The sequence below is a fragment of the Isoptericola croceus genome, from assembly GCF_029382255.1.
Taxonomy (GTDB): domain Bacteria; phylum Actinomycetota; class Actinomycetes; order Actinomycetales; family Cellulomonadaceae; genus Isoptericola; species Isoptericola croceus.
Window position 1 is genome coordinate 1 of sequence record NZ_JARLLG010000003.1, and the last position, 225,996, is coordinate 225,996.

Sequence of the window (225,996 nt, forward strand, 5' to 3'; positions counted from 1 at the left end):
GAGGTGAACCCCGAGGTCATGTGGCAGGACGATCAGCCGCCTGCGGGCGAGTTCGTCGACGACCCTCGCGCCCAGGCCCTCTACGACTACACCCTGTGGCGCAATGCTTCCGCCAACGCGTTCAACTACTCCACCCCCGAGCTGCGCGCCACCATGACCCCCAACAGCTACCCCCACATCACCGACCTCTACAACCGAGCCGAGGGCCGTATGCGCGATAGTGAGCCGCGGCTCATTGAGGGTCCAGACCAGATCGCCGTCCTCGATGTCATCGAGAACGATGACGGTTCGGCGGAGGTCGTCACCTGCGTGCTCCAGTCGCCTTATTGGACCCTGGCTGGAGCCACGCTCCCGCGAGAGACCGAATGGCGGACTATCACCCCGGTTGGTGATGAGCTTGAGTTCGTCGAGGTCAACAGCTTCAGCACGGCGACCCATCAGGTGGCCGAGGAGAAAGGAACCTGGGTCGTCGACAGGTACTCCGGCGGTGGTGGTCCGGAATGCGACCCCGGCGACGTCGCCCGGGCTACGTACGTGCACAACAATGACCCTGAGATCCTTCTGGAGGTCACGACCGACTGGATGGTCGATCCCGATGGCAAGCAGGGGCCACGCCACTCGCAGTGATCCGGGGGGGGGGCGTGCAGGGCGAGGATGTGCGAGACCGTCGCGACGGAGAGGTTGCGCACATGTGGGACCGCGTCCGGGGACGTTCGTCGACAACCTCGCGGACGCTGACCTGATCGGGACGATGAGCGACAGCGACAAACAAGGGAAGTTCACCACCCATGCGGGCCAGTTCGGCACGTTCGCCACGCACATCTCTCACTCCACGCTTCGCTCCCAGTAAGGTCCCCTCCATGTTTCGTGCAGCCATGTTTCGTCGTGCCGTGACCGCCAGTGCGGCGGTGCTGTTGGTCACGGTCACCGCTGCGGGGTGCGCCCCTGAGCCTGTCCAGGTGCGGCGGAAGTCACCTGGGAGGGCGACCGTGCACCGGGTGGTGGTCTGGCCGACGATCTGCGCGCCCAGGTGGTGTTCGAGTACACCAGGTGGCTCAACGCCTCAGCCAACGCCTTCAACTACTCCGCACTAGAACTGGCCGAACTGATGGCAGCCAGTGCCGAGGAGGCGAAGGGTTTCGCGAGCCACACTGTCTCAGACAAGTACAATAGAGTCGATGCCAGTTTCACGAACAATGATCAGCGGTTGTTCGAGGGGCCGGACCAGATCGTGATCGAGGATATTGTCGAGACCGATGACGGGCTGATCGAGGTGAAGACCTGCCATCGTAAGTCGGCGTACTGGACAAAGGCTGGTAGGACGCTGGAGAACGAACGGCATGAGATCACCGCCATTGGCGATGGGATCGAACGGGTCGAGCCACTCTTCTTCCGTCCCGCAACGTTCGAGATTATCGATGTCGAAGGGCGATGGGTTGTCGATAAGCATTACGCGTACAACACCGAGGTTTGCGATCCGGGAGCGGATGTCACCCGTGGTACCTACGATCACAATAATGATCCCGAGTTCCTTCTCGAGGTCACGACCGACTGGCTGGTCGATCCCGACGGCAAGCAGGGCGTCGAGAAGTAGTTGGCGTAGCCATTCATTTCCCGTCCATGATGTTCGACGAGTTCGTCGTTGCGGCCGTCGAGGCTGGCAGGCTCGGTCCTGACGTTCTGGACGAAGGCTCGACCTACCGGGAGCTGAGTTTCAACACCAATGCCGACAAGTTCCACACGTTCCGGAACTTTGTCTCCGATCCTTGAGAGTAGGCGACCTTCTTTGCGTTCTGCTGCCCTTCGCCGTGTTCTGATCGCCCCGGTGCTTGTGGTTCTGGCTGCCACGGGTCTGACGGGTTGCTCTGTTGAGCCGTTGGAGGTGAACACCGAGGTCATGTGGCAGGACGGTCAGCCGCCTGCGGGCGAGTTCGTCGACGACCCTCGCGCCCAGGCCCTCTACAACTACACCCTGTGGGCGAATGCTTCTGCCAACGCGTTCAACTACTCCACCCCCGAGCTGCGCGCCACCATGACACCGAACAGCTACCCTCACATTTCGGACCTGTACAACCTGACCGAGGGCGATCTGCGTAAGGGTGATCAGAAGCTCTACGAGGGGCCTGACCAGATCGCCGTCCTCGACATCATCGACAACGGTGACGGTTCGGCGGAGGTCGTCACCTGCATCCACCAGTCGCCTCATTGGACCCTGGCTGGAGCCACGCTCCCCCGAGAGACCGAATGGCGAACGATCACCCCGGTTGGTGATGAGCTTGAGTTCGTCGAGGTCAACAGCTTCAGCACGGTGAGCCAACGAGTGGTCCGCGAGAATGGGCGGTGGGTCGTTGATGAGTACTTTCGAGGGACTTCCGGTGGTGGGTGCGAGGAAGACATCGACGTCGCCCGCGCCACGTACGTGCATAACAATGACCCTGAGATCCTTCTGGAGGTCACGGCCGACTGGATCGTCGATCCCGATGGCAAGCAGGGACCACGCCACTCGCAGTGATCCGTCGTGCGCACAGGCGAGGACGGGCGAGACCGGGGTCTCTTGCGCCGGGTTCTGAGCTCGGGGGAGATCTGCACCGCGCCCATCCACCACAGCCCTGACGGGGTCAGGAGGCAACCGTCGTGGGGTGGACTCGTGCTCAACCCGAGTGCGAGCACTCCGGATTCTGATGACACTTTCAGTAAGGGGACGTGCCGTGGTCCTGAGCGCACCGCGGTCGTGGACCGACGCGGCAGACACCGAGAGGGGTACGACATGACTGAGGAGACCGAGCGGACCAGTTCCCCGGCTAGCTCGCAGGGTTCGGGTGAACGATCTGCAGAACGGACAGGGAAGCGGTCCGCGCTGAGCGGCGACTTGGGGACGACGACCATCGCGGACGTGGTGGTCAGCAAGATCGCCGGAGTCGCCGCGCGAGAGGTCGCCGGTGTGCACGCCATCGGTGGAGGCGCCGCTCGCGCGTTCGGCGCCTTCCGGGAGCGCATCCCGGGTGGGTCGACGAACTATTCGCAGGGCGTCAACGTCGAGGTCGGGCAGACGGAGGCCGCGGTCGATGTCGAGCTCGTCGCCGAGTACGGCGTCGCGATCGCCGACGTGGCCGAGTCCGTGCGGCGCAACGTCGCAACGTCCATCGGGCGCATGACGGGCCTCAAGGTCATCGAGGTCAATGTGACCGTCAGCGACGTCTGGCTGCCCGAGGACGACGACGAGACGTCGTCCGACGACCAAGCGCAGGAGTCGCGGGTCCAGTGACTGCCGACGTCTCCCCAGGCAGCGCTCCGGGATCGCCCGTGGCGGTCGAGCGACTGGTGCACGACGCCGTGCAGGCGGTGCCCGGCGTGGTGCGCCTCACCGGTGGGCGGGTGTCGGAGTACGCGACCTACTTGCCAGGGGAGCGCATCGCGGGGGTACGGGTTGCCGCCGACGTCCTACACGTCCACGTCGTGCTGCAGGCGACCGGCGACCTTCGCGTCGTCGCCGACAGGGTGCACGAGACCGCCCGGCAGGTGCTGCTCACGGACGGCAGGGTGCCGGTATCGGCGGTCCACGTCCACGTCGACGACGTCGAGCTCGACCCCGTCACAGCGGCGGGGAGCCATGACCCCACGGGGAAGGAACGGACATGAACTACCTCAGTGTCGGGTTGCTGGCAGGTCTGCTGCTGGCGATCGCCACCACCACCGGCGGGTTCGTCGGGTTCCTGCTCGGACTCGTGCTCGGCGGGCTCGGCCTCGCCATCGGCGCGGTGATCGACGGACGGGTCGACCTGGGCTCACTCGCCGGTGGCCGTCGTCGTGGCTGACAGCGGTGCTGGCGGCCTGCCCGGGCGCGTGGTCCTCGAGGACCGCGTGGTGGTCAAGGTCGCGCGTCAGGCAGCCGCCACGGCGTCGTGCGCCGTCGGAAGCCGCCTCACGGGAAACAAGCTCCCGGACGTGGAGGTCGAGCTGGCCGGACAGCGTGCCCGGGTGCGTGCGCGGGTCGCGGCGGAGTGGCCCGAGCCGGCCGAGGATGTCGCGGCCCGGGTGCGCGACGCCGTGCGGGGCGAGCTCGAGCGGGACGTCGGCGTGAGCGTCGACGACCTCGTCGTCACGGTCGCCGCCGTCGTGCCCGGGCGGGCGAGCGGCCGGCAAAGTGAGAGGACGGTGCGATGACGGAGGTCATGCGTCCGGGCGACACCGGGGGAGCGGGGACCGAGCCCGAGACCGGACCCGGTCCCGACGTCGGGCATGCTGAGGGCGCCCACCGGGAGCCGGCTGTCCAGGCCGCGCGCATGCGCCGGTCGGCGGCGGTCCCGCGCACCGTCGCCATCGTGCTGGCCGGGCTGGTCGTCGGCATGGGCGTGGTCGCGGGTCAGGAAGCCGTGGCGGCGTCAGGTGCGGTCGGCGGCCTGGTACCTGAGGACGGCTGGGTGACCGGGGCCGCGAACGGGCTCGAGGGAGCGGCGCTCGGCCCGAGCGCCCTGCTGGCCGGCGCTGTCGCCGTCGTGCTCGGCGTCCTGCTCCTGTGGGCGGCGTGGCACTCTGGCCCGCGGTATACCCGCCTGCAGCCGGCGCCCGCCGTCGTGCTGCGCCCGAAGGACGTCGCGCGCCTCGCCTCTGCCGCGGCCGAGGACGTGGACGGGGTGCTCGGAGCATCCTCCACGGCCTCCGCGCGCCGGGTCACGGTCAGAGTCGAGTCGACGGGTGCCGAGCACGTGCGGGGCGAGGTCGAGCAGGCGGTCGGACGACGCCTGCAACTCCTCGCGTCCCCGCCGTCGGTCCGCGTCCGGGCCCGCTGAGAAGGGGACATCATGAGGAGACGTCGCAGCATCGCCGTCGCCGACCGCACGGTTCTCACGATCGTGGGGCTCGCACTCGTCATCGCCGGTGCGGCCGCGGTCGCGATCGGCGCCGGCCTGCTGCGCGACATCGCGTCGCCCGACGACCGCCTCGACATGAGTGGCGTCGACGTGGCCGCGTCGGCCGGCTGGTGGCCGATCGCGGCCGGTGCTGCCGCACTGCTCCTGATCCTGTTCGGCCTGTGGTGGATCCTCGCGCACCGGCCGGGCACCAGCACGAAGGTGCTGGGCCTGCCCGGCTCGCGCTCCGGTGACCGCCTCCGTATCGAGCCGGACACCGTCGCGGCCGCGGCCGAATCAGTCCTCCAGGACGACCCGCAGGTGCGTGGGGCGAGTCTGCGACTGGCCGAGGAGGACCACGCGCTCGTCGTCGTGGGGCGCGTCCGCGTGGCTCCCCTGGCAGATCTCGACACCGTGGTGCGGCGGGTGGACGAGACACTGGGCGACGCCAGCCGTGTGCTCGGACACGAGCTCGCCGGCCGGGTACATCTCACGGTCGCGCGGCGGGGCGATGTCGAGCGACACGTGAGGTGAGTGCCCGCTCAGGCGTGCGGATCTGTTCTCGTCTCGTCGATACCGGCCTGGTCGACTCTGCGGTGGAAGCGCATCCCGGCCATCCCGCCGAGGATCGCGCCCGCCAACATCACGAGCAGGACCACGACCAGGGCGACGATGCCGCCGACGGTCAGGTCTCCCTCGTCGATCGGAATCCGAGGGAAGGCGTCGAGCTCGCCCCGGCCGTTGAGCTGGTTCCCTGCCACGACGGCGACGATCGCCAGGAGGACGGCGATGATGATCGCCCACAGCCACACCGCGAACCCCTGCCTGGCCCCGTTGAAGCGGGCCATCCGGCCGGCCACGTAGCCGCCGGCGAAGTAGGCGACGAACAGGATCACCGCGAGCACGATCGCGCCGATCAGGCCGACCGTGCCGGGTAGTTCAGTGCTGAGTGCTCCCGCATCGACGTCGTTGGCCACGCCGACCCCGACGCCGATCGCTGAGACGAGGCCCATGAGCAGCACAGTCAGCCCGGTGGCGGTGAGCCACCCGAAGAACGCCGACCCGAACTTGATCCCGCCGAACCGCTCCCGCTGCGTGGCGACCATGTCCTCGCGCTCGTCGTGCCGGCGCCCTGGCCCGCTCTCCCTCGGAGAGTCCGGATCCGTCATGACAGCCTCCCGAGTCTTCTCGACCGGAGCCGCGCGTCCCGTGATCCGAGTGTGCTGCGCGACGGGGGCGTCTCGACGAGGTCATCGCCCTTGGCAACACCATGCACGGACCGAATCCTGCTCGCATTCCCGGACGACGGTGGATCCGGCCCTGCTCAGAGGGTCAACGGCGCCGCGAGATCGTCCGACCCAACCAGACGAGCGGGTCGTACTTGCGGTCCGCGACGCGTTCCTTCATCGGGATGAGCGCGTTGTCGGTGATCTTGATGCCCTCCGGGCACACCTCGGTGCAGCACTTGGTGATGTTGCACCGGCCCAGCCCGTGCTCCTCCTGGGCGGCGGGCACCCGGTCCGCGACGTCGAGGGGGTGCATCTCGAGCTCGGCCACCCGCATGAGGAAGCGTGGGCCGGCGAACGCCTCCTTGTTCTCCTCGTGGTCGCGTACGACGTGGCAGGTGTCCTGGCACAGGAAGCACTCGATGCACTTGCGGAACTCCTGGGACCGCTCGACGTCGATCTGCTGCATGCGGTACTCGCCGGGCGCGAGGTCCGCCGGGGGCGTGAACGACGGGACCTCGCGGGCCTTCGCGTAGTTGTACGACACATCGGTGACGAGGTCTCGGATCACCGGGAACGTGCGCATGGGTGTCACGGTCACGACGTCGTCGGTCCCGAACACCGACATCCGCGTCATGCACAGCAGCCGCGGGCGGCCGTCGATCTCCGCGGAGCACGACCCGCACTTGCCCGCCTTGCAGTTCCACCGCACCGCGAGGTCCGGGGTCTGCGTCGCCTGCAGCCGATGCAGGACGTCGAGCACGACCTCGCCCTCGTTGACCTCCACCTCGAAGTCCTGCAACGCGCCGCCGTCAGTGTCCCCGCGCCAGACGCGGAACCGGCCGGTGTAGCTCATGGTGCGCTCCTCCCGCCTTGCGGGTGCGCCGCGAGCTCGCCCCCCGTGTAGTACTTCTCGAGCTCTTCGAGGTCGAACAGGGCGAGCAGGTCCTCGCGCATCGGTGTGCGTTCCGCGGGCTCGACGTCGACCCGTGGCGCGACCGTGTCGTCCGCCGGGCTGTCAGTGTCCTCGGTGACGTGGGTGACCAGCACCCGGCGGCGCCATGCGGGATCGAGCGTCGGGTAGTCGTCGCGGGTGTGGCCGCCGCGACTCTCGGTGCGCAGCAGGGCCGACGTCGCCACGGCCTCGCCGACCATCAGCATGTTCCGCAGGTCCAGCGCGAGGTGCCATCCGGGGTTGTACTGGCGGTGTCCCTCGACGACGACGTCTCGCAGGCGTTCACGCAGCTTGCCCAACCGGTCGAGGGCTTCGGACATCTCGGCCTCGGTCCGGATGATCCCGACGAGGTCGTTCATCGCCTTCTGCAGCTCGCTGTGCAGGGTGTACGGGTTCTCGGCGTCGGCGGGATCGGACGGCGTGTCGAACGGTGCGAGCGCCGTGGCTGCGGCGGCGGCGATGTCTCGGTCACGGACGGCCGGACGACGCTCCAGGGACTCGACATGGCCGGCCGCTCCGAGCCCGGCGCGGCGCCCGAACACCAGCAGGTCCGACAGCGAGTTGCCACCGAGCCGGTTCGAGCCGTGCATGCCGCTGGCACACTCGCCGGCCGCGTACAGCCCGGGCACGCTGGACCGCCCGGAGTCCGGGTCGACCTCGATCCCGCCCATCACGTAGTGGCACGTCGGGCCGACCTCCATCGGCTCGGCGGTGATGTCGACGTCGGCCAGCTCCTTGAACTGGTGGTACATCGACGGCAGACGCCGCTGGATCTCCTCGGAAGGCATGCGGCTCGCGATGTCGAGGTAGACGCCGCCGTGCGGGGAGCCGCGACCTTCCTTGACCTCCGTGTTGATAGCCCGGGCCACCTCGTCGCGGGGCAGGAGGTCGGGCGTGCGGCGGTTGTTCTCCTGGTCGTCGTACCAGCGGTCGGCCTCGTCCTCGGACTGTGCGTACTGGCCCTTGAACACGTCCGGGACATACCCGAACATGAACCGGTCACCGTTCGAGTTCTTCAGCACCCCGCCGTCACCGCGCACGCCCTCGGTCACCAGGATGCCCTTGACGCTGGGCGGCCAGACCATGCCGGTCGGGTGGAACTGGACGAACTCCATGTCGACGAGGTTCGCCCCCGCGCGCAGGGCGAGGGCGTGGCCGTCGCCGGTGTACTCCCAGGAGTTCGACGTCACCTGGAAGGACTTCCCGATCCCGCCCGTGGCGAGGATGACCGCGGGCGCCGAGAAGACGACGAACCGGCCTGACTCCCGCCAGTAGCCGAACGCTCCGGCGATCGCGCCGTCGTCGTCCTTCAGGATCTCGGTGACCGTGCACTCGGCGAAGACGCGCAACCGTGCCTCGTAGTCGCCGCCGGCGGCATGGTCCTCCTGCTGCAGTGCGACGATGCGCTGCTGGAGCGACCGGATGAGCTCCAGGCCGGTCCGGTCGCCGACGTGCGCGAGCCGCGGGTAGGTGTGGCCCCCGAAGTTGCGCTGGTGGATCCGGCCGTCGTCCGTGCGGTCGAACAGCGCGCCGTACGTCTCGAGCTCCCAGACGCGGTCGGGAGCCTCCTTGGCGTGCAGCTCCGCCATCCGCCAGCTGTTGAGGAACTTCCCGCCACGCATGGTGTCGCGGAAGTGCACCTGCCACGAGTCGTTCGAGTTCACGTTGCCCATCGCGGCGGCGCACCCGCCCTCCGCCATGACGGTGTGGGCCTTGCCGAACAGCGACTTGCACACGATCGCCGTGCGCAGCCCGCGTTCGCGCGCCTCGATCGCGGCGCGCAGCCCGGCGCCGCCTGCACCGATGACGAGGACGTCGTAGTCGTGCCGTTCGGTCTCCGTCAAGGTACTTCTCCCATCGAGGCTCCTAGCCGATGATCCGCAGATCGACGATCGTGCCGCGGGCGACGAGCATCACGTAGAGGTCGGTGAGGATGAGCGTGCCGAGCGTGATCCACGCGAAGAACATGTGCCGGGTGTTGAGCCCGGAGACCCAGGTCCAGATCCGGTACCGCACCGGGTGCTTCGAGAAGTGCGTCAGCCGGCCGCCCATCACGTGCCGGCACGAGTGGCACGAGACCGTGTAGGCCCACAGCAGCACGACGTTCACCAGCAGCACGAGGTTGCCCACGCCCACGACGAACCCGTCCGCGGGATGCCTGAACGCGAGGACCGCGTCGTAGGTGTTGATGAGCGCGATCACGGCCGCGAGGTAGAAGAAGTACCGGTGGGAGTTCTGCAGGATCAGCGGGAAGCGCGTCTCGCCCGTGTACGTCGCGTGCGGCTCCGGCACCGCGCACGCGGCCGGCGACAGCCAGAACGACCGGTAGTAGGCCTTGCGGTAGTAGTAGCAGGTCAGTCGGAACAGCAGCAGGAACGGCAGGCTGAGCGCCGCATAGGGGATGAGCGGATGGTCGGGCAGGAACATCCCGAAGTGCGCCGCACCCGGTTCCGACGCGCAGCCCAGCGACACGCACGGTGAGTAGAACGGTGTCAGGTACCGCTCGTCGGCGAAGAAGTACTGCTGCTGGAACGCCCGCACACCGCCGTACACGAGGAAGACCAGCAGCCCGGCCGTGGTGGCGGCGGGCGGCAGCCACCACCGGTCCGCCCGCAGCGTTCGCGCGTCGATCTGGGCGCGCCCGGGGGCGTCGACACCTCGCGCGGACGTCGTCACGGCCGGTCGCCGTGGTAGCCGCCGACCCCTTCGTCGTCGGCACCGCTCCACATGGACTCGTCCAGCGGTGTGTCCGGGACGACGACGTGCTCCGGCAGGTCGTCTGCCCGCACGGGCGGGGCGGACATCAGCTCGCCCGCGTCGATCTCCAGCCGCTCGAGGTCGTTCCTCAGCCGACGCACCCCGGGCACGTCTCCGTAGGCGTGGTGCACCTCCGCCACGCTGTGGCGCAGCTCGTCGATCGCGCGGTGGAGCGAGGCAAGCTCGGTGGACGTCATCCGGCACCTCCAGTGCGAGGCACCTCACGCCGTCGTGAGGTGCGTCACCTCAGACTCTGCCGCGAGTGCCCCGGTCCGGCAAGTGCACGGGGGATCAGGCGGCCTGCGCGTAGCGGTGCCGGACGACCTCGCCGTCCGGCACCGAGGCCTCCGCCTCCACGGTCGCGGACGCCTCGATGCGTACGTCGCGCCCGAGGTGGACGTGGTCGGCGACCCGCGCTCCGGCCCCGACGAAGGAGCCGGGGCCGAGGTGGACGCTGCTCCCGATGCGCGCGTCCCGGCCGACGACGGCGCCGTGGTCGACCCAGGTGACCTCGCCGATGCGGGCGCCGGCGTGCACCTGGGCACCGCCCTCGACGTAGGTACCTCGGCCGATCACGGCGTCTGCGGCGACGTCGGCCTGTGGGGAGACGTAGCCGCCGTCGCCGTGGCGGACGTAACGGACGGTCTGACCGGCGTCGTTCTCGAACTCGATGCGCTTGGGCATGCGGATGCGTGGCATACGGCCCCCTTCGGTGGGTCCCGGGGGCCGGGCGGCCCGCACCGGGACGTGGACTTTGTGCTGTTCTTCTCAACGTCCTCGAGGCTCGGGAGATTCCGGGACGCCGGGAGCGGTGGCCGTCAGGCCTCGGACCGGCCGCCTCGTCGAGGCCTTCCGGGAGCGCGAACCTGCCCGTCTCGCTCAGGTCGTCGGGCGTCAGGCGGGCGAGCCCTCCGGGCGCGACCGCCGGGGGAGCGGGCCGCGCGGGGCGGAGAAGGAGACGTCGGCAGCACTCGTGCGCGACAGCGGGTCCCCGAACGGATCGCCGCCCAGTGCCGAGGCCACATGGATCAGCGGCCGCTGCGACTCGAACTCGCGGGCCAGGGAATCGAAGATGGGTGTCTCGGACGTACGCACGTAGCCATTGTGCGAGGCGCCACCGGGGCGGTCGCGTCGACGCGGCCACCTTCACAGTCACCTCACACGACATTCGCGAGGGTGGACCGCCTGTTGCGGGTCTCCCGCGCGGCCCCGATGATCGGGGCGGACGACCAGAGGTTCGCCCGAACCGGGAGGGGTACCTGGTGACCCAGGCGCAGGAGGCGGTCCGCACCCGCGGGTACGTGGGCCTGCTCCTGCTGTCGGCAGGTGTCGGGATCCCTGTCTCGTTGGTGGCGTTCGCCTTCCTGGCGCTGCTGCACGCCATCGAGCATGCCGTGTGGGAGACGCTGCCCGAGGCCGCCGGGTTCCCGACGACGCCGTGGTGGTGGGCACTGCCATGGCTGCTGCTCGGAGGGCTGGCCGTCGGCGCCGCGATCAGGTGGCTGCCGGGCCGTGGTGGGCACGTCCCGGTGGACGGGCTCGCTCTCGGCCCCGTGCCGGCGTCGTTCGTGCCCGGCATCCTGCTCGCGGCGCTCGGCGGGCTGCCGCTCGGCGCTGTGCTCGGGCCCGAGGCGCCGCTCCTCGCGCTCGGTTCCGCCGTCGCGCTGCTGCTCGTGCGGCCGATCGCGAGGGCAGACGACCCGACGGCCCGGGCCCTGCTCACCGTCGCCGGCGCCGCCGCGGCGCTCGCCGCGATCTTCGGCAGCCCGCTCGTCGCGGCCGTCTTCGTGCTCGAGGCTGCGGGCATCGCCGGGCCGAGGCTCGCACGGGTGGTCCTGCCCTGCCTGCTCTCGTCGGGGGTCGGCGCGCTCGTGTTCACCGGCATGGGGTCCTGGACGGGCCTGGAGATCTCGTCGCTGGCCCTGCCCGCGATGGACGGACCGCAGCGCCCCGACCTGGCCGACATCCTGTGGACCGTTCCCGTGGCCATCCTCGTTGCGTTCGCCGTCCGTCAGGTGCACCACCTGGGCCGGTGGACGAAGCTGGTCGCGGATCGCCGGCCGTTCGTGGCCGCGGTCGTGGCCGCCCTCGTCGTCGGGCTGTGCGCCGGGGCGTACGCCCTGGCGACAGGTCGGTCCCCGCAGGAGGTCACGCTCTCGGGCCAGGGGCTCCTCGCGCCGCTGGCCACGGACCCCGGCTCGTGGACAGTGCTCGCGCTGGTCGCTCTGCTGCTCTTCAAGTCGCTGGCGTACGGGGTGTCGCTCGGCGCGTTGCGCGGAGGCCTCATCTTCCCGGCGGTGGCGCTCGGCGCGGCAGCGGGAGTGCTGGCCTCCGGGCTTCCCGGATACGGCGCCGTCCCGGCGATGGCAGCAGGCATGGCGGCCGCGACGGCGTCGATCCTGCCGTACCCGGTCTCCTCTGCCGTGCTCGTGGTGCTGCTGCTGGGCCCGCACGCCGCGGCGATGGCGCCGATCGTGCTCATCGCCGTCGTCGTGGCGTTCGTCTCGGAGCAGGTCATCGCGAAGCAGCGCGCGCCTTCGGCCCGGTGATCAGCCCACCTCGTCGAGCAGCTCGAGGAGGTGTGGTGCCGCCGAGCCCGACCGGTCCCACGGCACGGTGACCACCGAGACCACCCATGGCGCCCCGGGGTCGTGCCGGAGGGGGACGGCGGACAGGCGAGCGGCCTGCGGTTTGGCGGCGACGTGCCGTGGCACGACGGCGATCCCGAGGTTGCGGTCGACGAGCCCGATCAGGGTGTGCACGTCGTTCACGGTGAAGCGGACGCGACGGTGCACGCCCAGCGCACCGAAGGCCTCGTCGTTGAGGCGGCGGACGGCCCAGGACGGGTGGAAGTCGATGAAGCTGTCGCCTGCTAGCTCGTCCGGCCCGACCGACGAGCGGCCCGCCAGCAGGTGGTCGGGCGGCAGCAGCGCGGCGAGCGGCTCGCGACCGAGCTCGGTGCGCGGCAGGGCGCCGACGTGCTCGGTCGTGGCGACGAACGCCACGTCCAGCTCGCCGTCGCGCACCCCGGCGACCAGCTCGTGCGAACCGGCCTGGGTGAAGGCGATCTCGACCAGCGGGTAGCGCCGGTGGAACCTCTCGAGGAGCGTCGGGACGTCGACCACGCCGAGGCACTGCTCGGACCCGACCCGGAGCGTGCCGGAGAGCTCCCGCGAGACCTGGACGACGGCGTCGCGGGCGGACGCCGCCTGGGTGAGCATCTCGCGTGCGTACGGCAGCAGGGCGAGCCCGGCCTGCGTGGGCTCGACCCGACGGGTCGTGCGGGTGAACAGCCTCGTGCCCAGCTCCTGCTCGAGGCTGCGGATCGCGGCGGACAGCCCCGACTGGGACACCCCCGTGAGCTCGGCGGCACGGGTGAACTGACGCTCGTCGGCGAGGGCGACGAGGTACTCGAGCTGGCGGAATTCCATTAACGCCCCTGGCTTCTAGGAATCATGATCAACAGATGTTGGACTTCTAGGTTAGCCCTTCCTAGGCTCGGTGCGGCGGCCACGGCCGTGCTCAGCACCACCCGCCCAGCGAGGAGAAGAACCATGCAGCAGCGCACCATCGGCGATCGGTCCGTCTCGGCCGTCGGCCTCGGCGGCATGCCGATGTCGATCGAGGGCCGGCCCGGCACGGACCGTTCGATCGCCACCATCCACGCAGCGCTCGACGCCGGCATCACGTTCATCGACACCGCGGACGCCTACCACCGTGACGCTGCCGAGGTCGGCCACAACGAAGAGCTCATCGCCCGGGCACTGCGCACCTACGGCGGTGACACCTCCGGGGTGCTGGTGGCGACCAAGGGCGGCCATCTGCGCCCCGGCGACGGCACCTGGACCCAGGACGGGGACCCCACCTACCTCAAGAGCGCGGCCAAGGCGTCCGCGCAGCGTCTCGGCGTCGAGGCGATCGGCCTCTACCAGTTCCACCGCCCCGACCCCGCGGTGCCGTACGCCGACTCGGTCGGCGCGATCCGCGAGCTGCTCGACGAGGGCGTGATCGAGATGGCCGGCATCTCGAACGCGGACCCGGAGCAGATCCGCGAGGCGAACGAGATCCTCGGCGGTCGACTCGTGTCCGTCCAGAACCAGTTCTCGCCGCGGTTCCGGTCCTCGCTGCCCGAGCTCGAGCTGTGTGCCGAGCTCGGCATCGCGTTCCTCCCGTGGAGCCCGCTCGGGGGCATCGCGCTGGCACGTTCCGGCGAGCTCGGCACGGAGTACTCCGCGTTCCGCAGCGTCGCCGAGTCCCGTGGCGTGAGCCCGTTCCAGGTCGCGCTGGCCTGGGAGCTCGCGCTCGCGCCCGTCGTGGTCCCGATCCCCGGCGCCTCGCGTCCCGCATCGATCCAGGACTCGGCCCGGGCCGCGGACCTGGAGCTCACGACCGACGAGATCGCACGGCTCAGCGCCGCTGCGGCCTGACCCGCACCACTTCGAGAGGAATCCGTGAAGACCTTCACCCTGACCGGGACCGACATCGTCGTCCCGAACGTCGTCCTGGGGCTCATGCGCATCCAGGACAAGTCCGACGAGGAGGTCCGCACGCTGGTGCGGACCGCCCGGGACGCCGGGATCGACTTCGTCGATCACGCAGACATCTACGGCGCGGAGCTGCACGGCTGCGAGCGCCGGTTCGCCGAGGCGATGAACCTGAGCTCCTCGGAGCGTGCGGAGCTCACGATCCAGACGAAGTGCGGGATCGTCCGCGACGGGCCGTCCTTCGACTTCAGCTACGAGCACATCATCGAGTCGGTCCACGGTTCGCTCGCGGCGCTCGGCACGGACTACATCGACGTGCTGCTGCTGCACCGCCCGGACACGCTGATGGAGCCGGAGGAGGTGGCCCGGGCGTTCGACGAGCTGGCCTCCGCCGGCAAGGTGCGCGCGTTCGGCGTCTCGAACCACACCCCGGGGCAGGTGGACCTGCTGCGCCGGTACGTCTCCCAGCCCCTCGTGGCGAACCAGCTCCAGCTGTCGATCACCCACGCGAACCTGATCGCCCAGGGTGTCGCGGCCAACATGGGCGGCCTCGACCAGTCGGTCGACCGCGACGGCGGTCTGCTCGAGCACTGCCGCCTGCACGACATGACGATCCAGGCGTGGTCGCCGTTCCAGGCAGGCTTCTTCACCGGGTCGTTCCTCGGCTCGCCCGAGTACCCGGAGCTCAACGCGGTGATCGACCGGCTGGCGGCGACCTACGACATGCCGGCCATCGCCGTGGCGACGGCCTGGATCACGCGGCACCCGGCCCAGATGCAGGTCGTCCTCGGCACGACGACGCCCGAGCGCGTCGCCGGCGCGGCCCAGGGATCCGAGCTGCCTCTGACGCGCGCCGAGTGGTACGAGATCTTCCGGGCGGCGGGTCACACGGTGCCCTGAGGTCCGCCCTGTCGCGGGCGGCGCCGCCCGCGACGTCCTCACTCCCCGGTCAGGCCGTCGATCGCCTCGCGCAGCAGGTCGGCGTGCCCGTTGTGCCGGGCATACTCCTCGATCATGTGCACGAGGACCCAGCGGAGGTTGAACGCCTCGCCGGTCGCGCGGCTCTTGCGCACGGAGAGCTGGTCGAGCCCGTCACCGTGCGCGACGGCCTCGTCGATGACGCGGTCCGAGGCCGCGACGGCCCGGTCGAAGAGCGCACGGAGCTCCCCGGGGGAGTCCTGGGCCGCGCTGTTCCACTCCCAGTCGCGGTCCGCGGACCAGTCGACGGTGTCGAACGGCGCGACCTCCTCGCCACCGGACATCACCACGGCGAACCAGTTCGACTCGACGTACGCCAGGTGCTTGAGGAGCCCGCCGAGGGTCATGCCGCTCGGCGGTAGGGGAGTGGCGAGCTCTTCCGCGGTGAGGCCCGACGTCTTCCAGCGCAGGGTGTCCCGGTGGTAGTCGAGGAACGTACGCAGCGTGGTCGCCTCGTCCGCCTGCAGCGGCGGGTCCGTCCGGCCGGGCTCGGGGTACGCGGACGACGGACGCCCGGACGGCGCGGCGAGGCGGTACCCGCCGGCGTCGAGCGCGGCGCGAACGACCCGTGCGGTCTCGTCGGCGTCGTGGCCGGAGCTGTCCAGGGCGTGCGGCTCGAGCTCGCCGAGGTCGGCGAAACCGTCGTGGATCGCCCCGAGCGCGGCAGGGTCGCGCAGCTCGCCGTCGCCGCGCGCAGCGCCACGGGCGAGCGCCACGTCGCGCGTCGGGCGCAGGACGACGTAGGCGAGGTCCCAGCCCTCGCGCGTCGCGGCGGCCCGGTAGCGGTCCAGGAACCAAGGGCCGACGACGCCGTCCACGACGACGTCGTACCCGCCGCGCGCGTACGAGCCGACGGCCGCGACGACGGCGTTTACGACGGTCTCGTTCTGCCCCTGCGCCTCCGGCAGGAACGGTGCCACGCCGCCGGTGACGACGGCCTGGAAGAAGTCGTCGGTCGTCACCAGGACGGTCGGGCGGCCGGCGTCGTGGGCGAGGGCCGCGGCGACCGTCGACTTCCCGGCCCCTGACGGGCCGGAGACGACGGTGACGCGGGCAGGGCCGGGGGGTGCGGGACTCACGACCGCGAGCGTAGTCGCCGAGGAACCGGGGTGGTCCGGTGTCGTCGCGGCGGCCCCGGGTGGTCGCGTCGGGCGGTCGGGCGCAGGGCGGTCAGGACACGGTGAGTGTGCGGGCTCGCAGCAGCACGTCGTCGAGCATCGACGGTGTGAGCCGACCGGTGTAGGTGTTGTGGGGCGAGACGTGGTAACAGCCCAGCACCGTCAGCACCCGACCGGAGGGGTCGCCCGGCCGGCGCAGGGTGATCTCGGTCCCATGGCCGAACCGGGGGCGCGGCCGAGAGACGTGCCAGCCCTGCTCGGCGAGGGAGGCCAGCAGGGCGTTCCAGCCGATCGCGCCGAGCGCGACGGCGACGCGCAGGGTCGGCGCGAGCAGCCCGAGCTCGCGGGCGAGGAACGGGGCGCACCGGTGCCGTTCGGCCGGCGTGGGCTGGTTCGCCGGCGGAGCGCAGCGCACCGGCGCCACGAGACGGGCACCGGTCAGCCGCAGCCCGTCGCCGCGCCCGGTGGAGGAGGCCTGGTTCGCGTAGCCGGTGCGGTGCAGCGCGGCGAAGAGGAAGTCCCCGCTGGGGTCGCCGGTGAACATGCGCCCGGTGCGGTTGGCGCCGTGCGCCGCGGGGGCCAGTCCGACGACGGCGACGGCGGCGCCCTCGTCGCCGAACCCCGGCACGGGACGGCCCCAGTACGTCTCGTCGCGGAAGGCTGCGCGCCGGGTGGTGGCGACCTGCTCGCGCCACTCGACCAGGCGGGGGCAGGCGCGGCAGCGCACCAGGTGCGCCTCGAGCGCGGTGAGCGTCGGCAGATGTGCCGCAGCGGCGGGATACGTGTCGTCGTCGGTGGTGGGCCCCATCGCCCGATCGTGGCGTACCGGCCGCGTCGGTGCACGCGCGCGCCGACGAGTGCGACGCCGCGGCCTGCGGTCGGTACGATCGGGGGGCGTCGCCACCGGGCGACGCCACTCGGCGGTGCCCGCACCGCCGGACCGCCCACCCATCACCTCAGGGAGCACCACCGTGTCCGACGCCGTAGCGCACGCCACCAAACCCACGACCGCGGTGACGGTGGAGTCGACGACGACGGGCACCGAGCTGTTCGCGGACCGCCGCGAGGTCGTCGTGATGCGCGTCGACGGCGAGCTGCTGGACCTGTCGCGCGAGCTGGCACCGGGCACCGTCGTCGAGCCCGTGCTGATCAGCGAGCCCGACGGCCTGGCCGTGCTGCGCCACAGCGCCGCGCACGTGCTCGCCCAGGCGGTGCAGCAGGTGAACCCGGACGCGCGGCTGGGGATCGGGCCGCCCATCAAGGACGGCTTCTACTACGACTTCGACGTGGCGGAGCCGTTCACGCCCGACGACCTCAAGCAGCTCGACAAGACCATGGTCCGGATCATCAAGGAGGGGCAGACCTTCCGCCGCCGGGTGGTCACCGAGGACGAGGCACGCGCCGAGCTCGCCGACGAGCCGTACAAGCTGGAGCTCATCGGGCTCAAGGGCGGCGCGTCGTCGGCCGGCGACGACGACGCCGGTGTCTCCGTCGAGGTCGGAGCGGGCGAGCTGACCATCTACGACAACGTGCGGGGCGCCGGGCGCGAGAGCGAGACGGTGGTCTGGTCCGACCTGTGCCGCGGCCCGCACCTGCCGAGCACGAAGCTCATCGGCAACGGCGTCCAGCTCATGCGCAGCGCCGCCGCCTACTGGCGTGGCAGCGAGAAGAACCCGCAGCTGCAGCGCGTCTACGGCACGGCGTGGCCCTCCAAGGACGAGCTGAAGGCGCATCTCGAGCGCCTCGCCGAGGCGGAGCGTCGCGACCACCGCCGCCTTGGCTCGGAGCTGGACCTGTTCAGCTTCCCCGACCAGATCGGCTCGGGGCTGGCGGTCTTCCACCCCAAGGGCGGCATCGTGCGCACCGAGATGGAGGACTACTCGCGGCGCAAGCACATCGAGGGCGGCTACTCGTTCGTGGCGAGCCCGCACATCACCAAGGCCCAGCTCTTCCAGACCTCCGGCCACCTCGACTGGTACGCGGACGGCATGTACCCGCCCATGCACCTGGACGCCGAGCTGGACGACGACGGGGCCGTGCGCAAGCCGGGGCAGGACTACTACCTCAAGCCCATGAACTGCCCGATGCACAACCTGATCTTCGACTCGCGCGGCCGCTCCTACCGCGAGCTGCCGTTGCGGCTCTTCGAGTTCGGGACGGTCTACCGGTACGAGAAGTCCGGAGTGGTGCACGGGCTCACGCGGGCCCGTGGCTTCACACAGGATGACGCGCACATCTACTGCACCCGCGAGCAGATGCGCGACGAGCTGACGACCACGCTCACCTTCGTCCTGGACCTGCTCAAGGACTACGGGCTGGACGACTTCTACCTCGAGCTGTCCACCCGTGACCCCGAGAAGACCGTGGGGTCCGACGACGCGTGGGAGGAAGCGACCAGGACGCTCGAGGAGGTCGCCACGGCCTCCGGCCTGGACCTGGTGCCGGACCCGGGCGGTGCCGCGTTCTACGGGCCCAAGATCTCCGTCCAGGCCCAGGACGCGATCGGCCGGACCTGGCAGATGTCGACGATCCAGCTCGACTTCAACCTGCCCGAGAAGTTCGACCTGGAGTACACCGCGGCGGACGGCACCCGGCAGCGTCCGGTGATGATCCACCGTGCGCTGTTCGGTTCCATCGAGCGGTTCTTCGCCGTGCTCCTGGAGCACTACGCCGGAGCCTTCCCCGCCTGGTTGGCTCCGGTCCAGGTGCTCGCCGTCCCGGTGGCGGACGCGTTCGACGACTACCTGTCCGACGTCGTCGCGACGCTGCGCTCCCACGGCATCCGTGCCGAGGTGGACCGCTCCGACGACCGGTTCGGCAAGAAGATCCGCAACGCGGCCAAGGAGAAGGTGCCGTTCGTGCTCATCGCGGGCGGGGAGGACGCCGAGGCCGGTGCGGTCTCGTTCCGGTTCCGGGACGGCTCGCAGGAGAACGGTGTGCCGGTGGCCGACGCCGTCGAGCGGATCGTGGCGGCGGTGCGCGACCGCGAGCAGGTCTGACGTGGACGCGGGGGCGACAGGGCCGGAGCAGGTGCCGGCGGACCGGTTCGGTCCGCCGGAGGACGACATCGCGCGCCTGTGGACGCCGCACCGGATGGTGTACATCGGCGGGCAGGACAAGCCCACCGACACGACGCCGCAGCAGTGCCCGTTCTGCCGCATCCCGGCGGGCGACGACGAGCAGGGCCTTGTCGTCGCCCGCGGCGCCGACTGCTTCGCGCTGCTCAACCTGTACCCCTACAACGGCGGGCACCTCATGATCCTGCCCTACCGGCACGTCTCGGACTACACCGACCTCACGGATGCCGAGACCTCCGAGCTCGCCACGATGACGCAGACGGCGATGCGCGTGCTGCGGGCCGTGTACGCGCCGGCCGGCTTCAATCTCGGCCTGAACCAGGGGGACGTGGCCGGGGCGGGCATCGCCGCGCACCTGCACCAGCACGTGGTGCCGCGCTGGCTGGGCGACGCGAACTTCCTGCCGGTGATCGGGCGGACCAAGGCACTGCCCGAGCTGCTCGCGGACACCCGCGCCCGGCTCGCCGCGGCGTGGCCCACCCGCTGACGGACCCCGGGCGCTAGCCTGGCGACGCCGGTCCGCCGGCACGACGAGACGAGGAGCACCCATGTTCGGCCGCCTGCGGGCCACGATGCAGCGCCTGTTCACCCCCCTGGCGAACCTGCTGATCCGCTGGGGTGTCTCCCCGGACGCGGTGACCGTCGCGGGCACCGTGGTGGTCACCGTCCTCGCGCTCACGCTGCTGCCCACGGGGCACCTCACGCTCGGTGCGCTCCTGATCGGGCTCTTCGTCCTGACCGACTCGCTCGACGGCGTCATGGCGCGGGCGAGCGGCCGCAGCGGCCCGTGGGGTGCCTTCCTCGACTCGACCCTCGACCGGGTGTCCGACGGCGCGGTGTTCGCCGGCATCACGCTGTGGTTCGTGCTGCACCCCGACGAACCCTGGGCCGTGGCGGGGACCATGGCGGCCCTCGCCTGCCTGGTGCTCGGCTCGGTGGTTCCCTACGCCCGCGCCCGGGCGGAGTCGGTGGGGGCCAGTGCGGCCGTCGGTATCGCCGAGCGCTCCGACCGCCTGGTGATCGCCCTGGTGCCGACCACGTTCGTCCAGGCGGGGATGCCCGTGCCCGTCCTCGTCGTCGTGCTCGCCCTGCTCGCCGTCGTCAGCCTGGTGACCGTGGCGCAGCGTATCGCCACCGTGCGACGTCAGCTCCTGCCCACCACCGAGGAGGCCTGATGGTCGACCTGGCCGCCGCGTACACGTTCGCCTGGCGCCACGCGCCAAAGGTCCCTGAGCCGCTGCTGCGGGCCGCCTTCACCGTGGCGGCGGACGTCACCTGGCTGCGGCACGGTGAAGGTGTGCGCCGGCTGGAGGCCAACTACGCCCGGGTCCGGCCGGACCTGGACGGCCGTGCCGTGCGCCGGCTGTCCCGCACGGGGATGCGTCGGTACCTGCGCTACTTCCGCGAGGCGTTCACCCTCCAGGGGGCCTCGCCCGAGCAGCTCGACGCACGCGTCCGGGTGGAGGGGCGCGAGCACGTCTCCGCCGTCACGGACGAGGGCGGCTCCGTCGCGCTCGCGCTCGGTCATACCGGGAACTGGGACCTGGGCGGAGCCTGGGCGTCGCCGCACATCGCGCCCTTGCTGACCGTCGCCGAACGGCTCGAGCCGGCGGCGCTGTTCGAGAAGTTCGTCGCCTTCCGTCGATCGATCGGCATCGAGGTGCTCGCCCTGGGTGACGACGGCGTGTTCCGCGACCTGGTGCGCGGCGCCGAGGCCGGACCGCGACTGGTGCCGCTGCTGGCGGACCGTGACCTGACGGCACGCGGCGTCGAGGTCGACCTGGCCGGGCACCGGGCCCGCGTCGCCGCGGGGCCGGCAGCGCTCGCACTCGCCGCGCGCGTGCCGCTCGTGCCGGTCGGGGTCTTCCACGAGCGCCTCCACGGCGATCGCCGCCGTCGGGCCGGCACGGCGTGGGGCACCGTCATCCGCTTCTACGCCCCGGTGCCGCGACCCACCGTCGGCACCCGCCGCGAACAGGTCGAACAGCTCACCCAGGCGTGGGTGGACGTGGTCGGGAAGTTCATCGCCGAGCACACGGCCGACTGGCACATGCTCCAGAAGGTGTTCGTCGCAGACCTCGATCCGCAGCGGTACGCCCGCACGCGGGCCGCGGCGGGCGAGGCGTGATGCGGCCGCTGCGGGTGGGCATCGTGTGCCCGTACTCGTTCGACGCCCCCGGAGGCGTGCAGTTCCACGTGCGCGACCTCGCGGAGGCGTTGCGCGACGCGGGCCACGAGGTCTCCGTCCTGGCGCCGGCGGACGAGGACACCGAGGTGCCCGACGTCGTCACCCCGGCCGGGCGAGCCGTCCCGGTGCGTTACAACGGCTCGGTCGCGCGCCTGGCGTTCGGCCCGCGTGCCGCAACCCGGGTCCGACGGTGGATCGACGCCGGCCGGTTCGACGTGCTGCACCTGCACGAGCCGATGACGCCGTCGTTGTCGATGCTCGCCCTGTGGGTCGCCGAGGGCCCGGTGGTCGCAACCTTCCACACCTCGCAGGTGCGCTCGCGGGCACTGCAGGTCGCTCACCCGCTGCTGCGTCAGTCGCTGGAGAAGATCTCCGCCCGCATCGCGGTGTCCGAGGACGCGCGCCGCACGCTCATCGACCACCTGGGGGGCGACGCCGTCGTGATCCCGAACGGGGTGTACGTCGACCGGTTCGCCGACTCGCCCCGCGCCGAGCGCTGGCAGGGGACCCCCGAGGCGCCCACCGTGGTGTTCCTGGGGCGGCTCGACGAGCCTCGCAAGGGGCTGCAGGTGCTCGCCGAGGCGGCGCCGTCGATCCTGGCGGCGCACCCGGGCACGCGGTTCCTCGTCGCCGGCAAGGGCGATGCCGGGCGGGCAGCCGCCGAGGCTGCCCTCGGCGAGCACGGTGCTGCCTTCGAGTGGCTCGGCGGCGTCAGCGACGCGGACAAGGCGGCGCTGCTGCGCTCGGCCGACCTGTACGTGGCCCCGCAGACGGGCGGGGAGAGCTTCGGGATCGTCCTCGTCGAGGCGATGAGCGCCGGCACCGGTGTCGTGGCGAGCGACCTCGGGGCGTTCCGGCGGGTGCTCGACGACGGCACGGCGGGCCGGTTGTTCCGCACCGGTGACCCGGGCGACCTGGCGGCGGCCGTCGTCGCGGCGCTCGGCGACCCGGCCGGGACCGGCGAACGCCGAGACCGGGCGACGGCGTTCGTCCGTCGCTTCGACTGGGCCGCGGTGACCGAACAGGTGCAGGCCGTCTACGAGATGTCGGTCGCGGCCACGGAGGCGCTGGGCATGGGCACAGTACGTCAGGACCTGCACGCCGGGCGGTCGTCGTGGCTGCTCGGGCGCCGATCTCGCGCCGACGTGGGAGGTGACTGATGAGCTGGTCGGAGGTTGCGCTGCTGGCCGTCGTCCTCGTCGGCCTGGCGCTGTGGTTCGTGTGGGTCTCGGCATCGCGCCTGGACCGTCTGCACCACAAGGTGGTGGCGTCCCGGCTCGCGTTGCAGGCACAGCTCGACCGCCGTGTGCGCGCGGCACTGGACCTGGCGTCGTCCGGACTGCTCGATCCTGCGAGCTCGGTCCTCGTCGCGGACGCCGCGTTCGCGGTGACGGCGACCACCGAGCGGCCGGCCGACCCTGGTCGGCCGGACGGTCCTGCCGAGCCGTCGCCGGCCGAGGCTTTCGCTCTGACGGGGCTGCCCGCCGATCGGGAGAGCTCCGAGTCGGAGCTGTCCGTGACGCTGCGGTCGGTGCTCGATGACGCCGAGACCGTCGCCGCCCTGCGGGCCGCCGGTCCTGGCGACGAGCTGGTCGGTGATCTCGGGGCCGCCTGGTACCGCGCGCAGCTCGCCCGACGCTTCCACAACGAGGCCGTCGCCCAGGCGCAGCGGGCACGTCGGCCGCGCCCCGTGCGGTGGCTGCGCCTCGCTGGACGCGCGCCGCTGCCGCAGACGGTCGAGCTGGACGACCAGATGCCGGACGGGATCGACCTCTCCTGAGGCGCCCGTAGGATGGGTGGTACGGCGTGGACCACGTCGGCACGCCCGGCATGTCGTCGGGGAGTGCTCGCAAGAACTCTGTGAGGTTGCGTTGAGCGAGACCACCGGGACCCCGGCCGGAACGACGGGCGTCGGCGAGGTGGGCACTGCCCGCGTCAAGCGGGGCATGGCCGAGATGCTCAAGGGCGGCGTCATCATGGACGTCGTCACCCCGGAGCAGGCCAAGATCGCCGAGGACGCCGGAGCGGTCGCCGTCATGGCTCTCGAGCGGGTGCCCGCTGACATCCGCGCGCAGGGCGGGGTCGCCCGGATGAGCGACCCGGACATGATCACGGGCATCGTCGACGCGGTGTCGATCCCGGTCATGGCCAAGGCGCGCATCGGGCACTTCGTCGAGGCGCAGGTCCTGCAGTCGCTCGGCGTGGACTACGTGGACGAGTCCGAGGTGCTGACCCCGGCCGACTACACGAACCACATCGACAAGTGGGCCTTCACGGTGCCCTTCGTGTGCGGTGCCACCAACCTGGGCGAGGCTCTGCGACGCATCACCGAGGGTGCGGCGATGATCCGCTCCAAGGGCGAGGCGGGGACGGGCGACGTCTCGAACGCCACGACCCACATGCGCCAGATCCGCCAGCAGCTCCGTCGGCTGGCGTCGCTGCCCGAGGACGAGCTGTTCGTCGCGGCCAAGGAGCTGCAGGCGCCGTACGAGCTCGTGGCGGAGGTGGCTCGCACGGGCAAGCTCCCCGTGGTGCTCTTCACCGCGGGTGGCATCGCCACGCCGGCCGACGCCGCGATGATGATGCAGCTCGGCGCCGAGGGCGTCTTCGTCGGGTCCGGCATCTTCAAGTCGGGCGACCCGGCAGCCCGCGCCAAGGCGATCGTGCAGGCGACCACGTTCCACGACGACCCGGCCGTGATCGCGAAGGTCTCGCGAGGCCTCGGCGAGGCCATGGTCGGTATCAACGTCGAGGACGAGCCCGAGCCTGTTCGGCTGGCCGAGCGGGGTTGGTGACAGCCAGCTCGTGCACTTGGCGGAGAGGCTCTGCGGACATCGTGTCTGCGGGGCCTCTCCGTTTCACGTCACCGAGACATCGGGCGTGAGCCGCCCGTGGCAGGCCCGCCGGTCAGCGGTGCTGGTCGGCACTGTCGTGGTGCGCGAAGGTGCGCCGGGTGGTGAGGTCGACCCCGGTGAGCACACCTGCCCGGCCCAGGAGCCGCCCGTTCTCCCAGTTGGACAGGCCCAGCTCCGGGAGCTCGAGCGCGTACTGGCCGTCGACCCAGTGCGTGAACCCGTCGCCCACGAACGGCGCGTTGACCAGGTCACGGAACCGCGCGTGCGCGGCCGGGTCCGCTGAGACGAGGGACGCCACGAACTGCGGGCTGTGCACGTTGAACAGTGCGACCGCCTCGTCGAGGTCGTCGACCACCACGAGGCTCAGCTCCGGCGTGTCCTCCCACTCCCACTCGGTGCCGAGCTCGTCGAGCGGCAGCAGGCTCGCGCGCGGCTCGTCGGACGGGCCCGCGGCCCGGCGCACCACGATGTGGCGTTCGAGCTCGGCGGGCGGTACCCAGCCCTCGCTGCCGTGCGCGACATGCACACGTGCGACGCCGCCGCGTGCGTCGGCGGCCTCGTCCGCCGCCCGCAGCAGCACGGGCACGAGTTCGTCCGCGCGTTCGCGCACGACGGCGACGACGTTGAGGGTGTTGCAGACCTTCCGGTCCAGGGAGTGCCGCACGACGCCGGCGAAGCGCTCGGCCTGAGCGGCACCGTCGGCGACGACCCACGCGCCGCCCGTGCCGTGCGCACTCACCGGGATCCCGCTCTGCCGCGCGACGCTGCTGAGCTGGATCACCGCTGCCCCCGATCCGCGCACCACGGCCAGCGCGAGCCGGGAGTCGCTGAACAGTGCCCAGCCGGCGGCCCGTTCGCGCACCGGGACCAGGGCGATCGCGCCGTCGGGCAGGTCCGTGGCGCGCAGCGCCGGGCGCAGGGCGTGCCGGTCGATCGCCTGAGCCGTCGCGAGCGCGTCGCCGCCGATGCGCAGCACTGCGGTGTTGCCCGTCGCCAGGACACCGGCCGCGTCAGCGAAGACGTTGGGGCGACCCTCGAAGACGAAACCGATCACCCCGAGCGGGGCGGAGACGATCTCGACGGCCCAGCCGTCGTGCTCGACGCGCTCGATCAGACCTGCGGAACTGTCCTCGGCGCGTGCCGCCTGCTGCGCTGCCCAGCCACGCAGGCCGGCGATCATGTCCTGGCGCATCTGCGCCGAGACGCGCAGCCTGGTGGTCGAGTGCCCGACCTGCTCCGCGCGGGCCACGTCCTTGGTGTTGGCAGTCTCGATGAGGTTCCAGACGGCGTCATCGGCCAGGGCGTCGGCAAACGCCGTGTAGAAGTCACGCACCGCGCCTGGCGCCGCTGATCGCAGCTGTACGAACGCGTCGACTGCCGCGTCGACCTGTGCTGCCACGGCGGCGCGCACCGCCTCTGGGACGTGCAGGAGCGCCCCGGTCGACTGCACCACGTGGAGCTAGTCGCCCGCGCGAAAGGCCGCGGCGAGCTCGCGCCCCTGCTCAGCCATCCCGGTGGGTCAGTCAACACCTGCCGCGTCGAGGAGAGCGCCCACGGTCGGTGAGACGAGCCCGGCCAGGTCGTCGGCCCCGATCCCCGCGCGGGCGCTGGCACCGTCGAAGACCAGCATGAGCTGCCGTTCCAACAGGTCGGGGCTGGCTGCTCCGCCCCGCTCCGCCTCGGCGCGGAAGAATCCCGCCAGGTCCTCCTTCACACCGCGGGCAACCCGGCTGGCGGGGTGGGTGGGGTTCTTGAGCTCGATCTGGATGGCCAGGTATCGGCAGCCGTGGAAGTCGGGCGCACCGGTCTGCGACTCCATCTGTGCGAAGACGTGCAGGATCCGCTCGCGCGGTGACCGGTCGTCGTCCGCTGCGGGCAGGAGCCATGCCGTGTAGGCGGGCACGCCTCGCTCCAGGCTCACCGCCAGCAGCTCGTCCTTGCTCTCGAAGAACTGGTAGAGGGAACGCTTCGACACTCCCGCCGCCTGGCACAACGCTTGGATGCCGATGCTGATGCCCTCGCGGTAGGTCAGTACCGCTGCCGCCTCCAGCAGCCGCTCTCGAGGGCCCGGCCTTGCCTCTGCCTCCGTGGTCATGCGGTGAGTTTAGCCCGGCATCGCCATCGTGGAAACCGATCGGTTTAAGTACGGTCAGGCGACGGTGTTCAACAAGTCGGCCAGCACGTCCGGTCGCTCGAGGGCGATGAAGTGACCTGCCCCGGGCACCTGCGTGAACTCGGCGTCGGGCAGCAGATCCTTGTTGGCCTGCCGGTCCGACGATCGGGACCAGTCCTTCTCCCCGTAGACGAGGTGGACGGGCGCCTTGACCTCGGGGTATCGCGAGCGGGCTTCGATGAGGCTGGGCAGGTTCTGGTACACGGCCCGGGCGACGGTCGGGTAGCCGGGGCGGGTCCCGACGTGGAGCAACTCGTCCACGTAGTCGTCCCGCAGGGCGGTGGTGTCACCCAGGCCGCCCTGCAGGATCGCGCGGAGGGCAGGCTTGGGCTCCACCCCGGCAACCACGGGGCCCACACCCGGAGTGCGGACGGCGCCGACCACGATCCGGGCCAGGAGGCTGGACCGGGCGATCCCACCGGGGAAGTCGTAGGTGTTGACCGCCACGACGCGCCGTACCCGGTGCGGCAGATCGGCCGCGACGGTCAGGGCGAGCGTCGCGCCCATGGACTCTCCGACCAACGTCACGTCGTTGAGGTCGAGCTCCGTCAGGAGCCGTTCGACGCCTGCGCGCATCGCCGGCTCCTGATACGACGCCCCGGGCACGATCTCGGAGTAGCCCATCCCCGGCAGATCGAGGGCGTACACGGTGTAGTGGTCCGAGATCAGCGGGATGAGCGAGCGAAAGTGCTCGGCCTGCGTGCGCACGGTGTGCAGCAGGACGACGGGAGCGCCGGCGCCCGCCTTGAGGTAGCGCAGCGCTCCGTCGCGGCTGCCCCGCCCGCCGCGCGGGGCGAGCGTGTGGCTGGTGGTCTCCGGAACATGGATCGTGGATCGCGACTCTGGGCTGGGCATGGTCTCTGCTTCCTCTGGTGTGACCGGGCGCGCTGAGGGTGGCGACTCGGGTGCGACCAGCGTAAACCGATCGGTTTCACATGGCAAGACTGTTGGCTGATTCGCGTTCAGCAGGCTCGGGCAGAGCCATGACCTGCCCGATCGCGGCAGGCTGGCGCCTGCTGAACCGAGGTCGTCCCTTCAGGCCCAGCCAGGCGCTGCTCGGCCAGCGCCGACGGCCTGGACTACTCTGAGCGGAATGCACCCACTTCATCAGCGAGGGCTCTCGGTCCTGGGCCGCGGCGTCGACCCCGATTCCGAGCCGGTCCGGTTCGAAGAGTGCGGCCGGTGACCTCGGCGGAGTCGTCGACGGCGTCCTCGCTGGGGCCCGACTGGGTCCTCAAGGACGACGGTCTGCGGCACCGGCGCGCGGCCCGCATCATCGTCCTGGACGGTGCGGGCCGCGCGCTGCTCGTCCGCGGCCACGACGCCGACCAGCCCGGACGCTCGTGGTGGTTCACGATCGGCGGCGGCATCGAGCCTGGCGAGTCCGAGGCGGCGGCCGCCGTGCGTGAAGCGCGCGAGGAGGCCGGCCTCGAGCTGACGGAGGCCGACCTCGAGGGCCCCGTGATGACCCGCGCCGGGATCTTCCACTTCTATGCGGAGACCTGCCGCCAGGACGAGGTCTTCTTCGTCGCTCGCGTCGCCCGCCACGACCCGACCGACGCCGGCTGGACCGCGCAGGAGCGCGACGTGCTGGACGAGATGCGCTGGATGGGCGCCGCCGAGCTGCGCGCGCAGCAGATCGAGATCTTCCCCACCGTGCTGCCCGACCTCGTCGAGTCGCTGGCCGGCGGGTGGGACGGGACCGTGCGCCACCTGGGCACCGAGCACGACGACGAGACCGCCTGACCCTGCGCGGTCCGTCGGGTTCATTTACCGTGGCAACCGGTAGATGTTCAGCGTGGTGACGATGTCGTCGCACGGGACAGACCGGGGGGACCACGAATGAAACGGCTGACGAAGGCGGCGCTCGCGACGGGAGCCGGAGCGCTGCTCCTGCTCGGTGGGGCGCAGACGCTCGCGTACTGGACGGCGGAGGGGACCGCGACGGGCACCGACGTGACGGCCGGGACCTTGACGATGACGGACGGCGCGTGCGGCGAGTGGCTCCTCGACGACGGATCCGCCGTGGTGGAGGGCATCGTGCCGGGGGACACGCTCACCACCACATGCACCCTGGCGGTGAGCGGTACCGGTGATCACCTGGCGCTCGGCGACATCACGGTGAGCGACCCGGGCTGGGCGGAGGACAACCCCCTGACCGCGGCGCTCGAGATCTCGCCGGCCAGCGCGACGTTGGGTGGCGAGGAGCTGACCCTGCCGCTCGCGGAGCCGGTCCCTGTCGCGGTGGATGACGAGCTGGTGGTCACCGTCGAGGCGGAGTTCGACACCGCCGCCGGGAACGACACACAGACGCTGACCGCTGCGCTCGACGACGTGACGGTTCAGGTCACCCAGGCGCACCTCGTCCCCTGACCGGCGACCTGTGCGTGTCGCGTGCCGCCTCGCCGGACGTGGCCTCGCCGCCGTGGTCGTGGTGGTCGCGGGCGCCGCGTTGATCCTGGGCGTCCTGGTGCCCCGGCTCGCCGGCGCGACGCCGTACACGGTGATGACGCGGTCGATGGAACCTGCTCTCGGGGTGGGCACGCTCGTCGTGGTGCGGCCCGTGGAGGCGGCAGCGGTGGCGACGGGTGACGTGATCACCTACCAGCTCCGCTCCGGCGAGCCCGCTGTCGTGACCCATCGAGTCGTCGGCCTCGGGACGACGGCGGGCGGCGAACGGCTCTTCGTCACTCGCGGTGACGCGAACGAGGTGGCCGATCCGCGACCCGTGCGCGCCGTGCAGGTGCGAGGCGCCGTCTGGTACGCGGTACCCGGGCTGGGGCACGTGTCCAGCCTCGCCTCGGGTCAGCAGCGACAGGTGTGGGGCACGGTCGTCGCCGCCGGGCTGCTCGGCTACGCCGGGCTGCTCGTGGTGCGAGAGGTGCAGGCACGGCGTGCGGGGACGGCACGGCGAGAGGGGGCGGCCGCATGAGCAGGATGCTTCGGACGGCCGCGCTCGCCGCCGGTGCGGGCCTGGTCGCAGCGCTGGCCGGACCGGGTGCCCTGGCCGTCACCGCGCCGTCGGCGGAGGCGTCGGGCGAAGGCCGGGGTGCGGTGGCGCTCAGCGTCGACGGGCAGGTCTGGTCCGAGGACATGGACGTCTCGCTGCTGGACCCCGCCCAGGTCTGGGTGCCGGGCGACGTGGAACGCACGTCGTTGCTGGTGCGCCATGACGGGACCGGTGAGGCACGCGGCACGGTGTCCGTGTCGGTCGGCGGTCATCCGGAGCTCGCCGAGGCGATCGACGTGCGGGTGCGGGCCGGTGGGCAACCATGGCGCGCCGGGGGGACCGCCCCGCTCGTCGTGGGCCAGGGTGACGAGCTGCCGGTCGAGCTCGAGGTCGCGTTCATGCCGGAGGCAGGAAACGCCACGCAGGGCGGGCCCGTCCGGCTCGACGTCGCGGTCCTGCTCGCCGGCGACGACCCCGGTGCCGTCCGGCCTCCGGTCGTCCCGGGCGGCGCCCTGCCGCGCACGGGCGTCGACGTGTGGTTCCTGCTCGTGCTCGCCGCGGCAGCGACCGCCGGAGGGCTCGCCGTCCGCGGCGGTGTGCGACGCAGGGAGGGCGGCGATGCCTGACGGCGCTCGCGGGGCCCGGGTGGGGCTGCTCGCCGGCTTTCTCGCCGTCGTGCTCGCGCTGTCCGGCGGGGGAGCGGCCTGGGCCTGGTGGCAGGCGACGGCTCAGGCGGACGCGCCCCCTGCTGTGCCCTCCGGTTCCGTGGACGTCCAGGTGGTCGGGCTGGGCAACGAGCTCGTCGGCCCCGGTGGCTCGGTCGCGCTGCCCGCGCTCAGCCTGACCGGCGCGTTCCCCGGCAGCGGTGACTCCGAGGTCGTCACCGTCCGCAACGCGAGCAGCCGGGCCGCGACGGTGACCGCCACGATGTCGCGTACCGGCACGCTGGGGGCGGTGTTCACCACAACCGCGACGTTCGGCGGCACCGACGACGGACCCGGGTGCACGGGCGGGAGCGGCGCCACGACCACCATCGCGGCCGGCGGCACGGCGACGCTGTGCCTCGCCGTCGGGCTGTCCGCGACGGCGCCGTCGGGCACGCAGGGGCAGACGGGGAGCGTGACGACCACCCTGGCGGCGTCGTTGCCCGGCACGTCGTGGACGGACCAGGGAACGATCACCAGCGGGGCCGTGAACGCCGGGGTGGTAGCGGCCACCACGCTGAACTGCGGGGCGATCGGTGTCTTCTCGGTGACGTTCACCTGGCCTGCCGTGAGCGGGGCGACGTCCTATCGGCTGCACTACGGCAACGGCGGCTCGCAAATGAACGTCACGGGGACCAGCCAGACGATCACGTCGGTGATCAGCGGCGGGACGGCCTGGGTCGTCACACAGCGCAACTTCGGTCAGGTCACCTGGACCTCGGTGCCCTCCAACACCCGGAGCTACACCGTCGCGCTCGCTTCCCTCTGCGGCTGAACGCCGTGCGGGCGTCCGCCGCCCAGCCCGTACCATGTGCCGGTGCCTGCCACGATCGGAGTCCTCGCCCTGCAGGGCGACGTCCGCGAGCACCAGGTGGCCCTCGAGGCCGCGGGTGCTCGGACCGTCCCCGTGCGCCGTCGCGCAGAGCTGGAGGCCGTGGACGGCCTCGTCCTGCCCGGTGGCGAGTCCACGACCATCGACAAGCTGCTGCGGATCTTCGAGCTGCGCGAGCCACTGCGCGACGCGATCGAGTCGGGGTTGCCGGTCTACGGTTCCTGCGCCGGCATGATCCTGCTCGCCGAGCGCATCATCGGCGGGATCGACGGTCAGCAGACCCTCGGCGGGATGGACGTCACGGTCCGGCGCAACGCGTTCGGCCGCCAGGTCGACTCGTTCGAGGCGGACCTCGAGGTCAGCGGGGTCACTGACGGCCCGGACGGTGCCGCCGTGCGTGCCGTGTTCATCCGCGCGCCGTGGATCGAGGAGGCCGGTCCCGAGGTCGAGGTGCTGGCCCGCATCCCGGAGCGCACCACGGACGGGACGGCAGCCGGCGCTGCCGCCGGTAAGATCGTCGCAGCACGTTCCGGACGGCTGCTCGCCACCGCCTTTCACCCGGAGGTCACCGGGGACGGCAGGGTGCATGCGCTGTTCGTCCGCCTTGTCAACGGATCGCGAAGGAGTTAGTCAGGTCATGTCCGGTCACTCGAAGTGGGCCACGACCAAGCACAAGAAGGCCGCGATCGATGCCAAGCGCGGCAAGCTCTTCGCGAAGCTGATCAAGAACATCGAGGTCGCGGCGCGTACGGGTGGTGGCGACGTGGCGGGCAACCCGACGCTGTTCGACGCCATCCAGAAGGCGAAGAAGTCGTCGGTCCCCAACGACAACATCGACCGCGCGGTCAAGCGCGGCTCCGGCGAGGGCGCCGACGCCGTCGACTACCAGACGATCATGTACGAGGGTTACGGCAACAACGGCATCGCCGTGCTCGTCGAGTGCCTGACCGACAACAAGAACCGGGCGGCAGCCGAGGTTCGCACCGCGTTCTCGCGTAACGGCGGCAACCTCGCCGACCCTGGTTCGGTGTCCTACCTGTTCTCGCGCAAGGGGCTCGTCGTCGTGCCGAAGGCCGACGGCGTCACCGAGGACGACGTGATGCTCGCGGCGCTGGACGCGGGCGCCGAGGAGGTGACCGACGTCGGGGAGTACATCGAGGTGCTCAGCGAGGCGACGGACCTGGTCGCCGTGCGCTCGGCCATCGTCGACGCGGGGCTGGAGTACGACTCCGCGGACTCCGTCTGGCACCCGTCCATGCAGGTCGAGGTCGACGTGGAGGGAGCCCGCAAGATCATGCGGCTCATCGACGCGCTCGAGGACAGCGACGACGTGCAGAACGTCTACGCGAACTTCGACGCCTCCGACGACGTCATGGCCGCCCTCGACGCCGACTGATCCACCGGTGAACCGCCGTCGGGCGCCGTGCTCCCGGCGATTGTCGGTGCTGCGTGAGACAGTGGCGCCGTGCGAGTGCTGGGAGTGGACCCGGGCCTGACCCGGTGCGGCGTCGGGGTGGTGGACTCGCGCCCTGGCCGGCGTGCAGACCTGGTCGGCGTCGGGGTGCTCCGGACGGCGCCCGAGACGAGCACGGACCTGAGGCTGCTGGAGATCTCACGGGGTCTGGAGACCTGGCTCGACGAGCACACACCGGACGTGGTGGCCGTGGAGCGGGTGTTCGCGCAGAACAACCGCGGCACCGTCATCGGGACGGCTCAGGTCGCAGGGCTCGCGATGGTGGCCGCCGCCCGACGCGGCGTGCCGGTCGCGCTGCACACCCCGAGCGAGGTGAAGGCCGCCGTCACCGGGTCGGGCCGCGCGGGCAAGGAACAGGTCCAACGCATGGTGGCGAACATCCTGCGGCTCCCGGGCGCTCCGCAGCCGGCCGACGCGGCGGACGCCCTGGCGCTGGCGATCACGCACCTGTGGCGCCCGGCAGGGGCTCTGCAGGGCGGTGACCGGCACGAGGTGACCCCGGCGCAACGCGCCTGGGCGGCCGCGGAACGCAGGTCGCAGGCGCCGGCGCGGTACCGTACGGGTGTTCGAGGAAAGGAGGGTGTGCGGTGATCGCATCCCTGGCCGGCACGGTCACCCAGGTGGCGCTCGACCGCGCCGTGCTCGACGTGCAGGGCGTGGGCTATCTCGTCCACGCCACCCCGGCGACCCTGGCAGGGCTCCGGCCTGGCGAACCTGCGCACCTGCACACGACTCTCGTGGTCCGCGAGGACTCCATGACGGTCTACGGCTTCGCCGACGCCGACGAGCGTGAGGTGTTCGAGACCGCCCAGTCCGTCTCGGGCGTCGGCCCCCGCATCGCGCTGGCGATGCTCGCCGTCCTGACCCCGGACGCCCTGCGCCGCGCCATCGCCGCCGAGGACACGGCCGCGCTGCGCCGCGTACCAGGCGTCGGGGCCAAGAGCGCCCAGCGCATCGTGCTGGAGCTCACCGGCAAGCTCGGCGCCCCCGGGTCCGACGGCGGCGCGACCCACGTCGCTGCTGCGTTCACCGACGGACGAGGTCAGGTCGTCGAGGCGTTGGTCGGGCTGGGATGGTCGGCGAAGGTCGCGGAGGACGCCGTGGCCAAGGTCCTCGCCGAGGCCGGTACCGATGTCGTCGCCGAGGCCGACGTACCGGCCACGTTGCGCGCGGCCCTGCGGCGACTGGGTCCCCGTGGCTGAGGGCGCCATCGACCCCGCCGAGCTCGGAGACCGCCTGGTGGGGTCGGGTGCCGACGAGGTGGAGCGTGCGGCCGAGGCGGCGTTGCGGCCGAAGAAGCTCGACGAGTTCGTCGGTCAGCAGGTGGTGCGCGACCAGCTCTCGCTCGTGCTCCAGGCCTCTCTCGCCCGCGACGCCACTCCCGATCACGTGCTGCTCTCCGGCCCGCCCGGGCTCGGCAAGACGACCCTGGCGATGATCATCGCCGCCGAGCTCAGCACCTCGCTGCGCGTCACGAGCGGCCCGGCGATCCAGCACGCGGGCGACCTTGCCGCCGTGCTGTCCTCGTTGGAGGAGGGTGAGGTGCTCTTCATCGACGAGATCCACCGCCTGGCCCGCCCTGCCGAGGAGCTGCTGTACGTCGCGATGGAGGACTTCCGTGTCGACGTCGTCGTCGGCAAGGGGGCAGGGGCGAGCGCGATCCCGCTCGCCCTGCCACCGTTCACGGTGGTCGGTGCCACGACGCGGTCGGGGTTGCTGCCCGCACCGCTGCGCGACCGGTTCGGCTTCACCGGTCATCTCGACTTCTACGCGGCGGCCGAGCTGGAGCGCGTGATCCTGCGATCCGCCGGTCTGCTCGGGGTCGACGTCCGCCACGAGGCGGCCCACGAGATCGCCGGCCGGTCGCGGGGCACGCCACGGATCGCCAACCGCCTGCTCCGCCGGGTCCGGGACTGGGCGCAGGTGCGCGGCGACGGCACCCTCGACCTGCATGCCGCCCGCTCGGCCCTGGAGGTGTACGAGGTCGACCCGATCGGCCTCGACCGCCTCGACCGAGCGGTGCTGGACGCGCTGTGCCGTCGTTTCGGGGGCGGGCCCGTGGGACTGACGACGCTCGCGATGACGGTCGGGGAGGAACCCGAGACGGTCGAGACGGTCGCCGAGCCGTACCTCGTGCGAGAAGGACTCGTGGCGCGCACCTCTCGCGGCCGGGTCGCGACGGCCGAGGCGTGGGACCACCTGGGCCTGTCGGCTCCCGTCGGGGCGTGGGCGGCCGGAGTGCCTTCCGCGGAACCGGGAACCACTCGGATGTCGCGGACGTTGTTCGACGAGGCCTGAGGTCGCTGCTGGCGCCCTCTAGACTGAACGGATCACCCGCACCCACCGCCGAAGGACTGACATCACCGTGGACTTCTCGATCATCATCCTCTTCGCCGTGCTGGCGGCGCTCATGTTCTTCATGAGCTCCCGCACACGCAAGCAGCAGAAGCAGCAGGCAGAGTTTCGGGCTGCCCTCGCACCCGGCCACGAGGTCATGACCGGGTCCGGGATGGTGGGGACCGTCGTGGAGATCGACGACGAGACCGACACCGTCACGATCGAGTCCACGCCCGGCACGCAGACGCGCTGGATGCGCGCCGCGATCGCCAAGCGCACCGACACCGTCGTCGAGACCGAGGACGCCGAGGAGAGCGACGCCTCGGAGACCTCCGACGATGCGGGTAGCATCGCCTCCGCAGACGGTAACGTCGAGGTTCCCGACGACCTCTCCGGACTGGACTCCGCGCAGCGGGAGTACCTGGAGAACAAGCGCCGGGAGAACGGCGAGACCGAGGACAAGTGACCTCTGCGCCGGCCGGGTCCGCCCGGTCGGCGCCATCACGCGTCGGCCACGGCGGCCGCGCGCACACGGGAAGAGAACCAAGTGGCCAACTCCAGCACGCAGCGATCGCGTCCGGTACGCACGCTCGTGGTCTTCACGATCCTCGCGGTGGTGCTGCCGTTCGCGGCGCTCCTGCTCGGGACGTACCTCGACCCTCGCAGCGACGAGAACCCCAGCGGTGCCAGCGCTGCGCCCGGGCTCGCGCTCGACCTGCAGGGCGGGACGCAGGTCATCCTGACGCCGCGCTCCACCGACGGGTCGGAGATCACCGACGAGACGATCGACGAGTCGATCAACGTCATCCGTCAGCGCATCGACTCCTCCGGCGTGGCCGAGGCCGAGATCGTCAACCAGGGTGGCAACAACATCGTGGTCGGGATCCCCGGAGAGGTCGGCCAGGAGACGATCGACCTCATCGCTCAGCCCGCGCAGATGCGATTCCGCCCGGTGCTGACGTACGACGTGGGTTTCCCCGCGGAGGACCCGGCTGCCGCCGATGACGAGGCAACCGAGGACGAGGCTGCCGACGGTGAAGCCGCCGAGGAGGAGGCCACTGACGAGGAGGCCACCGAGGAGGAGGCTGAGCCGACGTCGGAGCTCGACGCGCGGATCGCCGAGGAGGCCGCCGAGGTCACGCCCACCGACCCGTCGGACCTCGCGCAGATCACGCCTGCCGTCCAGGAGAAGTTCGACGCCCTGGACTGCACGGACCCCGCGAACCTCGTCGGAGGTGGCGGTGACGACCCGAACCTCGTGCTCGTCGCGTGCTCCAACGACGGCAGCATGCTGAAGTACGTCCTCGGTCCGATGGAGGTCGACGGCATCCACGTCGACAACGCCAGCTCGGGCCTGGTGCCGGGGCCGAACGGCTCGGTGACCAACGAGTGGGGCGTCTTCATCGAGCTCGACTCCACGGGGACCGCGGAGTTCCGCGAGACCACCCAGCGCCTGCAGAGCCTGCAGACCCCGCTCAACCAGTTCGGCATCGTGCTGGACGGCTTGGTCATCTCCGCCCCGTCGCTCGACACCGGCGTCATCATCTCCGACGGCCGGCCGATGATCTCGGGGAACTTCACGCGCGACTCGGCCGCCACGCTGGCCAACCAGCTCAGCTTCGGCTCCCTGCCGATCGCGTTCGAGGTCCAGAGCCAGGAGACGATCTCGGCCACGCTGGGTTCCGAGCAGCTGCGCAACGGCATCATGGCCGGGCTCATCGGTCTCGCGCTCGTCGTGGTCTACGCGCTCCTGCAGTACCGGGCGCTCGGTGTGCTGGCGATCTCGACCTTGGTCGTCGCCGGTGCGCTGACCTACCTGGCCATCACCCTGCTCTCCTGGGGCATCGGCTACCGGCTCTCGCTGGCCGGTGTCGCCGGTCTGATCGTGGCGATCGGTATCACCGCGGACTCGTTCATCGTGTACTTCGAGCGCATCCGTGACGAGCTGCGCGACGGCCGGTCGCTCGTCTACGCCGTCGAGCGTGGCTGGCGGCGTGCGCGGCGCACCCTGCTCGCCGCCAAGGCCGTCAACCTCATGTCGGCCGTCATCCTGTACAACATCGCCGTCGGCGGTGTGCAGGGCTTCGCGTTCACACTCGGGCTCACGACGCTGATCGACCTGCTCGTCGTGTTCTGCTTCACGCACCCGATGATGCGCCTGGTCGCCAAGCTGCGGTTCTTCCGTGACGGCCGGCCGATGTCAGGACTCGACCCGACCCGGCTCCAGGTCTCCGGCGTGCGCTACGTCGGGGCAGGCAGGGTCGCCGGCCCGTCGCAGCCGACCGGTTCGTCCGAGCCGGAGCCGGTGCTCGCCGGCGCTCCCGCGGCACCGAGCGCCTCGGCGGCCACCGGCGGACGGCGTCTGACGATCGCCGAGCGTCGTGCCGCCGAGCGCCGCGAGGCCGAGGGCTTGCCGGCGGACGGCCCACCGGACGAGCACAGCGTCTCGGACCGCATCGACGAAGCCGTCACCGGCAAGAACGAGGAGAGCCGCTGATGGCCGAGAAGATGAAGTTCGCCCGCTGGAGCAACGACCTGTACACCGGTCGGCGCTCGTACCCGATCGTGCAGCGGCGTCGCACGTGGTTCTCCGTCGCCGGTGCCTTCGCTGTCGCCGCGATCCTGATCCTGTCGACCAAGGGGTTGGTGCTGGGCATCGACTTCCGTGGCGGGACCGAGTTCACGGTCGAGGGCGTCTCGTCGACCGAGCAGTCGCTCGGTGTCGACGCGGTGCAGTCGGTCATCCCCCTCGAGGAGCCGCGCGTCGCGATCGTGGGCAGCAACAGCGTCCGTGTCCAGACGACGCACCTGGAGGACAGCGACAGGCTCGCGGTCGAGCAGACGCTGGCCGACGGCTACGGCGTCGACGAGGGCCAGGTGACGTCGTCGTTCATCGGCCCGACCTGGGGCCAGGGCGTCTCCGTCCGTGCCCTGTGGGGCGTCGTGGTGTTCGTGCTGGCGACATGGCTCTTCATGTGGATCTACTTCAGGTCGTGGCGGATGGCGCTGGCCGGCGTCGTCGCGATGATGTCGGACCTGCTCGTCGCCGCGGGCCTGTACGCCCTGGTCGGCTGGGAGGTCACGGCCTCGACCGTCATCGGCTTCCTGACCATCCTCGGCTTCTCGCTCTACGACAAGATGATCGTCTTCGACAAGGTGCGCGAGAACACGCTGCAGGTGCTCGACCAGTCGCGCAACACCTATGCCGAGCGGGCCAACCTGGCCGTGAACCAGACGCTCGTGCGATCGATCAACACCTCGGTGGTGTCGCTGCTCCCGGTCAGCGGCATCCTGTTCGTGGGTGCGATGCTCCTGGGGGCCGGAACCCTGCGCGACCTGTCGCTGTCGCTGTTCATCGGCCTGGCGGTGGGCGCACTGTCGTCGATCTTCCTCGGCCCGCCGCTGGACGTGGCGCTGCGCGAGCGTGAGCCGCGGTACCGCGAGCACACCGATCGCGTCCTCGCCGAGCGTGGTGCCCTGGCCGAGACGGAGGGCAAGGAGGCCGAGCTCGCGGCGGCCGCCGCCGGCCGTGCTCAGCTCATCCCGGGTCAGCACCGGGGCAACGCCGCTCAGCCACGCCGCAAGCGTGCGCGGTGACGGCACCGTCTTGACCGACGACATCTCGGTGGTCGCCCTGGCCGGGCTCGGCCCGGCCAGGGCGGCAGAGGTCCGTGCGCTCATCCACGACGTCCCGGACTACCCTCATCCGCCCGTGGTCTTCCGCGACATCATGCCGCTCCTCGCGGACGGTGCCGCGCTGGCCGACGTGATCGAGGCCTTCGCCGGCATCGTCGACTCGCACGGCGGCGTCGACGTCGTGGGCGGCATGGAGGCCCGAGGCTTCCTCCTCGGGGCGCCGCTGGCCGCCCGGCTGGGGGTCGGGTTCCTGCCGTTGCGCAAGGCGGGAAAGCTGCCGCCCCCGGTCGAGCGGGTCGACTACGAGCTCGAGTACGGCACCGCGTCGATCGAGCTGCGCGCGGGAACACTGCGCCCCGGTGCGCGCGTTCTCCTGGTGGACGACGTCCTGGCCACCGGAGGCACGGCACATGCCGGGGCTGCCCTCGTCGAGCGGTGCGGCGGCGAGGTCGTGGGGTTGGCGTTCCTCCTCGAGCTCGCCGGTCTGGGTGGGCGCGAGCGGCTCGCCGGGAGGGCGGTCGACACCCTGCTGCGAGCGGGGTCGTAGACTTGCCGTCCCGGACGTCGCCCGCCCGACGCTGGTCGAAGGAGGTGCCCGTGAGCGACGAGACGCAGGTCAGACGCAACAACGACGCGCCCCGGCCGCCCGGGACCGGGAGTCGTGTGCGCAACCGGCTGGTCCGCCTCGGCGTGCGTGGAGCGCCGGCGAACACGCCGGCGCTGGAACCGTTGCTCCAGGCCGTGCGCACGAACCATCCCAAGAGCGACCTCGGGGTCCTCGAGCGCGCCTACGCGACCGCGGAGAAGGCCCACCGCGGTCAGCAGCGCAAGTCCGGCGACCCGTACATCACGCACCCCGTCGCGGTGTCGACGATCCTCGCGGAGCTCGGCTTCGACGGGGCGACGCTGGCCGCCGCGCTCCTGCACGACACGGTGGAGGACACGGAGTACTCGCTCGACGACCTGAAGGGCGACTTCGGCAGCGAGATCGCGATGCTCGTCGACGGCGTCACCAAGCTGGACAAGGTGACGTACGGCGATGCCGCGCAGGCCGAGACCGTCCGCAAGATGGTCGTCGCGATGGCCAAGGACATCCGCGTCCTGGTGATCAAGCTGGCGGACCGTCTGCACAACGCCCGGACCTGGAAGTACGTCTCCGGACCCTCAGCGTCGCGCAAGGCCCGCGAGACGCTCGAGATCTATGCACCGCTGGCGCACCGCCTCGGGATGAACACCATCAAGTGGGAGCTGGAGGACCTGTCCTTCCAGACGCTCTACCCGAAGGTGTACGACGAGATCGTGCACCTGGTCGCCGAGCGCGCCCCGGCCCGCGAGGAGTACCTCGGGGTGGTGCGTGAGCAGATCTCCGCCGATCTCCGGGGGGCCAAGATCCGGGCCACGGTCACCGGCCGCCCCAAGCACTACTACTCGATCTACCAGAAGATGATCGTGCGCGGGCACGACTTCGCGGAGATCTACGACCTCGTCGGCACGCGGGTCCTCGTGGACTCGGTCCGCGACTGCTATGCGGCGCTCGGCGCTCTGCACGCGCGGTGGAACCCGGTCCCCGGCCGGTTCAAGGACTACATCGCGATGCCCAAGTTCAACATGTACCAGTCGCTCCACACGACGGTCGTCGGTCCGGGCGGCAAGCCGGTGGAGATCCAGATCCGCACGCACGACATGCACCGGCGGGCCGAGTACGGCGTCGCGGCCCACTGGAAGTACAAGGAGTCCGCCCGAGCCGCCAAGGACGGGTCGAAGGACCCGCGGTCGAACGACATGGCCTGGTTGCGCCAGCTCGTCGACTGGCAGCGGGAGACGGCGGACCCGGGGGAGTTCCTCGACTCGTTGCGGTACGAGATCGGTGCCGCCGAGGTCTACGTCTTCACCCCGAAGGGTGAGGTCATGGCGCTGCCGGCCGGTGCGACACCGGTGGACTTCGCGTACTCGGTCCACACCGAGGTGGGCCACCGCACGATGGGGGCACGCGTCAACGGCCGCCTCGTACCGCTCGACTCGCCGTTGCAGAACGGTGACGTGGTCGACGTCCTGACGTCGAAGGCGGACACCGCCGGACCGTCGCAGGACTGGCTCGCCTTCGTGAAGTCGGGTCGGGCGCGCAACAAGATCCGCCAGTGGTTCACCAAGGAGCGCCGCGAGGAGGCGGTCGAGCGCGGCAAGGACGCCATCACCAAGGCGATGCGCAAGCAGAACCTGCCGATCCAACGGTTGCTGAGCCACGAGACGCTGGTCGGGCTGGCGAACGAGCTGCGCTACGCGGACGTCACGGCTCTCTACGCGGCGGTCGGCGAGAACCACGTCTCGGCGCAGCACGTGGTCGAGTCGCTGGTGAAGTCGCTCGGTGGCGAGGACGGCACGGCGGAGGACACCGCCGAGGCCGCCCGGCCAGGACAGCCCACGCGACGCTCCCGCTCGACGGGTGACCCGGGTGTCGCGGTCAAGGGCGTCGAGGACATCTGGGTCAAGCTCGCCAAGTGCTGCACCCCGGTGCCGGGCGACGAGATCGTCGGTTTCGTCACCCGCGGTGCCGGTGTCAGCGTGCACCGCTCGGACTGTGCGAACGTGGTCCAGCTGCGCTCCCAGCCGGAGCGGCTCGTCGAGGTGGACTGGACCACCGGCGCGAACACCATGTTCCTCGTGCAGATCCAGGTGGAGGCGCTCGACCGGTCACGTCTGCTCTCGGACGTCACGCGTGTGCTGTCCGACCACCACGTCAACATCCTGTCGGCCACCGTCTCGACGTCGACGGACCGGATCGCGATCTCACGCTTCGTCTTCGAGATGGCCGAGCCCGCACACCTGCAGCAGGTCCTGGCCGCAGCGCGCAAGATCGACGGCGTCTTCGACGTCTACCGCATTACCGGCACGAAGGCCGCGGACGTGGGGTCCGACGCGCGAGAGCTGCCCGCGGACGCCTGAGACGCCGTCTGCGCGGGCGCGGCGGCGCAGGCCGACGTAGGTTCGCTCGCATGAGCCTGCCGATCGATCCTCCGGTGCGTCCGATGCTCGCCCGCTCCGTCCCGGACGTCCCCGGCCAACCGTCGACGGGCGCCGGGTGGGTGTACGAACCGAAGTGGGACGGTTTCCGGGTGATCATCCACCGGGACGGCGACGACGTCGTCCTCGGGTCCCGCACGGGCAAACCGATCGAGCGCTACTTCCCCGAGGTGGTCGACGCGGTGCGCGCCGAGCTGCCGGAGCGGTGCGTCGTGGACGGTGAGCTGGTGATCGCGATCGAGGGCGAGGGTGCGGGCGCACGGCTCGACTTCGACACGCTGTCGCAACGCATCCACCCTGCTGACTCCCGTGTGCGGATGCTGTCGGAGGCGGTGCCGGCGCATGTCGTCGTCTTCGACGTGCTCGCCCGGGACGACGACGACCTGACCGCCCGCCCCCTCGTGGACCGCCTCGAGGAGCTCGACGCCCTCACGCTGGACGGGCCGCGCCTGCACGTCACGCCGCGCACGTCGGACGCCGAGGTGGCCAGCGAGTGGTTCGCCGCGTTCGAGGGTGCCGGGCTGGACGGCGTCATGGCGAAGTCGGCCGACGGCGCCTACGAGCCGAACAAGCGCGGGTGGCTCAAGGTCAAGCACGCACGGACGGCGGACGTGGTGCTCGCCGGGATGCGACCGCACAAGACGTCGACGCCGGGACGTCCACTCGTCGGGTCGCTCCTGCTGGGGCTGTACGACGACGTCGGGGCGCTGCAGCTGGTCGGTGCGGCATCGTCCTTCACGGCGGCGCGGCGCGCCGCGCTGCACGCCGAGCTGTCGTCGCTGGTCGTCGCACCAGGGTCGGCGGAGGCGGAGGCGCACCCGTGGCTGGCCGCGGACGGAGCGTCCGGCGACCGCCGCCCGGGGGCGCCGTCGCGGTGGAGCAGCGGCAAGGACTCGTCCTTCGTCGCCCTGCGCCCGGAGCGGGTCCTCGAGGTGGGATACGACCACATGGAGGGCACGCGCTTCCGGCACACCGCCCAGCTCAAGCGGTGGCGCCCGGACCGGGAACCGGCGTCGTGCACCTTCGACCAGCTCGAGGAGCCGGTCGGCTACGACCTGGCCGCGTTGCTGCCCGGTGCGGGGCGGTTCCCGGCACCGATGAGTCCGTGAGCCCCGCACGGTCAGCCCACCATGGGAACACTGAGATTCGGGATGATCAGCTGCTCGCTCGACGGCTACGTCAACGACCAGGACGGGTCGATCGGCTGGACGGCGCCCAGCGAGGACAGGCACGCGTTCATCAACCGTCGAGTCCGCGACACCCAGGTCTTCGTGATGGGCCGGCGGATGTACGAGATGCTGCGGGTGTGGGACGACTGGCCACCGGGCCGGGCGGTCGAGGACGAGTTCGCCGCGCTGTGGGCGCAGGCGGACAAGATCGTCTGCTCCGACACGCTCGGCGGGATCGACGCGCCCCGCACCACGCTCGAACCGCGCCTCACGACGCAACGTCTGGACCGGATCGTCGCGGGGACCGACGGCGTCGTCGAGGTGTCCGGACCGACGACCGCTGCCGGCGCGCTCCGGGCGGGGAAGGTGGACGAGATCGACCTCTTCGTCCTGCCCCGGGTGACCGGTGGCGGGCAGCCAGCCCTGCCGGGCGAGATGCAGGCGACCCTCGAGCTGGCCGAGAGCCGGACGTTCAGCGACGGTGCGGTCTACCTGTCCTACCGGCGCCCGGCGTCCTGAGCGGTCCGGGAGCCCGATCGGTCAGTCGGCGGTCGGCTGCTTGTCCCTGGCGCGGCTGGGCTGCACCCGCTTCGGCTCGCCCGGCATCTTGGGGTACTCGGGCGGGTAGGGCAGGTCACCCAGACCGTGCTCCTCCTCGTCGCGCCGTGCGAGCTCGAGCGCGGCGTCCAGGGAGCAGTTCAGTGCCGGGTCCCGATCGGCGCGCAGCGGGGCGAACAGGTCCCCGCGCTCGGCGAACCGGGCGGGCACCGTCGCCACGGTGAAGTCGTCCGGATGGACCTCGCCGATCTCGTCCCACTCCAGCGGCGTCGAGACGGTGGCGCGCGGGTTGGGCCGGATCGAGTAGGCCGATGCGATCGTCCGGTCGCGGGCCATCTGGTTGTAGTCGACGAAGATCTTCTCCCCGCGCTCCTCCTTCCACCACCGGGTGGTGACCTGCTCGGGCAGGCGCCGTTCCAGCTCACGTCCGATCGCGATGGTGGCGCGGCGGGCCTGGACGAACGACCACCGCGGGGCCAGGGGGACGAACACGTGGATGCCACGGCCGCCGGAGGTCTTGGGGTGGCCGACGAGGTCGAGCTCGTCGAGCACCTCGCGCAGGTTCGGCGCGACAGCGGCCGCGTCGTCAAAGGTCGTGCCGGTCTGCGGGTCGAGGTCGATGCGCAGCTGGTCCACGGATTCCACGTCGTCGCGGCGCACGGGCCACGGGTGGAACGTCAGGGTACCCATCTGGGCGGCCCACGCGACGACCGCCAGCTCGTGCGGGGCCACCTCGTCGGCCGTGCGTCCGCTCGGGAAGGCGATCCGGGCCGTCTCGAGCCACGTCGGCGCACCCTTCGGCACACGCTTCTGGTAGAAGGCGTCCCCGTGGCTGTCGGACCGGGTGGCCATCACCGCGCCCTCGAAGTACCCCTTCGGCCAGCGTTCCAGCGTCGTGGGCCGGTGCAGCAGCGCACCGAGGATCCCGTCGCCGATGCTCAGGAAGTACTCGACGACGTCCAGCTTGGTCAGACCGGCCTCGGCAAAGACGAGACGGTCCGCGCTGGAGATGCGCACAGTGCGCCCGGCGACGTCGAGCTCGACAGCGTTCGAGGAGGGCATGGGGCCACGCTACGCCGAGCCGACCGGCAGCGCCGCTGCAGCTGACGGCCCTGCCAGGGCCGCCTCTGCGGCGTCGAGCAGCTCTCGAGCCCGGGGCCGCCCGACGGCGCGAGTCCGTCGCTCGAGGGAACGGCGCGCCCGCGACAGGTTGGCGCCGCCGCGGCGCGCCATCGCGAAGACGGCCGACAGCGGGTCGGGGACGTGCAGGACCAGCTCGACGACGGTCCGGTCCGGCCCGGTCACCGGCACCTGCGCCAGGTGGATCGTGTCGTGGTGCAGCAACGGTCCCTGCCAGAGCCGCGCGCCGGCGGGGCGGTCCGGCTGGTGCCGCCCTGCCGCGTACGTGAGGTCGAGCGCGTGGCCGTCGCCGTGCCCGGTGTGCACCCAGGCGGCGGTCCGTCCGGTGACGACGGCGCCCGTCGGGACCTCGGCCGCGAGCAGCCCGGCACGCACGTCGCGGTCGACCGGGGAGTCCGCCGGGCAGGCGGCGTCACCGCGGAGCACGTGCAGGTACCCGTCGCGGACGAGCGTCTGCCACGCCGCCGCGCCGCCGACGTCTGCGGGCCTCAGCACGGTGCGTGTCGCTCGTACCGGGGCGAGCAAGGCGCTCAGCGGCCCCTCCGCGAGCCGGGCGGGCAGAGCCACGAGCACCTCCGAGGACGACGACGGGCGGGGAGCGGGGTGCGAACGTAACGCACCACGGTCCCCGCCCGTCGAACCGAGAGGGTCCGCTGTGGACGACCGCGTCGTCCACAGCCCTCGACGATCAGCCCCGGGAGTCCTCGGCCGCCTGGACGACCTGCTCGAGCCAGGAACGGCGGGCCGCGATCGCCGTCTCCAGCTGCTCCACCGCGCGTCGGTCACCCGAGGCCTCGGCGGCGGCGAGCTCCGACTCGAGGCCGGCGATGGCGTCCTCCAGCTGGGCTGCCGCACCCTCGGCACGCGCCTGCGTCTCCGGGTTCGTGCGCTTCCAGCGGGCGTCCTCGGCGTCGCGCACCGCGGTCTCGACCGCGCGCAGGCGGCCCTCCACCCGCTGGATGTCGCCACGCGGGACCTTGCCGGCGTCCTCCCAGCGGTCCTGGATGTCACGCAGGGCCGCCTTCGCCGACGCGAGGTCGGTGACGGGCAGGAGAGCCTCGGCCTCGACGAGCAGCTTCTCCTTGGCCTTGAGGTTCTCGCCGTACTCGGCGTCGATGGCGGCGTTCGCCTCGTCGCGCGCCCCGAAGAACGCGTCCTGGGCCGCCCGGAACCGGGCCCAGAGTGCGTCGTCGTCCTTGCGGTTGGCCCGGCCGGCGGCCTTCCACTGCGTCATCAGGTCCCGGTAGGCACCCGCCGTGGCTCCCCAGTCGGTCGAGTGCTGCAGCGACTCCGCCTCGGCCACCAGCCGCTCCTTGGCGGCCTTCGCGGAGGCGTTGCGCTGCTCCAGCTCGGCGAAGAAGTGGCGGCGTTCACGGTCGAACGCGGTGCGCGCATGGCTGAACCGCTTCCAGAGCGACTCCTCGGTGGGCCGGTCGATGCGAGGACCGTGCCGCTGAGCGTCCTTCCAACGGTCCAGCAGACCGCGCAGCTCCTCGCCCGCAGGCCGCCACTGCATCTTCGACGGATCCGTCCCCGCGATCGCCTCGGCTGCCTCGACGATGGCGGTCCGGGCCTCGACCGCACGGTCCTTGGCCGCGGCGCGCTCCGCGTCGAGCTGCTTGCGGCGCTCCGTGGCGCGCTCCTGCAGTCCTTCCACCCTCGTCCGCAACGCGTCGAGGTCACCGACGGCCGCAGGTTCCGCGGTCTCCTCGGAGAGCTTGGCCAGGGTCTGGTCGATCTCGCGCACGGACAGGTCCGCGCTGTCGAGACGGGTCTCGAACAGGGTGACCTTGGCGGCGAGGTCGAGGTAGCGCCGCACGTAGAGGCTCAGCGCCTCGTCGGTGGACACGCCCGGGTACTGCCCGACGCTCCGCTCGCCCGCGTTCTCTCTCACGTAGACCGTGCCGTCGTCGTCGACCCGTCCGAATCCTGCGGCACGCGCCTCGTCCGCCGCGTCGTGGACGACGGGTGCCACCGGCGTCACGGGCGCGGCCGGCGCCACGGAGGCAGCCGGGCTGGTCGGCGGCTTGGGGCGGCGCAGGGCGGACGGCTTGGGAGCCCCGGGCCTGGGCGGTGCGGGCTGCGCGGACGGTGCCCGCTGGGGCTCCTGGCCGCCCGCCGGTTCGGTGCGAGGAGTTGCGGCCTGCTCCTGCTCGGCGGGGTCCTCGACGTGGTCGGGTCCGTTCGAGCCGGGGATGCTCTCGCTCACTGGGTCTCAACTCCTTCGATGATGACGGGGCTGGCCGGGGAGCCGTCGGCGGCTCCGTCGGTCGTGCCCGCGTCAGCGACTGCCTGGACCGTGTCCAGGCCGGACGTCACGGTGCCGAGCACCGTGTACCCGCCGGCGGCGTCGGACGGGATGGTGGAATCCTCGTAGACGAGGAAGAACTGTGAACCCATGGAAGCGCCGTCGCCGCCCCGGCGTGCCATCGCCAGGGTTCCCGCCGGGTAGACGTCGGCGGTGGGCGCGTTCTCGATCGGGCCGTAGGCGTAGCCAGGCCCGCCTGTGCCGCTGGCTGTCGGGTCGCCGCACTGCAGCACGTGGATGCCCTGGGTGACCAGGCGGTGGCATGCCGTGGCGTCGAAGTAGCTGGCCCGTGCCAGGGAGACGAAGCTCGCGACCGCCTGGGGAGCCTGCTGTCCGTCGAGCTCGAGACCGATCGTCTCGGTCGAACCGTCGACGCACAGGTCGAGTGACGCGGTCCAGGTGCGCCCTTCGGCAGCGGAGGGGTCGGGCAGGTCGCCGCCGTCGCGCGGGTCGGTCGAGACCGGTGAGCACCCGGTCCCGGTCGCTCCGGTGTCGACCGCGGAGTCGTCGGACCGTGCCGAGGACAGGCCCGCGACGAGCGCGGTACCCGCGGCCAGCGCGAAGACGGCCAGGATCGCGACGAGCACACCGACGCGTCGGCGGCGATCGCGCTTGTCGCGCTGCCGCTCGTCCCACTTCGCCTGACGCTTGCGGGCGTACTCGCGCTCACGCTTGCTGGGCGCCACCGTCGCTCGTCCCCTCTCGATCCGTGCTCGCACGCACGGAACCGTGCGCGTGCGACAGTCTAGGGCTCGCAGCGCCGGCCAACCGCCCGAGCGTCCCGGCGTGGAGCCCGGCGCGCGACCGACAGCCTCGCGCGGTGCCGTTACGGTAGCGGCATGGACGTGCACGTGGTCGTCGCCCCGGTCTTCGGGACCAACTGCTGCCTCGTGGTCGCGGACGTCGAGCAGCCGGACGGCCGCCGCGACTGCGTCGTGGTCGACGCAGGCGCCGGCACGGCCGAGGGCGTGGCGCGCGTCGTCGACGAGCTCGGCCTCGTCCCGCGCGCGGTGCTGGCCACGCACGGGCACGTCGACCACACCTGGGACGCCGCGGCGGTCTGCGACCGGTACGACGTCCCGCTCCGGCTCCACGCCGCCGACGCGTACCGCATCGCCGACCCGTTCGGCACGATCGGCCTCGGTCACTACGCCGGCGGTCCGGCTGCAGCTCTCAGCGAGGCGCTCGCCCAGGCGCTGTCCGACTTCGGCCGCACGCCGCGCGACTACCAGGCGCCGATCGAGATCGAGACCTTCGACGGGGACACGGCCGAGCTCGTGGCCGGTGACGTGCGACTGCGCGCTCTGCACGCGCCCGGGCACACGGAGGGCTCCACGCTGTACGTCGTGGCCGGTGGCGCACGCGCGGGTGTCGTGCTCAGCGGCGACGTGCTCTTCGCCGGTGGAGTCGGTCGCACCGACCTGCCCGGCGCGGACGTCGACGCGATGCTCGCCACGCTGCGCGGCGTCGTCTCCGGCCTCGACCCGGCGCTGGACGTCGTGCCCGGCCACGGGCCGACCACCACCGTGCGCCACGAGCTGGCGACCAACCCGTTCCTCGGTGGCTGACGCACGCACGGGCGGCGTCCGCAGCACGGTCCGGGATCTGGGAAGATCGGGCGCATGGCTCGCATCTCGCCGCTCTCCGGCTTCCCTGAATGGCTCCCTGACGGTCGCGTCGTGGAGCAGCACGTCCTGGACGTGCTGCGCCGCACCTTCGAGCTTCACGGGTTCGCCGGGATCGAGACGCGCGCGGTCGAGCCGTTGGACCAGCTGTTGCGCAAGGGGGAGACCTCCAAGGAGGTCTACGTGCTGCGCCGGCTGCAGGACGAGGTCGCGACCTCGGAGGGTGACGCCGCCTCGGCAGGCTCGCCGCGCTCCGAGAAGCAGCTCGGCCTGCACTTCGACCTGACGGTCCCCTTCGCTCGGTACGTCCTGGAGAACGCGGGCAGGCTCGCGTTCCCGTTCAAGCGCTACCAGATCCAGAAGGTCTGGCGCGGCGAGCGCCCCCAGGACGGCCGGTTCCGCGAGTTCTGCCAGGCCGACATCGACGTGGTGGGAGCCGGTGAGCTGCCCTACCACTTCGAGGTCGAGCTGCCGCTGGTCATGGCCGAGGCGCTCGGTGCACTGCGCGAGATCGGGGTGCCGGAGGTCCGCGTGCTGGTCAACAACCGCAGGGTCGCCGAGGGCTTCTACCGCGGACTCGGGATCGAGGACGTCGAGGGCGTGCTGCGGCAGATCGACAAGCTGGACAAGATCGGGCCGGACCGGGTGGCCGAGCTCCTGGTGGCTGAGCAGGGCGCCACGCCGCAGCAGGCCGGGGCGTGCCTCGACCTCGCGGCGATCAGCGGTGCCGACGTCGCGGTGATCGAGCGGGTCCGTGCGCTCGCCGACCGGCACGGCGCCTGCACCGAGCTGCTCGAGACCGGGCTGAGCGAGCTCTCCGCCCTGATCGAGGCGGCGTCGACGCGGGCGCCCGGCGTGGTGGTGGCCGACCTGAAGATCGCGCGCGGGCTCGACTACTACACGGGCTCGGTCTACGAGACGGTCCTGGTCGGGCACGAGGAGCTCGGCTCCATCTGCTCGGGCGGCCGGTACGACACCCTCGCCTCCGACGGCAAGAACACCTATCCAGGTGTCGGGCTGTCGATCGGTGTCTCCCGCCTCGTCTCCCGGCTGCTGTCCGCCGGTCTGCTCACCGCGACGCGCGGCGTGCCGACGGCCGTGCTGGTCGCCGTCTCGGACGAGGAGTCCCGAGCAGCGTCGGACGCGGTAGCTGCCGCACTGCGTGCGCGAGGTGTCCCGACGGACGTGGCGCCGTCGGCGGCGAAGTTCGGCAAGCAGATCAAGTACGCGGACCGGCGTGGTATCCCGTTCGTCTGGTTCCCCGGCGACGAGCACCAAGTCAAGGACATCCGCTCGGGCGAGCAGGTCGAGGCCGACCCGGCGACGTGGCATCCCGCTGCCGCCGACCTGTGGCCGCGGGTCGTGCCCGCCGGGGAGTGACGCGGCGGAGTGACGTCGTCCCGCCTCATTCCTCGATGAGGGAGCACGTTGCCCGCCGGATCGGCGAACCACGCGATCGTGGGGCCTTCCGCGGGCTCGGTGCTGCGCAGGATCCCGTCGTCGTCCTGGGGGAACTCCGGATAGCGCAGGAGCTCCACCCCGTGGCCGGCCAGCTCGCCGGCCGCTGCCGCGACGTCGGGCACGACGAGGTTGAGGATCGTGAAGGTCGCGGGGGAGTGGTCCTGGCCCCTGGGGTAGACGAAGACGGGCGAGCCGCCGGTGACGTCGAGCTCGAGGCCCATGGGGTTTCGTCGCACGGTGAGCCCGAGGGTGTCGCGGTAGAAGGCTTCGGCGGTGTCGAGGTCGTCGGCGGAGAAGCCGCTGAAGGCGGAGAGCGTGCTGACCATGATCTGCTCCTGGGATCGTGCGGACCGGCGGGCGTGCCGGTCTCCTCCAGGGTGGACGGGGCGCCGGTGCCGGAATCATCGGCGCCCCGGGGGGATTGACCCTGCGGTCGAACATGTGTTCGACTACCTCCATGAGGTGGGACGGGCAGGCGGTCGGGGCCGACGACGGGGCGCTCCCGGGGCTCGAGCGCACGGGCCTGGCCCGCCTGGGTCTCGTGCGCAGCGTGAGGACCCCGGACTTCGCAGGGATCACGTTCCACGAGGTGCTGTCCAAGAGCGCCCTGTCGAAGGTGCCGGCCGCCTCGCGGATGCCGTTCCGGTGGACGGTCAACCCGTACCGGGGGTGCAGCCACGCCTGCCGATACTGCCTGAGCCCGGAGACGCTGGTCCTGATGGCGGACGGCCGGCACAAGCCGATCCGCGATGTCCACGTCGGTGACCAGATCGTCGGGACCGAGCTCGACGGCACGTGCCGGCGCTATGTCTCGACGGAGGTCCTCGCGAGATGGCCCACGGTCAAGAGGGCGTTCCGGATCACCCTGGCCGACGGGACGCAGCTGGTGGCGAGCGGCGACCATCGCTTCCTCACGTCCGGTCGGGGCTGGAGGCACGTGGCGCCCGGCGTGCCCGGGCTGCGTCGTCCGTACCTCACGACGGCCGACGCGCTCGTGGGGTTCGGCATCGGCGGACCGGCGTCAGCGGCGCCGCGCGATGCCCGCACGTCCGTCCTCGGCACGCCGATCGAGGCATCGGCGGACCTGGGTGTCGTGCTCGTCGAGGACCTCGGGTCCGAGCAGGATCTGATCGACATCACGACCGGTACCGGCGACTTCGTGGCCAACGGCGTGATCAGTCACAACTGTTTCGCGCGGCCGACGCACGAGTACCTCGACCTGGACGCCGGACGGGACTTCGACGCCGAGGTCGTCGTGAAGATGAACGTCGACGAGGTGCTCCGTGCCGAGCTGGCCAAGCCGTCGTGGCGCCGTGAGACCGTCGCCCTCGGTACGAACACCGACCCCTACCAGCGCGCTGAGGGGCGCTACCGGCTCATGCCCGGGATCATCGCCGCGCTCGCGGAGTCGAGCACACCGTTCTCGATCCTCACCAAGGGCACGCTGCTACGACGTGACCTGCACCTCCTCGTCGACGCGGCCCAGCGGGTGGAGGTCGGCCTCGGGGTGTCGCTGGCCTTCGCGGACGCCGAGCTGCAGCAGGCGGTCGAACCGGGCACCCCTACGCCTCGGGCGCGGTTGGACCTCGTCCGGGCGGTGCGCGACGCCGGCCTGCCGTGCGGCGTGATGATCGCGCCCGTCCTGCCGTGGCTCACGGACTCCACCGATCACCTGCGCCGCCTGCTGGACGCCGTCTCCGACGCCGGGGCGACCGGCGTCACGGTCGTCCCGCTGCACCTCAAGCCCGGCACGCGCGAGTGGTACCTGCAGTGGCTCGAACGCGACCACCCGCACCTCGTCGCCGGGTACGGCCGGGTCTTCGCCCGCGGTACCTACGCCCTGAAGGGATATCGGGAGTGGCTGTGGAACCGTGTCCGGCCGCTGCTCGACGAGCGCGGGTTCGGCGTGTCGGGGCATCGCTCGGGATCCGGGGCGACGGGTCGGGCAGGTGAGCTCCGCCCGCACGACGAGGGGGACTACCCCGCGGGGGCGATGGTCGAACCGCCTGCCGGTGGCGCGGTGGTGGGCATGCCGCGCGACGGCGGCGGGATCGAGGTGGCCGGAAGCGACGTCGAGCAGGTGCTGTTCTGAGCAGTCAGCCGAACCAGTTCAGCGCGCGGCCGTCACCGGATGAACGAGAACCACAGGACGAACAGGCACAGGAGCAGCATCCCGGTGGCGTTGACGAAGAAGTTCCGTCCGAAGTCGCGTGCCCGGACATGGAAGGTCATCGCGACGACGAAGTAGGCCACCAGCGCGACCGACGTGACGGTGCCGAGCACCGGGACCCAGATCCCGGCGACCAGGCCGAGCGCCGCGGCAGCCTTGACCCACGGCGTGACCCACCACCACCGTTCTGGGAAGTTCACGTCGCGGAAGCACCGGGCGACGAACGGCACCGGCCTGATGCACAGCACGGCGTCGACCGCCGTGACGAGGGCCAGCACCAGCACCGGCCACGTCGGATCAGGAATCCACCGCATGAGTCGAGGATACGACGGGCACGGCACCCCCTGAGACGGTGGTGACGAGCGCCTCAGCCGTTGTCGACCAGCCGTGCCGGGAAGCCGCCCGTCGCGATCGGCCCCCATCGGTCGATCGTGATGCGCACGACCGACTTGCCCTGCTCCACCATCGCCGCGCGGTACTCGTCCCAGTCCGGGTGCTCCGCCCCGGCCGCCGCCCGGTAGTACTCGACCAGCGGTTCGACGGACTCGGGCAGGTCGAGGACCTCCGCCGTGCCGTCCACCTGGACCCAGGCGTCCCCGAAGTCGTCGCCCTGGGACATGAAGGACGCCTGCGGACGCTTGCGCAGGTTCACCGCCTTCGCGCGTTCGGGGTACGTCGAGACCACGATCCGGCCGGCGCCGTCGACCCCGTAGGTGACCGGGCTGAGCTGCGGGCGGCCGTCGGCGCGGCTGGTCACGAGCACACCGTTGCGGCGTGATCGCAGGAAGTCGAGCAGGTCCGAGCGCGAGACCGTGGTGTTGGTCGCAATCTGGCGGGCCATGAGAGAGCTCCTCGTTCCGGGGACGGCGTGCCGCATTAGGATGGCACGGGCGTCGCGCGCCCACGCCGTGGTACCGAGAGGTGCCCGGCGGCCAGAACCCACCTCGTTCGAAAGGACCACTTCGTGCTCCGCACCCACACGGCCGGCTCACTGCGGGCCGAGCACATCGGCCAGACCGTCACCCTCACGGGGTGGGTCGACCGCCGCCGGGATCACGGGGGAGTGGCCTTCATCGACCTGCGCGACGCCTCCGGCATCGCTCAGGTCGTCATCCGCGACGAGGCGGTCGCGCACCCGCTGCGCGCCGAGTTCGTCCTGCAGGTCACCGGTGAGGTGTCCGGACGGCCGGAGGGCAACGCGAACGAGAACCTCGCCACGGGCGAGGTCGAGGTCATCGCCGCCGAGGTCGTGGTGCTCAACGAGTCCGCGCCGCTGCCGTTCCAGGTCTCGACGGCCCTCGCCGACTCCGAGCAGATCGGCGAGGAGGCACGCCTCGCGCACCGCTACCTCGACATCCGCCGCCCGGGACCCGCCGCTGCGCTGCGCCTGCGCTCCCAGGTCAACCAGACCGCGCGCCGGGTGCTGGACGGGCACGACTTCGTCGAGGTCGAGACGCCGACGCTCACCCGCTCGACCCCCGAGGGCGCACGCGACTTCCTCGTCCCTGCGCGCCTCTCGCCCGGCTCCTGGTACGCGCTGCCGCAGTCGCCGCAGCTGTTCAAGCAGCTCCTCATGGTCGGCGGCCTCGAGCGGTACTACCAGATCGCCCGCTGCTACCGCGACGAGGACTTCCGCGCCGACCGACAGCCCGAGTTCACCCAGCTCGACGTCGAGATGAGCTTCGTCGACCAGGATGACGTCATCGCGCTCACCGAAGAGCTGCTCGTCGCGCTGTGGAAGCTCGTCGACGTCCAGGTGCCCACGCCGATCGAACGCATCACGTATGCGGACGCCATGCGGCTGTACGGCACCGACAAGCCGGACCTGCGGTTCGCCAACCCCCTGGTCGAGCTCACCGAGTACTTCGCCGAGACGCCGTTCCGGGTCTTCCAGAACGAGTACGTCGGCGCCGTCGTCATGCCGGGTGGTGCCGCCCAGCCGCGTCGCCAGTTCGACGCGTGGCAGGACTGGGCCAAGCAGCGTGGCGCTCGCGGCCTGGCGTATGTGACGTTCGCCGAGGACGGCACGCTCGGCGGTCCCGTCGCGAAGAACCTGTCGGACGCCGAGCGCGCCGGCCTGGCCGGGGCCACCGGTGCGCAGCCCGGCGACGCGGTGTTCTTCGCCGCGGGGTCGGCGCCCGCGTCCCGGGCGCTGCTCGGTGCCGCCCGGGTGGAGATCGCCGAGCGGACCGGACAGATCGAGGACGACACCTGGTCGTTCGTCTGGGTCGTGGACGCTCCCCTGTTCAAGTCGACGGGAGACGCCGCCGACGAAGGCGACGTGGCGCTCGGCAACTCGGCCTGGACGGCGGTGCACCACGCGTTCACCTCGCCGAAGCCCGAGTGGCTGGACCGCTTCGAGGCGGAGCCGGGCGAGGCGCTGGCGTACGCCTACGACATCGTGTGCAACGGCAACGAGATCGGTGGCGGCTCGATCCGTATCCACCGCAGGGACGTTCAGGAGCGGGTCTTCGAGGTCATGGGCATCGGACACGAGGAGGCGCAGGAGAAGTTCGGCTTCCTCCTCGACGCGTTCAAGTTCGGGGCGCCGCCGCACGGCGGAATCGCGTTCGGCTGGGACCGCATCGTGGCGCTGCTGACGAAGTCGCCGTCGATCCGCGACGTCATCGCGTTCCCGAAGTCCGGTGGTGGGTTCGACCCGCTGACGCAGGCACCGGCCCCGATCTCGGTGGAGCAGCGCAAGGAGGCCGGCGTCGACGCGACGCCGGGGAAGAAGAACGAGCAGCAGGACTGACGCGGCGGAGCCCGCCTGCCTCCGCCGGCGGGCTCCCACTGCCCGGGACGTGCGCCAGGCGTCGGCGGCGCTCCGTAGGCTGGAGCCATGGACCTGTTCGACGCCGCGACCACGGGCAAGCACGGCACCCCGGTGACCACACGTCCCGGCCCGGGTGCCCCTCTGGCCGTACGCATGCGTCCCGCGACGCTCGACGAGGTCGCCGGACAGGGCCACCTGTTGGTCCCCGGGTCCCCGTTGCGCCGGCTCGTCGCCCCGTCCGACGAGTCGGCGCGGCGGGCGGCGCCGGGCTCCGTGATCCTCTGGGGTCCGCCCGGGGTGGGCAAGACCACGCTCGCCTACCTGGTGGCCACCAGCTCCGGGCGGCGCTTCGTGGAGCTCTCCGCCGTGACGGCCGGCGTGAAGGACGTCCGCCAGGTCATCGAGGATGCTCGTCGCCGACTGGCCACCGGCGGTGAGGAGACGGTGCTGTTCATCGACGAGGTGCACCGCTTCTCCAAGACGCAGCAGGACGCGCTGCTGCCCAGCGTCGAGAACCGGTGGGTGACCCTCGTGGCCGCCACCACCGAGAACCCGTCGTTCTCCGTGAACTCCCCGCTGCTGAGCCGATCGTTGCTGCTCACCCTCAAGCCGCTCACAGCCGACGACGTGCGTGCGCTGGTGCGCCGTGCCGTCACCGACGACCGGGGCCTGGGGGGCGCGGTCGTGCTCGCCGACGGCGCCGAGGACCAGCTCGTGCGCATGGCCGGGGGAGACGCGCGCAAGGCCCTGACGGTCCTCGAGGCCGCGGCCGGTGCCGTGCTGAGCGATGCCCGGGACGCCGGCGAGCCGGACCCGGGCACGCCCGTCGCGGTCGACCTGGCCGCCGTCGAGCGGGCCGTCGATGTCGCGGCCGTGCGCTATGACCGCGACGGGGACCAGCACTACGACGTCGTGTCGGCGTTCATCAAGTCGATCCGCGGCTCCGACGTGGACGCGGCGCTGCACTACCTGGCGAGGATGGTCGCGGCGGGCGAGGACCCGCGATTCATCGCCCGCCGCCTCGTGATCTCCGCGGCCGAGGACGTCGGCATGGCCGACCCCTCGGCGCTGCAGACGGCGGTCGCTGCTGCGCAGGCCGTCCAGCTCATCGGGATGCCCGAGGGGCGGATCGTGCTTGCCGAGGCCGTCGTGCACCTGGCGTCCGCGCCCAAGTCGAACCGGGCCTATGCCGGGATCGGGGCGGCGATGGAGGACGTCCGGGCCGGTCGCGTCGGTGTCGTTCCCGCGCACCTGCGTGACGCCCACTACGCCGGCGCCGAGAAGGTCGGGCACGGGCGGGGATACCTGTACTCCCACGACCAGCCGCACGGTGTCGCCGCTCAGCAGTACCTGCCCGACGAGCTGGTCGGGCGGCGCTACTACGAGCCCACCGACCGAGGGTTCGAGCGGCAGGTGGCCGACCGGCTGGAGCGCGTGCGCGGCATCCTCGACGGCGGGGCCGGCGGGTCCGGCCCAGCCTGACCGACGGGTCGCCGGCGGGACGGCATCGATCGATCCTGACGAAGTCTTGAGGAAGTATTGAGCCGGCCTGAATCCTCCCTTGCGCCCGGCCGTCCACGATCGGTCGTATGCAGCTGACGACGAGTGATCGAGGCGAACGATGACCGCCGTGCGTGCGGCCGACCTGCTCAGGGCGTGGTCGGCGCTCGCCGAGGAGCTGGACGGTGAGCGTGACGCCGTCGAGCGGTTCGTGCTCGCTTGGGTCGGGAGGCTGGAGGAGCGCCTGACGGATGTCGGGTACGCCTTGGCCGCGGGCGACCGTGACGGTGCCCGGACCGGACTCATGACCGTGCGGAGCACGTCGGAGATGGTCGGTGCCCACGAGCTGGCGGCGTTGGCGGCGTGCGCGCTGGAGTCACTGGCCGCCCGAGGCGCCGACGCGGCGGCCCGCGACCTGATGCCGGCCCGCATCGTGGCGGACGAGATCTTGCGTCAGGTCGCCGTGCAGCTGCTGGTCTGGCACCACCGGACGATCCAGGAGGCCGGCGGGCCCTCCCAGGATCACGCGTCGAACCGGTAACCCACGCCGCGCACCGTCCGGATCCACCGAGGCCGTGCGGCGTCGTCGCCGATCTTGCGCCGCAGGTTCGCCAGGTGGACCTCCACGCCGCGCCGGTCCGTGTCCACCACGGTCGTGCCCACGTCGTACTGCTGGCCCCACAGTGCTCGCACGAGCGTGTCCTTGCCGAGCACCCGGCCCGGGGCGTTGACCAGGGCGGCCAAGAGGTCGAACTCGCTGCGGGTCAGGTGGACGTCGGCGCCGTCCACCTCCACGGTACGGGCGTCGAGGTCGACGGTCAGGCCGTCGATGGTGCGGCGTTCGTGGTCGTCCGCCGGGCGCCGGGTGGGCCCGTCCTGCCGTTCCGTCCGATCAGGCTCGTCGTCGGCCAGGATGTCGATGGCCTCGGCGCCCGTCACGGCGGCCCGTCGGGGTCGGCGCAGCATGGCCTCGATCCTGGCTCGGAGCTCGCGGGGGCGGAAGGGCTTCGTCTGGTAGTCGTCGGCACCGGCGTCCAGGCCCATGAGCGCGTCGATCTCCTCGGTCCGCGCGGTGAGCATGACGACGTAGGTGTCCGAGACGGCCCGGATCCGGCGGCACGCCTCGAAGCCGTCGATGTCAGGCAGGCTGACGTCGAGGGTCGTGACGAGCGGGTCGTGCTTGCGTACCAGCTCGACGCCCTCGTGCCCGGACGCGGCGGTCCGGGTCCTGAAGCCGGCCTGGGTGAGCACCGTGCTGAGCAGCTCGCGGATGTCCGGGTCGTCCTCGATGATCACCGCGGTGCGCTCCTGGGCGCGTGCGAGCGGCCGCTCGACCGTGGTCTCCCCTGCAGACATGTCGTCACCGTATCGGCGGGCGGCGCGGCGCGCCTGTGCACCGCGCCGAGATGGTCTCCAAGCCGAAACGGTGTCCAACCGGTGCCGTTCGTCTGGCTCGGATGCGCTAAGATGGTCCGGTTGCCCTCGTGGCGACCGCCTGGGACCTCGGCCCTGCGAGCATCTCGCTCCGACGGCTGGTCCCGCACCCGACATCCTCGGCCTCGCGGCCGGGAACGCCTCGGGTGTGACCTCACCATCCAACGACAGGACAGGAAGCACAGTGACTGCTGTCACCAAGTCGCGCCGCCAGGTGCGCCTCAGCCGCAAGCTCGGCATCCCGCTGACCCCGAAGGCCGTCAAGCACTTCGAGAAGCGTCCGTACCCCCCGGGCGAGCACGGCCGCGCCCGTCGCCGCACCGAGTCGGACTACGCGGTGCGTCTGCGCGAGAAGCAGCGTCTGCGCGCCCAGTACGCGCTCCGCGAGAAGCAGCTCCTCAAGGTCTACGAGGTTGCCCGCAAGCACCCCGGCCTGACCGGTGAGGTCATGGTCGAGGACCTCGAGACCCGCCTGGACGCGCTGGTCCTGCGCAGCGGTTTCGCCCGGACGATCCTGCAGGCCCGCCAGGCCGTCACGCACCGTCACATCCTCGTCGACGGCAAGATCGTGGACCGCCCGTCGTTCCGCGTCAAGCCGGGCCAGACCCTCCAGGTCAAGCCGAAGTCGCAGACCACGACGCCGTTCCAGGTCGCGGCCGCCGGTGCGCACCGCGACGTGCTCCCGGAGCTCCCGGGCTACCTCGACGTCAGCCTCGAGAAGCTGTCGGCCACGCTGACCCGTGCGCCGAAGCGCGCCGAGGTCCCCGTGACCTGCGAGGTCCAGATGGTCGTCGAGTTCTACGCTCGCTGACACCGGGCAACTTGCCACGACGGACGCCCCGCCCCCTGGAGGGAGCGGGGCGTTCGTCGTTCTCGGATAGGGTGGCCGGGCACCCGATCGAGGAGATGACAGATGTCCGTTGGGGACGTGGCAGGGCTGGTCGCCGCCTTCGCGTTCGTGCTGCTCGTCGGCTTCCTGGCCGTGCCGCTGGTGAAGCTCGGCAGGGCCTTCGACGAGACGTCGCGATCCATCCGCGAGCTGACCGAGCACTCCGTGCCGATCCTGGACGAGGCAGCCACGACGGTCGCGTCGACCAACGAGCAGCTGGTCAAGGTCGACACGATCACGACGTCGGCGGCTGAGGTCAGCGAGAACGTCTCGGCCCTCGCGGGGCTGTACGCCTCGACGCTCGGCCGCCCGCTCATCAAGGTGGCGGCCTTCTCCTACGGCGTGCGCCAGGCGTTCGGCACGGCGTGGCGGAGGCAGGCCACCGACGACGGTGGTGACGCACGGTGATCCGTCGCCTGTTCTGGGTAGGGGTGGGGGTCACGGTCACCGTGGTCGTCATCCACCAGGGGCGCCGGGTCGTGGCGCGGTACACGCCGGAAGCGGTCGCCGACCGCGCCTCAGAGCTGGGGCGGACGGCGTCGCGTCGCACGGGCACGTTCCTCGCGGCCTTCCGCACCGAGTTCGGCGTCGCCCGTGACGCACGGGAGGCGGAGCTCGTGGCCGCGCTGCTCGCCGAGGGGCAGGCGCACCCGGACGACGTGCGCGCCGCGCGCCGGGCGACCCACAGGCGCCACGCTGCCCACGCGACGCCGGCTGCCGCGGCGGTCGACCCGGACGCCCAGATCGAGGCCGAAGAGGACGAGCTCGGGTATTCGTTCTGAGCCCGGCCCGTTCCGGGAGATAATCCTCCGCAGGCATGCCCAATCGCCGTCGGGCACCATCGACCACATCACGAAGGACACCATGCGTACCGCCGAGATCCGCAAGCGTTGGCTCGACTACTTCGAGGGCCGGGGTCACACTGTCGTGCCGTCGGCGTCCCTGATCTCGCCGGACCCGTCGACGCTGTTCACGATCGCCGGCATGGTCCCGTTCATCCCTTACATGACCGGCGAGCAGACGCCGCCGTGGCCGCGCGCGACGTCGGTGCAGAAGTGCGTGCGCACCCTCGACATCGACGAGGTCGGCAAGACGACGCGGCACGGCACGTTCTTCCAGATGAACGGCAACTTCTCGTTCGGCGAGTACTTCAAGGAGCAGGCGATCGCGTACGCCTGGGACCTCGTCACCGGCTCGCAGGACGACGGCAGGTACGGCTTCGACCCCGACAAGATCTGGGTCACCGTCTACCACGAGGACGACGAGGCGCGGCGGCTCTGGAAGGAGATCGCCGGTCTGCCCGACGAGCGCATCCAGGCACGCGGCAAGAAGGACAACTACTGGCACACGGGCCAGCCGGGCCCGGGCGGTCCGTGCTCGGAGATCTACGTCGACCGCGGTCCCGAGTACGGCGTCGAGGGTGGTCCGGAGGTCGACGAGGATCGGTACCTGGAGATCTGGAACCTCGTCTTCATGCAGTACGCGCTCGACGACGTGAAGTCCAAGGAGGACTTCCGCGTCGTTGGCGACCTCGAGAAGAAGAACATCGACACGGGCATGGGGCTCGAACGGGTCGCCTTCCTGTTGCAGGGAAAGGACAACCTGTACGAGATCGACGAGGTGTTCCCTGTCATCGCGGCCGCAGAGGAACTCTCCGGCAAGCGTTACGGTGCGGATCACGACGACGACGTGCGCATGCGCGTCGTGGCCGACCACGTCCGCTCCGCCCTGATGATCATCGGCGACGGCGTGCGCCCGTCGAACGAGGGCCGCGGCTACGTGCTGCGCCGGCTGTTGCGCCGTGCCGTGCGCGCGGTGCGCCTGCTCGGCGTCGACGATGTCGCACTCCCGGCGCTCCTGCCGGTGTCGAAGGACGCGATGAAGGCGTCCTACCCGGAGCTCGAGACCGACTTCGCGCGGATCAGCGAGGTGGCCTATGGCGAGGAGGAGGCCTTCCGGCGCACCCTCACCTCCGGCACGACCATCCTCGACACCGCGGTCTCCCGGGCGAAGCAGCAGTCCGGCGGCGGTCCTGCCGTCCTGGGCGGCGGCGAGGCGTTCCGCCTGCACGACACCTACGGCTTCCCGATCGACCTCACGCTCGAGATGGCGGCCGAGCAGGGTGTGCAGGTCGACGAGAAGGCGTTCCGCTCGCTCATGGCCGAGCAGAAGCAGCGTGCGCGGGCCGACGCCCTGGCGAAGAAGACCGGCCATTCGGACCTGCGCGCGTACGAGGGCCTGCAGAAGGAGCTGTCCGCTCCGGTCGAGTTCCTCGGCTACACCGACACCCGGTCAGCGGTGCAGGTCGAGGGTCTGCTCGTGGACGGCGTCCCGGCGCCGACGGCCACCGCTCCGGCGGACGTCGAGGTCGTGCTGGACCGCACGCCCTTCTACGCCGAGGCCGGTGGCCAGCTCGCCGACCAGGGCACCATCGCGCTCGACTCCGGTGCCATCGTCGAGGTCGACGACGTCCAGCGACCTGTCGCCGGGCTCTCGGTGCACCGCGGGCGTCTGGTCGAGGGCACGGTGAGCCTGGGCGACCCGGGTACCGCGTCGATCGACGCGGACCGCCGCGTGGCGATCAGCCGCGCGCACTCCGCGACGCACATGATCCACAAGGCGTTGCACGAGCTCGTCGGCCCGGACCGGACGCAGGCCGGGTCGGAGAACGCCCCGAGCCGGATCCGCTTCGACTTCCGGTCTCCGTCGGCCGTGCCGTCCTCGGCGCTGTCCGAGATCGAGGAGCGGGTCAACCTCCGGCTGACCGAGAACCTCGAGGTGACGGACGCGACGATGTCGTTGGCCGCGGCCCGCGAGATGGGTGCGATGGCGCTGTTCGGCGAGAAGTACGGCGACAACGTGCGCGTCGTCTCGATCGGCGGCGACTGGTCGCGTGAGCTGTGCGGTGGCACGCACGTGCGAGCCACCGGCGAGCTCGGGCGCGTGGCGCTGCTGGGCGAGTCGTCGATCGGGTCCGGTGTGCGCCGTGTCGACGCCCTCGTGGGCGACGGCGCCTACGGCTTCCATGCCAAGGAGCACGCGCTCGTCGGCCAGCTCACGGGACTGCTGAACGCCCGCCCCGACGAGCTGACGGAGCGGGTCGGGTCCCTGATGACGCGCCTGAAGGAGACGGAGAAGGAGCTCGCGTCCCTGCGGCAGGGCCAGCTCCTGGCCGCGGCCGGGACGCTGGCGTCCGACGCGCCGCGCGTCGGCGACGTCCGCGTCGTCGCGCACGACGCCGGCACGGTCGGAGCGGCGGACGACCTGCGGGCGCTCGCGCTCGACGTGCGCGGCCGGCTCGGAGACGCCGACCCCGTCGTGGTCGCGGTGGCGGGTGTCGCGAACGACCGCCCGCTCGTGGTGGTGGCGACCAACGCAGGCGCCCGCGACGCCGGGCTGCGCGCCGGTGACTTCGTCAAGGCGGCGGCGAAGACGCTCGGTGGCGGTGGCGGCGGCAAGCCGGACCTCGCGCAGGGCGGAGGCTCGGACATCACGGCCGTGCCGGCCGCCCTCGACGGTGTGACCTCGGCGGTGCGCGAGGTCGTCGGTGCCTGACCTCCCGCGCGGCGCACGTCTCGGTGTCGATGTCGGCAAGGCCCGCATCGGCCTGGCCGGCTCCGATCCCGACGGGCTGGTGGCCACGCCGGTGGAGACGGTCGCGCGGGTGCTGGACGTGCCCGTGACGGACGACGGCAGGCCTGCGGTCACCGCCGACGTCGTGCGCATCGCTCATGAGGTGTCCGAGAGGTTCGCGGCGGTCGTGTACGTGGGACTGCCGCGGCACCTCTCGGGCCACGAGGGTGCGGCGACGGCGGACGCGCGGACGTTCGCCGGGCGGCTTGCCCGTGAGATCGCGCCTGTTCCGGTACACCTGGTCGATGAGAGAATGACCACGGTGACGGCTCACGCCCAGCTGCGGGCGGCAGGAAAGAAAACTGCCAGGCACAGACCCGTGATAGATCAGGCCGCAGCCGTTATCATTTTGCAACATGCACTCGATGTGGAGCGGACCTCGGCAGACCGGGCCGGCGAACGCGTCGAGGCGTGACGAACTCATGACCACTGTACGGACGACCCGAAGGATGATCCCGGCGTGACGGACCTCTTCGAGCCCTCGACGGCCGAGCGGCCGGCGCCCCCGCCGTCGCGTGTGCGTTCCGCGGCGAGCAAGCGCGCGGCGCGCAAGCGCAGGCGTCGTCGTCAGCAGCGCACCGCGGTGATCCTGGTGCTGGTGCTCGGACTCATCGGCGCCGGCGCCTACTTCTTCGGGGACCGGATCAGCAGCTCCCTGGGGGGCCTGGACCTCTCGTTCGGGTTCAACAGCGCTCCCGCCGACTACGAGGGCCCGGGGGTCGATCCGGTGCAGGTCGTCATCCCTGAGGGCGCCACGGGCACGATGATGGGCACCGTGCTCGCCGAGGCCGACGTCGTCGCCAGCGTCGGCGCGTTCACCCAGGCGTTCGAGAGCTCGCCCGGGGCTGCGGGCATCCAGCCGGGCACCTACGAGCTCCACACGCAGATGAGTGCCCAGGGCGCCGTCCAAGCCTTGCTGACGAACGAAAAGGTCGAGACGAACGTCACGATCCCCGAGGGCTACACCGTCGACCAGATCATCGACCGCGTGGCGTCGGTCACCGAGTTCTCGCAGGAGGAGCTCGAGGAAGCGCTGGCGGACCCGAAGGCCATCGGTCTGCCCAAGGTGGCCGACGGCAGCGCGGAGGGCTGGCTGTTCCCCAAGACGTACAGCGTGCAGCCCGACGACACGGCGGTCGACCTGCTGGCGACGATGATCGACCAGACCAAGGCCGAGCTCGACTCCCTCGGTGTCGACAACGGGCACCGGCAGGACGTGCTGACCAAGGCCTCGCTCATCGAACGAGAGGCGAAGACCGACGAACATCGGGCGAAGATGGCGCGCGCTATCGAGAACCGGTTGGAGCGTGAGATCCCGCTGGGCATCGATGCGTCGACTGCCTACGGCATCGACAAGCCGGGCACGGAACTGACCCACGCAGACAATCAAGACCTGAGCAACCCGTACTCGTTGTATGCGCGCACCGGTCTGCCGCCAGCACCTATTGCGAACCCGGGGACTGCGTCCGTGGAGGCCGTCGTGAATCCGGCCGACGGCGACTGGATCTTCTGGGTGACCGTCAATCTTGAGACGGGAGAGACAAAGTTCTCGGAGACACGAGAGGAACACGAGCGGTACGTGCAGGAGCTGCGCGCCTGGGAAGAGGAGAACGGCTACCGATGAGCCTCTCCCGGCGCGCGGCCGTCATCGGTCATCCTGTCGGGCACTCGCTGTCGCCGGTGCTGCACACCGCCGCCTATGACGCCCTCGGCCTGGGCGGATGGCAGTACACGGCCGTCGACACGACGGTCGAGCGGCTGGCGGAGGTCGTCGACGACCTCGACCTCGGCTGGGCGGGTCTGAGCGTGACCATGCCGCTCAAGCACGCCGTGATGGACCTCGTCGACCACGTCGACCCGCTCGCCCAGGCGGTCGGAGCGGTCAACACGGTCCTGGTGGCACCGTCCCAGGGCGGCATCACGCTGACCGGGACCAACACGGACGTCTACGGCCTGGTCGAGGCGATCCGGGAGGGTCTGGTCGAGCGGCATGGCAGCCGGGACGCGGCGGTGCGGGACGCCGTCGTGCTCGGTGGGGGAGCGACGGCCGCGTCCACCCTGGCCGCGCTCGGCGAGCTCGGCTGCACGAGCCCGTTGGTGCTCGTGCGCAGCCTGGCCCGGGCATCGGGCCTGCAGGAGGCCGCCGCGCGGATGGGCGTCACGCCCCGCTTCGAGGTGCTCGAGCCGGCCGCCGCGCCCGCGGTGCTCACGCGTGCCGATGCCGTGGTCTCCACGATGCCGGCGCACGCGGCCGACCCGGTCGCGGACGCGCTGGGGCAGCACGGCGACCGCCCGGCCGGCGTGCTGCTGGACGTCGTCTACGACCCGCGGCCCACGGCACTCTCGCAGGCCTGGGTGGCCCACGGCGGCACGGTCGTCGGCGGCGAGCGCATGCTCCTGCACCAGGCGGTCGAGCAGGTCCGGCTGATGACCGGCCGGCCCGGCCCGGTGGCGGTGATGGATGCCGCGCTCCAGGGCGTCCTGACCGCCGACGCCGCCTGACCGTCACGTCCACCGCGCCGTCCGGCATCCGGCCGTTCGTCCCGTCGGTCGGGACGAGCGTGAAAGAATCGCGACCATGCTGCGCTGGTTGACCTCGGGAGAGTCGCACGGTCAGGCCCTGGTCGGGGTGATGGAGGGTCTGCCCGCGGGGGTGGAGCTCGTCACCTCCGACATCCAGGACGCCCTGGCCCGCCGCCGCCTCGGCTACGGCCGCGGTGCGCGGATGAAGTTCGAGCAGGACGCCGTGCGCGTCCTGGGGGGCCTGCGCCACGGCGTGACGCAGGGCGGCCCGCTCGCGATCGAGGTGGGCAACACCGAGTGGCCCAAGTGGGTCGACGTGATGTCGGCCGACCCGGTGCCGCCGGAGGCGCTCAAGGTCGACGCCGGCACCGGCGACGAGCGCGAGATCGCGCGCAACCGCCCGCTCACCCGCCCCCGTCCCGGTCATGCCGACCTCGTGGGCATGCGCAAGTACGGGTTCGACGACGCCCGTCCCGTCCTGGAGCGCGCCAGCGCTCGGGAGACGGCCACCCGTGTGGCCCTGGGCGTGGCCGCGGCGAAGTTCCTCGAGCAGGCGCTCGGGGTACGCCTCGTCAGCCACGTGACGTCCATCGGTCCGGTCGAGGTCCCCGAGGACGCCGACCTGCCGACGCCGGACGACGTCGCGGCGCTCGACGCCGACCCCGTGCGCTGCTTCGACGACGCCACGAGCGAGGCGATGGTCGCGGAGATCGATGCCTGCCGCAAGGACGGCGACACCCTGGGCGGGGTCGTGGAGGTCCTCGCCTACGGCGTGCCCACCGGGCTCGGCACGTACGCACACTCCGACCGCCGCCTCGACGCGCGCCTCGCTGCCACCCTGATGGGGATCCAGGCGATCAAGGGTGTCGCCGTCGGCGACGGGTTCCGTACCGCGCAGCGCCGCGGCTCGGCGGCGCACGACGAGATCGAGCGGGATGCCGACGGCCGCATCCGGCGCCGGTCCAACCGTGCCGGCGGCATCGAGGGCGGCATGTCCAACGGCGAGGTCGTCCGGGTCTCGGCCGCGATGAAGCCGATCTCCACCGTGCCACGCGCCCTGGCCACGGTGGACGTAGCCACCGGTGAGGCCGTGACGGCGCACCACCAGCGCTCGGACGTGTGCGCGGTGCCGCCCGCGGCCGTCGTCGCCGAGGCGATGGTGGCCCTCGAGCTGGCGCAGGCCGCGCTGGAGAAGTTCGGTGGCGACTCGGTGGCCGAGGTCCGGCGCAATGCCGAGGCCTACCTCGCGTCCATCCCGGAGCTGTTGCGATGACGGACGCGCAGCCGCGGCTGGTGCTCATCGGCCCGCCCGGCAGCGGCAAGACCACCGTCGGGACGATCCTCGCCAGGAAGCTGTCCGCAGCGTTCCGTGACACGGACGCCGACGTCGAGCGGATGGCGGGCAAGGCCGTGGCCGACATCTTCGTCGAGGACGGTGAGCCCCACTTCCGCGACCTGGAGCGCGAGGCCGTTACGACGGCGCTCGCGACGCATCCCGGTGTGCTGGCCCTGGGCGGTGGCGCGGTGATGGACGCCCACACCCAGAGCGCGCTGGCGGGCTATGCAGCCGGAGGCGGCGTCGTCGTCTTCCTGGACGTGTCCCTCGCGCACGCCGCCCCGCGCGTCGGGTTCAACCAGGCTCGGCCGCTCCTCGTCGGCAACCCGCGGGCCCGCTGGGCCGAGCTCATGGCGGCGCGCCGCCCCACCTACGAACGGCTGGCGACGCTGCGCGTGCACTCGGACGGCCGCACGGCGCACGAGATGGCCGATCAGATCCACCAGGAGGTACAGCCATGACGGTCCGGGTGACCGTGAACGGGGCCAAGCCCTACGACGTCGTCATCGGGCGGCACCTGCTCGGCGAGCTGCCGAGCCTGCTGGGTCCGGACGTCCGCCGCGTGCTGGTGATGCACCCGGCGTCCCTGGAGGCGACGGGCGAGGCGGTCCGTGAGGACCTGGTGGCCCAGGGCTACGAGGCGTTCGCCGCAGAGCTGCCGGACGCCGAGGAGCAGAAGACGGCCCAGGTGGCCGCGTTCTGCTGGCAGGTCATGGGCCAGGCGGACTTCACGCGCTCCGACGCGATCGTGTCGGTCGGCGGCGGCGCGACGACGGATCTCGCCGGGTTCGTGGCGGCCACCTGGCTGCGCGGCATCAAGGTGGTGCACGTGCCGACCACGCTGCTCGCCATGGTGGACGCCGCGGTGGGCGGCAAGACGGGCATCAACACGGCCGAGGGCAAGAATCTCGTGGGCGCCTTCCACCCGCCGGCGGGCGTGCTGTGCGATCTGGCCGCCCTGGAGTCGCTGGACCGCTGGGACCTGGTGGCAGGCATGGCCGAGGTGATCAAGACCGGCTTCATCGCCGACGAACGGATCCTCGAGCTGACCGAGGAGCACGCCGTGGCGATCCGCGAGTGGGCGGGCTCCGACGCCAGCGACGAGACCTGGGCGGTGCTGACCGAGCTCATCGAACGCGCGGTGCGCGTCAAGGCCCGGGTGGTGGGGGAGGACCTCACCGAGCAGGGCCTGCGCGAGATCCTCAACTACGGCCACACCCTCGGCCATGCGATCGAGCTGGTCGAGCGCTACCAGCTGCGCCACGGGGCCGCGGTGGCCGTCGGCATGGTGTTCGCCGCAGAGCTCGGCCGGCTCGCCGGCAAGCTGGACGACGCCGTGGTCGACCGTCACCGGGAGATCCTCACGGCGGTGGGTCTGCCCACCACCTATCGCGGGGACCGCTGGGACCAGCTGCTCGCCGCGATGCGCCGCGACAAGAAGGCCCGGGGTGACCTGCTGCGCTTCGTGGTGCTGGACGACATCGCCAGACCGGTCCGCCTCGAGGGCCCCGATCCGACGGTGCTCGCCGCCGCCTACGCGGAGATCTCGAAGGAGCCGCCGACGGGCGGCCCGGGCGTCCCGGTCCGGCTCGGCGGCTGAGGAGCGGCTTAAGCGTTTCAGCCGGTGCGTGTCGTCAGCGCCGTCGGTCATCCTGGGCCAGAGACCACCGTCCACCCAGGAGGCACCCATGACGACCGACACTGCGCCGTCGGCGCGGACCCGCCCGCGCCTCCGACGTGCCGGCGCAGCCCTGGCGGCGCTCGTGCTGCCGCTCGGCGTGGCCGCCCCGCCGGCCGCCGCGGCGACGCTGGCCCCCGTGGAGGACTTCGGCGCCAACCCCAGCGGCCTGAACATGTACGCCTACGTCCCCGACGCGGTAGCCGACGGCGCCGTCAGCGACCCGGCGCTGCTCGTCGGGGTGCACTGGTGCTCCGGGTCGGCCCAGGCGTACTACGACGGGACCGCGGAGTGGCGACAGGCGGCGGACGAGCACGGGTTCGTCATCGTCTACCCGGAGAACGAGCGGGCGGACGGCTGCTTCGACGTCGCCAGCCCGGAGGCGATGCAGCGTGGCGGCGCGTCCGACCCGACGGGGATCATGTCGATGGTGAACCATGCCGTGGACGCCTACGGGATCGACACCGAGCGGATCTACGTCACCGGGATCTCGTCCGGGGCGATGATGACCAACCTGCTGGCCGCGCAGTACCCGGACGTCTTCGCGGCGGGGGCGGCGTTCGCCGGTGTCCCGGCGACCTGCTTCGCGACGGGCAGCTCGACCCACCTGTGGAGCACGCAGTGCGCCCAGGGCGAGCTCGACCTCACCGGCGAGCAGTGGGCGCAGCGGGTGCGAGACATGAACCCGGGGTACGCCGGTGCGTACCCGCGCATGCAGCTGTGGCACGGCGCCGAGGACGACGTGCTGTCCTACGCCAACCTCGGCGAGGCCGTCGAGCAGTGGACCACGCTGCACGGCATCGACGAGAGCACCGCGCAGACGGACACACCCGAGGACGGCTGGGTCCGTACACGCTACGGCGCGGACGACGAGCCGCCGGTGGAGACGATCGTGCTGCCAGGCGTCGGGCACAACGTGGTGTCCTGGGGGATGGCCCCGTATGCGATCGACTTCCTGGGACTGGATGATCCCGGAGCCGGACCGGACCCCGATCCAGGTCCGACGCCGGACCCCGAGCCCACCGACCCGGGCAGCGGCGACTGCTCCGCGGTGCTCGTCGTCCAGCAGAGCTGGACGGGTGGGTTCACGGCCGCGGTCACCGTGACGGCCACGACACGGCTGGACGCGTGGCGTACCGTCGTCGAGCTGCCGGACGGCACGGCAGTGGTGACGCTCTGGAACGGCGACGTCGTGGGCGAGGATCCACTGGTCGTGACCAACGCCGCCTGGAACGGTGGCGTGGCCGCCGGCGGCACCGTCTCCTACGGCTTCAACGGCGCCGGTACCGCGCCTGTGTCACCGCAGCCGGTCGAGTGCGGGTGACGGGCTGAGCGCACGGCGGGCCGGGCGAGAGCGTCAGGCCCACAGCCCACGCTCGGCGAGCACGTCGCGCAGCAGGTCCGCGCGGTCCGTGACGATGCCGTCGACGCCCAGGTCGATCAGGCGGCGCATCTCGCCCGGGTCGTTGACGGTCCAGACGTGCACGAAGCGGCCGGCCCGGTGCGCGGCGGCGAGGGTCCGGGCGTCGACGACGGTCACGCCGTCCTCGTCGACCGGGACCTGCAGGGCGTCGACCCGCCGCAGCGCGGCCCGGACCAGCGGCTGTGCGCGCAGCCGCGCCCCCGCCAGGAAACCGACGACCTCGCTGCGCCCCGCGCTGGTGGCCACGGGGCGGGAGAGCCGTGCCAGCGTGGCACGACGCCGTGGGGGCGAGAACGAGGTGACGCACACCCGGTCGTGGCTGGCTGTCGCCTCGATCGCCGCAGCTGTCGCCTCGATCCCCGAGTCGCCCTTGACGTCGATGTTCACGCGCAGCCCGGGCCACGTGCCGAGCACGTCGCGCAGCAGCGGGACCGGCTCGGTGCCGCCGATCCGGGCCCGGCGCACCTCGTCCCAGCTGTGGTCCGCCACCAGCCCGCTGGCGTCCGTGGTGCGGTCCAGCGACTCGTCGTGCAGTGCCACGGCCACGCCGTCGCGCGTGCCGTGCGCGTCCGTCTCCACGTACCGGTAGCCGAGGTCGACCGCCGCCGCGAAGGCCGCCATCGAGTTCTCGAGGTTGGCGTGGCCGTGGGAGAAGCCCCGGTGCGCCAACGCCGCGACAGTGCCCCCGCCCGGGTCCCCGAAGTAGGGGTGCGGGGCGCGGCGCCCGTGGCTCATGCCCGGACCTCCGGGAGCCGGTCCGCCAGGAACTGTGTCACGGCGCCGAGGTACTGCCGGCGAGGACCGTCCGCCGAGAGCGACAGGTCGTGCACCGCGTCGGCCACGACGATCTCGGTCACGTCCGCACCGAGCCGAGGAACGAGCCGAGCGATCTGCGCCGTGTCGAGCACCGTGTCCTGCCAGTCGAGTCCCGGGTTGTCGGGGCTGTCCGGCCCCGAGACGGCCGAACGTGCCGCCAGCACCGGGCAGGCGACGTCCAGGCCCCGGGCCAGTCGCAGCTGGGCCCGCCGCACCGCCCGCAACCAGGCCGCACGGGCCGGCTGCCCCTCCGGCTTCTTCAGCCGGGTGTCGAACCGCCACCGTCCGCCGTTGTCGGCGTGCTGATAGGTCGCGTAGACCGAGGGGTGCGTGCTCACGACCGCCAGCGGACGCAGCCGACCGAGCACCCCCAGCACCCCGGTGTTCACCTGCCGGGACAGCCACGACCCGGCCAGGTCCAGGAACGGCGAGTTCAGCACCAGGGCCTCCGGGCCGTCTCCGCCGCGGGCGTGCGACCACATCGTCGTCGTCAGTGCACCGGTGGAGTGGGCGTGCACCGCCACCGGCAGACCGGGCTCGAGCATGCGCACCTGCCGCAGCGCGGCATCGAGGTCGACGCCGAACTCCCGCAACGACGTCGTGAAGTGGGGTGGCAGCCCGGCCTCCGCGCCGGCGTCGTCGGACGGGCGCAGCAGCGAGCGCCCACCACGCCGCAGGTCGACCGCGTAGAAGGCGTAGCCCGCGTCACGGACGGCGTCGGCCAGGTGGGTCTGGAAGAAGTAGTCGTTGTAGCCGTGCACGTGCAGCACCACGCCACGCGCGGCACCGGGCCGTGCGTCAGGTCGCACGAGCGTCGCGGGGCCGAGGGGAGCCGAGACGAAGCCGTCGAGCAGCACGTCGGGTTCCCAGGCGAGGTCGTCGGGCGGCGGGACGTTCGGCAACGCTGACACGGGGGTACCGTACGCCGCCGGGCACGCTCCGCGCCCGGCGACCGGGCCGACCGCGTGCCGTCACCCGGCGTTCACCCGGATGCGGCAGACTCGGCACCCATGAGCGACGCCACGCCGACGAAGCCGTCGGCATCCGACCCCGACCAGCCCTTCGACGCGCTGCCGGTGGCCGAGCAGCGTCGCCGGGTACGGTCGTGGGCGCTGTGGGACTGGGCCACGCAGCCGTTCAACACCGTCGTGTTCACCTTCGTCTTCACCGCGCTGTACCTCACCGGGGACTCGTTCCTCGACCCCGCGGTCGTGGCGCTGGGCGCCGACGACCCGGTCTACACGCGGGCGCTCGCGGGCCTGACGAGCGCGCTGGGCGCCTGGATCGCGGTGGGGGGAGTCCTGGTCGCGTTGCTCGCGCCGGTGCTGGGTCGCCGTGCCGACGTCACGGGCCGACGTAAGGCCTGGCTGGGTGCCGGCACGATCCTGCTCGTGGTCTGCATGTTCGGGCTGGGGTTCGTGCGTGCCGATCCCGCCTACTTCGTGCTCGGCGCGGCGCTCATCTCGTTCGGGAGCGTCGCGAGCGAGATCGCGGGCGTGAACTACAACGCGATGCTCAACCAGGTCTCGACGCCACGGACCGTCGGCAGGGTCTCGGGGCTCGGCTGGGGTCTCGGGTACGTGGGGGGCATCGTCGCGCTGCTGGTCGTCGTCGTCGCGCAGAGGTTCGACTTCTTCGGCATGCCGACCGACGACGGGCTCGGCTTCCGGGTGATCGCCGTCGGCTGCGGGCTGTGGGCGGTGGCATTCGCCTGGCCGCTGTTCCGGAACGTCCCGGAGGCGCCCCCGGCCGCGGACCGCCCCCAGGTCGGGTTCTTCGCGGGCTACGTCGAGCTGTGGCACGACGTCGTCGGGCTGTTCCGTACGTCGCGCACCACGTTCTGGTTCCTGCTGGCCAGCGCCATCTACCGCGACGGGCTGGCCGGGGTGTTCGCCTTCGGCGCGATCGTGGCGAAGGTGTCTTTCGGGTTCACCGACTGGCAGGTCATCCTGTTCGGTATCGTCGCGAACCTGCTGGCGGGAGCGAGCACGATCGTCGCCGGCCGCCTCGACGACCGCCTCGGAGCCCGCCGGGTCATCGTGTGGTCGCTCGCCGCGCTGGTGGTCTGTGGCAGTGTGGTCGTGGCGCTGCAGCCCTTCGGGGCGACGGTCTTCTGGGTGGCGGGGCTCGCCCTGACCTGCTTCGTCGGGCCGGCCCAGACCGCCTCTCGCTCGTTCCTGGCCCGGCTGGCGCCCGCCGGGCAGGAGTCGGAGATCTTCGGTCTCTACGCCACCACGGGACGCGCCGTGTCCTTCCTGACACCCGCGTTGTGGGGCGCCGTCATCGCCCTGACCGGCGCCACGATCTGGGGCGTGCTCGGGATCGTCGCCGTGCTGCTCGCCGGGCTCGTGCTCATGCTCGTGGTGACCGACAGCGCCGACGCCTGACACTTGCCCCGGCGAACGCGGGGACGATGGCCCAGGATGGACCCATGGGTGCGGTGAGCGAGTACGTCGAGTCTCTCGAGGGCCCGGAGCGCGAGGCGGTCGCCCGCGTCGTCGCCCGCGCCCGCGAGATCGTCCCGGAGGTCGAGGAGGGCAGCAGCTACGGGATGCCTGCCCTGCGGTACCGGGACAGCCCGCTGATCAGCGTGGTCCGCACGAAGAAGCACGTGGGTGTCTACACGTTCAGCCCCCAGGCGATCGCGGCGCTCGCGCCCGAGCTGCACGGCTTCCACGTCACCAAGGGCTCGATCGGCTTCCACCCCGACCGCCCGCTGCCGGACGAGGTGCTCGACCTGCTCGTCCAGCTGCGCCGGGACGAGATCGACGCGATGCGGCCGTAGCGACGGTGCCGCGCCTCGACGAGACCGAGTGCCGCCGCCGGTTCGCCACGGCACGGCACGCCTACCTCGCCACGGCCGATGCCGACGGCGTCCCGCACGTCGTGCCCGTGACCTTCGCCGTCCTCGACACGCCGGACGGCACCCAGGTGGTCTCCGCCGTCGACCACAAGCCCAAGACGACCACCGACCTGCGCCGGCTGCGCAACGTGGCCGCGAACCCGCGGGCCGCCCTGCTGGTGGACGCCTACGACGACGACTGGTCGCGGCTGTGGTGGGTGCGGGTGGACGGGGTGGCTCGCGTCGAGGTGTCCGGGGCGGCCCGGGACGTGGCGCTCGGCGCGCTGGAGGCCCGCTACGAGCCGTACCGGCGTCGTCCGCCGCGCGGGCCGCTGCTGCGCCTGTCCGCGGAGCGGTGGGCCGGGTGGACGGCGGTTCAGTCCGGCTGAGCGGCCCGGGCGAGTGCTTCCGCGTGCTCGAGCACGGCTGATCGCCGCGTGGCCGCGTCACCGTCCGGGGTGATCAGTGCGCCGAGGCCGGGCAGCGTCCAGGCCCCGGTGACGAGGACGACGAGCGACAGCAGCAGCTGCCGGGCAGCGGCCTCGTCCCGTGCGGGCAGCACCTCGCGCAGCACGCGGGCGGCCCCGGCGCAGGCCGACAACCGGTGGACGGTGACCGCGGGCCCGGTGAGCTCGAGGCTCTCCCAGGCGAGCAGACGGGCCATGTCCCGGTCGGCGGCGTAGCGGTCCCAGAGCCGTCCGGTCCAGTCGCGGACGGCGTCGGGCCCGGTGCCGGTGACGTCCAGCCCGTCGAGCAGGCCGTCGAGACGATGGGCCAGCACCTGGTCGAAGAACTGGCGCTTGTTGCCGAAGTAGGCGTACAGCCGCTCCTTGTTGACGGCGGCGTCGCGGCTGATGTCGGCCACGGACGTCCCGGCGAACCCGGTCGCGGCGAACCGTCGGCCACCGGCTTCCAGGAGCAGGCGTCGGGTGCGTGCGGTGTCCCAGGGCATGGGCACAGGGTAGACGCCAAACGGTCGGTTGGAGTAGGGTCACGTCCCAACCAAACGTTTGGAGATTCGGATGAGAGCACTGGTCCTGGGAGCCCGCGGAGCGGTCGGGCGGCACGCCGTCGCGGCGCTGCGGCGCGGCGGGCACACGGTCACGCCCGCGGGACGAACCGGGGCCGACGGCGGCGCGCCGGTCGACCTGGAGGCTCCGGACGGCGTCGAGCAGCTGCGCCGGGCCGCCGTCGGCCACGACGTGGTCCTCGACGCCTCGGGCGTCGAGAACCCGGCGATCGTCTCCGGGCTCGGCGGAGCAGGTCTGGTCGACATCAGCGCGACGGGCAGGTATCTCGCGCAGCTGCAGGCCGGCGCGCCCGCCGGGGCCTCCGTCGTCCGCGGTGCCGGCCTCGTGCCAGGTCTGTCCACGGTGCTGGTGACGGCACTGGACACGCGTGCCGGTGACGAGATCGACGTGACGGTGATGCTCGGGACCGGCGAGAAGCACGGCCGGGCCGCCGTGGCCTGGACCGTCGGCCTGGTCGGTGCGCCCGTGCACGACCCGCCGGAGGGTGGCGAGGTGCGCAACCTGCGCACCACGCTGCGGTCCGCAGGGCCGGACGGCCGACGGCGTACCTACCTGCGCGCCGACTTCGGGGACCACGTGCTGGTGCCCGACCGGGTCGTGCGGACCTGGCTGACCTTCTCCAGCCGGACGGCGACAGGCGTCGTGGCACTCGTCGGGCGGGCCGGCCGTGGGGGATGGCTCATCAGCTCGGCGCCAGCGCTCGGGTCCGCCGACTGGAGCCTGCAGGTGTCCGTGCGGCGGACCGGGCAGCGCCTCGCGGCCACCGGGCGCGGGCAGTCCCGTGCCACCGGCGTGCTGGCAGCCCTGGCCGCCGAGCGCGTCGCCGACCAGCAGCCGGGCCGGTGCGTGACCATGGCCGACCTGGTCACTGTCGACGACGCGCTCGACGCGCTCGCCGCGGCGGCTCAGGCCGGCTGAGCTGGAGTGACGTTGAGGTTGCCGCGGAACACGTTCGTCGGGTCGTAGGCGGCCTTGAGCCGGGCGAGGCGTTCGCCGGTCGTCCCGGGGTAGACCTCCGCGAGCAGTGCGGGGTCGCCGTCGAGCACGAAGTTGGCGTAGGCGCCCGGCCGCTCGCCGCGCACCTCGGCGGCGATCCGACGCACCCAGGCGGTGTGTTCGACGACCTCGGCCGTCGTCGGTGCCGCTGCCACCACGACCCCGGTGACCGCGGCGGTGCGGTGGGCGAAGGCGGTGGCGTCGGCGGCCACGTCCGCCACCGCTCCACCGAGCACACGCAGCTGGACGGCCCGCATCGGCGCGCTACCGGTGCGGAGCGCGTCGACGATGCGACCTGCCGTCGCCTCGGTGACGTCGTCGGCGAAGAACGAGCGCACCCGCATCGCCTGCGGCGGGCCGGGTGGGCCCTCGAGGAGGTCGCTGTAGGCCGTGGGCTGCACTGCGTCGACGATCGCCCCGCCGGCGCGTGCCGCGACGTCGCGCACGGGTGCCAGGACGCCGTCGGCCTCGTCGGGGTCGCCGCTGAAGCACAGGTGCGCCATCGCCACGAGCGTCCCGTGGTTCTCGGCGGGCACGAACGGGACCGGCGGGCAGACCATCACCATGACGATCGCGGAGAGCTCCCGCGGAGCGGCGCGCAGGGCTCCCACCAGCGCGGCGACGGAGCTGCCGGTCGCCGGGAACATCAGGGGGCCCCCGACGACCGGACCCTGCTCGTGCAGGTCGAAGGTCAGGCGGGTCACGACCCCGAGGTTTCCGCCGCCGCCCCGCAGCCCCCAGAACAGGTCGGTGTGGCGGGTGGCGTCGGCCTGCACGACATCGCCGTCGGCAGTGACGACCTCGGCCGACCGCAGGCTGTCGATGGTCATGCCGAGGCGTCGCGCGAGGAATCCCACCCCGCCACCGAGGGTGATCCCGGCGACGCCGACCGTGCCGGTGTCGCCGAACGGGGTGACGAGACCGTGTGCCGCCGTGGCGGTGGTGTACGCGCCGGCGGTGACCCCGCCGCCCACTGTCGCGGTCCGGGCGCTGGGGTCCACCTCGATCGAGTCGAGCCCGCGCAGGTCGAGCGCCAGAGCGCCATGGTCGCGGCCGAGCCCGAGCATGGAGTGACCCCCGGAGCGCACAGCGAGCTCGAGCCCGGCGTCGCGCGCGATGCGGACGGCGCGCACGACGCCAGCCGTGTCGGTCGGCCGGACGACGGCGGTGGGGAGGACGTCGACGCCGACCGCCTCGAGCACGCGGGCAGTGTCGTAGCCGGCGTCGCCGGGGGTGTGTACGGACGCAGTGCCGTCCAGCGTCGAGCGCAGGGCGGCGGGGGACAGGGGCGTGGTCGTCATCGGGTCTCCTGGAGGTCGGGGAGCGTCGGTGGTCACGAGGGTGCTACCTCAAGCCGCGTTGAGGTCAAGGGTCACGGGTCGGTGGACGCCCGCGCTGGATGAGTACGCTCGGGCACATGACAGTCGACGACGGCGCGCCGCGCGTGATGATCCTCAACGGTCCCAATCTCGGCCGGCTCGGTGTGCGCGAGCCCGAGGTCTACGGTCACGCCTCGATGGCGGACCTGGAGCTGGCGGCCGCGGAGTGGGCGGGGGGCCTCGGGCTGGAGGTGCAGGTGCGTCAGACGGACGACGAGTCCGCGCTCGTCGGGTGGTTGCATGAGGCCGTGGACGGCCGTTCGCACGTCGTGCTCAACCCTGCTGCCTTTACCCATTACAGCTACGCACTGCGTGACGCGGCCGCGCAGGTGACGACGTCGGGTCTGCTGCTCGTGGAGGTCCACCTGTCCAACCCTGCCGCACGCGAGTCGTTCCGGCATTACTCGGTGGTTGCCGGTATCGCCACCGGCACGGTCGCGGGGTTCGGCTTCGACTCGTACCGTCTCGCGCTGGAAGCGGTACACAACAAGCTCTCAGGCTAGATTTGGTCCTAGCAAGGCTAAGAACTTGACAGACTAGCAACAAGGGTGCATCCTTGATAGATGCTCGTCCTGACCGTCGATCAGCGTTCCAGCACCACCCGCGGCGATCTCGTGCCGCACGTGCTGGAGCTGCTCCGTGCCGTCACGCAGGACCGTGGACGGAGCGCGGGACTGGTGCTCCCGTTCGAGCGCACCGTCGGGGACGAGGTCCAGGGTGTTCTGGCCGCCGACGAGTCGGGTGCCCAGCTCGCCGTGCGGGTCGTCGCGGACCTGTTGCGCGACGGAGGCTGGTCGGTCGGCCTGGGCGTGGGCGCGGTCGACCTCCCGTTGCCCGAGACGTCCCGTGCTGCGGCAGGTCCCGCGTTCGTCCGGGCGCGCGCGGCGGTCGACGAGGCCAAGGGGAGGGGCAGTACGGTGCCGCTGGCCGTCAACGGGCCGTCCGTCGAGCCGGCAGCCACGATCGCGGGGGACGCGCAGGCGCTGCTGCGGCTCCTGGGTGCTGTGGCGGCGCGTCGCTCCGACGCGGGGTGGGAGGCCGTCGATACGCTCGCCGAGCACAGCGGGGTCAACGCCCCGCAGCGAGCCACGGCGGCGAGGCTCGGCGTGAGCGAGCAGGCTGTCAGCCAGCGGCTGCGTGCGGCGCTGTGGGCCGAGGAGGTGGCGGCCAGGCCGTTGGCCGCGCGGCTGCTGCGGGCGGCCGACGCCGCGGCGACCGCCGCGGACGAGGATCCGGACGAACCGTACGACGAGGAGTGACAGGTGGCGACAGGCCTGGCGATCGCAGGTGTCTCGGTGGCCGTGCTGGCCCTGAGCGTGGCCCTCGGGGCGTGGCTGGTGCCGCTGCTGCTCCGGCACGCGGATTCCGGGCCGGCGGCGCAGGCCGAGGCGCTGGCGGTGCTGGGCAACGGCACGTGGATCGGGCTGCTGGAGCGGTTCGCCATCACCGGCACGATCCTCGTCGGCCACCCCGAGGGTGTCGCCGTCGTCGTGGCCGTCAAGGCGCTCGGCCGGCTCCCCGAGCTGCGGGAGCACCCGGTGGCCGGCGAGCGGTTCGTCGTCGGGACGCTCGCGTCGCTCGTGTGGGCTGCGGCACTCGGGCTGGCCGGGCACGCGGTCCTCGGCGCGCTGTAGGATGTCCGGGGCCTATTGTGGGCGCCGCACGCCTTTCCGACAGGCTCACCGCCTGACCCCGAGACCCGCCGAGGACAGACAAGAACGTGGCTACCTCCAACGACATCAAGAACGGCACCGTGCTGCGGATCGACGGGCAGCTCTGGTCGATCCTCGAGTTCCAGCACGTCAAGCCGGGCAAGGGCGGGGCGTTCGTCCGGACGAAGATGAAGAACGTGCTCTCGGGCAAGGTCGTCGACAAGACCTTCAACGCCGGCACCAAGGTCGAGACGGCGAACGTCGACCGTCGCGACTTCCAGTACCTGTACATGGACGGCGCCGACTTCGTGTTCATGGACACCGACACCTACGACCAGATCCTGGTCCCGGCCGCCACCGTCGGCGACGCCAAGGACTACATGCTCGAGGGCATGAACATCATGGTCGCGTCGAACGACGGCCAGCCGCTCTACGTCGAGCTGCCGTCGTCCGTCGTGCTCGAGATCACCTACACCGAGCCCGGTCTGCAGGGTGACCGCTCCACGGGCGGCACCAAGCCCGCGACCCTCGAGACGGGCGCCGAGATCCAGGTCCCGCTGTTCCTCGAGCAGGGCACCAAGGTCAAGGTCGACACCCGTGACGGGTCGTACCTCGGCCGCGTGAACGACTGACGTGGCCTCCCGGACCAAGGCCCGCAAGCGCGCCGCCGACATCCTCTTCGAGTCGGAGGCGCGGGGGGTCGACCCCCTCGTCCTGCTGCAGGACCGTGTCATCGAGCCGCACGCCGAGGCGTCCGTGCCGCAGTACACCGTGGACCTCGTCGAGGGCGTCGTCGCGCACCGCGAGCGCATCGACGAGCTCCTCGAGACCTACTCGCGCGGATGGACGATCGCCCGGATGCCGGCGGTCGACCGGGCGCTGCTGCGCGTGGGCACGTTCGAGCTCATCTACAACGACGACGTCCCCGACGTCGTCGCCGTGGACGAGGCCGTCGACCTCGCCCGGGAGCTGTCGACCGACGACTCGCCGGCCTTCGTCAACGGCCTCCTGGGGCGGCTCCTCGAGATCAAGCCGACCCTCCTGGCCTGACGGTTCCGAGGTTCGCGCGCCGGCGCGGCGCGATGTGACGCAGCCGACGACCACATGGTGGTCGTCGGCTGCGTCGGCCCCGGGTGAGCGGGTTACGCTGAGCCCGACCGACCCCCTTTAAAACCGTCCTGTGAGGCGGAGAAGGAGTCCCGTTGAACCCTGGCCCTGCCCTGCCTGAAGTCCCCGAGCCGGACGGCACCACCGTCCTCGGAGCGAGCGACGTCGCTCGCGCACTGACGCGCATCGCCCACGAGATCGTGGAGCGTTCCCGTGGGGTCGACGACCTCGTCCTCCTCGGCATCCCGACCCGTGGCGTGACCCTCGCACGGCGGCTCGCCGAGCGGCTCGCACAGATCGACCCCGCCTTCGACGCCGACGCCTGCACCGGAGAGCTCGACGTCACCATGTACCGCGACGACCTGCGTCGCCAGCCGACCAGGGCCGTCGGTATCACCCGTCTGCCCGCGGTCGGGATCGAGGACAAGACGGTCGTGCTCGTCGACGACGTGCTCTTCTCCGGGCGGACCATCCGTGCCGCGCTCGATGCCCTCGGCGACCTCGGCCGGCCCCGTGCCGTACGGCTCGCCTGCCTCGTCGACCGCGGCCACCGTGAGGTGCCGATCCGCCCCGACTTCGTCGGCAAGAACCTGCCCACCGCCCAGAGCGAGCGCGTCCGGGTGCGGCTCGCCGAGGTCGACGACGTCGCCGACGCCGTGGTGATCGCCGGCCGTGACGGGTCGACGGACGTCAGGAGCACGCGATGAGGCACCTGCTGTCCACCGCAGACCTGTCCAAGGACGAGGCCGTCGGCCTGCTCGACACCGCGGCCCAGATGGCCGCGACCCAGTCGCGGGAGATCAAGAAGCTCCCCACCCTGCGGGGGCGCACGGTCGTCAACCTCTTCTTCGAGGACTCCACCCGGACCCGCATCTCGTTCGAGACGGCGGCGAAGCGACTGAGCGCGGACGTCATCAACTTCTCCGCCAAGGGCTCCAGCGTGTCCAAGGGCGAGTCCCTGAAGGACACCGCGCTGACCCTCCACGCCATGGGCGCCGACGCCGTCGTCGTGCGGCACTGGGCCTCCGGGGCGCCTTACCAGCTCGCGCACGCCGGCTGGCTCGACGCCGCGGTGCTCAACGCCGGCGACGGGACGCACATGCACCCCACCCAGGCGTTGCTCGACGCCTACACGATGCGGCGCCACCTCGCCGGTCGCGCCGGCGGTCTGGCGGCCCCGGCCGACGACGGCGTCGGCGCGGACCTGGCCGGGCTGCGCATCGCCATCGTCGGGGACGTGCTGCACTCGCGCGTCGCGCGGGCGAACGTGGCGCTGCTGCACACCCTCGGAGCAGAGGTGACCCTCGTGGCGCCGCCGACCCTCGTGCCGGTCGGGGTGGAGGCGTGGCCGTGCCGCACCTCCTACGACCTCGACGCCACGCTGGCCGACTGGCGCCCCGACGCGGTGATGATGCTGCGGGTACAGCGTGAGCGGATGTCCGGCGGCGCCGGCGCGTTCTTCCCGAGCCCGCTGGAGTACACCCGCTACTACGGCCTGGACGCGCGCCGGCTCGCGCAGCTGGCCGACCACGCGATCGTCATGCACCCAGGCCCCATGAACCGCGGGCTGGAGATCTCCGCGGAGGCCGCGGACTCCGACAAGGCCGTGATCGTCGAGCAGGTCGCCAACGGCATCGCCGTACGCATGGCGGCCCTCTACCTGCTGATGGCCGGGGACCGCTCGGCAGAAGGGAACGACCTGTGAGCACGGACCTGACCATGGGCACCATCACCTACGTCCTGCGGGGCGTGCGACCTCTCGGCGGCGACGCCGTCGACGTCGTGCTCGCCGACGGCGTCGTGGCCGAGGTCGCCGAGGCCGGCTCGGCCACGGCTGAGGGCGCCACGGTGATCGAGGCTGCCGACCACGTGCTCCTGCCGGGCCTGGTCGACCTGCACACCCATCTGCGTGAACCAGGCCGTGAGGACGCGGAGACCGTGGCGTCGGGGACCCGGGCCGCCGCCGTCGGCGGCTTCACGGCCGTGCACGCGATGGCGAACACGTCCCCGGTCGCGGACACCGCCGGAGTGGTCGAGCAGGTGCACCGGCTGGGCCAGCAGGCCGGCTGGGCCGACGTCCACCCGGTCGGTGCGGTGACCGTCGGGCTGGACGGTGTGCGGCTGGCCGAGCTGGGCGCGATGGCGGACTCCGCGGCGCGGGTCCGGGTCTTCTCGGACGACGGCAAGTGCGTGCACGACCCGATCCTGATGCGCCGGGCGCTGGAGTACGTCAAGGCGTTCGACGGCGTGGTGGCGCAGCACGCCCAGGAGCCGCGGCTGACCGAGGGCGCACAGATGAACGAGGGCGTCGTCTCCGCCCAGGTCGGCCTGGCGGGCTGGCCCGCCGTGGCGGAGGAGGCGATCATCGCCCGTGACGTGCTGCTGGCCGAGCACGTCGGTTCGCGCCTGCACGTGTGCCACCTGTCCACGGCAGGCTCGGTCGAGATCATCCGGTGGGCCAAGTCGCGGGGCATCGACGTCACCGCCGAGGTCACCCCGCACCACCTGATCCTCACCGACGACCTCGCGCGCACCTACGACCCGACCTACAAGGTCAACCCGCCGCTGCGCACGGCGGCCGACGTCGAGGCCGTCCGGCAAGGGCTGGCGGACGGGACGATCGACATCGTGGCCACCGACCACGCCCCGCACACCCGCGAGGACAAGGACTGCGAGTGGGGCGCGGCGGCGTTCGGCATGACCGGGCTCGAGACCGCGCTGAGCGTGGTCCAGCAGACGATGGTCGACACCGGCCGGCTGACCTGGTCCGACGTCGCGCGGGTCCTGTCGACCGCCCCGGCCCGCATCGGCCGGATCGAGGCCACCCAGGGCCGGCCGATCGCCGTGGGCGAGCCGGCCAACCTCACCCTGGTCGATCCCACCGCCACCCGCACGATCGACGGTGCGGCTCAGGCGACCTCGAGCGGCAACACGCCGTTCCGCGGCCACGAGCTGCCCGGCCAGGTGGTGGCCACGTTCCTGCGCGGGCGCGCCACCGTGCTCGACGGCGCACCGGTGGCCCCGGTCGACGGCGTGGTGAGCGCACCATGAACCTGCCGATGCCCGTCGCCGTCGGGATCTGGGTCGTGGTCGGGGTCCTCCTGCTCCTGCTCGTGCTGACCGGTCGCCGCCGCCTCGCCGCCCGCACCCGGCACCTGGTGCCGCAGCCGCCCGTGCTGCCCGGTCCGGACGTGCTCGGCGCGGTGCGGCTCGGCCCCCTCGAGGCGACCTATGTCTCGAGCACGCTGTCGGGCGACTGGCTTGCCCGTGTGGGTGCCCACGGCCTCGGTGACCGCAGCGCCGCCGAGGTCACCGTCCTCGACGGCGGCGTCGTCGTCGACCGCGACGGCGGCGCGCCTCTCCTGGTCCCGGCTGCTGCCCTGCGCGGCGTCGGTACCGCCCCCGGCATGGCCGGCAAGTACGTCGGCCGCGACGGACTGGTCGTCCTGACCTGGGAGGTACCGTCCGACGGCGAGACCGACGCCGCGCTGCTCGACACCGGGCTGCGCACCCGCCGCACGGCGGACAACGCACGGCTCGTCGAGGCCGTGAGCTCCCTGATCACCCCGAGCACGAAGGACACGAAGTGACCTCCAGCACCAGCACCGACCCGGCGGTCCTCGTCCTCGAGGACGGCACGGTCGCCCGCGGCATCGCCTATGGCGCCCGCGGCACCACCGTCGGCGAGATCGTCTTCTCCACCGGGATGACCGGCTACCAGGAGACGCTGACCGACCCGTCCTACCACCGCCAGATCGTCGTGATGACTGCCCCGCACGTGGGAAACACCGGTGTGAACGACGAAGACCCCGAGTCCCACAAGATCTGGGTCGCCGGCTACGTCCTGCGCGACCCGGCGCGACGCGCCTCGAGCTGGCGCTCCCAGGGCGACCTGGCCGACGAGCTCGCGACCCAGGGTGTCGTCGGCATCGCCGAGGTCGACACCCGCTTCCTGACCCGGCACCTGCGCGAGCTCGGTGTGATGCGCGCCGGCATCTTCTCCGGCGACGACCTGGTGCGCGACGGCGCCGAACGCGACGTGGCCGATCTCGTCGCCGAGGTGCGCGACGCCCCGCAGATGGCCGGTGCCGACCTGGCCCGCGAGGTCAGCACCACCGAGGCCTACACGGTCGAGCCGCGCGGGCTCGCCGCCGGTGCCGACCCCGTCGCGACCGTCGTGGCGGTCGACCTGGGGATCAAGTCCATGACGCCGGTGCGGTTGGCCGAGCGAGGCGTGCGTGTTCATGTGGTCCCGCAGTCGAGCACCGTCGCCGACGTCGAGGCGCTGCTGCCCGCCGACGCCCCGGGCGGGGTGTTCTTCTCCAACGGCCCCGGCGACCCGTCGGCGGCGACCGCCGAGATCGACCTGCTGCGCGGGGTGCTGGATCGGCGGATCCCGTTCTTCGGCATCTGCTTCGGCAACCAGCTCTTCGGCCGTGCGCTCGGCTACGGCACCTACAAGCTCGGTTACGGCCACCGTGGCATCAACCAGCCCGTGATGGACCGCACCACCGGCAAGGTCGAGGTCACCGCGCAGAACCACGGGTTCGCCGTGGACGCGCCGGTGGACGCGGTGAGCACCGCGCCGTACGACGACGAGCGCGCTGACCAGGGCATCGAAGGATCCCGCTACGGCAGGGTCATCGTGTCCCACGTCGGGCTCAACGACCAGGTCGTCGAGGGACTGACCGCGCTCGACCTGCCGGCCTTCTCCGTCCAGTACCACCCCGAGGCCGCTGCCGGACCCCACGACAGCGCCTACCTGTTCGACCGCTTCGTCGAGCTCATGACCACCCGCGAGCCCGTGACCGTGCCGGCCAGCGCCCTCGCGGCGTTGACCGACGGCACCACCGGCGATAAGGAGAACTGATGCCCCGCCGTTCCGACCTCTCCTCCGTCCTGGTCATCGGGTCCGGCCCGATCGTCATCGGCCAGGCCTGCGAGTTCGACTACTCCGGGACGCAGGCCTGCCGGGTTCTCAAGGAGGAGGGCCTGCGCGTGGTCCTGGTGAACTCCAACCCGGCCACGATCATGACCGACCCGGAGTTCGCCGACGCCACGTACGTCGAGCCGATCACCCGCGAGGTGCTCACGACGATCATCGCCAAGGAGCGCCCCGACGCGCTGCTGCCCACCCTGGGCGGCCAGACCGCGCTCAACGCCGCGATCGAGCTGCACGAGGCGGGCGTCCTCGACGAGTACGGCGTCGAGCTGATCGGCGCGAACATCGCGGCCATCCGCAAGGGTGAGGACCGCGAGGAGTTCAAGGGCGTCGTCGAGCTCTGCGGCGGGGAGTCGGCCCGTTCGAAGATCATCCACACGGTCGAGGAGGCCGTCGCGGCCGCCGCGGACCTCGGCTACCCGATGGTCGTGCGTCCGTCCTTCACGATGGGTGGCCTCGGGTCCGGGCTCGCCTACGACGAGTCCGACCTGCGTCGGATCGTCGGCCAGGGGCTGCACTACTCGCCGACCACCGAGGTGCTCCTGGAGGAGTCCATCCTCGGCTGGAAGGAGTACGAGCTCGAGCTCATGCGGGACAAGGACGACAACGTGGTGGTCGTCTGCTCGATCGAGAACGTCGACCCGGTGGGGGTACACACCGGCGACTCGGTGACCGTGGCGCCGGCGATGACGCTGACCGACCGTGAGTACCAGGACCTGCGCGACATCGGGATCGCCGTCATCCGCGAGGTCGGTGTCGACACCGGCGGGTGCAACATCCAGTTCGCCGTCGACCCCGCCACCGGCCGCATCATCGTCATCGAGATGAACCCGCGCGTGTCGCGCTCGTCCGCGCTGGCGTCGAAGGCGACGGGCTTCCCGATCGCGAAGATCGCGGCGAAGCTCGCCGTCGGCTACACGCTCGACGAGATTCCGAACGACATCACCCGCGTCACGCCCGCGAGCTTCGAGCCCACGCTCGACTACGTCGTGGTCAAGGTGCCACGGTTCGCCTTCGAGAAGTTCCCCGCGGCGGACGACACCCTGACGACCACGATGAAGTCCGTGGGCGAGGCGATGGCCCTGGGCCGCAACTTCACCGAGGCCCTCGGCAAGGCGCTGCGCAGCATCGACAAGGGCGGTGTCGACTTCCACTGGCACGGCGAGGCGCCGTCGGGCACGGCGCTGGACGAGCTGCTGGTGGAGATCCAGCGACCGACCGAGCAGCGGCTCGTCGGCGTCCAGCAGGCGCTGCGGTCGGTGGTCGCCGGGCACGCGACGCTCGAGCAGGTCTTCGAGGCCACCAAGATCGACCCGTGGTTCCTCGACCAGATCCTGCTGATGAACGAGGTCGCCGAGGCGACGGCGTCGTCCGACACCCTGACCGCCGACGTGCTGCGCCGTGCCAAGCGGCACGGGCTGTCCGACGCCCAGGTGGCGCAGCTACGCCGTATGGGCCCGGGTGGCGAGGCCGCGGTGCGCGAGGCCCGGCACGCGCTGGGCGTGCGCCCGGTCTACAAGACGGTGGACACCTGTGCGGCGGAGTTCGCCGCGACCACCCCGTACCACTACTCGTCCTACGACGCCGAGACGGAGGTCGCCCCGCGCGAGCGGGAGGCGGTCATCATCCTGGGCTCGGGGCCGAACCGGATCGGGCAGGGCATCGAGTTCGACTACTCGTGCGTGCACGCCGCGCTGACGCTCAAGGACACGTACGAGACCGTCATGGTCAACTGCAACCCCGAGACGGTCTCCACGGACTACGACACCTCGGACCGGCTCTACTTCGAGCCGTTGACGCTCGAGGACGTCCTGGAGGTCTACGACGCCGAGCTCGCCGCCGGTCCGGTCAAGGGGATCATCGTCCAGCTCGGGGGGCAGACGCCGCTCGGCCTGGCGCAGCGGCTCGCGGACGCCGGGCTGCCGATCCTCGGCACCACGCCGGAGGCGATCGACGCCGCCGAGGACCGCGGCATCTTCGGCCAGGTCCTGGCCGACGCCGGGCTGCCGGCACCGGCGTTCGGCACCGCCCGCTCGCTGGGACAGGCCCAGGAGGTCGCCGAGCGGATCGGGTACCCGGTCCTGGTGCGCCCGTCCTACGTGCTCGGCGGGCGCGGCATGGAGATCGTGTACTCCGTCGAGCAGCTCACGGGCTACGTCGAGCGCGCGCTGGCGGACGCCACGGCCGTCGCCGCGTCGAAGGCGCCGGGCACCCTGCCCGCGCCGCTGCTCATCGACCGGTTCCTCGACGACGCGATGGAGATCGACGTCGACGCCCTGTTCGACGGCACCGAGCTGTTCCTCGGCGGCGTCATGGAGCACATCGAGGAGGCCGGCATCCACTCGGGCGACTCCGCGTGCGTGCTGCCGCCGGTCTCGCTGAGCCAGGCCGAGATCGAGCGGATCCGCCGGTCCACCGAGGCCATCGCCCGGGGTGTCGGGGTGCGCGGCCTGCTCAACGTCCAGTACGCCCTGGTGTCCGACGTGCTCTACGTCCTGGAGGCCAACCCGCGCGCCTCGCGCACGGTGCCGTTCGTCTCCAAGGCGACCGGTGTCTCGCTGGCCAAGGCCGCGGCCCGGGTGATGGTGGGCGAGTCGCTCGCCGACCTGCGGGCCGAGGGTGTGCTCCCGGCCGAGGGGGACGGGGGCACGCTCGACCTGGGCGCCCCGCTGGCCGTCAAGGAGGCCGTGCTGCCGTTCAAGCGGTTCCGGACCGCCGAGGGACACGTGGTGGACACCGTCCTGGGCCCGGAGATGCGCTCCACCGGCGAGGTCATGGGCTTCGACAAGGACTTCCCGCACGCCTTCGCCAAGTCGCAGTCGGCCGCGTACGGCGGGCTGCCGACGTCGGGCACGGTGTTCGTCTCGGTCGCCGACCGCGACAAGCGTTCGATCGTGTTCCCGGTCAAGCGCCTGGCGGACATCGGCTTCGAGATCCTCGCGACGGCGGGGACCGCCCAGGTGCTGGCGCGCAACGGGATCGAGGCCACGACGGTGCGCAAGTACTCGGACGGCGCCGGCCCGGGCGGTGAGCCGACGGTGGTGGACCTCATCACCGAGGGGCGGGTGGACCTCGTGGTGAACTCCCCGTCGGGCCAGGGGGCCCGCGCGGACGGCTACGAGATCCGTGCGGCCACGACCGCGGCGGACAAGCCCATGGTCACCACGGTCGACCAGCTCGCCGCGGCGGTGCAGGCCATCGAGGCGGTACGCGGCGGGCCGTTCTCCGTGGCGAGCCTCCAGGAGCACGACGCGGCCACGCGCGCGCGCCGCGGCCTGGACGAGGCGGTCGTCGCGTGAGCCCCAGGGTGCCGGGACGTGTGCCGTTCGGCGCCCGGCTCGCGGCGGCGATGGACGATCTCGGCCCGCTGTGCGTCGGGATCGACCCGCACGGGCCGCTGCTGGCCGACTGGGGGCTGCCCGACGACGCCACGGGCGTGCGTGAGTTCGGGCTGCGGGTGGTCGACGCCCTGGGCGGCCGGGTGGCGGCCTTCAAGCCCCAGGCGGCGTTCTTCGAACGCCACGGCTCGCGCGGGCTCGCCGCACTCGAAGAGGTCCTGGCGGCGGCCCAGGCGGCCGGGACGCTGACGATCGTCGACGCCAAGCGGGGCGACATCGGCTCGACCATGGCCGGGTACGCGGACGCGTTCCTCGCCGACGGTTCGCCGCTGGCGGGCGATGCGGTCACGTTGTCGCCGTACCTCGGCTTCGGTGCGTTGTCGCCGGCACTCGACACGGCCGCGGCCACGGGTCGTGGCGTGTTCGTGCTGTGCCTCACCTCGAACCCCGAGGGCGCCGCCGTCCAGCATGCGGTCGGTGCGGACGGGCGCAGCACCGCGGCGTCGGTCGCGGCCCAGGCGGCAGCGTGCAACGAGGGTGCGGCACCGCTGGGTTCGGTGGGGCTCGTGGTCGGTGCCACCGTCGGTGGTGCGGCCCGCTCCACCGGCACGGACCTGGAGGCCGTGAACGGACCGTTGCTGGCCCCGGGCGTCGGTGCGCAGGGGGCGGGTGAGCAGGAGCTGACGGACGTCTTCGGCGCCGCGCGCAGGAACGTGCTCGCCTCGTCCTCCCGGGGGGTCCTCGCAGCCGGTCCGGAGGCGGTGGGGCTGCTCCGCGCGGCCGAGCGGTCGGTCGCCGAGGTGCGGTCGGCGTTGCGCCCGCGCTGACCGGCGCCGATGTCGGAAGACTCACACGAGTTCACCCGCGGTGCGCCCGGTTCGGGGCGTTTGAGCGGCTATGCGGCGCGGGATCTGCCCCCAGGTGTCCGGCAGGGGGCGCCAGCGATTGCCGCCGCCGCAGGTCGTGGCTACTTTCGAGGGAGCAGTACGTCCTGTCGGTTCGATTGAGTAGGTGACTTGCGTGGCCCTTCCTCCACTCACCCCGGAACAGCGTGCGGCGGCCCTCGAGAAGGCGGCCGAGGCACGGCGAATCCGGGCCGAGATCAAGAACCGTCTGAAGTACTCCCAGGGGTCGCTCCGGGAGGTGATCGAGCAGGGCCAGTCGGACGACATCGTGGGCAAGCTCAAGGTCGTCTCGCTGCTGGAGTCGCTCCCGGGAGTCGGTAAGGTGAAGGCCCGGGCGATCATGGAAGAGATCGGGATCGCCGAGACCCGCCGTGTCCGTGGCCTCGGGCCGCACCAGGCCCAGGCGCTCATCGAGAGGTTTGGCTGAGATTTCCGCTTCACGCGCCGGTGTGCCGGCACCCCAGGGGGCCGGTCCCGACGACGTCGTGCGCGGCCCGGCACGTCTGACCGTGCTGGCCGGCCCGACGGCCGTCGGCAAGGGCACCGTCTCGGCCGACATCCGTGCTCGCTACCCCGAGGTGTGGCTGTCGGTGTCGGCCACGACGCGCCCGCCGCGGCCGGGGGAGGTGCACGGCGTGCACTACCTCTTCGTCGGCGCCGACGAGTTCGACCGGATGGTGGCTGCCGGCGAGATGCTCGAGTGGGCCGTCGTGCACGGGCGGCACCGCTACGGCACGCCGCGCGGGCCGGTGGTCGAGCACCTGGCCGCGGGTCGGCCGACGCTGCTGGAGATCGACCTGCAGGGTGCGCGGCAGGTCCGCGACGCGGTGCGTGCTGCCGGCCTCGACGCGCAGTTCGTGTTCCTGGCGCCACCGAGCCGCGACGAGCTGGTCCGTCGGCTCGTCGGCCGCGGCACCGAGGACGCCGCTGAACGAGAGCGTCGCCTGGCGACCGCCGAGGTCGAGATGGCTTCCGAGCCGGAGTTCGACGTCACGATCGTGAACGACGACGTCACCCGGGCCACGGACGAGCTCGCGCGGCTGCTGGGCGTGCGGGCCGGGGGCGCCGCCCCCGCGACCTCGCACTCTGCTTGATCGCGGCGGGTAGACTGGACGTCGACCCTCGTTCTTGATCCTTCCCCTATTCCTGTACCTTGCCGGTGGCCGTCGCCACCGGTTCGTACGTCTGCTTGGAGTGACTCACATGGCCGGAACCGTGCCCCAGCCCATCGGCATCACCGACCCGCCGATCGACGACCTGCTCACGCACAGCGAGTCCAAGTACGGCCTCGTGCTGTACGCGTCGAAGCGCGCACGCCAGATCAACGCGTACTACGCGCAGCTCAACGAGGGCCTGCTGGAGAACGTCGGCCCGCTGGTGGACACCCGCGTGCAGGAGAAGCCGCTGTCGATCGCGATGCGTGAGATCAACGAGGGTCTGTTGACCGCGGAGCCCGCCGAGCCCGCCCCCGAGCAACCGGCCGCGCCTGCGGTTCCCGAGAGCTTCGAGAACGCCGAGTCGGAGCAGGCCGCCGGCGACGAGATCGTCTGACCCCGGCTGTGCACGCACCGCGATGAGGATCCTGCTGGGAGTCAGCGGCGGCGTCGCCGCGTACAAGGCGGTGCTGCTGCTGCGGCTGCTGCGTGAGCAGGGCCACGCGGTGCGCGTGGTCCCGACGGCTGCTGCGTTGCGGTTCGTGGGTGCCCCCACCTTCGAGGCGCTGTCCGGGGAACCGGTCAGCTCCGAGGTGTTCGACGACGTCCCCGGCGTCCAGCACGTCGCGCTCGGTCAGGGGGCCGACCTCGTGATCGTGGCGCCTGCCACGGCGGACCTGCTGGCGCGGGCCGCGGCGGGCCGCGCCGACGACCTGCTCACGTCCACGCTGCTGGTCGCCCGCTGTCCGGTGGTGATGGCGCCGGCGATGCACACCGAGATGTGGGAGCACCCGGCGACCCGGGCGAACGTGGCGACGCTGCGTGACCGGGGCGTGCAGGTCCTCGAACCGGCCAGCGGCCGGCTGACCGGTGCCGACACCGGCCCGGGGCGGCTGCCCGAGCCCGAGGACATCGCCCGCGACGCCCTGGCGGCGGCCGGCGTGGGTGGTTCTGCGGCATCGCACGACCTGACCGGTCGCCGCGTCGTGGTCTCCGCGGGCGGGACCCGCGAACCGATCGACCCGGTGCGCTTCATCGGCAACCGTTCCAGCGGTCGGCAGGGTGTGGCGCTGGCAGCCGCCGCCGCGGCCCGCGGCGCCGAGGTGACGCTGGTGGCGGCGAACCTGCCGGACGGGCTGACCGCAGCGCTGGCCGCGACGTCGGGCACCACGGTGGTCGACGTGTCCTCGACCGCCGAGCTGCGTGCGGCGGTGCGCGAGGCGGCCGTGGCCGCCGATGCCGTGGTCATGGCCGCTGCCGTGGCGGACTTCCGCCCGGCGGCTGCGCCGACGGCGAAGATCAAGAAGGTCGCGGGTGCGGCGCCCGCGCCGATCGAGCTGGTCGAGAACCCGGACGTGCTCGCCGAGCTGGCCGCGGACCGGCTCCGTGCCGGGCAGGTGGTGGTCGGGTTCGCCGCGGAGACCGGCGACGACGCCGGCTCCGTCCTCGAGCACGGCCGGGCCAAGGCTCGTCGCAAGGGGGCCGACCTGCTGGCGGTGAACGCCGTCGGGGAGAGCCTGGGGTTCGGCACGGACGTCAACGACGTCACCGTGCTCGACGCGCACGGTGAGCTGGTGACGGCGGTGGCCGGGTCGAAGCGGGAGGTCGCGGACGGCCTGTGGGACGCGGTGACCAAGCTTCTTCCCAGCATATGAGACAGTCTCGCTGAGTGAGACGTTTTCGCCCCCTCGATGCCCGGTCTTCGGTGCCTGGGGACGTAGGGTGATCGCATGACCGATGCGCTGCGCCTCTTCACGTCCGAGTCCGTGACCGAGGGACACCCGGACAAGGTGTGCGACCAGATTTCCGACGCCATCCTGGACGCGCTCATCGCGCAGGACCCGCACTCGCGCGTCGCCGTGGAGACGATGGTCACCACCGGGCTGGTGCACGTCGCGGGCGAGGTGACGACCGAGGCCTACGTGGAGATCCCGCAGATCGTGCGCGAGGTGGTGCGTGGCATCGGCTACACGTCCTCGGCCATCGGGTTCGACGGCGACTCGTGCGGGGTGTCCGTGTCCATCGGGCAGCAGTCACCCGACATCGCGGCCGGCGTCGACAAGGCGCTCGAGCTGCGCATCGACTCCGGTGACCTGGACCCGCTCGACGCGCAGGGTGCAGGCGACCAGGGCCTGATGTTCGGGTACGCCACCGACGAGACGCCTGCGCTGATGCCGCTGCCGATCTGGTTGGCGCACCGGCTCTCGGAGCGCCTGGCCGAGGTCCGCAAGTCCGGCGCCGTGTCGGGGCTGCGGCCCGACGGCAAGACGCAGGTCACCGTCGGCTACGACGGCGACCGTCCGGTGCGGCTGGACACCGTGGTGCTCTCCACCCAGCACGACGCGGACGTCGAGCAGGACAAGCTCTTCCGGGAGGTCGCCGACCACGTCATCAACCCGGTGGTCGACGAGGTCGCGGCGGCGGTGGGTCTGGAGACCGCCGACGTGCGCCTCATCGTCAACCCGACGGGCAAGTTCGTCGTGGGCGGGCCGCAGGGCGACGCCGGGCTGACGGGCCGCAAGATCATCGTCGACACCTACGGCGGGATGGCCCGGCACGGCGGCGGGGCGTTCTCCGGCAAGGACCCCTCGAAGGTGGACCGCTCGGCGGCCTACGCCATGCGGTGGGTGGCCAAGAACATCGTGGCCGCCGGGCTGGCCCGTCGCTGCGAGGTCCAGGTCGCCTACGCGATCGGCAAGGCGCACCCGGTCGGGCTGTACGTCGAGACCTTCGGCACGGAGACGGTCGCGCCCGAGCGCATCAGCGCCGCCATCCGGGAGGTCTTCGACCTGCGACCCGCCGCGATCGTGCGCGACCTGGACCTGCTGCGACCGGTCTACGGCCCGACGGCCGCCTACGGGCACTTCGGGCGCGAGCTGGACGGATTCACCTGGGAGCGCACCGACCGCGTGGACGCGCTGCGCGCCGCGGTGTGAGGCGAGACGTGAGTCCCGTCGAGTCGGTGACCCGTGGTTGCATGGCTTCGTGACCACCCCTGACGAGCCCGAGCAGCCCGCGCTGCTCGGGCTCGACGACGTCTCGGCCCCACCGGCGCCCCGTCGGCGTGCCCGCACGGCCGAGCCCGCCGGGCCGGCCGCCGTCGACCCCGTGGCGCGGGTGGTCCTCGACCTGGCGCCGGCACACCTGGACCGCGAGTTCGACTACCTGGTGCCCGCCCCGTTCGCCGCCGACGCCATGCCCGGGGTGCGCATCCGGGCGCGGTTCGGTCCGCAGGAGGTCGGGGGGTACGTCGTGGCACGGGCGGCGACGTCCGACCACGACGGACGTCTGGTGGCGCTCAAGCGGGTCGTGTCGTCCGATCCCGTCCTGTCCGCCGAGGTGCTGGCGCTGGCGCGCCGGGTGGCCGAGCGGTACGCCGGGACCCTGTCGGACGTGCTGCGCCTGGCGGTCCCGCCGCGGCACGCACGCGTCGAGGCCGAGGTGCTGGCCGCGCTCGCCGAGACGGGGGAGCCCGCCTCGCCCGTGCCGCCCGACGGGGAGGGCTGGCCGGGCGTGTGGGCGCCGTACCGGGGTGGGGAGGCGTTCTGCCGCCGGGTGCTCGCCGGGCAGGCGCCACGGGCCGTGTGGACGCCTCTACCGGGCCTCGAGCGGGGTCTCGAGCCGGACGTAGCCGGGTCGGCGAGCACCCCGCACTGGGCCGCCGCCGTCGCCCAGGCCGTCCGTGCCGCGCTGTCGGGTGGCAGGCGTGCCCTCGTGGTGGCGCCCGACGCCCGCGACGTCGACCAGGTCTGCGCCGCCCTGGGCGCCGCCGGGGTGGTCGACGTCGTGCGCCTGCAGGCCGACGACGGCCCCGCGCCGCGGTACCGCGCCTTCCTGCGTGCCCGGCACGGCCTGGCAGCGGTGGTGGTCGGTACTCGCGCCGCGATGTTCGCACCCGTGCCCGACCTCGGGCTGGTCGTGCTGTGGGGGGACGGTGAGGAGACGCTCGCCGAGCCGCACGCCCCCTACCCGCACGCCCGCGACGTCCTCGCCCTGCGCAGCGAGCTCGAGGAGGCGGCGTTCCTGCTCGGCTCGCCCGGGCGCACCGTCCAGGCGCAGGCGCTGCTGGCGCGCCGGTGGGCGCAGGAGGTCGCCGCGCCCCGCGACGTCGTCCGGGCCCGGGCACCTCGGGTCCGTGCCCTGACCTCGGTGGAGCTGGCCCGCGAGGGGGCCGGCGCGGCGGCCCGGTTGCCGAGCGCCGCCTGGCGGTCGGCCCGCGACGCCCTGGCCCATGGTCCGGTGCTCGTCCAGGTGCCGCGCACGGGCTACCTGCCGGTGGTGGCGTGCGCCCGCTGCCGCACGGCGGCGCGCTGCACCCACTGCCACGGCCCGCTCGGGCTACGCGGCGCCAGCTCCGCCCCGCAGTGCACCTGGTGCGGTCGTCTGGCCGGCGGGTGGCGCTGCACCGAGTGCGGCCACGACCGGGTGCGCGCCGTGCGGGTCGGGTCCGAGCGCACCGCCGAGGAGCTGGGCCGCGCCTTCCCCGGCGTGCCGGTGCGGGTGTCGGCCTCCTCGGCACCCGGCGGTGTGCTGGACCACGTCGATGCGGGCCCGGCGCTCGTTGTCGCCACCCCGGGGGCGGAACCGGTGGCCGACGGCGGGTATGCGGCCGCGCTGCTGCTCGACGCCGCCGTGGCCACGGCCGGCACCGGGCTGGCCACCGCCACCGACGCGGCCCACCGCTGGCTCGCCGCCGCGAGCCTCGTGCGGGCCGCGCCGCACGGTCAGGTCCTGCTGGTGGGGGACGCCGCGCCGGCGCCCACCAGCGCCCTCGTGCGCTTCGACGCCCCCGGCCTGGCCGAGCGCGAGCTCGACGAGCGCCGCGAGCTCGACCTGCCGCCCGCCGTGCGCGTCGCGGCCGTCACGGGGCAGGTCGACGCCGTGCGCGCCGTCGTCGGCCGCGTCGAGCTCGCCACCGCCGACGCTCTGCTCGGTCCCGTCGACCTGCCCGACGACGGCACGCGCCTCGAGCCGGCCGCGCGGGTCGTCGTGCGCGTCCCGCTCGCCCAGGGGACCGAGCTCGCCCGCCAGCTGCGCGCCTCGATGGCGGTGCGCGCGGCCCGCCGCGAAGGCGGAACCGTCCGTGTCCAGCTCGATCCTGCGGAGATGCTCTGATGCCCACCCCCCACGGCCCGATCGAGGCCGTGATCTACGACTTCGGCAACGTCCTGGTCGGCTGGGACCCCTACGGCGCGTTCGACGGCCTCGACCGCGCCGAGGTCGACGCCTGGATGACCGAGGTCGACTTCGGCCCGTTCAACCTCGCCCAGGACGCCGGACGCACCTGGGCCGAGGCCGTCGCCCACCTCGAGGCCACCCGACCGCACCTGGCGCCGATGGCCGCCCGCTACGCCCGCCACTACGCCGGCACCCTGAGCGGGCCCGTGGAGGGTTCCGCCGAGCTCGTGCGCGAGCTGGACGCCGCAGGACTGCGCCTGTACGGGCTGACCAACTGGGCCGCCGACACCTTCGACCACGCCGAGCCCGCCGCACCCGTCATCGGCCTGCTGCGCGACGTCGTCGTCTCCGGGCAGGTCCGGCTCGCCAAGCCGGACCCCGCGATCTTCCGCCTGGCCGCCGAACGCTTCGCCGTCGAGCCCGGGCGCACCGTCTTCGTCGACGACACGGCGCGCAACGTCGCCGCGGCGCGCGCCGCCGGGTTCCACGCCGTGCACTTCACCGACACGACGTCGCTACGGTCGGCGCTCGCGGACCTCGACGTGCCGGTGCGGCGCCGGCCCTAGACTTGCCCGGTGCGTCTGCTCTTCGCCGGAACCCCGGAACCCGCCGTCCCCGCGCTGCGTGCGCTCATCGACTCCGAGCACGAGGTCGTCGCCGTCCTGACCCGGGCCGACGCCCGCGCCGGTCGTGGCCGCAGGCTCGTGCCGAGCCCCGTGCGCGTCGCCGCCGAGGACGCCGGCCTCCCGGTGATCACCGACGTCCCCCGCGGTGCGGAGTTCGTCACGCGCCTGCGCGACCTCGAGGTCGACGCCGCCCCCGTGGTCGCCTACGGCCATCTGCTGCGCCCCGACGTCCTGGCCGTGCCACGGCTCGGCTGGGTCAACCTGCACTTCTCGGTGCTGCCGGCCTGGCGCGGTGCCGCCCCGGTGCAGCACGCCATCCTCGCCGGGGACGAGGTCACGGGTGCCACCACCTTCCTGCTCGACGAGGGCATGGACACCGGCCCCGTCCTGGGCACCGCCACCGAGACGGTCCGCCTGCGCGACACCTCCGGCGACCTGCTCGGCCGGCTCGCCGTCTCCGGCGCGCAGCTGCTCGTGGCCACCCTCGACGCCCTGGCGGCCGGCGACCTGGCCCCCCAGCCGCAGCCGGCCGACGGCGTCTCGCTCGCCCCGAAGATCACCCGCGACGACGCACTGGTGCGCTGGGACGACCCGGCGCTCGCGGTCGACCGGCGCATCCGTGCGGTGACCCCGGCCCCCGGAGCGTGGACCACGCTGCCGGCCGACGGCGACGCAGCCGACGATGGTGCACCCGGCCCACGGCTCGGCCTGGGCCCGGTCACCCTGCGCCCCGAGGTCACGGACCTGGCACCCGGTCAGGTGCGCGCCACCAAGGCCGAGGTGCTCGTCGGGACCGCCACCTGTGCCGTCGCGCTCGACGAGGTGCGACCGATGGGCAAGAAGCCGATGGCCGCCGCAGACTGGGCCCGCGGCGGCGGGCGATCCGTCGTCGACGCCGGGACCCTGGGGGGAGACGCACGATGAACGACCACCAGCGACCCGACCGGGCCGACGACCGTCGCGACGCCCGAGGCCGCCAGCGCGGCGCCGCCCGCTCCCGGGGTCAGAGCCACCGCACCTCTCAGGCGCCCTCGCAGCGCCGACGCGCCACCGACCCGGCCCGCACCGCCGCCTACGACGTGCTGCGCGAGGTGGACGCCTCGGACGCCTACGCCAACCTCGTGCTGCCGCCGATGCTGCGCGAGCGCGGCATCACCGGGCGTGACGCGGCCTTCGCCACCGAGCTCGCCTACGGCACCCTGCGGCTGCAGGGCCGCTACGACGCGATCCTGGCCCACTGCGTCAGCCGGCCCCTGGACCAGCTCGACCCCGAGGTCCTCGACGTGCTGCGCCTGGGCGCCCACCAGGTGCTCGGCATGCGGGTGCCCGCCCACGCCGCCGTCTCCGAGACCGTCGGGTTGTGCCGCGACCGCGTAGGTGCCGGCCCCGCCCAGATGGTCAACGCCGTGCTGCGGGCCGTGGGACGCACCAGCCTGGACGACTGGATGGACCGACTGTGCACCGAGGCACCGGACGAGACGACCGGTCTGGCGCTCACCGGTTCGCACCCGGTGTGGATCACCCGCGCCCTGCGAGAGGCGCTGCATGGCTCAGGGCGCTCCACCGACGAGATCGCCGACCTGCTCGAGGCCGACAACACCGCCCCGCGCGTCACGCTCGTCGCGCGGCCGGGCCTGGTGGACCCCGCGGACCTGTCGGACGGGGACGACCAGGTGAGCCTCGCACCGGGACGCTGGGCACCCACCGCCCGCGTGCTCGCCTCCGGCACCGACCCCGCCGCACTGGACGCCGTCGCCGACGGCCGCGCCGGCGTGCAGGACGAGGGCTCCCAGCTCGTCACCCTCGCGCTGGCCGCCACGCCGCTGGAGGGCCGCGACGAGCGCTGGCTCGACCTGTGCGCCGGGCCCGGCGGCAAGGCGGCGCTCCTCGGGGCGCTCGCGGCCCAGCAGGGCGCCAGGCTCGTGGCCAACGAGGTCCAGCCGCACCGGACCCGCCTGGTGCGCAAGGGGCTGCGTGCCGTGCCCGACGGCGCGGTGGAGGCCGTGCGCACCGCCGACGGCCGCGAGGTCGGCGTCGAGGAGCCCGGTGCCTACGACCGCGTGCTCGTCGACGCCCCCTGCACCGGCCTGGGGGCGCTGCGGCGTCGGCCCGAGTCCCGGTGGCGCCGCATGCCGGCCGACCTCGGTGCGCTCACCGGCCTGCAGACCGAGCTGCTCACCTCCGCGCTCGACGCCGTGCGGCCAGGGGGCGTGGTGGCGTACGTGACGTGCTCGCCCCACCTGGCCGAGACCCGCCTCGTGGTGGACGACGCGCTGCGCCGGCGCGACGACGTCGAACGTCTCGACGCCCGCGCTGCCGTGCGCTCCGTGCTCGTCCCCGGGGCGGAGATCGACCTCGGGGCCGACGACGGCGGAGCAGGCGGCCTAGACGTGCAGCTGTGGCCGCACGTGCACGGCACGGACGCGATGCACCTGACGCTGCTGCGCCGGAAGGCCTGAGCAGGCGCTCGCCGGCTACGGCGCGCGATCGTCGACCGGGTCGCCGCGGCGACGGACGATGCCGGCGATCGCCGCAGGTGCGAGCGTGACGCTCGTCAGCGTGCCGAGCAGGGCCAGGCCGGCAAGCGTCCACTCCGTGGCGCCCCAGATGCGGGCCCCAGCGATCGCAGCAATGCCCGGTGCGGCAGGGTCATGAACGACGTCGACGACGTCACCGGCTCGTGGCACCCCGTCCCAGTTCCAGATGGTGGCCCGCGAGCCGTCCGCCAGCTCGACCGTGAGGACGAGACCGCCGGTGGAACCCCACGCGGAGCCCACGACGACGGCCTCGCTGGTGGTGCCGCGAGTCTCCAGGGCGACCAACCGCTGCACGGCGGGTACCGTCGCGGCCGCACCGAGCCCGGTCACCAGCAGCGGCAGCAGCACGAAGAAAACCAGACCTCGGCCCGCTCCCTGCCGTCGTGCGACGTCGCCGACACCCACCCAGATCCGTCGGGCCGCGCGCTGCAGAGGCCGACGGGCGCGTGGCTCGTCCGGGCGCGGTCGGGTGCGCAGCCACAGCCCCAGGCGTTCGCCGAGCACCGGAACCGCCACGGGGACGTACCAGGCGGTGAGTGCACCCACGAGCACCATGGCCACCACGGTAGCCACGACCGTCGAGTCGACCGGCGGGGTGCCGTGGATCACCGCACGACCCGGGTTGCCCGGGTCATAGCTCACCTGGACGACGTCGTCCACGGCGATGCCGGCGGGCCAGTGCGAGACCTCCGTGCGGATCGAGGACCCGTCGAGCAGCCTGAGCCGGACGTAGCCCAGCTCCCGGTAGCCAGGGTGGCGGACCTCTTCGATCGCCGCGCTCGCCTGGACGCCGCGGGAAGCCAGCACGGCGTGGGTGCGCAGATGCTCTGCGGAGATCCACACCGATCCGGCGAGAAGCGCGAGGACCAGCAGGAGGACACCGACGATCGACTCGGTGCTGCGTCGTCGCAAGGATCGCTGCGCCTCGCGGCGTCGAGGGCCCGGTGTCCGGTGGGGCAGTCGTCCCCCCTTGCCCCGCCTGCTCACCGCGCCCGCCTCGGCGCGGGCCCGTCGTCGGCCGCCCCGCGCCGACGCACCAGACCGGTCACCGCTGCCGGGACCACCGTCACCAGGGTGACGAGCCCGAGGCCCGCGACGACTGCCGAGGCACGCTCCGGCTGTCCCCAGATACCGGCACCCGTCCGGGCCACGAGCGAAGGGTCGTGCGGGTCGACGATCACGTCGATGACCTCGCCGCCGCCGGGCACACCGTCCCACTGGGTCAAGGTCACCTGCTCGTACCCGGCGACGTCCACCGTCAGCCAACCCTCACCGAGGCGCCACCACTCGCTGGACACGACCGTCGCCTCGGCCTGGACACCGCGGGTCTGCAGGTCGCGGGAGCGATCGAGCGTGATGAGGGTGTCACTCGTCGCCACACCGGTCACGGCCACCGGGACGACGACGAAGCATACGACCGTCCGCTTGACGATCCCTTCGCGGGCCTCCCTCGAGACCCGACGCAGCAGCGCCCGGACCGGTCGCGCGTGCGGGTGGGCACCGGGGCCGGCCCAGGCCACCCGCCAGCGGGTCCACAGCTCGGCGAGGACGCCCCCGCGGAGCAACAGCGCCCACCCGAGAAGCAGGGCGACGTCAAGCACCGCGACGAAGAGGATCTCGGCGTCGACCAGGGGAGCGTCGACTGCGGTGGCCCGGCCAGGGTCGCGCGGGTCGTAGACGACGTCGAGGAGCGAGCCCTGGACCATCCCGGAGGGTGGGTGCTCGATGCGCGTCGTCCTCGACGGGTCGTCCAGCAGCTCGACCGTCAGGGCGTCGACACCCGGGATGTTGCGTCTTCCGCCCGCGTGAACCCACAGGACGCGGGCCTCCGTCTCGACGCCACGGTGGGCGAGGACGATCTCGTTGCGCAGGTGGGCGACCGAGAGCCACCCCAGGACCACGGACATCCCGACGAGAGTGGTGAGCGCGATGACGAGCGACCTGGTCTCGGCCTTGACGACGTTCTGGCGAAGGCTGTCCCAGAACCCCGGCGGGGGACGCCGTCCGTCGTGGTTCATCGGGTCCAGCGAGGCGCTGCGCTCCCACTTCCTGCGGCGACCCACGTTGTCCTCCCGATGACCTGTCGACGCGGTGAGGCTAGCGCAGGCGCTCAGCGCCAGGTATTCCTTGCGAACAGGGAGGGTGTCGGGATAACCTGACCGCCCGGGAGGTTGTCAGAAAAACCTGTCACAACGGAAGGTGTCGTCATGGCCACGGCTCCACGCTGGACGCATGCACGAAGCGCCCGCGACATCGGTCGGTTCGTCCAGCAAGCCCGCAAACGCCGCGGAACCAGCCAGGCGGCGCTCGCGGACGAGCTCGGCCTCACTCGGCAGTACGTGTCCGAGGTCGAGTCCGGCGTGGGCAATCTCTACGTCACGCGACTGTTCGAAATTTTCGACGAGCTCGGCATCGACGTTCGGCTCGCTGAACGGGACGCCCATGACCGCGACTGAGATCGATGCGTGGCTTTACGGGAGCCGGATCGCACGCTTCAGCGCACGCCGCACGGGTCAGGGCACCCCTCGAGCGGACCTGGAGTGGGACGCCGACGCGGTCGCCCGGTGGGGATACGGGGCCCGCATCCTGTCGCATCTGCTCCCGATCGACGAGGACGCACCCCCTTCTGCTGCACGCGCCACGGCGTGGCTCGACGGCCTGATGCCCGAGGGCCGGGTGCGCGAGAACATGGCGATGGAAGCTGGCGTCGACCCCGAGGACGCGGTCGGATTCTTCGGTTCCTACGGCGGCGACACGGTCGGCGCGCTGCAGTTCGTCGCCGAGGGAGCCGGCCCGCTGCCGTCCTCACGTGACCAGGTTCGGCTCGATGACACTGGCGTGGCTGAACTCCTGCGGGAGACCGTGGCACGAGCCGGTGGGCACGGCCGCAGCCAGCACCTGACCAGCTCGCTGCCTGGCATGGAGCCCAAGATCGGTCTGGTGCGCGACGGTGAGCACTGGTGGCGGGCGTCGCCCGAGCAGCCGACCACGCACATCCTCAAGGTCGCGCGCGCCGCTGGCTCGCCCACGGCCGACCTCGTCGACACCGAGGCGGCCGCGCTCGACCTCGCGCGACGTCTCGGTCTGACGACGATCGACGCGCACGTCGAGAAGTTCGACGGCGTGCGCTGCATCGTGGTCTCCCGCTACGACCGCGTGCCCGACGCGGACGCGCCCGGCGGGCTGCGCCGGATCCACCAGGAGGACGCCGCCCAGGCGCTCGGCATCAACACCCGCGACCCCGAGCGGAAGTTCCAGCACGGCCGGGCGCTGCCGTCGTTGGCCCGGATCGCCCAGGTGCTGCGCGACGACGGTGCCCGGCCGGACCCGCTGCTGGCGCTCACCGTGCTCAACCTCGCGCTCGGCAACACCGACGCGCACGCGAAGAACATCTCCATGCTGCGCCGCCAGGACGGCACCGTGGTGCTCGCCCCCGCCTACGACGTCTCGATGCACCTGCACCACTCCCACGCCTCGCGCGTCTTCGCGATGGACGTCGCGGGCGAGCGGGACATGGACGCCATCACCGGGGAGCACCTCGTCGCCGAGGGTGCCTCGTGGGGCCTGCCCCGCCGTCGTGCCGTGCGTGTCGTGGCGCGGACCCTCGACGACCTCAGGGCGGCGCTGGGCGAGATCGACCGCTACGCGCACCCCGGGGTCCCGGCCGAGGCATGGAGCACCGTGGTCGAGCGCACGGACGCGCTGCGCCGGTCGGTCGACTGATCAGTGCAGCGAGCGCTGGAGCAGCATCGTGCTGACGCTCCGGCCGTGCTTGACGCCGACGTCGCGCAGCACGCCGACCACCTCGAAGCCGAGACGGCGGTGCAGGGGTAGGGAACCGGCAGCGGCCGGGTCGTCGGCGACGACGGCGACCACCTCGCGCACGCCGGCCAGCGAGCAGGCGTCGAGCAGCGCCGCGAGCAGCCGGGTGCCGATCCCGCGACCCTGGGCCGCGGGGGAGAGGTAGATCGTCGACTCGACCGTGTGCCGGTAGGCCGCCTTGGGGCGCCACGGGGACGCGTACGCGTACCCCACGACGACGTCGTCGACCTCGGCGACCAGGAACGGCAGTCCTCGGGAACGCAGGTCGTCCAGCCGGGCCGCCCACGCTTCCGCGCCGGGAGGCTCCTCGTCGAAGGTCACAGCGGTGCCGAGCACGTACGGCTCGAGGATCGCGGCGACCGCGGGCAGGTCGTCCCCGGTGGTGGTGCGGACGACGGGGCGTGCCGCCGTCGGAGCGGCGTGTTCAGGTGCATCCACGGCGCGAGCCTAGTGCGGCGTCGTCGCCCGCCGCACACCTCGACGGGCACACCTCGACCGGCACGCCGCGAGCGCCACCGTGTGCCCTCGTCCAGGATGAGTCGTGGCGGGATGTCGAGAACACAGGCGCGGCTCCGTCCCCGGGACGAGAGCGGCCATGACAGGCCGCCCGAGACGAAGGAGAGCACGATGACCAAGTACCTGCTGCTGAAGCACTACCGCGGCGCACCGGCAGCCGTCAACGACGTCCCGATGGAGAGGTGGACGCCCGAGGAGGTCTCGGCGCACGTGCAGTACATGCGGGACTTCGCGACCCGGCTCGAGGGGACCGGCGAGTACGTCGACGGCCAGGCGCTCTCCCCGGAGGGCACGTTCGTCCGGTACGACGGCGAGGGGCGACCGCCGGTCACCGACGGCCCGTTCCCGGAGACCAAGGACCTGATCGCCGGCTGGATGGTGATCGACGTCGAGAGCCACGAGCGGGCGATCGAGCTGGCCGGTGAACTGTCCGCCGCCCCCGGCGCTGGCGGCCGGCCCATCCACGAGTGGCTCGAGGTGCGCCCGTTCCTGAGCGCACCACCGACCGTCACGGAGTGACGAGGTGGACGATGCCCTGCTGCGGGCGCTCACGCCCGCGGTGATCGGCATCCTCTGCCGTCGCGGAGCGGACTTCGCGACGGCAGAGGATGCCGTGCAGGACGCCCTGGTCGAGGCCGTGCGCCGATGGCCCGACGACCCTCCACACGATCCCCAGGGCTGGCTGGTCACCGTCGCCTGGCGCAAGTTCCTCGACGTCGCCCGTGCGGAGAAGTCCCGGCGGCAGCGCGAGGTCCGGGTCGAGACGGAGCCGGCGCCCGGCCCGGGGGAGTCGGTGGACGACACGCTCCGGCTCTACTTCCTGTGCGCGCACCCGTCCCTGACGCCCTCGTCGGCCGTCGCCCTGACCTTGCGCGCCGTCGGCGGGCTGACGACGCGGCAGATCGCCCACGCATACCTGGTACCGGAGGCGACGATGGCGCAGCGCATCAGCAGGGCCAAGCGCACTGTCGCCCGCGTCCGGCTCGACCAGTCCGGCGATGTCGCCACCGTGCTGCGCGTGCTCTACCTCGTCTTCAACGAGGGGTACTCCGGCGACGTCGACCTCGCCGCGGAGGCGATCCGCCTCACCCGTGAGCTGCGCGCGATGGTCGACCACCCGGAGGTCGCCGGCCTGCTCGCGCTCATGCTGCTCCACCACGCCCGGCGCCCGGCGCGTACCCGAGCCGACGGCAGCCTCGTGCCCTTGGCCGAGCAGGACCGCTCCCGGTGGGACACCCGTCTCATCGCTGAGGGAGTCGAGATCCTCCAGGCGGCGCTCGCCCGCGACCGGCTGGGCGAGTTCCAGGCGCAGGCAGCCGTCGCGGCGCTGCATGCCGACGCCTGGACGGTCGAGGAGACCGACTGGGTGCAGATCGTCGAGTGGTACGACGAGCTGCTGCGGCTCACCGACAACCCGGTCGCCCGGCTCAACCGTGTCGTCGCGGTCGCCGAGGCCGACGGTCCGCGCGCGGGCCTGGCCGCCCTGTCGGAGGTCGATCATGGCGTGCCCCGGTACGCCGCCGTCGCCGCGTACCTGCACGAGCGCGACGGCGATCCCGCGACCGCGGCCCGGCTCTATGCGGACGCCGCGCGCGCGGCGTCCAACCTGCCGGAACGTGATCACCTGACGCGGCAGGCCGCCCGGCTCAACTCCCGGTCATCACGCTGAGTCGTGGGGCGGAGCGGTGGACGGACTCAGACGCCGGCCGGGGCCCAGGCGCCGATGATGACGGCCATCACGGCGAACGTCACCAGCTCGTGCGCGATGTTCATGACGGTCAGTGCGGCAGGCCGGCCCTCGAAGGCGTCGTGGGTGACGAACCGGGCCGCGGTGAAGCCCGCCCAGAGGAAGCCTGCCGTCGCGAGTGCCGTGCCGAGGAAGCCTCCGCCGTAGAACTCCCAGGCGATGTAGGTCGCGCCGGCCAGGACCCAGGCAGACACGAAGCTGACGAGCACGGTGACGACGATCGGGCCGACGGCGCTTCCCTGCTTGTCCGGGTCGACGTGCGCGAGGCGCATCCACCTGTTCCCGAACACCTTCGGCGTGTACCAGATCGAGCCGACGACCAACGTCGACACCGTGGCGGCCACGACGGCCCAGTAGTTGATCTCGGGAACCATGCGCTGCTCCTTCGCGTGCACGTGCCGGCCGGTGACCGGCCCTACGCTGTGCATCATGGCAGCCCTGATCAACCCGAGCATCCTGTCGGCCGACTTCGCGAACCTCGAACGCGACCTGCAGGTCATCTCGACCGCGGACTACGCGCACGTCGACGTCATGGACAACCACTTCGTGCCCAACCTGACGCTCGGCCTGCCGGTCTTCGAGCGGCTCGCGCAGATCTCACCCGTGCCGCTCGACGGGCACCTCATGATCGACGACCCCGACCGCTGGGCACCGGCGTACGCCGAGGCAGGCGCGGCATCGGTCACGTTCCATGCCGAAGCGGCGCGGGCACCGGTCCGGCTCGCGCGTGAGCTGCGTCGCCTGGGTGCGCGGGCCGGCGTGGCACTGCGCCCCGCGACGCCGGTGGAGCCGTTCCTCGACCTGCTCGCCGAGGTCGACATGATTCTCGTGATGACCGTCGAGCCCGGCTTCGGCGGCCAGTCCTTCATCGAGGGGACGCTGCCGAAGATCCGTCGTGCGCGGCAGGCCGTCAGCGAGTCCGGCCTCGACGTGCACATCCAGGTCGACGGCGGGGTGTCGCGGGACACGATCGAACGCGCCGCCGACGCCGGCGCCAACGTCTTCGTCGCAGGGTCGGCGGTGTTCGGGGCGGAGAACGTCCCGGCGGAGATCGCGGTGCTGCGGGACATGGCGAGCAAGCACACGCACTGAGGCAAGACCGACGCTCTCCATGACATGTTCGAGGCATGGAGAGCAGGGGCAGGAGCGTCGTCGCGGCCCGTAGCGCGGCGTGGGTGGTCGCATCTGTCCTGGCGGCGGCCGCGGCCTGCACCGCGGACGACGGCAGCCAGGTGTGTTTCGACTGGGCGGTGCACGACACCCCGGCGCAGGCCGCGCAGGACGCCCTGGTGGTCCGCGGCGCCGTCACCGGCGCCGCGGGGGAGGGCACGGCCTGGGGCGTGCGCGCGACGCGGTGGGACGTCGCCGTCGAGGAGGTGCTCGCCGGCGAGGGTGTCGAGGCAGGTCAGCAGGTCACGGTGCTGTCCTCCCCGGAGACCTGCAACGGCGGGCGTGGCCCCTATCCGGCGGGTGACCCCCTCGACGTCGACGGTGAGGTCATCGTCATCCTGCACGACGACGCCGAGCTCGGGCTCCGGACGGTCACGCCGTTCGACGGCGTCGTGGCGGCCGGACCGGACGGGGGGCTGCCCGAGCGGTGGCCGGCCGACCACTACCGCCCGTGACGCGGCTCAGATCCCCAGCACCGCCCGGGCGATGAGGAAGTACACCACGAGCCCCGTGGCGTCGATGAACGTGGTGATGAACGGGTTGGAGAAGACCGCCGGGTCGACGCCGAGCTTTCGGGCCACCAGCGGCATGATCCCGCCCACGGAGGCGGCCAGCGTGCACACTCCGACCAGCGTCAGCCCGATGACCAGACCGACGTCGACGCCGTAGAGCGTGCCGACCACCGCGAACCCGAGCGCGCCGAGCAGCGCACCGAGCAGGAGCCCGACCCGCACCTCGCGCCCCAGGACACGCAGCACGTCACGCGGGCGGACGTCGTCGAGCGCGAGGGCGCGGGTGATCGTCGTGGCGGCCTGGTTGCCGGTGTTCCCGCCGGTACCGATCATCAGGGGGACGAAGAGGCTGAGCACGACCATCTGCTCGAGCGTGTCCTCGAAGGCCCCGAGCACCTGGACGGTCAACGATGCGCCGACGGCGAGGGCGAGCAGCCAGACCACGCGGGAGCGCACCACCGCGTTGATGGGCGTGGACAGGTACGGCCGGCGCAGGGGCTCGGCACCACCGGTGCGCGCGGCGTCCTCCGACTCGGCCTCCTCGAGGATCCCCAGGGCGTCGTCGACCGTGAGGATGCCGACGAGGCGAGACTCGTTGTCGGTCACGGGCAGCGCGAGCAGCTTGCGGTCGGCGCACTCGCGCGCTGCCTGCTCGGCGTCCATGGTGGCGGGCACCGCGAACGGCTCGCTCATGATCGACTCGATGGTGTCGCTCGGCGTGGCGCGCAGGACGTCACGCAGGCTGACCACGCCGACGATCTGGCGGACGGCGTTGACCACCGGGACGGTGTAGATCGTCTCGGCCTCGTCCAGCCGCAGCCGGATGCGCTGCAGGGTGTCCCCGACGGTGAGGGACGGTGAGGTGGTGGCGTACTCGGGGCTCATGCGTCGTCCGATCGAGCCCTGGGGGTAGCCGAGGACCGCGGCGGTCATCGCCCGCTCTCGTTGCGGGAGACCGCGCATCAGGCGGTTGGCCACTTTGGCGGGGAGCTCGTCGAGGAGCGTCACCCGGTCGTCGGGGTCGAGGTCGGTGAACAGGCGTGCCACCTCGTCGTCCTGCAGCGCCTGGACCAGGTCTCCCTGGAGGGTCGGGTCGAGTCCCTCGAAGACGTCGAGTGCGACGTCCTTGGACAGCAGGCGGTAGAGGACGGCACGGTCCTTGCGTCCGAACCGTTCGAGGACGTCCAGGACGTCGGCGGGGGAGAGGGCCGCCAGGGTGGTGCGCGCCTCGGTCAGGCGGCCCTCGGCGATGTCGTCCTCCACGGACTCGATGAAGTCATCCGTTCGCATCGCCACGACGAGCCTCCCGAGGGGTAGGTGGACGCGACACCGCACTGCTGCGGTCGCGAAGGGCCGCAAGCCAGGCTAGTCGATCACCTCCTGCGACCTGGGAAAAAATAGTGTGCCAAGCGGCGAATGCCACACACCCACTTGCGTCCCGCACCCCGAAACGGCGCCTCGACGCACAGAGGGCCCGACTACGCTGGTGGGGTGAAGACCTTCGACTCCCTGTTCGCCGAGCTGTCCGAGAAGGCCCAGACCCGCCCCGCCAGGTCGGGGACCGTCGCCCAGCTGGACGCCGGCGTGCATGCGATCGGCAAGAAGATCGTGGAGGAGGCCGCCGAGGTGTGGATGGCCGCCGAGCACGAGTCGGACGAGGCCGCCGCCGAGGAGATCTCGCAGCTGCTCTACCACCTGCAGGTGCTCATGATCGCCAAGGGGCTCTCCCTGGACGACGTGTACGCACATCTGTGAGCGTCCGGCGCGCTCCGATCCGCACCCACGCCGTCGTCCCACCCGAACTGAACGAGGTATTCCCTTTGCTCCGCATCGCCGTCCCCAACAAGGGCTCGCTGTCGACTCCCGCCACCGACATGCTGCGCGAGGCCGGCTACCGCCAGCGCCGTGACACCCGCGAGCTCGTGCTCACCGACGCCGACAACGGCGTCGAGTTCTTCTTCCTGCGACCGCGCGACGTCGCGGTGTACGTCGGGGCCGGCACCGTCGACGTCGGCATCACCGGCCGCGACCTGCTGCTCGACTCCGACGTCGACGCCGTCGAGCACCTGCCGCTCGGGTTCGCGGGATCGACCTTCCGCTTTGCCGCCCCGGCCGGCACCATCGACGACGTCGCGCAGATCGCCGGGAAGCGCGTCGCGTCGTCGTACACCACGCTCGTCCGGACGCATCTGGCACGCCAGGGTGTCGAACCCGCCGCCATCGTCCACCTGGACGGAGCCGTGGAGAGCTCGGTGCGGCTGGGGGTCGCGGACGTGATCGCCGACGTCGTGGAGACCGGCACCACCCTGCGAGCCGCCGGGCTCGAGGTCTTCGGCGAGCCGATCCTGCGGTCCGAGGCGGTGCTCATCCGCCGGGCCGGGGAACAGGTCCCGGCGGGGATCGACATCCTCACCCGCCGCCTGCAGGGCGTCATCACCGCCCGCGAGTACGTGCTGCTGGACTACGACGTGCCGACGGAGCTGGTCGATGCCGCCGTCGCCGTCACCCCGGGGTTCGAGTCGCCCACGGTATCGCCGCTGCACAACGGCCAGTCCGCCGCCGTGCGGGCGATGGTGCCGCGCTCGGAGACGAACCGGGTCATGGACGCGCTGTACGACGTCGGTGCCCGCGGCATCCTCGTGACCCGGATCCACGCCAGCCGTCTGTAGCCCATGACCGACGACGGCACGCGGGACCGCTTCCGGACCTTCCGTCCGTGGTGGACCCGCGTCGCCGTGCTGGTCACGGGCGCGGTCGCCGTGGGCGGGAGCCTGCTCGTGGGGCTGCTCGGTGAGGAGGGCGTGCTGCTCGGCCCCGGCACGCGGCTGACGTTCGTCGGGTTCGCCGTCTTCGCCGCGTGGCTGCTCTGGCGTCTGGGTGGCGTGCACGCCCGTCCCGACCCGACGGGCCTGACCGTGCGCAACGTCGTGCGCACCCGCCGCGTCGCGTGGCCCGAGATCGTCGGGGTGCGTCTCACCATGAACGACTCGTGGGTGATGCTGGACCTCGCCGACGGCGGCACGCTGGCCGTGATGGGCATCCAGCGCGCCGACGGCGAGCGGGGGATGGCGGAGGCCCGCCGGCTGCAGGCGCTGGCCCGTCAGCTCGGCGAGGCCCCCGACATCTCCTGAACCGCGGAAGGGGTCAGTGCGCGGCGTTCACGGGTCGGCGCTCGGTGCGCGGCGCACGGCGTTCCGGCGCGCCCTTGTCGACCGAGATGCGCAGCTGCCGACCTGCGACGTTGGCACGGCCGATGCGGTTCATCGTCGCGTCGTCGAGCGGCTTGGTGATGTCGACCAGGGAGAAGTTGCCGAAGATGTCGATCTTGCCGATGTCACCACCGCGTAGCCCGCCCTCGTTCGTCAGCGCACCGACGATGCCGCGCGGCTGCGCTCCGTGAGTGTGCCCGACGGCGATGCGGTAGCGGGTCCCCTCGGCAGGTCGGCGGATGCCGCGGCCGCGCTCGTCCCGGTCGGACCGGGGATGGCGACGCGTACGGTCACCGTCACGGTCGCCGCGCTCGGCACGGTGCGTCTCACGGGTGCGACCGCCCTTGACCTCGGCGCGCTCCCGCTCGTGCTCCTCCTGGGCCGCACGGTGGGCCGGACCGTCGTCGCCGACCGCGAGCGCCAGGAGCGCGGCGGCAACCTGAGCGGCGTCGGGGGCCGTCCCGTCCTCGCGGGGGGCGAGGTGCTCGCTGAGCAGCTCGGTGTACAGGTCGAGGCGGCCGGCCTCGAGTCGGGCGGGCACGGTGCCGAGGATGGTGCGTGCACGGTGCGCGGAGACGTCGCGGGGGGAGGGGACCTCTACCTCGGCGAGCTTGGCCCGGATGGTGCGCTCGATGTGCTTGAGCTTGCCGCGCTCCTGGGGGGTGACGAAGGAGAGGGCGCGGCCCGTGCGGCCGGCGCGGCCGGTGCGGCCGATGCGGTGGACGTAGGCCTCGGGCTCGCGGGGGATGTCGAAGTTGACGACGAGTCCGATGCGGTCGACGTCGAGGCCGCGGGCCGCGACGTCGGTGGCGACGAGGACGTCGAGCGAGCCGTTGCGCAGGCGCTCGACGATCTTTTCGCGCTCCTTCTGGGCGACGTCGCCGGAGATGGTGGCGGCGGAGACGCCGCGCTCGATGAGGGCGACCCCGACCTCCTCCGCGGCGGCGCGGGTGCGGGTGAAGACGATGGTGGCGTCGGCCTCGGAGGTGGCGAGGACGCGCACCAGGGATCCGACCTTGTGGCGGAACGGCACGACGGCGTAGGTCTGCTCGACGGCGGTGACGGTGCTGGACTGCCGGGAGACGGCGACCTGGACCGGGTTGTTGAGGTGGGTGTCGGCGACGGCGCGGATGGCGGGCGGCATGGTCGCGGAGAACAGGGCGACCTGGCGCTCGGCGGGTGCCTGGCCGAAGATCTTCTCGACGTCCTCGGCGAAGCCCATGCGGAGCATCTCGTCGGCCTCGTCGAGGACGAGGAACTTGACGGTGTCGAGGTGGAGCGAGCCGCGTTCGAGGTGGTCCATGACGCGCCCGGGCGTGCCGACCACGACCTGGACGCCGTCGCGCAGGGCGCGTTGCTGCGGGACGTAGGGCGCTCCGCCGTAGACGGGCAGGACGCGGACGCCGGGCAGGTGAGCGGCGAAGCTCTCGACGGCGTCGGCGACCTGCATGGCGAGCTCGCGGGTGGGGGCCAGGACGAGCGCCTGGACGTGACCGCGGGACACGTCGGCGGCAGGGTCGACGGCGGCGAGCAGCGGGATGCCGAAGGCCGCGGTCTTGCCGGTGCCCGTCTGGGCGACGCCGGTGATGTCGCGCCCGGACAGCAGGGCCGGGATCGCCTCGGCCTGGATGGGGGACGGGGTGGTGAAGCCCAGGTCGTCGACGGCCTTCTGCAGCGGTGCAGGCAGGTTGAGGTCGGCGAAGGTGGTCTCGGGCTCGGTGGGCAGGGTGGAGTCAGGGGTGCTCATGGCGAAGGTGACCGTTCGTCGGGGTACGGGGGAGTCCTGCCACGCCGTGCGGCGAGGCGGTCGCTCGGTCCCGGACACACACCTGCACCTGGCTGGATCTCTGCTGCTTGCTGCCAGGGCCTACGAACACGCGGGAAGACGACGAACTCCGATTGGATTGGTCCCATCGTAGGGGCCGCGAGCGCCAGAGGGCAGTGGGCCGGTCGGTGAGTTTGCCCACTGCGGCGCGATCTGCCCGGTCCTGCGTAGGATGTGCGCGGCAGGCACTCGGTGGACACGGGCGGTGATCGTGCAGGCAGGGCAAGATGGTTCGGCCGTGTGGACGGTCCCGAACGTCGTGAGCATGGTGCGTCTGGCGTTGGTCCCGGTGTTCGCCGTCCTCATCGTGACCGGCGAGGACGTGTGGGCGCTGGTCGTGCTCGCCGTGTCCGGTGCGAGCGACTGGCTCGACGGATATCTCGCGCGACGGCTGAACCAGGTGACGAAGCTGGGGCAGGTCCTGGACCCGGCGGCGGACCGACTGTTCATCCTGGTGACGCTGGTCGGCTTGCTGTGGCGCGGTGTGGTGCCGTGGTGGGTGCTGGCCGCTGTCGTGCTGCGCGACCTGCTGCTGGCCTGTCTGGCCCCGGTGCTGGCACGGCACGGTTACGGCCCGCTGGCGGTGAGCCTGGTCGGCAAGACGGCCACGTTCGCCCTCCTGTACGCCTTCCCGCTGCTCCTCCTCGCGGAGACCCCGGGGCCGGTCGGCGCGGTGTCTCATGCCGTGGGCTGGGCGTTCGCCTGGTGGGGGATCGGGTTGTACTGGCTCGCCGGATGGCACTACCTGGTGCAGACCCACCGACTGGTGGCCCGGGGTGCAGGTGGCGAGCGCCAGGAGGACCCGGCATGACGCAGGCGTCGCGGCCGAGCCGGCCGGATGCGTCGATGACGCTCCTGGTCGAGGTGATGGAGAAACCGCTGGACGCGGGATACGCGGAGGCCGCGCGTCGCCGGGAAGCGGGGGAGACGCCGTCGCGTGGTGCGGGCACGCTCCTGCTGGTGCTGGTCGCCGTGCTCCTGGGCCTGATGACGGTCACCGCCGCCCAACAGCTGCGAGCGCCCTCGGAGGGGCCGTCGGCGCGCGAGGTGCTGGAGCAGGAGATCACCGACCGCCAGGCGACGGCGGACTCCCTGCGTGAGCAGGCGACGGCGCTGAACGGTGAGATCGAGGACCTGCAGTCCGAGGCGCTGTCCGTCACGGACCGGGGCCTGCTGGATCAGCTGCGACTGGATGGCGTGGTGACCGGGGCGACCGCGGTGTCGGGTCCGGGCCTGCAGGTCACGCTGAGCGACAGCAGCGCGGACCTGGGAGCGGACGTCGCGGTCTCGGACACGCGTGTCCAGGCGGTGGACCTGCAGACGGTCGTCAACGCCCTGTGGGCCTCGGGGGCGGAGGCGATCAGCGTGGGCGGCCAGCGGCTGACGTCGCTGTCGGCGATCCGTCACGCGGGTGAGGCGATCCTGGTCGACCTGGTGCCGCTGCCCGGACCGTCGTACGTGGTGAGCGCCGTCGGTGATCCGGAGGACATGCAGGCCGCGTACGCTCGGACCGGCGCACCGGCGTACACCCAGTTGCTGTCCACGGAGTGGGGGATCGGGTCGAGCATGTCGACCGTGGACGAGATCGAGCTGCCGAGCGTGGGTGGGCAAGGGCTGCGGTATGCGGAGCCGGTGGAGCCAGACCCAGAGGTGGAAGAGAGCCAGGAGGAGAACCCATGATCGCCGTCGTCGGGCTCGTGATCGGCGTGGTGGCAGGGCTCGTCCTGCACCCGACCGTGCCGGTCGCGTTGCAGCCGTACCTGCCCATCGCCGTGGTGGCGGCGCTCGATGCGCTCTTCGGAGGGCTGCGCGCCAAGCTCGACGGGTTGTTCGACGACAAGGTCTTCGTGGTGTCCTTCTTGTCGAACGTTCTCGTGGCTGCGTTCATCGTCTTCCTCGGCGACCAGCTCGGTGTCGGTTCGCAGCTGTCGACGGCGGTGGTCGTGGTGCTGGGCATCCGCATCTTCTCCAACGCCGCGTCGATCCGACGGCACCTGTTCAAGGCATGAGCATGAGCGACGATCGCCACAGCTCCGAGGAGCCTCCCCGCACGCCGGACGAATCTTCGCCGGACGAGGTGGACGGCGGCGTGCCGCAGGAACCGGCGGTGACCGCCGACACCGGCGGCTCACCCCAGCCTGTCGATCCGTTGGACCTGTCGGTGCCGGTGGCCTCGCTCGCCGGTCCGCAGGACGCGGGACAGGACGTCGGGAGCGCGACGGCCGACGTCGACGGAGCCTCGTCCCCGGACGAGGCAAGTGCGGGGTCGCCGCCCGGGACCTGGCCCGGGCCAGGAACCGGAGCAGCCCCGGGGGCGACCGAGGAGGAGAGCGTCGCCGGTGCGCCTGACCGGCCGGCACCGCCGCGCGGGTGGCGCGCCGTGGCCCAAGCGATGCGTCCGCGGGCGAACCGGTCGCAGCTGCTCGCCGCCGTGCTGTGCGCAGCGCTCGGTTTTGCCCTGGTGGTCCAGGTTCAGCACTCGGCCCAGGATCCGCTGTCCTCGGCCCGTCAGGACGACCTGGTGCGGCTCCTGGACGAGGTGACGCAGCGTTCCGAACAGCTGGCCGAGCAGGTCGCCGAGCTCTCCGGGACGCGCGACGAGCTGCAGTCAGGCACCGGTCAGGCGCAGGCTGCCGTCGACCTCGCGCAGGAGCGGGCCAGCTCTGAGGGCATCCTGTCGGGACGCCTGCCCGCCGTCGGCCCGGGGCTCGAGATCGTGGTGCGTGACCGCGACGGGCTCCTGGACGCCGCGAAGATGTTCAACGTGCTCGAGGAGCTGCGCAACGCCGGGGCCGAGGTCGTCGAGCTCAACGGTGTCCGCCTGGTGACCTCGACGTGGTTCCGCGACACCGAGGACGGGATCGTCGTCGACGACGAGGTGCTCGACTCCCCGTACCGGTGGACGGTCATCGGCGACCCCTCGACGCTCAGCCCCGCGCTGGAGATCCCCGGCGGTGCCCTGGCCACCGTCCGTACCGCCGGGGCAGAGGCCGCCACCACCGCGCACGACGAGATCGAGGTCACGGCGGTCCGTGAACCGCCCGAGCCTCGGTACGCCACCCCGCAGACCCCCGAGGGGTGACCGCCACGGCCGCTCGCGCGGCTTCCCGCATCAGCGGGTGAGAGGGTAGGTTTGATGGACGACGGCGCACGTCGGACCGCCCGACCCAGCCAGGAGGACTGATGACGGACCCCCGCGCACTTCCGCACCAGACGGGTGTCGACACGACGGCCCACCTCGGCAGGCTCGGCGCGCCCGCGGAGGAGCAGGCGCCCCGCATCCCGCTGACCGCGGAGGAGAGCGCTGCCGTGGCTGCCCTACCGAGGCACTCCGCGCTGCTCGTGGTGCAGTACGGCTCCGGCGCCGTCGGCGAGCGCTTCCTGCTCGACTCCGACCGCACGGTCGCCGGCCGCAGCGAGAACGCGGACATCTTCCTCGACGACGTCACGGTCTCGCGCAAGCACGCTGAGTTCGTCCGCGAGGGTGACCGGTTCGTCGTGCGCGACATCGGTTCGCTGAACGGCACCTACGTGAACCGGGATCGCATCGACGGCGCGACGCTCAGTACGGGCGACGAGGTGCAGATCGGCAAGTTCCGCATGTCCTTCCACGCGAGCCCGCAGGCGCCGCGGGACACCCAGGCGCCGGTTCCGTGACGGTCGGGGCCGGGATCGAGCCGGTCCCGGAGCCTGACGACGCCCAGGAACCCTGGCCTCGCGGGATCTCGCGACAGGCCTCGATGCGCATCTCGGACGTCCTCGGCCAGCTGCGCGGTGACTTCCCGTCGGTCTCGCACTCCAAGCTGCGCTTCCTCGAGGAGCAGGGGCTCATCACACCCGTGCGCACGCCGGCGGGCTACCGGCAGTACAGCCCGTCCGACGTCGAACGCCTGCGCTTCGTCCTGGCCGAGCAGCGTGACTCCTACCTGCCGCTGAAGGTCATCAAGGAACGACTCGCGGCGATGGACGCAGGCGAGCCGGCGCCGGGCCCGGCGCCGCGGCTGGCCCCACCGGCAGACGACGCCGCCGAGCCGGCCAGGCGGCGATGGACCGTGGAATCCCTGTCCGACGCGACCAGCACCTCGCCGGACTTCGTGCGGTCGTTGGTCACGGCCGGCGTCCTGCGCACCTCCTCGGGCTATCTCGACGCCGGAGCGCCCGACGTGGTGCGGATCGCCACCCGCTTGGCCGAGCACGGCATCGAGCCGCGGCACCTGCGGCCGCTGCGCTCCTCGGCCGACCGTCATGTCGGGCTCGTCGACCAGGTCGTGGCCCCGTACCGCAGTCAGCAGACGACGGACGGGCGCGCACACGCCGCCGGTCTCGCCGAGGAGCTCGGCGACCTCGTGGCTCGACTGCACAGCATCTGGGTGCGCGAGGGCACCTCCCACCTACGCTGAGGCCACGCCCCCGCCACACAGGCCTCTAGGAGCGGGTGGCGTGGTGCCGTAATACCGTTGATCGCGTGGAGAGCGACGACGGGACCGAGGCGCCGATGGTGCCGGTCGAGGTGCTCGGGGTGCGGCAGCAGCAACGCGATCAGGAGATCGTGGTCCTGCTGTTCGACACCGCGGCCGAGCTCGCCGTGCCGATCGTGATCGGCGCGCGCGAGGCCTCTGCCATCGCCATGGCCCAGGCAGGTGTCGTCACACCCCGACCGATGACGCACGATCTCCTGCGCGACCTGCTCGGTGCGGTCGGTGTCGAGCTGGACCGGGTCGAGATCGTCGCACTCGACGGCGGGATCTTCTTCGCCGAGCTGGTGCTGTCCACGGGTGTCCGGCTCGACTCGCGAGCCTCGGACGCGATCGCCCTGGCCGTACGGACCGAGAGCCCTGTGCTCTGCTCCGCAGAGGTCGTCGCAGCCGCAGGTGTCGAGGTGGTCGACCTCGACCAGCAGAAGGAGGTCGAGAAGTTCCGCGACTTCCTCGATCACGTCACCGCCGAGGACTTCACGACAACGGAGGGCCCCACCGACACCGGGGACGACACACCCCCTGGACCCTCAGGTCCAACCTGAATGTTGCGGGCTATGGTGGCTCCACAACCCTCTACCGAAGGTTCAAGGTCGCCACGACAGATCACGTTTGGGCACCGGTCCGGCGACACGCCGAACGTCTCGAGGGCCACGTCGTTGACGGCCCCCTGAGGCGGTCCTAGCGTGGAATCGACATCTTGGAGGCACAGTGAACAGCAGCGGTGAGGCGAGCGTCGAGGCCGGCGCAGCGCCGACCGGCGCCCAAGGGCTTCTCTTCGGTGAGGACCTCACGGAGCAGGACGGCGGCACCGGCTACCGCGGCACGACGGCCTGCCGGGTGGCGGGCATCACGTACCGGCAGCTCGACTACTGGGCGCGTACCGCCCTGGTCGAACCGTCGATCCGGTCGGCGAGCGGCTCCGGCACGCACCGGCTCTACAGCTTCCGGGACATCCTGGTCCTCAAGGTCGTCAAGCGGCTGCTCGACACCGGGGTGTCACTGCAGCAGATCCGCAGCGCGGTGACGCACCTGCGCGAGCGAGGAGTCGACGACCTGGCGCAGATCACGCTGATGAGCGACGGGGCTTCGGTCTACGAGTGCACGTCACCGGACGAGGTTGTCGACCTCGTCCAAGGAGGCCAGGGCGTCTTCGGCATCGCCGTGGGGCGGGTGTGGCGCGAGATCGAGGGAACGCTGTCCCAGATGCCGACCGAGTCGCTCGATGACGACGAGCACGACCGGCCGCACGGCGACGACGAGCTCGCAGCCCGCCGTCGGGCACGTCACGTGGGCTGAGCGCGACTCAGAGCAGCGGTTCGAGGGGCTCGAGGACCCGTTCGGCGATCTTGGTGAGGGCCGAGCGTTCGCGCCACTGCTCGTACGTCAGCTCGCGGGCGTTGGACTCGTCCATCCGGAAGACCTCCTCCAGGCGGCTCGCCAACCCAGGGTCGACGATCTCGAGGTTGATCTCGTAGTTGCCGGTCAGGCTCAGCCGATCGATGTTCGCGGTACCGACCGTGGACCAGCGGCCGTCGATGGTCGCGGTCTTGGCGTGCACCATGGCGCCCTCGTACAGCATGATGCGTACCCCGCCGCGCAGGAGCTTGGTGTACCGGCCGCGAGCGAGCCAGTCCGCCAGGGAGTGGTTCGAGCGCTCGGGCACCAGCACCCGGACGTCCACTCCGCGCGCCGCCGCGGCCAGCAGCGCGTCGAGGATGTCGCGGTCGGGGATGAAGTAGGCCTGGGTGATGTAGACGTGGCTCGTGGCGCGGTCGATCGCGTCCAGGTAGAGGCCGCGGATCGGGAAGACGAGGTCGCTGGGCGCGTTGCGGGCGGCCCGCAGGCTGGGCTGCCAGTGCTCGGCCCCCTTGTCCTGCAGCACGGGATGCCTGGGCTTGCGCCAGCGGTTCCAGAAGTCCACGAAGGCGTTCTGCAGCTCCCACGTGGCCCTGCCCTGCAGCCGCAGGTGCGTGTCCCGCCACTTGGTGGCGTACTCCTCGCCGATGTTGTACCCCCCGACGAAGGCGACCTCGCCGTCCACGACCAGGATCTTGCGGTGGTCCCGTCCCGAGCGGCGCACGTTGAGGGTCAGGAGGCCGGCCCGCAGGGCGGGGAAGCGCAGCACGTGGATCTGCGGGGGAAAGTGGAAGAAGGTCTGCGGGACCACCAGGTTGGCGAAACCGTCGTAGATGACGTAGACCTCGACGCCTCGCGCGGCGGCGGCCGAGACCGCCTGCTTGAACCGTTCGCCGGTGGCGTCGCCCTTCCAGATGTAGGTCTCGAGGAACACGGTGTGCTGCGCTGCCTCGATCGCCTCGATCATGGCGTCGAACAGGTCGGCTCCGTACGTGTACAGAGTGGCGATGTCGCCGTCGACGGTCGTCGAGGTCGGTGGCGCCGTGGGGAACTTGCTGTCCAGGGGATAGCGCTGGCCGCGGATCTTGTCGGCGACCATGACGGCGGCGCCGGCTGCGAGCGGCACGGCGGCAGCGAGCAGGGCTGCCCGTCCCGCGGACCTGCCGATGCGCCGCCAGTCGACCTGGATACGGACCGGGGACACGGGGGACTGCAGCGAGCTGGGCACGACCTCACGCTAGCGGCGACGACGCCGTAGCGCCTGGTGATTCGACGAATGCACCGGGTGAGACCTCTTGCAGCGCGGCGGCCAGCGGGTGGGTACGGATGGCGGCGGCGAGCTCACCGTCGATCCTGTCGAGGTAGGCACCCGTGGTGGCGATGGATGCGTGCCCGAGTAGTTCCGCGACGACCTTCACGTCCCACCCGTCGGCCACGAGCAGGGTCGCGGTGGTGTGGCGCAGCGCGTGCGGGGTGGCCGGTCGGCGGTAGACGTCAGGCATGCGGTCGACGGCGCGGGCGAGGAGCGCGCGGATCGCCTGGGTGTCGATCCGGCGACCCCGCCAGGACAGCAGCAGCGCGCGCTGGGCATCGGGGTCGTCGGGCCTTCTGGCGGCCAGGCGCGGGCGCAGAGCGGTCAGGTACTCCTCGAGCGCCTCTGCCAACGGTGGGCTCAGGGCGACGGTGCGGTGGGTTCCCCCCTTGCCGATGATCCGCCAGCGTGTCTCGGCGGGCTCACGGGTGAAGTCGGCGACGTCCGCGCGAGCGAGCTCGGAGACGCGTGGGCCGAGCACGAGCAGGAGGGCGACGACGAGGCGGTCTCGTGCCGACAGGACCTGGTCGCGGCGCCGGCTGGCGTGCCGTGCCGGCGCGGTGCCCGGATTCGCCGGGGCGGCCTGGACGGTGCTCAGCAGGGCGCCGGCGGCGGCGGCCGAGAGCGCGGTCCGTTCCACGCGGAGCCGGCCGCGGCTCTTCGCGGGCGGCGATGCCCACTGCATCGGGTCGGCCTGCACCCAGCACTGCCGGGCGGCGTGGCTGAAGAACCGTCGCACCGACTGGCGGAAGCGGTTGACCGTCGCCGTCGAGCGCCCGGGGCCAGGCTTGCGCTCCGGGTCCGCGTACCGGCCGTCCGGGTCGGCCTGGTACCGCACGAGCGCGTCGTCGAGGTCCTCGCCGGTGACGTCGTCCAAAATCCTGTCGGCACCGAGGAGGGTGACGAGCTCGGTGATGTCGCGGGCGTACGACCGCTCGGTCGTGGGGGAGAGGACGCCCCGTACGGCATCCACCCGGACCGCGGACAGATACCTCTCGGCAGCCCGTGCGACGGTGAGCCGCTCGAGTCGGGGTGGTGCGACCAACGGATTTCCCTCCTGTGACCTGCGGCATCGTCAGGTTCCAGCGTAGGGCGGACTACCGACACGAGCTGGGGCGGAGGTGGGCTGGCGTCCGTGGCGGTCACCACTGTGTTGCACTAAACACAATGGTTTGCGCGCTATGTCCGATTAGAGGCTACGCCACCTGTGATCGCACCGCCAGAGCAGGAGGCCGGACGTAGATGTCATCATGGGCGGAGAGCCTGGCACGGCTCCCGGACGAGGGTTGCCGTACCCGGAGTGCGACAAGACGGCATCGGGGAGTGAGCGCGATGTCGTGGACGATCTTGGTGATCTCGGGTGCGCTGGAGGCCGTGTGGGCCACGGCGCTGGGCCGTTCCGAGGGATTCTCGCGGCCTGGCCCGAGCGTCGTGTTCGCCGTGAGCCTGCTGGCGAGCATGGCGGGACTCGCGTACGCGTTGCGGGACCTGCCGGTGGGCACGGCGTACGCCGTCTGGGTGGGCATCGGTGCGTCACTGACGGCCGGCTACGCGATGATCACCGGAGCCGAGCCGATGACGGTCGTACGCATCGCGCTCATCCTGGGCATCGTCGGGTGCGTCGCGGGGTTGAAGCTGACGGCGCACTGACGTCGGCCTCGGTGAGGGGACCGGCGACCGCCGGACCGCGCCGGCTCAGCGTCGCCATAATGACATAATGTGCATTATCGGCGAGGCGGCTCGGAGTGCGTCCAGGGTCTTGCTCAGGCGAATCTTTCGAAGAATCCGCTGCGGAACAGTTCGTCAGGGTCGTGCCGGCGCTTCGCGGTGAAGAACTCATCCAGCACTGGCTGAGGTGCGGCACCACCGAGAGCCGCTCGCGACGCGCGTACGGCAGCGGCACTTCGTTCTCGTGCACCACGTGGACCGTGGCACGCAGGAGGTCCGCGTCGTGCCCCGGCACGGTGGCCACCGCCGTGAGGAAGTCCCCGAGCCGCTCTGGCGGCACGAAGTACTCCTGCAGGACGTCGGTCTTTGGGCAGCTTTGTGGTTCAGCGGCGCGAGCCCCTTGGACATCGCCTGCGCGTGCGTGCCACGAAGCAAGCTGTTGAGGGCGAATCGCCCGGGTCGCGAGTGCCGGGCGTCCTCCAGCGCCGGGATCGGCTGCTCGCCCCGCTCCCCCGGCTCTGGCTCGGAGTACGTGTAGAGGATCGCTTCCTCGAGGTACGACGACGGCGCTGTCGACAGATGTGCGTACATCATCCGGGCCTGCGGATCCGGGACGATCTCGTCTGATCCCCGCCGGAAGTCGACGCCGTGCGCGTTCACCGACACCGTCCCGCCCACGCTTAGGACGTCGATGCTCGGCATCGAAGCCACGGCCCGGTCATGCTCGTGCAAGGTCTTGAGCACGCTGCGCCACGTCGCGCCGGCACCCACGCGCACCGTGCCGGTGTGTGCATCGAGCCGCACGTGGTCGATTGCTCGCATGTCGAGGACCAGTCCGCCGAGGAACGACGCCTCACCGCCCATCGCGTGCCGCGTCCCCGAGGCGGACATCGCCAGATCCTTGCGCGCTCCCGGCGTCGAAGGCGACAGTGCGGGTCGCGAAAGTGCACTCGCGGGCACCTGCAGGCGCGGGCGAGTGCCCGTCCTACGCGACGAACGTGAGAGTGAGCGTGGCGACGAGGATGCCGCCGACCGCCTAGGAACGGCCAACTGAGGCGATTCCTGATCTGGGCAGGCTCGCGTGCAGCGCTTGCCCTGAGTAACTGATCAAGTCCTGACGCTCTTGACGCAATCTGGATGCGAATCGGTCGTCCGTCCTGACGTTTCCCTGAGTGCGTTCCTCGAGGCTCTGAATAGACCCGGAACTCGACACACGGAGCCCACGATGAAGACTCGTCAGCTGCTCGTCATCCCCGACAACAGCACCGACGCCACCGTCGAGGTGACTGTTCTCATCCCGGCCCACAACGAGGAAAAGTCCATCGCGATGACTCTTGAGGCTGTGCTGTCTCAGGACAGGCCTGCAGATCGAGTAGTTGTCGTTGCAAACGGATGCGATGATCGCACTGCCGACATAGCCCGCTCGTTTCCGGTGACGGTGATGGAATTTCCCCGTCTCGCGCACCGGAAAGCAGAAGCGCTGAACATTGCGTGGGCAGAGTACGCCAAGTACTCCGACGTAGTTGTCTGTCTAGACGCCGACACTGTGCTTCCACCGAACGCTCTTCGCGACTGGGAGATTGAGCTCACCTCAGACGTCACCCTCGGCGGGTCGTCTTCGAAGTTCACGATGCAGCAGCCTGGCATCTTGTCTCGGCTCCAGAAGGCAGAGTTCGCAACGTGGACTGACACAGCGCTTCGAAAGGGCTGGACCTCTGTCTTGGCCGGAACGGGATGCGCGATCTCCGGTGCTGCACTGCGCGTCATAGCAGCCCGTGACGATCGTCAAGGGCCGTGGTCGTACGAGTCAGCCACCGAGGATTTCGAGTTGACATATCGTATCCGCGAGTCTGGGTGGAAGTGCCACGTGTCGACTACGGTTCGTGCCTACACCGACTCTATGTCAACTATTCGTGCCCTTTGGGGTCAGAGGATGAAGTGGCAGACCGGTACGGTAGAGGATCTGCTCACTTTCGGCCTCAACCGACTCACCTGGCGCGATTGGGGCCAGCAAGCTCTCGGGCTGCTGAACGGCGTTATGCGCCTTCTTTGGATCTTCGTGCTCGTCGGAGCTATTTCGATGGGCATGACGATCGCGTGGTTCTGGTGGTGCTTTCCTCTGCTGTTCGTATGGCTAGAGGTCTACCGGTCCATGCGTATCCCGCACAGGGATCGCAAGGACATGCTTCTTGCCGCCTCGTTCTTTCCAGCGGAGCTGTTTACACTGCTTCGTTTGGCATGGTTCTGGGCATCATGGGCATCTGTCGTCCACGGCAAGATGACACACAAGAAGATCGATCGATGGGCGGCTCAGTACGCCGCAGAAGGAGCCTGATAGACATGTACGGTCAGATTAGCGCAACCTCCGGCACCGCTGGTGCAACACTCGCCGCAACCGGGCTGCAGACTGGCGGGTGGGTTCTGCTCGCATTCGGACTGATGACCGTGGGCGTAGCACTGGTGACGTTCGCTCGCATGATCAAGGCTCGCAAGGGGGCGCGGCCCTGAGCACTGTACGTCCGACGTGGAGCTGGGGTCTACGGACCCTCGACCTACGGTCCGCTCCCCCCCGCTGCCCGGGCATCTCAGATGCCCGGGCAGCACGACGTTCCGGGGCCTCCAGCCCCTGCGTCCGGTGGGCTGAGCGCATCTGCGCGGCCCAGCGCGTGAGATGGTCGCGCTCGCCGAGGTTCGTCACGCGACGAGCTGCCTCGGCGTACAGCCGGGCCGCCAGGATCCGGTCGCCGTCACGCTCGTGACGTTGGGCAGCCGCTGCGGTGCGGCGCGGGACGGCGGGCCAGCGGATCTCGGTGACGCCGTCCTCGATGTGCGACGTGTCGTCGGGGGTGCAGCCGTGCTTGCGGTAGAAGGCCTGGGCACGGAGTTGGGCTCCGCGACCCAGAGCACGGCCCGCTCGGCGGGTCGACGAGGGCGCGCAGCAGTTAGCTGCCGACACCGGACCCGTACTGCGCGGCCTCCACGTACAGCACGTGGAGCTGGGTCGTGCCCGGCGCGACATCATCCGCCGACGGTCCGGACAGCGCGATGCCGATGATCTGCCCGTCGATCTCGGCCACCGCCGAACGGCGGTCTGTGTAGCGCACGTCGGTCAGGACGGTGTGCCACATCGGTTCCCGCGCAGCCACGAATCCGGGGTCGTCCAGCACCTTGTCAGCCATGAGGCCGCGGTGGGCCTGCTGCCACCCGCGCACGTGCACACGCGCCATGGCCGGCACGTCGTCCGCGAGCGCCGCCCCGGGCGTGGTGCCCGGCGTCGACGAGCCGGTCTCGAGCATGCCGAGAAGATGGGCGACGTCGGCCACAGGCAGGCAGGTGGTGGGGCTCGTCGGAGACGTGGGTGACGTCGGTCAGGGCGGAGCCGAGGTGGCGGATCATCTTGGCCCGCTGGGCCTCTCCCGGCGCCACGGCGGGGTCGGCGACGCCGCGCAGCCACTCGGCGGACGTCCGACATACCCGGGCCGGTGGCGGGCCGCGGGACTCAGCCCCCCACGTACTGCGCCAGGTGTTCCCCCGTTAGCGTGGACCGAGTGGCCACGAGCTCGGCGGGCGTGCCCTCGAAGACGACGGTGCCGCCGTCGTGCCCGGCGCCGGGGCCGATGTCGATGATCCGGTCGGCGTGCGCCATGACGGCCTGGTGGTGCTCGATGACGACGACGGACTTGCCGGAGTCCACGAGCCGGTCGAGCAGACCGAGGAGGTTCTCGACGTCGGCCAGGTGCAGGCCGGTCGTGGGCTCGTCGAGGATGTACACCCCGCCCCGCTCCCCCATGTGCATGGCGAGCTTGAGGCGTTGGCGTTCTCCGCCCGACAGCGTGTTCAGCGGCTGGCCGAGGTGGATGTAGCCGAGCCCGACGTCCTGCAGGTGGGCGAGCGTCTTCGCGACGGCGGGGATCTTGGCCTCGCCGTCCGAGAAGAACTCGTGGGCCTGCGCGACGGACAGGTCGAGCACCTCGGCGATGTTCTTGCCGCCGAGGGTGTAGTCGAGCACCTCGGCCATGAACCGCTTGCCGCCGCAGTCCTCGCAGGGCGTCTCGACCGTCTCCATGAAGCCGAGCTCGGTGTAGATGCGCCCGTTGCCCTTGCAGGTGGGGCAGGCGCCCTCGGAGTTCGCGCTGAACAGCGCGGGCTTGACGCCGTTGGCCTTCGCGAAGGCTTTGCGCACCGGCTCGAGCAGTCCGGTGTAGGTGGCGGGGTTGGAGCGTCGGGAGCCCTTGATGGCGCCCTGGTCGACGACGACGACGCCGTCGCGTCCGGCGAGGTTTCCGTGGATGAGCGAGCTCTTGCCGGAACCGGCGACGCCCGTGACGACGGTGAGCACGCCTGTGGGTACGTCGACGTCGACGTCACGCAGGTTGTTCTGCGACGCGCCGCGGATCTCCAGGGTGCCGTCGGGGGTGCGGACGGACTCCTTGACGGCCACCCGGAGGTCGAGGTGCTTGCCGGTGAGGGTGTCGCTGGCGCGCAGCCCGTCGACGGTGCCCTCGTAGCAGATGGTGCCGCCGTCGGTCCCGGCGCCGGGACCGAGGTCGACGATGTGGTCCGCGACGGCGATGGCCTCCGGCTTGTGCTCGACGACCAGCACGGTGTTGCCCTTGTCCCGCAGATCGATCAGCAGCTTGTTCATCCGAGCGATGTCGTGGGGGTGCAGGCCGATGGTGGGTTCGTCGAAGACGTAGGTGACGTCGGTCAGGGCGGAGCCGAGGTGCCGGATCATCTTGACGCGTTGCGCCTCTCCCCCGGACAACGTCCCGGCGGGCCGGTCGAGGGAGAGGTAGCCGAGCCCGATCTCGACGAACGCGTCGAACAGGTGCAGCAGGCTCCTGACGAGGGGCGCCACGCCGGGATCGGTGATGCCGCGTACCCATTCGGCGGCGTCGGTGATCTGCATCGCGCACACCTCGGCGATGCTGCGACCCTCGACCTTCGCCGACCGTGCAGAGTCGTTGAGCCGGGTGCCCTCGCACGCCGGGCAGGGCCCGAACACCGCCGCACGCTCGACGAACCGCCGCAGGTGCGGCTGGAGCGAGTCGGGATCCTTGGAGAACAGCGACTCGCGGAGCTTGGGGATGAGGCCTTGATAGGTCATGTTCATGCCCAGGGCCTTGATCTTGCCCTTGTCCCGGTACAGCAGGTCGTGGCGCTCGGCCTCGGTGTAGTCACGCACCGGCTTGTCGCCGTCGACGAACCCGGACTCGGAGAACCCCTTGACCATCCATCCGTCGGCCTTGTAGCCGGGAACGAGGATGGCACCGTCGTTGAGCGATCTCGACTCGTCGATGATCACGGACAGGTCGAGGGCGGAGACGGTCCCCCGGCCCTCGCACTCGGGGCACATGCCGCCCAGGTAGACCTGGTCGCGCACGACCTTCTTCTCGGTCGCGCCGCCGGCCTTGTCGGTGGCGAAGACGCCGCTCGCCTTGGACGTCGGGATGTTGAACGAGAACGCCGTGGGTGGGCCCACGTACGGGTCGCCGATCCGGCTGTACAGGTTGCGCAGCATGGCGTTGGCGTCGGTGACGGTGCCGACGGTGGACCGCACGTTGGCGCCCATGCGCTCCTGGTCCACGAGGATCGCCGTGGTGATGCCTTCGAGGTGGTCGACGTCCGGCCGGGGCAGGGAGGGCATGAACCCCTGCAGGAACGTCGAGTAGGTCTCGTCGATGAGCCGGCGGGACTCGGCGGCGACGGTCGCGAACACCAGCGAGCTCTTGCCCGAGCCCGACACACCGGTGAACACGGTGAGGCGACGCTTCGGGATGTCGACGTCGATGCCCCGCAGGTTGTTCTCGCGCGCGCCGCGGACACGGATCAGGTCGTGGGTGTCCGCGGCGTGCGGGTGGCTGTCGGCGGTGCGGGGGTCCATGGGTGGGGATCTCCTTCGTGGCGGCCGGGTCTCGTACGGCGTACCGGAACGAGCGCGGAGAAGATTAGCATACGGCGTACGAGAAAGGTGGGCCAGGTGGAGCATTCACCCCGCGCGGCCGGTGATCCGGGTGCCAGCCGTACTACCGTCGGGGTGGCGCTCACCCTGTCTGCTGGATGCGGACCATGTTGCCCGCCGGGTCACGGAAGGCGCAGTCGCGGGCACCCCAGTCCTGGTCGAGAGGTTCCTGGACGACGTCGGCGCCGGCGGCGGCCATCTGCTCGAAGGTCGCGTCGACGTCGGCCGCGGCGAGCACGATCGAGGCGTAGGTGCCCTTGGCCATCATCTCGGCGACGACGCGGCCCTCCTCCTCGGTGATGCCGGGGTCGGCCGTCGGGGGGTGCAGCACCACGGAGGTGGGTCCGCCGTCCGGCGGTCCGAGCGTGATCCAGCGCATGCCGTCGTAGCCGACGTCGTTGAGGACCTCGAAGCCGAGCAGGTCGCGGTAGAACGCGAGGGACTCCTCGGGGTCGGTGTGCGGGAGGAAGGTGTGTCGGATGCTGAGGCTCATACCGGTCACGCTAGACAGGTCCGGACGGCAGCGCTTCTCGATTCCTGATCGGTCGGGTGATGCGCTTGACGATGCACGGTGGCATGCCTGCGGTGGGTTCGGCGCCGTCGCGGCGGTAGGTGCTCGGCGAGACGCCGACCAGCTCGGTGAAGCGCGTGGAGAACGTCCCGAGCGAGGAGCAGCCGACGGCGAAGCACGCCTCGGTCACGGTCAGGTCGCCGCGGCGCAGCAGCGTCATCGCCCGCTCGATGCGCCGTGTCATCAGGTAGCTGTACGGCGGTTCACCGTAGGCGGCGCGGAACTGCCGGCTCAGGTGCCCTGCGGACATGCCGACGGCGGCCGCGAGCGCCGGCACGTCAAGCGGCTGGGCGTAGTCGCGGTCGATGCGGTCGCGCACGTGGCGCAGCAGTGCGAGGTCTCGCAGTCGCTGTTCGGTGGCGGTGCGGGTGCTCACGGTTCGATGGTGCCACGGCGGGCCGGACGTGGTGCGGCCGGACCTGCAGGGGTGCAGGTCCGGCCGGGTGCGCTCCGTGAGGGGAAGGTCGGAGCGCGGTGCGCGCACGTCGTCAGGCGCGCATGTCCATCACGACGCGGCCGTCGATGCGGCCGGCGAGCATCTCGTCGAAGATGTCGTTGATCTCCTCCAGGGGTCGCAGGGTGTAGGTGGGTTCGACGAGGCCGCGGGCGAAGAAGTCGATCGCCTCGGCCAGGTCCTTGCGGGTGCCGACGATCGAGCCGCGCACGGTCAGTCCGAGCAGCACGGTGGAGAAGATGTCGAGCCCGAACTGCTCGGGGGGCAGGCCGACGAGGGCGACGGTGCCGCCGCGGCGCAGCCCGCCGACGGCCTGGGGGAAGGCGTGGGCGTTGACGGCGGTGACGAGTGCGCCGTGCGCTCCCCCGCCGGTGGCCTCGTGGATGCGTGCGACGACGTCGGGTTCGGTGGCGGCGTTGAGGGCGACCTCGGCGCCGTGGTCGAGGGCGAGGGCGGACTTGTCGTCAGAGACGTCGACGGCGATGACGCGCATGCCCATGGCGCGGGCGTACTGCACGGCGAGGTGGCCCAGTCCGCCGATGCCGGAGACGAGGACCCACTGTCCGGGCTTGACCTCGGACTCCTTGAGTCCCTTGTAGACGGTGACGCCGGCGCACAGGATGGGTGCGGCGGCGGCGAGGTCGACGCCTGCGGGGATGATCGGGGCGTAGGTGGCGTCGACGAGCATGTACTGGCCGAAGGAGCCGTCGACGCTGTAGCCGCCGTTGGTCTGGTCCGGGCAGAGTGTCTCGCGGCCGGTCTGGCAGTACTCGCACTCGCCGCAGGCGTTCCAGAGCCAGGCGTTGCCGACGGTGTCGCCGACGGCGAGGCGGGTGACGCCGTCGCCCACGGCCACGACCTCGCCGACGCCTTCGTGGCCGGGGATGAACGGTGGGGTGGGCTTGACGGGCCAGTCGCCGTGCGCGGCGTGCAGGTCGGTGTGGCACACACCGGTGTAGAGCACCTTGACGAGGGCCTGGCCGGGGCCGGGCTCCGGTATGTCGACCTCGTCGATGCGCAGTGGGGCGCGGAACTCGGTGACGACCGCTGCTTGCATGCTCACGATGACCTCCTGGGGCCTGCCCGGCGGTGGGGTTCGCCTGGTCGGCGGTCCGTCTCCGGCGGTGTCTTCATTCTAGGCCGTGTGGTCTGACCACACATCTCGCACGGGTGTGACGTCGCCGACACCACGCGTGCTCAGTCGGCGGGCACCGCGGCGTCGATGCGGTCGCGCAGGTGGGCGGCCAGACGCACCGAGGCCTCGATCTCCGCGCGGCGGATGGAGACCGACTCGACGTTGAACCCGTAGGGGATCTCGTGGCGGGTGCAGAACTGCGCCAGGTCCTCAGCGATGGCCACGCACTGGTCGTAGGAGGTGGCCAGCGGGTCGCCCGCGTGGCGCAGGTCGTTGCGCATCCACCGTGGCACGTGCACGCCGAGCCACTCGAGGAACTCCAGGGTCTTGCGCGAGCCGCACACCGAGAGCGTGAAGATCACCGGGGCGGGCTCCTCGTCACGGTCACGGCAGGCGTAGTGGTAGTCCGAGACCATGGACTTGGCGGCCCCGACATCGTAGACGACCTGGGTGACGAAGAACCCGACGCCGGACGCCTGCTTGCGGCGCATCCGTCGGTGCTCGTCGCCGCGGGACTCGTGCCGCTCGGGGATCGCTACTCCCCCGAGCGGCAGGTCCGGTGCCTGCTCGCGGCACAACCGCTGGGCTTCGGGCAGGGTGGTGCGCACGGCGCTGTCGCTCGAGGACGCACCGACCAGCACCGTGCTCACCCGGCGTGGGTCCTGTGCCGTGGCCCAGTCGGACAGCTCGGCGGCGCTGTACTTGCCCGCACTGCGGTAGACGACCACCGGGCCGTCCCAGCCGGTCAGGTACCGGGCCCGGAACTCGGCCGGGTCCAGCGTCGGCAGGTACGGGAAAGGTCGGTCGTCGGGATTGCGGTCGGTCTCGTCGTCGATGTCGTACAGCACGAGGCCGTCCAGGCCGAGCCCGGCCAGGCGCTCGCAGGTGCGGTCGGCGATGCGCTGGGCGTCGTCGGGGGTGGTGGTGCGTCGTGGCGGGGTGATCGCGAACAGCAGCAGCGGGCGCGGTGGTGGTCCGGGGGGTGCCATCTGGTCTCCGTCCTGGGTCCGGGTCAGTCCCGCTCGACGAGCGTGACGGTGACGTCCGAGCCGGTGAGGGTGAGGGTGTCGCCGTCGAGGGCGAGCGTCGGTGCGGAGCCCAGGAGCTCACTGAACCAGTCGTCCTGCTCCATGAGCTCTTCGGAGCAGGCCATCATGGTCGACTGCAGCTCCCCGGTCAGTCGCAGGGTGCCGTCGTCCCACGTCGCCGGGGCCGACATGCTGTTGCAGCCCGGCTGGGCGCCCACGGAGTCGTCGGTGAACGCCACCACGATCTGGGACCCTTCGACGATGTCACGGCCGGTGACCGAGGTGGCGGTGAACGACCGCCCGGCGACGCCGGCCGGACCGGCGCACGCCGCGAGTGTCGCGACGGCGAGCAGGAGGACGACGGCGTGACGCGCGGTGCACAGGGGTCTCATCCGCCCCAGGCTAGTGCGCGGCCCGTGCCGGTACCCGGCGGCGCGGGCCGCGTGCCGCCCGATCGCCAGCCTGCGCCAGGGAGGCGTGTGCGGCATGCTCGGGTCATGGTGCGACATGTCGCGGTGCTGTCCGACGTCCACGGCGTCCTGCCGGTGCTCGAGGCGGTGCTGGCCGAGCCCGAGGTTGTGAGCGCCGACCTGGTGGTCGTCACGGGTGACCACGCTGCAGGGCCCCAGCCCGTCGAGGTCCTCGAGCGGCTGACGGCTCTCGGCGACCGGGTGATCATGGTGCGCGGCAACGCCGACCGCGAGCTCGTCGCCCTGGCGGGCGGTCACGACGTCGACGTCCCCGACGAGATCTCGCGCTGGGCGGCCGCGCAGCTCGGTCCCCGGCACGTCGCGCTCCTGGACGCTCTCCCCCACCCCGCCACGGTGGAGGTCGACGGCTTCGGGCCGGTGGTGTTCTGCCACGGTACGCCGCGCGACGACGAGGAGGTCGTGCTGGTCGACACGCGCCTCGAGCGGTGGGCCGAGGCGTTCGCCGGCCTGGCGGACGAGGTGCAGACCGTCGTGTGCGGCCACACGCACATGCCGTTCGTGCGGCTCGTGGACCGGCGCCTGGTCGTCAACCCCGGCAGCGTCGGGATGCCGTACGGCCGGCCGGGCGGCAGCTGGGCGCTGCTGCGCGAGGGGCAGGTCAGCCTGCGGCACACCGACGTCGACGTCGACGCCGCGGTCGAGGCCGTCGTCGCCGGGTCGACCTACCCCGACGCCCGGAAGTTCGCGGACTACTTCGTGCGCTCGCGCGCGTCCGACGCCGAGGCGCTGACGGTCTTCGCGCCGCGGGACGGTCGCACGGGCTGAAGCCGGCGAAGGGTCATCCCCTCAGCTCGACGCCACCGCCTTGACGGCCTCGGCCACAGCCTCGGCGACGCGATGGTCGAACACGCCGGGGATGATGAACGCGCTGTTGAGCTCCTCAGGGTGCACGACCTCGGCGATCGCCACCGCCGCGACGCGCAGCATCTCGGTCGTGATGTCGGTGGCCCCGGCGTCGAGCAGCCCGCGGAACAGGCCGGGGAACGCGAGGACGTTGTTGATCTGGTTCGGGTAGTCGCTGCGGCCGGTCGCCACGACGGCGGCGGTCTCGGCGGCCTCGATGGGGTCGACCTCGGGTGTGGGGTTGGCCAGGGCGAACACGATCGCGCCGTCGGCCATCCGGGCGACGTCGGCGCCGGACAGGATGTTGCCCGCGGAGACCCCGATGAACACGTCGGCGTCGACGAGGCCCTCGCGCAGCGTGCCGGAGAAGCCGTCGGCGTTGGTGTTGTCGGCGATCCAGTCGCGGTGGGGGTCGCCGGTGCGCTCGCCGGCGTGCAGCGCACCACCGCGGCCGAACGCGACGACGTGCTGCGCGCCCTGCGCCTTGAGCAGACGGATGATCGCGTTGCCCGCGGCGCCGACGCCGGAGACGACGATGCGCACCTCCCCCAGGTCCTTGTCCACCACCTTGAGCGCGTTGACGAGCGCGGCGAGCACGACGATGGCCGTGCCGTGCTGGTCGTCGTGGAAGACCGGGATATCGAGCTCGGCGCGCAGCCGCGCCTCGATCTCGAAGCAGCGCGGGGCCGAGATGTCCTCCAGGTTCACTCCCCCGTACACCGGCGCGATGGCCTTGACGATGGAGATGATCTCCTCGGTGTCGGTCGTGTCGAGGCACACGGGCCAGGCGTCTACTCCTCCGAACTCCTTGAACAGGGCGGCCTTGCCCTCCATGACGGGCAGCGCAGCGGCCGGGCCGATGTCGCCCAGGCCGAGCACGGCGGTCCCGTCGGTGACGACAGCGACCGTGTTGCGCTTGATGGTCAGGCGCCGGGCGTCCTCGGGGCGCTCGGCGATCGCGAGGCACACACGTGCCACACCCGGGGTGTACGCGCGGGACAGGTCGCGGCGCGTCTTGAGCGGGGTCTTGGCGTGGACCTCGATCTTGCCGCCGAGATGCAGCAGGAACGTCGAGTCGCTCCACTTGACGACGTGCACGCCGTCGAGTGCCTCGAGAGCAGCGACGACGCGTTCGCCGTGCTCGGTGTCGACCGTGTCGCAGGTGACGTCCACGAACAGGCCCTGCGGCGTGGAGTGCGCGATGTCGACGCCGACGACCGCGGCGCCGGCATCGGCCACGGCGCTGACGACGGTACTGGTGGCGCGCTGCGTGGCGGGCACCTGCACGCGCAGGGTGATGGTGTAGCTCGGGCTGGGAATGACCACGGTGTCTTCCTTCGGGACGGCGACGCTGCCAGCGCCAACGTACCCGATCGGCGGCGGTGCGGGCTCAGGTGGTGGCTCGTGCGAGCCGCAGCGCCCCGGCCCCGCCGAGGACGAGGACGAGGGCCCCGGTGGGCAGAGCGAACGGGCCGTGCAGCCCGGTCTCCGCGACGGTGAGCCACAGCAGGCCGGTGACCGCGGCCGCGTACGCGCCGACGACCGGACCCGCCTGGGCGAGGAACACGGTCACCGTGGGCAGGACGCGCCCGGTGCGCCGGCCCTCTGCCGTGCCGCCCCGGTAGCGGCGGGCCGAGGCACCGGTCTCGATCCTGGCGAACACCGCGACGAGCACCGCCAGGACCGTCGCGAGCGTCACGAGCCATGGCAGGCGTCCGAGCCACCACGCGCCGGAACTCGGGTCGCTCGGCGGCAGGATCCCCAGCGCGTCCAGCGCGAGGGCACCGACGAGCGCGGCGACCAGGTGCCACAGGTAGAGGGTCAGGACGACGGTGTTGACGGCCACCACGACGGTCCAGGGGCGGGGTCGGGTGAGCCATCGTCCGGCGGGCCGGGCCACCAGCGCGACGACCCCGAGCTGGGTGGCGGCGAGGGTGAGCAGCGCGAGGGTGGGGGGCGCCGGGTTCTGGACCGCGGCACCGGGCACGCTCACCATGCTGACCGGGTAGGGTCCGGGGCCGGTGAGCAGCACGAGGGCACCGAGGCCGAGGACGACCAGCACAACGGCGTGCCGGGGCCGCAGCCGCAGGGTGCCGTCGTGCCAGGCGTACCCGGTCTGGTGGATGGCGAGCCAGCCCAGGGCGAAGCTGGCCGCCGCGGTGAGCTCCTGGCCGGTGGTCAGGCGCAGCACGTCGCCGACCGCGACGCCGGCGACCATGGCTGCCGGTACGGCGAGGCCGTAGCGTTCGTGCAGCCGGTAGGTCAGGGGTGTCAGTGCGGTGACACCGAGGTAGACGACGAGGAACCACAGCGGCAGGGTGACCAGCGCGACGGCCTGCGCGACGACGTCGGGCTCGGCGCCGGCCTGCCGGGCGAGCGCCGCGCCGGCGGCCACGACGAGCAGGAACGCGGTGAGCGGCGGGAACAGCCGGGCGCTGCGCTCGAGCAACCAACCGGTGGCCGGGCCGCCACGGTCGCGGTGGCGCGTCCACGAGATGGCGCTGGCAGCGCCGCCCACGAGGAAGAACACCGGCATCACCTGGAAGAGCCAGGTCAGGGCGTGCGCCCACGCGAGCGCGGGAAGCGCCGTGAAGCCCACCAGGTGCCCGTCGCTCGTGCGCTGGACGGTCATGACGAGCCAGTGCCCGACGACGACGGCACCGATGGCGGCGGCGCGCAGCAGGTCGAGGTCCCGCCGCCGCGAGCGCGGTGTTCGTGCTGCCAGGTCGTGGATCGATGGCACGGTGTGTCGTGTCACCTCCGTCGCGAGCGGCTAGATGGTGGCGTCCTCGCCGGCGAGCACGGCCGCCCGGCCGGCCTCGAGGCGCGCGACCGGGACCCGGAAGGGTGAGCAGGAGACGTCGTCGAGGCCCACCTGGTGGAAGAAGCGGATCGACTCCGGGTCTCCCCCGTGCTCGCCGCACACCCCGCAGTGCAGGTCGGGGCGTGTCGACCGGCCGCGCTCGACACCGGTGCGCACGAGCGCCCCGACGCCGTCGGCGTCGAGGGTCTCGAACGGCGAGATCGTCAGCACCCCGTTGCTGAGGTAGGTGGTGAAGAACGCGCCCTCGACGTCGTCGCGGGAGAACCCCCAGGTGGTCTGCGTCAGGTCGTTGGTGCCGAACGAGAAGAAGTCGGCCTGGGTCGCGATGCGCTGGGCGGTGAGCGCGGCACGCGGCAGCTCGATCATGCAGCCGATCGGGATGTCCAGCGGGACGTCGCCGGCCTGGGCGACCTCGGCGAGCACGGCCTCGGTCTCGGTGCGCACGAGCTGCATCTCGCGCACCGAGCCGACGAGCGGGACCATGATCTCCGGGCGGGGGTCGCGCCCGGCCCGCCGCAGCTCGACCGTCGCCTCGGCGATCGCGCGCACCTGCAGCGCGAACAGCCCCGGGGTGGTCAGCCCGAGCCGGACGCCGCGCAGCCCGAGCATGGGGTTCTGCTCGTGCATGCGCTGCACGGCCGCCAGCAGGCGCGCGTCGTGCTCGTCGACCTGCCCGTTCTGCTCGGCGAGCGCCACGCGGACCGACAGCTCGGTGAGGTCGGGCAGGAACTCGTGCAGCGGCGGGTCGAGGAGCCGGATCGTGGTGGGCAGGCCGTCCATGGCCTCGAGCAGCGCGGTGAAGTCGGCGCGCTGCAGCGGCAGCAGCGCGGCGAGCGCGGCTTGCCGTTCGTCGTCGCTGTCGGCCAGGACGACGCGCTCGATATGGCGACGGCGCTCGCCGAGGAACTGGTGCTCGGTGCGGCACAGCCCGATGCCCTCGGCGCCGCGGGCCCGGGCACGGTGGGCGTCCTCGGCGGTGTCGGCGTTGGCGCGCACCCGCAGGCGACGCACCGAGTCGGCGTGGGCCAGCAGACGGTGCACGGCGTGCACGAGCTCGCGCACCTCACCGTCGGGTGCGGCGCGCAGGCCGGCGTCGAGCCCGTCGGAGACGTACCGCATGACCACCGAGTCGACGACGGGCATCTCGCCGCGGAACACCTCCCCGGTCGTGCCGTCGAGCGCGATCACGTCGCCCGGGCGCAGGACGGTGCCGTCGACGCGTACCTCGCCGTCCTCCTCGTCGACGTCGAGCGCTTCGGCCCCGACGACGGCGCACCTGCCCATGCCGCGCGCGACGACGGCGGCGTGCGACGTCTTGCCGCCGCGGGCGGTCAGGATGCCGACGGCGGCGATCATCCCGGCCAGGTCGTCCGGGTTGGTCTCGCGCCGCACGAGGACGACCTTGGCGCCCGCGGCGGTGCGCTGCAGCGCCTGGGCGTTGTCCATGACGATCTCGCCGACGGCCGCCCCGGGCGAGGCGCCCAGGCCACGGGTGAGCGGCACCGTGTCGTCGGTGCGGTCGAAGCGCGGGAACAGCAGCCGCCCGAGCTGCTCGCCCGTCACACGTCCGAGGGCCTCGTCGAGGGTGATCAGGTGCTCGTCGACGAGCTGTACCGCGACGCGGAAGGCTGCGGCCGCGGTGCGCTTGCCGACCCGGGTCTGCAGCAGCCACAGCCGGCCCCGCTCGATGGTGAACTCGATGTCGCACAGGTCGCGGTAGTGGGTCTCCAGGCGCCGCATCGCCGCCAGGAGCTCGTCGTAGGAGCGGCGGTCGCGCTCGCGCAGGTCGTCGAGGCTCAGGGTGTTGCGGATGCCGGCCACGACGTCCTCGCCCTGGGCGTTGGGCAGGTAGTCGCCGTACGCGCCCGCGTGCCCCGTGGACGGGTCGCGGGTGAACGCCACGCCGGTGCCGGAGTCCTCGCCCAGGTTGCCGAACACCATCGCCACGACGTTGACCGCGGTGCCGAGGTCGTCCGGGATGCGCTCACGGCGCCGGTACAGGCGCGCCCGCTCGGTGTCCCACGAGCCGAACACCGCCTCGATCGCCAGGTCGAGCTGCTCGCGCGGGTCCTGCGGGAAGTCGCGGCCGCACTGCTCGCGCACGATCCCGCGGTAGTCGTCCACGAGCGCGCGCAGGTCGCCGGCCGTCAGCTCGACGTCCCAGGTGACACCGGCGGCGGCCTTGCGGGCCTCGAGCGCCTCGTCGAACGCCCGGGCGTCGACGCCGAGCACCGTGGCGCCGAACATCTGCACCAGGCGTCGGTAGGAGTCCCAGGCAAACCGCTCGTCGCCTGACATCGCGGCCAGGCCCCGCACGGACGCGTCGGTGAGGCCCACGTTGAGGACCGTGTCCATCATCCCGGGCATGGAGAACTTCGCGCCCGAGCGTACCGAGACCAGCAGCGGGTCGTGCGGCGCGCCGAGCTGGCGCCCGAGCGCATCCTCGACCTCCCGCAGCGCCGTGGTGACCTCGACGCGCAGCCCGGGCGGCACGCGCCGCTGGTCCATGAAGGCGCGGCACGCCTCGGTGGTGATCGTGAACCCCGGCGGCACCGGCAGGCCGATACGGGTCATCTCGGCCAGGTTCGCGCCCTTGCCGCCCAGCAGGTCGCGCTGGTCCTTGCCGCCCTCGTCGAACCTGTACACGTACTTCGGCATCGTCGCCTCCGCTCTCACCGCGTCGCACACGCACCCCGATTCTTCACGCTAACCCCGCACCACGCCTTCCGGCGGTCGGTACGGTGACCAGTCATGATCTCGCCGCCCCCCTCGCTGGACACCCAGGGCCTCGCCGTCGACCTGGTGGCCGAGCCCTGGCGCTACCCCGGCCCGCCCGCGCCCGCGGCCGGGGTCCTGCACGGCGACCGTTTCGAACCCATGCCCCACGATGTCGCCCCGGTCGCGCTGGCCCCCCGGCTCGACGCCGCGCTACGGTCCGCGAGGGCCCCGCGCCTGGGCGGGCGGCACGCCGTCGTCGCGGTCGGGTCGAACGCCGCCCCCGGCGTGCTCGGTGCCAAGCTGCGCCGGGCCGGCGTGGACGCCGTCGCGCCGATGGTGCGCGGCCGCGTGGTGGACGTGGCGGTCGGGCACAGCGCGCACGTGAGTCGTGCGGGCTACGTCGCCGCCGCGCCGTACCGGGCGGCGGGAGCGCGCACGGACGTGGTGGTCGCCCTGCTGACCGACGCGCAGGTGGGCTGCCTGGACGCGACGGAGCCGAACTACGCGCGTCTTCCTGTCGTGGCGGAGCTCGACGTGCCGCACGACGTCGCCTCGTGCTCGCTGTACGTCTCGCGTCGCGGAGTGCTGGCCTCGCCCCGCGGCGGCGTCCTGCCGGTCGGGCCGCAGCGGCGGCTGTGGGCGCACCTGCGCGCCCGCGGCGCCCTGGCGGCAGGGCTGCCCGTCGACGAGCGCGCGCTGGCGGCGGCGCTCGCGGCCGATGCCCGCCGGCGAGCGCACGTGCGCTCGCGGCTGCTGAGACTCGACCTGGTCCGCGACGCCGGCCTGACGGGGGCCGGCTAGCGCCAGCCCAGGGCCGGTGCCACGTGCGTCACGACGTTCTCCATCACGTGCGCGTTGTACTCGACCCCGAGCTGGTTGGGCACCGTGAGCAGCAGGGTGTCGGCGGCGGCGACCGCCTCGTCGGCGGCCAGGTCCGCCACCACCTGGTCGACCTCACCGGCGTACGTCTTGCCGAACCGGGCGCGGCCGCCCTCGAGCATGCCGACCTGGTCGGTGGAGCCCGCCTCGGCGCCGAAGTAGGCGCGGTCACGGTCGTCGGTGATCGGGAAGATGCTGCGCGAGACCGACACCCGTGGCTCCCCGTCGTGCCCGGCGGCGGCCCAGGCGTCCCGGAAGCGCTGGATCTGCTCGGCCTGCAGCACGTGGAACGGCACCCCGGTGTCCTCGGTGAGCAGCGTCGAGCTCATGAGGTTCATCCCCTGGGACGCAGCCCACTCGGCCGTGGCGCGCGACCCGGCGCCCCACCAGATGCGCTCGCGCAGGCCGGGCGAGTGCGGCTCGAGGCGCAGCATCCCGGGCGGGTTGGGGAACATCGGTCGCGGGTTGGGTTCGGCGAACCCCTCACCGGCGAGCAGCTCGAGGAAGCGGGCGGTGTGCCGGCGCGCCATGTCGGCGTCCGACTCCCCCGGCGCCGGGTCGTGCCCGAAGTGCCGGAAGCCGTCGATCACCTGCTCGGGCGAACCCCGCGAGATGCCGAGCTGCAGGCGCCCGCCGGCGATGAGGTCCGCGGCGCCGGCGTCCTCGACCATGTACGCCGGGTTCTCGTAGCGCATGTCGATCACGGCGGTGCCGATCTCGATGCGGCGCGTGCGCGCCCCGACCGCGGCCAGCAGCGGGAACGGGCTGGCGAGCTGGCGGGCGAAGTGGTGCACCCGGAAGTAAGCACCGTCGGCGCCCAGCTCCTCGGCCGCCTCGGCCAGCTCGATCGACTGCGTCAGCACGTCCGCCGCGCTGCGCGCCGCCGAGGACGGATGGTCGGTCCAGTGACCGAAGGACAGGAACCCGATGCGCTTCACACCGGCGTCAACGCCCCGACGCTCGGTGCATTCCCGCGGTGGCGGACGGCGGCGCGCGCGGCACGCCATCGTGCCGGCGGCTGGGCGCTGTCGTAGCCTCGAGCCGTGATCCTCGCCCACGACGACTCCGGCACCGGCCCCGCAGTCCTGCTGATCCACGCCGGCGTCGCCGACCGCCGCATGTGGGACCCCGTCGCCGGCGCCCTCGCACACGTCTTCCGCGTCGTCCGCCCCGACCTGCGCGGCCACGGTGATTCCCCGCTGCCCGGCGGCGAGTACGCCGACGCCGACGACCTGGCCGCCCTGCTGGACCACCTGGACGTGGCCGACGCCGTCGTCGTCGGGTCCTCGTTCGGCGGGCGCGTCGCGCTCGAGCTCGCCACCGCCCACCCCGCTCGCGTGCGCGAGCTCGTGCTGCTCAACCCCGACCACGAGGGAATCGAGACGACCGCCGCGGCCGAGACGTTCGACGACACCGAGGATCGGCTGCTCGCCGCCGGGGACGTGGAGGGCGCCGTGCGCCTCAACGTCGAGACCTGGCTCGGCCCCGAGGCCACCGAGTCCGTCCGGGCGGCGCTCGCCGTCATGCAGCGCCGCGCGTTCGAGGTCCAGCTGGCCGCCGACGCGAGCGACGACCCACCGCGTCCCCGCTCGCTGAGCGTGGACCTCGACGCCGTCGCCGTCCCCACGGTCGTGGTCAGTGGCGCGCACGACATGGACCGCTTCCGGCACGCCGCGGCCCACGTCGCCGCCGGCATCCGTGGCGCCGAGCTCGTCGAGCTCGACTGGGCCGGGCACCTGCCCGCGCTCGAGCGCCCCGACGCCGTGCAGGCGCTGCTGCTCGACGTGCTGCGCGACGACCCGACGGTCCACGCGCCCTGAGCGGTGAGCCCGGCGCGCGGCCAGTCGGGCGTGCAAACAGCGGCGAAACATCGCTGCGCCATGATGATCGCGTGATGATCACGGCGGAGTCCCCCGCGCGCGACGACGTGCGCGCCCTGCTCGACGAGCACCTGACGGACATGTTCGCGACCTCCCCGGCGGAGTCGGTGCACGCCCTGGACCACGCGGCACTGCTCGCGCCGTCGATCACCTTCCTCACCGCCCGGACGGCGGACGGCGAGCTGCTGGGCTGCGGGGCGATCAGCGAGCTCGCCGCCACCTCGGACGGCGTGGCGGGGCACGGTGAGCTGAAGTCCATGCGCACCGCCGGCACGGCACGGGGACGGGGGGTCGCGACGGCGGTGCTCGACCGGCTGCTCGAGACCGCGACCGAGCGCGGCTACGGCAGGGTCAGCCTGGAGACCGGGTCGGAGGACTACTTCGCACCGGCACGGCGGCTGTACGCGCGCCGCGGGTTCGTCGAGTGCGGCCCGTTCGCCGGGTATACCGCGGACCCGTTCAGCGTGTTCATGACGCTCGACCTGCCCGCGGCGACACCCTGCACGGCGCCGCACTAGGCTCGGTGCCATGGCCGGGCGACCTCCGGTGGTGACGACGAGCGTGCTCGACGCGCCGCGGTCGGTGCTGTGGCGGCACGCGACGTCGTTCGCCGGGATCGGAGCAGAGCTGTGGCCGTGGCTCGACATGACCACTCCGCGCGGGCTGCGGGCACGTCGCCTCGACGAGAACTCCGTGAGCGTTCCCCTCGGACGGAGCGTGCTGCTGCTGGGTGGGGTCCTGCCTGTCGAGTACGACGACATCGTGGTGGCCGAGCTCGAGCCCGGCCGCCGGTTCCTCGAACGCTCGTCGATGCTGACGTCGGGGCTCTGGGAGCACGAGCGGGTGCTCGAGGACGTGGGACCCGCGGCGAGCCAGGTCCGCGACACCGTCCGCTTCCGGCTGCGAGGCGCACTGCGACACGTGCCCGGCGTCGAGCACCTCGCCCGGTCGATGGTGACCGCCGTGTTCGCGCACCGGCACCGGCGCCTGCGCCGCCACTTCGGCGTCCCGGGCACAGCCAGACCGGCGGCACCGCCACCCGCGACGTCCCGACGACGCCGCAGGTCAGCGCCTCGCGCTGGGCGCTAGTGTCGGGCCATGGCCTACACGGAGAAGCGCAGTACCCGCGGCGGCGCGACCTCCTACGTCGGGCGGTTCCGCGTGGACGGCCGGTTGCGCAGCACGCGCGCTTTCCGGTCGCGGCGCGACGCCCTGGCCGAGGCACGCCGCGCCGAGGAGGCCGGCAAGCTCGGCACGTGGGTGGACCCGCGGGCGTCGGCGATCACCCTGGCCGAGTGGTTCGCCGACTGGCAGGCCGCGCGCGCGGACCGGGCACCGCGCACCGGCGAGAGCGAGCGTGAGAGGTTCCGCTCCCTGGTGGCGCCCACGTTCGGCAGCACGCCGCTGCGGCGCATCACGCACGACGACGTCGCCCGGTGGGCGGCGGGCATGTGCGCGCCGCGTACCGGGCAGGTGGCCTCACCGGCCCGACGACGCGACGCCGTGCGGCTGCTGGTCGCCCTGCTGGACGCTGCCGTCGACTCGCGCCGCCTGACGACCAATCCCGCGCGCACGCCGTCCGGCAAGGTGCCAGGTCTGCCGCGCGCACCGAAGACCAAGGCCCACCGGTATCTGAGCCACGAACAGCTGCGCCGCGTCGCGGACGCCGTCCGGTCCCACCAGGGGCGCACCCTCGTGCTGCTGGCCGGGCTCACCGGGTTGCGCTGGGGCGAGGTGTCCGCGCTGCGCGCCGGCGACGTCGACCTGCTGCGCCGGCGCATCGTCGTCGGGCGCGCCTACACCCGCCTGGACGACGGCACCCTGCTGCTCGGCGACACCAAGACCCACGCCCGCCGCGAGGTGCCCGTGCCCGGCGTCCTGCTCGACGACCTGTCCGTGGTGCTGGCGGCCCGGCCGCAGGGTCTGCTGTTCACCGGGCGCGACGGCGGCCCGTTGCGCCGCGAGAGCTTCGACCGCCACGCCTTCCGCCCGGCGGTGCGGGCCGCCGGCGGTGCGGTGACCACGTTGCAGGAGCTGCTCGGGGTGCCGGTCACCCGCCTCGTCGATGCCGCGACCCTCGACGCGGTGCGCCGCACCCAGGCCGGCGCCGGCCTGCCGGTGACCGGCGTCGTGGACGCCGCCACCTGGAGCGTCCTGGTCGAGGACGACCGGCAGCGGCGGGACGACCTGACCCGCGCGGCGAAGATCGCCCGGACGCACCGGTTGAGCGTCGCGGCCCGGCTGACGCTCGGTGCCGGGGCGGAGGACTTCGCGTCCCTGACCCTGCACGACCTGCGTCACACGGCGGCGTCCCTGGCCATCGCCGGCGGTGCGAGCGTCAAGGCCGTCCAGCGCATGCTCGGGCACGAGTCCCCGGTGCTCACCCTGCGCACCTACGCCGGTCTCTTCGAGGACGACCTCGACCGGTTGGGCGAGGCGATGTCGGCGCAGTTCGCAGCGCAGGACTTCGCACCCGGTGCTCACCAGACGCTCATCACCGAGGCTGGCATGACCGCCGGCGTCAGCATGTTGCGTCGCGCATAGCGCTCTGACCTGCATAAACACCGTCCCGAGCTGCATGTTGCCCATTACTGCGCACCCGCTTTGGAAAAGCGGGTGTTGGTAGACCATCTACCAGAGTAGGAGTAGTTTGCCCATACTTCTCCTATTCCTCCCAGCGGCAGGCGAGACGATGACCGAGACGATCGAGACGACCGAGGCCACAGAACCGGCGGTGCCAGCAGCCGGTCCGGCCGAGCACGAGACGCAGCAGGCGCCGGTCACCGCGCGCGACCGGGTGTACGCCGCCGCGGACGCTCTCGTGGCGGAGGACGCCGCGGTCACCGTGACGACCGTGCGCGAGCGCGCTGGCTGCTCCAACGCCGTCGCGACGACCTACCTGCGCCGCTGGCGCGCCGACCGGGCCGCGGCCGAGGCCGAGGCAGCACAGCTGCCCGCGCTCCCCCGCGGCGTCGGGCTGCTCGTCGAGCGAGGGGTCACGGCGCTGTGGGCCGAGGCGGTCCGGTCGGCCCGCACCGAGCACACCGCCGAGCTGGCCACCGCTCGCGAGCAGCTGGCCACCGCTCGCGACGACGCCGGCCGCCTGGCCGCTCTGCTGGACGGCGCCGAGGCCGAGCAGGCAGCCGTCCGGACCGACCTGGCGGCCACCCGCGCCGAGGCCGAGAACCTCGCTGCGCGGCTGGACGCGGCGACCACCGCGCGCGACGAGGCCCGGGCCGAGGCAGCCCAGGCCGTCGGGCGGGCCGCGGCGCTGGACGCGCAGCGGGACCAGGCCCGCACGGAGATCGCCGACCTGCGTGCCCGCCTCGCCGAGGCGGAGCGGGACCGCGCCGCACAGGCCGAGGCCCGCGCTCAGGCGCAGGGTGCGGCCGAGGGCACCCGCGAGGCGTTGGCCGAGGCCCGGGCCACGCTGGAGCGTGCCCGCGCCGCGAGCCTGCGTGCTCAGGAGGACCGGGTCCAGGCCGACGCCGAGCGCGCTGCCGCGCAGGCCGCGGTCGCGCGGCTCGAGGGCGAGACCGCTGCGCTGCGTGGAGAGCTGCAGGCCGCGCGGGAGCAGGCCACGCGGGCGGAGCGTGAGCGGGCCACCGAGGCGGCGGCCCGCGCCCAGGCCGAGGGCGAGGCGGCGGGGCTGCGCCAGGTGCTCGACGCCCGGCCCACCGACGCTCAGGATCGGGACTGATGGGCGCCCCGTACGCCGGCGGCCCGCAGCTCGACCGCCGGTTCGCCTGGCGCGGTCGCGAGATCGCCTGGACGGCGCTCGGGTCGGGCCCGCCGGTCGTGCTGTGCCACGGCACGCCGTGGTCCTCGTGGCTCTGGGCGCCGTACGCGCGCGCCCTGGCTGCCGAGTTCACCGTGCACCTGTGGGACATGCCCGGGTACGGCGCCTCGTCCAAGGCGCCCGAGCACGACGTCGACCTCGGCACCCAGGGACTGGCGTTCGCCGCGCTCCTGGACCACTGGGGCCTCGACTCGCCCCACGTCGTCGCCCACGACTACGGCGGCGCGGTGTCCCTGCGCGCCCACCTGCTGCACGGACGGCCGTACGCGTCGCTGTGCCTGGTCGACGTCGTCGCGCTGCGCCCGTGGGGCTCGCCGTACTTCTCCCTCGTGGCCGAGCACGCCGACACCTTCGGCCGGCTGCCGGCGCCCGTGCACCTCGGCGCGCTCGAGGCCTACGTCGCCGGCGCCAGCCACCGCGGGCTGCGCCCCGAGGACGTCGCGGCACTCCTCGATCCCTGGCGCGGCGCCGTCGGACAGGCCGCGTTCTACCGGCAGATCGCCCAGGCCGACGAACACTTCACTGCCGAGCTCGAACCGCTCCTCGGTGAGATCACCGTGCCCACGCACGTCATCTGGGGCGAGGAGGACGCCTGGATCCCCGCGGACCGGGCCGACCGGCTGGCCGCCGCGCTCGGCGGCAGCAGTGTCACGCTCGTGCCCGACGCCGGACACCTGATCCAGCTCGACGCGCCCGTCGCGCTGGCCACCGAGCTGCACCGGTGGCTGACGCGCGTCGGGGCAGCGCGCTGACCTGCTGTTCGAGGCTCAGTACCAGCTGGCCCGGGCGTGCTCGAAGATCAGGTTCGTCTCGGTCAGCGCGACGCCGGGGTTCGCCGACAGGTTCTCGATGACGAAGTCGTTCAGGCCGTCCGAGTCCGGGGCGGCGACGTGGATGAAGAAGTCGTGCGCGCCGCCCAGCAGGTAGACGTTCATCACGCCGGGCAGCTCGGCGAGCTCGTGCAGGAACGCCTTGAGCCGCGACCGGGCGCTGCCGTGCATCCGCACCGCGACGATCGCCTGCAGTGGGCGGCCCGCCAGCGCCGGGTCGACATCGGCGTGGAAGCCGCGCAGGACGCCTTCGTCCCGCAGGCGGCGAACCCGGGCCAGGCACGTCGACGGCGCGATCCCGACCCGCTGGGCGAGGGCGTTGTTGGCCAGGCGGGCGTCCTCGGCCAATGCCGCGAGCAGCCGATGGTCGACGTCGTCGAGACGCAGGGGCGCCACGGGGCGGCGCTCGAGGCCGGACTGCCCACCCACGCGCGTCCGAAGATCGTTCGATCGCGGCGCCGCACCTGGGCCGCCTGCTGAATCCTCTGGCACCATCTACCCAATCTACCGAACGATCTTCTGGCTTGTGGCGAGGACCCGAACTTCTGCTCCACACTGGTGGTGAGCGCGGTCACCACCCGGCGCACACCAGCACGCTCGTACCCCGAGCCACACCGAAGGCGGCACACCATGGACATCGCGGTCCCGAAGGAAGTCAAGAACCACGAGTACCGGGTAGCGATCACCCCGGCCGGGGTCCACGAGCTCACCGCCCGCCGCCACACCGTGCACGTGCAGTCGGGCGCCGGGCTCGGCGCCGGGGTGACCGACGAGGAGTACGCGTCCGCCGGAGCCGTCATCACCGACGACGCCGACTCCACCTGGGCCGCCGGGGAGATGGTGCTCAAGGTCAAGGAACCCGTGCCCGAGGAGTACCACCGCCTGCGTGAGGACCAGGTGCTGTTCACCTACCTCCACCTCGCGGCGGACAAGGCGCTCACCGAGGAGCTGCTGGCCCGCCGCGTCACCGCCGTCGCCTACGAGACCGTCCAGACGCCCACCGGCTCCCTGCCGCTGCTGGCCCCCATGTCCGAGGTCGCCGGCCGGCTCGCCACCCAGGTCGGCGCCGCCACCCTGCTCAAGGCCGCCGGCGGCCGCGGCGTCCTGCTCGGCGGCGTCCCGGGCGTCGCTGCCGGGCACGTCGTCATCATCGGCGCCGGTGTGTCCGGCATGAACGCCGCCCGCATCGCCGTCGGCATGGGTGCCCGGGTCACCCTGCTGGACACCGACGCCGACGTCCTGCGCGCCGCGGACCGCGAGCTCGACGGGCGGGTGCAGACGCTCGCCTCGAACCGCCTCACCCTCACCCACGCCGTCTTGGACGCCGACCTCGTCATCGGCGCCGTCCTGGTCGCGGGCGCCAGGGCACCCGTGCTCGTCCCGGACGACCTCGTCTCCCGCATGCGGCCCGGCTCCGTGCTCGTCGACATCGCCATCGACCAGGGCGGTTGCTTCGAGGGCTCCCGCCCCACGACGCACGAGCACCCCACCTACGGCGTGCACGAGTCCGTCTTCTACTGTGTCGCCAACATGCCCGGCGCCGTGCCGCGCACCTCCACGTACGCCCTGACCAACGTCACCCTCTCCTACACCGTCGCGCTCGCCGACCACGGATGGCGCGACGCGCTGCGTGCCGACCCGACGCTCGCCCACGGCCTCAACACCTACGACGGCGCGGTCACCCAGCCTGGCGTGGCCGATGCCCACGGCCTCGAGACCGTGCCCGTCAGCGACGTCCTGTGACGACACCGCCGGCACGACGTCGCGGCGGCAGCGGCACCCGGTCCAGGTCGGCTGCCACCGTCACCTCGCCGTCGAACACCTCGCGGGCCTCCCGCTCGAAGGCGAGCGGCAGCTCGGCCGGTTCGGCGTAGCGCTGGGAGAAGTGCGTCAGCACGAGGTGGCGCACCCCGGCGCTCGCGGCCACCGACGCCGCCTGGCGGCACGTCAGGTGCGCGAACCGCTCGGCGAGCGCGACGTCGCGGTGCAGGAACGTCGACTCGATGACCAGCAGGTCCACGCCGTCGGCCAGGTCGTGGACCGCGTCGCACAGGCGCGTGTCCATGATGAAGGCCACCGACTGCCCGGGGCGCGGCACGCTGACCTCCGCCCGGCGCACGACGCGCCCGTCCGGCATGTCGAGGACGCCGTCGCGGCGGAGGCGACCGACGTCGGGACCGAGCGTCACGCCGGCCGCTGCGAGGGCCGCCGGGTCGAACGAGACACCGTCCGGCTCGTCGAGGCGGTAGCCGACCGCGTCGATCCGGTGGTCCAGGGCGCGGGCCGTGAGCACGGAGGCGTCGGCGGGGGTGACCTCGGTTGGGGGTGATCCGCGCTCGCCCACCACGCGCGGGACGACGACGGCGCCGTCGGCCGGTGGCAGGGGCTGCAGCGCGAGCCTCCCGCGGTGGTCGTACGCGCTGGCCTCCACCAGGTTGCGCACCCAGGGTTCGCCTGATGCCGGGAACGACACCGCGACGGTGTGCTTGACGTTGTCGCCGGAGATGCGCTGTACCACGCCGGCGAGCCCGAGGGAGTGGTCCCCGTGCAGGTGCGTGATCGCGATGCGGCTCAGGTCGGTGGCGGACACCCCGGCCAGGGTCATCTGGCGCTGGGTGCCCTCACCCGGGTCGAAGAGGATGGCGTCGTCGTCGAAGAACAGGACGTACCCGTTGTGGTTGCGGGTGCGGGTGGGCACCATGCTCGCGGTGCCCAGGACGACGAGCTCGCGTCGGGTCATGCGTGGCCGGTCAGGAGGCCAGGGCGTGCCCCACGGCGCGGACCAGGCCGGTGGTGCTCACCGCGCCGCGCCGGTACCGGTCGGCCGCCGCGGCCAGCGCCTCGGCCACCTGCGGGCGTACCCCGGCGAGCTCGGGGCGCCACACGTCGCGGTCGAAGACGGCGGTGCGTCGTGCCGGGCCGCGGCGCAGGCGTCCGGACACCGGCGGGACCGTCGCGGTGGCGGTCGCCTTCTGACGTGCCGGCATGGGGCCCCGGTACCGGGCGCCCGGGTTCCAGCGCTGGTCAGGGTGGGTACGGCCGTCGTCGGTCATGGCCCCATCCTCCCGCTCGGAGCCTGCGTCGCGCAACCGGTCGGGGCGGTCGGCGTCAGGCGTCCGGGAAGCCCTGGGGGTTGGCCGACTGCCAGCGCCAGGTGTCGGCGCACATGTCGTCGATCGACCTCTCGGCGCGCCAGCCCAGCTCGGTCTGGGCGCGGGTGGGGTCGGCCCAGAACGCGGGCAGGTCGCCGGCCCGGCGCGGCCCGACCTCGTAGGGCAGCTCGCGCCCGACCGCGCGCTCGAAGGCGCGCAGCATCTGCAGGACCGAGGTGCCGGTGCCGGTGCCGAGGTTGAACGCCCGCACGGGGGTGGCCATCGAGTCCAGGTGCTCCAGGGCGGCCACGTGCCCGGCGGCGAGATCCTCCACGTGCAGGTAGTCGCGCTCGCAGGTGCCGTCGACGGTCGGGTAGTCGTCGCCGAACACCGTCAGCTTCTCGCGCCGGCCGACGGCGACCTGGGCAATGAACGGCATGAGGTTGTTCGGGATGCCCTGGGGGTCCTCGCCGATCTGGCCCGACGGGTGCGCGCCGACCGGGTTGAAGTAGCGCAGCAGGGCGATGCGCAGACCGTCGGTCGCGGCGGCGACGTCGGACATGATGCGTTCGATCATGACCTTCGTCTGCCCGTAGGGCGAGGAGGACGACAGGTGCTCGTAGTCCTCGTGGTACGGCACAGGAGCCTGCTCGCCGTAGACCGTGGCCGAGGAGGAGAACACGAGCCGGTGCACGTCGTGGCGCCGCATCGCCTCGAGCAGCGACAGTGTGGAGTCGATGTTGTTGCGGTAGTACTCCAGCGGCTTGGCGACCGACTCCCCCACCGCCTTCAGGCCGGCGAAGTGGATCACGGCGTCGATGCGTTCGTGGGCGAACAGCAGGTCGGTCTTGTCGGCGTCGGTCAGGTCGATCGCGTGGACCGGCACGTGCGTCCCGGACAGCGACTCGAGCCGGCCGATCACGCTGGGCTTGGCGTTGGAGAAGTCGTCGACCACGACGACGTCGTGCCCGGAGGCGACCAAGGAGAGGACGGTGTGGGAGCCGATGTACCCGGCGCCGCCGGAGACGAGAACGCGCATGAGCCCGAGCGTACCCGGGCCGCGGTATCGGCCCGGGTAGAGATCACCACGCGGACGGCTGCCTCCGGCTCAGCGGCCGAGCAGGTCGGAGAAGCTCGGGGCGTCGGCGAACGGGTCCGGCTGCTCCCCGCGCGGCTCCCGGCGGCCCATCGCGGTGGCCAGCTCGCGGCCGGCGCGGGCGATGCGCTGCGCCAGCGCGCCGGTGCTGCCGTCACCGCGCGCGCCGTCGGCCGGGCCGCCCGCCCAGTCGGCGGTCGCGGCGAACACGGACGTGGGCACCACGTCGGCGTGCAGGTAGGCCAGCAGCGGGCGCAGCGCGTACTCGAGCGCCAGGGTGTGACGCTCGGTGCCGCCGGTCGCGCCGAGCAGCACAGGGACGCCCGTCAGCGCGGCCGGGTCGAGGATGTCGGCGAACGACTTGAACAGTCCCGAGTAGCTGGCGGTGAACACCGGAGTCACCGCGACCAGACCGTCGGCCTGCTCGACGTGCTGCACCGCCTCGGCCAGGTCGCCCGAGGCGAAGCCTGTGAGCATCGCGTCGACGATCGCGTGCGCGTGGTCGCGCAGCTCGACGACCTCGACGCGGACCGGCAGGCCGGCCAGCTGGAGCTCGTCGGTGGTCGCGGTGGCGAGCCGGTCGGCCAGCAGCCGGGTCGAGGACGGCTGGGACAGGCCTGCCGTCACCACGGTGAGCAGACGGTCGGTGCTCATGCGCGTGCTCCTTCGGCGAGAGTTCCGGTCACGTCGTCGACGCCGTCGCCCACGTGGGTCGCGGCGGTCCGGCCGGCGGCCCGTGCGGCGGTGACGCGCTCGGCGTGCGTGGGCGGGTTCAGCGGGACGTCGGCGGCGGGGCGCTTGGCCTCGACGATCTTGCGCAGCTCGGGCACGACCTCGCCGGCCAGCAGGTCGATCTGCTCCAGGACGGTCTTCAGCGGCAGCCCCGCGTGGTCGATGAGGAACATCTGGCGCTGGTAGTAGCCGACGTCGTCGACGAACGACGCGTACCGGTCGATGACCTGCTGCGGCGAGCCGACGGTCAGCGGCGTCTGCGCGGAGAAGTCCTCGAGCGACGGGCCGTGGCCGTAGACGGGCGCCACGTCGAAGTAGGGACGGAACTGCCGGACGGCCTCCTGGCTGTTGCGGTGCAGGAAGACCTGCCCGCCGAGGCCGACGATCGCCTGGTCGGCGCGCCCGTGGCCGTGGTGCTCGTAGCGCTGGCGGTAGAACCGGACCATCTGGCGGGTGTGGTGCATCGGCCAGAAGATGTTGTTGTGCAGGAACCCGTCGCCGTAGTACGCGGCCTGCTCGGCGATCTCGGGCGAGCGGATCGAGCCGTGCCAGACGAACGGAGGGATGCCGTCGAGCGGGCGCGGCGTGGCGGTGAAGCCCTGCAGCGGCGTGCGGAACGTGCCCTCCCAGTCCACGACGTCCTCGGTCCACAGCCGGCGCAGCAGGGCGTAGTTCTCGACCGCCAGCGGGATGCCGTTGCGGATGTCCTGGCCGAACCAGGGGTAGACCGGGCCGGTGTTGCCGCGCCCCATCATCAGGTCCATGCGTCCCTCGGAGATCACCTGGAGCATCGCGTACTCCTCGGCCAGGCGCACCGGGTCGTTGGTGGTGATGAGCGTCGTCGCGGTGGACAGCGTGATGTTCTTGGTCACCCCGGCCAGATAGCCGAGCATCGTCGTCGGGCTGGACGCGACGAACGGCGGGTTGTGGTGCTCACCCGTGGCGAAGACGTCCAGGCCGGCGGCGTCGGCGTGCTGGGCGATGGTCAGCATGGACCGCACACGCTCGGTGTCGTCGGGCGTCCGGCCGGTCGTCGGGTCGGGCGTGACGTCGGAGACGGAGAAGATGCCGAACTGCACGATGACTCCCAGGATCGCAGGTTCATGCGTTTGCATGTATCGAGGGGCTCAACCTGCCCCTGTCCACGATTGTTCCCGACGAGGCCGCGCTCGCGACGCCCGAGGGCGTGACGTCACCCACAACCGTCACCCTGGAGCCGTTCTCGACTTGCGTGCCGGGCCCGCGCTGGCCAGCCTTGACCTGCACCGGGCATCGACCGGTACGAGCCGGTACGCTTCACCGGTTCTTCACGCACGCGCGGAACAACCACCGTCAGGCGGGCGTTGGAGAACAAGGCCCCTAACCCATCGACCTGTGGAGGACGACATGCCCGACCGCTCCCTGCGCGGCATGAGCATCGGCAGCAAGAGCATGGAGTCCGACGAGGGCGTGGACTTCGCCCCGCGGTTCCAGGCTCACTACGACTGCCCCAACGGCCACACCATCATCCTGCCGTTCTCCACCGAGGCCGAGGTCCCCCCGCTGTGGGAGTGCCAGTGCGGTGGCGAGGCGCTGCTGCGTGACGCGGAGCGCCCCGAGGCCAAGCCGACCAAGCCGCAGCGCACCCACTGGGACATGCTGCTCGAGCGTCGTTCCGTCTCCGAGCTCGAAGAGCTGCTCGACGAGCGCCTGGAGCTGCTGCGCGCCGGCAAGCTGCGCCGCTCCGCCTGATTCACCAGGCTCGGGCAGGACCACGAACCGCCTGAGCCCGGCCCGCGCCGAGGCCGTCTCCCGCACGGGAGGCGGCCTTTCGTGCGTACGGGCTCCAGGTACCCCTCAAGACCGGCCCGACCGGCCGCGCAGCTGGGACCATCGGTGCCGCACGCCCCACAGCGTCACCTTCGTCAGAGCCTCGGCGACGATCGACCGCGACATCTTCGAGACCCCGGCCGTCCGTTCGACGAACGTGATCGGCACCTCCGCCACCGCTCCCCCGCCACGCAGCACCCGCCAGGTCATGTCCACCTGGAAGCAGTACCCGTGCGACTCGACCGCCGCCAGGTCGACCGCCTGCAGCGTCCTCGCGCGAAAGGCCCGGTACCCGCCCGTGGCGTCCCGCACGCCAATGCCGAGCGCCCCGCGGACATAGGTGTTGCCGGCCCGCGAGAGCAGCATCCGGTGCCACGGCCAGTTGACGACCCGGCCACCAGGCACCCAACGAGACCCGATCACCAGGTCCGGCTCGTCGTCGGCCGCCAGCCGGTCGAGCAGCCGCACGAGCTCCTCGGGTCGGTGCGAGCCGTCCGCGTCCATCTCGCACAGCACCTCGTACCCACGCTCCAGCCCCCAGCCGAACCCGGCGACGTATGCCGCCCCGAGACCGCCCTTGCCTGCACGGTGCAGCACGTGCACCCGGTCGTCGTCGGCGGCGATGCGCTCGGCGAGCTCACCGGTGCCGTCCGGGGACGCGTCGTCCACCACCAGGACGTCGACGTCGGGTGCGCAGGCCCGCACCTGGTCGAGCAGCACCGGCAACGACTCCCGCTCGTCGTACGTCGGCACGATCACCAGCGTCCTCATCGACCATCCCGGGAGCCTCGGCGCTCGCGGACCGCGGCAACCAGGCCCGTAGCGGCCAGCGCGACGCCGAGCGCGCTGACGACCCAGCCCGGCCAGTAGCCCGCCTGCACGGCCGGCGTCAGCGTGGTGCGCAGCGGCAGCGCGGCGACGAGCTGGTCGGCCGTGAACAGCTCGGTCGTGGCCACCAGCGACCCGTCCGGGGTGACGACCCCGGAGACCCCGACGGTGGAGACCTGCACGGCGGCACGGCCGGTGGAGATCGCCTGCATCCGTGTCATGGCGAGCTGCTGGGTCGACTCGGCGGTGTCGCCGAACGAGGCGTTGTTGGTCGGGACGACGATGAGCTGGGCACCACGGGCCACGGCGTCACGGACGATCTCGTCGTAGGCGACCTCGAAGCAGATGATGGTCGCCATCGGCACGGTCGAGCCGTCGTCGCGCGTCAGCTCCACCACGGCGGGCTCGGTCCCGGGCAGCATGTCGTTCGTGACGCGGTCGACCTGGTCGGAGAAGACCCGGACGAAGCTGCGCAGCGGGATGTACTCGCCGAACGGCGCGGGGTGCTGCTTGGCGTACCTGCCGGTGACTCCCTGGCCGGCCTGCCACAGCAGCGAGACGTTGTAGCGCCCACCCGTGGCGGGATACTCCTGGGCACCCACGAGGATCGGTGCGTCGACGGCGGTGGCGGCGGCGTCGAGCGCGTCGGCCACGTCGCGCGCCTCCTGCGGGTCCAGGTCGGAGCCGTTCTCCGGCCAGAGCACGACGTCGAGGTCCTCGCCGCGGCCGGCCAGCGCGTACGTCCCGTCGAGGTGGTTGTTCAGCACCTCGGCCCGGTTCGCGAAGGATCCCAGGCCTGGTTCGGTGACGTTGCCCTGCACCGCGCCGGCGAGCAGGACGGGCCCGTCGGTCTCGTGCGTGGCGACGTCGGCGTCCACGACGGCATCGCCCAGGTCGGAGGTCGCGACCGAGTCCGGCGGCTGCGGCCCGGACGGCAGCGGCAGCAGCGCGGGCCAGAGCATGACCAGGGCCGCCGCGCCGAGGAGGACGGCCGCGGGCAGCAGGGCGCGAGCGCGGGACGACGCCGCTGCGTGGGCGCGCAGCACGGCGAGGGCACGCCCCACGGCCAGAGCGGCCAGGACGCCGGCGAAGGCGACGAGCAGCGAGACGAGGGTGGTGCCGCCCAGCCAGGCGGCCCGCCCGGTCGGGGCGTCGACCATGGTCCAGGCCAGGCGGCCCCACGGGAAGCCCCCGAAGGGCACCTCCGCACGCCACTGCTCGACGGCGACGAGCACCACGGCGAACGTGGCGGCGTGCCCGATGGCTCGTGCCGTCGACCGGGTCGGCCCCGTGCCGCCCACCGGACGCGCCCACGGCACCCGCCGTGCCCAGGTCCACAACGCACCGAGCAGCGCGCCGAAGCCCGCCTGCAGGATGGACAGGGCCAGCCACGGGACGGTGTCGGTGGCGTAGTTCGCCCACCAGATGTGCGGGAGCCAGAAGGTCAGCATCGCGACGAACCCGACCAGGGCGTTCCACGCCGCCGCGCGGCGACCGTCGCGACGCAGCGCCGCGTACAGCAGCCCGACCGCGACGAACGCCAGGGGCCAGGCCTCGACGTCGGGGAAGGCGGCCCACAGGCAGCCGCCGGAGGCGACGGCCAGCAGGAGGGTCATCGGGCGCGAGGTCCAACCTGCGGTGTGCACCGCGCGCGCGGGCGCCGGGTCGGCGGGGGTGGCGGGGCGTGTCATGGTCGTCACCGGTTCAGGCGTCGATCGCGTCGAACAGCACGACGCCGTCGCGCACGGTGCGCAGGCACTGCGGTGTTGGTGCGTCGGGTGACAGGTCGGGCAGCAGCGGCTGGCCGGAGCGTGCCTCAGGGTTCCACTGGGACAGCCGGCCGGGGGCGGCCTGGACGGTGAGCCGGTCGGCACGCCAGACGGCCAGGTGCGCGGGCGCCCCGACGCGGAGCTCGCCCGCACCGGTGTGGTCGAGTCCTGCCAGTCGCCACCCTCCGCGGGAGTGCGCGCGGAACGCGGCACGGGCACTGATCCGTTGCGAGGGGTCGGCGTGGCTGATCGCACCGCGCACGGCCTGCCAGGGGTCCAGGGGGGTCACCGGGGAGTCGGAGCCGAAGGCCAGCGGTACCCCGGCACCGGCGAGGTCGGCGAACGGTGACAGGCTCGAGGCGCGCGGGCCACCCAGACGGGTGGCGTACATCCCCTCCGGCCCGCCCCAGGTGGTGTCGAAGGCGGGCTGGATCGACAGGGCCATGCCGTACAGCAGGAGTGCTGCCAAGGCGCCGGCGTCGACGAGCATGGCGTGCTCGACGCGATGGTGCCCCGCGCGCAGCAACCCGGCGTCGGCCAGTCCGGCGGCCGTCTCGAGGCCGTGCACGAGCTCGTCCATGGCGCGGTCGCCGATGACGTGGAAGCTGCCCTGCAGCCCGGCCTCGGAACAGGCGACCAGGTGAGCGGCGATCTGGTCGGCCGAGAGGTACAGCCGGCCGTTGGTGGAGGTGCCGGACGGGGCCGGGAACGGGAGGTCCGCGTAGGCCGAACGCATGGCGGCGGTGCGTGAGCCGATCGTCCCGTCGACGGTCAGGTCGCCACCGAGACCGGTGAGGAACGGCATCTCGGCCTGCAGGGTGCGCGCGTCCTCGGCCGACCCGCACAGCTCACCGCGATAGGCGACGACGTGCGGCAGCGGCTCGCCGGGGTCGGCGGCCAGGGTCATCAGCTCGGTCAGGCCAGCACGGGTGTCGACGTGCGGGGCGCTCATCTCGTGCACCGACACGATGCCGCGGGAGGCCGCCGCACGCAACGCCTGCCGGTAGGCGCGCGAGCGCCGCGCGGGGCTGACCTCGTGGGCGGCACGTGCTCGCACGGACGCCTCGCCGGTGAGGAGTCCGGAGCCGTCCCAGGACGGGTCCCGGTCGAGGCCCGTCGCGGCGGCGAAGGACGACGAGACCAGCGTGGTGTGGCCGTCGACGCGCACCGCGATCGTGGGACGGCCACCGGTGGCGGCGTCGAGCTCGCTCAGGTACGGGGCCCGGCCGGCGGGCCAGGCGTGCTCGTCCCAGCCGTTGGCGAGCAGCACCTCGCTGCCGCCGGGGTCGGCGGCCTCGAGACGCCGTGCACCGGCCGCCAGCGCCTCCAGCGCGGCCGGCAGGTCACCGACAGCAGCGGGGCTCAGGTCGACGGCCTCGAGGGCGAGCCCCGTCTCGAGGGTGTGCACGTGGGCGTCGACGAACCCAGGGGTCACCAGCGCACCGTCGAGGTCGACCACGTGGTCGGCGCGAGCGGCCAGCCCGGCTGCGGTGTCCTCGGCGCCGAGCCATGCCACGACGCCGTCGTCGACGAGGATCGCCTCGGCGAACGGGTCCGCGGCGGAGTGGACGACGCCGTTGCGGTACAGGGTGGAGGTCACGGCCGAAAGCCTAGAGCACCGGGACGCCCGGCTGTCGCGGCCCGGTGCACCTGACCGGCACGATCACAGGCTGGAGTAGGCGACCACACCACGCAGCACCGCGTCCTGAGCCTTGCGTGCCGAGGCGCGCAGCGCAGGCCTCGGTGCTGCGGAGGCGAGCTGGTCGAGGACGTCGACGACCTGCTTGCACCAGCGCACGAAGTCCCCCGCGGCGACGTCGGTGCCGCGCAGCACCGCGTCCAGGCTCTTGCCCGACGCCCAGCGGTGCACGGCGCCCGCCAGGCCCGTGTCCAGCGGGCCGGTGGCCTCCAGGTGGTGGGTGGCCTCGAGCGAGGTGATCCGGGACCACACCTGGGCGGTGGCGTCCAGCGCGGTGGCGAGGCGGCCCTGGGGGCCGCCCGGCAGGTACGGCTCGCCGGCCTCGTCGCGGCGGCCGGAGTAGACCACCGCCGAGACGGCCGCGGCGAGCTCGGCGGGGTGCAGGGTGTCCCAGGTGCCCTGGCGCAGGCACTCGGCCAGCAGCAGGTCGTCCTCGGCGTACAGTCGGCGCAGCCAGCGTCCGGAGTCGGTCACCTGCAGGGCGCCGGAGTCGTCAATGCCCAGGTAGCCGAGCTCGCGCAGCACGACGCAGGTGCGGTCGAACGTGCGGGCGATGGATCCGGTGCGCCCCTCGATGCGGCGCACGAGCGTGGCGTGCTCGCGGCGCAGCTTGTCGGCGCGCTGTGCCCAGCGAGCGTGATCCTCCCGTTCGGGGCAGGAGTGGCACGGGTGCTCACGCAGCTCGGTGCGCAGCCGCTGCACGCGCGCGTCGGAGGCCGCGTCGCCGCGTCGCCCGGGCCGCGCGCCTCCCGGTGCGCGCCCGCTGGCACCGTCGTCGGAGAAGGCACCCAGGGCGTTGCGCAGGGAGGAGGCCAGGTCGCGGCGCGACTCCGGGCGGCGCGGGTTGAACCCCGAGGGGATCTTGACCCTGCTCACGGTCCGCACCCCGCCCGGCACGTCGGCCAGCGTGAGCTTCTTGACCTGCTTCTCCTGGGTCAGGACCGTCGGGCGCGGGCCGTCGAAGCCGCCCTCGCCGAGGCCTGGGTCCAGCACCACGACGTAGCCTCGACGGCGGCCCGAGGGGACCTCGACGACGTCGCCACGGCGCAGCTTCTCCAGGGAGGCCACGGCATCGGCGCGCCGCGCGCCCTGCTCGGCTCGCGACAGCTCCTTCTCCCGGTCGCTCAGCGCCCGGCGCAGCGACATGTACTGCGCGAAGTCGCCGCGCTCGCAGGTCATCGCCTGCTCGTAGCCCTCCAGGGCCTCCGCGTGCGACTGCGCCTGCTTGGCCAGGCCAACCACGCCGCGGTCGGCCTGGAACTGGGCGAAGCTCGTCTCCAGCACCTCGCGCGCGCGCTCCGCGCCGACCTGGCCGACCAGGTTGACCGCCATGTTGTAGGTGGGGCGAAAGCTCGACCGCAGGGGGTAGAGGCGACGCGAGGCCAGCCCGGCCAGCGCCACCGGGTCGAGGCCCAGGTGGTCGACCACGACGGCGTGCCCCTCGACGTCGATGCCGCGCCGGCCGGCACGGCCGGTGAGCTGGGTGTACTCCCCCGGCGTGACCGGCTGGTGGGCCGTGCCGTCCCACTTGACGAGCTTCTCCAGCACGACCGAGCGTGCGGGCATGTTGATGCCCAGCGCGAGGGTCTCGGTGGCGAAGACCACCTTGACCAGCCCGCGGGCGAACAGCTCCTCGACCGTCTCCTTGAACACCGGCAGCAGCCCGGCGTGGTGCGCCGCGATGCCTCGGCACAACGCGTGCTGCCACGACCAGAACCCGAGCACCTCCAGGTCCTCGGGCGGGATCGTGACCGTGCGCTCGTCGATGACGCGACGGATCTCGGCCTCCTCCTCCGCGTCGGTCAGGCGCAGGCCGGCGCCGAGGCACTGCTCGACCGCACCCTCGCACCCTGCCCGGGAGAAGATGAAGTAGATCGCCGGCAGCAGGGCGTCGGCGTCGAGGGCCTCCACGACACCGAAGCGCCGCGGCGTGTGGCGTTGCGGCACAGCGCCGTCCTTGCCGCCCCCGGGACGCGCTCCCCCGCGCCCGCGGTAGCCCCGGTCACCGCGCCCGCGACCCCCGCGACGCGGCCCGCCGTCGGACCGTCCGTGGGTACGGAACAGCCGCGCCAGGTCGGGGTCGATCGGCGGGTTGGTCCCCGGGTCGGTGGGGTCGACGTGCCCGGCGTACAGGTCGAACAGGCGCGGCACGCCGCGCGGCTCCGTCGGGGCGGTGATGACGTGCTGCCACAGCGGGACGGGCCGGCGCTCGCTGACGACGACGGCGGTGTCGCCGCGCACGGTGGCCAGCCAGTCGCCGAACTCCTCGGCGTTGGACACGGTCGCCGACAGCGAGACGAGCTGGACGTGGTCGGGCAGGTGGATGATCACCTCTTCCCAGACCGGTCCTCGGAACCGGTCGGCGAGATAGTGCACCTCGTCCATGACGACGTAGGCCAGGCCGTCGAGCGCGGTCGATCCCGCGTAGAGCATGTTGCGCAGCACCTCGGTGGTCATGACGACCACGGGGGCGTCCGCGTTGATCGAGGTGTCCCCGGTCAGCAGGCCGACGTTCTGCGCGCCGTGCCGTCGGGCCAGGTCACCGAACTTCTGGTTGCTCAGCGCCTTGATGGGCGTGGTGTAGAACGCCTTGGCCCCCGAGGCCAGTGCCAGGTGCACGGCGAACTCTCCCACCACGGTCTTGCCGGCGCCGGTCGGGGCGGCGACCAGCACGCCACGGCCCTCCTCGAGGGCGGCACACGCGTCGGCCTGGAACGGGTCCAGCTCGAAGTCGAGCAGGGTGCGGAAACGGCCCAGCTCTCCGGTCGCGTCGGCCTTGTCGCGGGCGGAACGGGCCCGGGCGGCGGCGTACCGCTCGGCGGGGCTGAGGTCGGCCGTCATGGTCGCCAGCCTACGGCGCGTCGGGCACCGTTCTCGCGCAGCGGTGGGGCGTCAGCGCGGCGTTGCGGCCAGGACGCGCAACGCGCCGGCGGCGGCGCGGGCCGTAACGGGCAGCGGGCCGAGGCGTTCGCCGTCGCCGTGGGCCTCGGGCAGCGCGGAGGTACCCGCCGGCAGGTCTGGCAGGCGGTCCGACGCCGGGGCGATCGTGACGGCGCGGGCCCGCAGCACGTGCACGTCGCGGCGTCGGACGTGCCGACCGGTGAACATCAGGGGGAAGATCGTGGCGGCACCGGCCCGGGTGAGCACCGGTGCGACGAGCACGTCAAGCAGGCCGTCGTCGACCACCGCGTGCGGCGTGACACGGATGCCGCCGCCGATGCGGTCGGTGTTGGCGGCGGTGACCATGGCGGCCCGGCCGGTCCACGTGCGGCCGGACGAGCCGTCGCCGGCGAGGGCGAGCGGCAGGCCGCCGTCGTCGGTGACACCCTCGAAGTGCAGCGTGTACGCCCAGGCGCGGAAGGCGACGATCTCGGCCAGGGCGGCCACGGTGTACCGGACGGAGCCGCGGGGCCGGCTCATGGCGTTGGCGCGGGCGTTGACGGCCGCGTCGAGTCCCCCGGACACGGCGCCGGCCACCCACTGGTCGGGGCGGCCCGGGGAGGAGACGCGGATGGCGTCGACCCGGCGAACGCCGCCGGCGGCGAGGGCTGTGAGCAGCGCGGTGCAGGCGGAGTCGGGGTCGCGCACGGGCAGGCCGAGGCAGGTCGCGAAGTCGTTCCCGGATCCGACGGCCACGACCCCGAGCGCCGTACCGGTCGCGGCGACCGCCTGGACCCCGAGATGGATCATGCCGTCGCCTCCGACGACGACGAGGGCGTCCACCTCGCCGCGGGCCACCGCGGTGCGGGCGCGGTGAGTGGCCTCGTCCAGGTTGGCGCCGGACAGGTCGCGTACGTCGTGGCCGCAGGCGCGCAACCGCTGCAGGACCTGGCGCCCGGCACGCTCGCCACGTCCAGCACCGGCGGTGGGGTTGATCGCGACGCCCAGGCGGCGCCTGCCGCCGGGCTCGGAGGTGGTCACCCGGTCGGTGCGACGCGACGCCGGTCGGCACGGCGGTCGTGCAGGAAGCAGATGCCGGTGGCGATGAAGTACAGGGCGCAGATGGGGCCGGCGATCGCGAACATGCTCAGCACGTCCATGGTCGGGGTGACGATCGCGGAGAACACGAACGAGATGAGGATCGCCCAGCGCCAGCCGGCGAGCCATGTGCGGGCACGCACGGTGCCCATGAGGTTGAGCACCACCATGAACACCGGGACGAGGAACGCGATGCCGCAGGCCAGGATGAGGCGCATGACGAAGCTCAGGTAGAGCTGGGCTCCGACGAGGTTGGAGCTGCCCTCGGGGACGAAGTCGTTGAGGACCTCGACCACGTACGGCAGGACGTACCAGGCCAGTCCTGCCCCCGCGAGGAACATCGGGACAGCAGCCACGAGGAACCCGTAGACGTAGCGACGTTCGGTGCGGGTCAGGCCCGGGTTGATGAACGCGAAGACCTGGTAGAGCCACCACGGGCTGGAGACCAGGACACCGAGGAACAGCGAGACCTTGACCTGCATGTCGATCGCGGTCGCCACACCGTCGAAGTTCAGGCCGATCAGTGCGCCGCGGCGTTCGGACGCCTCGGTCAGGGGTTGGACGAGCGCGGCCAGCAGCGGGCTGTACAGGATCCAGCCCAGCACTGCGCCGGCGAACAGGCCGAGCGCGATGCGCACGACGCGCTTGCGCACCTCGATGAGGTGGTCGCGCAGCGGCATGCGCCCCTCGGGGTCCCGGGGGGATCCAGGCATGCGTGGCCTCTCAGAGGTTCTTGGGGTCGCCCGCGGCCGGAGCCTGGTCGGTCGTGCCGGCGGGGGTCGACGCAGAGGCCGTGGCCGGTCCGGTCGTGCCGGGGCTCGTGGGGGCTGCCGTCCCGGTGGCGCCCTCGGCCGGCTCGTCGTCGTCACGCAGCTCCTTGACCTCCTTCTTGAAGATCTTCAAGGAGGACCCGATGCTCTTGGCGACGTCCGGAAGGCGCTTGGAGCCGAACAGCAGCACGATGAGCAGGATGAGCGCGATGATGACGGCGGGGTTACGGAACATGCTCACGGACTTCAGCTCCCAAGGCTCTCGGTGCGCGCCACGTCCCGGCGCGTCTCCAGTTTAGGCACACGCGGCGGTGCTGCGGAACGCCCGCGGGACTGGCGCCGCTCCAGCCAGCTGCTCGTGCGCCACACCTGCCACGTGGCCGCCTGCCGGCCGCGACGATCGTCGCGGCGGCCGCGTCGCACCTCCCGGCGTCGCTGCACGCGCGCATGCAGCTCCGCTGGCGGGTCGAACATCGTCGGTGAGGTGTCGGCGCGGGCCGCCTCAGCCTGCGCGACAGCGTCGGAGACGCGCTGCGAGGCCGCGCCGAACGTCTGGCCCGCCTCACCGGCCTCACGCATCAGCCGCAACCCGGCGCTCACCACACCCCAGACGATCCAGCCCAGGAACACCAGGGCGCACAGCACGAGCACCGTCCACACCCCACCCCACATGGGCTCAGCCTAGCCCTGGGACGTCGGCGTAGGCGGCGAGCGCGTCGCGGGCGGCACCGGCCACGTCCGCGGCCACGTCCGGTGGTCCGACGGCGAGCACGTCGGGGGCGTTGGTGAGCAGCAGTCGGCGCAGCCAGGCAGGGTTCGTCACCCGCAGCCGTACCTCGAACGAGCCGTCGGGCAGGTCGGTGACCGACTCGACCGGCACCTCCTCGGCCACCCAGCGGGCGGCCGACGCCAGCCGCAGCACCGCCACCCGGGCGGACTGCCCGGCGTCGGCCGCCACCTGGGCGAAGATGTCGACGTCACCGTCCAGGTCGTGGGCACGGACCGGGTCGGGCGTGAGGGTGGCGTCCAGCACCCGGTCCACCCGGAACGTGCGCCGCCCCTCCGCGCGGTAGCACCAGCCCACCAGGTAGGTCGCGTCGTCCTGGGTGACCAGACGTACCGGGTCGACGTCGCGCTCGCTGGTGACGTCCGCCGCGTCCACGTACCGCAGCCGCACCCTTCGCCCCGCCGACACGGCCTGCGTCAAGGTGCCGAGCACCCGCGCGTCGCCCTGGCCACCGAGACGCACGTCCACCGCGTTGGCCGCCTCGCCCGTGGCCGCGGTCAGCTTGTCCAGGGCCGAGGCGACGACCGCCGCCCGCTCTGCGTCGGCCTGGACGGCCGGGGTGGTGTGCATCGCCCGCAGCGCCGCCACCAGCGCCACCGCTTCCCGGGTGCCCAGCCGCAACGGGCGGGTCAGCCCCCTGCTCTGGGTCAGCGAGACGACGCCCTCCTCCAGGGAGTAGGCGTCGAAGTCGATCAGGTCGTCCGGCATGTAGCCCGGCGTGCCGGAGACCCACAGCGCGTCGATGTCCTGACGGATGCGCTCCGCCGTCACCCTGAACTGCCGGGCGAGCTCGTCGACGCCCACGGGCCCGGCACCGTCCAGGTAGGCCACGATCCCCAGCAGCCGCACCAGCCGGTCGTCCGCCCGCTCAGCCATCACGGCCCGCCGTCCCGTGCGCGCCACCGTCGAGCGCGGCCGCCGCCGTCAGCCGGCGGCGCACCTCGGCGCGCAGCTCGTCCGGTGCCAGGACCAGCACTGCCACGCCGTACCCGGCGACCTCGTCCGCCTGAGCCGTCAGCGACCGGAACGGCACCGTCACGACATCACGTCCCTGCGGCGCTCGCGGTACCGGGCCGTCCGTCTGGACGGCGCGCGCCCGCAGCGCCGGCGCCCGTTCGGGCACGACGGCGAGGACCGCCGTGCGCTCGGACCCGACGCCCGCCCCCAGGGCAGCGTCGACGTCGACACGGTCGGGGATGGTGAAGGCCCCGGCCTCGGCCCCCACCCGGACCCGTCCGTCGATGCGCGAGAGCCGAAAGACCCGGGTGGCGTCCCGGTCACGGTCGTGACCCACCACGTACCAGCCGCCACCGCGGGCCGCGATCCGCCACGGCTCGACCGTGCGGGTGCGCACCTGGCCGGTGTTCGCCGCCCGGTAGCGGAACGTGGCCACGCGGCGTTCCGAGACGGCCTCCAGCAGCGGTCCGTAGGCGTCCCCCGCGGCCCGCAGGCGCGGGGTCAGCCCCGCGACCGCGTCCCCGGCGGCGTCCGCGGCGCCGGCGGCCGCCAGCTTCGTCATGGCACGCGACATGTCCGTGCGCAACGTCTTGTCCGACCACAGCTGGGCCGCCAGCGCGACCACGCCGAGCTCTGCCGGGGTCAGGTCCACCGGCGGCAGGGCGTACGCCTCGTTGTCGATCCGGTAGCCGACGTCCTCGCTGTGCCCCGAGCCCTCGACGGTCACGATGGGCACGCCGAGCGCACGCAGCGTGTCCTTGTCGCGCTCGAACATCCGCTCGAACGCCTCCGTGGACGGAGCCCCGTCATATCCGTGCACGCCGGAACGCACCTGCTGCTTCGTCATCGCCGCCGAGGTGTTCACCAGGGCGATGACGAGGTTCAGCAGACGCTCGTCCGGTCGGGTCGGCGGGCCGCCCGCCGCGTCGTCACCTGCCATCGGCCACCACGGTAGCCCCAGGTACGCTTCCCCGGGTGACGACAGGGCCGAACCACCGACGAACTCCCGCCGACCACGTGACCTGGCGCACCGGCACCGTGACCGCCCGCGGCCGCACCTGGCCCGGTGCCAGCGAGCTCACGGTCCGCCTCGGCGAACCGCTGCCCGCCCCCGACGGCGGTACCGGCGTCACCGAGGTCCGCGCCCTCGCGTACACGTCGCTGGTGGGCGAACCCGACCTCGGCGACCGGCTCGCGCTGAACGTCTCCGCGCTGGCCCGTGGTCTCGGGACCGGCGGGTACGCCCTCGTCGTCGCCCCGGCCGACCCCCGCGCCGTGCCGCCCGACCCGGCCCCCGGACCCGGGCACCTTGTCAAGGCCCGGTACACGCCGCTGCAGGCGATGGTGCTCGGTGTCGACGAGCAGGAGTCGGATCACCACGCCGTGCTGCGCGACGCCGACGACCTGGACGCGATGCCCGTCGTCGTCGCCGACCTGCACTCGGCGGTCCCGGCCATCGTCGCCGGCGCCCGCCACGCCGCGGCGCTCGCCGGAGACGCACCACCACGGGTCGTCTACCTCATGACCGACGGCGGCGCGCTGCCCGCCGCGTTCTCGCGCACCGCCGCCACGCTGCGCGAGACCGGCTGGCTCGCGGCGACGATCACCGTCGGTCAGGCGTTCGGCGGGGACTACGAGGCCGTCAGCGTGCACAGCGGCCTGCTCGCCGCCCGCCACGTCGCCGGCGCCGACCTCGTCGTGGCCGCCCAGGGCCCCGGCAACCTCGGCACCGGCACCCGGTGGGGCTTCTCCGGCGTGACCGCCGGCGAGGTCGTCAACGCCGCCGCCACCCTCGCCGGCAGCCCTGTCGCCTCACTGCGGGTCTCCGGGGCCGACGCGCGCGACCGGCACCTCGGCGTCTCGCACCACTCGCTGACCGCCTACGGGCGTGTCGCGCTCGCCCGCGCCGACGTCGTCGTCCCCCACCCCGACACCGCGCTGCAGGACCGGCCCGCCTGGGGCGCCGCTCTGACGCGGCGCCTCCACGACCAGGCCGCGACCCTCGCCGAACGGCACCGGCTCGTCGACGTGCCCGCCACCACCGAGATCCTCGACGTGCTGCGGCGCTGCCCCGTGCGCCTGTCCACCATGGGCCGCGCCCTCGACGCCGACCCCGCGGCGTTCGTCACCGCGGCCGTCGCCGGCCAGCACGCCCGAGACCTCCTGGCATGACACCACGCGAGCTGCGCACCCACCCCGCCGTCCTGCTCACCCTCACCAGCCTCGTGGTGCTCGGCGCCGCCACCACCACCCCCTGGCACCTGACCCTGCCCGCCCCGCTCCTCGAGATCGCGCTGGGCCGACCACCCGAACCGGCCGAGACCCCGTCACCGCCCCCCGCACCCGCCTCAGAACCCGCGCCGCGCGAGACCGACGACACGCTCCTGACGATCCTGCTCCTGCTGGCGCTCGTGGCCGCCCTCCTCCTGCTGTGGACAGCCGGTCGCAAGGTCCTCGCCGCCCTGCGGGACACGCACGCCGACCCGCCCGAACCCGACACCCTCGACACCGGCGCCGAGCTCACCACGGCCGCCGCCCCCACCGTCCCCCTGCCCGAGCTCGCCGACGCCGTCACCCGCGCCCTCGCGCACCTCGACGGCGCCGCCAGCCCCGGGGACGCCGTCGTCGCCGCCTGGGTGGCCCTCGAGGACGCGGCCGCCGAGCACGGCACCACGCGCCACCCCGCCCAGACCCCGACCGAGTTCACCCAGGACGTCCTGGACGCCACCCCGGCCCCACCTGCCCACGTCGCCACCCTGCGCGCCCTTTACCAGCGCGCTCGGTTCACCACCCACCCCACCGGCGACGACGACGTCGCCACCGCCCGCGACGCACTGACCCGCATCGCCGCCAGCCTCGACGTCAGCAGGTCCAGGCCATGACGCGCCACCTGCCCACTGTCGTCGCGCTCCTGGCCGCCGTCCTGCTCGCCACCACCGGCACCCTCGACCCCGTCCACGCACTCCTCCTGCCCGGAGGCGCCCTCACCGCCTGGCACACCTGGCAGGCCCTCGACCGCGGGGCCGAGTCGCCCTGGCCCGACCCACCCACCGAACGACGCCACGGCGCACGCCACGACGTCACCGACCTCGGGTGGGCAGCCCTCACCCGGGACGGACGCGTCTCCGCCCGTGTCACCCGTCGCGTCTCCGCCATCGCCGGCCACCGACTCGCACACCACGGCATCGACCTCGCCGACCCCCGCCACCGGGACGCCGCCGCGGCCCTCCTCGGCCCCGACGTCGTCGACCAGATCCGCTCCCGCCGACCACCCATCCCCCGCACCCTGCACCACTGGCTCGACGCCCTCGAACGCATCCCGCCCGACGCCCCGCGACCCGGAAGGCCACCCGCATGAACCACCCCGCCACCCCGCTGCCCGTCGACACCGTCGCCGAGCACGGACGCGCCATCCTCGACGAGATCGGCACCGCCGTCGTCGGCATGCGCGACTCGCTCGAGCTGGCGCTCGCGGCCGTGCTGGCCGGCGGGCACGTGCTGTTCGAGGACGTCCCCGGGCTCGGCAAGACCCTGGCCGCGCGCTCCTTGGCCACCGCGCTCGGGCTCGACTTCGCGCGCCTGCAGTGCACGCCCGACCTGCTGCCCAGCGACATCACCGGTTCGAGCGTGTTCGACCCGGCCACCCGCGAGTTCGTCTTCCGTCCCGGACCGGTGTTCACCGGCCTGTTCCTCGCGGACGAGATCAACCGCACCGCGCCGAAGACGCAGTCGGCGCTCCTGGAGGCGATGGCGGAACGGCAGGTGTCCGCCGAGGGTACGACGCGGCAGCTCCCCCGACCGTTCCACGTCGTCGCGACGTCCAACCCCGTCGAGTACGAGGGCACCTACCCGCTGCCCGAGGCGCAGCTCGACCGTTTCATGGTGCGGCTCGCCATGGGGTACCCGGACCGTGACCAGGAGCGCGACGTGCTGCTGCGCCGCGTCGCCCGGCGCCAGGAGGCGGCACCGGTACGCCGCGTCGTGGACGCGGAGACGGTCCTGGCGATGCAGGCCGGCGTGGAGGCCACCCAGGTCGACCCCGACGTGGCGGGCTACTGCGTCGACCTGGCCACCGCGACCCGTGGCCACTCCGCCCTGGAGGTCGGTGCGTCTCCTCGTGGGTCCCAGAACCTGCTCCTGATGGGGCGTGCGGTGGCCGTGCTCGACGGTCGCGACCATCTGCTGCCGGAGGACGTCAAGCGGGTCGCGGTCCCTGTCCTCGCCCACCGCCTGACCCTCACGCCGACCGCATGGGCGGCGGCGCTGCGTCCCGAGGACGTCGTGGGCGAGCTGCTCGCGTCGGTGCCCGGTCCGGCCACCGTGGGATCCGGTCGGTGACCTTCACCACGAGCGAGAGGTCGGCGGCCCGCGAGCGGGGCCTGCGAGGTCCTGACGAACCCGTGTGGCGTCGGACGCCCCACGGGACCGCCGGCGTCGTCGTCGCCGTGGTGCTGCTGACCGTCGGTCTGCTGGCGGGGCGACCCGACGTCGCCCTCGTCGGTGTGCCGGTGCTGCTCGGTGCGGCCTGGAGCGGACGTCCGGGCGCCGTGGCGGAGCAGGCGCCCACCCGGGCGACCCGGCACACCGTGGTGATGCCGGACGAGCCCGCGCGTCCGGGCGAGCTGACGGCGATGCTCGAGATCGACGCTCCTGCGGGCACGGACGTCCTGCACGCACGGGTCGCGGCACCGGGCCACCGGCCGACGGAGGTCTTCCTCGCACCGACCGCCGGCATGGTCGGGCTGGCGATGGCGACGGTGCGTACCGGGCCGCAGCCCACGTTCGTCGTAGACCTGCGCGGCTTCGGTGCCGGTGGCGCGACGGCGGAGGACGTCGGACGATCGGCAGCCCCGGACCGGCTCGTGCTGCCTGCCACGATGCCGCTCGGGCGGGTGCCGCTCCCTGCGCGCCTGCGTGGGCTGACCGGCCCGCACACGTCGCGGCGGCTCGGCGACGGCGACGAGCTGCGCGACGTGCACCTGTTCACGCCGGGCGACCGGCTGCGTCGGATCGACTGGCGCACGACGGCGCGGCGCTCCCCCGATCTGGACGACCTGTACGTCCGCCGGACGTACGCGACGGCGGAGGCCACGACGGTCCTGGTGATCGACTCCCGGGACGAGGTCGGACCGGACCTGCGGACGTGGCGCGGCGACGGCCCGCAGCGGGTCGACGAACCGACCTCGTTGGACCTGGCCCGGCACGCCGCGGCCTCGGTGGCGCGAGCCGTCGTCGGTTCCGGCGACCGGGTCGGTCTCGAGGACCTCGGCCGCCGGCGTCGCCCGCTGCCGCCGGCGGCGGGGCAGCGACAGCTGCGCCGTGTGCTGCACGGACTGGCGACGAGCAGCCCGCTCGGCACCCCGGCCCGGCGCCTGCGCCCGCCCCGGCTGCCGGCGGACGCGATCGTGTACCTGTTCACGACAGCCCTCGACGACGAGTCGTTGCGCATGGTGCGCACGTGGCACGACCACGGCCACCGGGTGGTCGTCGTGGACACGCTGCCCGTGGTGCACCCGGTCCACGAGGTCCACCTGCGCCTGGCGTGGCGCGTGACCCGCATGGAGCGCGACGACCGGCTCCGGCAGATGGCGGCCGAGGGGGTGCCCGTCGTTCCCTGGGCCGGCGCTGCTCGCTCTGAGGCGTCGGCCCGCTTCGAGGCGCTCGTGAAGGCTGCGGAACGTCACCGCAGCGCCGGGCCGCGGTCGGAGTCGGCGCGAGGAGAGGCACGATGAGTCTCGCAGCAGAGATCGCCGAGCTGCGCCGGCGGCGGGCGGCACGCCCGCTGCCCGCCGTACGCATCGAGCACGGTCGAGCCGTGCCGGGCTGGACCTTCCGGATCGGCGCCACGTTCGCCGTGGCGGGGCTCCTCGCGGGAGCCGGGTCGCGCTCCGGTCTCGTCGACGGCGTCGTGGTGGCGGTCACGATCGGCCTCACGGTATGGGCGGCCGTGAGGCCCGGGCGGACGACGGGCCACCTCGCGGTGCTGGTGGCCGGGCTCTTCCTGCTGGGCTCGCCGGCCGCCCCCTTCGACCCTGCCGCGCTCTGGCTCGCCCCGCTGGCGTACCTGGCGGTGCGCCTGGGCTGGTGGGCCGAGCGTGCCGGCCGCCGCTCGCGGGTCGAGACGGCTGCCCTGTGGCGCAGCGGTCGACGTGACGTCGCCGTCGTCGGCGCGACGGTCGCGATCGGCGGTCTGGCGTCGGTCGCGACCGGGACCCCCGTCGCAGGCCTGGTGCTGCTCGGCGGTGCTGCGTTGCTCGCGCTCGCCTGGTGGCTCCTGCCACGATGACCCGGTGACCGACATCGAGATCCGCCCGTACCGCCCGTCCGACCGGGCGGCCCTTGCCGAGGTCTGCGCCCGGACGGCCGCCGGTGGCGGCGACGCCCGGGGCGTCTACTCCGACGACTCGCTCATGCCCGAGGTCTACGCGCTGCCGTACGTCGAGTACTCCCCCGACCTGGCCTTCGTGGTCGTCGAGCACGGTACGGACGGCGGAGGGCCGCTGGCCGTCGACGACGGAGACCTGCTCGGCTACATCATCGCGGTGGCCGACACGGCGCAGTTCGCCGCGTGGTGGGAGCGCGAGTGGACGCCGGGCTTCGTCGCGCGGCATCCCACGGCGGGCCCGGCCACCCCCGCTCGACCGGCGTACTCCGAGGACGCCTTGCTGCGCGACGGCCGCGACCCGCAGCGCATGGTCCGTGGCCTGCGGAACGGGGAGCTCGAGACCCATCCGGCGCACCTGCACATCGACCTGGTGCCGGAGGCTCAGGGACGCGGCCTGGGGCGTCGGCTGATCGACACGGTGCGTGCCACGCTCGCCGCCCGAGGCGTGCCCGGGATGCACCTGGGCTACGACCCGGCGAACACCGGAGCCCGCGCGTTCTACGACAGGCTGGGCTTCGTCGAGCTGCCCTCGCACTCCCCTTCCAACCCGCTCCTCGGGATCGCGACGGGCTGACCCCGCCCTTCTGGGCTGGGTTTTGATCGTCAGGTGCGGTCGGCGCTGTTCTAGGTGCTTGGCACACTATTTTCCGGAGGAAGTGCGTTGCCGGGATCGATCAGCCCGGCATCCGTCCAGGCCCGACGGACCTGCTCGAACCGCGTCGGGAGGGGCGGCCGCAGCGCTCCGTGGCGCGCGTTCGTGCGATGGACGAACCTCCGCCACGAGAGCACCAGCCCCTGCCGCGTGATGGGCAGCCCGCTGGAGACCGTCGTGCCGTTGTCGTGCGTGTGGTGGACCGTCAGGAGCAGCGCGCGCGGCACGGAGCCCTCCAGCTCGGCCGCCAGCTCGGTGCGCACCACCATCCAGTGCCGCAGCACCACCACGACCTCGGGCGGCACACGGTGCCGACGCGGCGTCCGGTGCTTGCCGTGGCGCACGAGCACATGCCCCTCCCCCGCGGCCCGCGCCCCGCCGACGCGGCCGCGCCCCGCGCCGTCCGCGCCGAGGTCGAGGTCCTCCGCGCGGACGCGCAGCAGATCACCGTAGCGGGCACCGGTGGCACGGGTGAGGCCGGCGATGACCGCGAGCCGGACGATCTCCGGCTTGCCGTCAGGGCGCAGCGCCTCCACCGAGAGCTGGCGCCAGACCCACTCGGCCTCGTCGAGGGAGACGGTCGGACGCGGGTAGCGGGTGCTTGCGGGTGCGGGTGGGGTCTCTTCGGTCTCGGACACAGGACCCATGGTGGCGCTTGGCACACTATTCCGAGGGACGCTCCCTCGGTGTGTCCGCCACTCTCGTAGGATCGGCGGATGCCGCCGTCCCTGCCGCGCACGTTGTCGCAGCCCGTCGACCACGAGCTCGTGGTCAAGAGATCGCGGTTCCTCGCTCACGTCGCCCCGGCGTGCGACCCCACCGAGGCAGAGGGAGTGGTCGCCCGGCTGCGCAAGCAGCACTGGGACGCACGGCACCACTGCGTCGCCGTCGTGCTGGGCGTCCACGCGGACAGCCAGCGCTCCAGCGACGACGGCGAGCCCTCCGGCACGGCGGGCACCCCGATGCTCGAGGTGCTCCGGCACCGGCGGATGACCGACGTCGTCGCCGTCGTCACCCGCTACTTCGGGGGTGTGCTGCTCGGCGCGGGCGGACTGGTCCGGGCCTACTCCGGCGCCGTGGCAGCGGCGCTGGACGAGGCCGACCGGCAGAGCCTCCTCCTCGCCCGCCGTGCACTCGTCGAGGTGACCGTCGACGCCCCGCACGCCGAGGCGGGCCGGCTCGAGCACCTGCTGCGCGACTGGGCGGGGACACGCGGGGCCGTGGTCGGCGAGACCACCTACGTCGAGTGCGCGCGGTTGACGCTGCTCGTGCCGCCCGACGAGGTCGCCGGGCTGCACGACGACGTCGCGGCAGCCACGGCGGGGCGGCTCAGCCCCGCCGTGGGCACCGAACGGATCGTCGACGTCCCCGCGTGACGGTCAGACGATCCCGTCGGCGGTGATGGTGGCCCCGTCGGGGACCGTCCCCGCTCCCCCGGCCGGCTCAGGGAGCGACGCGTCGCCCTCCGCCCGCACGTCGCTGCCGAAGGTCCAGTCCCCCGCGACCGAGAGCCCGGCCGCCTCACGCAAGGACGGGGGGCCCGCCGGGAAGCGCGCGTCGAAGGCACCGATCGTCTTGTAGGTCTTCGACAGCTGCACCAGCGGCGCCTCGACCTGCGCGACCAGCCGATAGTCCGCGGTGAGCTCGTAGACGTCGGACCGCAGCAGCAGCAGGTCGTTGGTGGTCTTCACCGGCAGGAAGCGCTCGCGCCCGACCTCGATCGCCGTCGCGCCCTCGAACACCGCGACCGCAGCGCCCATGGCCGACTCGATCTGGATCACGTCGGGCGAGGTCGGGTCCGACGGGTCGACCGTCTTGGCGTTGCGGATGAGGGGCAGCTCGAGCACACCACCGGTCCGGTCCAGCTCGGCGGCCAGCGCCTCCAGGTCGAACCAGAGGTTGTTCGTGTGGAAGTAGCGGTGCCGCTCCGGGTCGAGCGAGACGTCCATGTCGTCGGGGTGGGTCTGGGCCGTCTCGCGCTGGATGATGCGCCCGTCGGACCGGCGGACCACGAGCTGACCACCCTTGACGTCCGCCGGCGTCTTCAGGCACATCTCGGCGGCGTAGGGCGCGCCGGACCCTGCGAACCAGGCGGCGATCTCACCGTCGGGTGCCGCGCCGAGGTTGTCGGAGTTGGAGACGCAGGCGTACCGGAACCCGGCGTCGAGGAGCGCGCGGACCACCCCGCCGGCGTGCAGCGCCGGGTAGAGGTCGCCGTGACCCGGCGGGCACCACTCCATCGACGGGTCCGCGGGCCACTCGACCGGCTCGAGCGTGTCGGCGCGCAGCTTGGGCTCTCTGTTCTGCAGGAAGTCCAGCGGCAGGCCGTCCACGACGAGGTCGTCGTACCCCGAGAGGGCCGCGAGAGTGTCCTCCTGCGTGCGGAACGAGTTCATCAGCACCAACGGGAGCCGGGCGCCGGTCGCCCGCCGTGCTGCCCGCACCTGGCCGACGATGACGTCGAGGAAGCTCAGGGGCTCACCGTCGGCCGACCGGCGGACCTCGAGCAGCGACTTCGCCCGGTCCATGCCCATCGAGGTGCCGAGGCCGCCGTTGAGCTTGATGATGGCGGTCTTCGCGAGAGCCTCGGAGGACTGCGCCTCGTCGACCTCCAGGTCGGCGTGCCGCGTCAGGTCCGTCAGGGGCGCGACGTCGTCCTCCCGCACGTAGCCGCTCACGCCGTCCTCCAGCAGCCGGTAGAAGCGGCTGAACACGTCGACGGCGGCGGGAGCGACTCCCGCGGCCTGCATCTTGTCTCGGGCCAGGTCGAGTCCGCGATCGCTCATGGCGAGCACCCTAGCCGGAGCGGGCGACCGCTCGGTGAACGGTCCACGGACGAGCGCCGCGACCGGCCGGCCGGGCTACTCGAAGGGCGCCGGGTCTCCCGCTCCGACGCGGACCACCTCGGGGTACCCGGCCGACCAGTCCACGACCGTCGTCGGCTCCGCCACGACGTCGCCGGAGTCGACGATCAGGTCCACCGTGCGGTCGAGCGACTCGGAGACCTCCCAGGCCTGCGTCAACGGCTCGGCCTGCTCCGGCAGGATGAGCGTGGAGCTGAGCAGCGGTTCACCCAGCTCGCGCAGCAGCGCCTGGACCACGCGCGAGTCGGGGATGCGCACGCCTACCGTCTTCTTCTTGGGGTGGGCGAGCCGTCGCGGGACCTCGGACGTCGCGGGGAGGATGAAGGTGTAGGGCCCCGGGGTCGCTGCCTTGATGGCCCGGAAGGCCGCGTTGTCGAGGCGCACGAGCTGCCCGAGCTGCCCGAAGTCGCAGCACACGAGCGTGAAGTGGTGCTTGGCGTCGAGGCGTCGGATCTGACGGATCCGCTCGGTGCCGTCGTGCTGCCCGATCCGGCAGCCGAGGGCGTAGCCGGAGTCGGTCGGGTAGGCGATCAGCGCCCCCTCCTCCAGCGCGGCCACGACCTGGCCCACCAGGCGCGGCTGGGGGTCGACGGGATGGATGTCCACGAGACGAGCCATCCGGCCAGGCTACGCCGCGACCCGGCTCGGCCGCAGGTCAGAGCCCGGCGCTCATCACGACCCGGTGCTCATCAGGGCGCGGCGCAGCTCGGCCTCGCTCGCGTTGCCGCCGGAGCAGACGACGCCGACCCTCGCCCCGGCGAACAGCGCGGGGTGGGAGAGCACGGCCGCCAGGGCAGCGGCACCCGCGCCCTCGGCCACGGTCCGTGCGGCGGCGAGGTAGACGCGCTGCGCCCGGCTGATCTCGTCGTCGTCCACGAGGAGGAAGTCGGCCAGGTGGGCGCGCAGCACTGCCTGCGTGAGGGCGAAACCACGCCCGACGGCGAGCCCTTCGGCCCGCGTGCCGTTGGGGCGGGAGAGCAGCTCCGCCGCCCGCCACGAGTCGTGCGCCGCCGGCGAGGCCGCGGACTGCACGCCGACCACGCGGACGTGGGGGGCCAGCGCCGCCGCCACGAGGCAGGCGGCCGCGGCTCCGGACCCGCCACCGACCGGCACCACCAGGACGTCGAGATCGGGCGCCTGCTGCAACAGCTCGAGCGCCACGGTGCCCACCCCGGCGACCAGGTCCGGTTCGTCGGCCGCGCTGACCAGACGCGCGCCCCGCGCGCCGGCCATGTCCAGTGCGAGCTCGCTCGCGTCCTCGAGCCGCTCGCCGTGCAGGACGACCTCGGCTCCGAGCGCGCGCACCGCCTGCTCCTTGACGGCGTTCGGCGCGGCCGGCATGACGATCGTGCACGGCGCGCCCACCTGGCGGGCGGCGTCGGCGAGCGCCTGCGCGTGGTTGCCGGTCGAGTACCCCACGATCCCGCGTCGACGGGCATCGTCCGGCATCTGCAGCAGGAGGTTCAGCGCTCCGCGGACCTTGAAGGCACCGGTGCGCTGCAGGTTCTCGTGCTTGACGGTCACCCGCGTCCCGGTGGCGCCGGCGTCGTGCACGGCGCGGTCGATCGCGTCGTAGCAGGACGCGGGAGTGCGCACGGCATGCGGGGCGATCCGCTGCTGCGCGGCCAGCACGTGGGCGATGCTCGGAGGCGTCAGGTCCATGGCTCCAGCGTCGGACACGCGTACACATCGGTCCAATGCCAGGATGTGTGGGAAGTCATCGTCTTGATCGATGAGTGGCTCGTATCCTGGCAGGATGACCGACGTCCCGCCTCCCGCCGCGCAGCTCGACCTGACCCGGCTCAGGGTGCTCGCCGCGGTCGCCCGCACGGGCTCCGTGACGGCTGCGGCCCGCGAGCTGCACTATGCCCAGCCGTCGGTGAGCCACCATCTCGCGCGGCTCGAGACCGAGGCCGGGATCCCCCTGCTGCAGCGTGCCGGCCGGGGCGTACGCCTCACCGAGGCAGGTCGGCTCCTGGCCGACCGCGCCGGGGAGATCATCGCCCGTGTGGAGGGCGCCCAGCGCGAGCTCGACGCCCTGGCCGGCCTGCGTGCCGGCCGGGCGCGCCTGGCGGCGTTCCCGTCCGCGCTCGCCACGATCGTGCCCGACGCCGTCACCCGCCTGCGCGACCAGCACCCGGGGCTCGGCGTGGGCCTGGTGGAGGCCGAGCCCCCGGAGGCGGTCGCCGCCCTGCGGGCCGGTGAGGTCGATGTCGCGCTCGTGTTCGAGCACACGGACGTCCACCACGCCCGCAGCGTCGATGACCTGTCGCAGTTCGAGGCGACGGCCGTGCTGGACGACACCGTGCACCTGGTGACCCCGGCGCCCGACGCGCCCGCGGCGGACTCCCAGGGACCGGCCGTGCTGCGCCGGCACGCCGAGGACACCTGGATCGCCGGGTGCGAGCGCTGCCGGGCGGACCTTCTCGCGCGCTGCTCAGCCGCCGGTTTCGCCCCACGACTGGCGTTCGAGACGGACGACTACGTGGCGGTCCAGGCTCTCGTCGCCGCCGGGGCGGGCGTCAGCCTGCTGCCCGGCCTGGCGCTGCGCGCGCACCGCAACCCACGGGTGGCCGTCACCGCGCTGCCCGGGGCGACCCGCAGCGTGCTCGCCCTCACGGTGGGGGCACCCACTCCCCCGGCCCGCGCACTCGTCGAGCTCCTGGTCACGAGCGGCGCGAGCTGAGGACGACCGTCAGCCGGGCAGTACCGTGCGACGCAGGTGCTCGCCGAGCCGCCGGTCGGGCTCGATCCCCGCGAGCATCGACCCGAACAGGACAGACTCGCCGATGCGGACGAAGGCGAACGCCGTCTCGGCGACGGAGAACTGCAGCGGGCCGAGCTCACCGAGCTCCTGCTCGCGCCCGATCAGGCCGGCCCAGCGATGGCCAGCAGGCGGCCGACGCCGCGCCGTCCGGTGCCGTCCACGTGCTCGCGCGTCCGGCCGAGCGTGCGTGCCGCCAGCTGCCAGAGCACGTCGCCCAGCAGCCGGTCACGGCTGCCGACGACGCGGTAGAGCGTGGCCCTGCTGACCCACAGGTCCTCGGTGAGCTGGTCCATCGCCAGCCCTCCCGAGGCCACGAACCGTCGCCGAGCCGCGCGCAGAGCGACCGGGTAGGTGATGACGCGGCCCCGGGAGCCGCTGGGTCGTTCTCGGTCGTCGACCACGATGTCGCACCTCCGTCCTCCGAGCATGCTCGCATGCATACCGTCTGGTCGGTTCGTCAAATCTGGCGCGTGGTGGCGGCCGCCGTCGGGCACCGCCGCTCAGACGAGGGAGTCCTGCCACGCGGCGTCCAGGGCCGCATATCGTCCCTGCTGCGCCACGAGCTCCTCCGGTGTCCCGTCCTCGACGATCCGGCCGGCCTCCATCACGAGCACCCGGTCCGCGATCGCGACCGTCGAGAGCCGATGGGCGATGATCAGCGCCGTCCTGTCGGCGAGCAGGGTCTGCAGTCCGCGCTGCACGAGGCGCTCCCCCGGGAGGTCGAGCGAGCTCGTCGCCTCGTCGAGCACGAGGACCGCAGGGTCGGCCAGGAACGCGCGGGCGAAGCTGAGCAGCTGGCGCTGCCCCGCGGAGACCCGACCACCGCGCTTGTTCACCTCGGTGTCGTAGCCGTCGGGCAGGCCCGCCACGAAGTCGTGCACGCCGACGGCTCGTGCCGCGGCCTCGACCTCCGCGTCCGTCGCGTCCGGGCGACCCAGCGCGATGTTCTCCCGCACCGAACCGCTGAAGAGGTAGGCCTCCTGGGTCACCATGACCACGGCCCGCCGCAGGTCCGTGGAGGCCAGCTCGCGCACGTCGGTCCCGTCCAGCAGCACCCGGCCCTCGCTCGCGTCGTAGAAGCGCGTGACGAGCTTGGCGAGCGTCGACTTCCCGGCCCCGGTGGAGCCCACGAGCGCGACGGTCTGACCGGCCGGGATCACCAGGTCGAGCTGCGGCAGCACCACGGGGCCCTTCCCGTAGCCGAACGTGACGTCGTCGAGCCGCACCTCGCCGCGTACGTGCCGCAGCGGGGTGGGGTGCTGGGGCTCGACCACGGTCGGTTCCTCGGCGAGCAGACCCGACACCTTCTCGAGCGCCGCCACGGCCGACTGCAGCGCGTTGTAGAACATCCCGAGCTGCTGGATCGGCTGGAAGAAGCGCTTGACGTACAGCAGCACGGCCACGAGGGCACCGAGCTCGAGCTGTCCGTCGACGACCCGCCACCCCCCGTAGGCGAGCGCAGCCGTCACCGTGACGTTGCCGATGAGCACCAGCCCGGGCTGGTAGCGACCGTTGACCCCGAAGATGCGCAGGTTCGCGTCGCGGTACTCCTCGCCGAGGCGGGAGTACGCCGCCTGGGTGGTCGGCTCGCGCCGGAAGGCCTGGACCGCGCGCATGCCGGTCATCGTCTCGACGAACTTCACGATCAGTCGCGCCGAGGTGGTGCGCTGCTGCCGGTAGTAGAGCTGCGAACGGCGCTGGAACCAGCGCGTCAGCAGCCAGGCCGGGAGCATCGCCGCCACCAGCACCAGCCCCGAGCGCCAGTCCACGTAGAACAGTGCGACACCGGTGAACAGCATGAGCATCAACGACGAGACGACTCCGGTGAGCCCACCGTCGAAGAGCTCGCGCAGCGCCTCCAGGTCCGAGGTCTGGCGGCTGATGACACGGCCGGAGGTGTAGGACTCGTGGAACTCGAGCGAGAGCCGCTGCGTGTGCCGGAAGACCCGCCGCCGGAGCTCCAGCAGGACGCTCTGGGCGACGTGCGCGGCGGCACGGACGTAGGCCCCGGCGCAGATCCCACCGAGCACCGCCGCCACGACGTAGGCACCACCGACCAGCGCGAGCCGCCCGGGGTCGCCGTCCCGCAGGGCCGGCAGCGCGGTGTCGATGCCCACCTGGACCAGGAGCGGTCCCGCCACCTGCCCGAGCGTCCCGACGACGACGAGGAACCCGGCCCAGGCCAGCGGGCGCCAGCGTGGGCGCAGGAGCTCGGCGAGCAGGTGCAACGAACGTCGCCGCACCGCTCGGGAGGTGGCATGGTCCAGCAGCGGGCTGTCGTCGGAGTGGGCACCACCCGGCTGCCCGTCCCCGGGTGCGGGGCTGGTCGTCGTCGGGGTCATCGGACCGCCTCCGTCTCGTGGTCGTGCTCGCCGCTCTCCCAGTCCTTCTCGAGCGAGGCGATGACGTAGCGGTAGTGGTCGTCGGACGCGAGGAGCTCGCGGTGGGTACCCACGGCGCTGATACGCCCCTCGGAGAGCACCGCCACCCGGTCCGCGAGCGCCACGGTGGACGGCCGGTGGGCGATGATCAGGCTGGTGCTGCCCGCCAGCACCTCGCGCAACCTGGCGGTGACGGCCTCCTCGGTGGTGACGTCGAGTGCGGACAGCGGGTCGTCGAGCACGAGCACACGGGGCCGTGCGGCGACGGCCCGGGCGAGGGCGAGCCGCTGGCGCTGGCCGCCGGACAGCGAGAGCCCTTCCTCGCCGATGCGTGTGTCGAGCCCCTGCGGCAGATCGTGCACGAACCCGGCCTGGGCGACCTCGACCGCCTCGTGCAGCAGCCTCTCGCGTCTCTCGGGAGGCACGTCGTCGTCGACGCCGAGCAGGATGTTGTCGCGCACCGAGGTGGAGAACAGGGTCGGGTCCTCGAAGGCCACGGCGATCGCTCGGCGCAGGTCGTGGCGACGCAGGTCGCGCACGTCGTGCCCGTCGATCTCGACGGCCCCGGCGGTGACGTCGGCCAGTCGAGGCAGCAGCATGGCGAGCGTCGACTTGCCGGAGCCGGTGAGACCGACGAGCGCCGTCGTCGTGCCGGCGGGCAGCTCGAGGTCGACGCCGTCGAGCACGGGCGCCGGCGCGTCGTCGTACCGGAAGCTGACGTCGCGCAGGACGACGTGGCCGCCGCCCTCGTCGACGGCGGCGAGGTCCTCGGGGTCGGCCGGGTCGGTCAGGGGGTTCGGTGTCTCGAGAACCTCGAAGTAGCGGTCGACGGCGGTGCGCGCGTTGAGCGTCATGGACAGGGTCATGCCGAGGTCGACCACGGGCCCGTTGATGACCGCGGCTGTCAGGAAGAAGGCGACGAGGGCGCCGACCGTGACGTGGCCGTCGGCCGCCAGCCAGACGCCCAGCACGAGGCACACGGCGAGCGTGAGCTCAGGGATCAGCTGCAGCGAGGTCGTGACGGTCGCCTGGTTGCCGGCCTTGCGGATCTCGGTGCGACGCAGCTCCTCCGCCTGCCCGGAGAAGGACTCCAGCGCGTCGTCGCCGCGGCCGAAGGCCTTGAGCACGCGGATTCCGTGCACCGACTCCTCGACGGTGTTGGCGAGATCTCCGGACTGGTCCTGCGAGAGCCGGGCGATGACCCGGTAGCGGCGGGAGAACCGGAAGGCGATGATCGTCACCGGGATCGCCCCGGCGAGGTAGACCAGCCCGAGCCACCCGGCGGTGGCGAGCAGGATGCCCACGCCGACGGCGATCGTGATGACGCTGACCACCAGCTGGAGCAGCCCGAAGACGAGCCAGCGGCGCAGCAGTCCCAGGTCGGCCATGGACCGGCTCAGGAGCTGGCCGCCGGACCACCGGTCGTGGAACGCCGGCGGCAGCTGCTGCAGGTGGCGGAAGAGCTCGGTGCGCAGCACCGCCTCCACGCGGGTACCCGGGTACATCACGAGGTTGCGGCGCAGCAGGATCAGTCCTGCCTCGGTGACGCCGAGCCCGAGCACGGCCAGCGTCGGCCAGAGCAGGGCGGCGTGGTCCTGCTCGGCGACGCCCTGTGCCAGGGGTCCCTCGACGAGCCGTTGGAGCACGCGAGGGATGGCGAGCGCCGCGAGGCTGGCCCCGAGGGAGGCGACGAGCCCGGCGACCAGCCGCGGCAGGGCCGGGCGGACGGAGGGCAGCAGGCGCAGCACCGAGGCGATCGTGCCGAGCTGCGACCCGGCGGGCACGGGACGTTCAGGCGGGTTGGACGGCATCGCCGCCATTGTCCCACCGCGGACCGACATGCTTGCCCGGGGCACGGCCTGCGGGTGACGGCCTCGCCGCCCCGTCGAGGTCCTCGCGCAGCGCCCAGAAGTGGTCGACAGGCCCGTGGCCGTGGCCGACGTCGAGCGCCTCACCGGCGGCGATGGCGCCGACGAGCCACTCCTTGGTCCGTCGCAGCGCCTGTGCCCAGTCGCCCTCACGGGCGTACCGGGTGACCAGCCCGCTGGACAGCGAGCATCCGGTGCCGTGCGTGCTCGTGGCCGGCACGCGAACGCCCGGCAGCTCGACGACGACACCGTGCGGCCCGACGAGGGCGTCGGGGACCTGCTCGCCGGCCAGGTGGCCACCCTTGGCGACCACCAGGACTCCGTGCCGGCCCGCCAGCCGCACCGCCTGGTCGACCACCTCTGCCCACCCGCCCGCGGTGGGCTCGGCGAGCAGGACGGCGAGCTCGGGCACGTTGGGGGTCACGACGTCGGCGCGCTCGAGCAGACGGCGCAGCGCGTGCTCCGCGACGGGATCCAGCAGCCGGTCGCCAGAGGTCGAGACCATGACCGGGTCGACCACCACCGGTGAGCTGCCCGCTCCCCCGCCGTCCAACCAGCGCGTCACGACGTCGGCCGCGTCCGCCGTGGCCAGCATCCCGATCTTGACCCCGTCCAGCGTGACGTCGGCGGCGAGCGTGTCGAGCTGCTGGGCGAGGAACGATGGCGGCGGCACGTGCACCGCGGTCACTGCCTGCGTGCTCTGGGCCGTCAGCGCCGTCACCGCGGCCATGCCGTATCCGCCGGCGGCTGCAATCGACTTCAGGTCGGCCTGGATCCCCGCGCCTCCCGACGGGTCGGACCCGGCGACGGACAGTATCCGCGGTACCGGGCGGGGCTCCCAGGCGGTGTTCGGAGGCGCCGTCAGGCTCGGCGGCATGGGCGACATCCCTTCGTCAGTGCTGGCTGCTTCAGGTTCGACGGGTGTGATCTCAGCTCCCGGTGGGTGCACCCCGTGTCGTGGGCCCACCGTAGCGCGACCGGCGATCCTGCCGATGCCCCGCGCACCCGTCGCGTCGCACGCTGAGCACCCAGCCACCGGCTCCCGCGATCCGTCCGGTCGTCGCCGAGGACGGCAGGACCAGGGAGCCCTGTCAGAGAGGACGAACTGGCCCGCGCCGCACTGGCCGCACAGCCTGGTCTCGCCCGCCGAGCCGCCCTCGATGCCGAGTCTCGTGACTACGCGGCCGGCATGCTCGCCATGCTCTCGGGCCGTGCGGTGGACGCCGCGGCACCGCTTCGCCGTGCAGCCGGCCGAGGCCTCACCGGCCACGACCCGGAGCGGCTGCTGACGGCCGCGGGCGCAGCACTGCTGACCGGCGACGTACGGGCCGCGTGCCGGGCCGGCTGGCGAGCAGCCCAGCAGTCCGGTCGGACCAACACCGCGGCCCACCACCGGGCGGTGCTCGCCCTGGCGGCGTCGGTCCAGGGACCGTTGGGCGACGTGGCGGATCATGCCAGGGCAGCACTCGCGACCGCTCGCCGCCACTTCCTCGCCCAGCCCGTGACGCTCGCCGAGTGGGCCCTCGCACGGGCCGAGCTCGCCGCGGGACGGCCCGCCGACGCAGCAGGTCGGCTGCGTTCGCTCTTGGCGTCGGCCGACGGCGGAGCTCACTTCGCGCTGCGCGGCCTGGTGCTGCCGACGTTGGTCGAGGCCGCCGCCGGGGCCGGGGACCATCGGACCGCACGCGCCGCCGTGCCCGAGCTGACCTCCTGGAGTCGCTCGGCATCCGATCCGCAGGGTCCGGCGCTCCTGCTGCGCTGCCACGCGCTGCTCGCCTCGACGGACGCCGAGACCGACGCGCGGTTCCGGCGCGCGCACGCGGCCCACCGCAGAGCCGGTGGCAGCTTCGAGAGCGCCCGGACCCTGCTGCTGCACGGCAAGTGGCTGCGTCGCCGTCGCCGGCCGAGCGAGGCCCGCCGCGCCCTGCGCGACGCGCTCCAGGTGCTCGAGCGCTGCGGCGCCGCGCCATGGGTGGAGCTGGCCCGCGCCGAGCTCCGCGCCGCGGGTGCCGCGCAGGACGCCCCCACGTCAGTCGGCCTCGCCGGCCTCACACCGCACCAGGCACGGATCGCGAGCTGTGTCGCCGCCGGCCAGACCAACCGGGAGATCGCGGAGCGCCTGTCGGTGAGCGTGCGGACGGTCGACTGCCACCTGCGCAACATCTTCGTCACGCTCAGGGTGCGCTCGCGCGTGGAGCTCGCCCAGCAGGTCTCGGGCGCGGAGCCCGCCTAGAGACCGACTGATCGGTATGCCATGCTGTGGCCTGGCGGGACGACACCGGCGTCGTCCGCGAGGAGGAGTCATGCCCGACGGCACCATCCTGGTCGCACCGTCCCGACGGTCCGGTGCGCACCAGGGTTCGTCCTGGTCCCGACACCGGCTCGTCGCCTCGCTGCTGGACGGGACGTGCCTGCTGGCCGACCTGCGCCCGGCCTCGGCAGCACTGGCGATGCCGGTCGACGGCCGCTACCAGGTCGTCGCGCTCCAGGGCCCAGGGCCGGCACCCCTCGCCGCCGGTCGTGCCGCCGTCAGCGGACCCGGCTCCCGGGTGCACTGGCACAGCTCGCGCCCCGTCGAGCACGGGATCATCCTGGTGGAACCATCCGCGGCGGGGCGGCCGTACCCCGCCGACCCTGAGCTGCCCGCTGAGCTGCCCCCCGGTGTCCGGATGGGGGTCGGGATGCCCGTGGACGGGCTCGCGTCCCTCGCCGACGGTCGGCGGCAGGCCGAGACGGCGCTGCGGCTGTGCCCGCCCGACGGCGGCACGGTCCACCTGGCCACCCACCTTCCCGCGGCGCTGCTCAGCGCCGACCCAGCGCTCGCCGGCCAGCTCTGCGACCAGGTCCTGGGGCCGCTGGGACCGCTGGTCGGTCCGGGCAGGCAGGTGCTGCTGGACACCTTCGCGGTCTGGCTCGCCACCGACGGCTCCACCCGGGAGGCGGCCCGACGGCTCGGCTGCCACCGCAACACCGTGACCAATCGACTGCGGCGCCTGGAGGGTCTCACCGGTCGCCGTGTCGATCGGCCCGGCGACCTGGTCGACCTCACGCTCGCCCTGCACGCCCACCGCGCCGTCCACCGGCCGGCCGACGGTGACCTACGTGCGGGGTAGCACGTGCCGCAGGGCATCACCGAGCGTGACGACACCGATCAGGTGCGTGCCCTCCATCACCACGGCCAGCTGCTCGCGGGCTCGTCTCATCCCCGAGAGCACCTCGTGGACGGGCTGGTCCGGGCCGATCACGAACGCCGGACGGGCCAGCTCGCGCGCCGGGCGGTCGGCGGGCTCGAGCAGGGTGTCTCGCACGTGCACCACCCCCGGCACCCCGCCGTCAGCCGCCTCGACGAGGATGCGCAGATGGCTCGAGGTCCTGGATGCCTCCTGCAGGTCAGCGACGCTCGCCGACACCGGCACCGCCGTCGGCCGAGCCCCCGGGGCCACGAAGGACGCGGCCCGTCGCGTCGTGAGGTCCAGCGCCCCGGACAGGGGACTCCGGATCGACGCATCGATCGTCCCGACCGCGGCCGAGTGCTCCACGAGGTGCCGGATCGTCGCCGCGTCCTGCCCGCCGACGGCTGCCCGCTCCACCGGCTGCACGCCGGTCGCGGCCACGAGCCGGTTGGCGACCGAGTTGATCCACAGCAGCAGCGGGCGGAAGAGCCAGACGAACGCCCGCGCGGGTGGGGACACGAACATCGCCGACCGCTCCGGGTGCGCGATCGCCCACGACTTGGGCGCCATCTCCCCCACGACCAGGTGCAGGAACGTCACGAACAGCAGCGAGAGAGCGAACGACGCGGTGTCGGCCAGCCAGAAGGGCAGACCCCAGGACGCCAGGACCGGCGTGAGCCAGTGGTCCACCGCCGGCTTCGTCACCGCTCCCAGGGCGAACGTGCACGCCGTGATGCCGAGCTGAGCACCGGCCAGCATGACGGTCAGCTCGTTCGAGGCGCGCAGCGCGGCCCGAGCACCCCGGCTCGTCGTCGCCGCCTCCTCCAGACGGTGCCGGCGGGCACCGAGGAGCGCGAACTCGATGACGACGAAGAACGCGCTGAGCACGATGAGTCCTGTCGTGACGGCCACGACGGCCCACGCGTCGTTCATCGGGATCCCCCCTCGTCCGCCCCACCGGCAGGCTCGACGTCGGTCTCCTCCGTCAGCGTGACCCGCACCACGGAGGGCACCCGCCGCTCGACCTCGAGGACCTCTGCGTGCACGAACCGCCGCACCGGCTCGTGGCGCGCCAGGTCGGCGGGCTCGGTCGGGAGCTCGACGTCGACCGTCTCGCCCACCTCCGGCAGGTTCCCGCAGCACGCGATGACCAGGCCGGCCAGCGTCTCGTAGTCGCCGCGTGGCAGGTCGTGCCCGATCGCACGCTCGACCTCGTCGAGGTGCACGTCACCGTCCATGCGCCACGCGTCCGGGCCCTCGGTCTCCACGACCTCGTCGTCGTCCACGTCGTGCTCGTCGGTGAGCTCGCCGACGATCTCCTCGCCCAGGTCCTCGAGCGTGAGGATCCCGGCGAAACCACCGTACTCGTCGATCACGCAGGCCAGCTCGTTGTGCTCCGCGGCAAGCTCCGCCAGCGCATCAGGCAGCATCATCAGCGTCGGCACGACCGTGGCTGGCCGCATGATCTGCGAGACCTCCTGCCCGTCGTCGGGCGCCGCCAGCACGTCGAGCAGGTGGACCACGCCGACCGGCTGGTCCTCGTCCGAGGTGACCGGGTACCGGGTGTGGGCAGCGGCCATGAGTGCGCGAACCTCACCCACGGTGGCGCCGGCGTCGATGGTGTCCACGCGCGAGCGCGGCACCATCGCGTGCTCGACGTCACGCTGGGGGAAGTCGAGGATGCGGTCGAGCATCATCGACAGGTCCTCGGGCAGGTCGCCGCTCTCGCGCGAGTCCGCCACGATGTGCTCGAGGTCGCGGGCGGTCGCACTGGAGTCGACGTCGTGCACCGGCTCGATCCGGATCAGGCGCAGGAGTGCGTTCGCAGCGTGGTCGAAGACCGTGATCAACCAGCCGAACGCGCCGAGGTAGATCTGCGTCGACCGTGCCAGGCGACGCGCCAGCGGTTCCGGGTCCGCGATGGCCAGGTTCTTCGGGAAGAGCTCACCGAAGATCATCTGCACGACGGTCGAGGCGGCGAGCGCCAGCACCGTGCCGACCGCGATGCTCACCCCGGCGGGAACGCCCACGACACCGAGGATCTCTCCCAGGCTCTCACCGACCAGCGGCTCGGCGACGTACCCGACGAGCAGACCGGTGACCGTGATGCCGAGCTGCGCGCCCGAGAGCATGAACGAGGTGCGCCGGGTGACCGCCAGCGCACGGGCGGCGACGGCGTCCCCAGCCTCGGCCTGCGCACCGAGGCGTGAACGGTCGACGGACATGTAGGCGAACTCCTGGGCCACGAAGTACCCGTTCGCCGCGATGACGACAGCGATGACGACGAACCCCAGGAGCAGGGTGGCCACGGCGATCAGCAACGGGCACCGCCGTCCGTCCGTGCGCCGGCGGTGCCCGGCCTATCGTCACTGTCTGCGGATGCCGCAGGTTTGCTCACGAGTCGTTCCACGCCTCCCAGCGAAGTTGCCTGGGCAGGATCCTAGCTCGCCCGGCGCCCCTGGGCAGGGACCGAGAGGACGAGGCGCAGCACGTTGCGTGCGGTGCGCTGCAGCTCTGCCCGGGTGATCCCGCCCGGCGTGCCGAGGGACTCCAGCAGCGATCCGTCGCCGGCACCGACCTCGCGCCCCCAGGCGCCCGGCATGTTGACGTCCACCTGGGCGCGCACGCGATAGGCGTCGTTGCGCAGGGCCGGGAAGTCAGGGTCGACGCTCTCGCGCAGCCACCAGTCGGTCATCACCGCGCCGGCGTATCCCCACTCGCCGCGCAGGACCGTGGTCACCAGGTCGTGGTGGTAGTGGCCCCAGGTGCCGTTGATCTTGTTGTACGACGTCATGACGGTACGGGGTGCCGCCACCCTGACGCAGATCTCGAAACCGCGCAGGTAGATCTCGCGCAGCGCACGTTCCGAGACCCGCGAGTCGTGGTGCTCGCGGTTCGTCTCCTGGTTGTTCGCCGCGAAGTGCTTGGGACACGCCGCCAACCCGGCGTGCTGGATGCCACGCACGGTGGCCGCGCCCATGAGCCCGGTCAGCAGCGGGTCCTCGGAGAAGTACTCGAAGTTGCGACCGCACAGCGGGTCGCGCTGGATGTTCATGCCGGGCGCGAGCAGGATGTCCGATCCCTTCACCGCCATCTCCTGGGCGAGCAGCGCGTTGAGCTGCTCGACCAGACCCGGGTTCCAGGTGGAGGCCAGCGCCGTCCCGCAGGGCAGCAACGAGGTGTGCGTCGCCAGCCGGATCCCTGCCGGGCCGTCGGTGGTGGTCAGGGCGCGCACGCCCTTGGCGCGCAGGGACGCGGTGGTCCCACCGAGAGCGCCCGCGTTGCCAGGGGCGCCGAGAGCGGAGTCCATGACGTAGTCACCACGGCTCAGCGCCTCCAGCTCGTCGTCGTCGAGCTGGGCGAGGAACGTGTCGAGGTTGGCGTGGCCCCCGGCGACGTCGTCGAGGGTGATGCCGCGGTCACCGGTGGGCTCGAGCGGCGCCGGCAGGTGGGCCAGCACCCGCTCGCGGCGCGCGACGGTCGCGACCGGTACCTCGTCGTACGCGGCCACCGTGCCGCCGTCGTGCGCCGGGCGGGCCACGAGACGCTCGAAGACGTGCTCCGGGCGAACGGCCGCGACCTCGTCGAGCCGGCGCACGACCCGTAGCTCGGGCACCTCGACGCCACCGCACGTCGTCGCGGACCGGACGTCGGTGCCGAGCAGCACCTCGTAGCGCCCCGCCTCCAGGACGTAGGCCGAGCGGTGACCGGTGACGCCCGCGTCGTCGTAGGCCGCGACGTCGTCCAGCACGAAGCGCAGCTCGAGCGTCTGGGACTCCCCGGGAGCCAGGACGCGGGTCTTCGCGAAGGCCGCCAGGTGCCGGGCGGGCCGGCCGAGCACACCGTGCGGCGCGCGGACGTAGACCTGGGCCACCTCGGTGCCGTCGTGCGTGCCGGTGTTGGTGACCTCCACCGGCACGACGACGGCACCTGACTCGTGCGTCATGCCCGTGCAGCGCACGTCGAAGGTGCTGTACCCCAGCCCGTACCCGAACGGGTAGAGGACGCGCTCGGGCGCGAACGTCTCGAAGTACCGGTAACCGACGTAGACGTCCTCGACGTACTCGTTGAACTCCGTGCCGCCGAAGTGTCCTGCGCTCGGGTAGTGGTCGTAGCTGTCGGCGATCGTGGCGGTGAGCTTGCCACCGGCCGGCATGGCGCCGGTGAGCACGTCGACGACGGCCCGCCCGGACTCCATGCCGCCCTGCCACGCGAGCAGCACCGCGTCGAGGGCGTACTCACGCGTCCAGGCCAGGTCGATGACGTTGCCCGTGTCGACCACGACGATCGTGCGCTCGAACGCCGTCGAGACGTGGTGCAGCAGGGCCCGCTCGTCGTCCGTGAGGTGGAAGCTGCCGGGCTCGAGCGCCTGTTCGCGCGCCTCGCCGGCCGACCGGCCGATCACCACGAGCGCCAGCGGCGTGCGCCGGGCCACCGCAGCCACGTCGTCTGCCGTCAGGGGCATCTCCGGGTGCGATCGCGGCCACGTGCCCCACTCCGGCTCGGCCTCGACCGGGTGCTCGGCGCACCAGGTCTCGTACCGCTCGGCAAGCTCGGCGTCCACCTCGACGGCGTCGCTGGCGCGCATCGCGTCCAGGAGGTTCCAGCGGTAGGGCGGCCGGACGTCGCCACCGGACCCGTAGCCGACCGTGAAGTAGTCCTGCTGCACGCGGCCGAAGACGGCGATGGTAGCGCTCTCACCCACAGGCAGAAGACCGTCGTCGTTCTTCAGCAGGACGATGCCCTCGGCTGCCGCCCGGCGGCAGGTCTCCCCCATGCCGTCCGGGATCCAGCGGTCCTGCGACTGCAGCCGCACCCGCCCCTGGGCGAGCTCGTCGGTGCTGTGCGCGGCCACGCCGATCCCTGCGTCTCGTTGCATCACGCCCGGTACTCTACGTGGCCCACCGGCGCAGGGCGCCCGCGAGCGCCTGCTCCTCGGTCCGCCGACGCGTCGTCCCTCCCGGCACCTCGGCGCCCGGGCACCTGCGGGCAGGTGTGGCTACCGTGGTGCCGTGAGCATCCGGGTGCACGTGATCGTCCACGGCACGGTCCAAGGTGTCGGCTTCCGATGGGCCGTCGGGCAGGGTGCTCGCGCCGCCGGGGTCGGTGGGTTCGTCCGCAACCGCCCCGACGGCACGCTCGAAGCTGCCGTCGAGGGCGACGAGCACGCCGTAGAGGACGTCCTGCGCCTCCTGCGCACCGGGCCGGCAGCGGCGCACGTGACGCACGTCGACGTCGAGCAGGTGCCGTTGCGCGACCAGCGCTCGTTCACCGTCGGTTGACCCGTCGGTTGACCCGTCGCAGCGGCCCCTACGCGCTGAGCCCGCCCTCCTGTGCGGCATGCAGCGACGCGTACCGGCCGCCCCGGGCGAGCAGTTCGCCGTGGCTGCCGACCTCCACGACCCGGCCGGCGTCGAGCACGACGATGCGGTCGGCCCGTCGGATCGTGGACAGCCGGTGCGCCACGACCAACGTGGTCCGCCCCTGCATCAGACGGTTGAGCGCGTCCCGCACGGTTGCTTCCGCCTCCGGGTCCAGGGCGCTCGTGGCCTCGTCGAGGAACAGCATCCGCGGGTCGCGCACCAGCGCCCGCGCGATGGCCAGCCGCTGGCGCTGCCCTCCGGAGAGCTTGGCCCCGCGCTGCCCGACGATGGTGTCCCATCCCTCGGGAAGGGCTCGGACGAAGTCCCACGCGTTGGCGTCGCGCAGAGCGTCGACGATCCGGTCGTCGGTCGCCTCGTCGAGCCCGTAGGCGACGTTCTCGCGGATGGTGCCCTCGAACAGCACGGACTCCTGCGGCACGACCGACACCGAGCGCCGCACGGTGCGCAGGTCGAGCTCGGCCATGTCCTGCCCGTCGAGCAGGATGCGCCCGCTGGCCGGCCGGACGAAGCCCAGGACGAGGTTGAGCAGCGTCGACTTCCCCGAGCCCGACGACCCGACGAAGGCGACCGTCTCGCCGGCGCGCACCTCGAGGTCGACGTCGTGCAGGGCGTCCACACCGGCGCCCGGGTAGCGGTGCGTGACGTGCTCGATCCGCAGTCGGCCCTCGACGTGGTCGACAGCTCGCTTGCCCGCGTTCGCCTCGAGGTCCGGCTCGGCCAGCACCTCGGCGATCGACCGCATGGACTCCACGCCCCGGGCGGTGACCGGGACCAGGTTGAGCACCTGGGTGAGTCCCTGGGTGAGCAGGCCGAAGTAGGTCGACAGCAGCACGACCTCGCCCGGGGTGATGGCGATGAACCCCGTCAGGGAGACGACGGCGGCCAGCACCAGGCAGCACACCCCGAGGAACTGCATCGCCACCCAGGAGACCGAGGCGACCCGGCCGTTGAGCATGTCGAGGTCGAACGCCGCGCGTCGCACGTCGTCGGCCCCGGACGCCACCCGCGTCGTCGCCGTCCGCTCGAGACCGTGGGCACGGGTCACCGGGATCAGCGAGGCCATCTCCCCCACCTGCGACGCGAAGCTCTCCATCTCCCGGCGGAACAGCTCGTTGCGCGTCCGGGAACGCCTGGCCATCGTGCGGCGGATCAGCAGCGCGGTCGGGATGGCGAGCGCGTACACGGGCAGGAACTCCGGGACCTTGATCGCCGTCATCGTCACCGCTCCCACGAGCACCATGGCGGCCGAGAGCAGGGGGTGGGTCACCTGCTGCAGCATCAGCTCGACGTTCTCGACGTCCCGGACCACCTTGGACTGCACGAGAGCCGCGCTCGAGCGCGCGTAGTAGCCGATCGACAACCCCTGCAGATGCTCGACCAACGCGTTGCGCAGGCGTGCGCCCGTGCCGCGCACGACCGTCATGAAGTTGCGGGTGTAGACGATGTGGTGCGGGTAGTTCTGCGCGAGCAGCACGGTGGCCAGACCGAACCACAGCAGGACCGAGGTGACGGCGCCACCCCCGGCGACGATGTCGATCACGGCACCGGTCACGACCGGCAGGAACCAGAGCGGGATCTCCTTGACGGTGAACGCGTACAGGGCGACGGCCAACCGTCGCGGCTGGGTGCCGAGCAGACGGAGGATGGAACGGACCGGGTGGGCGCCGTCGACCCTCTGGAGGTCCGACAGGGCGGTAAGGGCTTTCCGGCGCATGCTCGTCATCGTATCGATTCGCGCGGCCCGCAGCAGCGGCGCCGACGACACCGCTGCTCCGAGGCGGCCGCGGGTCGCCGGTCCGACCCGTGCCGCCGTCCTTCGCCCACCGCGATGTTGCGACGGCGCGCGGCTGCACCAACGATGGAGCTGGATCCGACACAGAGGCGAGGTGACGGTCGGGTGAACCCCACGGAGCTCCTCGGTCTGCTCGTGCGGACCGCTGCGTCGGCAGACGCGGAACTACCCCTTCCGGCGCGACTGTGCCGAGCGTGCGTCGAGATCCTCGAGGGCCAGGGCGGCACGCTCATGGTGGCGGCTGGTCCTGTCGACCGGCTGGTCATCAGCACGTCCACCACGTTCGCCCAGATCGAGGCGCTGCAGGAGGTGCTCGGCGAGGGGCCGGTGCAGCAGGCCCTGCACGAGGACCGCCTCGTCGTCGCGCACGTGGACGACGCGCCGAACCGCTTCCCCGTCTTCGCCCAGGAAGCCGCCAGGGCGATCGGGGGCCCGCTCACCGTCTACGCCGTCCCGATGCACGCCGGGCTGCAGACAGTGGGCGTGTTCAGCCTGTACATCACGGCTGGCAGGCTCACCCGCGGCACGGAAGACCTCCAGTTCCTGGCCGACACCGTCGGAACCTCCCTCATGGGCGACCTCGACGCCCTCGACTGGTCGCAGAAGGCACCCGTCCACCAGGCGACCGGGATGGTGACCGCCCAGCTGCGCATCCCGCCCGACGACGCCCTCGCCGTCCTGCGGGCGCACGCCTTCGCCCGCTCGACCGACCTCCAGTCCGTCGCGGAGGACGTGCTGCACCGCCGGATGACGTTCTCGAACGACGGGTGAGCGACCCGAGGCCGACGACGACGGCGCACCCGACGCGTGACCTCGATATGTCGACGCACCCGCCGCTCGAAGTGGCCCGCGCCAGACCGGACCGACGGGCTGCTCGTACCGGCTCGATCTCGCGACGCAGCGCTGGTGGTGGTCCGACGGCATCTACGCCATGCACGGGTTCCACCCGGGTGAGGTGGTGCCCACGACGGAGCTGGTCCTTGCTCACCGGCACCCGGAGGACCGTCGGCACGTCGCTGAGCTCCTTGCCGCTGCACGTCCGACGGACGAGCCGTTCGGCCGTCTGCACCGCGTCGTGGACACCACCGCTGTGAACGCACCCTCGTCGTCGGGAGGGTCGAGGATCGGATCGACCCGGACGCAGCATTCGAGGTGATGCGCGCGGCGTCGAACGACCAGAATTTCCCGCTGCGTGAGATCGCCGAGGCGGTGATCGGCCTGGCGATCGAGACGACGGGTCGACGCGCGCGGCTCGAGGCCTACCTCGGCGGCGCTTCGCGTCCCCCCCGCGGAGCCTCGGCCGCTGGGGGCGCCGTCGGTTCCCAGCGGCTGAGGGCTCCGGTCGGGGGCTCCCAGGCCCGACCGGCGGTCAGAAGCGGGGGGGCGGTAGCCGTCCTCCTGGCACGCCGCGCGGCTCCGGTCAGCTCGCTCGGCGCCGGGCGAGCTGAGCCTCTCGCATGTGGGGACGCCGGTCCGGCACGACGGTGCCGAACGTCTGGTCCACCTGCTGGCCGGCATGCTCCCCCAGCCCCGGCCCGGCGGCGAGCGCAGCCATGATCTGGCTGGACGTCTGCCGCAGACCCGCACCGGTCTCGCCGGACTGCTGGACGAGCAGCGCTTCTGCCGCGTCCTCGTCGATGCCGTGCACGGCCATCAGCACACCCTTCGCGCGCTCGATGGACGCCGCCGAGACGTAGGCGGCATCGATGGCGCGCTTGACCTGCTGCTCGACCGCCTGCCGGCGCACCGGTGTCACGTCGATGATGTAGCCGACGACCTGTTCCGTGCGCTTCGTGCGCTGGCGGCGAGCCTGCCCGGTGACCAGCAGGTCCCGGTTGCGGCCGTGCGCGTCCACGATCTTGTGCGAGCAGGCGAACGGCCGACCTGTGCGCAGGGACGCGAGCGACTCCTTGACAAGGCGTTCACGCTCGTCCGTGTGCTGGTGCCTCCGCAGCAGATCGAGGCTTGGCTCGACCTCACCGGGGGCATAACCATGCATGGTCAGGATCTCGTCCGACCACCACCAGCGCCCGGTCTCCAGGTCGACCCTGTATCGCCCGACCAACAGTCCGGTGCCGACCGCGATCGCCGCGCCCAGCTCCTCGGCGGCGATCGGTCGCGCCTCCTCCGGGTGGGGCGCCACGAAGGGGTCCCCCGCAGTGGGCAGTGATTCAGTGGTCTGTGCCATGGCTCAGCTCCGTCCAACCGAAGTCCGAAGCCGCTCCTTGACCTCCTTCGTCACGCTATCGGCTGCGGACGGCGGTGCCAACCCAGGAGCATCTGCGCGGTACCTGTTGTCGCACCAGGTGCCAGCGCGTAGCGTCGAGACACCAGTCAGGAAGAGGCCGGTACCCCCTTCGGTTCCTGGAGGAAGCATGACGACAGTCCCCCACGACGAGACACTGTCGAAGATTCTCTCGCGCGGCGACGACGCATCGATCGGCGAGTACCGGGTCACGGTCGCCACCGGGCAGTGGTGGTGGTCAGATGCGACCTTCCGCATCCACGGGTTCGAGCCCGGTGAGGTCGTGCCCACCGGCGAGCTCATGCTGGCGCACAGCCACCCGGACGATCGTGACCACGCCCAGGCCGTCCTGGACGAGGCACAGTGCAGCGACGAACCGTTCGCCATGATCCACCGGATCGTCGACGCCCAGGGGGCAGGGCACGTGGTCGCCACGGTGGGCAGGGGCCGCTGCGACGAGGACGACCGGGTGACCGAGGTGACGGGCTACATGCTGGACCTGACCAGCAGCGTGCGGCACCTCGCCTCCGAGGAGGCGGACGCCTCGATCCAGGCGGCGGCCCGCAGCCGCCGCGACATCGAGCAGGCCAAAGGCGTGCTGATGATGGTCCTCGGCGTGGACGACGACGGGGCGTTCCAGATCCTGCGCCGCTTGTCGAACGACACCAACACCCCGTTGCGCGTCCTGGCGGCCTGGCTGATGACCAGCGCGCGGGAGGCGGACGCGCCGTCGCGGGATGCTGTGATCGAGTTCATCGCCGGGCTCGAGACCGGCACCCAGAAGGAGCCCGCGTGATGGGCGCGCTGCCGGACGCCGGCTGGTCGTCCCCGTTCCGTGTCGCCGAGCGTCTCGAGCACGAACCCGCGGTCGACCGGCTGGTCGATGTCGTGCGGCGCGTGGCCCGGAGCCTCACCCCGGCGTCGGGGCGTCTTCACGACGAGCTGCGCGGCCGCTCCCTCGGCCATCCGGCGCACGGTGTCCTGACGGACCTCCCGATCGGGCTGTGGGTCAGCGCCGTCGCCCTGGACGTCACGCGGCCTCCGGGTCACGCCGCGGCCTCCCGGCGGCTCCTCGGCCTCGGCCTGCTCAGCGCGGTGCCGACGGTGCTCACCGGCTTGACGGACTTCGGTGCCCTGAGCCCGTCGGCACGCCGGGTGGCGGCTGTCCACGCCGTGACGAACGGGGTCGGCAACGCGCTCGTCGCTTCTTCCTGGCTGGCGCGGCGGTCGGGACGGACGCGTCTTGGGCCGGCCCTCTCCGCGGCAGGACTCGCCGCCGCGGGGGCAGGAGCACTGCTCGGCGGCCACATCGCCCAGGCCATGAAGGAGCCCGCAGACGGTCCCTGACGGCCGCCGGTGCCTGCTGTCCCCTCTCGGCAACCAGGACGGACGGTCAGCGCCTCCGTCCCCGAGCTCCTCCTCTCATCGCCGCCGACGCGGCGGCCCTGTCCATCGTGGTGCGGGGACGCCGCGCCCCCGTGCGAACATCGTGCCGGGACGAGTACGGCCGACGACCCGGGCGAACGACGTCCGCTGGAGAGAGGTTGACGCATGACCGAGCACCTGACCTCGGAGCCGGGGCACGCCGTCGTCGTCATGGGTGTCGCCGGCTGCGGCAAGTCGACGATCGGTTCCCTGCTCGCCGCGCGCTGGGGTGTGCGCTTCATCGACGCCGACGATCTGCACCCTCCGTCCAACGTGGCGAAGATGACCGCAGGCATCCCCCTGGACGACGTCGACCGCCTGCCCTGGCTGCGCCGGGTGGGCACCGTCCTCGCCGAGGAGACCGTCCTCGAACGGGACGTCGTCGTCGCCTGCTCGGCGCTGCGACGCACCTACCGCGACGAGCTGCGCCGCAGCGCCGGCCACGAGCTGGCCTTCGTCCACCTGGACGCCGACCGCGACCTCCTGATCGACCGGATCGCCGGCCGGTCCGACTACTTCCTGCCGCCCGCCCTGCTGGACTCTCAGCTCGCCGTCCTCGAACCCCTCGACACTGACGAGACCGGCGTCACGATCGACGTCGCCGAGCCGCCCGACCTGGTGGTCGAGCGGACCGCGACCTGGCGGCGCGCCCGGTCGACGGCGTCGCCCCGCTGAGTCACGGCTCGCGGTACCGCACCAGGGGTGATCGCGTGCGCCAGTCGCCGGCTCACCCTGTGGCGGTCACCACGATGCGTCCGCGAGCGCCCGGGACGCACAGGTTGGTGGCCTAGTCTCGCGACATGGCCACCTTCTCCTCCGTCACCGCCAGGCACGTCCACGCAGCGATTTCCGAGCACGACGACCGCGGCGCCCAGGCGTTCCTCCGCCTCTACGGGTTCACACCCACCCCCGGCATCACGGTGACCTACGAGGGGAAGAGCTACGACGCCACGGCGATCCTCGCCGTCGCGCACCGCTATGCCACCGGACGCGCGGCGCTGCCCGAGGAGATGGGTAGCGGCAAGGTGGCCGTCGCCGCGCTGCTGAGCAAGCGCGGTTTCGAGGTCAGCGGTGGCGGCAGCACGACGACGACGGCGCGGCGCGCCCCGCAGCGAGCGCCGCGTCCTGCGACGCCTCGCCGGTCGCAGGAGCCCGAGAAGCCGACGCCGGTGTGCCCGACGTGCTTCATGGCACTGCCGGCCACGGGGGTCTGCGACAGCTGCGGATAGCGCACAGGCCTGGCCGGGGCGACGGCATCCTCATCCTCGGGGCAGCGGACGTGGGAGACCGAGTCGCACGTCCACGCCGGGTGACCAGCTGACCGTCGGCCCTGTCACCGGTGGCTGCAGGCCGGTGTGCCTCACCAGGTCGCTCGTCCCCGTCACGGTGGCTCGGTGCAGCGGCCACGGAGGATGCTCCACGGGCACGCGCCACAGCCGGCCCGCCCGCCAGGTGTAGGCGTTCCACCGGCCGGTCACGGCGACCAGCCACGGGCTCGGTTCCGCGACCCGCTCGCCCGGGTGCACGGTGACGTCGATCGATCCCCACCGCGCGTGGTTGCCCCGGTACCTCGTCGCGTCCCGGCCGGGTTCGACGCTCCCGGCGAACCGTCGGTACGGCACACCCAGGGCTCGCATGGCCACCACCATGGCGGCGCGCGGGCAGACGAGCCGGAGGAACCACACGCCGTCGGTACCGCTGGCCGGGTGGTGGACGTAGGTGCGGACGTTGACCTCGAGGAAGTCGGACCATCCGGGGACGGGCGGGAGGAGTCCCGGCCGCACACCACGCATCGCGAGCGGCGTCACGCCCAGCCAGGCCGTACCTTCCACGACGTCGATCTCCAGGCCCGGTGGGAGCAGACGCTGCAGCTTTCCGGGCGGGTAGGCCCAGTGCAGGAACGTCACCGACTCCCACCGCTGCAGGCTCGCTGCCCTCAGGATCCGCTCCGGGGGCGTCACAGAGGGCATCAGGCACCCGTCCTCGCCGCATCGCGCGCCTCACCGGCGAACCGGTCCAGCTCGCGCAGCAGCAGGGGCAGCAGCTCGGGGTCGGCCAGGGACCGGAAGTGCCCCGGGGTGGCGAGACGGACGTTCCGCGCACCAGGCAGCACGCTGCCGGTCGGGATGTGCGGGTCGAAGCCCGTGGCGACCGACACGATGCGCGCGTTGTCGGCACGCTGCGCGTCCAGCGCTGCGATCACCTCGTCGGTCGGCAGGAACGCCCGCACGCTGCGCAGCGGCAGCCATCTCGCGTACGGCGAACCGGCGAACGGGGTGTTCACCGCCACCATGCCGAGGACACGGTGCCCGGCGTCCTCCCGACCCATGAGGCTCTTCCCGATCAGCCCGCCCTTGCTGTGGGCGACCAGCACCACGTCCGTGAGGTCGGCGCCGGTCAGGAACGCCGCGGCGAGATCGGCCATGTCGGGGATGCTCCCCCGGTTCAGGCCGAACGGGGCGACGGCGTGCACGGGGTGACCGTGGCCGTGCAGGCCCCGCGCCAGAGGCTCGAGGAATCTCCAGCTCTCGTAGACGCCGGGCAGCAGCAGCACCGGCGGTTGCCGGGCGGGTCGGGGCCGTGCATACGTCTCCGGGCCGGTATGGGCGAGCACCCCGGCGACCTGGCGCCGGACGGCGAACGCGTAGTCCGCTGCCCACCAGGTGGCCCGTCGGAAGCCGCCGCTCACGGCGCGAGACTCTCCGGGACCGGGTTCGCGACCCTCTGCCGGACCCACCGCCCCACCACCCGCGGGTCGCTCGCCATCGCCACGTGCCCGGCACCGGGGACCTCGCGCATCTCGCCACGGGGGGCTGCGTCCGCCAGGGTCCGGGCCCAGGGCCGTGAGCAGACGTGGTCGTGCTGTCCGCGAACCACGAGCACGGGCCCCGGTAGGTTCGACACGGCGGCGCGGGTGTCGAAGGCGAACATCCGGGGCAGCACCGCGGAGTACCAGCGGGGGCCCGCGCGCAGGTAGTCGGACACCACCGCGGCGTTGGCGCGTGCCGGCTCGTGGAGGGTGTCCCGGGCCAGGCGCCACGCCTGCCGGGCGACAGACGCCCCCGACGGATCGACCACGGGACCGATCAGCACGCCGCGTGGCACGACCTGCGGCGCCTCGTGCATCATCGCCGCCGCGACCTGCGCTCCCATCGAATGACCGACCACCACGGCAGAGCCGACGTCGCGGCGTTCGAGCTCTCGCAGCACGAGGCTCGCCATCTCCTCGACGGTCGGCACCCTGGAAGGCCGCGGGCTGCGGCCGAAGCCCGGCAGGTCCGGTGCGATCACGCGCCGGTCGGTCGCCAGCTCCGCGCCCAGCGGCCGGAAGTACCGCTCCGACACACCGATGCCGTGCACCAGGACCACGACCTCGGCCGCGCTGTCCCCTGCCTCGAACACCGCGAGCCGATCGGCCGCGCCGGCGGCCCGCCGCCTGGTCAGGTGCCGGATCCTGCCTGCGAGGTCGCCGCCGTGCCGTGCTCGGTGAGCTCGGCGATGAACCGATGGAACACGGTCCCTCCTGTAGCCATGAGATGTCCTTCCTCCACGGGATACCGGGGCAGTCGTCGGCGCCCTCGGCGCGGTGGCCCGCTGCGGGACCGTCCCTGCCACCGTGCCATCGTCGTGCTGGCTCGCAACCTCGCACCCGCCCAGGATCGCCGCGCTCGTCCGCAACGGCTGAGCCTTGCGGTGGCGAGGCACGGCGGTCTGACGGCTCAGCCAGTCAGCGGGACCAGGGGTGGGACGAGGCAGGTGCTGGCTACGTCTACCCGTCGTCGCTCCTCGGCAGCAGCGACCACGCACTCCATGACGTCCAGGACATGCAGAGCCACCTCGGCCGACGCCCGGCCCGTTCTCCGGTCGCCGCTGCGCGCGACGTCCACGAGGCCGAACCCGCGCGCGGCGCCTGGGTAGCCGGCCCGGACCGGCACCGTCGTCCAGTCACCCTCCGTGGCTCGGACCTCCACGGCCCCGTCGAACGTGTTCGGATCGGGCACCACCATGGACCCTTCCTCGCCGTGCACCTCGATCGGCATCGCTCGGCTGGACGGAGCGTCAAAGCTCATCACCAGGGTGGACACGGTCCCCGACGCGTGCTCGACGAGCGCGGTGACATGCGTCGCCACCTCGACCGGGACCTCGGTGCCAGCCCGCGGTCCGCTGGCGATGGTCCGCACGTCCCGGGGCCGGCGCGCCACGGCCTGCACGGACTCGACGGGCCCGAGCAGGTGCACGAGCGCGGTGAGGTAGTACGGCCCCATGTCGAAGAGCGGCCCGCCCCCCGGGGCGTAGTAGAAGTCGGGGTGGGGGTGCCAGAGCTCGTGGCCGGCGCACGCCATCGTCGCTGTCGCGGCGACCGGTCGACCGATCGCCCCGGCCTCGAGGGCGGCGCGAGCCGTCTGGATCCCCGTGCCCAGGACGGTGTCCGGGGCGCTGCCGACGGCCAGCCCGGCGTCCGCCGCCGCGTCGAGGACCTGGCGAGCGTCGGCAGTCGTGGCGCACAGCGGCTTCTCGTTGTAGACGGAGAATCCGCTCTCGAGTGCAGTCAGGGCGACCTCGGCGTGGGCGCCGGGCGTCGTGAGGTCGAGGACCCACTCGATCTCGTCGTCAGCCCACAGCTCGTCGAGGCTCACGGCCCGCAACGCGTGGGTGTCGGCTGCGTGCCGCGCGCGGGTCGGGTCGGCGTCGGCGACCGCCACGACCTCGAGGTCGGGGACCCGGCCGGCCGTCTCGAGGTACGCGGAGCTGATGACGCCGCAGCCCACGACGCCGATCCTCAACGGGTCGCCCATGCCATGCCCCTCTCGATGATCGTCCGCACGGTCGGGTGCCCGACCGTCTCGACGTCGTGTCCGGGGGTGACCACGCAGATTCGACCCGCCCCCCAGGTGCGCGTCCAGACCGCCGGACGCACCAGGGGGCGCGACCACGGCTCCCACACGGGCGCCTGCACGGTGGTCGTGGCGAGCACGTCGCACAGGTCGTCGGTCAGGACCCAGTACTGCTCGGTGGTCAGGTCGAACGAGTCGAGGCCCGCCACGACGGGGTGGTCCGCGGCGTCGGGCACGATGTCGACGGCATGCGGGACGTAGTTGTCCGCCGCCTCACCCACCCGCTCGTCGGGGTGCTTGCCGGGGTGCGCGGCGAACTGCCCCCCGACGAGCTGGAGGTACTCCGCGTTGCTGCGGAACGAGTCCGCGATCCCGCCGTGCCAGCCGACCAGGCCCGTACCGGCGGCGACGGCCCGGCGCAGGCCCGCCACGGCGTCGCCGGAGATCTCTCCCATCGTGTAGCACTGCACCACGAGGTCGACGTCGGAGATCCGGCCCTCCGCATACACCTCCGGCGTGTCCTCCACCCGGACGGTGTGTCCCGCGGCCTCCAGGCCGGGGATGAAGAGCTCCGTGGTGGCGACGGGCGCGTGGCCGTCCCAACCGCCACGGACGACGAGCACGTTTCCCATGTGCGCCTCCTTGAGCAGTGCGTGGGTCGAGAGATCGATCTCTTGCCGATCAGGCTAGCCCTCGGAGCCGTCGATCAGCAACCGGCCTCGCGGTGCGATCAGACCGACCGTCGCAGCGTGACCGACGTCGGGAGAAACTCGCGCCGTGGCGGCCCTTCCGGCATGCCGAGCATCTCCAGCACGAGCTCGGCGGCACGCTCACCCATCTCTCGCAGTGGCTGGCGCACGGTGGTCAGCGGCGGGGACGCCGTCTCGGCCACCACCGTGTCGTCGAAGCCGACCACGGAGACGTCGTGCGCCACCCGCAGCCCGGCGTCATGCAGCACCCGCAGCGCGCCCAGAGCCATGAGGTCGGACCCCGCGAAGAGCCCGTCGAGGTCCGGTCGCCGGCCCACGATCTCCCGCGCGGCCGCGGATCCTGACGCCAACGAGAAGTCACCGCTCGCGACGAGCGCCGGCTGGATCCCGCTGTCCTCCAGCTCGTCCTGGAAGCCCCGCAGGCGGTCGTCGGACGGCGCGTAGCCGGCCGGGCCCGCGATCGTCGCCAACCGCTGCCGCCCTGCCTCGAGCAGCACGCGCGCCGCCTGGCGTCCACCACCGTAGTTGTCGCAGTCGACGAGACTGAGCCTGGCATCCATCGCCGCCGTCGGGCGGCCGACGAAGACCATCGGCAGGTCGAGCTCGGCCAGCTCACGGAACAGGGGGAGGGACTCACGCTGCAGGACCACGACCGCCGCGTCGACGTGGCCGGCGGAGAGGTATCCCACTAGCGGCTGGCGGTCACGTTCGTCGTCCAGGAGGAGCACGGGCTGCAGCGAACGCCCGAAGATCACCGACGACGCTCCCTGCAAGGGGGCACCGACGAAAGGGCTGCTCCCCCGGTCGAGCTCGCTGCTCGGCGCCACGAGCGCGACCGAACCTGTGGAACCGCTCCGCAGTGCGCGCGCTGCCGTGTTCGTGCGGTAGCCCAGCGCCCCAGCGGCGTCCAGCACCCGCCGCGCGAGGTCCGGACGGACGGTCTCGACGCCGGCGAGCACCCGTGACGCCGTCGCGCGAGAAACCTCCGCAGCGCGGGCGACGTCCAGGAGCGTGGGGCGGGCGGGCTGCGTCGTCACCAGTGCATCGTCCCACCGCGCCAGGGCCCGTCCCACCGGGGTAGGCAACAGCGAGGGGCTTCGTGCCTCGGTGGAGGTATGCCGCCGCACGCCGCAGGAGGGGCAGAAGGCGTCCTGTGCTCCATTCCTTCATGCCCGTTCAACGGATACCCATGGATCAGCACGACAGGCTGCCCCGACCCGTGTGGTCGCAACAGGGTCAAGGCTGTGTCGACTCGTCAGGCATCCCGCAGACAGCCGAACCGTCGAACCGTCGAACCGGCGTCCGCGGTACCGGTGATAATGACTGTCGTAGGCACACAGTTCGACCGGGACCGTTCCGCGAGGAGAAGGAGACCGCCGTTGCTTCTAGGTCGGCACGGCGAGTGCCACCGGGTCGAGCAGCTGCTGGGCGAGGCGAAGGTCGGGCACAGCGGGGCGCTCGTGGTGCGCGGCGAGGCAGGCATCGGCAAGACGGCGCTCCTGGAACACCTGCGCACCAGAGCCGGCGAGCTCGGGTTCCGCATCGAGACGTCGACCGGCGCCGAGGCCGAGACGCAGTTCGCCTACGCGGGGCTGCACCAGCTGTGCGCTCCGCTGCTCGACCAGATGCCCGCGCTGCCGGAGCCCCAGCAGCTGGCACTCCGCGTCGCGCTGGGCCGCGACGCTGGCTCGGCGCCGGACAGGTTTCTCGTGGGCCTGGCTACCCTCGGGCTGCTCTCCGAGGCAGCCGAGAGGAACGGTCTGCTGTGTCTCGTCGACGACGCCCAGTGGCTCGACCAGGCCTCGACCGAGGTGCTCGCCTTCGTCGCGCGCCGGATCGGGGCCGAACGGCTGGCGATGGTGTTCGGCGTCCGCGACGACGGGACCGGAGGCAGGGTCTTCGCCGGCCTCCCGGAACTGCGTCTGAGCGGACTCGGTGACACGGACGCCCGTCTGCTGCTGGACTCGGTCGTCCCAGTGCCCCTCGACGAGGAGGTGCGGGACCGGATCATCGCCGAAGCTCGCGGCAATCCGCTCGCCCTGCTGGAACTTCCCTCCCACACCTCGCCGGTCCGACTCGCGGGCGGGTTCCAGCAGCCTGATCTCTCGGATGTCTCCCGCCGCGTGCAGACGGAGTACCAGAACCGGGCGGACGGGCTTCCCGAAGAGAGCCGGATGTTGCTGCTCGTCGCCGCCGCCGAGCCGACCGGAGATCCCACCCTGCTCTGGCGAGCCGCCGCCCACGCCGGAATCTCTCCCGAGTCGGCGGCGCCCGCCGAGTCGGCAGGGCTGATCGAGATCGGCACCCGGGTGCGCTTCCGGCATCCCCTCGCCCGATCAGCGGTCTACCGTGCTGCGGGGCAGGCCGATCGTCGCCGCGCCCACGCGGCGCTGGCGGCAGTCACCGATCCGGCGTCCGAACCCGATCGCCGGGCCTGGCACGCGGCCCAGGCCACGTCCGGGTTCGACGAGCGGGTCGCCGCCGAGCTGGAACGATCGGCCACCCGAGCCAGGGCGCGCGGAGGGTACGCGGCCGCAGGAGCGTTCCTGCTGCGAGCGACGCAGCTGACGCCAAACCTGTCCGAACGGGCAGGGCGCGCACTCGAGGCCGCGCACGCCGTGTACGAGGCGGGTGCGTCAGACACGGCGCTCGACCTGCTCGCGACGGCCGATGTCGGCCCGCTCGACGACTTCCAGCGCGCACGCCTGGCCCTCCTGCGCGCGCAGATCTCCTTCCACCTGACCCGGCACCCGGACGTTCCGCAGATGCTCCTGGCGGCCGCCGGCGACATGGCCCCGTTCGATGCGGACCTCGCTCACGAAACGCATCTCCACGCACTCGATGCAGCGCTCGTCATCGGCGGCCCGACCACGCACGACGTCGCCAGTGCGGCGCTCGCGGATGCCTCGCTCGAGCGCGCCGTCCGGCCGGTCGACCGACTGCTGGTCGCTCTCTCGACGACGATGATCCGGGGCTTCGCCGAGGGCGTTCCCCCGCTGCGAGACGCACTGCAGTCGCTGTGCGACGCCGCCCCGGTCACCGCTCAGGGCGAGCAGTATCGGTCATGGTTCTGGCTGGCAGCGCGCAGTGCCGTCGGCATCCTGGACGACGACCTCGCCCATCGACTCGCCGAGGCCAACGTCCGATCGGCGCGCGAGGCCGGCGCGCTCACCGGTCTCGCCAGTGCGCTCAACTTCCATGCCAACATCCTGGCGCTCGGGGGAGAGCTCACTCGCGCCGGTGAGATGGCCGGGCAGTCGATCGCGATCTTGGAGTCCACCGGTGGGGTGCCGATGCGCCACGCCGAGACCATCGTCTCGGCGTGGCGGGGCGACGCTGCCACGGTGGCCAGGCTGCACGAGCTCACGCTGCGGAACCCGGGCAACCCACCGGACGGAGCGGAGGTCGGCCTCGCCGCATACGCGATGGCCGTGCTGCACAACGCCCTCGGCGAGTACGAGAAGGCGCAGCGGGCCGCAACGATCACGTGCGCGTGCGTCGCGCTGTCGCTGAGCAGCGTCGGGCTGGCCGAGCTGATCGAGGCGGCGACCCGCGCCGGCGATCCGCAGAGCGCCGCTCAGGCTCTCGAAGAGCTGAGCGATCGCGCGGACGAGTGCGATACGTCGTGGGCTCGCGGCGTGGAGGCGCGTTCGCGGGCGCTGACGATCGTCGGGCCGTCGGCCGAGCCGCACTATCGCGCCGCGATCGAGCATCTCGAGGCCACCCGAATGACCGGCGAGGCAGCGCGGGCCCACCTCCTCTACGGGGAATGGCTGCGCCGCGAGGGCCGCCGCCAGCAAGCCCGAGAGGAGCTGCGGATCGCGCAAGATCTCCTCTCGCGCATCGGCGCGCACGCGTTCGCCGCACGGGCGGCGAACGAGCTCCGCGCGACGGGTGAGCACCCACGCAAGCGCACGACGCAGTCGACCGATGAACTGACGGCTCAGGAGTTGCAGGTCGCGAGGCACGTAGCCACCGGCGCCAGCTCCCGCGAGGTGGGTGCGCAGCTGTTCCTGAGCCCGCGCACGATCGAAGCACACCTCCGCAGCATCTACCGCAAGCTCGGGATCACGTCCCGTCGCGAGCTGAGGGAGATCCCGCTGCCCTGACGGCCCGGGCGCACTGGCACACCCGGGCCATCGGCAGCGTCAGCTCTGCGGCAAGCACGCCGTGCCGACGGAGGGGTCTTGACTCCGTTCCGAGAACAGGATGTGGACTGATGCCATGAGACAGCGTACCTTCGACGACGAAGCCTTGGCCGTTCAGCGGGTCGAGAACGGCGCCATCGCGGTCGCCATCGTCATCGCCATCATCGCCATGGGACAGCCGTGGTGGTGGTTGGTCGCGGCCTTCCTCGTCTTCGACCTCTCCGCCATCGGGTATATGAGCGGCCCAAGCCTGGGGGCGCTGCTCTACAACGCCGTGCACAACTACACCGGACCGGCGATCCTGCTGGTGGGGTACGCGGGCTTCGCCCTCGGCGGTCAGGACCTCCCCTGGCTCGCCCTGGCCGCCGCCTGCTGGGGTTTCCATGTCGCCGTCGATCGAGCGCTCGGCTACGGACTCAAGCTGCACGACTTCGCGCACACCCACCTCGGTCGGATCGGGCGCGGCACGCGGTAGGTCAGCCCACGAGCGCAAGATCCCGCGGCTGAGGATCGTCATCCGGCGCATCGGATCCAGCCTGCAGCAGGTCATAGGCGAGTCGGCTCGCGCGGCCGAGCACGTCCAGCTGTGCCGGGTTGTACAGCGCGGCGATCGCTTCCGACATCGTCTGCTGTGCGACGCGTTCGCTTCGCGACAGGTGCTCGGTCGGATTCAGGAGCCAGGGGTACTCGACCAGGTTCCGCGCGAGGATCGGCGCGAGAAGCCGCACGAGGCGTTCACGGCTCGCCTCGTCGGCGTCCGGCGCGAGACCGTCGATCTGCGCGCCGACGCCGTCGGCTGTCACATCGACCTCCACCATGCGGCGCACGTCGGCCATCGCCTGCGCGTCGAAGAGCTGTGCGGAGATGTGCAAGATCGCATGGTCCGCTTCCGACAGTCGGGACGCCACCGGCTCGAACCCGGCCGGCGTATCGGCGGGTGCGTCCTCGCGCAGGATCGCGGCGATGTCGGCACGCGCGTGCTGGAGCCGCTCGATACCAGCCGCCAGCTCGGCATCCAGCTCCCGAAGCACCTCCTGACCGCCGCAGGCATTGATGTCGCCGATCTGCGCGAGCGGGAGACCCAGCTCGACGAGTCGCCGGACCCGGAGCAGCTGCACGAGGTGCCGCACCCCGTACTTCTTGTAGCCGTTGATCCCTCGCTCGGGCTCGTCGAGAAGCCCGAGGCGGTGGTAATGACGAACCGCGTTCACGGTCGTTGACGCCAGGTCCGCGATCTCGCTCGTGCTCCAGGCCATCGTCTCCTCCTCCGTGTCAGGCCCGTCGTGGGGATGCACCCGCGACCTGAAGGCCGATGATCAGGCACCCCAGCGCCGCAGCGATGCTGACGTCCCCATCCGGGGACGCCTGATCGGCGCCCTCGGCACGGGCCGCCTCGCGCCGAAGCGATCCCGCCTGGGCGGACGGCGCTGCGATGGGGCGGATCCTGTTGATGGCCGGGTACTCGCTCATGAGTCATCTCCTGCGGTAGCGACCGTTCTGCACGGTCGCGGTTGGGGACAACAGGTTCACATCGGTGAGGCCCGTTTCGCGTCGGTGGAAGTCACCTAAAGCCTGTCGAACAACCTCGGTGAGTTGATCGGCAGCGTCCTTCTCGGACGTCCCTATGCCGCCGTGGTGGTGAGGTTCCCACGTCGTCCGAGCTGGTTTCGTCGGCGCGAGAGCGTCGGCCAGAGCCTTCCCGCCGGCCGGCATTGGTGATCCGGCCTCGTGCTTCGGGGTCCGTGCCTTCGTGGTCCAGCCCAGGGTGGTGCGTTCCGACCCGACCACTGACTCATGTGCTGTCGAGCTGGCATCACGACCGTCGCCGCAGACGAGTCGCGGAGCGGCGCAACGGCGTCGGCTCCGGAGCATGCGCCGATATTCCTACCTCAGGCGCACCGGGATCACGCCGACAACCTCGGACATCTCCAAGCAGGCGCGAGGGTTCGACCGGCGCCAGCCCGCAACGGGTCCGACCAGGTCGGCCATGGCCTCGAACTAGACCAGCAGTTCCGGAAGCCCCAACGCCTGCGCCCCCTCCGGGAGCTCGAGGGTGATGAGATGGGCTCAACCTGTTGACAAGGGCGCCCTCACGCGTTGGCGAACGAGGACGCCGTGGCCTCGCCGCAGCGGAAGGGAGGCATCGCTCGGGGGTTCAACGCCCGCGTTCTTCGCTGATGGAGTTCGCTCCGTCGACCGTGATGAGCTGACCCGTGATGTACGACGCGCCTTCGCCGGCGAGGAACGCGATCACGTACGCCACCTCGTCCGCTGTGCCGGACCTCCCGACGGGCGTGGCCGCGCCCATCACCCGCTCGCGAGCGGAAGCGGACGCGGTATCGATCCAGCCCGGAGCGACGGCATTCACCGTGACGCCCGCCGCGGCGGTGTCGATCGCCGCTGATCGCGTCAGCCCGACGATGCCGGCCTTCGCCGCGTGGTACGCAACATCGCCGGGGTACGCGGCGACCGGCCCGGACACCGACGACACGTTCACGATGCGGCCGTAGCCGGCAGCCTGCATGAGTCCCACCACCGCGCGGATCATCAGGAACGACGTGGTCAGGTTGCGATCGAGCGAGGCATGCCAGTGGTCGAGGGACAGCCCGTCGATCGCGCCCGAGGCGTACCAGCCGGACATGGACGTCATCCCGGCGTTGTTGACGAGGATGTCCACGCCGCCGAACGCATCCGACGCACACGCGACGACGGCGTCCACCCCGGCCTGATCAGTGAGGTCGGCGACCACCCCCTCCGCTCGGATGCCGGCTGCGCGCAGCTCTGCGACTCGCTCGAAGATGCGATCCGTCGTCGACGTGATCACCACTCGACTCCCGTCGGCGCCGAGCAGACGTGCTGCCGCGAATCCGATTCCGTGTGCACTTCCCGCGCCGGTGATGATGGCGACTCGCTGCCTTTGCGTGGTCATGGCGAAACCCTCCGTCGAGCTGTGCGAACCGGACGACACTCACCGTTCAGTGAAGACCGTGTGGCTGGCACAGGGTCAAGCACCTGATCCACCGCTCCGGCGATCGGGTCGGCCCGACTTGACTCCGTGGTGACAACACGGTCTGAGATGGCCGCACCACGCAAGAGCCTCGAACGGAGCAGAGACGATGACCACCGCGACACCGACACCGACAGCCCCAGCCCCCGCCGCCGGTCAGGTACCACCCGGTGTGGAGTACCACCGGGTGCTCGCGGGTGAGGAGCGCCGGATCGGTCGCGGCGTTCTCGCCATCCTCCTGCTCATCGGCGGGTTGTTCGGCGCGATCCAGGTGTTCTTCCTGCTCGCGGAGTGGATCGACGGGCTCATCCGCCCCGACACGGCCCCCGACGTACCGGGGTACACCGCGCTGACGCTCGGCTCGGGTCTGTTCGCCACCGCGTTGCTGATCCCCTGGAGCATGTTCATCCAGCGCTGGCTCTACGGGGTGCGCGGGCCGTCGCTCCACTCGGTGGTCTCCCGCTTCCGGTTCGACCTGTTCGGGCGCGCCCTGCTGGGAGTCTTCCCCCTCTTCCTGATCGCGTTCGCCATCACCGAGTATCTCGAGCCACGCGCGACCGTCGTGTGGTCGCACGCGGACATCATCACTCTGTTCGTCGTGGTCATGCTGCTCGTGCCTCTGCAGGCGGCGGGAGAGGAGTACGGCCTGCGAGGTCTGGTCTTCCGCGTCGCAGGTAGCTGGGCGCGCGGCCCTCGGGCCTCTCTGATCCTGGGGATCGCCGTCTCCGGCGCCGTCTTCGCGGTGATCCACACCGCGGCCGACCCCTGGTGGAACGTCATCTACGCCCTGTTCTCGGTCTCGACCGGACTCGTCACCTGGCGCACCGGCGGACTCGAGATCGCGGTCGTGATGCACGCCGCCCTCAACCTCGTGGTCTTCCTGTTCTGGTTCGTCCTGCAGGCGGATCTCGCCGACAGGTTCGACCGCTCGGCGGGCGCCGTCACGCCCGCCCTGCTCGTCCCGCTCTCCCTGGTGATCATCGCCGTCGCGGTCGTGGTGTGGCTGCGCACACGGCGCTCCGGCCCCGCAGTAACTCCGGCGGCGTAGGACCCCTCTCCCGGAGCGGAACTGGCCGCGCGAAGGCGACGAACACCGTTCGGTCGTGACGGCGGGCGGGTCGTCGCCTGCGCGGCCGGGGTCAGGGCAGTCGCACTTCTCTGAGCTGGCGCCGCGAGGTGATGCCGAGCTTGCGGAAGATGCGACGCAAGTGGGCCTCGATCGTCCGCGGACTCAGGAACAGCTGCGCGGCGACCTCCCGCGACGTGGCGCCGGTGGCGACCAACCGCGCCACGTGCAGCTCCTGGACGGTCAGCGCGTCGGACGGCTGCGCCGTCCGCTCGCGCGGGTGTTCGCCGGTGGCCCGCAGCTCGCGGGCGGCCCGAGCGGCGAAGGCGTCCACGCCCATGTCCATCAGCAGGTCGTGAGCGGTGCGGAGCTGTTCGAGCGCGTCCTGGCGGCGGCCTTCGCCGCGCAGCCACTCGCCGTACACCAGGTGAGCACGAGCGAGATGAGTAGCCATCCGCGTCCGCCCGAGCCGCTCGGTCGCCTCACGGTAGGACGCCTCGGCGGCAGGACCGCGTTCGAGCAGCGCCCTCGATCGCGCCTCGAGCCCGAGCGCCCACTCGGTGCCGCTGGCGCGAGCCCGCGCGCTGAGCACGTCGAGTGCGGTGGACGCACGTTCCGGCCGGCCGGCGCGGACGGCCGCCTCGATGAGCTCGGGCAGGGCGATGCTGCTGAACGTCAGCTCGTCATGCTCGACCGGTCGCTCGGCCGCCGCGAGCGCGTCCTCGTAGTTGCCGAGCCCGTTGTGCAGGGCGGCCAGCGCGACATCGGACAGGCCGAGTGTCGCGCCTTCGCCGCGTCCGGTCGCCTCGTCGACCATCACCGCGTGCAGTTCCGCCGTCTCGGTCTGCCGGCCGCGCCATGCGGCGAGGATGAGCCGGGCGTTCGGCAGCGGCGGAGCGCCGGTCGCCTGCGTGATCGCGCGCTCCTCGGCGAGCATCTCTGCGGCGCGGGCCAGCTCGCCGGTGAGCACGAGCACCGAGGCCAGGGCGTTGAGTGCCGCAGGGAGCCGTGCCAGGGCGCCCTCGTCGCGGGTGAGCCGGACGTCGAGGGCGGCGAGTTCATAGATCGCCTCGTCGTCCCAGAGCGTGGCCGCGATGTGGCAGGCCAGCCACAGTCGGTGACGGCTGCCGTCGTCGAGTCGGGAGGCGTGGGCGCGCAACGTCTCGAGGGCCCGCTGCAGGATGGGGACGCTCGCCTCGTAGCCCTGGACGAACAAGGTGGCCAGCCCGTCCAGCATGAGATCGACCGGCCGAGCGGGCTGCGACGGCGCGGGCGCGGTCTGAGCTGCTCTGGCGGCATGCGTCAGTTCTCCGCCGCGACCCAGCCGACCGGCGTGGAAGGACGCCTCGAGTGCGTGCAGGTAGCTGTCGCGTGACAGGTCGGCATCCAGCGGGCCGAGCGTCTCGGCGGCGTCGAGCAGCATCCGCGGCGCCTCGCTCCCCCGAGTGGTGTGGAACGCGATCTGTGCGCGCAGCAGTCCGAGGCGCGCGCGCTGGAGATCGTCGAGCGGTCCGCCCTGCGCACTGAGCAGGAGCTCGAGAGCGGTCTCCGACGCGCCGGTCTCGAGCGCGGCGTGCGCCGCCTGGAGCGACCGGCGCGCGCGTCGGTCGGGATCCGGGGAGAGCTCGGCAGCTCGGCGCAGGAACGCGGCAGCCGCCGCCGACCCGCCGCGGCTGCGCGCCCGTTCCGCAGACGACTCGAGTTCCGCTGCGACGTCCTCGTCGGGCCCGGCCGCCGCCTGTGCCCGGTGCCACGCGAGCCGATCGGGGTTGGTGCGCACGTCGGTGACCACGGCGAGCGCGGCGTGGGCGCGGCGGCGATCGCGCGGCGCTGCGGCCTGGTAGACCGCGGAGCGCACGAGCGGATGGCGGAACCGCACCCGCGTGTCGATCTCCATGAGTCCGGCAGCCTCTGCGTGCGCCGCCGCGCCACGGGCGATCTGCAGCTGGGCTGCTGCCCGCCACAGCAGCGCCACGTCGCCGGTCGGATCGACCGCGGCGACCAGCAGCAACTGCTGCGTCGCGGCTGGCAGGCTGGTCGAACGCTGCCGAAATGCCTCCTCGATCCAGCGCGGGACGTCCGCGGCGTCGGGCCGCTCGAACCCGCCCGCGAACCGCGCGGGCGGCACGCTGAGGGGCAGTTCCAGCAAGGCGAGGGGATTCCCGCGTGCCTCGGCGACGATCCGATCGCGCACGCGGTCGTCCAGCGGTGAGCGGACCGCGGCGGTCAGGAGCGCACGCGCGTCCGCGTCGGCGAGCCGTTCCAGACGCAACTCGGGCAGCCCGGCGAGCGTGCTCGAGTCGTCTCCGCCGGTGTTGCGCGACGCGAGCATCACGGCGAGCCGCTCGGCCCCCGCCCGCCGCGCGACGAACGCCAGCACCTGGGCGGACGCCTGATCCAGCCACTGCGCGTCGTCGACGAGGCAGAGCAGCGGCCGCTCCTCGGCGGCCTCTGCGAGAAGATTCAGGGTGGCCAGCCCGACAAGGAACCGGTCGGGTGCTGTACCGCGGTGCTGGCCGAGCGCCACGCCCAGGGCGGCGCGCTGCGGCTCGGGAAGCGCGCCCGAGTGGTCCAGCAGCAGCGTGCACAGCTGGTGTACGCCCGCGAACGCGAACTGCGTCTCGGTCTCCGTTCCGACCGACACCTGCACATGGAACCCGAGCTCCTGAGCCGCCTCGGCGGCGTGCTCGAGCAGGGCCGTCTTGCCGATGCCGGCCTCCCCGCGCACCACGAGCGCGCCGCCCCGCCCGACGCAGGCGTCCGCAAGCAGCTGCTCGATCACCGCACGCTCAGTGCGCCGACCGAGGAGATTCATCAGCTTCCCGCCTCCGCCCGCCCGAACCGGCATCCGTTTCCGGATGAGGCGATTGTCTCCGGTGCGACGCGCGCCCGCCACGTGTGCGGGGGCCGTGGGCCTGTCGGGTGCGATGGCGGACCTGGAGGCACACCGTTCGATCGTGTGGGCGTCGAGCAGACCGTGTCCACGCCACACGGTCAACCACCATCGACCCCAACCCCGACCCCGACCCCGACCCCGAACAGCAGAAAGCCGGACCCACGAAATCGTAGGTCCGGCCGTCCTCGATGTCCTGAGACATCACACTGTCGGGCTGACAGGATTTGAACCTGCGACCCCTTGACCCCCAGTCAAGTGCGCTACCAAGCTGCGCCACAGCCCGTCCGGCCCGTTCACGACGGTAGCACCGCCACGACAAACCGGTTCGACCCCGGAGGGCCGACCGAAATACTACCCCAGACCGGGCGCCGCTCGTCCACTCGCGACGCCCGGTGTGTGAGGGGTCACCCGATGTCGGCCACCACCGTGGAACGCACCGACCGCACCACCCGCGCTGTCGCCAGCGCGGCAGCCGTCGCCTCGTACCCCTTGTCCTCCGAGGAACCGGGGAGTCCGGCGCGGTCCAGGGCCTGGTCCTCGTCGTCGCAGGTGAGCAGGCCGAACCCGACGGGGACCGTGTGGTCCAGCGCCACACGGTTGAGACCTTCGGTGGCGGCGGCGCACACGTAGTCGAAGTGCGGCGTGCCGCCCCGGATGACGACGCCGAGCGCCACGACGGCGTCGAAACCGGCGGCGGCCGCGGCCTGCGCAGCTACGGGCAGCTCGAACGAGCCCGGGACGCGCAGCACCTCGGGCTCCACCGCGTGGTCCCGGCAGGCTCGCAGTGCGCCATCGAGGAGACCGTTCATCACGGTGTCATGCCAGGAGGCTGCCACGACGGCCACCCGCAGGTCCGAGCAGTCCGTCGCCTGGGTGCTGGGCGCCCCTGCGCCGCTCATCGGGCGGCCTCGGGCAGGACGGGGTGAGTGGTCACGGATGCTCCTTCGGGTTCGAGGTTGGGCAGGTCGTGCCCCATGCGGTCCCGCTTGGTCCGCAGGTAGGCCACGTTGTCGGGCGCGGGGTGGATGGCCAGCGGCACGCGTTCGGCCACCGCCACTCCCCCGGCACGCAGTCCGTCGACCTTGGCCGGGTTGTTGGTCAGCAGCCGCACGTCGGTCACGCCGAGGTCCCGCAGCACGTGCGCGGCCGCGGTGTACTCGCGCGAGTCGACGGGCAGCCCCTGGGCGAGGTTGGCGTCGATGGTGTCGTGGCCGCCGTCCTGCAGGCTGTAGGCGGCGAGCTTGGCGACCAGCCCGATCCCCCGGCCCTCGTGCCCCCGCACGTAGACGACGACGCCGCGGCCGGCCTCCTCGATCGCCCGCAGGGCGGCGTCGAGCTGAGGGCCGCAGTCGCACCGCAGCGAGCCGAACGCGTCGCCGGTGAGGCACTCGGAGTGCACCCGGACCAGCACGGGCTCACCACCGTCGAGGTCGGCGAGCGCCCCGGCCACGAGCGCCACGTGCTCGTCGCCGGTGACCCGGTCGCGGTACCCGACGGCGGTGAAGGTCCCGTGCCGGGTGGGCAGGCGAGTGACGGCGAGGCGGTCCACGAGCACCTCGGTCAGTCGCCGGTAGGCCATCAGGTCGGCCACGCTCAGCAGCTCCAGGGAGTGCTGGGCCGCGAACTCGCGCAGCGCGGGCAGCCGCATCATCGTGCCGTCGTCGTGCGTGATCTCGGCGAGCACACCGGTGGTGCCCCGCCCGGCCAGGCGTGCGAGGTCGACGGCAGCCTCGGTGTGCCCCGTCCGTTCCAGCACACCGCCGTCGCGGGCCCGCAGCGGCAGCACGTGCCCGGGCCGCGTCAGGTCGGTCGGGACGGCGTCGGCCGAGGCGAGCGTGCGGGCGGTGAGCGCCCGGTCGGCGCCGGAGATACCAGTGGTGACGCCGTCGGCTGCGTCGACGGTGATCGTGTACGCGGTGCGGAACGCGTCGCGGTTCTCGGCCACCATCAGCGGCAGGCCGAGCCGGTCCAACGTGGCGCCGTCCGCGGCGACGCAGACCAGCCCGGAGGTGTGCCGCACGGTGAAGCCCATGAGCTCGGGGGTGGCAGCCTCGGCGGCGAAGATCAGGTCACCCTCGTTCTCGCGGTGCTCGTCGTCGACGACGACGACGGCGCGCCCCGCGGCCACCGCGGCGAGGGCACGCTCGACGCGCTCGACCAGCCCGACCTCGACGGCGGCCGCGGCCGCGCTCACGAGGCCACCGCCGTCGTCGCGAGCAGCCGTTCCACGTGCCGGGCGAGCACGTCCGTCTCCAGGTTGACCTGCTCCCCCACCGCCCGGGCGCCGAGCGTGGTGCGCGCGAGCGTCTCGGGGATGAGGCTCACCGCGAACCGGTCGGCGCCGGCGTCGACCACGGTGAGCGAGACGCCGTCGACGGCGATCGATCCCTTGACCACGACGTAGCGGGCCAGGTCGGCGGGCAGCGAGACCTCGACGACCTCCCACCGCTCGCCGGGGGTCCGTGCGAGCACCGTGCCGACGCCGTCGACGTGGCCCTGCACGATGTGCCCGCCGAGGCGGCCGGTCACGGGCAGCGCCGGCTCGAGGTTGACCCGGTCGCCCGGGGCGAGTGCACCGAGCGAGGTGCGCTTCAGTGTCTCGGCCATGAGGTCGGCGGTCCAGGTCTCGCCGTCGAAGGCGGCCACCGTCAGGCAGCAGCCGTTCACGGCGATGGAGTCGCCGAGGCGGACGCCGTCGAGCACGTCGGCGGCGGCGATGGTCAGGCGGGCGGCGTCGGCGCTGGTCTCCAGCGCGCGGACGATGCCGAGCTCGGTCACGATGCCGGTGAACATCAGGACTCCTTCCGCGGCCGCAGGGTGAGCCGCACGTTCGTCTCGCCGGGCCCGGCGTCAGCCGGACCGTCGAGGTGGTCGGGACCGGGCGTGATGACGGCGACGTCGGTGACGTCGAGCCGCAACGCGCCGGTGATGGTGGAGATTCCCAGGTCGCCGACGGCGGGAGGCCCGGTGCCGAGGAGCACGGGCGCCACGTAGGCCACGACCTCGTCGACGAGCCCGGCGCGCCAGAACGCGGCGGCCAGGGTGGCCCCGCCCTCGAGCAGCACGTGGCGGCGGTCGGCCGCCCAGAGTGCCGTCAGGGCCTCGCGCGGGTCGTGGGTGCGCAGGTGCAGCGTCTCGGTGCCGTCGGGGTCGGGCACGGCGAGGCGGGACGACGGCGGCAGGTCGCGCAGACCCATGACCGCCCGCAGCGGCTGGCGCCCGGGCAGGTCGGCGTCGCGCACGGTGAGGGAGGGGTCGTCGGCGGCGACGGTTCCGGAGCCGACCAGCACGGTGTCGACCCCGGCACGCAGCCGGTGCACGTCCGCCCGCGACGCGGCCGAGGTGATCCATCGCGAGGTGCCGTCGGCCGCGGCGGTGCGGCCGTCGAGGCTCGCGGCGACCTTCCACGTGACGAACGGGCGCCCGAGCTCCATCGCCTCCGTCCAGACAGGATTGAGCGCGCGCGCCTCGTCGTCGAGCACACCGCCGACGACGTCGACGCCGGCCGCGCGCAGCAGCGCACCGCCTCCGGCGGCGAGAGGGTTCGGGTCGGGCTGCGCGAACACGACGCGCGCGATCCCCGCCTCGAGCAACGCCTCGGCACAGGGGCCGGTCCGACCGGTGTGGGCGCACGGTTCGAGGGTGACGACGGCGGTGGCACCACGCAGCGCGTCCGGTCCGACGGCGGCACGCGCGTTCGCCAGCGCGACGGCCTCGGCGTGGGGCGTGCCCGCACCGCGGTGGAAGCCCTCGGCGATCGTCGCGCCGTCGGCGTCGAGCAGGACGCACCCGACGCGAGGGTTGGGACCGAGGACGAGACCGTCGGTGGCCGCGAGGTCGAGGGCGCGCCGCAGCGCGTCGACCTCGGCCGGTCTCACGTTGGGTCCCGCCGTGGCGGTGGTCATGCGCTACCCCTGTCGTCCGGTCGCGGACTGCTGGGGTGTGCACGGCGTCGTCGCCGCGCACCGGTGGCTCCAGGGGTGCGCTCAGGCACCCGGGCATGGACGGGTCCACACCACCGGCGAGCGGGCGTAGCCGTCGCGTGCGTCTTCCCATCCGGACTTTGACCGTCGGTCCAGGAGTTCCACCTGGTCAACCGGTCACTGGCTGTGACCGGGTCGCGGACTGTTACCGCCGGCTCGGATTTTCACCGACCCCAGAGCACGCGAGCTGTTGCTCGTTCGTCCTGTGAGACTACCGCACCGCGCGGAGCGTCCGGTGCGACGGGTGTCACACGCGCAGGCACGGCGGCGCACCCTACGACGACGACCGGTGTGAGGCGACCCCAGCATGGCGTCCACCGGGCCCCGTCATCGGACCGTAAGAAGCCTCTGACCTGCTACGACGTCGTAAGCAGTTCGTAAGGTCCCGGGCCGCGCACGCCACGGGCCGTGACCTTAGCGTGACAAAGAGCCGGAGCCCGGACGCCCCGGCAGGAAGGATCTCCGATGACTCTCACACCGATCCGAGAGCTCACGACCGACCCACTCACAGGCCTCGACGCCGAGGGGGCACGCCGGTTCCGCGAGTGGGGTGCGGGACCCGACGAGACCGTGCCACGGCTGCGCCTCGAGGAACGCTTCGCCGAGCAGGTGAGTGCATCCCCGACCGCCGTCGCCGTCGAAGACCAGGGTACCGGCTCCAGCACCACGTACGCCGCGCTCGACGCACACGCAGACCGGATCGCCCAGTACCTGGTCCGTTGCGGCGTGCTCCCCGGCGACCACGTCGGGATCTTCGCCCGACGCGGTACGGCCATGGTGGCCGCGATCCTCGGGGTGCTGCGTACCGGCGCGGCGTGGGTCCCGCAGGATGCCCGGACCACTCCGTCGCACCTGCTGGAGACCGTCGCCCGCGACGCCGGGCTGGCCGTCGTGCTCACCGTGCCCGAGGTCGCGGCCCGCGTGCGCGCGGCCGTCGCACCACGGAGCCGGGTCGTCGACGTCACCGCGCCCGAGCTCCGCACCGCCGAACCGACCGCGGACGCCGACGTCCCGCCCGCGGCGACCCTCGATCCCGACGGCACCGCCGCGGTCATCTACACCTCCGGGACCACCGGCGTTCCCAACGGTGTGGTCATCACGCACGCCAACCTGCGCAACATCCTGTGGTCCCACCCTGCGAACCTCGGCGTCGGGCCGGGAGTACGGGTCGCCCACCTCCTGCACGTCGCCTTCGACATGGCCGTGTGGGAGGTGCTGGGCACCCTCACCCAGGGCGGCACCCTGGTGGTGCGTGGCGCGGACATCCCCGCCGCGGCCGCGAGCGCGCACGTCCTGATCGCCACACCGGGCGTGCTCGCCACCATCGACCCCGCGTCCTGCCCGCACGTGCAGCGGGTCGCGGTCGCCGGCGAACGCTGCCCCACCCTGCTGGCCCAGCGGTGGGCGAGCCGCGGCGTGGACTTCCGCAACGCCTGCGGGCCGACAGAGGTCTCCATCGTGAACACCATGTCCACCTACCGGGCCGGCTCCGGGGTGCCGCTCGTCGGGCGGCCGCTGCCGTGGACGACCGTCTACCTGCTCGACGAGGGGTTGCGGCCCGTCGCGCTCGGCGAGATCGGCGAGATGTGGGTCGGCGGCGACGCCGTCACCGCCGGGTACCTGCACCGCCCCGAGCTCACCGCGGAGCGCTACCTGCCCGACCCGTTCCGCGACGCGATGCCCCTCTCCCGCCGCTCCACGGCGCCACCCCGGATGTTCCGCACCCGCGACCTCGCCCGGTGGAACCCGGACGGAGAGCTGGAGATCCACGGCCGCACCGACGACCAGGTCAAGGTCCGCGGGTTCCGCGTCGAGCTCGACGCGGTCGCCGGTGCCCTGGAGTCCGTCGACGGGGTGCGGCAGGCGGTGGTCTGGCGGCACGACGACCGGCGGCTCGCCGCCGCCGTCCGCCCTGCCGGGGCCTCGCACGACGAGCTGCGTGCCGCCGTCGCGCGACGCCTGCCCTACTACGCCGTCCCCGAGCTCCTGACCAGCGTCGACCAGATGCCGCTGACCGCACGCGGCAAGGTCGACCGGCGCGCCCTGCGCACCATGATCGACCACGAGGTGCCCGCATGAACGCCGTCCAGACCACCGACCCGAGAACGCTCGCCGACCCACCGGCACCGACCGGTACCACCGACGAGGCGACCACGTTGCTGGAACGCCACCCGCTGCCGGAGCCGACGTCCTGGTGGCGGGCCGCGTGGGCATCCTCCGTCCTCATGCCGTACCACCGCCTGGCCGTCGTCGCCCTGGTGGCCAACGTCGCCGTCGCCGTCGCGGCGATCGCGGGCCCCGGCGTCGGGCCCGAGCTCGCGCTCGGCTCGGCCGTCGTGAACCTCACCGTGGCCGCCCTGCTACGCCAGCAGCACGTCGTCAACGTCCTGTTCCGCCTCGCCACCGCCGCACCGACGTCCTGGCCGCTGTCCGTGCGCCGCGCGCTCGGGAAGGTCTATCACTTCGGCGGGCTGCACGTCGGCGCCAACCTGGCCGCCACGGCCTGGTTCGGTGCGTACTGCGTGCTCGTCCTGCGCGCCCCAGGCTCCGTGCCCCCGGTGCAGGTGGCAGCCACCATCGGCATCGTCGCGGTCGCGCTGGGGATCCTGGCGTTCACGCCGCCGCGCGTCCGCGCCCGGCACCACGACCTGTTCGAGGTGTCGCACCGGTTCGGGGGCTGGCTGCTGCTCGGTCTGCTCTGGGTGCACACCGTGGCGGGGTCGGTCGCGGGGACGACCCCGCTCTGGGCCGCCGTCGCCCTGGGCGCCGTCACGCTGAGCGTCGCCTGGCCGTGGCTGCGGCTGCGCCGGGTGCCCGTGGACGTCACCAAGCCGTCCGACCACGTCCTGGTCCTCGGGTTCGACCACGGCGTCACGCCGTTCGCCGGGTCGTCGACGACGGTCGCCCGCCGGCCGCTCGGGCAGTGGCACTCGTTCGCGAACATCGCCTCACCCGGGCGCAGCGGCTTCCGGCTCACGGTCTCGCGTGCGGGCGACTGGACCGGTGACCTCGTCGACCGGCCGCCGCAGCACCTGTGGGTGCGTGGCGTCCCGACCGCGGGTGTGGGGAACATCGACCAGCTCTTCAGCAAGGTGGTGTGGGTCGCTACCGGTTCAGGCATCGGCCCCTGCCTGCCGCACCTGCTGGCCCGCACCGCCCCGGCACGACTCGTCTGGGCCACCCGGTCCCCCGCGCGCACGTACGGCGACGCGCTCGTCGAGGAGATCCGCACCGCCCAGCCGGACGCCGTCGTGTGGGACACCCGCGCGCACGGCAAGCCCGACCTCGCGGCCCTCGCCTGGGCGGTCGCGCGCGACTGCGGCGCCGAGGCCGTCATCTGCATCTCGAACAAGCCGACCACCTGGGACGTGGTCTCCCGGCTCGAGGCCCGCGGCATGCCGGCCTACGGCGCCATCTGGGATTCCTGAGGCCCACGACGAACGGAGACGATGATGATCCGGACCACGACGATCGACGACGTCCTGCACATCACCCTCGACCGGCCTCGCGCCGCCAACGCGCTCACCGAGGAGATGCTCGGCGGCCTGCTCGCCGTCGTCACCGCCCTACCCTCCACGGGCGCACACGCCGTCGTCCTTCGCGGGGCGCCGCCGATCGACGGCCGCGGCCCGGCGTTCTGCTCCGGCGCCGACCTGGCCGCCGTGCACGCCTACGGCACGGACGCCGTCGCCCGCGGGAGCGCGCTGGGCGACCTCGGCCGACAGGTCACCGCGGCTCTCGACGCAGCGCCGGTGCCGGTGGTCGCCGCAGTCGACGGCGCCGCGTACGGCGGGGGGTTCGAGCTCGTCCTGGCCTGCGACGTCGTCCTGGCCACCGGACGCTCGCGCTTCGCCCTGCCCGAGGTGCGCATCGGGCTCGTACCGGGCTTCGGCGGCACCGTGCGGCTGCCCCGGGCCGTCGGGCGAGGTGTCGCACACGACATGATGCTCACGGGGCGCGCCCTCGACGCCGCCGAGGCCGCACGGCACGGCGTCGTCACCCGCCTCGTCGCCGACACCGCGGACCTGGAGGGCGCCGTCGACGACGTGCTGTGCGCCGTCCGCGGCACCTCACCGGCGGCCGTGAGCCTCGCCAAGCAGCTGCTCGGCGCCCAGGCGGGCGAGGCCTCCGCGATGGCCGCCGAGGCCGACGGCTATGCCGCCGCGTACGCCGCGGGCCAGTGGCGCGAGGGCGTCGGTGCGTTCCTGGCCAAGCGGCCGGCGGACTACGGCCGGCGCGACGAGCCACCGGCCGCGAGCATCGTCAGCGGCGACGACGCTTCTCTCGCACGCGCACGCTGATCGAGATCGGCGAGCCTTCGAACCCGAACGTCTCGCGCAGGCGGCGCTCGATGAAGCGCCGGTAGCCCGACTCGATGAACCCGGTCGCGAAGAGCACGAACCGCGGGGGGCGTGTCGAGGCCTGGGTGGCGAACAGGATGCGCGGCTGCTTGCCGCCGCGCACGGGGTGCGGGTGCGCGGCGACCAGCTCGCCGAGGAACCCGTTGAGCCGGCCGGTCGGGATGCGCGTGTCCCAGGAGTCCAGCGCCGTCTCCAGCGCGCGCACCAGCTTGTCGGTGTGCCAGCCGGTGCGGGCGGAGACGTTGACGCGCGGTGCCCACGTGACCTGGACCAGGTCGCGCTCGATCTCACGCTCCAGGTACGGCCGGCGGTCGGAGTCCATGAGGTCCCACTTGTTGTAGGCGATGACCACCGCACGCCCGGCGTCGACCGCCTGGGAGATCACGCGCGTGTCCTGCTCGGTCAGCGGTACGGACGCGTCCACCAGGACGACGGCGACCTCCGCCTTCGCGATCGCGGCCTGCGTGCGCAGGGAGGCGTAGAAGTCCGCGCCGCTGGTCTGGTGCACGCGGCGACGGATCCCGGCCGTGTCCACGAACCAGTACGGGATGCCCTTGATCTCCACGAGCTCGTCGACGGGGTCGCGCGTCGTGCCGGCGGTCTCGTCGACGACCACCCGCTCGGAGCCGGCGATCTTGTTCAGCAGCGACGACTTGCCGACGTTCGGCCGACCCACCAGGGCGACCCGGCGCGGACCCTCGGGACGCAGCGTGCCGTGCGCGGACTCCTCGGGAAGCGCGTCCAGGATGGCGTCCAGCATGTCGCCCGTGCCACGGCCGTGCAGCGCGGACACCGGCCTCGGCTCACCCAGCCCGAGCGCCCACAGGTAGGCGGCGTCGGCCTCGCCGGCGGGCCCGTCGACCTTGTTGGCGCACAGCACCACCGGCTTGCCGGAGCGGCGCAAGAGCTCCACGACACGCTCGTCGCTGGCGGTGGCGCCCACCTGGGCGTCGACGACGAAGACGACGGCGTCAGCCAGCGAGATCGCCACCTCGGCCTGCTCGGCCACCTTGGACTCGATCCCGGCGACGTCGACCTCCCAGCCGCCGGTGTCGACCAGGATGAAGTGCCTCCCGGACCACTCCGCCGGGTAGCTGACGCGGTCCCGCGTCACGCCGGGCGTGTCCTCGACGACGGCCTCGCGCCGACCCAGGATGCGGTTGACGAGGGTCGACTTGCCGACGTTCGGGCGGCCGACCACGGCGAGCACCGGCAGGGCACGCTCGGCCGGGGACAGCTCGCCGTCCTCCCACTCGTCGGACAGCAGCAGGCGGTCGGACTCGTCGAGCTCGAAGTCCTCCAGGCCGGCGCGCAGGGCGCGCTCACGTGCCTCGTCGTCCACGAACTCGTCGTCCACGAACTCGGTGTCCACGGACTCGGTCGCGACGCTCGCAGCGTCCTCGGCAGGAGCGTCGGGGACGTCGGCGGGCGTGGTCTCGGGGCCGTCGGCGGGGGTGGTCATGAGAGCCATTGTCCCAGGTGTGCGCGCGTCGTCGCGACGCTGCACTGCCCGGCACGGCGTGACGCGCGTCTCGCCACGCCGGCGAGCGTGCCCGGCGAGCGCGTCAGACCGCGGCGCGCTCGACCACGGTCAGCACCGCAGCGACGGTCTGGTCCAGGTCGAGCTCGCTGGAGTCGACGGTCACGACGCCGTCGGCCGCCACGTGAAACGCGCTGACGGTCGAGTCGTCCCGGTCACGCCGCAGCACCTGGTCCCGGGTCGCCTCGACCGACGTGGCGTCCGCCGTGCCGTGCACCTCGAGCGAACGACGGCGCAGCCGCGCCTCCTCGCTGGCGGTCAGCAGCACCCGGGCGTCCGCGTCCGGCGCGACGACGGTGGTGATGTCCCGGCCCTCGGCGACGATGCCGCGACCGGCGGAGAAGCCACCGTCCTGCTCGCTCGCGATGATCGCGCGCTGGCGGCGACGCAGCTCGTCGCGCACCTCGAGGTTCGTGGCGACCTGTGACACGGCCGCGGTGACGTCTGTCGTCCGGATGGCCACGGCGACGTCGTCACCGTCGAGCGCGACGCCCGGCGCGGCCGGGTCGACATCCATCTCCAGCGGCATGCTGCGCACGGCGGCGGCGACCGCCGCGCTGTCGTCGAGAGCTACCTCGGTACGCACGCACCACAGCGTGGCGGCGCGGTACATCGCACCGGTGTCGAGGTAGGCGAGGCCGAGGCGGGCGGCGACGGCCTTCGAGACGCTGGACTTGCCGGATCCTGACGGTCCGTCGACGGCGATGGTGACCACTGGTGCTCGTTTCTGTGTCGGTGGGGTGAGGAGAGGAGGGTCAGAGGTCGACGGCGCGCATGAGGGTGCCCAGCTCGGTGCGGCCCAGCACGCGCGACCGGCCGACCTTGAGGTCGCCGAGAGCGATCGGGCCGATCCGCGTACGCACCAGGCGTGTCACCGGGAACCCCACGGCGTCGAACATGCGGCGCACGATGCGGTTGCGGCCCTCGTGCAGCACGACCTCGAGCATCGACTGGCCGGGGACGGCGTCGACGACGCGCACCTTGTCCATGCGCGCCGTGCCGTCGTCGAGGTCCACGCCGGAGGTGAGCTGCTTCATGATCCGCGGGTAGACCTCGCCGCCCTCCACGGTGACGAGGTACGTCTTGCGGATCTCGAAGCTCGGGTGCGCGAGCCTGTTGCCGAGCTCGCCGTCGTTGGTGAGCAGCAGCAGGCCCTCGGAGTCGGCGTCGAGCCGCCCGACGTGGAAGAGCCGCTCGGAGCGGTCCTTGACCAGCTCGGCCACCGTGGGCCGACCGTCCGGGTCGCTCATCGCCGAGATCATGCCCAGCGGCTTGTTCACGGCCACCGTGATCTTGGACGGGTCGAGCTGGACGGTCATGCCGTCCACGCGCACGACGGCGCTGGCCGGGTCCACACGCACGCCCAGCTCGGTGACGATCTGCCCGTCGACCTCGACGCGCGCCTCGGAGATCAGCTCCTCGCACTTGCGGCGCGAGCCGAGCCCGGCCTGGGCGAGCACCTTCTGCAGACGGACGCCGTCGGCGACGTGGACGTCGACCTGCGGTGTCTGGGCTGCGTGCGACTGCTGGGGGCGACGGCGGCCGCCACGGCGTGAGGTGGGCATGCGTCCTATTGTCGCAGGCGTCAGTCGGTGAGCTCGCCGACCGCCTCGACGCCCGGCAGGTGCGGGGCCAGCGGCGGCAGCTCGTCGAGCGACGACCACCCCATCCGATCCAGGAACTCCCCCGTGGTGCCGAACAGCACCGCCCCGGAGAGCGGGTCCTGGCCGACCTCGGCCACCAGACCTCGGGCGAGCAGCGTGCGCACGACACCGTCGACGTTGACACCCCGGACCGCGGAGACCTGCCCGCGCGTGACCGGCTGGCGGTAGGCCACCACGGCGAGCGTCTCCAGGGCCGCCTGGCTCAACCGGGACGACTGCCCCTCCAGCACGAACCGGCTCACGACGTCGGCGTGCTCGCGCGAGGAGTAGACGCGCCACCCCTCGGCGCCTCGGCGCAGCTCGAAGCCCCGCGGACGCTGGCCCGACTCACCGCGGTACTCGGCCGCGAGACGTTCGAGCACGCCGGTGACCTCCGCCGTCGGACGACCGACCGCGACGGCGAGCCGCTCGGCACTCACCGACGCCTCCGCGACCATGAGGATCGACTCCACGGCGGCCTCCAGGCCACCGGGCAGCTCGTCGACGTCGACGGGCGGCGGAGCCGACTGCGGGCTCGACGCCGCACCGGCGCCCACCGGCCGCGCCCCTGGGGCGGTCGTGGTCTCGGTCTCGGTCTCGGTCATGCTGCTCCCTCCACGGCGCCCTCGAACTCCTCGAACTCTTCGGCGATCTCGTCGCTGAGATCGTCGCCGTCGTCCCCCGTCCACCGCACAGTGAGCTCACCGAGTGCCGCCACCTGGTCGAACGCCACCTGACCGCTGCGGAAGAGCTCGAGCAGGGCCAGGAACCGCGCGACCACCACCAGACGCTCCTCCCCGGCGGTGAGCGCGCGGAACGTCGCGACGTGGTCGCGTCGCAGCCGCTGGGCGACGACGGCGGCCTCCTCGCGCACGCTCACCACGGGCGCGTGCAGGTGGCTCAGCCCGATCACCGGTGGCTGCCTGGGCTCGAGCGCCTTCGCCGCCAGCTCGGCGATCCGGTCGCCGTCCAGCGTCCAGACCAGCTCGGGCAGCATCGCCGCCAGATGGCTCTCCATCGGCACCGAACGCGGTACGCGGCGCCCCTCGGTGGCCAGCCGGTCGGCGAGCACGGCGGAGACCTCCTTGTAGGCGCGGTACTGCAGCAGACGGGCGAAGAGCAGGTCACGGGCCTCGAGCAGCTCGAGGTCCTCGGCGTCCTCCTCCACGATCCCGGGCAGCAGCCGGGCCGCCTTGAGGTCGAGCAGGGTCGCGGCGACGACGAGGAATTCGCTCGCCACGCCCAGGTCCCACGACGGGTGCTCCTCGCCGCGTCCCGCCGCCTCGCGCGAGGCGGCGTCGGCCGCCCGGATGTGCGCCATGAAGTCGTCGGTGACCTCGGCCAGCGCCACCTCGGTGACGTCGAGCTTGCGGGCGCTGATCAGGGACAGCAGCAGGTCGAACGGACCGTCGAAGTTGTCGAGGTGGACGGTGAACGCGCCCGCCCGGGGCGTCTCGGTCCGGCCGGGCTCAGGCGTAGTGCCCACGGTCCACGAGCTCGCGCGCGAGCTGCCGGTAGGCGGAGGCGCCGCGGTGCGTGGGCGCATAGGCGGTGATGGGCTCGGCGGCCACGGAGGCGTCCGGGAACTTCACGGTCCGGCCGATCACCGTGTGCAGCAGCGTGTCGCCGAAGGCCTCGTGCACCCGCTGCACGACCTCGCGGGAGTGCAGCGTGCGCGAGTCGAACATGGTGGGCAGGATACCGTCGACCTCGAGGTCGGGGTTCAGACGGTCGCGCACCTTGTCGATCGTCTCCACCAGGAGCGCCACCCCGCGCAGGGCGAAGAACTCGCACTCCAGCGGGATGAGGACGCCGTGCGCGGCGGTCAGGGCGTTCACGGTGAGGAGCCCCAGGGACGGCTGGCAGTCGACCAGGATGACGTCGTAGTCGGCGAGTGCCGGACGCAGCGCCCGGGACAGGATCGACTCCCGGGCGACCTCGCCGACGAGCTGGACCTCGGCGGCCGACAGGTCGATGTTCGCCGGGACCACGTCCAGCCCCTCGATCGCCGTGGGACGCACGACGTCCGACAGCCCCACGTCGCGGTCCATGATCAGGTTGTAGACGCTCAGTTCGAGCTCGTGCGGGCTGATGCCGACGCCGACCGAGGCCGCTCCCTGCGGGTCGAAGTCGACCAGCAGCACCTTGCGGCCGTACTCGGCCAGGGCGGCACCGAGGTTGATCGTGGTGGTCGTCTTGCCGACGCCACCCTTCTGGTTGCACATGGCCACGATCCGCGCCGGACCGTGCGTCGCGCGCGGTGCGGGCTCGGGGAACTCGGGCATCGGTCGGCCGACCACGTCGGTGGTCGGTCCGTCCTCCGTCTGCCGCCCCGGGATCCCGGGCAACGTGCTCTCGGCTGTCGCAGGCTGCGTCATCGTGTCGCTCCCCCCGGGTGCGTCGCTCACGCCCGTCACGCTACACCGGTGGTGTCCGGGGCTCCGGTCCGCCGCGCGGCGTGCCGGACATCGGTCCGCGAGGCCCCGCTGGATGCTCGGGTGCTGCCGGCAGCGCCGCGACAGCGCCTTACAGCGCCCGCGGGTGCGTGGCGGCGTACACCTCGCGCAGCGCCTCCGGGGTGACCATCGTGTAGATCTGCGTGGTCGTCACCGACGCGTGGCCGAGCAGCTCCTGGACCACGCGGACGTCGGCGCCGCCGGCCAGCAGGTGGGTCGCGAACGAGTGCCGCAACGTGTGCGGCGAGACGTGCTCGGTCAGGCCCGCACGCTCGGCGGCCCCCTGCAGCACCGCCCAGGCGCTCTGCCGCGAGAGCCGGTTGCCACGGGTGTTGAGGAAGAGCGCCGGTGTGCTGCGGCCGCGGGCCGACCCGGCGGCAGCGAGCGCCGGACGGGCCCGCACCAGGTAGGCGTCGACGGCGTCCCGCGCGTAGGAGCCCACCGGGACGATGCGTTCCTTGCTCCCCTTGCCGAAGAGCCGCACCACGGCGTCCGAGCCGACGTCGTCGACGTCGAGCCCGACGACCTCGCTGATGCGCCCGCCGGTCGAGTACAGCAGCTCGAGCAGCGCGCGGTCCCGCAGCCCGGCCGGGGTGTCGCCCGACGATGCCGCGGCGAGCAGGCGGGCGACGTCGTCGACGCTCAGGGCGTGCGGCAACCGCCTGGTCTGGCTGGGGGCCGCCACCTGGGCCGCGGGATCGTCGGCCGTCAGACCCTCGGCGTGGGCGAACCGGTGCCAGCCACGCACGGCGGCCAGCGACCGGGCCGCGGACGACGCCGAGAGCGGGCGTCCGCCGTCGGCCCCCTCGCGGACCGCGGTCAGGAACGCCGCGACGTCCTGCTCGGCCACCTGGTCGAGGTCGGTGCGGCCTGCGTCGGCGAGGAACCGCGCGTAGCGGCCCAGGTCACGCCGGTAGGCGGCGACGGTGTTGGCCGACAGCCCGCGCTCGACCCGTACGTGGGCGAGGTAGTCGCGCAGCGCCGCCTCGAGGGCGGGCTGGCGCAGGTCGGCTGGAGCGCTCACGCGCCCATCATGCCCGTTCCCGGCAGGAAGCAGGTCAGAACGGGAGGAACACGTCCACGGCGACGGCGACGAACAGCACCGTGAGGTAGGTGATCGAGGCGTGGAAGACCTTCATCGCGCCCGGGCCGCCCCGTGCCCTGCCCTGAGCCTTGCGCAGCATCGCGACGGTGAGCCACAGGAACCAGGCCCCGGAGGCCGCCCCGACGACGGTGTACACCCACGTCATGCCGGCCAACGGCACCAGCGCGAGGGAGCAGACGATCATCGCGACCGTGTGACCGACCATCTCGGCCGCGACCCGGCGGTCCGAGGCGACCACCGGCAGCATCGGGACGCCCGCGTTGGCGTAGTCCTGCTTGAACTTCACCGACAACGGCCAGTAGTGCGGCGGTGTCCAGAAGAAGATGACGCCGAACAGCGCCAGCGCGGCCCAGCTCAGGGACTCGTTGACGGCTGCCCAGCCGATGAACACCGGCATGCAGCCGGCGATGCCGCCCCAGACGATGTTCTGCGACGTGCGTCGCTTGAGGATCATCGTGTAGCCGACGACGTAGATCGCAATCGCGGCACCGGTCAGCCAGGCGGCAGGCAGGTTGACCAGCCAGGCGAACCACACCAGCGAGACGGTGCCCAGCGCCGTCGCGAAGATCAGCGCGTGGCGCGGCACGATCTCGCCGGTGACGAGCGGCCGGCGCTTGGTCCGGTTCATCACCTCGTCGATGTCGCGGTCGAGGTAGCAGTTGAAGGCGTTGGCCGACCCGGCCGCGAGCGCGCCCCCGACGAGCGTCTTGACGACGAGCCACAGGTCGGGCAGGCCGCCTTGCGCGAGGATCATCGTGGGGACGGTGGTCACGAGCAGCAGCTCGATGATGCGCGGCTTGGTCAGGGCGACATAGGCACCGACGCGGTCCCGCCAGCCGGCTCCACGGCCGCCGACCGAGCGGTGCACGGTGGCACGGGCGGAGGTCGACGAGTCGGACGTCGTGTGGCTCGAGGTGCTCACGCGCGTGGTGCTTCCGTTCGCGAGGGGGGTCGGGCAGGGCTGCTCCATCGTACGCCGACCTGTGCGATCTCTCGCCCGCGCGCCGCGGCGGCCGGGTGTGAGAAAGGTCCGCGTCCGGGGAGCGACGGCCTCGTCACGCCCACATCGTGGGACGGCCCCGAGGGATGGACGCACCGGACGGCCGTCACCGCTAGTGTGGAGACGCACACCGCAGGGCACTGGTGCCGTCGTGCGCACCGGTCCGTCCGCTGCGCCCGGCGACCGTCCTCGCCGCCTGACGCGAGGCCTGCCGCGCCCGGCCACAGCAGCAGAGCACCCGGGGCACCGCCTCGGGCAGGAAAGAGGCATACGTGAACGCGTTCGACCCCGCACTGTCGCCGCTCGAGTGGAACGAACTCGATGCGCGCGCGGTGAAGTCCATCAAGGCGCTCGCCGCCGACGCCGTCGAGAAGTGCGGCTCCGGACACCCCGGTACGGCGATCTCGCTGGCGCCCGCCGCGTACCTGCTCTTCCAGAAGACGATGCGGCACGACCCGAGCGACCCGGACTGGGTGGGTCGCGACCGGTTCGTCCTGTCGGCCGGCCATTCGTCACTGACGCTGTACCTGCAGCTCTTCCTCGCCGGCTACGGCATGGAGATGGACGACATCGCAGCGCTGCGCACCTGGGACTCGCAGACGCCCGGCCACCCCGAGTACGGCCACACCCCCGGCGTCGAGATCACCACCGGCCCGCTCGGCCAGGGGCTCGCCTCGGCCGTGGGCATGGCCTACGGCGCACGCCGCGAGCGGGGCCTGCTGGACCCCGACGCCGCGCCGGGCACCTCCCCGTTCGACCACCACGTGTACGTCATCGCCTCCGACGGCGACCTGCAGGAGGGCGTCACCTCCGAGGCGTCCTCGCTGGCGGGCACCCAGCAGCTGGGCAACCTCGTGGTGATCTGGGACGACAACAAGATCTCGATCGAGGACGACACCGAGATCGCGTTCACCGAGGACGTCCTCGCACGCTACGAGGCCTACGGCTGGCACACGCAGCGGGTCGACTTCACGCAGGGCGGCACGGGCTACGCCGAGGACACCGACGCGCTCGCCGCGGCCCTGGACGCGGCCAAGGCCGAGACCGGCAAGCCCTCCATCATCGCGCTGCGCACCATCATCGGCTGGCCCGCACCCACCAAGCAGAACACCGGCGGCATCCACGGCTCTGCCATGGGGGCCGACGAGGTGGCCGGCATGAAGTCCCTGCTCGGGCTCGACCCCGAACAGGTCTTCCACATCGACGAGGACGTGCTCGCCCACACCCGCGCCGTCGCCGAGCGCCAGGGTGACCAGCGCGCCGCGTGGGACGCCGCGTTCGCGGCGTGGAAGACGGCGAGCCCCGAGCGCGCCGCGCTCCTGGAGCGCCTCACCGCCGGCGAGCTGCCCAGCGGCTGGGCCGACTCGCTGCCGGCGTTCGAGGCGTCCACGAAGGGTGTCGCCACGCGTGCGGCGTCCGGCAAGGTGCTCTCCGCCCTGGCCGACGTGCTCCCCGAGCTCTGGGGCGGGTCCGCCGACCTCGCGGGCTCGAACAACACGACCATGGACGGCGCAGCCTCGTTCGTCCCGGTCGAGCACGCGACCAAGAAGTTCCCGGGCAACCCGTACGGCCGCACCCTGCACTTCGGCATCCGCGAGCACGCCATGGGGTCGATCCTCAACGGGATCGTCCTGCACGGCCTGACCCGCCCGTACGGCGGAACGTTCCTGCAGTTCTCCGACTACATGCGTGCGTCCGTGCGACTGGCAGCCCTCATGGGGATCCCGTCGACGTTCGTGTGGACGCACGACTCGATCGGTCTCGGCGAGGACGGCCCGACGCACCAGCCGGTCGAGCACCTGGCCGCGCTGCGCGCCATCCCGGGCCTCGACATCGTCCGCCCGGCGGACGCGAACGAGACCGCATGGGCCTGGCGCGGCATCCTCGAGAACCGCGACCACCCGGCCGGTCTCGTCCTGACCCGTCAGGGCGTCCCCACGTTCCCGCGCGGCGCAGAGGGCTTCGCCGGCGCCGAGGGCACCCTCAGGGGCGGCTACACCCTCCTCGACGCCGACGGTACGCC

At 72.4% G+C, this 225,996-nt stretch carries 227 protein-coding genes, 1 tRNA gene, 2 pseudogenes and 3 riboswitches (1 of these 233 only partly in view); of the genes and pseudogenes, 134 read left to right on the plus strand and 96 right to left on the minus strand.

Annotated elements, in window-relative coordinates; genetic code table 11:
- From PZC42_RS08530 to PZC42_RS08575, 10 genes are all read left to right on the plus strand, one after another.
- On the plus strand, window positions 1–627 hold a 627-nt coding region (locus tag PZC42_RS08530; protein WP_277210026.1), incomplete at its 5' end, for a hypothetical protein.
- Between the two features lie 403 nt (window positions 628–1,030).
- Entirely contained in the window at window positions 1,031–1,594 is a 564-nt protein-coding gene (locus tag PZC42_RS08535) for a hypothetical protein (RefSeq protein ID WP_277210028.1), read from the plus strand.
- Between the two features lie 26 nt (window positions 1,595–1,620).
- Window positions 1,621–1,770: a hypothetical protein gene (locus PZC42_RS08540; RefSeq protein ID WP_277210030.1), complete on the plus strand. Its 150-nt coding sequence runs from the start codon at window positions 1,621–1,623 to the stop codon at window positions 1,768–1,770.
- A gap of 112 nt (window positions 1,771–1,882) precedes the next feature.
- Window positions 1,883–2,512: a hypothetical protein gene (locus PZC42_RS08545; RefSeq protein WP_277210032.1), complete on the plus strand. Its 630-nt coding sequence runs from the start codon at window positions 1,883–1,885 to the stop codon at window positions 2,510–2,512.
- A gap of 357 nt (window positions 2,513–2,869) precedes the next feature.
- The gene (locus PZC42_RS08550; RefSeq protein WP_306574385.1) at window positions 2,870–3,265 is read left to right on the plus strand and encodes an Asp23/Gls24 family envelope stress response protein; all 396 of its coding nucleotides are present in this window, start codon (window positions 2,870–2,872) and stop codon (window positions 3,263–3,265) included.
- 38 nt (window positions 3,266–3,303) lie between these two features.
- Entirely contained in the window at window positions 3,304–3,639 is a 336-nt protein-coding gene (locus tag PZC42_RS08555) for an Asp23/Gls24 family envelope stress response protein (protein WP_277210036.1), read from the plus strand.
- Window positions 3,636–3,815, plus strand: a complete 180-nt coding sequence (locus tag PZC42_RS08560; protein WP_277210038.1) for a DUF2273 domain-containing protein — start codon at window positions 3,636–3,638, stop codon at window positions 3,813–3,815. Before PZC42_RS08555 ends, PZC42_RS08560 begins: the two co-directional genes overlap by 4 nt.
- Entirely contained in the window at window positions 3,808–4,164 is a 357-nt protein-coding gene (locus PZC42_RS08565; RefSeq protein WP_277210040.1) for a hypothetical protein, read from the plus strand. Before PZC42_RS08560 ends, PZC42_RS08565 begins: the two co-directional genes overlap by 8 nt.
- The gene (locus tag PZC42_RS08570) at window positions 4,161–4,790 is read left to right on the plus strand and encodes a DUF6286 domain-containing protein (protein ID WP_277210042.1); all 630 of its coding nucleotides are present in this window, start codon (window positions 4,161–4,163) and stop codon (window positions 4,788–4,790) included. Before PZC42_RS08565 ends, PZC42_RS08570 begins: the two co-directional genes overlap by 4 nt.
- Window positions 4,791–4,802: 12 nt before the next feature.
- Window positions 4,803–5,384: a hypothetical protein gene (locus tag PZC42_RS08575; RefSeq protein ID WP_277210044.1), complete on the plus strand. Its 582-nt coding sequence runs from the start codon at window positions 4,803–4,805 to the stop codon at window positions 5,382–5,384.
- A gap of 8 nt (window positions 5,385–5,392) precedes the next feature.
- On the opposite strand, the gene PZC42_RS08580 is transcribed toward PZC42_RS08575, so the two are convergent.
- From PZC42_RS08580 to PZC42_RS08610, 7 genes are all read right to left on the minus strand, one after another.
- The gene (locus tag PZC42_RS08580; protein WP_277210046.1) at window positions 5,393–6,019 is read right to left on the minus strand and encodes a tetraspanin family protein; all 627 of its coding nucleotides are present in this window, start codon (window positions 6,017–6,019) and stop codon (window positions 5,393–5,395) included.
- Window positions 6,020–6,182: 163 nt separating this feature from the next.
- Window positions 6,183–6,932, minus strand: coding sequence for a succinate dehydrogenase/fumarate reductase iron-sulfur subunit (locus PZC42_RS08585; RefSeq protein WP_277210048.1), 750 nt, complete (start codon window positions 6,930–6,932; stop codon window positions 6,183–6,185).
- Window positions 6,929–8,875 carry a fumarate reductase/succinate dehydrogenase flavoprotein subunit gene (locus PZC42_RS08590; RefSeq protein ID WP_277210049.1) on the minus strand — a complete coding sequence of 649 codons (1,947 nt, stop codon included), beginning with the start codon at window positions 8,873–8,875 and terminating at the stop codon, window positions 6,929–6,931. Before PZC42_RS08590 ends, PZC42_RS08585 begins: the two co-directional genes overlap by 4 nt.
- Window positions 8,876–8,897: 22 nt before the next feature.
- Window positions 8,898–9,707 carry a succinate dehydrogenase subunit SdhC gene (gene sdhC / locus PZC42_RS08595; RefSeq protein ID WP_277210051.1) on the minus strand — a complete coding sequence of 270 codons (810 nt, stop codon included), beginning with the start codon at window positions 9,705–9,707 and terminating at the stop codon, window positions 8,898–8,900.
- A complete protein-coding gene (locus PZC42_RS08600) occupies window positions 9,704–9,985 on the minus strand; it encodes an Rv0250c family protein (protein ID WP_277210053.1) in 282 nt (93 codons plus the stop codon). Before PZC42_RS08600 ends, sdhC begins: the two co-directional genes overlap by 4 nt.
- A 94-nt stretch (window positions 9,986–10,079) precedes the next feature.
- Complete coding sequence (locus PZC42_RS08605; protein WP_277210055.1) at window positions 10,080–10,487, minus strand: LbetaH domain-containing protein; 408 nt, start codon at window positions 10,485–10,487, stop codon at window positions 10,080–10,082.
- Window positions 10,488–10,682: 195 nt separating this feature from the next.
- Window positions 10,683–10,883, minus strand: coding sequence for a hypothetical protein (locus PZC42_RS08610; RefSeq protein ID WP_277210057.1), 201 nt, complete (start codon window positions 10,881–10,883; stop codon window positions 10,683–10,685).
- 167 nt (window positions 10,884–11,050) lie between these two features.
- On the opposite strand from PZC42_RS08610, the gene PZC42_RS08615 reads away from it, so the two are divergent.
- Complete coding sequence (locus PZC42_RS08615) at window positions 11,051–12,337, plus strand: chloride channel protein (RefSeq protein WP_277210059.1); 1,287 nt, start codon at window positions 11,051–11,053, stop codon at window positions 12,335–12,337.
- On the opposite strand, the gene PZC42_RS08620 is transcribed toward PZC42_RS08615, so the two are convergent.
- Entirely contained in the window at window positions 12,338–13,219 is an 882-nt protein-coding gene (locus PZC42_RS08620; RefSeq protein WP_277210061.1) for a LysR family transcriptional regulator, read from the minus strand.
- Between the two features lie 123 nt (window positions 13,220–13,342).
- Here PZC42_RS08620 and PZC42_RS08625 point away from each other — a divergent pair, with 123 nt between their 5' ends.
- Entirely contained in the window at window positions 13,343–14,215 is an 873-nt protein-coding gene (locus PZC42_RS08625) for an aldo/keto reductase (protein WP_277210063.1), read from the plus strand.
- 24 nt (window positions 14,216–14,239) lie between these two features.
- Complete coding sequence (locus tag PZC42_RS08630) at window positions 14,240–15,172, plus strand: aldo/keto reductase (RefSeq protein WP_277210065.1); 933 nt, start codon at window positions 14,240–14,242, stop codon at window positions 15,170–15,172.
- Between the two features lie 38 nt (window positions 15,173–15,210).
- Here PZC42_RS08630 and PZC42_RS22520 read toward each other — a convergent pair whose 3' ends face one another.
- Both PZC42_RS22520 and PZC42_RS08645 read right to left on the minus strand, forming a co-directional pair.
- Window positions 15,211–16,329, minus strand: coding sequence for a mycothiol transferase (locus PZC42_RS22520; RefSeq protein ID WP_308199833.1), 1,119 nt, complete (start codon window positions 16,327–16,329; stop codon window positions 15,211–15,213).
- A gap of 91 nt (window positions 16,330–16,420) precedes the next feature.
- The gene (locus PZC42_RS08645) at window positions 16,421–17,176 is read right to left on the minus strand and encodes a uracil-DNA glycosylase (RefSeq protein WP_277210066.1); all 756 of its coding nucleotides are present in this window, start codon (window positions 17,174–17,176) and stop codon (window positions 16,421–16,423) included.
- Window positions 17,177–17,339: 163 nt separating this feature from the next.
- Here PZC42_RS08645 and thrS point away from each other — a divergent pair, with 163 nt between their 5' ends.
- The 7 genes from thrS to pdxS all read left to right on the plus strand — a co-directional run bounded on the left by thrS (window position 17,340) and on the right by pdxS (window position 24,428).
- Window positions 17,340–19,367, plus strand: coding sequence for a threonine--tRNA ligase (gene thrS, locus PZC42_RS08650; RefSeq protein WP_277210069.1), 2,028 nt, complete (start codon window positions 17,340–17,342; stop codon window positions 19,365–19,367).
- Between the two features lies 1 nt (window position 19,368).
- A complete protein-coding gene (locus PZC42_RS08655) occupies window positions 19,369–19,932 on the plus strand; it encodes an HIT family protein (RefSeq protein WP_438802938.1) in 564 nt (187 codons plus the stop codon).
- A gap of 61 nt (window positions 19,933–19,993) precedes the next feature.
- Entirely contained in the window at window positions 19,994–20,620 is a 627-nt protein-coding gene (pgsA, locus tag PZC42_RS08660; protein ID WP_277210071.1) for a phosphatidylinositol phosphate synthase, read from the plus strand.
- The gene (locus PZC42_RS08665) at window positions 20,617–21,573 is read left to right on the plus strand and encodes a phosphatidylinositol mannoside acyltransferase (protein ID WP_438802947.1); all 957 of its coding nucleotides are present in this window, start codon (window positions 20,617–20,619) and stop codon (window positions 21,571–21,573) included. The genes pgsA and PZC42_RS08665 overlap by 4 nt, the downstream gene beginning before the upstream one ends.
- An 8-nt stretch (window positions 21,574–21,581) precedes the next feature.
- Window positions 21,582–22,793: a glycosyltransferase family 4 protein gene (locus PZC42_RS08670; protein ID WP_277210740.1), complete on the plus strand. Its 1,212-nt coding sequence runs from the start codon at window positions 21,582–21,584 to the stop codon at window positions 22,791–22,793.
- The gene (locus tag PZC42_RS08675; protein ID WP_277210075.1) at window positions 22,793–23,413 is read left to right on the plus strand and encodes a hypothetical protein; all 621 of its coding nucleotides are present in this window, start codon (window positions 22,793–22,795) and stop codon (window positions 23,411–23,413) included. The genes PZC42_RS08670 and PZC42_RS08675 overlap by 1 nt, the downstream gene beginning before the upstream one ends.
- A gap of 91 nt (window positions 23,414–23,504) precedes the next feature.
- Complete coding sequence (gene pdxS, locus PZC42_RS08680; RefSeq protein WP_277210077.1) at window positions 23,505–24,428, plus strand: pyridoxal 5'-phosphate synthase lyase subunit PdxS; 924 nt, start codon at window positions 23,505–23,507, stop codon at window positions 24,426–24,428.
- Between the two features lie 112 nt (window positions 24,429–24,540).
- Here the strand turns inward: pdxS and PZC42_RS08685 are convergent, their stop codons facing one another.
- From PZC42_RS08685 to PZC42_RS08695, 3 genes are all read right to left on the minus strand, one after another.
- Window positions 24,541–25,941 (minus strand): aldehyde dehydrogenase family protein, encoded by a 1,401-nt coding sequence (locus PZC42_RS08685; protein ID WP_277210079.1) that lies wholly within the window; start codon window positions 25,939–25,941, stop codon window positions 24,541–24,543.
- 66 nt (window positions 25,942–26,007) lie between these two features.
- On the minus strand, window positions 26,008–26,583 hold the full coding sequence (locus PZC42_RS08690) for a TetR/AcrR family transcriptional regulator (RefSeq protein ID WP_277210081.1): 576 nt from the start codon (window positions 26,581–26,583) through the stop codon (window positions 26,008–26,010).
- 54 nt (window positions 26,584–26,637) lie between these two features.
- Complete coding sequence (locus PZC42_RS08695) at window positions 26,638–27,516, minus strand: alpha/beta fold hydrolase (protein WP_277210083.1); 879 nt, start codon at window positions 27,514–27,516, stop codon at window positions 26,638–26,640.
- A gap of 327 nt (window positions 27,517–27,843) precedes the next feature.
- Between PZC42_RS08695 and PZC42_RS08700 the strand changes: the two genes are divergently transcribed.
- The 17 genes from PZC42_RS08700 (at window position 27,844) to PZC42_RS08780 (ending at window position 43,303) form a co-directional block, all read left to right on the plus strand.
- Window positions 27,844–28,407, plus strand: a complete 564-nt coding sequence (locus PZC42_RS08700; protein WP_277210085.1) for an NUDIX hydrolase — start codon at window positions 27,844–27,846, stop codon at window positions 28,405–28,407.
- 96 nt (window positions 28,408–28,503) lie between these two features.
- Complete coding sequence (locus PZC42_RS08705) at window positions 28,504–29,034, plus strand: alternate-type signal peptide domain-containing protein (RefSeq protein WP_277210087.1); 531 nt, start codon at window positions 28,504–28,506, stop codon at window positions 29,032–29,034.
- 10 nt (window positions 29,035–29,044) lie between these two features.
- The gene (locus PZC42_RS08710; protein WP_277210089.1) at window positions 29,045–29,593 is read left to right on the plus strand and encodes a signal peptidase I; all 549 of its coding nucleotides are present in this window, start codon (window positions 29,045–29,047) and stop codon (window positions 29,591–29,593) included.
- Window positions 29,590–30,237, plus strand: a complete 648-nt coding sequence (locus tag PZC42_RS08715; RefSeq protein ID WP_277210090.1) for a hypothetical protein — start codon at window positions 29,590–29,592, stop codon at window positions 30,235–30,237. The genes PZC42_RS08710 and PZC42_RS08715 overlap by 4 nt, the downstream gene beginning before the upstream one ends.
- Window positions 30,230–31,090 carry a hypothetical protein gene (locus PZC42_RS08720; protein ID WP_277210092.1) on the plus strand — a complete coding sequence of 287 codons (861 nt, stop codon included), beginning with the start codon at window positions 30,230–30,232 and terminating at the stop codon, window positions 31,088–31,090. The genes PZC42_RS08715 and PZC42_RS08720 overlap by 8 nt, the downstream gene beginning before the upstream one ends.
- Before the next feature lie 42 nt (window positions 31,091–31,132).
- Window positions 31,133–31,777, plus strand: coding sequence for a pyridoxal 5'-phosphate synthase glutaminase subunit PdxT (gene pdxT, locus PZC42_RS08725; RefSeq protein WP_277210094.1), 645 nt, complete (start codon window positions 31,133–31,135; stop codon window positions 31,775–31,777).
- 7 nt (window positions 31,778–31,784) lie between these two features.
- Entirely contained in the window at window positions 31,785–32,543 is a 759-nt protein-coding gene (locus tag PZC42_RS08730) for a YebC/PmpR family DNA-binding transcriptional regulator (protein ID WP_277210096.1), read from the plus strand.
- Window positions 32,544–32,612: 69 nt separating this feature from the next.
- Window positions 32,613–33,212: a crossover junction endodeoxyribonuclease RuvC gene (ruvC, locus tag PZC42_RS08735; RefSeq protein ID WP_277210098.1), complete on the plus strand. Its 600-nt coding sequence runs from the start codon at window positions 32,613–32,615 to the stop codon at window positions 33,210–33,212.
- A complete protein-coding gene (ruvA, locus tag PZC42_RS08740; RefSeq protein ID WP_277210099.1) occupies window positions 33,209–33,823 on the plus strand; it encodes a Holliday junction branch migration protein RuvA in 615 nt (204 codons plus the stop codon). The genes ruvC and ruvA overlap by 4 nt, the downstream gene beginning before the upstream one ends.
- Window positions 33,816–34,919 (plus strand): Holliday junction branch migration DNA helicase RuvB, encoded by a 1,104-nt coding sequence (ruvB, locus tag PZC42_RS08745; RefSeq protein WP_277210101.1) that lies wholly within the window; start codon window positions 33,816–33,818, stop codon window positions 34,917–34,919. The genes ruvA and ruvB overlap by 8 nt, the downstream gene beginning before the upstream one ends.
- A 67-nt stretch (window positions 34,920–34,986) precedes the next feature.
- Window positions 34,987–35,424 (plus strand): preprotein translocase subunit YajC, encoded by a 438-nt coding sequence (gene yajC / locus PZC42_RS08750; protein WP_277210103.1) that lies wholly within the window; start codon window positions 34,987–34,989, stop codon window positions 35,422–35,424.
- Between the two features lie 81 nt (window positions 35,425–35,505).
- Entirely contained in the window at window positions 35,506–37,455 is a 1,950-nt protein-coding gene (gene secD / locus PZC42_RS08755) for a protein translocase subunit SecD (RefSeq protein ID WP_277210105.1), read from the plus strand.
- Window positions 37,455–38,555 (plus strand): protein translocase subunit SecF, encoded by a 1,101-nt coding sequence (secF, locus tag PZC42_RS08760; protein ID WP_277210107.1) that lies wholly within the window; start codon window positions 37,455–37,457, stop codon window positions 38,553–38,555. The genes secD and secF overlap by 1 nt, the downstream gene beginning before the upstream one ends.
- Before the next feature lie 10 nt (window positions 38,556–38,565).
- The gene (locus PZC42_RS08765) at window positions 38,566–39,141 is read left to right on the plus strand and encodes an adenine phosphoribosyltransferase (protein ID WP_277210109.1); all 576 of its coding nucleotides are present in this window, start codon (window positions 38,566–38,568) and stop codon (window positions 39,139–39,141) included.
- Window positions 39,142–39,191: 50 nt separating this feature from the next.
- Complete coding sequence (locus tag PZC42_RS08770; RefSeq protein ID WP_277210111.1) at window positions 39,192–41,537, plus strand: RelA/SpoT family protein; 2,346 nt, start codon at window positions 39,192–39,194, stop codon at window positions 41,535–41,537.
- Between the two features lie 50 nt (window positions 41,538–41,587).
- Window positions 41,588–42,724, plus strand: a complete 1,137-nt coding sequence (locus PZC42_RS08775; RefSeq protein ID WP_277210113.1) for an ATP-dependent DNA ligase — start codon at window positions 41,588–41,590, stop codon at window positions 42,722–42,724.
- A gap of 21 nt (window positions 42,725–42,745) precedes the next feature.
- On the plus strand, window positions 42,746–43,303 hold the full coding sequence (locus PZC42_RS08780) for a dihydrofolate reductase family protein (RefSeq protein ID WP_277210115.1): 558 nt from the start codon (window positions 42,746–42,748) through the stop codon (window positions 43,301–43,303).
- A gap of 21 nt (window positions 43,304–43,324) precedes the next feature.
- Here PZC42_RS08780 and PZC42_RS08785 read toward each other — a convergent pair whose 3' ends face one another.
- The 4 genes from PZC42_RS08785 to PZC42_RS08800 form a co-directional block, all read right to left on the minus strand.
- A complete protein-coding gene (locus PZC42_RS08785) occupies window positions 43,325–44,404 on the minus strand; it encodes a DNA polymerase domain-containing protein (RefSeq protein ID WP_277210117.1) in 1,080 nt (359 codons plus the stop codon).
- Window positions 44,405–44,413: 9 nt separating this feature from the next.
- Window positions 44,414–45,049: a hypothetical protein gene (locus tag PZC42_RS08790; RefSeq protein ID WP_277210119.1), complete on the minus strand. Its 636-nt coding sequence runs from the start codon at window positions 45,047–45,049 to the stop codon at window positions 44,414–44,416.
- A 121-nt stretch (window positions 45,050–45,170) separates the two neighbouring features.
- Complete coding sequence (locus PZC42_RS08795; protein WP_277210121.1) at window positions 45,171–46,691, minus strand: DUF349 domain-containing protein; 1,521 nt, start codon at window positions 46,689–46,691, stop codon at window positions 45,171–45,173.
- The gene (locus PZC42_RS08800) at window positions 46,688–47,476 is read right to left on the minus strand and encodes a peptidylprolyl isomerase (RefSeq protein ID WP_277210742.1); all 789 of its coding nucleotides are present in this window, start codon (window positions 47,474–47,476) and stop codon (window positions 46,688–46,690) included. The genes PZC42_RS08795 and PZC42_RS08800 overlap by 4 nt, the downstream gene beginning before the upstream one ends.
- Window positions 47,477–47,629: 153 nt before the next feature.
- Between PZC42_RS08800 and PZC42_RS08805 the strand changes: the two genes are divergently transcribed.
- The 3 genes from PZC42_RS08805 to PZC42_RS08820 all read left to right on the plus strand — a co-directional run bounded on the left by PZC42_RS08805 (window position 47,630) and on the right by PZC42_RS08820 (window position 51,968).
- The gene (locus tag PZC42_RS08805; protein ID WP_277210123.1) at window positions 47,630–48,358 is read left to right on the plus strand and encodes an MBL fold metallo-hydrolase; all 729 of its coding nucleotides are present in this window, start codon (window positions 47,630–47,632) and stop codon (window positions 48,356–48,358) included.
- Window positions 48,359–48,412: 54 nt separating this feature from the next.
- Window positions 48,413–49,795: a histidine--tRNA ligase gene (gene hisS, locus PZC42_RS08810; protein WP_277210125.1), complete on the plus strand. Its 1,383-nt coding sequence runs from the start codon at window positions 48,413–48,415 to the stop codon at window positions 49,793–49,795.
- A 538-nt stretch (window positions 49,796–50,333) separates the two neighbouring features.
- Window positions 50,334–51,968, plus strand: coding sequence for an Rv2578c family radical SAM protein (locus tag PZC42_RS08820; protein WP_277210127.1), 1,635 nt, complete (start codon window positions 50,334–50,336; stop codon window positions 51,966–51,968).
- A gap of 32 nt (window positions 51,969–52,000) precedes the next feature.
- On the opposite strand, the gene PZC42_RS08825 is transcribed toward PZC42_RS08820, so the two are convergent.
- Both PZC42_RS08825 and PZC42_RS08830 read right to left on the minus strand, forming a co-directional pair.
- Entirely contained in the window at window positions 52,001–52,360 is a 360-nt protein-coding gene (locus tag PZC42_RS08825; protein ID WP_277210143.1) for a DoxX family protein, read from the minus strand.
- Window positions 52,361–52,413: 53 nt separating this feature from the next.
- Window positions 52,414–52,887 carry a PPOX class F420-dependent oxidoreductase gene (locus PZC42_RS08830; protein WP_277210145.1) on the minus strand — a complete coding sequence of 158 codons (474 nt, stop codon included), beginning with the start codon at window positions 52,885–52,887 and terminating at the stop codon, window positions 52,414–52,416.
- 123 nt (window positions 52,888–53,010) lie between these two features.
- Between PZC42_RS08830 and aspS the strand changes: the two genes are divergently transcribed.
- The 3 genes from aspS (at window position 53,011) to PZC42_RS08845 (ending at window position 56,863) form a co-directional block, all read left to right on the plus strand.
- Window positions 53,011–54,801 carry an aspartate--tRNA ligase gene (gene aspS, locus PZC42_RS08835; protein WP_277210146.1) on the plus strand — a complete coding sequence of 597 codons (1,791 nt, stop codon included), beginning with the start codon at window positions 53,011–53,013 and terminating at the stop codon, window positions 54,799–54,801.
- 87 nt (window positions 54,802–54,888) lie between these two features.
- Window positions 54,889–56,304, plus strand: coding sequence for a replication-associated recombination protein A (locus PZC42_RS08840; protein ID WP_277210148.1), 1,416 nt, complete (start codon window positions 54,889–54,891; stop codon window positions 56,302–56,304).
- 139 nt (window positions 56,305–56,443) lie between these two features.
- Window positions 56,444–56,863, plus strand: coding sequence for a hypothetical protein (locus PZC42_RS08845; RefSeq protein ID WP_277210150.1), 420 nt, complete (start codon window positions 56,444–56,446; stop codon window positions 56,861–56,863).
- On the opposite strand, the gene PZC42_RS08850 is transcribed toward PZC42_RS08845, so the two are convergent.
- Window positions 56,845–57,678 (minus strand): response regulator, encoded by an 834-nt coding sequence (locus tag PZC42_RS08850; RefSeq protein ID WP_277210153.1) that lies wholly within the window; start codon window positions 57,676–57,678, stop codon window positions 56,845–56,847. The genes PZC42_RS08845 and PZC42_RS08850 overlap by 19 nt on opposite strands.
- A 262-nt stretch (window positions 57,679–57,940) precedes the next feature.
- Here PZC42_RS08850 and rpsD point away from each other — a divergent pair, with 262 nt between their 5' ends.
- The 11 genes from rpsD to PZC42_RS08905 all read left to right on the plus strand — a co-directional run bounded on the left by rpsD (window position 57,941) and on the right by PZC42_RS08905 (window position 69,139).
- Window positions 57,941–58,567, plus strand: a complete 627-nt coding sequence (rpsD, locus tag PZC42_RS08855; protein ID WP_277210155.1) for a 30S ribosomal protein S4 — start codon at window positions 57,941–57,943, stop codon at window positions 58,565–58,567.
- A 102-nt stretch (window positions 58,568–58,669) separates the two neighbouring features.
- Complete coding sequence (locus PZC42_RS08860) at window positions 58,670–59,053, plus strand: DUF948 domain-containing protein (protein ID WP_277210157.1); 384 nt, start codon at window positions 58,670–58,672, stop codon at window positions 59,051–59,053.
- Window positions 59,050–59,427, plus strand: a complete 378-nt coding sequence (locus PZC42_RS08865) for a hypothetical protein (RefSeq protein ID WP_277210159.1) — start codon at window positions 59,050–59,052, stop codon at window positions 59,425–59,427. The genes PZC42_RS08860 and PZC42_RS08865 overlap by 4 nt, the downstream gene beginning before the upstream one ends.
- Before the next feature lie 82 nt (window positions 59,428–59,509).
- Complete coding sequence (gene alaS / locus PZC42_RS08870; RefSeq protein ID WP_277210161.1) at window positions 59,510–62,200, plus strand: alanine--tRNA ligase; 2,691 nt, start codon at window positions 59,510–59,512, stop codon at window positions 62,198–62,200.
- Window positions 62,193–62,693: a Holliday junction resolvase RuvX gene (ruvX, locus tag PZC42_RS08875; RefSeq protein ID WP_277210163.1), complete on the plus strand. Its 501-nt coding sequence runs from the start codon at window positions 62,193–62,195 to the stop codon at window positions 62,691–62,693. Before alaS ends, ruvX begins: the two co-directional genes overlap by 8 nt.
- Before the next feature lie 45 nt (window positions 62,694–62,738).
- Entirely contained in the window at window positions 62,739–63,902 is a 1,164-nt protein-coding gene (gene mltG / locus PZC42_RS08880; RefSeq protein WP_277210165.1) for an endolytic transglycosylase MltG, read from the plus strand.
- Window positions 63,899–64,780 carry a shikimate dehydrogenase gene (locus PZC42_RS08885; protein ID WP_277210166.1) on the plus strand — a complete coding sequence of 294 codons (882 nt, stop codon included), beginning with the start codon at window positions 63,899–63,901 and terminating at the stop codon, window positions 64,778–64,780. The genes mltG and PZC42_RS08885 overlap by 4 nt, the downstream gene beginning before the upstream one ends.
- A 76-nt stretch (window positions 64,781–64,856) precedes the next feature.
- A complete protein-coding gene (gene aroC / locus PZC42_RS08890; RefSeq protein ID WP_277210168.1) occupies window positions 64,857–66,074 on the plus strand; it encodes a chorismate synthase in 1,218 nt (405 codons plus the stop codon).
- Window positions 66,071–66,598, plus strand: coding sequence for a shikimate kinase (locus tag PZC42_RS08895; protein ID WP_277210170.1), 528 nt, complete (start codon window positions 66,071–66,073; stop codon window positions 66,596–66,598). The genes aroC and PZC42_RS08895 overlap by 4 nt, the downstream gene beginning before the upstream one ends.
- Complete coding sequence (aroB, locus tag PZC42_RS08900) at window positions 66,595–67,737, plus strand: 3-dehydroquinate synthase (protein ID WP_277210172.1); 1,143 nt, start codon at window positions 66,595–66,597, stop codon at window positions 67,735–67,737. The genes PZC42_RS08895 and aroB overlap by 4 nt, the downstream gene beginning before the upstream one ends.
- A gap of 88 nt (window positions 67,738–67,825) precedes the next feature.
- Window positions 67,826–69,139, plus strand: a complete 1,314-nt coding sequence (locus tag PZC42_RS08905; protein WP_277210174.1) for an extracellular catalytic domain type 1 short-chain-length polyhydroxyalkanoate depolymerase — start codon at window positions 67,826–67,828, stop codon at window positions 69,137–69,139.
- Window positions 69,140–69,172: 33 nt separating this feature from the next.
- On the opposite strand, the gene PZC42_RS08910 is transcribed toward PZC42_RS08905, so the two are convergent.
- Window positions 69,173–69,973, minus strand: coding sequence for a glycerophosphodiester phosphodiesterase family protein (locus PZC42_RS08910; protein ID WP_277210176.1), 801 nt, complete (start codon window positions 69,971–69,973; stop codon window positions 69,173–69,175).
- Window positions 69,970–70,965 carry an alpha/beta hydrolase gene (locus PZC42_RS08915; RefSeq protein ID WP_277210178.1) on the minus strand — a complete coding sequence of 332 codons (996 nt, stop codon included), beginning with the start codon at window positions 70,963–70,965 and terminating at the stop codon, window positions 69,970–69,972. The genes PZC42_RS08910 and PZC42_RS08915 overlap by 4 nt, the downstream gene beginning before the upstream one ends.
- A gap of 99 nt (window positions 70,966–71,064) precedes the next feature.
- On the opposite strand from PZC42_RS08915, the gene PZC42_RS08920 reads away from it, so the two are divergent.
- Genes PZC42_RS08920 through PZC42_RS08930 form a run of 3 tightly spaced genes read left to right on the plus strand, consistent with a single transcriptional unit; the run spans window position 71,065 to window position 73,285 of the window.
- Entirely contained in the window at window positions 71,065–72,441 is a 1,377-nt protein-coding gene (locus PZC42_RS08920) for an MFS transporter (protein WP_277210180.1), read from the plus strand.
- A gap of 44 nt (window positions 72,442–72,485) precedes the next feature.
- Window positions 72,486–72,839: an iron chaperone gene (locus PZC42_RS08925; RefSeq protein WP_277210182.1), complete on the plus strand. Its 354-nt coding sequence runs from the start codon at window positions 72,486–72,488 to the stop codon at window positions 72,837–72,839.
- A gap of 5 nt (window positions 72,840–72,844) precedes the next feature.
- A complete protein-coding gene (locus tag PZC42_RS08930; protein ID WP_277210184.1) occupies window positions 72,845–73,285 on the plus strand; it encodes a TIGR03668 family PPOX class F420-dependent oxidoreductase in 441 nt (146 codons plus the stop codon).
- On the opposite strand, the gene PZC42_RS08935 is transcribed toward PZC42_RS08930, so the two are convergent.
- Entirely contained in the window at window positions 73,273–73,848 is a 576-nt protein-coding gene (locus tag PZC42_RS08935) for a TetR/AcrR family transcriptional regulator (protein ID WP_277210186.1), read from the minus strand. The genes PZC42_RS08930 and PZC42_RS08935 overlap by 13 nt on opposite strands.
- A gap of 70 nt (window positions 73,849–73,918) precedes the next feature.
- On the opposite strand from PZC42_RS08935, the gene PZC42_RS08940 reads away from it, so the two are divergent.
- A complete protein-coding gene (locus PZC42_RS08940) occupies window positions 73,919–74,845 on the plus strand; it encodes a Rossmann-fold NAD(P)-binding domain-containing protein (protein WP_277210188.1) in 927 nt (308 codons plus the stop codon).
- Here PZC42_RS08940 and PZC42_RS08945 read toward each other — a convergent pair.
- Complete coding sequence (locus tag PZC42_RS08945; protein WP_277210190.1) at window positions 74,833–76,224, minus strand: FAD-binding oxidoreductase; 1,392 nt, start codon at window positions 76,222–76,224, stop codon at window positions 74,833–74,835. The two genes, PZC42_RS08940 and PZC42_RS08945, sit on opposite strands and share 13 nt — an antisense overlap.
- A gap of 116 nt (window positions 76,225–76,340) precedes the next feature.
- Between PZC42_RS08945 and PZC42_RS08950 the strand changes: the two genes are divergently transcribed.
- From PZC42_RS08950 to PZC42_RS09050, 21 genes are all read left to right on the plus strand, one after another.
- Complete coding sequence (locus PZC42_RS08950) at window positions 76,341–76,805, plus strand: type II 3-dehydroquinate dehydratase (RefSeq protein ID WP_277210192.1); 465 nt, start codon at window positions 76,341–76,343, stop codon at window positions 76,803–76,805.
- A gap of 60 nt (window positions 76,806–76,865) precedes the next feature.
- Window positions 76,866–77,561 (plus strand): hypothetical protein, encoded by a 696-nt coding sequence (locus PZC42_RS08955; protein WP_277210194.1) that lies wholly within the window; start codon window positions 76,866–76,868, stop codon window positions 77,559–77,561.
- Window positions 77,562–77,564: 3 nt separating this feature from the next.
- A complete protein-coding gene (locus PZC42_RS08960) occupies window positions 77,565–77,936 on the plus strand; it encodes a hypothetical protein (protein ID WP_277210196.1) in 372 nt (123 codons plus the stop codon).
- 86 nt (window positions 77,937–78,022) lie between these two features.
- A complete protein-coding gene (gene efp, locus PZC42_RS08965; protein ID WP_277210198.1) occupies window positions 78,023–78,586 on the plus strand; it encodes an elongation factor P in 564 nt (187 codons plus the stop codon).
- 1 nt (window position 78,587) lies between these two features.
- Window positions 78,588–79,004 (plus strand): transcription antitermination factor NusB, encoded by a 417-nt coding sequence (nusB, locus tag PZC42_RS08970; protein ID WP_277210200.1) that lies wholly within the window; start codon window positions 78,588–78,590, stop codon window positions 79,002–79,004.
- Between the two features lie 152 nt (window positions 79,005–79,156).
- Entirely contained in the window at window positions 79,157–79,768 is a 612-nt protein-coding gene (pyrR, locus tag PZC42_RS08975; RefSeq protein ID WP_277210202.1) for a bifunctional pyr operon transcriptional regulator/uracil phosphoribosyltransferase PyrR, read from the plus strand.
- The gene (locus PZC42_RS08980; protein ID WP_277210204.1) at window positions 79,765–80,766 is read left to right on the plus strand and encodes an aspartate carbamoyltransferase catalytic subunit; all 1,002 of its coding nucleotides are present in this window, start codon (window positions 79,765–79,767) and stop codon (window positions 80,764–80,766) included. The genes pyrR and PZC42_RS08980 overlap by 4 nt, the downstream gene beginning before the upstream one ends.
- A 14-nt stretch (window positions 80,767–80,780) precedes the next feature.
- Window positions 80,781–82,112: a dihydroorotase gene (locus PZC42_RS08985; protein ID WP_277210744.1), complete on the plus strand. Its 1,332-nt coding sequence runs from the start codon at window positions 80,781–80,783 to the stop codon at window positions 82,110–82,112.
- Window positions 82,109–82,651 (plus strand): PH-like domain-containing protein, encoded by a 543-nt coding sequence (locus PZC42_RS08990; protein ID WP_277210206.1) that lies wholly within the window; start codon window positions 82,109–82,111, stop codon window positions 82,649–82,651. Before PZC42_RS08985 ends, PZC42_RS08990 begins: the two co-directional genes overlap by 4 nt.
- The gene (carA, locus tag PZC42_RS08995; protein ID WP_277210208.1) at window positions 82,648–83,931 is read left to right on the plus strand and encodes a glutamine-hydrolyzing carbamoyl-phosphate synthase small subunit; all 1,284 of its coding nucleotides are present in this window, start codon (window positions 82,648–82,650) and stop codon (window positions 83,929–83,931) included. Before PZC42_RS08990 ends, carA begins: the two co-directional genes overlap by 4 nt.
- On the plus strand, window positions 83,931–87,302 hold the full coding sequence (carB, locus tag PZC42_RS09000; RefSeq protein WP_277210211.1) for a carbamoyl-phosphate synthase large subunit: 3,372 nt from the start codon (window positions 83,931–83,933) through the stop codon (window positions 87,300–87,302). The genes carA and carB overlap by 1 nt, the downstream gene beginning before the upstream one ends.
- Window positions 87,299–88,168, plus strand: coding sequence for an orotidine-5'-phosphate decarboxylase (pyrF, locus tag PZC42_RS09005; protein ID WP_277210213.1), 870 nt, complete (start codon window positions 87,299–87,301; stop codon window positions 88,166–88,168). The genes carB and pyrF overlap by 4 nt, the downstream gene beginning before the upstream one ends.
- 193 nt (window positions 88,169–88,361) lie before the next feature.
- The gene (gene mihF / locus PZC42_RS09010) at window positions 88,362–88,673 is read left to right on the plus strand and encodes an integration host factor, actinobacterial type (RefSeq protein WP_277210215.1); all 312 of its coding nucleotides are present in this window, start codon (window positions 88,362–88,364) and stop codon (window positions 88,671–88,673) included.
- Window positions 88,674–88,695: 22 nt separating this feature from the next.
- The gene (gene gmk, locus PZC42_RS09015) at window positions 88,696–89,340 is read left to right on the plus strand and encodes a guanylate kinase (RefSeq protein ID WP_277210217.1); all 645 of its coding nucleotides are present in this window, start codon (window positions 88,696–88,698) and stop codon (window positions 89,338–89,340) included.
- 109 nt (window positions 89,341–89,449) lie between these two features.
- Entirely contained in the window at window positions 89,450–89,797 is a 348-nt protein-coding gene (rpoZ, locus tag PZC42_RS09020; protein WP_277210219.1) for a DNA-directed RNA polymerase subunit omega, read from the plus strand.
- A gap of 22 nt (window positions 89,798–89,819) precedes the next feature.
- The gene (coaBC, locus tag PZC42_RS09025; RefSeq protein ID WP_277210221.1) at window positions 89,820–91,055 is read left to right on the plus strand and encodes a bifunctional phosphopantothenoylcysteine decarboxylase/phosphopantothenate--cysteine ligase CoaBC; all 1,236 of its coding nucleotides are present in this window, start codon (window positions 89,820–89,822) and stop codon (window positions 91,053–91,055) included.
- 75 nt (window positions 91,056–91,130) lie between these two features.
- Entirely contained in the window at window positions 91,131–92,336 is a 1,206-nt protein-coding gene (metK, locus tag PZC42_RS09030) for a methionine adenosyltransferase (protein WP_277210223.1), read from the plus strand.
- A 49-nt stretch (window positions 92,337–92,385) separates the two neighbouring features.
- On the plus strand, window positions 92,386–94,515 hold the full coding sequence (locus tag PZC42_RS09035; protein WP_277210225.1) for a primosomal protein N' family DNA-binding protein: 2,130 nt from the start codon (window positions 92,386–92,388) through the stop codon (window positions 94,513–94,515).
- Entirely contained in the window at window positions 94,515–95,144 is a 630-nt protein-coding gene (locus PZC42_RS09040; RefSeq protein WP_277210227.1) for an HAD family hydrolase, read from the plus strand. Before PZC42_RS09035 ends, PZC42_RS09040 begins: the two co-directional genes overlap by 1 nt.
- Window positions 95,145–95,153: 9 nt before the next feature.
- On the plus strand, window positions 95,154–96,128 hold the full coding sequence (fmt, locus tag PZC42_RS09045; RefSeq protein ID WP_277210229.1) for a methionyl-tRNA formyltransferase: 975 nt from the start codon (window positions 95,154–95,156) through the stop codon (window positions 96,126–96,128).
- Window positions 96,125–97,663 carry an RsmB/NOP family class I SAM-dependent RNA methyltransferase gene (locus PZC42_RS09050; protein ID WP_277210231.1) on the plus strand — a complete coding sequence of 513 codons (1,539 nt, stop codon included), beginning with the start codon at window positions 96,125–96,127 and terminating at the stop codon, window positions 97,661–97,663. The genes fmt and PZC42_RS09050 overlap by 4 nt, the downstream gene beginning before the upstream one ends.
- A 15-nt stretch (window positions 97,664–97,678) precedes the next feature.
- Here the strand turns inward: PZC42_RS09050 and PZC42_RS09055 are convergent, their stop codons facing one another.
- Entirely contained in the window at window positions 97,679–98,653 is a 975-nt protein-coding gene (locus PZC42_RS09055; RefSeq protein ID WP_277210233.1) for a DUF3592 domain-containing protein, read from the minus strand.
- A gap of 71 nt (window positions 98,654–98,724) precedes the next feature.
- A complete protein-coding gene (locus PZC42_RS09060) occupies window positions 98,725–99,804 on the minus strand; it encodes a DUF3592 domain-containing protein (protein WP_277210235.1) in 1,080 nt (359 codons plus the stop codon).
- Window positions 99,805–99,948: 144 nt separating this feature from the next.
- Between PZC42_RS09060 and PZC42_RS09065 the strand changes: the two genes are divergently transcribed.
- Window positions 99,949–100,197 (plus strand): helix-turn-helix domain-containing protein, encoded by a 249-nt coding sequence (locus PZC42_RS09065; protein WP_277210237.1) that lies wholly within the window; start codon window positions 99,949–99,951, stop codon window positions 100,195–100,197.
- Window positions 100,184–101,464: a HipA domain-containing protein gene (locus PZC42_RS09070; RefSeq protein WP_277210239.1), complete on the plus strand. Its 1,281-nt coding sequence runs from the start codon at window positions 100,184–100,186 to the stop codon at window positions 101,462–101,464. The genes PZC42_RS09065 and PZC42_RS09070 overlap by 14 nt, the downstream gene beginning before the upstream one ends.
- Here the strand turns inward: PZC42_RS09070 and PZC42_RS09075 are convergent, their stop codons facing one another.
- Entirely contained in the window at window positions 101,465–102,001 is a 537-nt protein-coding gene (locus PZC42_RS09075) for a GNAT family N-acetyltransferase (protein ID WP_277210241.1), read from the minus strand.
- A 189-nt stretch (window positions 102,002–102,190) separates the two neighbouring features.
- On the opposite strand from PZC42_RS09075, the gene PZC42_RS09080 reads away from it, so the two are divergent.
- Both PZC42_RS09080 and PZC42_RS09085 read left to right on the plus strand, forming a co-directional pair.
- Entirely contained in the window at window positions 102,191–102,598 is a 408-nt protein-coding gene (locus tag PZC42_RS09080; RefSeq protein WP_277210243.1) for a YciI family protein, read from the plus strand.
- Between the two features lie 4 nt (window positions 102,599–102,602).
- On the plus strand, window positions 102,603–103,748 hold the full coding sequence (locus tag PZC42_RS09085; protein ID WP_277210245.1) for an RNA polymerase sigma factor: 1,146 nt from the start codon (window positions 102,603–102,605) through the stop codon (window positions 103,746–103,748).
- Window positions 103,749–103,774: 26 nt separating this feature from the next.
- Here the strand turns inward: PZC42_RS09085 and PZC42_RS09090 are convergent, their stop codons facing one another.
- Window positions 103,775–104,200, minus strand: a complete 426-nt coding sequence (locus tag PZC42_RS09090; protein ID WP_277210746.1) for a DUF1761 domain-containing protein — start codon at window positions 104,198–104,200, stop codon at window positions 103,775–103,777.
- A gap of 55 nt (window positions 104,201–104,255) precedes the next feature.
- Here PZC42_RS09090 and rpe point away from each other — a divergent pair, with 55 nt between their 5' ends.
- The gene (gene rpe / locus PZC42_RS09095; protein ID WP_277210247.1) at window positions 104,256–104,918 is read left to right on the plus strand and encodes a ribulose-phosphate 3-epimerase; all 663 of its coding nucleotides are present in this window, start codon (window positions 104,256–104,258) and stop codon (window positions 104,916–104,918) included.
- 35 nt (window positions 104,919–104,953) lie between these two features.
- Window positions 104,954–105,451, plus strand: coding sequence for a hypothetical protein (locus PZC42_RS09100; protein WP_277210249.1), 498 nt, complete (start codon window positions 104,954–104,956; stop codon window positions 105,449–105,451).
- A gap of 6 nt (window positions 105,452–105,457) precedes the next feature.
- On the opposite strand, the gene mgtE is transcribed toward PZC42_RS09100, so the two are convergent.
- Window positions 105,458–106,798, minus strand: a complete 1,341-nt coding sequence (gene mgtE / locus PZC42_RS09105) for a magnesium transporter (protein WP_277210251.1) — start codon at window positions 106,796–106,798, stop codon at window positions 105,458–105,460.
- Window positions 106,799–106,999: 201 nt separating this feature from the next.
- On the opposite strand from mgtE, the gene PZC42_RS09110 reads away from it, so the two are divergent.
- The 3 genes from PZC42_RS09110 (at window position 107,000) to PZC42_RS09120 (ending at window position 108,639) form a co-directional block, all read left to right on the plus strand.
- Window positions 107,000–107,263, plus strand: a complete 264-nt coding sequence (locus PZC42_RS09110; protein ID WP_277210253.1) for a phosphoribosyl-ATP diphosphatase — start codon at window positions 107,000–107,002, stop codon at window positions 107,261–107,263.
- Between the two features lie 65 nt (window positions 107,264–107,328).
- Window positions 107,329–108,177 (plus strand): ATP phosphoribosyltransferase, encoded by an 849-nt coding sequence (gene hisG / locus PZC42_RS09115; RefSeq protein ID WP_277210255.1) that lies wholly within the window; start codon window positions 107,329–107,331, stop codon window positions 108,175–108,177.
- Window positions 108,178–108,180: 3 nt separating this feature from the next.
- The gene (locus PZC42_RS09120) at window positions 108,181–108,639 is read left to right on the plus strand and encodes a PH domain-containing protein (RefSeq protein WP_277210257.1); all 459 of its coding nucleotides are present in this window, start codon (window positions 108,181–108,183) and stop codon (window positions 108,637–108,639) included.
- Window positions 108,640–108,652: 13 nt separating this feature from the next.
- Here the strand turns inward: PZC42_RS09120 and PZC42_RS09125 are convergent, their stop codons facing one another.
- Window positions 108,653–110,464 (minus strand): DEAD/DEAH box helicase, encoded by a 1,812-nt coding sequence (locus PZC42_RS09125; protein WP_277210260.1) that lies wholly within the window; start codon window positions 110,462–110,464, stop codon window positions 108,653–108,655.
- Window positions 110,465–110,714: 250 nt separating this feature from the next.
- Between PZC42_RS09125 and clsA the strand changes: the two genes are divergently transcribed.
- The 8 genes from clsA (at window position 110,715) to PZC42_RS09165 (ending at window position 116,316) form a co-directional block, all read left to right on the plus strand.
- Window positions 110,715–111,353 carry a cardiolipin synthase ClsA gene (clsA, locus tag PZC42_RS09130; RefSeq protein WP_306574409.1) on the plus strand — a complete coding sequence of 213 codons (639 nt, stop codon included), beginning with the start codon at window positions 110,715–110,717 and terminating at the stop codon, window positions 111,351–111,353.
- On the plus strand, window positions 111,350–112,222 hold the full coding sequence (locus PZC42_RS09135; RefSeq protein WP_277210263.1) for a DUF881 domain-containing protein: 873 nt from the start codon (window positions 111,350–111,352) through the stop codon (window positions 112,220–112,222). Before clsA ends, PZC42_RS09135 begins: the two co-directional genes overlap by 4 nt.
- Window positions 112,219–112,551 (plus strand): small basic family protein, encoded by a 333-nt coding sequence (locus PZC42_RS09140; protein WP_277210265.1) that lies wholly within the window; start codon window positions 112,219–112,221, stop codon window positions 112,549–112,551. Before PZC42_RS09135 ends, PZC42_RS09140 begins: the two co-directional genes overlap by 4 nt.
- Before the next feature lie 2 nt (window positions 112,552–112,553).
- On the plus strand, window positions 112,554–113,624 hold the full coding sequence (locus PZC42_RS09145; protein WP_277210267.1) for a DUF881 domain-containing protein: 1,071 nt from the start codon (window positions 112,554–112,556) through the stop codon (window positions 113,622–113,624).
- Between the two features lie 101 nt (window positions 113,625–113,725).
- Entirely contained in the window at window positions 113,726–114,199 is a 474-nt protein-coding gene (locus PZC42_RS09150; protein WP_277210269.1) for an FHA domain-containing protein, read from the plus strand.
- Window positions 114,196–114,942, plus strand: coding sequence for a transcriptional regulator FtsR (ftsR, locus tag PZC42_RS09155; RefSeq protein ID WP_277210271.1), 747 nt, complete (start codon window positions 114,196–114,198; stop codon window positions 114,940–114,942). Before PZC42_RS09150 ends, ftsR begins: the two co-directional genes overlap by 4 nt.
- A gap of 95 nt (window positions 114,943–115,037) precedes the next feature.
- Complete coding sequence (locus PZC42_RS09160) at window positions 115,038–115,562, plus strand: bifunctional nuclease family protein (protein ID WP_277210748.1); 525 nt, start codon at window positions 115,038–115,040, stop codon at window positions 115,560–115,562.
- 166 nt (window positions 115,563–115,728) lie between these two features.
- The gene (locus PZC42_RS09165) at window positions 115,729–116,316 is read left to right on the plus strand and encodes a MerR family transcriptional regulator (RefSeq protein ID WP_277210274.1); all 588 of its coding nucleotides are present in this window, start codon (window positions 115,729–115,731) and stop codon (window positions 116,314–116,316) included.
- 7 nt (window positions 116,317–116,323) lie between these two features.
- On the opposite strand, the gene PZC42_RS09170 is transcribed toward PZC42_RS09165, so the two are convergent.
- A complete protein-coding gene (locus PZC42_RS09170; RefSeq protein WP_277210276.1) occupies window positions 116,324–117,604 on the minus strand; it encodes a phospholipase D-like domain-containing protein in 1,281 nt (426 codons plus the stop codon).
- A gap of 4 nt (window positions 117,605–117,608) precedes the next feature.
- Complete coding sequence (locus PZC42_RS09175) at window positions 117,609–118,733, minus strand: tyrosine-type recombinase/integrase (protein WP_277210278.1); 1,125 nt, start codon at window positions 118,731–118,733, stop codon at window positions 117,609–117,611.
- Between the two features lie 211 nt (window positions 118,734–118,944).
- Window positions 118,945–119,008: riboswitch (guanidine-III (ykkC-III) riboswitch) on the plus strand.
- A 12-nt stretch (window positions 119,009–119,020) separates the two neighbouring features.
- Between PZC42_RS09175 and PZC42_RS09180 the strand changes: the two genes are divergently transcribed.
- Window positions 119,021–119,338, plus strand: coding sequence for a DMT family transporter (locus PZC42_RS09180; RefSeq protein ID WP_277210280.1), 318 nt, complete (start codon window positions 119,021–119,023; stop codon window positions 119,336–119,338).
- Window positions 119,339–119,524: 186 nt separating this feature from the next.
- Here PZC42_RS09180 and PZC42_RS22635 read toward each other — a convergent pair whose 3' ends face one another.
- Complete coding sequence (locus tag PZC42_RS22635) at window positions 119,525–120,316, minus strand: FAD-binding protein (RefSeq protein WP_368860267.1); 792 nt, start codon at window positions 120,314–120,316, stop codon at window positions 119,525–119,527.
- Between the two features lie 265 nt (window positions 120,317–120,581).
- Here PZC42_RS22635 and PZC42_RS09185 point away from each other — a divergent pair, with 265 nt between their 5' ends.
- Window positions 120,582–121,691 (plus strand): glycosyltransferase family 2 protein, encoded by a 1,110-nt coding sequence (locus PZC42_RS09185; RefSeq protein ID WP_277210282.1) that lies wholly within the window; start codon window positions 120,582–120,584, stop codon window positions 121,689–121,691.
- 607 nt (window positions 121,692–122,298) lie between these two features.
- Here PZC42_RS09185 and PZC42_RS09190 read toward each other — a convergent pair.
- From PZC42_RS09190 to PZC42_RS09220, 7 genes are all read right to left on the minus strand, one after another.
- Window positions 122,299–122,652 carry a GNAT family N-acetyltransferase gene (locus PZC42_RS09190; RefSeq protein WP_277210284.1) on the minus strand — a complete coding sequence of 118 codons (354 nt, stop codon included), beginning with the start codon at window positions 122,650–122,652 and terminating at the stop codon, window positions 122,299–122,301.
- A gap of 203 nt (window positions 122,653–122,855) precedes the next feature.
- Window positions 122,856–125,240 carry an ATP-binding cassette domain-containing protein gene (locus tag PZC42_RS09195; protein WP_277210285.1) on the minus strand — a complete coding sequence of 795 codons (2,385 nt, stop codon included), beginning with the start codon at window positions 125,238–125,240 and terminating at the stop codon, window positions 122,856–122,858.
- Between the two features lie 160 nt (window positions 125,241–125,400).
- Window positions 125,401–125,811: a VOC family protein gene (locus PZC42_RS09200; protein WP_277210287.1), complete on the minus strand. Its 411-nt coding sequence runs from the start codon at window positions 125,809–125,811 to the stop codon at window positions 125,401–125,403.
- Window positions 125,812–125,821: 10 nt separating this feature from the next.
- Entirely contained in the window at window positions 125,822–126,265 is a 444-nt protein-coding gene (locus tag PZC42_RS09205; protein ID WP_277210290.1) for a helix-turn-helix transcriptional regulator, read from the minus strand.
- A gap of 112 nt (window positions 126,266–126,377) precedes the next feature.
- Complete coding sequence (adhP, locus tag PZC42_RS09210; protein ID WP_498041192.1) at window positions 126,378–127,409, minus strand: alcohol dehydrogenase AdhP; 1,032 nt, start codon at window positions 127,407–127,409, stop codon at window positions 126,378–126,380.
- A 131-nt stretch (window positions 127,410–127,540) separates the two neighbouring features.
- On the minus strand, window positions 127,541–128,467 hold the full coding sequence (locus PZC42_RS09215; RefSeq protein WP_277210292.1) for a methylenetetrahydrofolate reductase: 927 nt from the start codon (window positions 128,465–128,467) through the stop codon (window positions 127,541–127,543).
- Window positions 128,468–128,490: 23 nt separating this feature from the next.
- On the minus strand, window positions 128,491–128,898 hold the full coding sequence (locus PZC42_RS09220) for an META domain-containing protein (protein WP_277210293.1): 408 nt from the start codon (window positions 128,896–128,898) through the stop codon (window positions 128,491–128,493).
- 105 nt (window positions 128,899–129,003) lie between these two features.
- On the opposite strand from PZC42_RS09220, the gene PZC42_RS09225 reads away from it, so the two are divergent.
- A complete protein-coding gene (locus tag PZC42_RS09225) occupies window positions 129,004–129,762 on the plus strand; it encodes a metallophosphoesterase family protein (RefSeq protein WP_277210295.1) in 759 nt (252 codons plus the stop codon).
- Between the two features lie 21 nt (window positions 129,763–129,783).
- On the opposite strand, the gene PZC42_RS09230 is transcribed toward PZC42_RS09225, so the two are convergent.
- The 3 genes from PZC42_RS09230 to ppdK form a co-directional block, all read right to left on the minus strand.
- Window positions 129,784–131,166 carry an NAD-dependent malic enzyme gene (locus PZC42_RS09230; protein WP_277210297.1) on the minus strand — a complete coding sequence of 461 codons (1,383 nt, stop codon included), beginning with the start codon at window positions 131,164–131,166 and terminating at the stop codon, window positions 129,784–129,786.
- A gap of 64 nt (window positions 131,167–131,230) precedes the next feature.
- On the minus strand, window positions 131,231–132,583 hold the full coding sequence (locus tag PZC42_RS09235) for an acyltransferase family protein (protein ID WP_277210299.1): 1,353 nt from the start codon (window positions 132,581–132,583) through the stop codon (window positions 131,231–131,233).
- A gap of 30 nt (window positions 132,584–132,613) precedes the next feature.
- Window positions 132,614–135,322, minus strand: a complete 2,709-nt coding sequence (gene ppdK / locus PZC42_RS09240) for a pyruvate, phosphate dikinase (RefSeq protein ID WP_277210301.1) — start codon at window positions 135,320–135,322, stop codon at window positions 132,614–132,616.
- 93 nt (window positions 135,323–135,415) lie between these two features.
- On the opposite strand from ppdK, the gene PZC42_RS09245 reads away from it, so the two are divergent.
- Window positions 135,416–136,183, plus strand: a complete 768-nt coding sequence (locus tag PZC42_RS09245) for a hypothetical protein (RefSeq protein WP_277210303.1) — start codon at window positions 135,416–135,418, stop codon at window positions 136,181–136,183.
- On the opposite strand, the gene PZC42_RS09250 is transcribed toward PZC42_RS09245, so the two are convergent.
- Entirely contained in the window at window positions 136,180–137,199 is a 1,020-nt protein-coding gene (locus PZC42_RS09250; protein ID WP_277210305.1) for an LLM class flavin-dependent oxidoreductase, read from the minus strand. The genes PZC42_RS09245 and PZC42_RS09250 overlap by 4 nt on opposite strands.
- A gap of 105 nt (window positions 137,200–137,304) precedes the next feature.
- Between PZC42_RS09250 and PZC42_RS09255 the strand changes: the two genes are divergently transcribed.
- From PZC42_RS09255 to PZC42_RS09280, 6 genes are all read left to right on the plus strand, one after another.
- On the plus strand, window positions 137,305–138,081 hold the full coding sequence (locus tag PZC42_RS09255; RefSeq protein ID WP_277210307.1) for an alpha/beta fold hydrolase: 777 nt from the start codon (window positions 137,305–137,307) through the stop codon (window positions 138,079–138,081).
- A gap of 74 nt (window positions 138,082–138,155) precedes the next feature.
- Entirely contained in the window at window positions 138,156–138,659 is a 504-nt protein-coding gene (locus PZC42_RS09260) for a GNAT family N-acetyltransferase (protein WP_277210753.1), read from the plus strand.
- Window positions 138,660–138,669: 10 nt separating this feature from the next.
- Complete coding sequence (locus PZC42_RS09265) at window positions 138,670–139,230, plus strand: Rv1443c family protein (RefSeq protein WP_277210309.1); 561 nt, start codon at window positions 138,670–138,672, stop codon at window positions 139,228–139,230.
- Between the two features lie 9 nt (window positions 139,231–139,239).
- On the plus strand, window positions 139,240–140,685 hold the full coding sequence (locus PZC42_RS09270; RefSeq protein ID WP_277210311.1) for a site-specific integrase: 1,446 nt from the start codon (window positions 139,240–139,242) through the stop codon (window positions 140,683–140,685).
- 148 nt (window positions 140,686–140,833) lie between these two features.
- The gene (locus PZC42_RS09275; RefSeq protein ID WP_277210313.1) at window positions 140,834–141,841 is read left to right on the plus strand and encodes a DNA-binding protein; all 1,008 of its coding nucleotides are present in this window, start codon (window positions 140,834–140,836) and stop codon (window positions 141,839–141,841) included.
- Window positions 141,841–142,692: an alpha/beta fold hydrolase gene (locus tag PZC42_RS09280; RefSeq protein WP_277210315.1), complete on the plus strand. Its 852-nt coding sequence runs from the start codon at window positions 141,841–141,843 to the stop codon at window positions 142,690–142,692. The genes PZC42_RS09275 and PZC42_RS09280 overlap by 1 nt, the downstream gene beginning before the upstream one ends.
- 15 nt (window positions 142,693–142,707) lie before the next feature.
- Here the strand turns inward: PZC42_RS09280 and PZC42_RS09285 are convergent, their stop codons facing one another.
- Window positions 142,708–143,199, minus strand: coding sequence for an Lrp/AsnC family transcriptional regulator (locus tag PZC42_RS09285; protein WP_277210317.1), 492 nt, complete (start codon window positions 143,197–143,199; stop codon window positions 142,708–142,710).
- A 201-nt stretch (window positions 143,200–143,400) separates the two neighbouring features.
- On the opposite strand from PZC42_RS09285, the gene ald reads away from it, so the two are divergent.
- The gene (gene ald / locus PZC42_RS09290) at window positions 143,401–144,513 is read left to right on the plus strand and encodes an alanine dehydrogenase (RefSeq protein ID WP_277210319.1); all 1,113 of its coding nucleotides are present in this window, start codon (window positions 143,401–143,403) and stop codon (window positions 144,511–144,513) included.
- Here ald and PZC42_RS09295 read toward each other — a convergent pair.
- The 5 genes from PZC42_RS09295 to PZC42_RS09315 form a co-directional block, all read right to left on the minus strand.
- Entirely contained in the window at window positions 144,497–145,510 is a 1,014-nt protein-coding gene (locus PZC42_RS09295) for a ribonuclease Z (protein ID WP_277210321.1), read from the minus strand. The genes ald and PZC42_RS09295 overlap by 17 nt on opposite strands.
- A 10-nt stretch (window positions 145,511–145,520) precedes the next feature.
- The gene (locus PZC42_RS09300; protein ID WP_277210323.1) at window positions 145,521–145,823 is read right to left on the minus strand and encodes a hypothetical protein; all 303 of its coding nucleotides are present in this window, start codon (window positions 145,821–145,823) and stop codon (window positions 145,521–145,523) included.
- 55 nt (window positions 145,824–145,878) lie between these two features.
- Entirely contained in the window at window positions 145,879–146,901 is a 1,023-nt protein-coding gene (galE, locus tag PZC42_RS09305; RefSeq protein WP_277210325.1) for a UDP-glucose 4-epimerase GalE, read from the minus strand.
- Between the two features lie 69 nt (window positions 146,902–146,970).
- On the minus strand, window positions 146,971–147,612 hold the full coding sequence (locus PZC42_RS09310; protein ID WP_277210327.1) for an FMN reductase: 642 nt from the start codon (window positions 147,610–147,612) through the stop codon (window positions 146,971–146,973).
- On the minus strand, window positions 147,609–148,769 hold the full coding sequence (locus tag PZC42_RS09315) for an LLM class flavin-dependent oxidoreductase (protein WP_277210755.1): 1,161 nt from the start codon (window positions 148,767–148,769) through the stop codon (window positions 147,609–147,611). Before PZC42_RS09315 ends, PZC42_RS09310 begins: the two co-directional genes overlap by 4 nt.
- 307 nt (window positions 148,770–149,076) lie before the next feature.
- Here PZC42_RS09315 and PZC42_RS09320 point away from each other — a divergent pair, with 307 nt between their 5' ends.
- Window positions 149,077–149,421: an RNA polymerase-binding protein RbpA gene (locus PZC42_RS09320; protein WP_106269305.1), complete on the plus strand. Its 345-nt coding sequence runs from the start codon at window positions 149,077–149,079 to the stop codon at window positions 149,419–149,421.
- A 105-nt stretch (window positions 149,422–149,526) separates the two neighbouring features.
- Here the strand turns inward: PZC42_RS09320 and PZC42_RS09325 are convergent, their stop codons facing one another.
- The 10 genes from PZC42_RS09325 to PZC42_RS09370 all read right to left on the minus strand — a co-directional run bounded on the left by PZC42_RS09325 (window position 149,527) and on the right by PZC42_RS09370 (window position 161,227).
- Window positions 149,527–150,270, minus strand: a complete 744-nt coding sequence (locus tag PZC42_RS09325) for a polyprenol monophosphomannose synthase (protein WP_277210331.1) — start codon at window positions 150,268–150,270, stop codon at window positions 149,527–149,529.
- Window positions 150,267–152,018 carry an apolipoprotein N-acyltransferase gene (lnt, locus tag PZC42_RS09330; RefSeq protein ID WP_277210333.1) on the minus strand — a complete coding sequence of 584 codons (1,752 nt, stop codon included), beginning with the start codon at window positions 152,016–152,018 and terminating at the stop codon, window positions 150,267–150,269. Before lnt ends, PZC42_RS09325 begins: the two co-directional genes overlap by 4 nt.
- Window positions 152,019–152,031: 13 nt before the next feature.
- Complete coding sequence (locus PZC42_RS09335) at window positions 152,032–153,696, minus strand: amidohydrolase (RefSeq protein WP_277210334.1); 1,665 nt, start codon at window positions 153,694–153,696, stop codon at window positions 152,032–152,034.
- Window positions 153,697–153,759: 63 nt separating this feature from the next.
- Window positions 153,760–156,636, minus strand: a complete 2,877-nt coding sequence (locus PZC42_RS09340) for a DEAD/DEAH box helicase (RefSeq protein ID WP_277210336.1) — start codon at window positions 156,634–156,636, stop codon at window positions 153,760–153,762.
- A 51-nt stretch (window positions 156,637–156,687) separates the two neighbouring features.
- Window positions 156,688–157,716, minus strand: coding sequence for a diacylglycerol/lipid kinase family protein (locus PZC42_RS09345; RefSeq protein WP_277210338.1), 1,029 nt, complete (start codon window positions 157,714–157,716; stop codon window positions 156,688–156,690).
- Window positions 157,713–158,486: a twin-arginine translocase subunit TatC gene (gene tatC / locus PZC42_RS09350; RefSeq protein ID WP_306574418.1), complete on the minus strand. Its 774-nt coding sequence runs from the start codon at window positions 158,484–158,486 to the stop codon at window positions 157,713–157,715. The genes PZC42_RS09345 and tatC overlap by 4 nt, the downstream gene beginning before the upstream one ends.
- Window positions 158,487–158,496: 10 nt before the next feature.
- Window positions 158,497–158,778: a twin-arginine translocase TatA/TatE family subunit gene (locus tag PZC42_RS09355; RefSeq protein WP_277210760.1), complete on the minus strand. Its 282-nt coding sequence runs from the start codon at window positions 158,776–158,778 to the stop codon at window positions 158,497–158,499.
- Window positions 158,779–158,789: 11 nt separating this feature from the next.
- Window positions 158,790–159,215, minus strand: coding sequence for a hypothetical protein (locus PZC42_RS09360; RefSeq protein ID WP_277210340.1), 426 nt, complete (start codon window positions 159,213–159,215; stop codon window positions 158,790–158,792).
- Window positions 159,216–159,219: 4 nt separating this feature from the next.
- Window positions 159,220–160,206, minus strand: a complete 987-nt coding sequence (locus PZC42_RS09365; protein WP_277210342.1) for a helix-turn-helix transcriptional regulator — start codon at window positions 160,204–160,206, stop codon at window positions 159,220–159,222.
- Window positions 160,199–161,227 carry a helix-turn-helix transcriptional regulator gene (locus tag PZC42_RS09370; protein WP_277210344.1) on the minus strand — a complete coding sequence of 343 codons (1,029 nt, stop codon included), beginning with the start codon at window positions 161,225–161,227 and terminating at the stop codon, window positions 160,199–160,201. The genes PZC42_RS09365 and PZC42_RS09370 overlap by 8 nt, the downstream gene beginning before the upstream one ends.
- Before the next feature lie 35 nt (window positions 161,228–161,262).
- On the opposite strand from PZC42_RS09370, the gene PZC42_RS09375 reads away from it, so the two are divergent.
- The 7 genes from PZC42_RS09375 to PZC42_RS09405 are packed head-to-tail and all read left to right on the plus strand — an operon-like array spanning window position 161,263 to window position 167,246.
- Window positions 161,263–162,459 (plus strand): DUF3866 family protein, encoded by a 1,197-nt coding sequence (locus tag PZC42_RS09375; protein ID WP_277210346.1) that lies wholly within the window; start codon window positions 161,263–161,265, stop codon window positions 162,457–162,459.
- Entirely contained in the window at window positions 162,456–163,169 is a 714-nt protein-coding gene (locus PZC42_RS09380) for a DUF4129 domain-containing protein (RefSeq protein ID WP_277210348.1), read from the plus strand. Before PZC42_RS09375 ends, PZC42_RS09380 begins: the two co-directional genes overlap by 4 nt.
- Window positions 163,166–163,645 carry a hypothetical protein gene (locus PZC42_RS09385; protein WP_277210350.1) on the plus strand — a complete coding sequence of 160 codons (480 nt, stop codon included), beginning with the start codon at window positions 163,166–163,168 and terminating at the stop codon, window positions 163,643–163,645. Before PZC42_RS09380 ends, PZC42_RS09385 begins: the two co-directional genes overlap by 4 nt.
- Window positions 163,642–164,625 carry an AAA family ATPase gene (locus tag PZC42_RS09390; protein ID WP_277210352.1) on the plus strand — a complete coding sequence of 328 codons (984 nt, stop codon included), beginning with the start codon at window positions 163,642–163,644 and terminating at the stop codon, window positions 164,623–164,625. Before PZC42_RS09385 ends, PZC42_RS09390 begins: the two co-directional genes overlap by 4 nt.
- Window positions 164,622–166,019: a DUF58 domain-containing protein gene (locus tag PZC42_RS09395; protein ID WP_277210353.1), complete on the plus strand. Its 1,398-nt coding sequence runs from the start codon at window positions 164,622–164,624 to the stop codon at window positions 166,017–166,019. Before PZC42_RS09390 ends, PZC42_RS09395 begins: the two co-directional genes overlap by 4 nt.
- On the plus strand, window positions 166,016–166,573 hold the full coding sequence (locus tag PZC42_RS09400; RefSeq protein WP_277210355.1) for a hypothetical protein: 558 nt from the start codon (window positions 166,016–166,018) through the stop codon (window positions 166,571–166,573). The genes PZC42_RS09395 and PZC42_RS09400 overlap by 4 nt, the downstream gene beginning before the upstream one ends.
- Window positions 166,574–166,577: 4 nt before the next feature.
- Window positions 166,578–167,246 carry a GNAT family N-acetyltransferase gene (locus PZC42_RS09405; RefSeq protein WP_277210357.1) on the plus strand — a complete coding sequence of 223 codons (669 nt, stop codon included), beginning with the start codon at window positions 166,578–166,580 and terminating at the stop codon, window positions 167,244–167,246.
- Between the two features lie 50 nt (window positions 167,247–167,296).
- Here PZC42_RS09405 and PZC42_RS09410 read toward each other — a convergent pair whose 3' ends face one another.
- A complete protein-coding gene (locus PZC42_RS09410; RefSeq protein WP_277210359.1) occupies window positions 167,297–167,962 on the minus strand; it encodes a site-specific integrase in 666 nt (221 codons plus the stop codon).
- 78 nt (window positions 167,963–168,040) lie between these two features.
- Between PZC42_RS09410 and PZC42_RS09415 the strand changes: the two genes are divergently transcribed.
- Window positions 168,041–168,700, plus strand: a complete 660-nt coding sequence (locus PZC42_RS09415; protein ID WP_277210361.1) for an IMPACT family protein — start codon at window positions 168,041–168,043, stop codon at window positions 168,698–168,700.
- Window positions 168,701–168,703: 3 nt separating this feature from the next.
- On the opposite strand, the gene PZC42_RS09420 is transcribed toward PZC42_RS09415, so the two are convergent.
- From PZC42_RS09420 to PZC42_RS09430, 3 genes are all read right to left on the minus strand, one after another.
- Entirely contained in the window at window positions 168,704–170,110 is a 1,407-nt protein-coding gene (locus PZC42_RS09420; protein WP_277210363.1) for a UTP--glucose-1-phosphate uridylyltransferase, read from the minus strand.
- A 75-nt stretch (window positions 170,111–170,185) separates the two neighbouring features.
- Complete coding sequence (locus PZC42_RS09425) at window positions 170,186–170,806, minus strand: L-threonylcarbamoyladenylate synthase (RefSeq protein ID WP_277210364.1); 621 nt, start codon at window positions 170,804–170,806, stop codon at window positions 170,186–170,188.
- Between the two features lie 54 nt (window positions 170,807–170,860).
- Entirely contained in the window at window positions 170,861–171,850 is a 990-nt protein-coding gene (locus PZC42_RS09430) for a threonine ammonia-lyase (RefSeq protein WP_277210366.1), read from the minus strand.
- 94 nt (window positions 171,851–171,944) lie between these two features.
- Here PZC42_RS09430 and PZC42_RS09435 point away from each other — a divergent pair, with 94 nt between their 5' ends.
- Window positions 171,945–172,874, plus strand: a complete 930-nt coding sequence (locus PZC42_RS09435) for a LysR family transcriptional regulator (protein WP_277210368.1) — start codon at window positions 171,945–171,947, stop codon at window positions 172,872–172,874.
- Window positions 172,875–173,056: 182 nt separating this feature from the next.
- Here the strand turns inward: PZC42_RS09435 and PZC42_RS09440 are convergent, their stop codons facing one another.
- The 4 genes from PZC42_RS09440 to thiD form a co-directional block, all read right to left on the minus strand.
- Window positions 173,057–173,356 carry a hypothetical protein gene (locus PZC42_RS09440; RefSeq protein ID WP_277210370.1) on the minus strand — a complete coding sequence of 100 codons (300 nt, stop codon included), beginning with the start codon at window positions 173,354–173,356 and terminating at the stop codon, window positions 173,057–173,059.
- Window positions 173,357–173,455: 99 nt separating this feature from the next.
- Entirely contained in the window at window positions 173,456–175,297 is a 1,842-nt protein-coding gene (locus PZC42_RS09445; RefSeq protein WP_277210372.1) for an ABC transporter ATP-binding protein, read from the minus strand.
- Window positions 175,294–177,156 (minus strand): ABC transporter ATP-binding protein, encoded by a 1,863-nt coding sequence (locus tag PZC42_RS09450; RefSeq protein WP_438802939.1) that lies wholly within the window; start codon window positions 177,154–177,156, stop codon window positions 175,294–175,296. Before PZC42_RS09450 ends, PZC42_RS09445 begins: the two co-directional genes overlap by 4 nt.
- On the minus strand, window positions 177,128–178,081 hold the full coding sequence (gene thiD, locus PZC42_RS09455) for a bifunctional hydroxymethylpyrimidine kinase/phosphomethylpyrimidine kinase (RefSeq protein ID WP_277210376.1): 954 nt from the start codon (window positions 178,079–178,081) through the stop codon (window positions 177,128–177,130). Before thiD ends, PZC42_RS09450 begins: the two co-directional genes overlap by 29 nt.
- Window positions 178,073–178,167: riboswitch (TPP riboswitch) on the minus strand. Its footprint overlaps the gene before it by 9 nt.
- A 226-nt stretch (window positions 178,168–178,393) precedes the next feature.
- Between thiD and PZC42_RS09460 the strand changes: the two genes are divergently transcribed.
- On the plus strand, window positions 178,394–179,437 hold the full coding sequence (locus PZC42_RS09460; RefSeq protein WP_277210378.1) for a helix-turn-helix transcriptional regulator: 1,044 nt from the start codon (window positions 178,394–178,396) through the stop codon (window positions 179,435–179,437).
- A gap of 70 nt (window positions 179,438–179,507) precedes the next feature.
- Window positions 179,508–180,317: a PucR family transcriptional regulator gene (locus PZC42_RS09465; RefSeq protein ID WP_277210379.1), complete on the plus strand. Its 810-nt coding sequence runs from the start codon at window positions 179,508–179,510 to the stop codon at window positions 180,315–180,317.
- Here the strand turns inward: PZC42_RS09465 and PZC42_RS09470 are convergent.
- The 3 genes from PZC42_RS09470 to PZC42_RS09480 all read right to left on the minus strand — a co-directional run bounded on the left by PZC42_RS09470 (window position 180,303) and on the right by PZC42_RS09480 (window position 185,256).
- Entirely contained in the window at window positions 180,303–181,310 is a 1,008-nt protein-coding gene (locus PZC42_RS09470) for a hemolysin family protein (protein WP_277210381.1), read from the minus strand. The genes PZC42_RS09465 and PZC42_RS09470 overlap by 15 nt on opposite strands.
- The gene (locus tag PZC42_RS09475; RefSeq protein ID WP_438802940.1) at window positions 181,307–182,698 is read right to left on the minus strand and encodes a hemolysin family protein; all 1,392 of its coding nucleotides are present in this window, start codon (window positions 182,696–182,698) and stop codon (window positions 181,307–181,309) included. The genes PZC42_RS09470 and PZC42_RS09475 overlap by 4 nt, the downstream gene beginning before the upstream one ends.
- Window positions 182,699–182,817: 119 nt before the next feature.
- On the minus strand, window positions 182,818–185,256 hold the full coding sequence (locus PZC42_RS09480; RefSeq protein ID WP_277210764.1) for a beta-glucosidase: 2,439 nt from the start codon (window positions 185,254–185,256) through the stop codon (window positions 182,818–182,820).
- 133 nt (window positions 185,257–185,389) lie between these two features.
- Between PZC42_RS09480 and PZC42_RS22525 the strand changes: the two genes are divergently transcribed.
- A complete protein-coding gene (locus tag PZC42_RS22525) occupies window positions 185,390–185,659 on the plus strand; it encodes an acylphosphatase (protein WP_277210383.1) in 270 nt (89 codons plus the stop codon).
- Between the two features lie 28 nt (window positions 185,660–185,687).
- On the opposite strand, the gene PZC42_RS09490 is transcribed toward PZC42_RS22525, so the two are convergent.
- Window positions 185,688–187,475 (minus strand): ABC transporter ATP-binding protein, encoded by a 1,788-nt coding sequence (locus PZC42_RS09490; protein WP_277210384.1) that lies wholly within the window; start codon window positions 187,473–187,475, stop codon window positions 185,688–185,690.
- Window positions 187,476–187,658: 183 nt separating this feature from the next.
- Here PZC42_RS09490 and PZC42_RS09495 point away from each other — a divergent pair, with 183 nt between their 5' ends.
- From PZC42_RS09495 to PZC42_RS22640, 3 genes and pseudogenes are all read left to right on the plus strand, one after another.
- The gene (locus PZC42_RS09495) at window positions 187,659–188,324 is read left to right on the plus strand and encodes a GAF and ANTAR domain-containing protein (protein ID WP_277210386.1); all 666 of its coding nucleotides are present in this window, start codon (window positions 187,659–187,661) and stop codon (window positions 188,322–188,324) included.
- Window positions 188,325–188,469: 145 nt separating this feature from the next.
- Window positions 188,470–188,709 (plus strand): annotated as a pseudogene (locus tag PZC42_RS09500) (PAS domain-containing protein); the annotation flags it as partial.
- Window positions 188,682–188,756, plus strand: a pseudogene (locus tag PZC42_RS22640) (hypothetical protein); the annotation flags it as partial. The pseudogenes PZC42_RS09500 and PZC42_RS22640, both read left to right, overlap by 28 nt.
- Before the next feature lie 217 nt (window positions 188,757–188,973).
- On the opposite strand, the gene PZC42_RS09505 reads toward PZC42_RS22640, so the two are convergent.
- Window positions 188,974–189,741 (minus strand): PAS and ANTAR domain-containing protein, encoded by a 768-nt coding sequence (locus PZC42_RS09505; RefSeq protein WP_277210388.1) that lies wholly within the window; start codon window positions 189,739–189,741, stop codon window positions 188,974–188,976.
- Between the two features lie 187 nt (window positions 189,742–189,928).
- Between PZC42_RS09505 and PZC42_RS09510 the strand changes: the two genes are divergently transcribed.
- From PZC42_RS09510 to PZC42_RS09525, 4 genes are all read left to right on the plus strand, one after another.
- Window positions 189,929–190,594 (plus strand): PAS and ANTAR domain-containing protein, encoded by a 666-nt coding sequence (locus PZC42_RS09510; protein ID WP_277210390.1) that lies wholly within the window; start codon window positions 189,929–189,931, stop codon window positions 190,592–190,594.
- On the plus strand, window positions 190,594–191,145 hold the full coding sequence (locus PZC42_RS09515) for a DUF2231 domain-containing protein (protein WP_306574544.1): 552 nt from the start codon (window positions 190,594–190,596) through the stop codon (window positions 191,143–191,145). The genes PZC42_RS09510 and PZC42_RS09515 overlap by 1 nt, the downstream gene beginning before the upstream one ends.
- A gap of 204 nt (window positions 191,146–191,349) precedes the next feature.
- Window positions 191,350–191,898 carry a gluconokinase gene (locus tag PZC42_RS09520; protein ID WP_277210394.1) on the plus strand — a complete coding sequence of 183 codons (549 nt, stop codon included), beginning with the start codon at window positions 191,350–191,352 and terminating at the stop codon, window positions 191,896–191,898.
- Between the two features lie 125 nt (window positions 191,899–192,023).
- The gene (locus PZC42_RS09525) at window positions 192,024–192,452 is read left to right on the plus strand and encodes a ScoMcrA-related endonuclease (RefSeq protein WP_277210396.1); all 429 of its coding nucleotides are present in this window, start codon (window positions 192,024–192,026) and stop codon (window positions 192,450–192,452) included.
- 30 nt (window positions 192,453–192,482) lie between these two features.
- Here the strand turns inward: PZC42_RS09525 and PZC42_RS09530 are convergent, their stop codons facing one another.
- The 6 genes from PZC42_RS09530 to PZC42_RS09555 all read right to left on the minus strand — a co-directional run bounded on the left by PZC42_RS09530 (window position 192,483) and on the right by PZC42_RS09555 (window position 197,805).
- Entirely contained in the window at window positions 192,483–193,193 is a 711-nt protein-coding gene (locus PZC42_RS09530; protein ID WP_277210397.1) for a YqjF family protein, read from the minus strand.
- Complete coding sequence (locus PZC42_RS09535) at window positions 193,193–193,912, minus strand: esterase/lipase family protein (protein WP_277210399.1); 720 nt, start codon at window positions 193,910–193,912, stop codon at window positions 193,193–193,195. Before PZC42_RS09535 ends, PZC42_RS09530 begins: the two co-directional genes overlap by 1 nt.
- Entirely contained in the window at window positions 193,909–194,625 is a 717-nt protein-coding gene (locus tag PZC42_RS09540) for an alpha/beta fold hydrolase (RefSeq protein ID WP_277210401.1), read from the minus strand. The genes PZC42_RS09535 and PZC42_RS09540 overlap by 4 nt, the downstream gene beginning before the upstream one ends.
- 317 nt (window positions 194,626–194,942) lie before the next feature.
- Window positions 194,943–196,019 carry a Gfo/Idh/MocA family protein gene (locus tag PZC42_RS09545; RefSeq protein WP_277210403.1) on the minus strand — a complete coding sequence of 359 codons (1,077 nt, stop codon included), beginning with the start codon at window positions 196,017–196,019 and terminating at the stop codon, window positions 194,943–194,945.
- The gene (locus tag PZC42_RS09550) at window positions 196,004–196,690 is read right to left on the minus strand and encodes a ThuA domain-containing protein (protein ID WP_277210405.1); all 687 of its coding nucleotides are present in this window, start codon (window positions 196,688–196,690) and stop codon (window positions 196,004–196,006) included. The genes PZC42_RS09545 and PZC42_RS09550 overlap by 16 nt, the downstream gene beginning before the upstream one ends.
- A 98-nt stretch (window positions 196,691–196,788) precedes the next feature.
- The gene (locus PZC42_RS09555) at window positions 196,789–197,805 is read right to left on the minus strand and encodes a LacI family DNA-binding transcriptional regulator (RefSeq protein WP_277210407.1); all 1,017 of its coding nucleotides are present in this window, start codon (window positions 197,803–197,805) and stop codon (window positions 196,789–196,791) included.
- 342 nt (window positions 197,806–198,147) lie between these two features.
- On the opposite strand from PZC42_RS09555, the gene PZC42_RS09560 reads away from it, so the two are divergent.
- Together PZC42_RS09560 and PZC42_RS09565 are read left to right on the plus strand one after the other, a co-directional pair.
- Window positions 198,148–200,877 (plus strand): AAA family ATPase, encoded by a 2,730-nt coding sequence (locus PZC42_RS09560; protein ID WP_277210409.1) that lies wholly within the window; start codon window positions 198,148–198,150, stop codon window positions 200,875–200,877.
- Window positions 200,878–200,992: 115 nt separating this feature from the next.
- A complete protein-coding gene (locus PZC42_RS09565) occupies window positions 200,993–201,391 on the plus strand; it encodes a DUF4260 family protein (RefSeq protein ID WP_277210411.1) in 399 nt (132 codons plus the stop codon).
- Between the two features lies 1 nt (window position 201,392).
- Here PZC42_RS09565 and PZC42_RS09570 read toward each other — a convergent pair whose 3' ends face one another.
- The 3 genes from PZC42_RS09570 to PZC42_RS09580 form a co-directional block, all read right to left on the minus strand.
- Window positions 201,393–202,172, minus strand: a complete 780-nt coding sequence (locus PZC42_RS09570; RefSeq protein ID WP_277210413.1) for a MerR family transcriptional regulator — start codon at window positions 202,170–202,172, stop codon at window positions 201,393–201,395.
- Between the two features lie 16 nt (window positions 202,173–202,188).
- Window positions 202,189–202,386 carry a hypothetical protein gene (locus tag PZC42_RS09575; RefSeq protein WP_277210415.1) on the minus strand — a complete coding sequence of 66 codons (198 nt, stop codon included), beginning with the start codon at window positions 202,384–202,386 and terminating at the stop codon, window positions 202,189–202,191.
- 685 nt (window positions 202,387–203,071) lie between these two features.
- Complete coding sequence (locus tag PZC42_RS09580) at window positions 203,072–203,845, minus strand: SDR family oxidoreductase (protein ID WP_277210417.1); 774 nt, start codon at window positions 203,843–203,845, stop codon at window positions 203,072–203,074.
- 187 nt (window positions 203,846–204,032) lie between these two features.
- On the opposite strand from PZC42_RS09580, the gene PZC42_RS09585 reads away from it, so the two are divergent.
- On the plus strand, window positions 204,033–204,971 hold the full coding sequence (locus PZC42_RS09585; RefSeq protein WP_277210418.1) for a CPBP family intramembrane glutamic endopeptidase: 939 nt from the start codon (window positions 204,033–204,035) through the stop codon (window positions 204,969–204,971).
- A 91-nt stretch (window positions 204,972–205,062) separates the two neighbouring features.
- On the opposite strand, the gene PZC42_RS09590 is transcribed toward PZC42_RS09585, so the two are convergent.
- The 6 genes from PZC42_RS09590 to ribD all read right to left on the minus strand — a co-directional run bounded on the left by PZC42_RS09590 (window position 205,063) and on the right by ribD (window position 211,790).
- Entirely contained in the window at window positions 205,063–207,804 is a 2,742-nt protein-coding gene (locus PZC42_RS09590) for an AAA family ATPase (RefSeq protein WP_277210420.1), read from the minus strand.
- Between the two features lie 290 nt (window positions 207,805–208,094).
- Window positions 208,095–208,168 (minus strand) — tRNA-Pro (locus tag PZC42_RS09595).
- Between the two features lie 121 nt (window positions 208,169–208,289).
- Window positions 208,290–208,784, minus strand: coding sequence for a 6,7-dimethyl-8-ribityllumazine synthase (ribH, locus tag PZC42_RS09600; RefSeq protein ID WP_277210422.1), 495 nt, complete (start codon window positions 208,782–208,784; stop codon window positions 208,290–208,292).
- Window positions 208,781–210,079: a bifunctional 3,4-dihydroxy-2-butanone-4-phosphate synthase/GTP cyclohydrolase II gene (locus tag PZC42_RS09605; protein ID WP_277210424.1), complete on the minus strand. Its 1,299-nt coding sequence runs from the start codon at window positions 210,077–210,079 to the stop codon at window positions 208,781–208,783. The genes ribH and PZC42_RS09605 overlap by 4 nt, the downstream gene beginning before the upstream one ends.
- Window positions 210,076–210,678: a riboflavin synthase gene (locus tag PZC42_RS09610; RefSeq protein WP_277210426.1), complete on the minus strand. Its 603-nt coding sequence runs from the start codon at window positions 210,676–210,678 to the stop codon at window positions 210,076–210,078. The genes PZC42_RS09605 and PZC42_RS09610 overlap by 4 nt, the downstream gene beginning before the upstream one ends.
- The gene (ribD, locus tag PZC42_RS09615; protein WP_277210428.1) at window positions 210,678–211,790 is read right to left on the minus strand and encodes a bifunctional diaminohydroxyphosphoribosylaminopyrimidine deaminase/5-amino-6-(5-phosphoribosylamino)uracil reductase RibD; all 1,113 of its coding nucleotides are present in this window, start codon (window positions 211,788–211,790) and stop codon (window positions 210,678–210,680) included. Before ribD ends, PZC42_RS09610 begins: the two co-directional genes overlap by 1 nt.
- Window positions 211,791–211,923: 133 nt before the next feature.
- Window positions 211,924–212,054: riboswitch (FMN riboswitch) on the minus strand.
- A gap of 279 nt (window positions 212,055–212,333) precedes the next feature.
- On the opposite strand from ribD, the gene PZC42_RS09620 reads away from it, so the two are divergent.
- From PZC42_RS09620 to PZC42_RS09630, 3 genes are read left to right on the plus strand one after another with little or no spacing between them, the layout of a single operon-like run.
- Window positions 212,334–213,947 (plus strand): amino acid adenylation domain-containing protein, encoded by a 1,614-nt coding sequence (locus tag PZC42_RS09620; protein WP_277210430.1) that lies wholly within the window; start codon window positions 212,334–212,336, stop codon window positions 213,945–213,947.
- Window positions 213,944–215,296 (plus strand): FNR domain-containing protein, encoded by a 1,353-nt coding sequence (locus PZC42_RS09625; RefSeq protein ID WP_277210432.1) that lies wholly within the window; start codon window positions 213,944–213,946, stop codon window positions 215,294–215,296. The genes PZC42_RS09620 and PZC42_RS09625 overlap by 4 nt, the downstream gene beginning before the upstream one ends.
- A gap of 24 nt (window positions 215,297–215,320) precedes the next feature.
- Entirely contained in the window at window positions 215,321–216,169 is an 849-nt protein-coding gene (locus PZC42_RS09630; protein ID WP_277210434.1) for an enoyl-CoA hydratase/isomerase family protein, read from the plus strand.
- On the opposite strand, the gene der is transcribed toward PZC42_RS09630, so the two are convergent.
- The 8 genes from der to PZC42_RS09670 form a co-directional block, all read right to left on the minus strand.
- Window positions 216,132–217,691, minus strand: a complete 1,560-nt coding sequence (gene der, locus PZC42_RS09635; RefSeq protein ID WP_277210436.1) for a ribosome biogenesis GTPase Der — start codon at window positions 217,689–217,691, stop codon at window positions 216,132–216,134. The two genes, PZC42_RS09630 and der, sit on opposite strands and share 38 nt — an antisense overlap.
- Before the next feature lie 103 nt (window positions 217,692–217,794).
- Complete coding sequence (cmk, locus tag PZC42_RS09640; protein WP_277210438.1) at window positions 217,795–218,484, minus strand: (d)CMP kinase; 690 nt, start codon at window positions 218,482–218,484, stop codon at window positions 217,795–217,797.
- Between the two features lie 40 nt (window positions 218,485–218,524).
- Complete coding sequence (locus PZC42_RS09645; RefSeq protein ID WP_306574430.1) at window positions 218,525–219,334, minus strand: pseudouridine synthase; 810 nt, start codon at window positions 219,332–219,334, stop codon at window positions 218,525–218,527.
- Window positions 219,335–219,354: 20 nt separating this feature from the next.
- Window positions 219,355–220,017 (minus strand): SMC-Scp complex subunit ScpB, encoded by a 663-nt coding sequence (gene scpB / locus PZC42_RS09650; RefSeq protein ID WP_277210442.1) that lies wholly within the window; start codon window positions 220,015–220,017, stop codon window positions 219,355–219,357.
- A complete protein-coding gene (locus PZC42_RS09655) occupies window positions 220,014–220,898 on the minus strand; it encodes a segregation and condensation protein A (RefSeq protein ID WP_277210444.1) in 885 nt (294 codons plus the stop codon). Before PZC42_RS09655 ends, scpB begins: the two co-directional genes overlap by 4 nt.
- A complete protein-coding gene (locus tag PZC42_RS09660) occupies window positions 220,882–221,697 on the minus strand; it encodes a ParA family protein (protein WP_277210766.1) in 816 nt (271 codons plus the stop codon). The genes PZC42_RS09655 and PZC42_RS09660 overlap by 17 nt, the downstream gene beginning before the upstream one ends.
- A 241-nt stretch (window positions 221,698–221,938) precedes the next feature.
- Window positions 221,939–222,892 (minus strand): site-specific tyrosine recombinase XerD, encoded by a 954-nt coding sequence (gene xerD, locus PZC42_RS09665; RefSeq protein WP_277210445.1) that lies wholly within the window; start codon window positions 222,890–222,892, stop codon window positions 221,939–221,941.
- A gap of 34 nt (window positions 222,893–222,926) precedes the next feature.
- On the minus strand, window positions 222,927–223,895 hold the full coding sequence (locus tag PZC42_RS09670) for a heme o synthase (RefSeq protein WP_438802941.1): 969 nt from the start codon (window positions 223,893–223,895) through the stop codon (window positions 222,927–222,929).
- A gap of 350 nt (window positions 223,896–224,245) precedes the next feature.
- Between PZC42_RS09670 and tkt the strand changes: the two genes are divergently transcribed.
- Window positions 224,246–225,996: the 5' portion of a transketolase gene (gene tkt, locus PZC42_RS09675; protein WP_277210447.1), read on the plus strand. The gene runs 361 nt beyond the window's last position; only the first 1,751 of its 2,112 coding nucleotides appear in the window; its start codon is at window positions 224,246–224,248; its stop codon lies beyond the right edge, outside the window.

Bases quoted from the DNA above. Each gene is read 5' to 3' on its own strand.
- PZC42_RS08540 (WP_277210030.1), top strand. From the start codon at position 1,621: ATGATGTTCGACGAGTTCGTCGTTGCGGCCGTCGAGGCTGGCAGGCTC.
- PZC42_RS08560 (WP_277210038.1), top strand. From the start codon at position 3,636: ATGAACTACCTCAGTGTCGGGTTGCTGGCAGGTCTGCTGCTGGCGATC.
- PZC42_RS08570 (WP_277210042.1), top strand. From the start codon at position 4,161: ATGACGGAGGTCATGCGTCCGGGCGACACCGGGGGAGCGGGGACCGAG.
- PZC42_RS08575 (WP_277210044.1), top strand. From the start codon at position 4,803: ATGAGGAGACGTCGCAGCATCGCCGTCGCCGACCGCACGGTTCTCACG.
- PZC42_RS08580 (WP_277210046.1), bottom strand. From the start codon at position 6,019: ATGACGGATCCGGACTCTCCGAGGGAGAGCGGGCCAGGGCGCCGGCAC.
- PZC42_RS08585 (WP_277210048.1), bottom strand. From the start codon at position 6,932: ATGAGCTACACCGGCCGGTTCCGCGTCTGGCGCGGGGACACTGACGGC.
- PZC42_RS08600 (WP_277210053.1), bottom strand. From the start codon at position 9,985: ATGACGTCCACCGAGCTTGCCTCGCTCCACCGCGCGATCGACGAGCTG.
- PZC42_RS08605 (WP_277210055.1), bottom strand. From the start codon at position 10,487: ATGCCACGCATCCGCATGCCCAAGCGCATCGAGTTCGAGAACGACGCC.
- PZC42_RS08620 (WP_277210061.1), bottom strand. From the start codon at position 13,219: ATGGAATTCCGCCAGCTCGAGTACCTCGTCGCCCTCGCCGACGAGCGT.
- PZC42_RS08625 (WP_277210063.1), top strand. From the start codon at position 13,343: ATGCAGCAGCGCACCATCGGCGATCGGTCCGTCTCGGCCGTCGGCCTC.
- PZC42_RS08645 (WP_277210066.1), bottom strand. From the start codon at position 17,176: ATGGGGCCCACCACCGACGACGACACGTATCCCGCCGCTGCGGCACAT.
- pgsA (WP_277210071.1), top strand. From the start codon at position 19,994: ATGTTCGGCCGCCTGCGGGCCACGATGCAGCGCCTGTTCACCCCCCTG.
- PZC42_RS08675 (WP_277210075.1), top strand. From the start codon at position 22,793: ATGAGCTGGTCGGAGGTTGCGCTGCTGGCCGTCGTCCTCGTCGGCCTG.
- PZC42_RS08690 (WP_277210081.1), bottom strand. From the start codon at position 26,583: ATGACCACGGAGGCAGAGGCAAGGCCGGGCCCTCGAGAGCGGCTGCTG.
- PZC42_RS08695 (WP_277210083.1), bottom strand. From the start codon at position 27,516: ATGCCCAGCCCAGAGTCGCGATCCACGATCCATGTTCCGGAGACCACC.
- PZC42_RS08705 (WP_277210087.1), top strand. From the start codon at position 28,504: ATGAAACGGCTGACGAAGGCGGCGCTCGCGACGGGAGCCGGAGCGCTG.
- PZC42_RS08715 (WP_277210090.1), top strand. From the start codon at position 29,590: ATGAGCAGGATGCTTCGGACGGCCGCGCTCGCCGCCGGTGCGGGCCTG.
- PZC42_RS08720 (WP_277210092.1), top strand. From the start codon at position 30,230: ATGCCTGACGGCGCTCGCGGGGCCCGGGTGGGGCTGCTCGCCGGCTTT.
- PZC42_RS08730 (WP_277210096.1), top strand. From the start codon at position 31,785: ATGTCCGGTCACTCGAAGTGGGCCACGACCAAGCACAAGAAGGCCGCG.
- secF (WP_277210107.1), top strand. From the start codon at position 37,455: ATGGCCGAGAAGATGAAGTTCGCCCGCTGGAGCAACGACCTGTACACC.
- PZC42_RS08775 (WP_277210113.1), top strand. From the start codon at position 41,588: ATGAGCCTGCCGATCGATCCTCCGGTGCGTCCGATGCTCGCCCGCTCC.
- PZC42_RS08780 (WP_277210115.1), top strand. From the start codon at position 42,746: ATGGGAACACTGAGATTCGGGATGATCAGCTGCTCGCTCGACGGCTAC.
- PZC42_RS08785 (WP_277210117.1), bottom strand. From the start codon at position 44,404: ATGCCCTCCTCGAACGCTGTCGAGCTCGACGTCGCCGGGCGCACTGTG.
- PZC42_RS08805 (WP_277210123.1), top strand. From the start codon at position 47,630: ATGGACGTGCACGTGGTCGTCGCCCCGGTCTTCGGGACCAACTGCTGC.
- hisS (WP_277210125.1), top strand. From the start codon at position 48,413: ATGGCTCGCATCTCGCCGCTCTCCGGCTTCCCTGAATGGCTCCCTGAC.
- PZC42_RS08820 (WP_277210127.1), top strand. From the start codon at position 50,334: ATGAGGTGGGACGGGCAGGCGGTCGGGGCCGACGACGGGGCGCTCCCG.
- PZC42_RS08825 (WP_277210143.1), bottom strand. From the start codon at position 52,360: ATGCGGTGGATTCCTGATCCGACGTGGCCGGTGCTGGTGCTGGCCCTC.
- PZC42_RS08830 (WP_277210145.1), bottom strand. From the start codon at position 52,887: ATGGCCCGCCAGATTGCGACCAACACCACGGTCTCGCGCTCGGACCTG.
- PZC42_RS08840 (WP_277210148.1), top strand. From the start codon at position 54,889: ATGGACCTGTTCGACGCCGCGACCACGGGCAAGCACGGCACCCCGGTG.
- PZC42_RS08845 (WP_277210150.1), top strand. From the start codon at position 56,444: ATGACCGCCGTGCGTGCGGCCGACCTGCTCAGGGCGTGGTCGGCGCTC.
- PZC42_RS08850 (WP_277210153.1), bottom strand. From the start codon at position 57,678: ATGTCTGCAGGGGAGACCACGGTCGAGCGGCCGCTCGCACGCGCCCAG.
- PZC42_RS08860 (WP_277210157.1), top strand. From the start codon at position 58,670: ATGTCCGTTGGGGACGTGGCAGGGCTGGTCGCCGCCTTCGCGTTCGTG.
- alaS (WP_277210161.1), top strand. From the start codon at position 59,510: ATGCGTACCGCCGAGATCCGCAAGCGTTGGCTCGACTACTTCGAGGGC.
- PZC42_RS08885 (WP_277210166.1), top strand. From the start codon at position 63,899: ATGAGCCTCTCCCGGCGCGCGGCCGTCATCGGTCATCCTGTCGGGCAC.
- aroC (WP_277210168.1), top strand. From the start codon at position 64,857: ATGCTGCGCTGGTTGACCTCGGGAGAGTCGCACGGTCAGGCCCTGGTC.
- PZC42_RS08895 (WP_277210170.1), top strand. From the start codon at position 66,071: ATGACGGACGCGCAGCCGCGGCTGGTGCTCATCGGCCCGCCCGGCAGC.
- aroB (WP_277210172.1), top strand. From the start codon at position 66,595: ATGACGGTCCGGGTGACCGTGAACGGGGCCAAGCCCTACGACGTCGTC.
- PZC42_RS08905 (WP_277210174.1), top strand. From the start codon at position 67,826: ATGACGACCGACACTGCGCCGTCGGCGCGGACCCGCCCGCGCCTCCGA.
- PZC42_RS08910 (WP_277210176.1), bottom strand. From the start codon at position 69,973: ATGAGCCACGGGCGCCGCGCCCCGCACCCCTACTTCGGGGACCCGGGC.
- PZC42_RS08920 (WP_277210180.1), top strand. From the start codon at position 71,065: ATGAGCGACGCCACGCCGACGAAGCCGTCGGCATCCGACCCCGACCAG.
- PZC42_RS08925 (WP_277210182.1), top strand. From the start codon at position 72,486: ATGGGTGCGGTGAGCGAGTACGTCGAGTCTCTCGAGGGCCCGGAGCGC.
- PZC42_RS08935 (WP_277210186.1), bottom strand. From the start codon at position 73,848: ATGCCCTGGGACACCGCACGCACCCGACGCCTGCTCCTGGAAGCCGGT.
- PZC42_RS08940 (WP_277210188.1), top strand. From the start codon at position 73,919: ATGAGAGCACTGGTCCTGGGAGCCCGCGGAGCGGTCGGGCGGCACGCC.
- PZC42_RS08945 (WP_277210190.1), bottom strand. From the start codon at position 76,224: ATGACGACCACGCCCCTGTCCCCCGCCGCCCTGCGCTCGACGCTGGAC.
- PZC42_RS08950 (WP_277210192.1), top strand. From the start codon at position 76,341: ATGACAGTCGACGACGGCGCGCCGCGCGTGATGATCCTCAACGGTCCC.
- PZC42_RS08955 (WP_277210194.1), top strand. From the start codon at position 76,866: ATGCTCGTCCTGACCGTCGATCAGCGTTCCAGCACCACCCGCGGCGAT.
- PZC42_RS08980 (WP_277210204.1), top strand. From the start codon at position 79,765: ATGAGGCACCTGCTGTCCACCGCAGACCTGTCCAAGGACGAGGCCGTC.
- PZC42_RS08985 (WP_277210744.1), top strand. From the start codon at position 80,781: ATGGGCACCATCACCTACGTCCTGCGGGGCGTGCGACCTCTCGGCGGC.
- PZC42_RS08990 (WP_277210206.1), top strand. From the start codon at position 82,109: ATGAACCTGCCGATGCCCGTCGCCGTCGGGATCTGGGTCGTGGTCGGG.
- carB (WP_277210211.1), top strand. From the start codon at position 83,931: ATGCCCCGCCGTTCCGACCTCTCCTCCGTCCTGGTCATCGGGTCCGGC.
- rpoZ (WP_277210219.1), top strand. From the start codon at position 89,450: ATGGCCGGAACCGTGCCCCAGCCCATCGGCATCACCGACCCGCCGATC.
- coaBC (WP_277210221.1), top strand. From the start codon at position 89,820: ATGAGGATCCTGCTGGGAGTCAGCGGCGGCGTCGCCGCGTACAAGGCG.
- metK (WP_277210223.1), top strand. From the start codon at position 91,131: ATGACCGATGCGCTGCGCCTCTTCACGTCCGAGTCCGTGACCGAGGGA.
- PZC42_RS09040 (WP_277210227.1), top strand. From the start codon at position 94,515: ATGCCCACCCCCCACGGCCCGATCGAGGCCGTGATCTACGACTTCGGC.
- PZC42_RS09050 (WP_277210231.1), top strand. From the start codon at position 96,125: ATGAACGACCACCAGCGACCCGACCGGGCCGACGACCGTCGCGACGCC.
- PZC42_RS09065 (WP_277210237.1), top strand. From the start codon at position 99,949: ATGGCCACGGCTCCACGCTGGACGCATGCACGAAGCGCCCGCGACATC.
- PZC42_RS09070 (WP_277210239.1), top strand. From the start codon at position 100,184: ATGACCGCGACTGAGATCGATGCGTGGCTTTACGGGAGCCGGATCGCA.
- PZC42_RS09080 (WP_277210243.1), top strand. From the start codon at position 102,191: ATGACCAAGTACCTGCTGCTGAAGCACTACCGCGGCGCACCGGCAGCC.
- PZC42_RS09090 (WP_277210746.1), bottom strand. From the start codon at position 104,200: ATGGTTCCCGAGATCAACTACTGGGCCGTCGTGGCCGCCACGGTGTCG.
- rpe (WP_277210247.1), top strand. From the start codon at position 104,256: ATGGCAGCCCTGATCAACCCGAGCATCCTGTCGGCCGACTTCGCGAAC.
- PZC42_RS09100 (WP_277210249.1), top strand. From the start codon at position 104,954: ATGGAGAGCAGGGGCAGGAGCGTCGTCGCGGCCCGTAGCGCGGCGTGG.
- mgtE (WP_277210251.1), bottom strand. From the start codon at position 106,798: ATGCGAACGGATGACTTCATCGAGTCCGTGGAGGACGACATCGCCGAG.
- PZC42_RS09120 (WP_277210257.1), top strand. From the start codon at position 108,181: ATGACCGACGACGGCACGCGGGACCGCTTCCGGACCTTCCGTCCGTGG.
- PZC42_RS09125 (WP_277210260.1), bottom strand. From the start codon at position 110,464: ATGAGCACCCCTGACTCCACCCTGCCCACCGAGCCCGAGACCACCTTC.
- clsA (WP_306574409.1), top strand. From the start codon at position 110,715: ATGTGCGCGGCAGGCACTCGGTGGACACGGGCGGTGATCGTGCAGGCA.
- PZC42_RS09135 (WP_277210263.1), top strand. From the start codon at position 111,350: ATGACGCAGGCGTCGCGGCCGAGCCGGCCGGATGCGTCGATGACGCTC.
- PZC42_RS09140 (WP_277210265.1), top strand. From the start codon at position 112,219: ATGATCGCCGTCGTCGGGCTCGTGATCGGCGTGGTGGCAGGGCTCGTC.
- PZC42_RS09145 (WP_277210267.1), top strand. From the start codon at position 112,554: ATGAGCGACGATCGCCACAGCTCCGAGGAGCCTCCCCGCACGCCGGAC.
- PZC42_RS09150 (WP_277210269.1), top strand. From the start codon at position 113,726: ATGACGGACCCCCGCGCACTTCCGCACCAGACGGGTGTCGACACGACG.
- PZC42_RS09160 (WP_277210748.1), top strand. From the start codon at position 115,038: ATGGTGCCGGTCGAGGTGCTCGGGGTGCGGCAGCAGCAACGCGATCAG.
- PZC42_RS09180 (WP_277210280.1), top strand. From the start codon at position 119,021: ATGTCGTGGACGATCTTGGTGATCTCGGGTGCGCTGGAGGCCGTGTGG.
- PZC42_RS09185 (WP_277210282.1), top strand. From the start codon at position 120,582: ATGAAGACTCGTCAGCTGCTCGTCATCCCCGACAACAGCACCGACGCC.
- PZC42_RS09190 (WP_277210284.1), bottom strand. From the start codon at position 122,652: ATGCTCGAGACCGGCTCGTCGACGCCGGGCACCACGCCCGGGGCGGCG.
- PZC42_RS09195 (WP_277210285.1), bottom strand. From the start codon at position 125,240: ATGGACCCCCGCACCGCCGACAGCCACCCGCACGCCGCGGACACCCAC.
- PZC42_RS09200 (WP_277210287.1), bottom strand. From the start codon at position 125,811: ATGAGCCTCAGCATCCGACACACCTTCCTCCCGCACACCGACCCCGAG.
- PZC42_RS09215 (WP_277210292.1), bottom strand. From the start codon at position 128,467: ATGGCACCCCCCGGACCACCACCGCGCCCGCTGCTGCTGTTCGCGATC.
- PZC42_RS09220 (WP_277210293.1), bottom strand. From the start codon at position 128,898: ATGAGACCCCTGTGCACCGCGCGTCACGCCGTCGTCCTCCTGCTCGCC.
- PZC42_RS09225 (WP_277210295.1), top strand. From the start codon at position 129,004: ATGGTGCGACATGTCGCGGTGCTGTCCGACGTCCACGGCGTCCTGCCG.
- ppdK (WP_277210301.1), bottom strand. From the start codon at position 135,322: ATGCCGAAGTACGTGTACAGGTTCGACGAGGGCGGCAAGGACCAGCGC.
- PZC42_RS09245 (WP_277210303.1), top strand. From the start codon at position 135,416: ATGATCTCGCCGCCCCCCTCGCTGGACACCCAGGGCCTCGCCGTCGAC.
- PZC42_RS09260 (WP_277210753.1), top strand. From the start codon at position 138,156: ATGATCACGGCGGAGTCCCCCGCGCGCGACGACGTGCGCGCCCTGCTC.
- PZC42_RS09265 (WP_277210309.1), top strand. From the start codon at position 138,670: ATGGCCGGGCGACCTCCGGTGGTGACGACGAGCGTGCTCGACGCGCCG.
- PZC42_RS09270 (WP_277210311.1), top strand. From the start codon at position 139,240: ATGGCCTACACGGAGAAGCGCAGTACCCGCGGCGGCGCGACCTCCTAC.
- PZC42_RS09275 (WP_277210313.1), top strand. From the start codon at position 140,834: ATGACCGAGACGATCGAGACGACCGAGGCCACAGAACCGGCGGTGCCA.
- PZC42_RS09280 (WP_277210315.1), top strand. From the start codon at position 141,841: ATGGGCGCCCCGTACGCCGGCGGCCCGCAGCTCGACCGCCGGTTCGCC.
- ald (WP_277210319.1), top strand. From the start codon at position 143,401: ATGGACATCGCGGTCCCGAAGGAAGTCAAGAACCACGAGTACCGGGTA.
- PZC42_RS09295 (WP_277210321.1), bottom strand. From the start codon at position 145,510: ATGACCCGACGCGAGCTCGTCGTCCTGGGCACCGCGAGCATGGTGCCC.
- PZC42_RS09300 (WP_277210323.1), bottom strand. From the start codon at position 145,823: ATGACCGACGACGGCCGTACCCACCCTGACCAGCGCTGGAACCCGGGC.
- galE (WP_277210325.1), bottom strand. From the start codon at position 146,901: ATGCGCGTTCTCGTCTCCGGCGGCGCCGGGTACATCGGCTCCCACACC.
- PZC42_RS09310 (WP_277210327.1), bottom strand. From the start codon at position 147,612: ATGAGCACCGACCGTCTGCTCACCGTGGTGACGGCAGGCCTGTCCCAG.
- PZC42_RS09320 (WP_106269305.1), top strand. From the start codon at position 149,077: ATGCCCGACCGCTCCCTGCGCGGCATGAGCATCGGCAGCAAGAGCATG.
- PZC42_RS09325 (WP_277210331.1), bottom strand. From the start codon at position 150,270: ATGAGGACGCTGGTGATCGTGCCGACGTACGACGAGCGGGAGTCGTTG.
- lnt (WP_277210333.1), bottom strand. From the start codon at position 152,018: ATGACACGCCCCGCCACCCCCGCCGACCCGGCGCCCGCGCGCGCGGTG.
- PZC42_RS09340 (WP_277210336.1), bottom strand. From the start codon at position 156,636: ATGACGGCCGACCTCAGCCCCGCCGAGCGGTACGCCGCCGCCCGGGCC.
- tatC (WP_306574418.1), bottom strand. From the start codon at position 158,486: ATGCCTGGATCCCCCCGGGACCCCGAGGGGCGCATGCCGCTGCGCGAC.
- PZC42_RS09355 (WP_277210760.1), bottom strand. From the start codon at position 158,778: ATGTTCCGTAACCCCGCCGTCATCATCGCGCTCATCCTGCTCATCGTG.
- PZC42_RS09360 (WP_277210340.1), bottom strand. From the start codon at position 159,215: ATGTGGGGTGGGGTGTGGACGGTGCTCGTGCTGTGCGCCCTGGTGTTC.
- PZC42_RS09365 (WP_277210342.1), bottom strand. From the start codon at position 160,206: ATGGCTGAGCGGGCGGACGACCGGCTGGTGCGGCTGCTGGGGATCGTG.
- PZC42_RS09370 (WP_277210344.1), bottom strand. From the start codon at position 161,227: ATGGCAGGTGACGACGCGGCGGGCGGCCCGCCGACCCGACCGGACGAG.
- PZC42_RS09380 (WP_277210348.1), top strand. From the start codon at position 162,456: ATGACACCACGCGAGCTGCGCACCCACCCCGCCGTCCTGCTCACCCTC.
- PZC42_RS09385 (WP_277210350.1), top strand. From the start codon at position 163,166: ATGACGCGCCACCTGCCCACTGTCGTCGCGCTCCTGGCCGCCGTCCTG.
- PZC42_RS09390 (WP_277210352.1), top strand. From the start codon at position 163,642: ATGAACCACCCCGCCACCCCGCTGCCCGTCGACACCGTCGCCGAGCAC.
- PZC42_RS09400 (WP_277210355.1), top strand. From the start codon at position 166,016: ATGAGTCTCGCAGCAGAGATCGCCGAGCTGCGCCGGCGGCGGGCGGCA.
- PZC42_RS09415 (WP_277210361.1), top strand. From the start codon at position 168,041: ATGCCGCCGTCCCTGCCGCGCACGTTGTCGCAGCCCGTCGACCACGAG.
- PZC42_RS09420 (WP_277210363.1), bottom strand. From the start codon at position 170,110: ATGAGCGATCGCGGACTCGACCTGGCCCGAGACAAGATGCAGGCCGCG.
- PZC42_RS09425 (WP_277210364.1), bottom strand. From the start codon at position 170,806: ATGGCTCGTCTCGTGGACATCCATCCCGTCGACCCCCAGCCGCGCCTG.
- PZC42_RS09430 (WP_277210366.1), bottom strand. From the start codon at position 171,850: ATGGACCTGACGCCTCCGAGCATCGCCCACGTGCTGGCCGCGCAGCAG.
- PZC42_RS09435 (WP_277210368.1), top strand. From the start codon at position 171,945: ATGACCGACGTCCCGCCTCCCGCCGCGCAGCTCGACCTGACCCGGCTC.
- PZC42_RS09445 (WP_277210372.1), bottom strand. From the start codon at position 175,297: ATGACCCCGACGACGACCAGCCCCGCACCCGGGGACGGGCAGCCGGGT.
- PZC42_RS09450 (WP_438802939.1), bottom strand. From the start codon at position 177,156: ATGGCGGCGATGCCGTCCAACCCGCCTGAACGTCCCGTGCCCGCCGGG.
- thiD (WP_277210376.1), bottom strand. From the start codon at position 178,081: ATGCCGCCGAGCCTGACGGCGCCTCCGAACACCGCCTGGGAGCCCCGC.
- PZC42_RS09460 (WP_277210378.1), top strand. From the start codon at position 178,394: ATGCTCGCCATGCTCTCGGGCCGTGCGGTGGACGCCGCGGCACCGCTT.
- PZC42_RS09465 (WP_277210379.1), top strand. From the start codon at position 179,508: ATGCCCGACGGCACCATCCTGGTCGCACCGTCCCGACGGTCCGGTGCG.
- PZC42_RS09470 (WP_277210381.1), bottom strand. From the start codon at position 181,310: ATGAACGACGCGTGGGCCGTCGTGGCCGTCACGACAGGACTCATCGTG.
- PZC42_RS09480 (WP_277210764.1), bottom strand. From the start codon at position 185,256: ATGCAACGAGACGCAGGGATCGGCGTGGCCGCGCACAGCACCGACGAG.
- PZC42_RS09490 (WP_277210384.1), bottom strand. From the start codon at position 187,475: ATGCGCCGGAAAGCCCTTACCGCCCTGTCGGACCTCCAGAGGGTCGAC.
- PZC42_RS09505 (WP_277210388.1), bottom strand. From the start codon at position 189,741: ATGGCACAGACCACTGAATCACTGCCCACTGCGGGGGACCCCTTCGTG.
- PZC42_RS09510 (WP_277210390.1), top strand. From the start codon at position 189,929: ATGACGACAGTCCCCCACGACGAGACACTGTCGAAGATTCTCTCGCGC.
- PZC42_RS09515 (WP_306574544.1), top strand. From the start codon at position 190,594: ATGGGCGCGCTGCCGGACGCCGGCTGGTCGTCCCCGTTCCGTGTCGCC.
- PZC42_RS09520 (WP_277210394.1), top strand. From the start codon at position 191,350: ATGACCGAGCACCTGACCTCGGAGCCGGGGCACGCCGTCGTCGTCATG.
- PZC42_RS09525 (WP_277210396.1), top strand. From the start codon at position 192,024: ATGGCCACCTTCTCCTCCGTCACCGCCAGGCACGTCCACGCAGCGATT.
- PZC42_RS09530 (WP_277210397.1), bottom strand. From the start codon at position 193,193: ATGCCCTCTGTGACGCCCCCGGAGCGGATCCTGAGGGCAGCGAGCCTG.
- PZC42_RS09545 (WP_277210403.1), bottom strand. From the start codon at position 196,019: ATGGGCGACCCGTTGAGGATCGGCGTCGTGGGCTGCGGCGTCATCAGC.
- PZC42_RS09550 (WP_277210405.1), bottom strand. From the start codon at position 196,690: ATGGGAAACGTGCTCGTCGTCCGTGGCGGTTGGGACGGCCACGCGCCC.
- PZC42_RS09565 (WP_277210411.1), top strand. From the start codon at position 200,993: ATGAGACAGCGTACCTTCGACGACGAAGCCTTGGCCGTTCAGCGGGTC.
- PZC42_RS09570 (WP_277210413.1), bottom strand. From the start codon at position 202,172: ATGGCCTGGAGCACGAGCGAGATCGCGGACCTGGCGTCAACGACCGTG.
- PZC42_RS09575 (WP_277210415.1), bottom strand. From the start codon at position 202,386: ATGAGCGAGTACCCGGCCATCAACAGGATCCGCCCCATCGCAGCGCCG.
- PZC42_RS09580 (WP_277210417.1), bottom strand. From the start codon at position 203,845: ATGACCACGCAAAGGCAGCGAGTCGCCATCATCACCGGCGCGGGAAGT.
- PZC42_RS09585 (WP_277210418.1), top strand. From the start codon at position 204,033: ATGACCACCGCGACACCGACACCGACAGCCCCAGCCCCCGCCGCCGGT.
- PZC42_RS09590 (WP_277210420.1), bottom strand. From the start codon at position 207,804: ATGAATCTCCTCGGTCGGCGCACTGAGCGTGCGGTGATCGAGCAGCTG.
- ribH (WP_277210422.1), bottom strand. From the start codon at position 208,784: ATGAGCGGCGCAGGGGCGCCCAGCACCCAGGCGACGGACTGCTCGGAC.
- PZC42_RS09610 (WP_277210426.1), bottom strand. From the start codon at position 210,678: ATGTTCACCGGCATCGTGACCGAGCTCGGCATCGTCCGCGCGCTGGAG.
- ribD (WP_277210428.1), bottom strand. From the start codon at position 211,790: ATGACCACCGCCACGGCGGGACCCAACGTGAGACCGGCCGAGGTCGAC.
- PZC42_RS09620 (WP_277210430.1), top strand. From the start codon at position 212,334: ATGACTCTCACACCGATCCGAGAGCTCACGACCGACCCACTCACAGGC.
- PZC42_RS09625 (WP_277210432.1), top strand. From the start codon at position 213,944: ATGAACGCCGTCCAGACCACCGACCCGAGAACGCTCGCCGACCCACCG.
- PZC42_RS09630 (WP_277210434.1), top strand. From the start codon at position 215,321: ATGATCCGGACCACGACGATCGACGACGTCCTGCACATCACCCTCGAC.
- der (WP_277210436.1), bottom strand. From the start codon at position 217,691: ATGACCACCCCCGCCGACGGCCCCGAGACCACGCCCGCCGACGTCCCC.
- PZC42_RS09645 (WP_306574430.1), bottom strand. From the start codon at position 219,334: ATGCCCACCTCACGCCGTGGCGGCCGCCGTCGCCCCCAGCAGTCGCAC.
- scpB (WP_277210442.1), bottom strand. From the start codon at position 220,017: ATGACCGAGACCGAGACCGAGACCACGACCGCCCCAGGGGCGCGGCCG.
- PZC42_RS09660 (WP_277210766.1), bottom strand. From the start codon at position 221,697: ATGCCCGAGTTCCCCGAGCCCGCACCGCGCGCGACGCACGGTCCGGCG.